The following is a 224,224-nucleotide window of genomic DNA, read 5'->3' on the forward strand; positions in this document are numbered from 1 at the left end:
GCTCGGCAAAGTCGGCGAGCGAGGCCAGGTCGGGCGAGGCGGCAACATCCATGGCGTCAGCGCCTTACCGGAACTGCTTTCGCAGGAAGGGCTTGTGCCGCTCGATGTGCGCGAGCTGCGCCTCGGCGACGAGGCCGCCCAGGTCGACGCCGTCGCCGTTGAGCACCGCATTGGCCTGCACCAGCGCACGGGCCACGACCTCGTCCTCGCTCACCCCGACCTGGGCGGCCAGGTCGAGCGCCACGCGCTTCATGGCGCGTTGCGACAGCATCCACATCGCACCGAAGGCGTCCCATGCGGCCGCGGCTTCCTTGAAGCGCTCACGCTCGGCCAGGATTTCGTTGAGCGGCTTCGCCAGCAATTCGTTGACCGCATCGAGCTGCTCGCTCAGCGCCGCATGGCGTTCCCGGGCTTCGCGCAGTGCATCGGCCGCGCTGTCGGCCGGCGGGGGCACCGGTGCAGCGAAGCTCCCGTCGGCGCCGGGGCGGGGAATCTGCAACTGGTCGGTGAGAGACATGTCGGACTTCCTGACGTCGTATGAACTCAGACGCCGGTCAAGGAACGGTAGGCGTCGCGCGTCTTCGGCGACACGGAGGCCAGCGCCATCGCGTGCGAAGTGCCGTGGCGCAGTTGCAGACGCGCATTGGCCACCGCGCGCGAACGGCAGAACCAGTGGCAGGTGTGCTGCATCAGAAAGAGCTCGGCCGACATCGTGAAGGCCTTGGCCTTCGCGCTTTGCCCTGCCACGTTGGCAGCAGCATCGGCGATACCGCGCGCATGGATCGCGAAAGCCTCCCGCGCATCGAAGGTGGCGGCGGGCAAAAGGCGGTCGACCATCGGCACGGCGATCGGCAGCTTGCTCACGCGTGCTTGGGCGGCGTCGACCTTGGCGAAGCCGGCGGAAAATCGTTCGAACTGGGACGCCAGGCTCTGCTCGCTCTGCGCCAGCAGCGACCAGATCTGCGCCTGACGCTCGGTGTCGCTCTCACCGAGACAGCGCAGGTAGCCCTCGGTCAGCGTCTCCATCAGCTTCTCGATCTGGTATTGACCGAGGTGACTGCCCAGCAGACGGATGCGACGGGCCTGCGCCGTGGCCTTGAGAACGTAGAGGCCGATGGCGGCGAAGACCGCCAGGGTGAAGAATTCCATGCGATGCGCGAACGACGTGGGTTGAGAACGAACGTCGAGTGTAGTGACCGCGCCGCACGCGCTGGCAACGCCAGCCGTCGCGCAGCGCGGTACGTGGCCCTTACTTGGGCAGCAGCACCTTGTCGACCACGTGGATCACGCCGTTCGACTGCATCACGTCGGCGATGGTCACGGTGGCGGAGCCGCCCTTCTCGTCGGTGATCATCACCTTGCCGCCGCTGGTCTTGGCGACGAGCGTGCCGCCGGCCACGGTCTTGAACGACGTGGATCCCTTGCCGTCCTCGATCATCTTCATGAGCGATTTCGCATCGACCTTGCCCGGCACCACGTGGTACGTGAGGATGCTCGTGAGCGTCGCCTTGTTCTCCGGCTTGAGCAACGTGTCGACGGTGCCGGCCGGCAGCGCGGCGAAGGCAGCGTTGGTCGGTGCGAACACGGTGAACGGGCCCGGGCCCTTGAGCGTGTCGACCAGTCCGGCAGCCTTGACCGCGGCAACCAGCGTCGTGTGATCCTTGGAGTTGACGGCGTTGTCGATGATGTCCTTGTTGGCGTACATCTGTGCGCCGCCGACCATCACCTGGGCGTGGGCCGTGACGGCACCGACGGACAGCGCGGCGGCGAGCGTGAGAGAAGCGAGGTGCGAGAACTTGGCTGGCATGAATGACTCCTGTTGGATAGGCCGCCACGGAGATGCGTGGCGACGTCTCTTCATACGCAACGAGTTCCGGCGTGGATTCCAGCGCACCGCCTTGCAACGCTTCGCGCGGCCTTCTCCTACACCAGCGGGTTGATCACCCCCGCGGCCGGGATGTTGCCCTTGCCCTTCTGCTTCTCCGTGAAGTTGAAGAGGTCGCTGATCTTGAACTGGCCATCGGCCGAGGGCAGTTCCTCGCCCGCCTTCGGCGGGTTGCCCAGCAGGCTCTCGGGGTCGTCCTTGAGCAGACCGACGAAGACCTCGGCGACGATGGCCGCGCCGGTCGGCCCGAGGTGCTGGCTGCCGGCCTTCACCTCGGCCTCCTTCAAGAGATAGAACCACAGCGGCGTGTGCTCGCCGATGTTGAACTTCTTGATCACGGCGCCACCGGTGCCGCTCTCCAGTTCGGCCTTGGTCAGCAGCGGCATGCCCATCCGACCAGCCACAGCCTGGCCGGTGGGCAGCTTGTAGTGCATCGAGCCACGAAGCAGGTTCAGCGCGGCGAGTGGCCGCCCGGGCGGCGCGCCGATCATGAGCTGGTCGGAGATCGACGCGTCGATGGCGGCGGCCATCTGCGGCGCGCGGCCCAGGTCCGGGAAGAAGGCGCCGAAGTCGAGCAGCCAGTTCGTCGGGTACTGCAGCAGCGGCCCGCCGGGCGCCGTGGCGAACCCGTCGCCAGTGAAGGCGAAGGCCAGTCGGAAATCGGTGCCGGCGCCGAACACCCGGTTGAACTCGTACTTGGAGCGCACCATGCTGTGGCCGAAGCGGTAGGCCGCCCCCGAGAACTCGAGCGGGATGAAGGGCTCGGTGGCCAGCTCGCCGGGGCCGATGCGATAAAACTTCAGCTCCGTCATGGCGTCGTCGACAGCCTGCTGCCCCACGATGAGCGGCAGGAACTGGTTGAGCAGGATGCGCTGGTAGTGGTGAATCACCAGCCGGCGCACGTCGAGAAAGGACTTCTCCGGGAACGCCAGGCAGATGGCATTGTGGAAGTGCAGCATCGTGCGATGCAGCTGCGCGACGATCAGGTTCTCGTCGTTGCGCTTGTCGCCGAGGATGGCCGTCGCATCGCCCTGCAGGAAGCAAGTGCGCGGCAGATCGTAGGCGGCGCCGTCGAGCGCATGCACCTGCGGCAGCTCGGTGCCCGGCCCCGGTCCTGAATCCTTCACCGGCCCCAGGATGAACTGGTTCGCGCTGGTCTCCGTCTGCCGCCGATAAAGGAAAGGCTGGTCGCGCGGCCCCGAGCCGTAGAGGCTGTCGAGGTCCAGCGCCGGCGAGCGGAAGTTGACGAGGTCGCCCACATCCACTGCGTTCTCGCCGAGGCTGGTCGGGTCGAAGGTGATGTCGTGGTCGACGAACTGCCCGAAGTAGGTGAAGCCCGCCGGAATGACGCCGGGCGTCGGGTTGGTCACGGGCGCATGCATCGCTGCGCCCAGTTCCTCGGCCACCTGCGCATCGGTCGTCGGGCTGCCGGTGGTCCACGGGCTGGTCGACAGCTCGGGGAACAGGAAGCCGAAACGGCCTGGCTTGACCATGTTGCTGCGCACCGGGTCGGCATTGGCGGTGCTGTAGCCATGGCTGCGGGGCGGCGGTGGTGGGGCGTTCTTCTTCATGACGGTCTCCTCGGAGGTGGCGTGGGCGTTCATCGTGGAACTCCGCGCGCTGACGCGGAGGTGTCGGCCACCCGTGCGGAACGGACGCCGATGCAGCGCATGGCCTCGTGGCGGGGGGTCGCAACCCGCGCGTTCACCGAGGCGTGGCTATTGAATGCCGATCGCCTGGTTTCTCCAATGCTCGCGCCGCGTGCATCGGCCATAGGCCGACTCCACGAAAGTCGGAGCCCCATCCTGCAGAAGTGGTAGTGCTGGCGCGCACGCAACGCGCCGTGTGACAGCGTGTGTACGCGCTCGTTCGAACGCGACGGAATTCGCGACGGGCGTGGCCGTCGCGACGTGAGTCGCACGGCCCGCCGAATGACCTGCCGAGCGCTACTTGCGCAGGCCCTGCAGCTTGGCGAAAGCGCTCGCCATCTGGCCCGCGGGCTGCGGCGCGTTGTCGCGGCGCGCACCCTGCTGCTGACCGCGGCCTGCTCCTTCGAAGCGGTTGTCGCGCGGCCCGTCACGGCGCGCAGGTGCTGCGTCGAGCCGCATCGACAGCGCGATGCGCTTGCGTGCCACGTCGACCTCCATCACCTTGACCTTGACGATGTCGCCGGTCTTGACGATCTCGCGCGCGTCCTCGACGAACTTGTTGGCGAGCTGGCTCACGTGCACCAGGCCGTCCTGGTGCACGCCCAGGTCGATGAAGGCCCCGAACTGCGCGACGTTGCTCACCGTGCCTTCGAGGATCATCCCTTCCTTCAGGTCGGCGATGTCGTCGACGCCGTCGTTGAAGCGCGCCACCTTGAAGTCCGGGCGCGGGTCGCGGCCGGGCTTCTCGAGTTCGCCCAGGATGTCTTTGACCGTGATGACGCCGAACTTCTCGTTGGCGAACAACTCGGGCCGCAGCGTCTTGAGCATCTCGGCGCGGCCCATCAGCTCGGCGATGGGCTTGCCGGTCTTTTCCATGATCTGTTCGACCACCGGATAGGTCTCCGGATGCACACCGGTCACGTCGAGCGGGTTGCTGCCGCCGCGCACGCGCAGGAAGCCGGCGCTCTGCTCGAAGGCCTTCGGGCCGAAGCCGGTCACTTCGAGCAGCTGCTTGCGCGTCGCGAAGGCGCCGTTGGCCTCTCGCCATCGCACCACCGCCTTCGCCACGCTGGCCGACAGGCCCGACACGCGCGACAGCAGTGGCACGCTGGCCGTGTTGAGGTCGACGCCCACCGAGTTCACGCAGTCTTCCACCACCGCGACCAGCGTGCGCGCGAGCTCGCTCTGGTTCACGTCATGCTGGTACTGGCCAACGCCGATCGACTTGGGGTCGATCTTCACCAGCTCGGCCAGCGGGTCCTGCAGGCGGCGCGCGATGCTGGCGGCGCCGCGCAGGCTCACGTCGACATCGGGCATTTCCTGCGAGGCGAATTCGCTGGCGGAGTACACCGAGGCGCCCGCCTCGCTCACCACCACCTTGTCGATGGCCATCGGCGGCGCGCCGGCCTGCTCGGCCATCTTCGCGAGCAGCTTGATGAGGTCACCGGCGAGCTTGTCGGTCTCACGGCTGGCGGTGCCGTTGCCGATGGCGATGAGGTTCACGCCGTGCTTGGCACATAGCTTGCCCAGCGTGTGCAGCGAGCCTTCCCAGTCCTTGCGCGGTTCGTGCGGGAACACGGTGGCCGTCTCGACCAGCTTGCCGGTCGCATCGACCACCGCGACCTTCACGCCGGTGCGGATGCCGGGGTCCAGCCCCAGCACCACGCGCGGGCCGGCAGGCGCAGCGAGCAGCAGGTCGCGCAGGTTGTCGGCGAAGACCTTGATGGCCACCTTCTCGGCCTCTTCGCGAAGGCGGGTGAACAGGTCGCGCTCGGTCGAGAGCGCCAGCTTCACGCGCCAGGTCCAGGCCACGCACTTGCGGATCAGGTCGTCGGCCTTGCGGCCGGCATGGCTCCATCCCAGATGCAACGCGATCTTGCCTTCGGCGATGGACGGCTTGCCCGGCTCGGGCTCGACCGGCAGCACCAGCTTGGCATCGAGGATGTCGAGCGCACGGCCGCGGAACACGGCCAGCGCGCGGTGCGACGGCACGCGGCCGATCGGCTCGTCGTAGTCGAAGTAGTCGCGGAACTTGGCAACGTCGGCGTTGTTCTCGTCCTTGCCCGCCATCAGCGTCGACTTGAGCAGGCCCTCGGCCCACAGCCATTCGCGCAGGCGCTGCACCAGTGCCGCGTCTTCGGCCCAGCGCTCCGAGAGGATGTCGCGCACGCCGTCGAGCACGGCCGGCACGGTGGAGAAATCGGCGCCCGGCTTGCCGTCGTCGAGTGTCTCGGGCGGCTTCAGGAAGGCCTGCGCCTCCACGGCCGGGTCGAGCGTCGGGTCGGCGTAGAGCTTGTCGGCCAGCGGCTCGATGCCGAACTCGCGCGCGATCTGGCCCTTGGTGCGGCGCTTCTGCTTGAAGGGCAGGTAGAGGTCTTCCAGCTCCTGCTTGGTCGCCACATTGGCGATGGCGGCGCGCAGCGCGTCGGTCAGCTTGCCCTGTTCGTCGATGCTCTTCAATACCGTTTCGCGGCGATCGTCGAGCTCGCGCAGGTACGACAGCCGCGCCTCGAGATCGCGCAATTGGATGTCGTCGAGGCCGTCGGTCACTTCCTTGCGGTAGCGGGCAATGAAGGGCACCGTGGCGCCGCCGTCGAGCAGCTCGATGGCCGCCTTCACCTGGTGCTCGCCGACCTTGATTTCAGCGGCGAGCTGGCGAATGATTTTCTGCATGGTTGAAACGAATCCTGAGACACGTGCCGCACTGACGCCGGCACGCTATGGAGGGCAGCCGGCTCGCCGGCCACCGCGTTGACTGCGCCTGAAGCGCTCTGAGAACCAGCACGGAAGTTTGCCATAGGGCTAGATGCGAGAGCACCGGATCCGCCGAGGTCACAGCGCGGCGCCCAGGAAACATTTAGACCCAATCATTACTCCCATCGAAACCTGTGGGGGCGCGAGTCCTACGCCAGCCTGCGTCGGTGGCGGGCATATTGCACTGCACCAATCGACGTCGACATGTCGACATCTCTCCACCCGGTGCGACCCGCGCCTTGTGCGTCGCAGGCGCAGGAACCCACGCATGACTCGGAAAACGGGGCGATTCGCCTATTTGGACATCGGCCGTGTCTTGGCCTGCGTGCTCGTGGTGCTGTACCACGCGGGGGGCACCGCCTCGCTGCCGAAGTACTTCGGGAGCCACGAACTCGAAGAGATCGTCGCGCTGGGTTATGTGCGCATGCCCTTCTTCTTCGCCATGAGCGGCTTCCTGTTGTCCTGGATCTACCTGCGCTCCGACAGCGGCGTTTCCGCCGTGACCTTCGTCGCCAAGCGGCTGGCACGGCTGTTCCCGCTTTACTGGATCGTGCTTTGCGCGGTGGCCGCCATGCAGATTTTCGTGTCGCGGCAGCCCGATGCGGTCCCCACCGGCTGGGGCTGGTGGGCGACTTTCTTCCTGCTGCCGCAGGACCCGAGCGCCGTCGGCGGCACCGGTGCGCCCGTCATCTACCCGGCCTGGGTACTGCAGTACGAACTGGTGGCGTACCTGCTGCTCGCGGCGGCACTTTCTTCGCCGCTGCTGCGACGCGCCTACCTTTTCGGCTTTCCGCTGCTGTATTTCTTTCTCAACGACAGCAGCATCTTCCTGCTCAGCTTCATCGGGTCGAAGTGGCTGCTGATCTTCTGGTGCGGTGCGTTCGCCGCCTGGATGGCGAACAGCCTGGAGGAGAAGCACTTTCGGTGGGCACTGGGCGGCGCGCTGGCGTGGCTCGCCTGGACGGGGCTGGTTCAGTATTCCGCGTCCAGCGGCGCGATGTCGGGCAACCTCGATATCGACCTGCTCTACGGCGTCGGCTTCGCGCTGCTGATGCTCGGGCTCGCACGCCGGCAGGCGGCCACCAGCGTCGGCGGGGTAGCGAGCATCGGTCGCCGAGGCATGGAGAAGGTGGCGCTGTGGTCCTACGCTATCTTCTTGTGCCATGCACCGGTGATCAGTCTGGTCTGCAAGGTCCTGGTGGCTGCCGGGTTCACCGGGTCGACCGGCTGGGAACTGGCGGTGGGGGGCTCGCTGCTGCTCTCGATCGCCGCAGGCGCCGTGGCGCACTGGACCGTCGAGGGGCCGATCGACCGGGCGATCCAGCGCATGACGGACGACCTGCGCGAACGGTATCGGGCGTGGGCGTCTTCGCGAGCTATGGGACACCGTGTCACGATCCGCGCGCGGGGCAACGGCGACGGGCCGCCACGGCGCTGACACGCGGAGTTCCATGTCCCTCGCAGGCAGTGCGGGCGCTTCATGCCGCCATCGGCGCAGCGAATCGGCCGGCTTACCGTGACGCCACGAGACCGGCCGGCGGCATGCCCGAGGAGCGCCAGACGGCCGTGCCATCGGGCCGATGGAGCGCCAGCACCCCGTCGTTTCCAAGCGCTGCCGAAGTCGCCCCCGCTGGGGCGTTGCCGCTTCGCCAGATCGGCAGCGGGTCGAGTCCATACAGCACCAGGTCGCCTTCGCTGCCCATCGTGAGCCGCGCCGACGGCTTGCCCGCGGTACCCGACTGCCAGCGCACGGTGCCGCTTGCGTACTCGGTCAGCACGAGGTTGCCGTTTTCTTCGAAGGCGAGACCGAAACGGCCGTCCGGTGACACCAGACGCTGGCCCGGGATCAATTGTTCGCCCGCCGCCAGGCGGTCCTTTGCCGCCGGCGCGGCGCCAGCCACGAAGCTCCAGTTGTCGATCTGGTGGGCGGTGGGCTGCTGGCCGGTGGCGGCCGTGAAACCGACATAGAGCTTGGCACTGTCGACCACGCTCGCCAGGTGGAGGTCGCGCTGTAGCACGGGCTGCGCCGGCTTGGCCCCGGCAGCCTCGCGCGAGAGGAACACCGACAACTGGCGAGCGCGCGCGTCGTAGTCCACCCACATCGTGTGCGCGAAGCCATCCGCCAGAGTGAACGGCCCATCGACATAGGCGTCGGCCAGCAGGCTGCCGTTGAGCAGAATGCCGATGTGGTTGCCGTTCGGGTCCTGACCCAGCGTGGCGCGGGTGTCGAGCTTGACGGCCACGCTGCGTCGGATGCCACCGTAGCCGAGGGCGCTCCCTCCCTCGCCCAGCGTGGAAGAGTCGTTGCCCTGCATCACGAAGGTCATGCCCTCGCCGCCGCCACTGCTCATCTTGAACTGGAACCGGGTGCTGAACGAGGTGTCACCGTTCAACGCTACCGGCGCCCGGTAGAAGGCCGAGCCGAGTTGCCCCACCTTCGGATCGGTCAGCATCAGCACCCCGGCGCTGTCGATGCGCGCCGAGCCATTGCGACCGACATCCGCCGTGCCGAGGAAGGACGGCAGATGCGCCGCCAGCGTGAACTGGGCCGGCACCGCGGTGCTGCCGATGCGCACGATCTTCGCGATGGACGGCACACCGGCATCGTCGAAGGCGAACACCATGTAGTGCCCCGGCGGCACCACGTTGGCGTTCTCGTTCAGCTGCATGGTGAGGCGGGTGCCGTCCTGGGTGAAGGGCAGTTCGAGAAAGCGCTGCTCGAAGTCGGTCGAGTGGGTCACAGAGCCGGTGCGCACCAAGGTCACGCGCTGGATCGGGCGCGACGACATCGCCGACATGCTGAAGTCCTGGCCCAGCGTCAGGTCGCCCTGCGCCGCCACGATCATCGGGCGCGGCAGGCGCCGGCCGCTGCCGTCTTTGGCGAACAGATAGGGCGGCGAATAGACCTCGCCGTTCAACTGCACCACCGGCCCGGGCGAGCCGCCGCCGACTGTGAGCACGGTGGCGTCGGGCAGCAGCAGCGCCGTGGAGTGGTAGAGGCGGTACTTCTGCGCCGACGCGCCGACGCTCCATCGACCGGTCTTCGGGTTCCAGAGGCTCGCCTCGAACGAGATGGCCTGGCCCGCGGCGCCGGGGGCCACGATCTGGCCGTCAGGTCCCGCGGTGATGGACGATGCGATGGCCAGGCCCGCACCGCCCGTGGCCAGCACCTGGCCGTCAGGCAGCACGGTGGTGGATGCCCAGACGCGGTTGCCGCCGAGGCCCTCGGTTTCGGTGACGACCGGTGTCGGTGTGTTGACGTCCACCACCGACACCTTGCCGTCGACTCGCGCGAACAGCGCCTTGCCCTTGTCGAACATGGCCCAGGGCAGGTACCACATGACGCTGGAGGGCAGCGCGCCGACCTGGGCCAGCGACCCGTTGCCGTCGGTGTTGATGCCGTACAGCGTGGTGCCGCTGGCCGCGACCAGTTGGCCGGTGGGAGCGAGCATCACCCGCGGATAGAACGGCTCGCCCTGCCAGCGGATGCCGGTGAGCGTGCGCCAGCCCTGGCCGGCGGTGTAGACCTCGGGATAGGCTGTCAGCACCCCACTCGCGTCTATGCCGGCGAGCACGAACACGCGACCGTCCGGCAGCGTGGTGAGCGTGTCGTACCAGCGCGCATAGTTCATCGGCGTGCCGGAGGCCTTGAGCGACTGCGCCACCGGATCGAAGAGATTGACGTCGGTCACGCCGGTGTTGGCCTTGCCCGCGTTCTGCCCGCGGGTGTCGCCGCCCGCGAGGAGCACCTGACCGGACACGGGCAACACCAATTGGGCATTGCAGAAAAGGTCGGTGCCGGTGGTCTGTTGCAACAGGGCATGCGCCTTCGTCACGGGGTTCCAGACGTCGTAGTAGAGCGGCGCGCCCTGCACCCCGCTCGGGCTGGTACCGTAAGTCATCACCTTGCCGTCGGGCGTCAGCACCGCATGGATGGCGTTGATCGGCCAGGTCTCTGGTGCAGACCACAGCCCCTTCGTGCCGGCCTCGCGCAGCTCTGGCGTGAGGGCCGGAACGGGCTGGGGCGGCTCGGGTGGCTGACCGGGGAACGTCGTGGTCGGTGGCACGGGGGCCGACGGTGAGGTGCCGGGATCGACCGGCGCGCCCGGCGTGTCCTGCTCGGCCGCGACGACGGCAGCCACCTCCGGCGTCATCCCGGCAGTGCCAGCACCCGCACTGACGCTCAACCCACCGTCTCCTGCAGCGCCGCCACCTCCCCCGCCGCAACTGGCCAGCATGGCCACCGCCCCCACGAACATGCCGGTGCGCGTCCACACGCCCACGGCTGCCGCATTCCTGTCGATCCATGCGTTCATTTCGACGCCTCCCTCTGATTGAGGAAGGCGTTATAGATTGAACACAAAAGTTCACCAAATGGGGCGGCAAGTTGTCGCTCTGCTTTGCGCAGTTGTGCTCACCTCCAGCCGCGGTCGCGAGACCACCCTCTTCCGCACTGTCTCCGACTTCCACTGGCTCGCCGGTGCCGAGCTGGCCGACACGGCGGCCGTCGCACGGTGCTTCCCTCGCTGCAGGCGACGTCGATGCGAATGAAGCAGGCGTTTGAAAAGGCATACTCCGCCTGCCCGGTTTTCGCCGGGCTCGCGCGACGGGCGGTGGAGGCCGTTCGCGCGTGATAACACGAAGTCAAAAAGGGAATGAAAAAATGAAAAAAACACTGGTACTGCTGGCGATCGTCGCTGCCGTCACAGCCTGCTCCAAGCAGGAAACGCCCCCCGCCGCACCGCCAGCGCCTGCGTCGGCACCCGCAGCTGCACCGGCCGCCCCCGCGCCGGCCGCGGCACCGGCGGCGTCGACGGCAGCCCCTGCCGCCCCCGCCACCAGCACGGCATCGGCCGATCTGCCCAAGGAATGCCAGGACTACCTCGACAAGGTGAATGCCTGCATCGGCAAACAAAGCGGGCCTGCCGCAGACGCGGTGAAGACGTCGATGGAGCAGACCAAAGCCGCCTGGGCCAGCTACGGCGCCAACCAGGCACAACTCGGTGCGGCCTGCAAGGCGGCGTCCGACGCCTTCGCCGCACAGGCGACGGCGATGAAGTGCTGATCGGCTGATCGGCCCCGATCCCCCGGCCAGGCCGGGGGATCCTCTCACCACACCATGACCGCACCACGCCCGCTCTGGAAAACCTTCGCGGTCTTTCTCGCCCCCATGCTGCTGAGCAACATTCTGCAGTCGCTCTCCGGCACGCTCAACAATGTGTACGTGGGCCAGATGATCGGCGTCGGCGCGCTGGCGGCGGTCTCCAGCTTCTTTCCGGTGATGTTCTTCTTCATCGCCTTCACCATCGGCCTGGGCGCCGGTGCGTCGGTGCTCATCGGCCAGGCCTGGGGAGCGCGCGACATCGCCAAGGTCAAGGCCATCGCCGGCACCACGCTCACGGTCGGCCTCGTCTTCGGAGGGGTGGTCGCGGTGTTCGGCGGCGCCTTCACCGCCCCCATGCTCAAGGCGCTTCAGACGCCGCCCGACATCCTGGAGGACGCGACGCGCTACGCCCGCATCATCCTGATCGCCATGCCGGGACTGTTCGTCTTCCTGCTGTCCACCGCCATGCTGCGCGGCGTGAGCGACACGGTGACGCCACTGCTCACGCTGGGCATCTCCACCCTCGTCGGTCTGGTGCTGACCCCTGCGCTCATCCGCGGCTGGGGCGGCCTGCCGATGCTGGGCGTGGCCAGCGGCGCAGCGGCCACGGTGGTGTCCTTCGTGGTCGCCACGGTCTGGCTGGCCTTCCGGCTGCGCCGCATGAAAAGCCCGCTGGCGCCGGACCGCGACTTCGCCCGGTGCATGCGCATCGACTTCGCGATCCTCAAGACCGTGCTGCGCGTCGGCGTGCCCACCGGCGTGCAGATGATCGTGATCGCGCTGGCCGAGATCGCCCTGCTCTCGCTGGTCAACAGCTACGGTTCCGAAGCGACGGCGGCCTACGGCGCCGTCAACCAGGTGGTGGCCTACGTGCAGTTCCCCGCCATCTCCATCGCGATCACGGCGTCGATCCTCGGCGCGCAGGCCATCGGGGCCGGCCACACGTCGCAGCTCGGCGCCATCGCGCGCACCGGGCTGCTGATGAACCTGGTGCTCACCGGCTCGCTGGTCGTGCTGGGCTACCTGTTCTCGCGCCGGCTGATGGGCTTGTTCATCACCAGCGCGGAGGTCATCGACATTGCCCAGACGCTGCTGCACATCATGCTGTGGGGTACGGTGATCTTCGGCATGGCGTCGGTGCTGTCGGGGATCATGCGGGCCAGCGGTTCGGTGCTGGTGCCGACCGCGATCTCGATCGTCTGCATCGCCCTGGTCGAGGTGCCGGTGGCCTACGTGATGAGCCACCGCATCGGACTCAACGGCGTGTGGATCGCCTACCCGGTCGCCTTCATCGCCATGCTCGCGCTGCAGACGGCGTACTACCGTCTGGTGTGGCGCAAGAAGGCGATTCGGCGGATGGTGTGAGCGCCCGCGGCGCTCAGGTGCCGTAGAGCGCCGAGCCTTCGCGCACGATGGCGCGTGCGCCGGCGCGCACCTGCTCGCGATCGGCCATGGTGGCCGGCTTGGCCACGCCGGTGCCGCCATTGGTGATCTGCACCGGCTTCAGCGCTTCGGTGCGCACCTCGGCCCGGCTGCGCATCGACTGGAAGGGCTGGGGCTGCAGGTTGTTCTCCTCGCCCTGGAACGCCTGAGCGCCGAAAACGGTGAAGCCGGCGAGTGCCGTGATGGCGATGCGTTGGATGTTCATGGTGAAGCTCCTGACGGTGGGATGAACGCGACCGGATGTCGCGGCGTGCATGAGGCCTCTGAGGCACCCACCTTTTTTCTACGCAGCGACGCGCCATCTGGATGTGCCGACGCGATGACGCCGCAGCGAGGCCACAATCACCCGATGCGTGCGCTGCTTCTCACCTTCTCCTGGCAAGAACTGCGTCATCACCCGTGGCGCAACGCGGCGGCCGTGGTCGCCGTGATGCTGGGCGTGGCGCTGGCCTTCTCGGTGCACCTCATCAACGCCTCGGCGCTCGACGAGTTCTCCAGTGCGGTGCGTTCGGTCAATGGCCAGCCCGACCTGGAACTGCGCGCCGCGCAAGGCAACTTCGACGAGGCGCTGTTCGCGCGCGTGGCACGGCATCCGCAGGTGGCGCTGGCCAGCCCGGTTGTCGAGATCGCGGCCACCGCGGTACTTGGCGAGCGGCGCCTGCCACTGCGCATCGTCGGCGTCGATGCGCTGGTGCTGCCGACGCTCGCGCCGGCGCTGATGCCGGTGCCGGCCGACGGCGCGGCGCGCTTCTCGCTCTTCGCGCCGGGCCAGGTCTTCCTCAACGCCGCGACGCGCACGGCGCTGGGCGACACGGCGCAACGCGTCACGCTGCAGATCGGCGCACAGCGCCGCGAGGTGCAAATCGCCGGCAGCGTCGCGGCCGGCGGCACGGCGCTGGCGGTCATGGACATCGGCGCCGCGCAGGAGCTGTTCGGCCGCATCGGCCAGCTCACGCGCATCGACCTGCGACTGGCCGACGGCACCGACCGCGCCGCTTTCACACGTGCGCTCGAAGGCGCACCCGACTGGCCGACCAACGTGCGCATCGCCGAGCCCGGCGACGCAGCCGAGCGGGTGAGCAACCTCTCGCGCGCCTACCGCGTCAACCTCACGGTGCTGGCGCTGGTCGCGCTCTTCACCGGCGCCTTCCTGGTGTTCTCGGTGCTGGCGCTCAGCGTCGCCAAGCGCGCGCAGCAGTTCGCGCTGCTGGGCGTGCTGGGCCTCACGCCGCGTGGCCGGCTCGGGCTGGTGCTGGCGGAATCGCTGATGCTCGGCACGGTCGGCAGCGCCGCGGGCATCGCGCTCGGCGCGGCGCTGGCGGCCTTCGCGCTGAAGGTGCTGGGTGGCGATCTGGGCGGCGGCTACTTCGCAGGTGTCGCGCCCACGCTGCGCTGGAGCAGCGGCGCCGCCCTGCTCTACGGCGTGCTGGGCGTGGCGGCGGCCGGTGTCGGCGGCTGGTGGCCGGCGCGTGCGGCGCAGTCGCTGCCGGAGGCGCAGACGCTCAAGGGCCTCGGCGCCACGGCCCCGCAGCGCGGTGGCCGGCTGGTGCCGCTGGCGCTGATCGCGATCGGCGTCGCACTCGCTCGGCTGCCGCCGATCGCCGACATCCCGGTCGCAGCGTACGTGTCGGTCGGCTTCCTGCTGGTGGGCGGCATCACCGCGCTGCCCTGGCTGATCGCGTTGCTGTACGACCGCATCGCGCCGGCCTTCGCACACCGCGTGCTGCCGATGCTGGCCATCGAGCGCGCGCGGCGCATGCGTGGCACTGCGGCAGTGGCGGTAAGCGGCGTGGTCGCAAGTCTCAGCCTGGCGGTGGCGCTGACGGTGATGGTCGCGAGCTTCCGCGACTCGGTCACGCGCTGGCTCGACGTGGTGCTGCCCGCCGACCTGTACCTGCGCGTGGCCGGCAGCGCGAGCGGGGACGACGCGGCCTTCACGCCCGCCTTCGTGCAGCGGCTCGCGCAATTGCCGGGCGTGGCGCGTACCGGCACGCTGCGGCTGCGCCCGTTGCTGCTCGACCCGGCACGCCCGGCCGTCTCGCTGATCGGCCGCAGCTTCGAGGACGGCGGCGCCGCGCGCACGCTGCCCCTGGTCGGCGAAGCGCTCCCGGTGCCCGCCGGGCAGATCGGCGTCTACGTGAGCGAGGCGATGGTCGACCTGTACGGTGCCACACCTGGCAGCACCTTCGCGCCGCTCGCGCAGGCCCTGGGCACGACGTCGACCTTCTTCGTGGCCGGCGTGTGGCGCGACTATGTGCGGCAGTTCGGCACCGTCACGATGGATGCGCGCGACTTCGAGCGCCTGACCGGCGACCGCAGCGCGAGCGATGTGTCGCTGTGGCTCGCGCCCGGCGCGGCCGAGGGTGAGGTGCAGGCGGCGGTGCGCCGGCTGGCGGCCGACGAACCGGGGCTGGGCGATGCGGTCGAGCTGGCGTCGGTGGCCCAGATCCGCGCGACCTCGCTGCGCATCTTCGACCGCAGCTTCGCCGTCACCTATTGGCTGCAGGCGGTGGCGATCGCCATCGGGTTGTTCGGCATCGCCGCGAGCTTCAGCGCGCAGGTGCTGGCGCGGCGCAAGGAATTCGGCCTGATGGCGCACCTGGGCTTCACCCGGCGGCAGGTGCTGGCCGTGGTCGCCGGCGAAGGCGCGGCGTGGACGGCCATCGGCGCCGTCGCCGGCCTGGCCTTGGGGCTGGCGGTATCGGTCGTGCTGGTGCACGTGGTGAACCCGCAGAGCTTCCACTGGACGATGGACCTGCTCGTGCCCTGGCTGCGGCTGGTGGCGCTGTGCGCGGCGGTGGTCGCAGCCGGCACGCTCACGGCCTGGCTGGCAGGCCGCGCCGCGGCCGGGCGCGACGCCGTGCTGGCGGTCAAGGAAGATTGGTAGGCGCCGCTCCCGCCCGACGCGCGATCGAACCCGCGCCGTCCCTTCGTCGTCTCACGCCGCAGGGGCCGGCGCCCGGGGCGCTCAGACAGGAAGCAAGACCTTGTCGATCGCGTGGACCACCCCGTTGGTCGCGAAAACGTCCGCGACCACGATGTTGGAGGCACGCCTGCGCTGGTCGGTGATTACCAAACTCGAACCGATCTGCAGCGTCTGTCCCTGCACCGTCGTGATCGGGGTGCCGATCGGGATGTCGGCGCGCAGCACACGACCGGGCACCACATGGTAGGTGAGCACCTTGGTCAGAAGCACCGTGTCCGCCAGCAGCGCGGCCTTCGAGACGCCGAGTTCGGACAACAGCGCCACGAAAGCATCATCCGTCGGTGCAAGAACCGTGAACGGCCCGGCACCCGACAAGGTGCCCTGAAGGTTGGCGGCAACGACGGCTTCAACCAAGATGCTGAACTGCGGCAACGCTTGCGCTGTCTCGACGATGTTCCGGTTGGCCGGCAACAGCACGCGATCCACGAGATGCACCACGCCGTTCGACGCCTGGATGTCGGTGGCGGTGATGCGGCTCGTTCGGTTGCGCCCGTCGGTGATGGTGAGCTGGCCATTCGGCGCTTCGACCTTGAACACGCCGCCCTGGACGGTCGTGACCGCCTTGCCGAGCGAAATCTGCGCTCGCTCCACCTTCGATGGCACCACGTGGTAGGTCAGCACGGCAGTCAGCAAGGCGCGATCGGCGAGCAACTGCTCCTTCGTCAAACCCAGTTCGTTCAGAAGGGCCGCGAAGGCGGCGTTGGTGGGCGCGAAGACGGTGAAGGGACCTGGGCCTTTGAGCGTGTCCACCAGACCCGCGGCAGTCACCGCCTCGACCAAGATGCTCAGGTCGGGCGTGTTCTGCGCTGTCTGCACGATGTCGGGGCGTGACGGATGATCATCGCCACCCCCACCGCACCCGGTCGCGACGACCGCGGCCGCCAACCCGGATCCAAGGACAAAGAGTCTGCGTTGCATAAGCACTCCATAGGTCTGAAGATTGAACCGCTCAATCCGACGGCCAAACGCAATCTTTTCGGTTCGGCGCGACACATACGGGCGAGGCGTTCGAATGGATCACGCGCCCCCAGCATCCTTGTAAGAGCGCGTTGCATCCTGGTTGCAACGCAGCAGCACGGGCCCGGCAAGGCCCAGGTCGATCACGTGAAGGTCGCCACTGTTAGGCTACGGAAAGGCCCGCCAACCCATGACGGACGGGCAGAGAGAAACCGAATGAACGACGACAACCCACTGGGCGGCCGCAGCGCCGCCGACTGGCGCAACGCCATCCCGCTCATCGACGACCTCGTCGCGCTGAAGGAACTGAGCTGGTTCAACCCCGGCATCGCGCCCACCGCGCAAGCCCTGGCCGATGTCGGTCTCGATGCATCCGACGTGGCCGCGGCCAGCGCGCGGCTGCAGCGCTTCGCACCATGGATCGCGCGCGTGTTCCCCGAAACGCAGTCCGCCGGCGGGCTGATCGAATCCGGCATCGCCGCACTGCCCGCACTGCAGGCCGCGCTGTGCCGCGAAGCCGGCATCGCACCGCAGGGCGCGCTGTGGCTCAAGAAGGACAGCCACCTGCCCATCTCCGGCTCGATCAAGGCGCGCGGCGGCATGTACGAAGTGCTGGCGCATGCGGAGCGCCTGGCCCTCGCCGCCGGCCTGTTGCAAGAATACGATGACTACGCGCGCCTCGACAGCGACGAATTCCGCGCCTTCTTCGGCCGGCACCGCATCGCCGTCGGCTCGACCGGCAACCTCGGGCTGTCGATCGGCCTGATGGGTGCGAAGCTCGGTTTCCACGTCACGGTCCACATGTCGGCCGACGCGCGCGCCTGGAAGAAGGCGCGGCTGCGCGCGAACGGCGTGCAGGTGGTCGAGTACGCGTCCGACTACAGCGCCGCCGTGGCCGAGGGTCGCCGCCAGGCCGAGGCCGACCCGCAGTGCCACTTCGTCGACGACGAGAACTCGACCGACCTCTTCCTCGGCTACGCGGTCGCCGCCGAGCGGCTGCAGAAGCAACTGGCCGCCGCAGGCATCGCCGTCGACACCGAGCACCCGCTCTTCGTCTACCTGCCCTGCGGCGTGGGCGGCGGGCCGGGCGGCGTGGCCTTCGGACTGAAGCTGATCTTCGGCGACGCGGTGCATTGCGTCTTCGCCGAACCCACGCACGCACCCTGCATGCTGCTGGGCGTGCGCACCGGCCTGCACGAGGACGTGGCGGTGCAGGACTTCGGCATCGACGGCGTCACCGCGGCCGACGGCCTGGCCGTAGGCCGGCCGTCGGGCTTCGTCGGGCGCGCGATGCAGCGCCTCATCGACGGCTACATCACGGTGAGCGACGACACGCTGTACCGGCGCATCGCGCAGATGGACGCGCTCGAAGGCGTGCGGCTCGAGCCCTCGGCCGTGGCGGGCCTGCCCGGCATGGTGCAGGTGCTGACCGAGACGCAGGGCTACCGCGAGCGGATGGGACTGTCCGAAGCGCGGATGGGCCGCGCCACGCACCTCGTGTGGGCCACGGGCGGCGGCATGGTGCCGGAGGACGAGATGGCCCGCTACCTGGCGCAGGGCCGCGCGCTCGCATGAATGCGATGCATCGCCGCGCCCTGCTGCTGGCGATGCTGTCGGCGCCCGCCGCCTGGGCGCTGCCGCCCCGTGCGCTGCAGTTTCCGCGCGACTTCGGCAGCCACCCCGAGCTGCGCACCGAGTGGTGGTACATCACCGGCCATGCGAAGTCGGGCACGCGTGAATTCGGCTTCCAGCTGACCTTCTTCCGCTCGCGCGTGGACGACACGCAAAGCATGCGCTCGGCCTTCGCGGCCAAGCAACTGGTGTTCGCGCATGCCGCCGTCACCGACCTGCAAGGCCGCCAACTGCTGCACGACCAGCGCATCGCGCGCGCGGGCTTCGGCATCGCAGCGGCCGGCGAGGCCGACACCGACGTACGCCTGCGCGACTGGACCTTGCAACGCAGCACCGACGGCCGCTACCAAGCCCGCCTGCCCGCCGGCGACTTCGCGCTGTCGCTCGACTTCACGCCGACACAGCCGGTGCTGCTGCAGGGCAGCGTCGGCCTGTCGCGCAAGGGGCCGCAACCCGAACAGGCCAGCTACTACTACAGCGAGCCGCAGCTCGCCACGCGTGGCCGGCTCACCGTGCAGGGCCAGGGCTTCGACGTCGAGGGCACCGCCTGGCTCGACCACGAATGGAGCGAGGCGCTGATGCACCCCGAGGCCGTCGGCTGGGACTGGATCGGCATGAACCTCGACGACGGCAGCGCGCTCACCGCCTTCCACCTTCGCCGCGCCGACGGCAGTGCGCTGTGGGGCGGCGGCTCGTGGCGGCCGCGCGGCGGTGCAGTGCGCAGCTTCGACGCCGACACGGTGCACTTCGAGGCGGAGCGCCGCTGGTCCAGCCCGCGCACGCGCGCCGCCTACCCGGTGCAGTGGTGCATCGACACGCCCGCCGGGCGCTTCACGGTGCGGGCCTTGCTCGACGACCAGGAACTCGACAGCCGCGGCTCGACCGGCGCGGTGTACTGGGAGGGGCTGAGCGAACTGCTCGACGAGCAGGGCCGGCGCGTCGGACGCGGCTACTTGGAAATGACAGGCTACGCGGCGCGGTTGCGGCTTTAGACAACACCACATGCTGCCTTCGCTCCAACGCACCAAAGTCCACCTGCGTCAATTCCTGCTCGGCCTGCGACCGGAGCGCGTGTTCGCCGACGCCACGGAACGCTGGCGCGCCGTGGCTGGCGCCGGCCTGGGCATCCTCGTCACGGCCCTGATCAGCCGCTGGTGGATCGGCACGGGTGCAGCGCAGCCCTGGCTCGTCGCGCCGCTGGGTGCGAGCGCCGTGCTGGTGTTCGCAGTACCGGCCAGCCCGCTCGCGCAGCCTTGGGCCGTGGTCGGCGGCAACACCTTGTCGGCCCTCGTGGGCGCCGCGTGCGCGATGCTCATCGGCGACCCGGCCTGGGCTGGCGCGGTCGCCGTGGCGGCCGCCATTGCGCTGATGTTCGCGTTGCGCTGCCTGCATCCGCCCGGTGGTGCGACCGCGCTGTTGACGGCGCTGAGCGCCACGGGTTTTCATTTCGCGCTGTCGCCCATGCTGGTCAATTCGCTGTTGCTCGTCGCAGCGGGCGTGGCCTACAACAGCCTCACAGGCCGACGCTACCCGCATGGTCGACGGCCACCGCCGGCGGCCGCCTCGGCCGGATCACGGTTCAGCGCGGCCGATCTCGATGCGGCGCTCGCGTACTACAACCAGGTGCTCGACGTGAGTCGCGACGACCTCGAGGCCCTGCTTCAGCACGCCGAAGCGGCTGCCTACGAGCGGCGCTTTGGCCTCCTGCGGTGCCGCGACATCATGTCGCGCGATCCGGTGTCGGTGCAGTTCGGCACCTCGCTGCAGGACGCCTGGGCGCTGATGCGCGAGCGCAGGGTCAAGGCCCTCCCTGTGGTGGACCGCGCCCGGCGCATCGTCGGCATCGTCACCGTGGCCGACTTCATGCGTCATGCGGACATCGGCCGCCACGAGGGCATCGGCGAACGGCTGCGCAGCCTGGTGCGGCGAAGCAGCGCGTCGCACGACGACAAGCCCGACGCGGTCGGTCAGATCATGACGCGCGAAGTGCGCGTGGCCAGCGAGGGGCGGATGGTGTCGGAGCTGGTACCGCTCTTCTCCGACGATGGACACCACCATATCCCGATCATCGATCAGGAGCGGCGACTGGTCGGCATCATCACGCAGTCGGACCTGGTCCGCGCCCTGCATCGCGCCGCCTGAGCCACCCGGTGCCCTCGGGTTCGAGGCTCAGGCGCCCTTGCCGCGACGCCGATCGATGAAGGCGATGATCTCGCCCATGATGCCCTTGCGGAAGGCGAGCACGCAGACCACGAAGATCAGGCCCGTGACCATGGTCACCGACTCGCCCAGGGTGTTGAACCAGTCGACCGTGGTGACGCGCGCCAGGAAATTGCCCAGCTCGCCGATCTTGTTCTCGAGCAGCACCACGACCGCCGAGCCGACGATCGGCCCAGACAGCGTGCCCAGCCCGCCCACCAGCGTCATCAGGATGACCTGGCCCGACGCCGTCCAGTGCACGTCGGACAGCGTGGCGAAGCCCAGCACCAGCGTCTTGAGCGAGCCTGCCAGACCCGACAGCGCCGCCGAGATCACGAAGGCCAGCAGCTTGAAGCGGGCCACGTCGTAACCTAGAGAGAGCGCGCGCGGCTCGTTTTCCTTGATGCCCTTGAGCACCTGGCCGAAGGGCGAATGGATGGTGCGCACGATCAGCAGGAAGGCCGCGACCACGACGACCAGCGCCACGTAGTACATCGTGAGGTCGTTCGACAGGTCGATCAGCCCGAACAGTTTGCCGCGCGGCACGCCCTGCAGGCCGTCCTCGCCACCGGTGAAGTTGGCCTGCAGCGCGACGAAGAACATCATCTGCGCGAGCGCCAGCGTGATCATCGCGAAATAGATGCCCTGGCGGCGAATCGCCAGCAGGCCGAAAAGCCAGCCCATCAACGCGCCCGTCAGCGTCCCGGCCAGCAGGCCCAACTCGGGCGTCAAGCCCCAGACCTTGATCGCGTGCCCGGCCACATAGGCCGAGCCGCCCAGGAAGGCGGCGTGACCGAAGGACAGCAGGCCGGTGTAGCCCAGCAGCAGGTTGAAGGCCGAAGCGAACAGCGCGAAGCACATGAGCTTCATGACGAACACCGGGTACGCCCCGGCGAAAGGCGCAACCAACAGTGCGACGAGCAGCAGCAGGTAGATGACAGTGGAGAACTTCTTCATACCGCGCTTCTTATTTCTCTTTGCCGAACAGACCGGCCGGACGAGTCAGCAACACGATCACCATGATCACGAACACGACAGTGGAGGAGGCCTCCGGGTAGAACACCTTGGTCAGGCCTTCGACAATGCCCAGGCCCAGGCCGGTGAGGATGGCGCCCATGATCGAGCCCATGCCGCCGATCACGACCACGGCGAAGACCACGATGATGAGGTTCTGCCCCATCAGCGGCGACACCTGCATGACCGGTGCCGCCAGCACGCCGGCGAAGGCGGCCAGCGCACATCCGAAGGCGTAGGTCAGCGTGATCATCAGCGGCACGTTGACGCCGAAGGCCTCGACCAGGCGCGGGTTCTCGGTGCCCGCGCGCAGGTAGGCGCCCAGGCGCGTCTTCTCGATGACATACCAGGTGGCGAAGCAGATCACCAACGACGCGACAACGACCCAGGCGCGGTAGTTCGGCAGCACCATGAACCCGAGGTCGGTGGCGCTCGACAGCGCATCGGGCGCGTCGTAGGCCAGGCCCGACACGCCGTACACCGAGCGGAACACGCCTTCGATCAACAGCGTGAGGCCGAGCGTGAGCAGCAGGCCGTAGAGGTGGTCGAGCTTGTAGATCCAGCGCAGCAGCAGCCGTTCGATCAGCACACCGAACAGGCCGACGATGATCGGCGCGGCCAGCAGCATCACCCAGTAGTTGATGCCGAAATACTCCATCGCCATCCAGCTGAGCACTGCCCCCAGCATGAACAACGCACCGTGGGCGAAGTTGATCACGTTGAGCAGACCGAAGATCACGGCGAGCCCCAGGCTCAGGATCGCGTAGAACGAGCCGTTGACCAGCCCCAGAAGGAGCTGGCTCAACAAGGCCGGCATGGAGATATTCATGGAAGACGCTTCAACAACAACGATCGAATGTTCGATTCAGGCGGCCCCTTGCCCGGCCGCCTGAGAGACCCGGCAATTACTTCCAGAGCGAGCAGCGCGACTCGGCCTTGGTCGTGAAGACGTCCTCGCCCTTGAGCTTCTGGACCACCTTGTAGTAGTCCCAAGGCTGCTTCGACTCGGCCGGCGACTTCACTTCCATGAGGTACATGTCGTGCACGAAGCGACCGTCGGCGCGCACGTAGCCCTTGGCGTAGAAGTCGTCGATCGGCGTCTTCTTGATGTATTCCATCACCTTGTCGGCGTCGGTCGTCTTGGTGGCCTGCAGAGCCTTCAAGTAGGTCATGGTGGCCGAGTAGTCCGCCGCCTGGATGTCGGTGGGCATGCGCTTGGTCTTCTCGAAGAACTTCTTGCCGAACGCGCGGGTCTTGTCGTCGAGGTTCCAGTCCCAGCTGGTGGTGAGCAGCAGGCCTTCGGTGTTCTTCAGGCCCAGGCTGTGGATGTCGGTGACGAACACCAGCAGGCCGACCATCTTCATCGACTTGGTGATGCCGAACTCGCGCGCCGACTTGATCGAGTTGATGGTGTCGCCGCCCGCGTTGGCCAGGGCCAGCACCTGGGCCTTCGAGTTCTGCGCCTGCAGCAGGAAGGACGAGAAGTCCGAGGTGTTGAGCGGCGTGCGCACCGCACCCACCACCGTGCCGCCCTTCTCCTTCACGACCTTGCTCGCATCGGCTTCGAGCGCATGGCCGAAGGCATAGTCGGCCGTCAGGAAGAACCAGTTCTTGTCGCCGCGTGCGATGACCGCCGCGCCGGTGCCCTTGGCGAGCGCCACCGTGTCGTAGGCGTAGTGCACCGTGTACGGCGTGCACTGCTCGTTGGTCAGCGCCGAACTGCCGGCGCCGTTGACCATGAAGACCCGCTTCTTCTCTTGCGCCACCTTGGCCATCGCCAGGCCGGTGCCGGAGCTGGTACCGCCGAAGAGCATCGTCAGGCCCTGCGTGTCGATCCACTCGCGCGCCTTCGAGGCAGCGATGTCCGCCTTGTTCTGGTGGTCGGCCGTGAGCAGCTCGATGGGCATGCCGTTGACCTTGCCACCGAAGTCGTCGATGGCCATCTGGATGGCCAGCGCGCCGTTCTTGCCTTCTACGTCGGCGTACAGGCTCGACATGTCGGTGATGAAGCCGATCTTGACCTTGTCGGTGGCCTGGGCGTACGCGCCGCCGGTGGCGAAGGCGATGGCCAGGGAGACGGCGGAGAGTGCGAGGGATTTTTTCATGTTCACGTCCAAGGAGGGTGGGATGGAAGAAAGCGACGGAAGGATCACTTCCAGAGCGCGCATTTGGTTTCGGCCTTGGTGGTGAAGACCTGTTCGCCCGGCAGCTTGGCCACGACCTTCAGGTAGTCCCAGGGCTTCTTCGACTCCGCGGGCGACTTCGCCTCGACCAGGTACATGTCGTGGATGAAGCTCCCGTCGGCACGGATCTGGCCCTTGCCGTAGAAGTCGTCGATCTTCATGCTCTTGAGCTGCGCCATCACCTTGTCCGAATCGGTGGTCTTGGCAGCGGCCACGGCCTTGAGGTAGGTGGTGGTGGCCGAGTAGTCGGCGGCCTGCACGTCGGTCGGCATGCGCTTGGTCTTCTCGAAGAAGCGGTTGGCGAACTTGCGCGTGTCGTCGTTCAGGTCCCAGTACCAGCTGGTGGTGTGCAGCAGGCCTTCGGTGTTCTTCAGGCCCAGGCTGTGGATGTCGCTCAGAAACACCAGCAGGCCGGCGGTCTTCATCGTCTTGTTGATGCCGAATTCCTTCGACGCCTTCACCGCATTGACGAAGTCGCCGCCCGCATTGGCCAGGCCCAGGATCTGCGCTTTGGAGTTCTGCGCCTGCAGCAGGAAGGACGAGAAGTCCGACGCGTTCAGCGGATGCCGCACGGTGCCGACCACGGTGCCGCCCTTGGCCTTCACCACCGTCGACGTGTCGGCCTCGAGCGCATGGCCGAAGGCGTAGTCGGCGGTCAGGAAGAACCAGCTTTTGCCACCCTTGTCGACCACTGCGCCGCCGGTGCCCTTGGCCAGCGCCACGGTGTCGTAGGCATAGTGCACCGTGTACGGGCTGCACTGCTCGTTGGTCAGGGCAGAGGTGCCCGCACCGTTGTTGAAGTAGACGCGCTTCTTCTCTTGCGCGACCTTGGCGGTGGCCAGCGCCGTGCCGGAATTGGTGCCACCGAACACCATCGTGACACCGGCCGTGTCGATCCACTCACGCGCCTTGGAGGCCGCGACGTCGGCTTTGTTCTGGTGATCGGCCGTGAGCAGCTCGATCGGCTGCCCGAGCGCTTTGCCGCCGAAGTCCTCGATCGCCATCTGGATCGCGGTGATCCCGCCCTTGCCTTCCAGGTCGGCATAGAGGCTGGAGAGGTCGGTCACGAAGCCGATCACGACCTTCTCCTGGGCCTGCACGACGGTGGTCGCCAGCAGGAGGGATGCAGTTGCCACGCCGATGGCGCTCAGTTTTCTTTTCATGGTTGTCTCTGTGTTGTTGTCGTGGGGGAAGCGGGCCGTCACACACCGAGCAGCTCGTTGAGCACCGGCATCTTCGCGTCGAGCTCCGACGCGCCGAAGGTCTCGACGATGCGCCCGTGCTCCATCACGTAGAAGCGATCGGCCAGCGGCGCGGCGAAGCGAAAGTTCTGCTCGACCATCACCACCGTGTAGCCCTTGCCGCGCAGCATGTGGATCATTCGCGCCAGTGCCTGCACGATGACCGGCGCCAGGCCTTCGGAGATCTCGTCGAGCAGCAGCAGCTTGGCGCCGGTGCGCAGGATGCGCGCGACCGCCAGCATCTGCTGCTCGCCGCCCGACAGGCGCGTGCCCTGGCTGTTGCGGCGTTCGGCCAGGTTGGGGAACATCTCGTAGATCTCGTCGATCGACATGCCCGGCCCCATGCCCTTGAGCACCGGTGGCAGCAGCAGGTTCTCCTCGGCCGACAGGCTCGCGAAGATGCCGCGCTCTTCCGGGCAGTAGCCCAGGCCCAGGTGGGCGATGCGGTGCGTCGCCATGCCGATGGTCTCGACGCCGTTGATCTGGATGCTGCCCTTGCGCGCACCCACGAGGCCCATGATGGCGCGCATGGTGGTCGTGCGGCCGGCGCCGTTGCGGCCCAGCAGCGTGACGACTTCGCCGGGCTGCACGACCATGTCGACGCCATGGAGGACGTGCGATTCGCCGTACCAGGCCTGGAGGCCCTGGATTTGAAGTGCGGGTGCAGTCATCGATGTGCCTCCCGCCGGGCCGCCCCAAGGGAGGCACGCGCCCCCTCGGGGGGCAGCGAACTACACGAAGTGAGGAGCGTGGGGGTCATCAATGAGCTCCCTGCAGTTGGCCGTCGGTGGTGCCCATGTAGGCCTCCATCACCTGCGGGTTGCGGGAGACCTCGGCGTACGGCCCTTCGGCCAGCACCGCGCCACGTTGCAGCACCGTGATGGTGTCGGCGATGGTCGACACCACGCTCATGTTGTGCTCGACCATGAGGATGGTGCGCCCGACCGACACGCGCTTGATGAGTTCGGCCACGCGGTGCACGTCTTCATGGCCCATGCCTTGCGTGGGCTCGTCGAGCAGCATCAGTTCGGGCTCCATCGCCAGCGTGGTCGCGATCTCGAGCGCACGCTTGCGGCCGTACGGCAGGTTCACCGTGAGCTCGTCGGCGAGGTCGTCGAGGCCGACCTCGGCCAGCAGCCCACGGGCGCGGATGTCGAGCGGCTTGAGCGACCGCTCGCTCTTCCAGAAGTGGTACGACGTGCCCAGCGCGCGCTGCAGGCCGAGGCGTACGTTCTCGAGCAACGTGAGATGCGGGAACACCGCCGAGATCTGGAACGAGCGGATGATGCCGCGCCGCGCGATCTGCGCAGGGCGCTCGCCCGTGATGTCGTGGCCGTTGAACAGGATGGTGCCGGAGGTCGGCTCCAGGAACTTCGTCAGCAGGTTGAAGCAGGTCGTCTTGCCCGCGCCATTGGGGCCGATGAGCGCGTGGATGGACCCACGCACCACATTGAGGTCGACCTTGCTGACCGCGGTGAAGCCCTTGAATTCCTTGGTGAGCTGGCGCGTCTCGAGAATGATGTCGCTCATCTCGCGCGGGAGCCCGAAGGCTGGAAGGGAAAATCGGTCATGCGGTGCATCTGTTCGCGCCCACCTTGAGCGCGACCGCATTGTTGGCGACCCCCTCCCCCGTGCCTACTGGGGCAAATGCCTATGCTGCACTGCAACCTACGCGCGTTTCAGGCGCACGGCTGTCAGCGCAGCGTCAGGCTGGTCAATGCGCGCCCGCAGCCGCATCGCCGCCGCTGCCGCCCATCTGCGGCCGCGCCAGCCAGACCAGCGGGATCAGAAAGACGAACAGCACGGCCGAGGCATAGAACACGTCGTTCGATGCGAGCATGAACGCCTGCTGATCGATCAGCCGATTGATCTGCGCGAGCACCTGGTCGGTGCTCAAGCCGCTGTTGCTCAGGCTGTTCATGGTCGCCATCGCCGTCGCGTTGCCGGGATTGATCGACTCCGCGAGCTGCGCGTGGTGCACGGTCGCGCGGTTGTCCCAAACGGTCGTGACGACGGACGTGCCGATGGCGCCGGCCGTGATGCGCAGGAAGTTCGACAAACCCGAGGCGGCCGGAATGCGGTCGGGCGTCAACCCCGACAACGTGAGCGTCACCAGCGGGATGAAGAAGAAGGCCATCGCGATGCCCTGGATGATCGTCGGGATCATGATGGTGCCGATGTCGGCCTGCGTGTTGAAGTTGGACCGCATCCACAGCACCAGCGCGAACACGAGGAAAGAGAAGGTCGCATAACGACGCGGGTCGACTTTCGCCACCGTCATGCCGACGATCGGCGACAGCACGATGGCGAACGCGCCGACCGGCGCCAGCACCATGCCCGCCTGCGTTGCGGTGTAGCCCATGTACTGCTGCAGCCACAGCGGCATCAGCACGAGGTTGCCGAAGAACAGCCCGTAGGCCACCGCGGTCGCCACCGCACCCGACCAGAAGTTGCGTCGCTTGAAGAGCGACAGGTCGACCACCGGGTGCTCGTCCGTCAGCTCCCAGATGATGAAGAAGACGAAGCCCACCACCGCCACCACGGCCATCGTCACGATCGCCGGCGAATGGAACCAGTCGAGCTCCTTGCCCTTGTCGAGCATCAGCTGCATGGCGCCGACCCACAGCACCAGCAGTGCCAGGCCGACACCATCGATCGGCAGGCGCTTGATCTGGCTGTCGCGCTTGCGGTAGATCGACCAGGTGATGCCTGCGGCCAGCAGGCCCACCGGGATGTTGATGTAGAAGATCCACGGCCAGGAGACGTTGTCGGTGATCCAGCCGCCCAGCAGCGGCCCCATGACGGGCGCGACCAGCGTCGTCATGGCCCACATCGCCATCGCCGTCCCGGCCAGCGCGCGCGGGTAGCTCGCCAGCAGCAGCGTCTGCGACAGCGGGATCATCGGCCCGGCGACGAAGCCCTGCACGGCACGGAAAAAGATCAGCGTACTCATGTTCGGCGCCAGCCCGCACAGCCAGGAGCTGATCACGAACAGCAGGATGCTGAGCATGAACAGGCGCACTTGCCCGAAGCGCTGCGTGAGCCAGCCGGTGAGCGGCACGGCGATGGCGTTCGCCACGGCGAAGCTGGTGATGACCCAGGTGCCCTGCGTCGAGCTCACGCCGAGGTCCCCCGAAATGGCGGGCAGCGAGACGTTCGCGATCGACGTGTCGAGCACGTTCATGAAGGTCGCCGCGGACAGCGCGATCGTCCCGAGGATGCGCGCGGAACCTTCCAGTGGCGGATGGGCAGCGGGTGCGGCAGTGGTGGCCATGGGGCGGGCCAGCGATCAGCCGCGCGCGGCGTGGTGCATGGCCAGCGTGGCGCCATGCCCGTGCTGCGCGGCCGGGTGCAGGCTGGTCGACGGCTTGCTGTCGCCCGGCGCCGACGCCGCAGCTTGCGGCTTCACGGGGCGGCCGAGGTTGGCCGCGATGATGCGGGCGACATCGGCATCGGCCTCGGCGTCACGGTCGACATTCGCATACGCCTGCGTCTGCGCGAAGGCCGTGCTGCGCGGTGCATCGGCGAGCGCCTTGCCGCCCTTGTCGGTGACGTCGACCTCGGCATCCATCGACAGACCGACGCGCAGCGGATGGGCCTTGAGTTGCTCCGCGTCGAGCGCGATGCGCACCGGCACGCGCTGCACCACCTTGATCCAGTTGCCGGTGGCGTTCTGCGCCGGCAACAGCGCAAAGGCCGCCCCGGTGCCCACGCCGAGGCCGGCCACCTTCCCGTCGTATTCGACCTTCTCGCCATACAAGTCGGCCACGAGCTTGACGGGCTGGCCGATGCGGATGTTGCGCAGCTGGACTTCCTTGAAGTTGGCATCGACCCACAGCTGATCGAGCGGCACGATCGACATCATCGGCGTGCCGGCCGAGACGCGCTGACCGAGCTGCACCGTGCGCTTGGCCACGTAACCGTCGACCGGTGCCGGCAGCGCGACGCGTTGCACCGCGAGCCACGACTCGCGCACCTTGGCGGCGGCGGCCAACACGTTCGGGTGCTGCTCGACGCTGGTGCCTTCGGTCAGCGACTGGTTGCTGGCGAGCTGCTCGCGGGCCGACACGACACCGGCCTGCGCAGCGGCGAGCGCGCTCTTCGCGTTGGCCAGCGCCGTCTCGGAATGGTTGAGCTCTTCCTTCGACACCGCGCCGTTGCCGGTGAGCGCCTGGCGGCGCTTCAGGTCATCCTGCGCGCGGGCGATGTCGCTTTGCGCCTTGGCGATGTCAGACTGCTTGAGCGTGACCTGCGCAGCCAGCGAACCGTTGTTGGCGTAGAGCGTGCGCACCTGCCGCACCGCCTGGCCCAGCGCCGCCTCGGACTGCGCGAGTGCCAGCTTGGCATCGGCTGGGTCGAGTTGCACCAGCGGCTGGCCGGCTTTAACGAAGTCGGTGTCGTCCGCCATGATCGACAGCACGGTGCCGCCGACCTGCGGCGTGATCTGGATGACATTGCCCTGCACGTAGGCGTTGTCGGTGTCTTCGTAGTGGCTGGCCACCAGCCATTCGTAGACGCCCCAGCCACCGCCGGCGACGATGACGACCGCCGCCAGGGCGGTGAGTGCGCGGCGGCGTTTGGGGTTGCCGGCCTTCGCGGCCGGGGCAGCTGCTGCAGAGGGGGCGACTGTGTTGTTGTTGTCCATGTCAGTGTCCTTCGGGTTCGGGCGTTGGGTCGCGCGCGATGAGCACGCGCCGGATGTGTTCAGTGCGCGGTGGCGGTCTTGCCGGTGTCGGCGACAGCAACGGGCGGCTGCCATCCGCCGCCCAGCGCACGCGCCAGGCCGACCTGCGCTTCGAGCGCACGGGCCGCGAGGTCGACCGCCTGGCGGCGTTGCGCCAGCACGGTCGATTCGGCCGTCAGCACGTTGAGGTAGTTGCCGAGGCCGGCGCGGTAACGCTGCACGGCGATCTCGTAGGCGCCTTCGGCGGCGGCCTGTGCCTCGCGCTGCTGCGCCTGCTGGCGTGCCACCGATTGCGCGCTGCTCACCTGGTCGGCCGCGTCGCGCACCGCGTCGAGCACGCTGGCGTTGTAGCTCTCGATGGCGGCGTCGAGGTCGGCCGACTTGCCGCGCAGGTTGGCGCGCAGGCGTCCGCCCTCGAAGATCGGCAGGCGGATGGCCGGGCCGACGCCCCACTGCGCGCTGTTCGACTTCAGGAGGTTGTCCAGGCCCAGGCTCTGCATGCCGACGAAGGCCGTGAGACTGACGTTGGGATAGAACAGCGTCTTCGCGCCGGCGACATCGCCGGTGGCGGCCTCGACGCGCCAGCGCGCCGCGGCGATGTCGGCGCGACGCCCGATCAGGTCGGCCGGGATGGTCGGCTGCAGCGCGACGGCGTGCAGCGACGCCAGGCTGGGCGGGGTCAGCGCCTTCGTGGCATCGGGGCGCGCCACCAGCGCATCGAGCGCGTGTCGCGCGATCGCGATCTGCTCGTCGAGCGCCTCGATCTGCTGGCGCGCCTCGGGCAAACCGCCTTCGCTCTGGCGCAATTCGAGGCGCGTGTCGAGCCCGGCGGACACGCGGTCGCGCACCAGATTCAGCGTCTCGTCGCGCTGCGCCAAGGTGCGCCTGGCGACCGTCAGTTGGTCGTTCAGGCGCGCCCACTGGATGTAGCCGCGCGCGACGTTGCTGGCCAGCAGGATGCGCGCGGCATCGACCTCGGCTGCGGCCGCGTTGGACGTGCCCAGCGCGCTGTCGAGCGCTGCGCGGTTCTTGCCGAAGAAGTCGATCTCCCAGCTGCCGTTGAGCTGCAGGGTGCCCACCTCCTGGATCGAGCCGGCGAGCGGCGCGGGGTAGATGTAGTTGCTGCTGAACTTCTGGCGGGTCGCGTCGAGCGCCCCGTTGAGCTGCGGCTTGTCGGCCGATTCGGCCGTGGCGATCGCGGCCTGTGCACGCGACAGGCGCGCCCGCGCCATCGCGATGTTCGGGCTGCCGGCCAGCGCCTCGTCGACCAGCGCATCGAGCTGCGCATCGCCGAAGCCGAGCCACCAGCGGGCGTCGACCGCGCTGATTCCGGTGCTGAACGGAGCGGCCTTCAGGCCGAGCGAATCGGCATCGCGCAGCCTGGCCTGCGATGCGATGCCGGACATGTCAGCGCAACCGACGAGCACGGCGAGCCCGACCGCGGCCATGGGCAGTGTCAGGCCGCGACGGAGCATGGAAAACGGACGGGTCATTTTTTTTCTCCACGGGCCGACAAGGCCTGTGCGTTGTCGAGGATGCGCCGCAGGTAGCTCTTGAGCTGCTCCCACTCGGCTTCGCTGAAGCCCGCGAGGTGTTCGTTCTGCACCCGGCTGAGGATTTCAGGCACCTGTTGTGCGGCCACCCGGCCTTCGTCGGTCAACTCGATGTGGACGACCCGGCGGTCCTCCACCGAACGCACGCGCCGGCACAGACCCTTGGCTTCGAGCCGGTCGAGCAGCCGCGTCATCGCGCCGGCATCCAGCAGGCATTCGCGCGCGAGTTCGGCCACGGTGGTGGCTGCGCCCACCTCCAGCTTGTGCAAGGGCAGCCACTGCGGGTAGGTGGGGCCACCCGGCTCCGACATCTGGCTGTCCACCGCCTGCGCCACGGCCGTCATGATGCGCCGCATCAGGTAGCCCACGCTCTCCTCCGCGCGGTAGGTGTGCGCCGAATAGAAGGTCGGCACCTTCGGCGTCGCTGGGGCGGCGACGGCTTCCTGCAAGGGATTGGGCTTGTTCATCGGAGCGCGATGTTAGTTGCCTAGGCAATTACTGTCAAGGCTTCCTTTGCAAGGGCAACCGGTCAGTAGAATCGGCGAATGGCCGTCTCCGCTCCCCGCATGCCTGCAAAAGGCTCTCCGAAATCCCTGTCGGGCCTCGTTCCCTTTCTTCGGCCGTACCGCTGGCAGATCGCGCTCGCAGCGGTCTTCCTGCTGGCGGCAGCCGGCGCCACGCTGGTGTTTCCGCTGGCCTTGCGGCGGCTGATCGACGGCGGGCTGGTCACCACGGACCGCGGCGCGCAGACGATGGCGCTGCGCGACCACTTCTTCGCCCTCTTCGGCGTGGCCGTGGCGCTCGGGCTGTTCTCGGCGGCGCGCTTCTACACGGTGAGCTGGCTGGGCGAACGCATCACGGCCAACCTGCGCAATGCGGTCTACGCACACGTACTGCGCCAGAGCCCGCAGTTCTTCGAGACGACGCAGACCGGCGAGGTGCTGTCGCGCCTGACGGCCGACACGACGTTGGTGCAGACGGTGGTGGGCTCGTCGCTGAGCATGGGCCTGCGCAATGCGGTGATGGGCATCGGCGCACTGGGGATGCTGGTGTGGACCAACCCCTATGTGATGGGCCAGGTGCTGGGCGTGCTGGTGCTGGTGGTGCTGCCGAGCATGTGGTTCGGCCGCCGCGTGCGCAAGCTGTCGCGCGCCAGCCAGGACCGCGTGGCCGACTCGAGCGCCATCGCGGCCGAGGTGCTGAACGCCATCCCCGTGGTGCAAAGCTACACCGCCGAGACGCGCGAGGCGGCCCGCTTCGATGCCTCGACGGACAACGCCTTCCGCACCGCTGTACGTCGCGCCAAGGCGCGCTCGGTGCTGGTCGCCTTCATCATCATCGCGACCTCCGCTGCATTGCTGTGGGGCCTGTACCAGGGCACACAGGCGGTGCTGCAGGGCACGATCACCGCGGGCCACCTGGGCGAGACGGTGGTGTACGTGATCATCCTGGCCGGCGCCGCTGCCGTGCTCGGCGAGGTCTATGGCGACCTGTTGCGCGCTGCGGGCGCCACCGAGCGGCTGATGGAACTGCTGCACGCCCGCTCGGCCGTCGCGTCGCCAACGCAACCGGTCGCCGCCCCGGTGCCGCCGGCCGGCAGCGGCGTGGGCTTCGACGCCGTGACCTTCCACTACCCGTCGCGGCCCCTCACACCCGCGTTGCGCGACTTCAGCCTGCAGGTGGCGCCCGGTGAAACCGTGGCGTTGGTGGGCGCGAGCGGCGCCGGCAAGAGCACGGTGTTCCAGCTGCTGCTGCGCTACTACGACCCGGGCACCGGCCGCATCGCACTCGACGGCGTGCCGCTCGACGCACTCGCGCTCGACGATCTGCGCCACCGCATCGGACTGGTGCCGCAGGACGCCGTGATCTTCTCCGCCAGTGCCTTCGAGAACATCCGCTACGGCCGCCCGGACGCGAGCGCCGACGAGGTGTACGCCGCCGCGCGCGCCGCCTATGCCGAAGACTTCCTCAAGGCCTTGCCCGAGGGTTACGACACCTTCCTGGGCGAGCGCGGCGTGCGCTTGTCAGGCGGCCAGCGCCAACGCATTGCGATCGCACGGGCGATGCTCAAGAACCCGCCGCTCCTGCTGCTCGACGAGGCCACCAGCGCGCTGGATGCGGAAAGCGAACGGATGGTGCAGGCGGCGCTGGAATCGGCGATGGCCGGGCGCACGACACTGGTGATCGCGCACCGGCTGGCCACCGTTCAGAAGGCCGACCGCATCATCGTGCTGGACCAGGGGGCGATCGTCGAACAGGGCACGCACGCCACGCTGGTGGCCCAGGGCGGCGCGTACGCGAAGCTGGCGGCGCTTCAGTTCAATACGGGTGGGGCAGCCACCGCACGGAGCTGAACGCGCGCTTCAGAAATAGGGCTTGGCGTTAGGGTCGTACAACGGCCAGTTCGCATCCTTCTCCGAGATGTTCGACACGGGCAGCGGCCACGAGATGGCGAACAGCGGATCCGAATAGCGCACGCCCCACTCCGCTTCCGGCGTGTACGGCGCGGACACCAGGTAGGTCGCTTCCATGTCGTCGGTCAGCGTCTGGAACGAATGCGCGAAACCCGGCGGCACGTAGAGCTGCCGATGGCTCTGCGCGGTCAGCTCGAAGGCTTCGTGCTTCAGATAAGTCGGCGAGTCGTGGCGCAGGTCGATGATCACGTCGAGGATCGCGCCGCGGGTGCAGCGCACCAGCTTGGCCTCGACCGCATCGCCGCGCTGGAAGTGCATGCCGCGCAGCGTGCCCTTCTCCGCGGACATCGAGACGTTCTGCTGGACGAAGCGCGTCAGCAGGCCGTGTTCCTCGAACTCCTTCGTGCACATCGAGCGCGCGAAGAAGCCACGCGCGTCACCGCGCTTCTCGAGGTCGATCACCCAGGCGTCTTTGAGGGTCGTGGGCAGGAATTTCATGGCGTCACCGGAGGTCTGGAAATGGATGTCGAAGGTCAGGATGGCTGTCAGGCAGGCGTCGCAAACAGCGCTTCCTGCTCGGCGTAGAGCGCGTCAATCAGCCGGCCCGCAGGCACGTCGACGTCGGCGAAGGTCAGCGGCGTGTCCTTGGCGATGGCACGCCGGGCGGTGCAACCGACGGCGAGGCCGATCGGCAGCAGCTTCTCTGCCCGGATGGCGTCGATGTTCTCGGCCACGCCATAGACCTCGAAGCCGCCGAGCTCGTCGATGAGCTCGCCAGCCACCAAGTCTTTCTTGGCGACGGCGATCACGCCCACGCGCGGACCGGCAATTGGCGTGAGCACCGCGTCGTCGAACAGCACGGCCCGGGCCACCGAGGTCGGCACCTCGAAGTGGCACAGGTGGTATGGCGTGTAGAAGCAGTAGTAGGGGCCGGTGCCCAGCTTGTAGAGGTTGAGGTAGTGCGCCTGCCGCGCATCGCCGATCGTAGCGAGCACGAACACGCCGGGGCCGGGTCGCGCGCCGACCACGTAGTCGACGATGCCGGGGCCGCCCGCATCCAGGTGCGCCGCGAAGGAAGCCACGGTGTCTTCCAGAGGCACCAGCGGTGCGCCGGGGTTGCCGCCGGAGAAATCGGGGCCGAGCATGCCGCGTCGCGCCACCTGCATGCCGGTGCCGTTGGCGACGATGGCCTGCTCGAAGGAAATCTTGGTGCCGTCCGCGAAGGAAGCGACCATCGCCGCCTTCTGACCCCACTTCTCGGCGAAGGCGCGCTGCGTCGTCGGATTGCGGTAGGGGTCGTGCAGCCCCTTGATGTTGCCGCAGAGCACCGGCTTGGCACCGATGCCTTCGACGAAACGGAACAGGTTCATCTGCACGCCCGGCTGGTCGCCGTCGGAGAAGGTGAACACCACGCCCTTGGCCTCGGCCTTGTGCTTGAGGATCGGGCCGACGGTGCCGTCGAGTTCTGCATTCATCTGCACGACATGCTTGCCGGCCTCGATGGCCGCGAGCACGACGGTGGCCGCATAGTCGAGCGAGCCCGTGACTTCGATGATGGCGTCGAGGCCCTCGGCGGTGGCGAGCGCCAGTGCGTCCTCGGTCACCGCCGGCTGGCCCGACGCGATGGCGTCTTCGAGTGCCTGCTTGGTGTCGCAGCGCACCGGCTCGACGCCCGCCTCAGTGAATGCGGCGATCGCCGGTTCGATGCGACGGTTGGCCACCGCGCACAGGCGCATGCCGGGTGTCGACTGAATGATCTGGAGCGCGATGCCGCGCCCCTGGAAGCCGGCCCCGATGAGCCCGACCTTGATGGGTTTGCCGGCGGCGTGCCGCTTCTTCAATGCTGTGTCGACGATGATCATGGTGCTGTCTTTTGTTGGTGCGGCGCAGTGATGGCGCCGCCGGGAGCGCTAGTCTTTCCAGACCTTCCAGGGCGCATTGCCCTTGGCCCACAGCCCTTCGAGCACCTGCTTGTCGCGCAGCGAGTCCATGCTCTGCCAATAGCCGGCATGGTGGTAGCTCGCGAGCTTGCCGCGTTCGACGAGGCGTGCCATGGGCGCCTCTTCCCACATCTGGTGATCGCCGTCGATCACCTCGAAGATCTCGGGCTCGCAGACGAAGAAGCCGCCATTGATCAGGCCGCCATCGGTGGCGCCCTTCTCGCGGAAGCCCTGCACCTTGGTGCCGTCGTCCGTCAGATTCAGCGCGCCGTAGCGGCCGGGCTGCGTGACCGCGGTCAAGGTGCAATGGGCACCGGATGACTGGTGGAAGGCCATGAGCTTGTCCATGTCGACGTCGGCCACACCATCGCCGTAGGTCAGGCAGAAGCGCTCGTTTTCCAGGTGCTTCTGGGCCCGCTTGATACGGCCTGCCGTCATGGTTTCGATGCCGGTGTCGAGCACCGTCACGCGCCAGTTCTCGGCCTTGGCCTCCAGCCAGTCGACCTTGCCGGTGCCCAGGTCGATGGTGAAGTCGTTGCCGCGCCCCTGGAAGCTCAGAAAGTATTCGCGGATCGCATCGACCTTGTAGCCGCCGAGCACCACGAAATCGTTGAAGCCGTAATGCGCATACGTCTTCATGATGTGCCACATGATCGGCTTGCCACCGATCTCGACCAGCGGCTTCGGGCGAATCGTCGTCTCTTCGCTGAGACGCGTGCCGTAACCGCCGGCGAGCAATACGACCTTGACCATGTCGGAACTCCTGAAAACTGATGAATGCCGGGTCGACCGACCCGACGGAACCGAAACGATCAGGCGTCGAAACGCTGCCACTCGAAGGCCGCGTTGAGGCGGCCCGCGTCGAGGTGCCCCTGCAGCACATGCAGCCGAATCAGGCTGGACGAGCGGAAGTCGGCATCGGAAAAGCGCATGCGCGTCAAACCGTCGATCAGGTTGCGGATCGACGCGTTCAGGTCCACCAGCGGCTGATGCTGCGGGGCCAGCGAGCGGAAGAGACCGAAGTCGACCTGGTAGGAGCGGCTGTCTGCCGGTGCCGACAGGTTGATCGAGACCTCGGTGCCGGGCACGGCCGCCGCCACCGCGTGGGCCAGATCGCGCACCTGGTAGTTGCGGTCGTCGGAGCCGACGTTCACCGCCAGGTACTGACCGCCGTTGGAGGCCGGGCGTTCGACCGCCCAGTCGATGGCGCGCGCCATGTCGGCCACGTCGATCAGAGGCCGCCACGGCGAGCCGTCCGACAGCACGGTGATCTGGCCCTTGCTCAGCGCACCGGCCACGAAGTCGTTCAGCACGAGGTCCAGCCGCAGGCGATCGGACATGCCGCAGGCCGTCGCGAAGCGCAGGCAGGAGATGGTCATGTCGGTGTCGAGTTCGGCCAGCTCGCGCTCGGTGCCGATCTTCGACTTCGCATAGGCCGTGACAGGGTTGAGCCCGTCGGTTTCCTTGCGCGCACCGCCCACGGCCACGCCGTACACGCTGCAGCTCGACGCGAAGACGAAGTTCTTCACGCCGGCAGCCGCCGCCGCCTTGGCGATCGACACGGCGGCGCCCTGGTTGATGGCCATCGTCGGGTCGACGAAGCGGTCGCCCATCGGGTCGTTGGAGATGGCCGCCAGCTGCACGACGGCGTCGTAGCCCTGCAGGAATTCAGGGGCCAGCTGACGGACGTCGCCGTGGAACTGGGCGTCGAGGCTGCGCTCCGGCATCACGGTGGTGCCGGTGAGGCCATGGCTGAAGTAGCCGTTGTCGAAGCCGTGGAGAACGGCGTCAGGTCGGGCGGTGCGCAGGTATTTCGACAGGGCCGAGCCGACGTAGCCCATATTGCCGGTGATCAGGATCTTCATGGCGTTGGATACTCGAGGTTGCGTGTTGGGATGAACGTCAAACCTTCACCGGCCATGGTGCGCGGCCGGAGACATTTACGTTTGTTTGTCAAAAGTGTACACAAAAGTAATACTCGAACAAGCGCCCTTATCAAAATATAAGAGGCGCGAACGTGCATTCCTTCGGTGTCTGGGACCGGGACCCCGTCGCTCAGTGCGAGCCGCTTTTCAGCGCGTCTGGCACCGCGATGCCAATGAAGGGAACACCCTCCTCGTGCAGCGACGCAGCCTCCTCCGCCGACGCCGTGCCGCGAATACCGCGCTCGGCCGTCTCGCCGTAGTGCATGCGGCGCGCCTCTTCGGCAAAACGACCGCCGACGTCCTCGGTCTTCGCCAACACCTCGCGCACGGCGCGCATCCAGCGTGCCTCGGGCGAGTCCGCGGTGGCCACGGCGGTGGCGGGTGCGGCCGAAGCCTCGGGCGCTTTCGCGCCGCTCAGGTTGAGCCGCGGCGCGGACAGCAGCTTGGTGACGACGGTGTCGCCGCACATCGGGCAAGCGATCAGGCCGGTCGCGCGCTGTTCTTCGAAGGCCTCGTTGGACGCGAACCAGCCTTCGAAGGCATGGCCCTGGGGGCATCGGAGGTCGAGAACCTTCATGCCGGCAATGATCAGCCGCCGCTCAGGGCCGGCGGGGCCTGCCAGTCGAGCGTCCATGCGCCCGACAGGACATTTTGCAGCCACACCATGCAGCTGTGCGTCTTGGCGTCGGTCACGCGGCCGTCGCGGCAGCCATCGAACAGCTCCTGCGGCGTGGCGGTGAACACGTCGACGAACTCGCCATGGTCGAGCTGGCGATCGCCGAGCGTCAGCCCGCGCGCAAAGAAGATGTGGATGATCTCCGTCGAATAGCCGACGGCCAGATGCATCAGGCCGGCATAGGCCCACTCACGCGCGGTGTAGCCGGTTTCTTCCAGCAGTTCGCGCTGGCCGCAGACCAGTGGCGACTCGCCCGCATCGAGCTTGCCGGCCGGGAACTCGGTCATCACCTGACCCACCGGGTAGCGATACTGGCGCTCGAGCACGACGCGGCCGTCGTCCAGCAGCGGCACCACCACCACGGCACCCGGATGGATCACATATTCGCGCGTGGCCGTCTGGCCGTCGGGCAGGCGCACGGTGTCGCGCTTGGCATGGAGAAAATTGCCCTGGAACAGCAATTCGCTCGAGAGGCCCTCTTCCTTCAGATGCGCATCGTCCATGGGGTCAGTTCCTGTGTTTGAGCAGATAGCGCCAGGTGAAGCCAGGAAAGGCCAACACGATGAACAGCGCACCGGTGACGGCGTAGAACTCCCAGCCTTGCGGTGCGATCTGCCCGACCCGGCGCTCGAACAGCAAACCGATGCCGCCGACGATGAAGTAGAGGATCACGAGTTCGGCCAACCGAGTCGACAGTGACTTCCTGCCACTGACTCCGGCCGGAATGACGGCCAACAGTCGCTCGTTGACGAACGGCAGGTTCGCCGCCACCAGGGCCAGCAGCAGAACCAACCAGACGGAAGCGCTCTGCGACACGCGGGCGTCAGTTCGCCAGCGTGGCGACGATGGCCTGGGCGCACAGCGTCATCAGGCCACCGGGCACGATGCCCAGAATCAGGATGAGCGCGCCGTTGAGCGTCAGCACGGCACGCACGTCACGCGGCGCCGACACGGTGGTCGCGGTGACCGGTGCGTCGAAGTACATGACCTTCACGATGCGCAGGTAGTAGAAGGCGCCAATCAGCGACATCACCACCGCGAACACGGCCAGGCCGATGTAGATCGCCTGCCCCGACGCGATGAGCGCCTGCAGCACGGCGAGCTTGGCATAGAAGCCGACCAGCGGCGGCAGGCCGGCCAGCGAGAACATGGCGATGGCCATCACGCCGGCATACAGCGGACTGCGCTGGTTGAGGCCCGCGAGGTCGGTGATCTCTTCGCTCTCGAAGCCTTCACGCGCCAGCAGCAGGATGATGCCGAAGCTCGCGAGCGTGGTCAGCACGTAGGTCACGACGTAGAACATCGAGGCGCTGTACGCGAACTGCGCGTTGTAGGTGTTGCCGTTGACGACACCCGCCACCAGGCCCAGCAGCATGAAGCCCATCTGCGCGATGGTCGAGTAGGCCAGCATGCGCTTGAGGTTGGTCTGCGCGATGGCCGCCAGATTGCCCACCACCAGCGACGCGATGGCGAGCACCGCCAACATCTGCTGCCAATCGATGGCCAGCGGGAGCATGCCCTCCACCAGCAGGCGGATGATGATGGCGAAGGCCGCCAGTTCGGGCGCAGCGCCAATCAGCAGGGTGACGGCCGTCGGCGCACCCTGGTACACGTCCGGCACCCACATGTGGAACGGGGCGGCACCGACCTTGAACGCCAGCCCGGCCACGATGAAGACCAGGCCGAACACCAGCACCTGATGGTTCACCTTGCGGCTGGCGATGGCCTGGAACACTTCGTTGATGTCGAGCGACCCGGTCGCGCCGTACATCATCGACATGCCGTACAGCAGAAAGCCGCTGGCCATGGCGCCGAGCACGAAGTACTTCATGGCTGCTTCGCTGGCGGTCGCGTTGTCGCGGCGCAGCGCCACCAGGGCATAGCTGGAGAGCGTGAGCAGCTCCAGGCCGAGGTAGATCATCAGGAAGTTGCTGCCCGAGATCATCACGAATCCGCCCAGCAGCGAGAACATGCTGAGCGTGAACATCTCGCCGCCTCGCAGCATGCCGCGGTCCGCCGCATAAGGTCGGCCGTAGACCAGCGTCACCATCAGCGCGACGGTCGCGAAGCACTTGAGCCAGTTGCCCATCGGGTCGCTCACCACCAGGCCGCCGAAGCCGTAGACGGTCTGACCGTTATAGGCGTTGAGGCCCGTCAACGCGGCCACCACCGCCAGCGTGAGCAAGGACAGAATGTAGGTGCGGGTGCGGCGTGCGCCGGTCGTCGACAGATCCACCAGTGCAATGATGCAGGTCATGACCAGCAGCACCACTTCGGGGTAGATCGTCATCCAGCTGAGTTTGTCAATCATCTCGTTCTCTTGTCAGCGTGGATTTCAGGGGAGCTTCGACACGGCGACGTGGCGCAGCAGGTCGACCACGGACGCATCCATCACATCGGTGAAAGGCTTCGGAAAGAGGCCCATCCACAGCACGGCGACGGCCAGCAGCCCCAGGATCAGGAACTCGCGGGCGTTGATGTCTTTGAGTTCCTTCACGTGGTCGTTGCCCACCGGGCCCAGGTAGACGCGCTTGTACATCCACAGCGTGTAGGCGGCGCCGAAGATCAGCGCCGTGGCGGCACCGAAGCCGACCCAGAAGTTGGCCTTGACCGCACCGAGGATCACCATCCACTCGCCCACGAAACCGGCGGTGCCCGGCAGGCCGCAGTTGGCCATGGCGAAGAGCAGCGCGAAGGCAGCGAACTTGGGCATGGTGTTGACCACGCCGCCGTAGTCGGCGATCTGGCGCGAGTGCATGCGGTCGTACAACACGCCGATGCCCAGGAACATCGCCGCCGAGACGAAGCCGTGCGCAATCATCTGCACGATGCCGCCGGACACACCCAGTTCGTTGAAGATGAAGAAGCCGAGCGTCACGAAGCCCATGTGGGCCACCGATGAATAGGCCACCAGCTTCTTCATGTCCCTCTGCACCAGCGCGACCAAGCCGACGTAGATCACGGCAATCAGCGACAGACCGATCATCAGCCAAGCCCACTCGCGCGAGGCGTCGGGGGCGATCGGCATCGAGAAGCGCAGGAAGCCGTAGGCACCGAGCTTCAGCATGATCGCGGCCAGCACGGCGGAGCCGCCGGTGGGTGCCTCGACGTGCACATCGGGCAGCCAGGTATGGAACGGGAACATCGGCACCTTCACCGCGAAGGCCGCGAAGAAGGCGAAGAACAGGAAGCTCTGCGCACCGCTCGCCAGCGGCAGCTGGTGCCAAGTGAGGATGTCGAAGCTGCCACCCGATTTGTTGTACAGGTAGATCAGCGCGACCAGCATGAGCAGCGAGCCGAGCAGCGTGTACAAGAAGAACTTGAAGGCCGCGTAGATCTTGTTCGGGCCGCCCCAGATGCCGATGATCAGGTACATCGGGATCAGCGTGGCTTCGAAGAAGACGTAGAACAGGATGCCGTCGAGCGCCGAGAACACGCCGACCATCAGGCCCGACAGGATCAGGAAGGCACCGAAGTACTGGCTCACGCGCTCGGTGATCACCTCCCACGCCGAAATCACGACGATCACCGTGATGAAGGCGGTCAGCAGCACCATCCAGACCGACAGACCGTCGACGCCCAGGTGATAGCTCACGTTGAAGCGCTGGATCCAGCTGAACTTCTCGACGAACTGCATCGACGCGGTGCCGAGCTGGAAACGTGTGTACAGCGGAATCGTGACCAGGAAGCTCACGATGGCACCGACCAGCGCGATCCAGCGAACCAGGTTCGCACGGTCGTCACGGCCGATGGCCAGGAGCAGGACGCCGAAGGCGATCGGCACCCAGATGGCAAGGCTCAACAAACCCATTTTTCTTTTTCTCCAGCGCGCACGCTTACTTGTTGAACCAGACGAAGTACGTCATGAGCACGAAAACGCCCAGCAACATCGCGAACGCGTAGTGGTAGATGTAGCCCGACTGCATCCAGCGCACCACGCCGGCGATGCGGCCGATGAGCTTCCAGGAGCCGTTCACAACGGCACCGTCGATCAGGGCCTGGTCGCCGCCCTTCCAGAAGGCGGTACCGAGCGCACGGGCGCCACGCGCCACGATGTTCTCGTTGATCCAGTCAAGGTAGTACTTGTTCTCGAGCAGGCGATAGACCGGGCCGAAGCCGCGCTTGATCGCAGCAGGCAGGGCCGGATTGATCATGTACATGTAGTACGAAGCCACCACGCCAGCCAAGGCCAGCCAGAACGGCATCGTCGTCAGGCCGTGCACCGCCATGGCCCAGGGACCGTGGAACGCTTCTGCCATCTCGCGCATCGCAGGATGCTTGTCGAGATTGAAGAAGATAGCGTCCTTGAAGAACTCGCCATAGAGCATCGGCTGGATCGTGATGAATCCGATCACCACCGAAGGAATGGCCAGCAACACCAGCGGCAGCCAGACCACCCAGGGCGACTCGTGCGGCTTGTGGGCGTCATGGCCGTGGCCGTGATCGCCATGGCCATGGTCGTCGTGCGCATGCGCATCGTGGTGCGCGTCCGGGTTCTGGTCGTAACGCTCCTTGCCGTGAAACACGAGGAAGTACATGCGGAACGAATAGAAGGCCGTGACGAACACGCCCGCCAGCACTGCGAAGTTGGCGAAGCCGGCACCCCACAGTTGGCTCTCGTGCACCGCTTCGATGATGCTGTCCTTCGAGTAGAAACCCGAGAACAGCGGCGTGCCGATCAGTGCGAGCGAGCCCAACAGCGAGGTGATCCAGGTGATCGGCATGTACTTGCGCACACCACCCATCCAGCGGATGTCCTGGTTGTGGTGCATGCCGATGATCACCGAGCCGGCACCGAGGAACAGCAGCGCCTTGAAGAACGCGTGCGTCATCAGGTGGAACACCGCGACCGAATAGGCCGAGGCGCCCAGCGCGACCGTCATGTAGCCGAGCTGCGAAAGCGTCGAGTACGCGACCACGCGCTTGATGTCGTTCTGGATGATGCCCAGGAAGCCCATGAACAGTGCGGTGATGGAGCCGATCACAAGGATGAAGCTCAAGGCCGTGTCGCTCAGTTCGAACAGCGGCGACATGCGCGCCACCATGAAGATGCCGGCCGTCACCATGGTCGCCGCGTGGATCAGCGCCGAGATGGGGGTCGGGCCTTCCATCGAGTCGGGCAGCCACACGTGCAGGGGAAACTGCGCGCTCTTGCCCATCGCGCCGATGAACAGGCAGATGCAGATCACGGTCACGAGCATCCACTCCGTGCCCGGGAACGTCAGCTTGGCCAGGTCGTCGGCCTTGGCGAAGGCTTCGCCGTAGTTCAGCGTGCCGGCGTAGGCCGCGATCAGGCCGATGCCGAGGATGAAGCCGAAGTCGCCCACGCGGTTGACCAGGAAAGCCTTCATGTTCGCGAAGATCGCGGTCGGCTTGTTGAACCAGAAGCCGATCAGCAGGTACGACACCAGGCCCACCGCCTCCCAGCCGAAGAACAGCTGGAGCATGTTATTGCTCATGACGAGCATCAGCATCGAGAAGGTGAACAGCGAGATGTACGCGAAGAAGCGGTTGTAGCCCTCGTCTTCTTCCATGTAGCCGATGGTGTAGATGTGGACCATCAGCGACACGAAGGTCACGACGCACATCATCATGGCGGTGAGGCCGTCGACCAGGAAGCCGACTTCCATCTTGAGGCCGCTGACGATCATCCATTCGTACAGCGTGGCGTTGAAACGCGCGCCGTCGACGACCACGCTCTTGAGCGTCATGACCGAGATCAGGAAGGCGATGGCGACGCCGAGGATGGTCAGCGAATGCGTGACCTTGCGGCCGATGTGGTTGCCACCGAATTTCGTGCCGAAGAGGCCCGCCAGTGCAGCGCCGACCAGCGGTGCCATCGGGACCGCCAGCAGCGTGGATGCGGAGAGTGTTGCGCTCATGAGAAAGCCTTATCCCTTGAGCGTGTTGAGTTCGTCGACATTGATGCTCGACTTGTTCCGGAACAGGAGCACCAGCAGCGCCAAGCCGATGGCCGACTCGGCCGCGGCGACCGTCAGGATGAAAAACACGAAGATCTGGCCATGCATGTCGCCCAGGTAGTGCGAGAAGGCCACGAAGTTCATGTTGACCGCCAGCAGCATCAGTTCGATGCACATCAGCAGCACGATCAGGTTCTTGCGGTTCAGGAAGATGCCGATGACCGACATCGCGAACAGCATCGCGCCGAGCGAGAGATAGTGAGGGAGGGTCAGTGTCATGCCTTCTTCTCCGGAGCGGCGGTGGCGGCAGGCGCGGGTTCGGCCGGCGGTGGTGGGGGCGCGGCGCGCGTGACGTCGACCTTCACGAGTTGCATGCGATCGCGCGCCTTCACGTGGATCTGGTCACTCACGTCGATGAACTTGGTGTCCTTGCGCTGGCGCAGCGTGAGCGCGATAGCGGCGATCATCGCCACCACGAGGATCACGGCAGCGATCTGCACCGGGTACACATACTCGGTGTAGAGCAGGATGCCCAGCGCCTTGGTGTTCGAGCCACCCTGCGTCATGGCCGCCTGTGCCGCTGCGGGCAGTTCGCGGAAGCCGCCCATCAGCACGTAGGCCATTTCGAGCGCGATCACCACGCCGACCAGCGCGGCCAACGGGAAATGCTTCCAAAAGCCCTGTCGAAGGCTGTCCATGTTCAGGTCGAGCATCATGACGACGAACAAGAACAGCACCATCACGGCGCCCAGGTAGACCAGCACCAGAACGATGGCCAGGAACTCGGCCTGCAGCAGCAGCCACACGGCCGATGCCTGCGAGAACGCGAGCATCAGATAGAGCACGGCGTGCACGGGGTTGCGCGCCGTGATGACTCGGAAGGCTGCGAACAGCAGCACCAGCGAGAACAGATAGAAGAAGCCAGTCTTGACGTCCATGGAATTTTTCTTTGGGGCGTCTGCCGTTAACGGTACTTTGCGTCCGCGGCCTTGTTGGCCGCGATCTCGGGTTCGTAGCGGTCACCGACAGCCAGCAGCATTTCCTTGGTGAAATACAGGTCGCCACGTTTTTCGCCGTGGTACTCGAGGATGTGGGTCTCGACGATCGAATCGACCGGGCAGCTCTCTTCGCAGAAGCCGCAGAAGATGCACTTGGTCAGGTCGATGTCGTAGCGCGTGGTGCGGCGCGAGCCGTCGTCACGCACTTCCGATTCAATGGTGATAGCCACCGCCGGGCACACCGCTTCACACAGCTTGCAGGCGATGCAGCGCTCTTCGCCGTTGTCGTAACGGCGCAGGGCGTGCAGGCCGCGGAAGCGCGGCGACAGCGGGGTCTTCTCCTCGGGGAACTGAACCGTGATCTTGCGGCGGAACGCGTAGCGTCCCGTCAGGACCATGCCCTTGAGGAGTTCCGTGAGCATGAAGCTCTTGAGGAAGTCCTTCACCGAGAAGGTAGAAGCAGCAACAGCTGAAGACATCGTGGGGTTCTCCGCTTAGTTCCAGATGTTCCAGGGCGTCTGCATCCAGCCCCCGACCACCAGCAGCCACACCAGGGTGACCGGAATGAAGATCTTCCAGCCCAGACGCATGATCTGGTCATAACGGAAGCGCGGGAAGGTGCCGCGGATCCAGATGAAGAGCGTGAGCACGAAGAAGGTCTTCAGGCCCAGCCAGATCCAGCCCGGGATGAAATCGAGGAAGCCGATGGGCGACAGCCAGCCGCCCAGGAACATGAGCGCAGCCAGGATCGACACGAGCCACATGCTGGCGTACTCGGCCAAGAAGAAGATCGCGAAGCCCATGCCCGAGTACTCGACCATGTGACCGGCCACGATCTCCGCTTCGCCTTCGACCACGTCGAAGGGGTGGCGGTTGGTCTCGGCCACGCCGGAGATCACATACACCACGAAAATCGGCAGCAGCGGCAGCCAGTTCCACGACAGGAAGCCCAGGCCCATGTTGACGCCCATGCCCTTGCCCTGCGAAGCGACCACGTCGCCCAGGTGCAGGCTGCCCGTCACCATGATGACGACGACCAGGCAGAAGCCCATGGCGATTTCGTAGCTCACCATTTGGGCTGACGCGCGCAGCGCACCCAGGAAGGCGTACTTCGAGTTCGATGCCCAGCCGGCAATGATCACGCCGTACACCTCGATCGAGGTGATCGCCATGATCAGCAGCAGGCCGGCATTAACGTTCGCGAGGATCGCTTCCGGTCCGAAGGGAATGGCCACCCACGCTGCCAGCGCCGGCATGATCGCCATGATCGGGCCGAGGCGGAACAGCCCGGGCGACGCGGCCGTCGGGCTGATGATTTCCTTGGTCAGCAGCTTCAGCGCGTCGGCGATGGGCTGCAGCAGGCCGAAGGGGCCGACGCGGTTGGGGCCGTGACGGACCTGGATCCAGCCCAGGAACTTGCGCTCCCAGAGCGTCGCGTAGGCCACGGCACCCAGCAGCGGCAAGAGCACGCAGATGATCTTGATCAGTGCCCAGAGCACCGGCCAGCCGCCGGCGGTCCACCAGTTCGCATCGATCAGCCCTTGGCCGAAACCGAAGATGGAATCGATCATGCCGTCACCTCGTCGAGCACCGGCTTCGGGCCGGGCCACACACCCAACGCCGCGTGTGCAGCGCCGCGCGCATCGGCGGTGAGCTGCAACGACGTGGCGCGGCGCACGAGGCCGTCCAGTTGATAGATGGACGCCGTCACAGGCGTCGCGGCATCGGCTGCCGGCTTCGACAGGTCGACATTCGCAGGCGCTGCGTTCGACAGTCGGTCGGCAGCGATGTGCGTGGCGCCGGCATCGGCCCCGCGCACGGAGGCGAGCACGTCTTGCGCCGTCTCGAAATCGAAGTTCGACACGCCGAGCATGTTGCCCAGCACGCGCAGCACCTTCCAGGCCGGGCGTGCCTCACCACGCGGCTTGACCACGGCATGGAAGCTCTGGATGCGCCCTTCGGCATTCACGAAGGTGCCGGGCGTTTCGCTGAACGGCGCGATCGGCAGCAGGACGTCGCTGATGGCGAGGTTCGCCTTGAAAGGGCTCAAGGTCACGACCATCTGGGCATGCTCGAGCCCAGCCGCCGCACGGGCGCCGGCCGCCGAGTCGAATTCGGGTTCGTTGTTGAGCAGCAGCAAGGCCTTCAGACCGCCCGACAGCATCTGGCCGGCGTTCAGGCCATTCGCGCCCGGCAGTGCGTTCGCCCACTGGGCGCCGACCGTGTTGGCGGCTTCGGTCAAGTAGCCAACGCTGGCACCGGTCTGTTCACCGATCCACTGCGCAATGGCCAGCAGACGCGATGCATCCGCATGATGAGCTGCGGCATTGCCCAGCAGGATCGCCTTGCGTTCGCCACCCAGCAGCGACTGCGCGAAGGCTTTGGCCTCGTCGCTGGCGTTGCCTTGGGCGGGCGCCGAAACGCCCTTCTCTGCCCCGATGGCGGTCGCCACGTCGGCGAGGGCTTGCGCCCAGCCGCCAGCAGCCACGGTCGTCACGCCGGCGAGCGACATGGCCCACGCGTCGCGCGATGCCAGTTCGTTCGACGAGGCGATCACGCTCACGGCCGCGCCCTTGCGGGCCGCCTGGCGGATGCGCTGCGCGAACAGCGGATGGTCCTTGCGCAGGTTCGAGCCCACGACCAACACACGCTGCAGGTTCGACAGCGACGCGATCGAGGTGCCGAGCCAGCGGATGCCACCGGTCGGCGTGAAGTCGGCGGCGCGGAGACGGTAATCGATGTTCTCGCTGCCCAGGCCGCGCACCAGTGCGCCGGCCAGGGCCAGTTCTTCGACCGTGCTGTGCGGGCTGACGAGCGCACCGATCGCGCTCGCGCCATGGTCGGTCTTGATCTGACGCAGGCCGTTGGCCACGTATTCGAGGGCTGTCTGCCAGTCGACCGCTTGCCATTGGCCGCCCTGCTTGAGCATGGGCTGCGTCAGGCGCTCGTCGCTGTTGAGCGATTCGTACGAGAAGCGGTCGCGGTCGGCGATCCAGCATTCGTTGACGTCTTCGTTCTCCAGCGGAACGACGCGCATCACCTGGTGGTTCTTGACCTGGACGATCAGGTTGGCACCGGTCGAGTCGTGCGGGCTGACCGACTTGCGGCGCGACAGTTCCCAGGTGCGAGCGCTGTAGCGGAAGGGCTTGCTCGTGAGCGCACCGACCGGGCAGATGTCGATCATGTTGCCCGACAGCTCGGAGTCGACGGTTTCGCCCACGACGGTCGTGATCTCGGAATGCTCGCCGCGGTGGATCATGCCGAGCTCCATCACGCCGGCCACTTCCTGGCCGAAGCGGACGCAGCGCGTGCAGTGGATGCAGCGGCTCATCTCTTCCATGCTGATGAGCGGGCCGACGTCCTTGTGGAACACCACGCGCTTCTCTTCCTCGTAACGCGAGGACGAACCGCCGTAACCCACCGCCAGATCCTGCAGCTGGCATTCGCCGCCCTGGTCGCAGATCGGGCAGTCGAGCGGGTGATTGATGAGCAGGAACTCCATCACCGATTGCTGGGCCTTGATGGCCTTCTCGCTCTTGGTGCGGACGATCATGCCCTGGGTCACGGGCGTGGCGCAGGCCGGCATCGGCTTGGGCGCCTTTTCCACGTCGACCAGGCACATACGGCAGTTGGCCGCGATGCTGAGTTTCTTGTGATAGCAGAAGTGCGGGATGTACGTGCCCGCCTTGTCGGCGGCATGCATGATCATGCTGCCTTCGACGATGTCGACCTTCTTGCCGTCGAGTTCGATTTCAACCATATGTGTTGCGTTTTCGTGCTCAGGCCTTGGCCGGCGCCTTGGGCACATAGCCCGGGATCAACGCCTCGAACTCGTGGCGGAAATGCTTGATCATCGCGCGCACCGGCATCGCCGCAGCGTCGCCCAGTGCACAGATGGTGCGGCCCTGGATGTTGTCGGCCACGGAGTTCAGCAGGTCCATGTCGCTGGGCTTGCCGTGACCGTTGTGGATGCGATCCACCACGCGCCACATCCAGCCCGTGCCTTCGCGGCACGGCGTGCACTGGCCGCAGGATTCGTGCATGTAGAAGTACGAGAGGCGCTTGAGCGACTCGACCATCGAGCGGCTGTCGTCCATGACGATGACCGCGCCCGAACCCAGCATCGAGCCGGCCTTGGCGATCGAGTCGTAGTCCATCGTGCAGGCCATCATGATGTCGGCCGGCAGCACTGGCGACGACGATCCACCCGGGATCACCGCCTTCAGCGTGCGGCCCTTGCGCACACCGCCGGCGAGTTCGAGCAGCTTGGAGAACGGCGTGCCCATCGGCACCTCGTAGTTGCCGGGGAGTTCGACGTCACCGCTCACCGAGTAGATCTTGGTGCCGCCGTTGTTCGGCTTGCCGCACTCGAGGTAGGCCTGGCCGCCGTTGCGGATGATCCAGGGCACCGCCGCGAAGGTCTCGGTGTTGTTGATGGTGGTGGGTTTGCCGTACAGGCCGAAGCTGGCCGGAAACGGCGGCTTGAAGCGCGGCTGGCCCTTCTTGCCTTCGAGCGACTCGAGCAAGGCCGTCTCTTCGCCGCAGATGTATGCGCCGAAACCGTGGGCCGCGTGCAGCTGGAAGTTGTACGTGCTGCCCATGATGGCGTTGCCGAGGTAGCCGGCCGCCCTCGCCTCTTCCAGCGCTTCCTCGAAGCGTTCGTAGGACTGGAAGATCTCGCCGTGGATGTAGTTGTAGCCGACGCTGATGCCCATCGCGTACGCCGCGATGGCCATGCCTTCGATCACGATGTGCGGGTTGAACTGCAGGATGTCGCGGTCCTTGCAAGTGCCCGGCTCGCCTTCGTCCGAATTGCAGACGAGGTACTTCTGTCCGGGAAACTGGCGGGGCATGAAGCTCCACTTCAGTCCGGTCGGGAAGCCCGCGCCGCCGCGACCGCGCAGGCCCGAGGCCTTGACTTCGGCGATCACCTGGTCGGGCGTCAGGCCCTCGCTCAGGATCTTGCGCAGCGCCTGATAACCGCCTCGCGCTTCGTAGTCGGCCAGGCGCCAGTTGGTGCCGTCGAGGCCGGCATAGATCTGCGCGCCGAGGTGGCGGTCGTGGAAGCAGGTCTGGACGCCGGTGGCCTGGAACTGCGAGAGAACTTGTTCGGGCGTCATGCGGCGTCTCCCTTCGACGAGGCGCGCAGGCCGTCGATGAGCTGGTCGAGCTTCTCGTTGCTCATGAAGCTGCACATGGTGCGGTCGTTGACCAGCATCACGGGCGAATCGGCGCAGGCGCCGAGGCACTCGCTCTGCTGCAGCGTGAACATGCCGTCGTCCGTGGTGCCGCCCATCGTCACGCCGAGCTTCTTCTCGAGGTGATTCAGCGCCGTGACGCCGTCGCGCAACTGGCACGGCAGGTTCGTGCACACGTTGAGCTTGAAGCGGCCGGTCGGCTGCTGGTTGTACATGTTGTAGAAGGTCGTGACCTCGTGCACCGCGATGGGCGGCATGCCGAGGAAGTCGGCGACGACCTTCTCGCTCTCGAGGCTCACATAGCCCTGCTCCTGCTGCACGATCGACAGGCAGGCCATGACGGCGGACTGCGCCTGGTCGGCCGGGTACTTGGCCACTTCGCGCGCGAAACGGTCCAGGGCGGCGGCAGACAGCGGCTTCGTAGCCGCGGGTGTGCTGGGGTTGCTCATCGATCGATTTCTCCGAACACGATGTCCAGGGTGCCGATCACGGCGACGGTGTCCGCGATCATGTGGCCGCGCGTCATCTCGTCGAGCGCCGACAGATGCACGAAGCCGGGCGCACGGATCTTCAGGCGGTACGGCTTGTTGGCGCCGTCGCTCACCAGGTAGATGCCGAACTCGCCCTTCGGGTGCTCGACGGCGGCATACGCCTCGCCTTCGGGCACATGGAAGCCTTCGGTGAAGAGCTTGAAGTGGTGGATCAGCTCTTCCATGTTGCCCTTCATGGACTCACGGGCCGGTGCTGCCACCTTGTGGTTGTCGGTGATGACCGGGCCGGGGTTCACGCGGAGCCAGTCGACGCACTGCTTGATGATGCGGTTGGACTGCGCCATCTCTTCCATGCGGACCAGGTAGCGGTCGTAGCAGTCGCCGGTCTTGCCGACCGGGATGTCGAATTCCATGCGGTCGTACACGTCGTACGGCTGCTTTTTGCGCAGGTCCCAGGCGATGCCCGAACCACGGAGCATCGGGCCGGTGAGGCCGAGGTTGAGCGCGCGCTCGGGCGTCATCACGCCAATGCCGACGGTGCGCTGCTTCCAGATGCGGTTGTCGGTCAGGAGCGTGTGGTACTCCTCCATGTGCTTCACAAAGCGCTTCGTGAAGTCATCGATGAAGTCGAGCATCGAACCCTGGCGGTTCTCGTTCATGCGCTCGAGCGCCTTGGCGTTCTTGATCTTGCTGACCTTGTACTGCGGCATCGTGTCCGGCAGGTCGCGGTAGACGCCACCCGGCCGGAAGTACGCCGCGTGCATCCGCGCACCCGAGACGGCTTCGTAGATGTCGAACAGGTCTTCGCGTTCGCGGAAGGCGTAGATCAGGATCGTCGAGCTGCCGCAGTCGTTGCCGTGCGAGCCGAGCCACATGAGGTGGTTCAGCAGGCGGGTGATCTCGGCGAACATCACGCGGATGTACTGCGCGCGAATCGGCACCTCGATGCCCATCAGCTTCTCGATGGCCAGGCAGTAGGCATGCTCGTTGGACATCATCGACACGTAGTCGAGGCGGTCCATGTAGGGCAGCGACTGGATGTAGGTCTTGTGCTCGGCGAGCTTTTCGGTCGCGCGGTGCAAGAGCCCGATGTGCGGGTCGGCGCGCTGGACGACTTCGCCGTCGAGCTCGAGCACCAGGCGCAGCACGCCGTGGGCGGCCGGGTGCTGCGGACCGAAGTTGAGCGTGTAGTTCTTGATTTCAGCCATGTTGAATCACCGTGGCGCGAAGCCTCAGTGCAGGCCTCCGTAGTTCTCTTCGCGGATCACGCGCGGCGTGACTTCGCGGGGTTCGATCGACACCGGCTGGTAGACGACGCGCTTGAGTTCTTCGTCGTAGCGCATCTCGACGTGGCCTGACAGCGGGAAGTCCTTGCGGAACGGGTGCCCAATAAAGCCGTAGTCGGTCAGGATGCGGCGCAGGTCTTCATGGCCTTCGAACACGATGCCGAACAGGTCGAAGGCCTCGCGCTCGAACCAGTTGGCGGAGGCCCACAGGTGCATCACCGACGGCAGCACGGGGAAATCGTCGTCGGCGCAGAACACCTTCACGCGGACGCGCTGGTTCAGGCTCACCGACAGCAGGTGCGACACCGCGCAGTAACGCAGACCTTCCCACTCGGTGTCGCGGTAGGCGGAATAGTCGAGACCGCAGAGGTCGACGAGCTGCTCGAACTGGCAGCCCGGCGCGTCGCGCAGGGTCTGCATGGTGGCCAGGTAGTCGGCGGCCTTCACCACCAGCGTCACCTCGCCGAGCGCCACGTGGATGCTCTTCACCTTGTCGCCAAGGGCCGCAGCAATGGTGTCCTTCAGGGCACCGGGATCGATCGCAAAGACTGTCATGTCGGTCCCGTTCAGGCGCGGGCGATGGTGTTGGTGCGGCGCACTTTCTGCTGCAGCTGGATGATTCCGTAGATCAACGCTTCCGCCGTGGGCGGGCAGCCGGGCACGTAGACGTCGACCGGCACGATGCGGTCGCAGCCGCGCACGACCGAATAGCTGTAGTGGTAGTAGCCGCCGCCGTTGGCGCACGAGCCCATCGACAGCACCCAGCGGGGCTCGGCCATCTGGTCGTACACCTTGCGCAGCGCCGGCGCCATCTTGTTGCACAGCGTGCCGGCCACGATCATCAGGTCGGACTGGCGCGGGCTGGCGCGAAACACCTCGGCACCGAAGCGCCCGATGTCGTAGCGCGCGGCAGCCGCATGCATCATCTCGACCGCGCAGCAGGCCAGACCGAAGGTCATGGGCCACAGCGAGCCGGTCTTGGCCCAGTTCACCACCGAGTCGTAGGACGTGGTGACGAAGCCTTCTTTGAAAACGCCTTCAATGGCCATGGCTGTACCTTGTTGCCGAGTTCCGGCTATTCCCAGTCAAGCGCACCCTTTTTCCATTCGTAGGCGAAGCCCACGACGAGGATGGCCAGGAAGATCACGACCGCCCAGAAGCCCGCCGGGCCCACTTCCTTGAGCGCGACGGCCCAGGGGAAGAGGAAGGCGATTTCCAGGTCGAACAGGATGAAGAGGATGGCCACCAGGTAGTAGCGGACATCGAATTGCATGCGGGCGTTCTCGAACGCTTCGAAGCCGCACTCGTAAGGGGAATTTTTGGCAGCGTCGGGCCGGTTGGGGCCGAGGATGTAGCCCAGAACCTGGGGTGCGATACCAACCGCGATACCGACCAGAATGAACAACAGGACGGGGAGGTAGGAATCGAGGTTCATCAGGGGTTATCACCGCTTGCCACCGGCAGAAGGCAGCGCGCTGGCTGCCCTCTGCCGGTGAGATTTGGTGCGGTCGGCGAGACTCGAACTCGCACAGCTTTCGCCACTACCCCCTCAAGATAGCGTGTCTACCAATTTCACCACGACCGCGGTTTTTGTCTGCCCGGATGGCATGAGGAACCCAGGAGGGTTTTGGCTTTCCGGACAGCTTTAGAGTTTACCCTGAAATACAGTTGTTTTCAGTGCACTGCTGCAATGAATGCACACAGATTCGCACGGATCACTTCGTCGGGATCTGCGCCGCACCGGAAGCAGGCGCAGCAGGTGTCGAAGCCGGTGCATTGGCACCCGGTGCAGCAGGCGTGCCAGGGGCCGGAATCTGTGCAGCAGCACCGGATGCGGCCGGCGCAGGTGCACCGATCGCTGCGCGCTCCAGCAGGCTGTTGCCGCCCGCTGCGGGACGCGCGTGGCTGAAGTAAGCCAGCAGCAAGGTGCACACGAAGAACACCGCCGCCAGCACCGCCGTGGTACGCGACAGGAAGTTCGCGCTGCCGCTGGCACCGAAGAGGCTGCCCGCACTGCCGCTGCCGAAGGCCGCGCCCATGTCGGCGCCCTTGCCGTGCTGCACCAGGATGAGGCCGATCATGGCCAGCGCGGTGAGCATCTGCACGCCGACGAGGATGTTGAGGACCATGTTCATTCGTTGTTTCTCCTAAGGGTCTGCTGCCCGCGACTCAGCGTGCGGCCGCAATGATGTGTAGAAAGTCGGCCGCCTTGAGCGACGCGCCACCGATCAGGCCGCCGTCGATGTCGGGCTGGGCCAGCAGTTCCGCGGCATTGGCCGCATTCATGCTGCCGCCGTAGACGATGCGGATGCCCGCAGCGTGTTCGCTGGCGGCGTGGTGCAGCTGCGCACGCAGCACCGCGTGCACGCCTTGCGCCTGTTCCGGCGTGGCCGTCTTGCCGGTGCCGATGGCCCACACCGGCTCGTAAGCCACCACGATCTCGCTGATGCAATGGCCGTTGACGTGGATGACCGCAGCGAGCTGGCGCTTCACCACCTCTTCCGTACGGCCGGCCTCGCGCTCCGCGAGCGTTTCGCCCACGCAGACGATCGGCGTGATGCCGTTGGCGAGCGCAGCGGCCGTCTTGGCCGCCACGACCTCATCTGTTTCGCCGTGGTACTGGCGGCGCTCCGAGTGGCCGACGATGGCGTAGCGCACACCGAAGTCCTTGAGCATCGCCGCCGACTGCTCGCCGGTGAAGGCGCCTTGCGGATGCGCCGAAATGTCCTGTGCACCGAGCGCGACGGGCGAGCCCGCGAGCATCGACTGCGCCTGCGCGAAATACGGCGCCGGCACGCAGACCGCGATGTCGCAGCCGGGCGCGCCGACACCCTGCAGCAAGGCCTTCAGCAGCGCGTCGTTGGCCGACAGGCTGCCGTTCATCTTCCAGTTGCCGGCAATCAGCTTGCGTGGGGTCATCGTCTTGTTCCGTTGGTCACCAGGTCAGCACGATCTTGCCGATGTGCTGGTTCGATTCCATCAGGACATGGGCCTGTGCCCCGCCACTGGGATCGCCGATGGCGGCAAAGGTGCTGTGCACGACCGGCTTGATCGCGCCGCTTTCCAGCAGCGGCCAGACCTTGGCGCGCAGCGCCTGCGCGATCGCGCCCTTGAAGGCGATCGGGCGTGGCCGCAGGGTCGAACCCGTGACCGTCAGCCGGCGACGCAACACCAGGCCGGCGTTGATCTCGGCCTTGATGCCGCCCTGCACCGCGATGATCACCAGCCGGCCGTCTTCGGCCAGGCAGTCGATCTCGCGCGCCACGTAGGCTCCTGCCACCATGTCGAGCACCACGTCGACACCCTTGCCGTCCGTGATGCGCTGGATCTCGGCGACGAAGTCGCTCGACTTGTAGTTGATCGCGTGGTCGGCGCCCAGCTTGAGGCACGCCTCGCATTTGTCGTCGCTGCCGGCCGTGACGATCACCGTCGCGCCCATGGCCTTGCCGAGCTGAATGGCCGTCACGCCGATGCCGCTCGAGCCGCCCTGGATCAGCAGCGTCTCGCCCTTCTGGAGGCGGCCGCGCTCGAACACGTTGCTCCAGACAGTGAAGAAGGTCTCGGGCAGCGAAGCGGCATCGATGTCGCTCCAGCCCTTAGGCACCGGCAGGCACTGCGCGACAGGTGCCACGCAGAGTTCGGCATAGCCGCCGCCTGCCACCAGCGCGCAGACGTGGTCGCCGATCGCGAAGCCTGCATCGGCCAGGGCCTTGGCGTCGCCTGCGACGATCTCGCCCGCCACCTCGAGGCCCGGCAGGTCGGACGCGCCCGGTGGCACCGGGTAATTGCCGGTGCGTTGCAGAACGTCCGGGCGGTTCACGCCGCTCGCCGCGACGCGGATCAACAGTTCGCCCTCGCCCGCCACAGGATCGGGACGGTCGACGACACGCAGCACGTCCGGCGCACCGAACGATGTGATTTCAATGGCTTTCATGATGGGAGAGATGGCAACGGCTTGCGCCGTACGCCTTCTTTTTCTCAGCCTTGCTGGTCGCCGCCGCGATTGGCGTCGGACACCGGCTGCGACGCACCCTGTTCGGGCGCTTGCTCGCCGCCATTGCCGCGCTCTTCGAAGCGTGGGGGACGGTCACCGCGCGGTGCGCGGTCACCGCGGTCTTCACGCGGTGCGCGATCGCCACGGTCTTCGCGCGGGCCACGGTCGCTGCGCGGCGGACGATCGCCACGGTCTTCACGCGGCGCACGCTCCTGGAATTCCATGCCGGCCGGACGCTCGGTCAGGGCCTTCATGGACAGCTTGACGCGGCCCTTCTCGTCGGTCTCGAGCACCTTGACCTTCACGATCTGGCCTTCGCTCAGATAGTCCTGCACGCGTTCGACGCGTTCATGGGCGATCTGGCTGATGTGCAGCAGGCCGTCCTTGCCAGGCAGCAGGTTGATCAGCGCGCCGAAGTCCAGGATCTTGGTGACCGGGCCTTCGTACACCTTGCCGATTTCGACTTCCGCCGTGATCTGCTCGATGCGCTGCTTGGCCAGCTCGGCCTTTTCCGGGTCGACCGACGCGATGGTGATGGTGCCGTCTTCGTCGATGTTGATCGTCGTGCCGGTTTCTTCCTGCAGGCCGCGGATGACCGCGCCGCCCTTGCCGATCACGTCGCGGATCTTCTCGGGGTTGATCTTCAGCGTGGTCATGCGGGGCGCGAAGTTCGACACCTCGGCCTTGGCTTCGCCCATCGCTTCCTGCATCTTGCCCAGGATGTGCATGCGCGCTTCCTTGGCCTGAGCCAGGGCGACCTGCATGATTTCCTTCGTGATGCCCTGGATCTTGATGTCCATCTGCAGCGCGGTGATGCCGTTGGTCGTGCCGGCCACCTTGAAGTCCATGTCGCCCAGGTGATCTTCGTCGCCCAGGATGTCGGTCAGCACCGCGAAGCGGTTGCCTTCCTTGATCAGGCCCATGGCGATGCCGGCCACATGGGCCTTCATCGGCACGCCGGCATCCATCATCGACAGGCAACCGCCGCAGACCGAAGCCATCGACGACGAACCGTTCGACTCGGTGATTTCCGAGACGACGCGCACCGTGTACGGGAACTCTTCCTTCGACGGCAGCACGGCGACGAGCGCGCGCTTGGCCAAGCGGCCGTGGCCGATTTCGCGGCGCTTGGTCGAGCCCATGCGGCCCACTTCGCCGGTGGCGAACGGAGGCATGTTGTAGTGGAACAGGAAGCGGTCTTCGTATTCGCCGGCCAGCGCGTCGATGCGCTGGGCGTCGCGTTCGGTGCCGAGCGTGGTGATGACCAGCGCCTGCGTTTCACCGCGGGTGAACAGGGCCGAACCGTGGGTGCGCGGCAGCACCGAATTGCGGATCTCGATCGGGCGCACGGTGCGCGTGTCGCGGCCGTCGATGCGCGGCTCGCCTTCGAGGATCTGGCTGCGAACGATCTTCGCTTCGATCGCGAACAGCAGGTCGTTGACCTTGCCCGCATCGAAAGGCTCGCCGCTTTCCTTCAGCGCGGCCATCACGCCGGCGTTGGCTTCGCGCAGGGCTTGCGTGCGCGCTTGCTTGCTGCGGATCTGGTAGACCGCGCGCAGCTTTTCTTCGGCCAGGCCGTTGACCTTGGCGACGAAAGCTTCGTCTTCGGCCGGCGCAGACCAGTCCCACACGGTCTTGCCGGCGTCACGGACGAGTTCGTGGATCGCGTTGATCGCAACCGCTGCTTGCTCGTGGCCGAACACCACGCCACCCAGCATGATTTCTTCGGACAGTTGCAGCGCTTCGGACTCGACCATCAGCACGGCCGCTTCGGTGCCGGCGACGATCAGGTCCATCTGCGAATCCTTGCGGGCCGTCTGGCCCGGGTTCAGCACGTACTGGCCGTTGATGTAGCCCACGCGGGCGGCACCGATCGGGCCGCTGAACGGGATGCCGGAGACCGACAGCGCGGCGGACACGCCGATCATGGCGGCGATGTCGGCATCGACTTCGGGGTTGAGCGACAGCGTGTGGATGACCACGTGCACTTCGTTCAGGAAGCCTTCCGGGAACAGCGGGCGGATCGGGCGGTCGATCAGGCGGCTGGTCAGGGTTTCATGTTCGCTGGGCTTGGCTTCGCGCTTGAAGAAGCTGCCGGGAATCTTGCCGGCGGCATAGGTCTTCTCGATGTAGTCGACGGTCAGCGGGAAGAAATCCTGGCCGGGCTTGGCCGACTTGGAGGCGACCACGGTCGCGAGCACGACGGTGCCGTCGATGTCGACCTTGACCGCGCCGCTGGCTTGACGGGCGATTTCGCCCGTTTCCAGGACGACCGTCTTGTCGCCCCACTGGAAGGACTTGGTGACTTTGTTGAAGAGGCTCATGTTTGCTCCTGATTTGAAAGCGGCGAACCACCGTATCGGCGGCCCCGCAGGGTTTGGAGCGCTTCGCAGAACACGATGCCATTCCAGTGAAGCTCGGCTCGAACCTCATTGGAATGACACAGCTTCGCTCTGTTCTGTCGCTCCGAAAGCTTGTTCGCGAAGTAAAAAACGCCTGAGCTAGCGGACTAACCCAGGCGTTTTTTGCATGCGATTCGAATTACTTGCGCAGACCCAGCTTGGCGATCAGCGCGGTGTAACGGTCGGCATCCTTGGACTTGAGGTAGTCCAGGAGCTTGCGGCGGCGGCTCACCATGCGCAGCAGACCACGACGACCATGGTGGTCCTTCGCGTGGGTCTTGAAGTGGGGCATCAGCTCGTTGATGCGGGCGGTGAGCAGTGCAACTTGCACTTCCGGGCTACCGGTGTCGTTGGCGGCGCGGGCGTTGTCTTTGACGACTTCGGCCTTGATGGAGGCTGCGATCATGATGATTTCCTTCGTTCCAAATAGTTTGACTTGCGGTGTGCGCTGGAACTGCATGCACCGTGTGCCTTTCGGCGGTTAGCCAAAGATTATAGCTCGAAGCTCGCTCGCCCCCAGGTCGCGCTCACTGCGTGTAGCGCTCCGCACCCCCTACCGGGGGCAACACCAGCGGCCCGGCGAAGCCGGTTCCGCGGTGTTTCACGAACAGGCGCCTGGCCTGCGGCCGGCGCCCGATCATCGGATGGCACGCCGGCTGCCTTATTTCTGGTCGGCGAGCCAGACTTGGAGACGGCGGACACCTTCCACCAGCCGCTGCGGATCCTTCGACGCGAAGCACCAGCGCAGCCAGCCCTGCGCCTCGGGCGCGAAGGCGCTGCCAGGCGCCAGGCCCAGGCCGGCTTCGGTCACCAGGCGTTTGGCGACGTCGAGCGAATCGTCGAAGCCGTCCAGCTTGAAGAAAGCGTACATGCCGCCCTTGGCCGGCGCCACCTGCACGCCGGGCGTGGCCGCCAGCAGCGGCACCAGCACGTCGCGGCAAGCCTTCAGGTGCGCCACCACGCGCGGCGTGATGTCCTTCCCGTGCTGGATCGCGGCCACGCCGGCGCGCTGGGTGAACACGCTCGCGCACGAGGTGTTGAACTCGATCAGCTTGCCCATCCCGTCCATCAGCGCTGGCGGCAGCACCAGCCAGCCGAGGCGCCAGCCGGTCATCAGGAAGCTCTTGGAGAAGCTGTGCGCCACGACCAGGCGGTCGTCCGGTGCCGCCACGTCCAGAAAGCTCGGCGCACAACCGTTGGGCGTCGGCTCGAAGTACAGCCGCTCGTAGACCTCGTCGGCCAGGATCCAGGTGCCGGTCTGGCGGCAATGATCGAGGATGGCGCGCTGCTCGTCACCGGTCAGCGTCCAGCCGGTCGGGTTGTTCGGCGCGTTGACGATCAGCAGCTTGGTGCGCGGCGTGATCGCGGCGCGCAGCGCATCGAGGTCGAGCGTCCATTCGCCGTCGACCGGCTTCAGGGCGACGGTGCGCACCGTCGCGCCCATGATGGCCGGCTGCGCCACCAAGTTGGGCCACACCGGCGTCACGGCCACCACCTCGTCACCCGCATCGACCAGCGCCTGCACCGCCAGCATCAGCGCGTTCACGCCGCCGGAGGTGACGGCGATGCGCGACGCGTCGATCCGCGGGTGCAGGCTGCTGGCGTAGCCGGCGATGGCCTCGCGCAGTTCGGGCAGGCCCAGGTTGTGGGCGTAGAAGGTCTCGCCGCGCTGCAGCGAATCGATCGCGGCCTGGCGCACGACGTCCGGCGTGACTTCGTCGCTTTCGCCGAACCAGAAGGCGAGCACGTCGTCGCGGCCGATGCCGGCGTTGGCGACTTCACGGATCTTGGAGGCCTCGAGGTCGAGGATGGCTTGGCGCATGTCTGTTCTCCGGCCCGCTCAGGGGCGTTGCATCTTGCAGGTGGTGGGCATCTCGGCACGCTCGGCGGCCACGGTCTTCACGACGCGGAAACCGTAGCCCGAGCCCTCGACGTCGAACTTCACGCCCGGGGCGCCCTGCTTGTCCATGATGCCGACGACCAGCTGCTGCTGGAACTGGTGGTCTGCCGCGCGCATGCGGCCGCGTTGGCCGGCCAACGTGACGTCGGCGCGTTCCAGCGCCCGCGCGACCGCCACCGTGTCGGTGCTGCTCACACGCTCGATCGCCTGCGCCAGCGATTCGACCAGCAACTGCATGCGCATGTGCACATAGTCTTCGGAAGGCTTCGGGAAGCGCGCGCGGAACGATCGGTAGAAGGCTTCCGACGGGGCTGTCTGCACGTTCGGCAGCCAGTCGGCCACGGCGATCACCCGGCCGATGCCGGCGTCGCCGATGGCCGCCGGCGCGCCCAGCGCGTTGCCGTAGAAGGTGTAGAAGCTGCCATTGAAGCCGGCCTCGCGCGCCGCCTTCACCAGCAGCGTGAGGTCGTTGCCCCAGTTGCCGGTCATCACGGCCTGCGCACCGCTGGCGATGATCTTCGTGGCGTAGGGTGAAAAGTCCTTCACACGACCCATGGGATGCAGCTCGTCGCCCACCACCTGCACATCGGGCCGCAGCACCGAAAGCTGGCGCTTCGACTCGCGCAGCACGGCTTGGCCGAAGCTGTAGTCCTGGCCGATCAGGTAGACACGCTTGAGCGACGTGTCGTCCTTCACCACATCCATCAGCGCGGTCACGCGCATGTCGGCGTGCGCGTCGAAGCGGAAATGCCAGAAGCTGCAGCGCTCGTTGGTCAGCATCGGGTCGACCGCGGAATAGTTGAGAAACAGCACGCGGCGCGACGGTTCGCGCTCGTTGTTCTTGTCGATGGCGTCGACCAGCGCCGCCGCCGTCGCCGACGAGTTGCCCTGCAGCACGATGCGCGCGCCGTCGTCCATGGCCGCCCGCAACGCCGACAGCGCCTCTTCGTTCTGGCCCTTGCTGTCGTAGCGATCGAGCTGCAGCAGCCGCGCGCCGCCGGGCAGCGGGACGCCGCCGCGCGCGTTGACGCGCTCCACGGCCCAGAGGATGTTGCGGAACACGGCCTCGCCGGTGTTGGCGAAAGGGCCGCTCATGCTTTCGATCAGGGCCAGTCGGATGGGGGCGGCGGTCTGAGCCTGCACCGCGGGTGCGGCGGCGGCCACGCATAGCGCCGAGGCCGCGAATTTCAAGGCCCGACGGCGCCAAATAAAGCTCTGATTCATTCTCTTGAAACGCGTGCGCGCAGGCCTAGATGAGGTGGCAAGCGGCACTCCTGTTGAGGGGCCGCGCAGTGTACGGGACACACCTTCTTGTCCCGATTGTGTTCATCCTCTGGAGTCTCACCATGTTCTTCGCACCCGCCGTCCGCACCGCCCGCTTCGTCCCTCGCGCCGTCGACCGCAGCTTCGAACGCTTCGTCAACGACACGTTCCCGAGCGGCCCGCAGCGCTCGCTCAATGTCGAGCAGGACGACAAGGCCTGGACGCTCAGCCTGGACCTGCCCGGCCTGTCGCGCGACGATCTGACCATCGGTATCGAAGGCGCCGTCGTCCGCATCGACACCAAGCCCGAAGCCAAGCGTCAATTCAAGACCGCGTACGAGCTGCCGCAGGACATCGATGTCGCCACCAGCGACGCCAAGCTCGAACACGGGGTGCTGACGCTCAAGCTGGGCAAGGTCGCACCGGTACGTCAGGTGCATGCGTTGGCCATCAACTGAGCGCGCGCCGGCGGCCCTCAGGGGCGCGCCGCTTTTGCTTACACTTTTCCCGCCCCAACGTCAGCCAGACACTTCTGTGTCTGGCTTTTTTTATGCTTCAATGTGAAAGGTGTGTAAAACATCACGCCAAGTGATTGTTTTACAAAACTTTTTTCTTAAATCGAGGTCGCGGTTCCCCTGAAACGCCAGTGCTCAGCGGGAGCTCGATGCATAGGGGCTCCCCGTGGACACACATCTGCAGACAGCCAGGCCAGGACAGCGTTCGGACACGCTCCTGGTGTTCCTGCCAGGTGCCTTCCTCAAGCCAGAGGAATTCGAGCGAGAAGGCTTCGTCGACGCAGTACGGGCGCGCCACGTGGCTGCCGACGTCATGCTGGTCGATGCCAACGTCTCCTACTACTACGACCAAAGTTTCGTGCAACGGCTCAGCGACGACGTGCTGGCGCCCGCCCGCAACGCCGGCTACACGGCGATCTGGCTGGTCGGGATCTCCATCGGCGGGTTCGGCGCGCTCACGCACGAGCTGAGCCGTCCCGGTCTGGTCGATGGCATCGTCGCCCTCGCGCCCTATCTGGGCCGCCGGCCGATCGGTGCGGAGATCCAGAAGGCGGGCGGCCTGCGTGCCTGGAAGGCCCCCGAGACGCCGACCGACGACGAAGTCGACCGCAAGCTTTGGCCCTGGCTGCAGCAGTACGCGGACCCGGAACCCGCAACCCGCCCCCTGCCCCCGCTCTACCTGGGCTACGGCCTGGCCGACCGCTTCGCCGCCAACCACCGGTTGCTGGCCGATGTTCTCCCTGAGGGCCACGTCTTCACGACCGAAGGCGGCCACGACTGGCCGCAGTGGTCGCGCCTGTGGCGCAGCCTGCTCGACGTGCTGCCCCTGCCCTCGTTCGCCACCCCGAAGCCGCAGCCCGCTGCGATGCCCCTGCCGGCCTGACGCACGGGCTTGGCGCAGCGGCCGCGACAATGGGCGGTCCGGCACATCCGCTGCCGCTTAATCAGGGAAGATTGCATGAAGCCACTCCGGGCGACCGCCCTCGCCTGCGCCTGGACGCTCCTGGCCGTTGCGGCTACCCACGCCCACGCCACCGCCACCATGGTTCCGTTGCCGGCGCCTTCGGCGGGTGCCCAGGTCCAGGTCTTCTTCTCCCCCGACGACGGGACCGATCGCGCGATCGCCCAGGCCATGGCGCAGGCGCGCCAGCGGATCTGGATCGCCGGCTACTACTTCACGTCGTCGGTTCTCGCGAAAGCCATCGACCAGGCCCATGAACGCGGGCTCGACGTCCGCGTCGTGCTCGACCGCTCGCAGGTGAGCCTGCGCTATTCGAGCGCGACCTACTTCCACAACCACGGCGTGCCGCTGTGGATCAATGCGCGCTACCCGGTCATGCACCACAAGTTCGTGGTCATCGACCAGGACACGGTCGGGTTCGGCTCGATGAACTTCACCCGTGCCGGAGCCCAGCAGAACGCCGAGAACTTCAATCTGTTCCGCCGCTGGCCGCAGCTCGCGGGCACGTACGCGGCCGAGTTCCAGCGGCTGCAGAAGGAGTCGGTGAAGTACCGGCCCGGCATGGTGTTCGACGCCGACGGCAGCGTCGAAGAGAAGCCGTAGCCAGACGCGGGTTCAGGCGCCGATCTCGCGCCAGATCGCCGACAGCGTCACCGTCTTGTCGACGCCGCCGCGCTTGATCGCTTCCTTGGGCATCCCGAACACGACGCAGCTTTCCTCGTCCTGCGCCACGGTGCGTGCGCCGGCGTTGTGCATCTCGAGCAGTCCCGCTGCGCCGTCGTCGCCCATGCCGGTCATGATGATGCCCACGGCGTTGGCACCGGCGCACTTGGCCACCGAACGGAACAGCACGTCGACCGATGGCCGGTGCCGGTTGACCAGCGGGCCGTCCACCACGTCCACGTGGTACTGCGCCCCGCTGCGCCGCAGCACCATGTGCTTGCCACCCGGGGCGATCAATGCGCGGCCGGGCAACACGCGGTCGTTGTGCTCGGCTTCCTTGACGGCGATGCGGCAGACGCTGTCGAGCCGGCTGGCGAACGCGGCCGTGAACTTCTCGGGCATGTGCTGCACGATCACGATGCCCGGGCACACACGCGGCAGCGCCGTCAGCACCTCCTCGAGCGCCTGCGTGCCGCCGGTCGACGTGCCGATGGCCACCACGCGCTCGGTGGTCTGCGTCATGGCGCGGCCGGCGCCCGGCGGCAGGATCGCATCGGCCGTGAGCTTGGCGACCGGTTGCAGGGGCGCGGCCTCGCGCCGCGGCGCCAGCCGCCGCACGTTGGCCCGGGCCGCTTCCCGCACGGTGGTGACCAGATCGTCCGCCGCATCCGTCAGGAACTGCTTGAGGCCCAGCTTGGGCTTGGTGACGATCGCCACGGCGCCCGCGGCCAGCGCTTCCAGCGTGGTCTTGGCCCCCCGCTCGGTCAGGGTCGAGCAGATCACCACTGGCGTGGGGCGCTCGGTCATGATCTTGCGCAGGAAGGTGATGCCGTCCATGCGCGGCATCTCGACGTCGAGCACGATCACGTCCGGCCACTGGCGCCGCATGCGTTCCATTGCGAGCAGCGGATCGGCGGCGGCGTGCATGACCTCCATGCCCGGGGTGGCATCGATGAGCGCTGTCAGCACCTGGCGCACGACCGCCGAGTCATCGACCACGAGAACCTGGATGGATTTCATTCGTTCGCGTTTTCGTGCCTGGCCATCAAGGCTTGCGGTAGACCGCGGGCGCCATCTGCACCACGTCGGTACTCACCTCGTTGAGGCTTTCCGAATGGCCGATGAAGAAGAAGCCGCCGCGCTTGAGCGGCGCCAGCACGCGCGCCACCACCTGCCGCTTGGTCTCGCCGTTGAAATAGATCAACACGTTGCGCAGGAACACCACGTCGAAAAGCCCCAGATCGGGCAGCCGCTCATTGAGGTTGGCATGCGCGAAGCGCACCTTCTGGCGCAGCGCGCGGTCGACCAGCAAGGTGCCCTGCTGTTCGCCCATGCCCTTGAGGCAGTACTTCTTCAGGTAGTTCTGCGGGATCTGCCGGACACGCTGTTCGGGGTAATGCCCCAGGCGGGCGCGCGCGAGGACGCGGGTGCTGATGTCCGTCCCGAGCACCTCGAAAGGCCGCTCGCCCAGGCAATCGGCCAGCACCATCGCGATGCTGTAGGCCTCCTCGCCGCTCGAGCTCGCCGCGCTCCACACGCGGAACGGCGCGTTTCCGGTGTGGGCCGTCGCGGCGGCGCGCAGCAGCTCGAAGTGCTTGGGCTCGCGAAAGAAGTAGGTCTCGTTGGTCGTGAGCAGGTCGACGGCCGTCTGCACCTCGTCGGGCGCATCGCCTTTCTTGAGCAGCGCGAAGTAGGCGGCGTAGCCCTCCAACCCGTGCGCGCTCACCCGCTTGGCCAGGCGCCCGCACACCAGCGCCTTCTTCGCCGGCGACAAGGTGATGCCCGCGGCGTCGAAGATGAAACGCTGGAAGTTGGCGAAGTCGCGGTCGGAAATGGACTGGCTGTTCATGGGGAAGAGGCATGGGCCTGCGCCTGCAAAGGCAGAAGGCGTTTTTGACAGGTGGCGGCCCAGGCCTGCAGCTCTCCACCGGGCATCGCGGGCGCAATCAGCCATCCCTGGCCCTGCGTGCAGCCAAAGGACTGCAGCAGCCGCCAGTCGTCGACCGCGTCGACACCCTCTGCCACGGTGGCAAGCTGCAGCCGGTGCGCGAGTTCGACGGCTGACTCGAGGATCGTTCGGACACTCTTGCGCCGGTGTGCGCCGCAGACGAAGGCCCGGTCGATCTTCAGTTCGGTGAAGGGAATGCGCGTGAGCTGCTGCAGCGACGAGAAGCCGGTGCCGTAGTCGTCGATCGACAGCCCGAATCCCTTGAGCCGCAGGCGCGCAAGCACGCCGGGCGCAGCCCCGGCGGCGTCGACCACGGAGCTTTCGGTGACTTCCAGGATCACCTGCTCGGCGCGCAGCCGATAGCGTCGCTGCAGTTCACAGATCTGCATCACGATCTCCGGATGCACCAGCAGCCGGGGCGACAGGTTGACCGCCACCGACAGGACCAGACCCTGCGCGTTCCAGGCCGCGCACTGGGCGAAGGCCTGTTCCATGATCGACAGCGTCAGCGCATGGATCAGGCCGGTGCTCTCCGCGATCGGGATGAACTCGTCCGGTGGCACCACGCCCAGCGTGGGGTGCGACCAGCGTGCCAGCGCCTCGACGCCCTGCAGCGCACAGCTTCGCGTGTCGACCTTGGGCTGGAAGTGCGGGACGATCGCCCGCTCGACGATCGCCTGGCGCAACATGGCCACGGTGATCGGCAGGCGCAGCAGGCGGCTGCGCGCGGGGGTCGCGGCGTGGAACGCGGCGGCGGCAGCCAGGATCTGTTCCAGGGTTTCGCGCGACAGCGGCTTGCGCAGCCCGGCGACGACCGAATGACCCAGCGCCTGCACCGACTCGATCAGCGGATGCTCACGGGACGACAGCAGTGCGATGGGCGCACGGACGCCACGCCGGTTCAGCTCCTCGATCAGTTCGATGCCGTCCATGCGGGGCATCTCGAGGTCGACGATGAGCAGGCTGGGCATCACGTCGAGTGCCTCGATGGCAGCCAGTGCCTCCAGCCCGTCAGCGGCCTCGTGCACCGCCGCGATGCCGAGGCCACGGCACAGCGCCACCGCATGCTGACGCTGCACGGCACTGTCGTCGACGACCAGGATCGATCGTGTCGGCAGAGAGGGCGCCGTTGTTGGCATGTCGACGACTCAGTAGCGCGCGAAGTGGCTCTCGTCCACGTCCGCGAGATCGGCGCTTGCCAGCGCCAGGCTGGGGCTGGCGGTGGTCTTGCGCACCACCATCGGTTTAGACGCCTTGGTCGCCACGCCCTTCACCGGCTTGCGTGCCGAGGCCGCCGCACTGACGCCGGCCAGCTTGAAGAAGCTCATCGTGCGCTGCAGCTGCTCGGCCTGGCTGCTCATCTCCTCGGCCGTGGCGGCCAGCTCCTCCGAGCTCGTCGCGTTCTGCTGCGTCGTCTGGCTCAGCTGGCTCACCGCCGCGTTGATCTGGCCCACGCCCGAAGATTGCTCCTCGCTCGCCGCCGTGATCTCTTGCACCAGGTCGGAGGTCTTGTTGATGCTGGGCACCATCGCATCGAGCAGCTTGCCCGCACGTTCGGCCAGCTCCACGCTCGATGTCGCGACCGTGCCGATCTCCTGGGCCGCCACCTGGCTGCGCTCGGCCAGCTTGCGCACTTCGGCGGCCACCACTGCGAAGCCCTTGCCGTGCTCGCCGGCACGGGCCGCCTCGATGGCGGCATTCAGTGCCAGCAGGTTCGTCTGGTAGGCGATGTCGTCGATGATGTTGATCTTCTGGGCGATCTGCTTCATCGCCGCCACCGTGGCCTTCACGGCTTCGCCGCCTTCGCTGGCTTCGGCCGCGGCCTTGGTCGCCATGCTGTCGGTGATCTTGGCGTTCTCGGTGTTCTGCGAGATGGAGGCCGTCATCTGCTCCATCGATGCGCTGGTCTCTTCGACACCGGCGGCCTGCTCGCTCGACGCCTGGCTCAGCGACTGGGCCGTGGCGCTCACTTCTTCGGAGGCACTGGCCAGCGACTCGGCGCCGCCGTTGACATCCGCCACCACCTCGGTCAGCTTGTCGGCCGTGGCATTGACGTATGTCTTCAGCTCTTCGTAGACGCCCTGGTACTGCTCGGTGATGCGCTGCGTCAGATCGCCCTGGGCCATCCCGCCGACCACCCGCACCACGTCGCCCACGCTGCCGGCAGTGGCTGCCGCCATGTCCTTCATTGCCTGCAGCAGCTGCGCCGTCTCATCCTTGCCGTCGACGGAGACATCGACCGCCATGTCGCCCCTGGCCAGCTGGTTGGCGACCTTGACGGCTTGCGCCAGAGGCTGGGTGATGGCCCGGGTGATGGCCCACGCCATGGCCAGCCCCAGCACGGTGCAAAGGGCAAGGATGGCGATCACCCAGAGGCGGGCCGCCGCGTAGAGGCTGTCGCCGGCGGCGCTGGCGTCGGCGCCACCTTTTTCGTTCAACTCGACCAGCTTGGCGAGGGTTTCCGACAGGGCGTCGTAGAGCTTGCTGGATTCGCCGCTCATCAGCACCATGGCCTCTTTGGTCTTGAGCGCACGCGAGAGCACCAGCATGCGGTCATGCACCCCCTGGTAGTCCTTGAACTGCTTCACGAACTGATCGAACAGCGCACGCTCCTCCGGCGACGAGATCAGTTTGGCGTACAGGCCCTCGGTCTTCTCCATCCCCTCCGCCAGCTTGCGCATCTTGGCCTCGGCGGCCTGCATGTCGGCAGGCACTTCGCTCACGACATGCTCCAGTTCGGCGATGCGGTAGTCGGACGTATTGGTATCGATCTCCTTGATCAACTTGATGCTGGGCATCCAGTTGGAGGCGATCTCGGTGGAGGAATCGTTGACCTTGGACATCTGCACCAGCGCAAACAATCCCAGTCCGGCCATCAGGACCAACACGACGGCAAAGGCCCCGAACAACTTCGGAGCGAGTTTCATATTCTTCAGCATGAGACGCTTTCTTGGGGGGAGTCAGGTGAGCCGGCGCGGATCAGGCCGCGAGACCCGCCAGCGTGGGGAGGTCTTCGACCGACAGCACGTTGGCGGCGTCGAGCACGATGACGAACTTGCCGCGGACCTTGGCCATGCCGCAGACGAAATCGCTGCGGATGGACGAGCCGAAGCTCGGTGGCGGTTCGATGTCGGAGGCCGGCAAGTCCAGCACTTCGTTGACGGCGTCGACCACCACGCCGATGACCTGGCCGTCGTCGGCATCGCCCGTCTCCACGATCACGATGCAAGTGCGCTTGGTCACCGCGCTGGCGGGGCGACCGAAGCGCGCTTGCAGGTCCATCACCGGCACCACGGCACCGCGCAGATTGATGACCCCGCGCACACTGGCGGGCATCATCGGCACTTCGGTCAAATGGCCGTACTCGATGATTTCCTTGATCGCCAGGATGCCGATGGCGAAGACTTCGCCACCGAGCATGAAGGTGAGGTACTGCAAGGGTTCGGGGGGTGCGGTCAATGCGGTGGCCGACGCGCCCGTGCCCCGCCGACTCTGGATAGCCACTGTGTTCATCACGCGTCCTTTCAGTAACGGGCGAAGTGGCTCTCGTCCACGTCCGCGAGATCGGCGCTTGCCAGCGCCAGGCTGGGGCTGGCGGTGGTCTTGCGCGCCACCATCGGTTTGGACGCCTTGGTCACGGCGCCCTTCACCGGCTTGCGTGCCGAGGCCGCCGCACTGACGCCGGCCAGCTTGAAGAAGCTCATCGTGCGCTGCAGCTGCTCGGCCTGGCTGCTCATCTCCTCGGCCGTGGCGGCCAGCTCTTCCGAGCTCGTCGCGTTCTGCTGCGTCGTCTGGCTCAGCTGGCTCACCGCCGCGTTGATCTGGCCCACACCCGAGGACTGCTCCTCGCTCGCCGCCGTGATCTCCTGCACCAGGTCCGAGGTCTTGTTGATGCTGGGCACCATCGCGTCGAGCAGCTTGCCCGCACGCTCGGCCAGCTCCACGCTGGACGTGGCCACGGTGCCGATTTCCTGGGCCGCCACCTGGCTGCGCTCGGCCAGCTTGCGCACCTCCGCGGCCACCACCGCGAAGCCCTTGCCGTGCTCGCCGGCACGGGCGGCCTCGATGGCCGCGTTCAGCGCCAGCAGGTTCGTCTGGTAGGCGATGTCGTCGATGATGTTGATCTTCTGGGCGATCTGCTTCATCGCCGCCACCGTGGCCTTCACGGCTTCGCCGCCTTCGCTGGCTTCGGCGGCGGCCTTGGTCGCCATGCTGTCGGTGATCTTGGCGTTCTCGGTGTTCTGCGAGATGGAGGCCGTCATCTGCTCCATCGATGCGCTGGTCTCTTCGACACCGGCGGCCTGCTCGCTCGACGCCTGGCTCAGCGACTGGGCCGTGGCGCTCACTTCGTCCGAGGCGCTCGCCAAGGACTCGGCACCCCCGTTGACTTCGCCCACCACCTGCGAGAGCCGCTTGACCATGTTCTGCATGGCCTGCAGCAACTGACCGGTCTCGTCACGCGCCGTGGTCTCGACCGACACGGTCAGATCACCCTCGGCCAGCCGGTTGGCGGCGTCGACGGCTCGTGCCAAGGGCCGCGTCACGCTGCGGCTGATCAGGTAGCCCAGTGCGATGCCGATGAGCACGCCGCCACAGATCACACCCAGCATCAGCCGAAGCCCGCTCTGGTACAGCGTGGTGGTCTGGTCGGCCGCCGCCTTGGCGCGCGCCTCTTTCTGTTGGGTCAGCTCGCCCAGGTACTCGTCCAGCGTGTTGGCCTTGGCGCGCACGCTCTCCAGCGACTGATGCAGCAGCTCGTCACGGTCGGCCAGCTTCTTGGCGCTCGCCATCGTCAGCGCCTGCTTCATCTCGCGCTCGTAGTCGCCCGACACTTTGTCGAATTGCGAGAACAGTTCCTTGGCGCGGTCCGACGTGAACAACGGTCGGCCCTTGCCGATGTTGGCCTTGAGCGCCTCGAGGCTCTTGGCGATCGACGCGAGATGGCGGGAGCGCTCATCCTCGGAGGTCGCCAGCAAGAAGTTGCTGCGCGCCCGGCCGATCGAGGTCAGCTCGATATTGGCTTCCTTGATGTAGGACAGCCCCATCAGCTCCATGGCGTACATGTCGTCCGCCATCTCGTTCATCTTGGAGGCGTTCGAGATCCCGATCGAACCGACGATGGCACTGATGCCCGCGACGATCAGGAAGCCGCCGATCAGTCGGACTCCGATCTTCAGATTTGAAAACATGACACTGCGTCCTTGGTGGGGTTTCAGGAAAAGGAAGGGGTGCCGGGCCGCTCGCCCGACTTTGCGTTCTGGGTCTGCCGCAGCAGCATGGGCACGTCGAGGATGAGCGCGACCTCGCCGCTGCCCAGGATGCTGGAGCCGCTGATGCCCTCGAGGTGCGCGAACATCGGCGCCATCGGCTTGATGACGGTCTGCGCCTCGCCGAGCAGCCGGTCCACGATCAGGCCGAAGCGCTGGGCGCCCTGCTTGACGACGACGATGCTCTGGCGCGCGCTGGGCGCACCCGCTACCTTGAAGAGCTGGCGCAAGCGGATGAAAGGCAGCACCTGGCCGCGCAGTTCGGCGTAGTCGTGGCCCGTGTCCGCCGTGAACTCCACGCACTCCTCGATCACCTCCAGCGGCAGCACGAACACGGCGTTGCCGACGGTGACCTGGAAGCCGTTGATGATGGCCAGCGTGAGCGGCAGGCGCACCGTCACGGTCGCGCCCTCGCCTGGTCGGCTGTCGATGCCGACCACGCCGCGCAGTGCGGTGATGTTGCGCTTGACCACATCCATGCCGACGCCGCGGCCCGACAGGTTCGTCACCTGCTCGGCGGTCGAGAAGCCCGGCTCGAAGATCAACCCATAGATCTCGGGATCGCTCAGCGGCTTGCCCGGCTCGATCAGCCCGCGTTCCACCGCCTTGGCCAGGATGCGGTCGCGCGAGAGACCGCCGCCGTCGTCGCTCACCTCGATCACGATGCTGCCGGAGTCGTGGTAGGCGTTGAGCGTGACCGTGCCGCGTGCGGGCTTGCCGCGTTCGGCACGCAGCGCCGCGTTCTCGATGCCGTGGTCCATGCTGTTGCGCACCAGGTGCGTCAGCGGGTCGGCGATCTTCTCGACCACCGTCTTGTCCAGCTCGGTGTCTTCCCCGTGGATCTCGAGCGCGATGTCCTTGCCGATCTCGCGCGAGACGTCGTGCACCACGCGCTTGAAGCGGCTGAAGGTCGCGCCGATCTTCACCATGCGCAGTTGCAGCGCGCTGTCGCGCACCTCCTGCACCAGGCTCACCAGCGTCGAATGCGCCTCGTGCAACGCGGTGCTCTGCAGGTGGCGCCCTGCCACGCTGGCCGTGGCCGATGCCGTGATCAGTTCGCCGACGAGGTCGACCAGGCGGTCGAGCTTGTCGGCATCGACGCGCACCGATTGCGTTTCGCCGGCCTTCGCCTCCTTGGCGCCACGCAGACGGGGCGCCGCAGCGTCGCCGCTCGTGGCAGCGGCCTGCCCGTCGGCGATGGGCGCCGTGTCCAATGCCGCATCGGCCGTCGGGCCGGCCAGCGCGGCATCGAGCACCGCCTGCGTAAGGCTGCGGCAGTGCACCAGAATCCGACCCATCTCCGGCGCGCTCTCGTTGCCGAGCAGTGCCAGGTAATCGGCGACGGGGCTGCCCGGCGGCACGATGCGCACGGCGCAGTCGTCCTGCACGAACTCGAAGGCGCCTTCGATGGCCGCGCGCTCCGCCGTGCTTTGCAGGGCGAGCTCGAAGCCCAGATAGCACGACTCCGCATCCATCTCTGCCAGGGCCGGCAGTGCGTCGGGCACCGTGGCGATGGCCGTGACGGTGCCCAGCTTGTTCAGGTAGCGCAGGAAGGACAGCGGGTCCATGCCGTTGCGCAGGACATCGGTGCCGAATCGCAGCGAGATGTGCCAGTGCGCCGCATCGGCCTGGACCGCGGTCGACGTCGACACCACGGGCGACGCAAACGCCCCGGCCGCCGGGGCCGGCTCGCTACCCAGGTGCCGATGCAACTGCACCAGCAGCGGCGCTGCGCGCGCTGTCATGTCGTCGTCGGCCTCGGTGTGGCCCGCAGCCGCGGCGTCGACCAGGCTGCCCACATGGTCGCGGCAGGCCAGCAGCAGTGTGACCATCGCGTCGTCCAGCGGCAGCGCGCCGGCGCGCACCTTGTCGAGCACGCTCTCGGCCACATGGGCGAACGCCACGATGAAGTCGAGGCCGAACAGGCCGGCCGACCCCTTGATGGTGTGCGCCGCGCGGAAGATCGCGTTGACGGAGTCGGAAGGGTCTTCTTCCTGCAGCACGCCGAGCAGCGCGGCGTCCATCTCTTCGAGCAGTTCCCTGCATTCCACGAAGAAGGTCTGAAGGGCGTCATCCATGTTCATGCGGGCTCTCCTTGCGGCAGCGCTGCCGGTGCCATGTCGAAGAAGGACGCGAGGTCGAAAAGACCGAGCACGTCGCGCACGGCTTCGCTCGGTGCGCAGAGCGTCACGGTGCGCTCACTGGCGCGGGCCGCGCGGTGCGTGGCCATCAGCAGCTGCACGCCGGAACTGTCGAGCTCCGTCACGCCGGACAGGTCGATGTCGATGCCCTCGGACGCGTCGGCCAATGCGCCGATCAGCCGCGTCTGCAGCTCCGCCGCACCGTAGATGGTGAGTTCGCCTTCCAGCGCGAGCCGGGCGCGGCCGATCATGGCTGACCTCCGCCCTGCGGGCTGCGGTGCTGAGCGCCTTCGGGCGGCCGGGCGGCGCTCATGGCAGCACCAGCTTCTCGACCGCCGCCAGCAGCATCGCCGGCTGGAAAGGCTTGACCACCCAGGCCTTGGCGCCCGCGGCCTGGCCTTCGCGCTTCTTGGCTTCCTGGCTTTCGGTGGTGAGCATGATCACCGGCGTGAACCGGTACGCCGGCATGGCCTTGACGTTCTTCACGAACGTGATGCCGTCCATGTTGGGCATGTTCACGTCGCTGACGATCAGGTGCACCTTCTGGCCGGTGAGCTTGGTCAGCGCATCCTGGCCATCGCGGCCCTCGATGACGTCGTACCCCGCGCCCTTCAGCGCAATACCGACGACCTGGCGCACCGAAGCGGAGTCGTCGACGATCAGGATGGTCTTTGCCATGGGAATCCTCTAGAAGAAAGTGATCTCGGTCTGCGGAGCCGGGGCCGATGCCTTGGCACCGCCGGGGCCTTGATGGATGTCACGCTCGCTGGCCATCGCATAGGTGGCCTCGAGTTCCTGGAGCAGGCCCGCCGCCTCCAGCGGCTGCAGGTCGCCGTCGCGCTCGCAGGCGTCGCAGTGGTCCTGCACGACGGTCGGCATGCGTGTGATGTTGTCGCGCACATGCGCGAGCACCTGGCTCACGCGGTCCTGGAACTGGAGCTGTACCAGCGCGTCGTTGACCTCGGCCTGGATGCCGGCGCTCTCGTCGCGCAGGAAGGCCGCCGAATCGGCGAGCGAACCCGTCAGGCCCTGGAACTGCGCGAGCACGTCGCGGATGCGCGTCTCGGACACCGAGACGACCTGCTGTTCCTGCGAGCGCGTGACCTCGGCCACGCTGCGCACCTCGTCGATCGCAGCGCGGATCGCGCCGGTCTTGCTGGCGATGAGCCGGCCGGTCTCGCCGGACGCCCGCGACAGCGCGCGCACCTCCTGCGCCACCTGCGAGAAGCCGCGGCCGCTCTCGCCCGCATGCGCCGCCTCGATGGCCGCGTTGATGGCCAGCAGGTTGGTCTGCTGCGCCAGCCGCGACACGCCGTCGGCCATCTCGCGGAGCTCGCCGACGAAACTCTGCAGCCCCTGCACCTTGTCGAGCATCTGGGCCTTGCTGTGCATGGCGTCGCGCAGCGAGGCGACGACGGCCTGGAGCTGTTCCTGGCTGTCCGCATAGAGGGCCGCCGCGGACGCATCCGACGTGCCCCCGCCGCTGCCCGAGGTCGACAGCATCTGCCCCAGCTTCTGCACGATGCCCGCGAAGCGTTCGCTCAACGCGGCGATGGCGTCTTCCATCTGGCTGCGCGAGGCCTCGATCTGACCCGACCAGACCGGTGCCACGTCGGCACTGAAGGTGCGGTGACCCGTGAAGTAGGCGCGCAGCGCCTCGTCGTTCGACTGCTGCGCCTTCATGGCGAACCGGCCCGCCGCGGCGCCCCCCCCCACCAGCGCCACCGCGCAGGCCGCACCGGTGACGCTCGCCGTCGACAACGCCAGACAGGCCGCACCACCGAGGACGCCCATGGCAGGGGCGACGAGAAACTGCACGTTCTTCCGATTCAGCTTCAGGTTCAATTTCATGTTGGATTCCTGGAAGGCCGCCACACAGGGATCCGGGCAACAGCCACGGACGCCGCAGGTGCAGGCGACAGTCACCCTTCTATTTCGGTGGGATTCCTCCTACACGAGAGGGCACGAGTGACGAAATAAGGGACTTATCCGGCCAACATCGGTCAATCGGCTTGGCCACCTCTCACTAGCATCGGTGGCATGGCGCAGCCCCACCCCGAGCCTCTTCCACTGCACACCGCGAGCGCCGAGGCCGAGCACCGCGCCGACCTCGTGCCCGTGGTGCTGCGGCTGCTGGTCGCCCACGCCCGTGCGCATGCGAAGGACGCGTCGGCCCTGGTGCGCGGCCTGGGCTTCGATCTGGCCGACCTCGACTCGCCGTTGTTGCGGGTGTCCTATCGGCAATGCGCCGAAGCGATCCGGCGCGCGCTGGTGCTGCTGCCGAGCCCGCACCTGGGCCTGGAGATCGGGGAGGCGCTGAAGGTCGTGTCGCTGGGCAAGGTCGGCCTGGGGATGATGGCAAGCGAGAACTCGCACCGGATGTTCGATTTCCTGATCGCCTTCCCGCAGCCGGCCGGCAGCCTGCTCTCGCTGCACAGCGAGTCGACCGCGAAGCACTTCGCTGTCGTCGCGCAACCGCTGTTTCACGACCCCGACCTGCAGCGCTTCCTGGCCGGCTACACGCTGGCCGCGCTGGCCTCGCTCGCCCGGCAGATCGTCGGCCCCGAATGCCGCCCGCTGGGCGTCGAACTGGCCTTGCCGCCATCAGCCGGCACGGCCGTCTATGAACAGGCCTTCGGTCGGTTGCCGCTGTTCGGGCAGCCGACCGACCGGCTGGTCTTCGCCCACGACGCGCAGCCCCTGCCCTGCGCGGAGCCCTCGGTGGCCCGTGCGATGCAGGAGGGCCTGCAAGCCACCCGGTCGGCCCGGCCCGTGCTCGAGATCGGTGCGGCCGTGGCCCAGATCATCCGTCGGCACCAGGGCGCGCCGCCCCCGTTGGCCCAGGTGGCGCGCGCGCTCAACATGAGCGAACGCTCGTTGCGACGCCGGCTGTGCGACGAGGGGCTGAGCTTCCGCGCGCTGATCACCGACGACCGACGCATCCGCACGCTGAACCTGGTGACGCAGTCCGATGCGTCGATGACCCAGGTGGCGACGCGCTCGGGCTACACCAGCGCGCGCAGCCTGCGGCGGGCCGTCAACCGGTGGACGGGCTCCGGGCCGTCCAGCCTGCGCAAGACAGCGCAGCGGTCGGAGTAGGCCGCCGCCATGTGGGCCGCATTCAGACCAGACTGTCCAGCGGCCAGCGCGGCTTGACGTCGAAGGCGTAGGCCTCGGTCGCTTCCTGCAGACCGGCCTGCAGGCGCATCGCGGCGGCCATGGCGATCATGGCGCCGTTGTCGGTGCACAGGTGCAGCTCCGGGTAGTGCACGCGCACGCCGCGCTGTGCGCAGGCGGCGTCGAGCTGCTGGCGCAGCATCCGGTTGGCGCCGACGCCGCCGGCCACCACCAGGCGCTTCAGCCCGGTTTCGGCCAGCGCCGACAGGCTCTTCTTCAACAGCACTTCGACGATGGCCGCCTGCGTGGACGCCGCCAAGTCGGCCTTGCGCGCTTCGAGCTGGTCGCCGAGCTTCTTGGCCTGGGTGAGCACGGCGGTCTTGAGTCCCGCGAAAGAGAAGTCGAGGTCGCCGCTGTGCAGCAGCGGGCGTGGCAGCTTGAAGGCTGCCGGGTCGCCCTGCTCCGCCAGCTTGGCCAGCCACGGCCCGCCGGGGTATGGCAGGCCCATCAGCTTGGCGGACTTGTCGAAGGCCTCGCCCGCGGCGTCGTCGATGGTCTCGCCCAGGATCTCGTAGCGGCCCACGCCGTCGACCCGCATCAGCTGGGTGTGGCCGCCCGACACGAGCAGCGCCACGAACGGAAATTCCGGCGGGTCTTCACTGAGGAAAGGCGACAGCAGGTGACCTTCGAGGTGGTGCACGCCCAGCACCGGCTTGCCCAGCGCCGCGCCCAGCGCGCAGGCCACGCCCGCCCCCACCAGCAGCGCACCCGCGAGGCCGGGCCCGCGGGTGTACGCGACGACGTCGACATCGGCCAGCCGCTTGCCGGCCTCGTCGAACACGGTCTGCGTCAACGGCAGCACGCGGCGGATGTGGTCGCGGCTGGCCAGTTCGGGCACCACACCCCCGTAGGCCTGGTGCATGGCGATCTGGCTGTGCAGTGCGTGCGAGGCCAGACGCGGCACGGCCGCGCCCTCCCATTCGACCAGCGCCACGCCGGTTTCGTCGCACGACGATTCGATTCCCAATACGAGCATGGCCGCGAGTGTAGGATGCGCCCGCTTTCGGGGCATGGATGTTGCTGCATGCCCCTTCACCCTGCCCTTCGGAACGCCCACGACACGATGAAATCCGGACTGAGCTTCCTGATCGCCGCCCTGCGCAGCGAGATCGACGAACTCGATCAGCTGTCGCGAACCAGCGCGCTGGTCGGCACCATCGGCCGGCTGGTGCACGCACTGCAGCGCGAACGCGGCATCTCCAATGTGCTGTTGGCCTCCGGTGGCCAGCGCTTCGCCGCCGAGCGGAGCGCGCAGATCGCCGAATGCACCAGCCTCGAGCAGGCGGTGCGCGAATGCTTCGACGCGCTCGAAGCCGACCCGCGCCGCCTGGGCAACAGCGCCCGGCTGTTCAGCCGCATCGCGTGGGTGGTGCCGGGCCTGGACGCCCTGCCGGCCCTGCGCCAGCGCGTGGGCGCGCTGCAGATGCCAGCCACGGAAGCAACCGCCGCCTTCGTCAAGGTGATCGCCGGCCTGCTCGCGGTGGTGTTCGAGGCCGCCGACGGCGCCTCCGACCCCGAGATTTCGCGGCTGCTGGTGGCGATGTTCAATTTCATGCAGGGCAAGGAACTCGCCGGGCAGGAGCGTGCCTGCGGCGCCGCCGCCTTCGCGTCCGGCCGCAACGAGTCGGCACGGCAGCAGCAATGGCTGCACCTGATCGAATCGCAGGAGCGCTGCTTCCAGGTCTTCTCGGAGTTCTCCGGCCCCGAACCGGAGGCGCAGTGGCTGGCCCACCTGCCGCCGGCCCAGACCGCCGAGCTGGAGCGCCTGCGCCGCATCGCCTGCGCCGCGCCCACCGGCGTGGCGCTCGACCCCAACCTGAGCCCGGTGTGGTTCGACTGCTGCACGCGCCGCATCGACGCCATGCAGACCGTCGAGGAACGTCTGGCCGCGGACCTGCACCATCTGTGCGTCGCCAAGATCGGCCATGCCCGGGGCGAGCTGGCGAACCACGAGACGCTGCTCGCGCAGATGGCGCACCAACCGGCGACGGCGTCGTCGGCCTTCTTCGACCAGCCCGATGCCCCGCCCGTGGCCCCGGCGGCGAGCGGCGCGCCAGCCTACGGGCGCCAGTTGGAGCGATCCATCCTCGACCTGGTGCAGGACCAGGCGCAACGGCTGCAGGCCATGGGCGACGAACTCGACACCGTGCGTGCGTCGCTCAACGAGCGCAAGCTGGTCGAGCGCGCCAAGGGCCTGCTGATGGCGCACCGCCGTCTGAGCGAGGCCGAGGCGCACAAGATGCTGCGCCAGACCGCGATGAACCAGAACCGGCGGTTGATCGACGTGGCCGAATCAGTGCTCTCGATGGCGGAATACCTGCCCGTGGACGGGAAACCCTGAGCGCGATTGGTGCGTTGCACAACAAGCGTGCCGCACCCTGAAGGACGATCGAACCGTCGTTCTCCCCTGGCCGTTCCTCATCTGGCCGCTACAACTTCAATAGCGCGACGACCTTTCACCCTGCTGGCACAACGCTTGCATGTGAAGCTGCATAGACCGACGTAGGTCTGCAGGCAGGTGGCATCCAACGCAGGGTGTCGCCCACCGAACCGGACAAAGGCGTCCGTATCCGTCGAAGCTCGCTCATCAGCAGCTTCGACGCGATGCGGACGCCTTTTTTGTTTTTGTCTTTCGCTTTGTCCTTTTCTTCCGGAGTTCGCCCCATGACCGATCTGCTGAAAACGAAGTTGAGTCGCCGCCGCGTGCTGCAGGTGGCTGCTGTCGGTGCTGCCGGCATCGACCCTGCGCTGCGCGCCCTTGCCTACGCCCAGGGCTCCGACAAGCCCGAGAAGGAGGAGGTCAAGATCGGCTTCATCCCGCTGACCGACTGCGCCAGCGTGGTGATGGCCTCGGTGCTGGGCATCGACAAGAAGTACGGCGTGAAGATCGTGCCCAGCAAGGAAGCCAGCTGGGCCGGTGTGCGCGACAAGCTGGTCAACGGCGACCTCGACATGGCCCACGTGCTGTACGGCCTGGTCTACGGCGTGCACCTCGGCGTGGGCAGCACCAAGAAGGACATGGCCGTGCTCATGACCCTGAACAACAACGGCCAGGCGATCACGCTGTCGAAGAAGCTGGCCGACAAGGGTGCGGTCGACGCGGCCTCGCTCGCCAAGCTGATCGCCAAGGAAAAGGGCGAGTACACCTTCGCGCAGACCTTCCCGACCGGCACGCACGCGATGTGGCTGTACTACTGGCTCGCCTCGGCCGGCATCGACCCGTTCAAGGACGTGAAGAACATCGTGGTGCCGCCGCCCCAGATGGTGGCGAACATGCGCATCGGCAACATGGACGGCTACTGCGTGGGCGAGCCCTGGGGCCAGCGCGCCATCATGGACGGCATCGGGGTGACCGCCATCACCACGCAGGACATCTGGAAGGACCACCCCGAGAAAGTGCTCGGCACCACGGCCGACTTCGTCAAGAAGTACCCGAACACCGCGCGTGCCGTGACCGCCGCGATTCTGGAAGCCGGCAAATGGATCGACACCGGCCTGCAGAACAAGAACAAGATGGCCGAGACGATCGCCGACAAGAGCTACGTCAACACCAGCGTGGACGCCATCAACCAGCGCATCCTGGGCCGCTATGTCAACGGCATGGGCAAAAGCTGGGACGACCCGAACTTCATGAAGTTCTACAACGACGGCGCGGTCAACTTCCCGTACCTGTCGGATGGCATGTGGTTCCTCACGCAGCACAAGCGCTGGGGGCTGCTGAAGGCGCACCCGGACTACCTCAAGGTCGCGACCGAAATCAACCGCATCGACATCTACAAGCAGGCCGCGACGGCCACCAAGACACCTGTGCCCGCGTCACCGATGCGCACCAGCAAGCTGATGGACGGCATGGTGTGGGACGGCAAGGACCCCGCCAAGTACGCCGATTCGTTCAAGGTCAAGGCCTGAGGAGAACACCATGGTGAGCGCCGTTTTTCATTCTCCGCTGGAGGCCAATGTGCCTCTCTCCACACCGGCCACCGCATCGGCCGCGACGCCTGCCAAGGCTGCCGCCGTTGCGGCGCTTGCGCCGGTGCAGGCCGCGCCGCGCAAGCCGATCGACCTGCGCGCCTTCTGGATGCGCGTGCTGCCGCCGCTGGCCGGCTTCGGTCTGCTGCTGCTGGTCTGGGAGCTGATCGCGATGAACAGCACCACCGGCTTCCCCTCGCCGCTGGTCACGGGCAAGCAGGCGCTGACGGTGTTCGCCGATCCGTTCTACAGCAAGGGGCCGAACGACCAGGGCGTGGGCTGGAACGTGCTGTCGTCGCTGCAGCGCGTGGCACTGGGCTTCGGCCTGGCGGCGCTGGTGGGCATCCCGGCGGGCTTCGCCATCGGGCGCTTCGAGTTCCTCTCGCGCATGTTCAACCCGCTCATCAGCCTGCTGCGTCCAGTGTCGCCGCTGGCCTGGCTGCCGATCGGCCTGCTGGTCTTCAAGGGCGCCAATCCGGCGGCCATCTGGACCATCTTCATCTGCTCCATCTGGCCGATGGTCATCAACACGGCGGTCGGTGTGCAGCGCGTGCCGAGCGACTACATGAACGTGGCGAAGGTGCTGAACCTGAGCGAATGGAAGATCCTCACCAAGATCCTGTTCCCCGCCGTGCTGCCCTACATGCTGACCGGCGTGCGCCTGGCCGTGGGCACCGCCTGGCTGGTGATCGTCGCCGCCGAGATGCTCACCGGCGGCGTGGGTATCGGCTTCTGGGTGTGGGACGAGTGGAACAACCTCAACGTCGCCAACATCATCATCGCGATCTTCGTTATCGGCGTGGTCGGCCTGGTGCTCGAATTCGCGCTCATCAAGATCGCCACCGCGTTCACGTTCGAAGAGGTGAAGTCATGAATGAAGACAAGTTCATCGAGATCAGCGATGTCGAACAGACCTTCAAGACGCCCAAGGGCAGCTTCCAGGCGCTGCGCGACATCCACCTGACGGTCGCCAAGGGCGAGTTCGTCGCGCTGATCGGTCACTCGGGCTGCGGCAAGTCGACGCTGCTGAACCTGATCGCCGGCCTCACCAAGCCGACGCACGGCACGCTGCTGTGCGCCAACCGCGAAATCGCCGGCCCCGGCCCGGAGCGCGCGGTGGTCTTCCAGAACCATTCGCTGCTGCCCTGGCTCACCTGCTACGAGAACATCTATCTCGGCGTGGAGCGCGTCTTCGCGGCGACCGAGAGCAAGGCGCAGCTGAAGGCCCGCACCGACGCGGCCCTCGCGCTGGTCGGCCTCACACCCGCCACAGGCAAGCGGCCCGGCGAGATCTCCGGCGGCATGAAGCAGCGCGTGGGCATCGCCCGTGCGCTGGCGATGGAACCCAAGGTGCTGCTGATGGACGAGCCCTTCGGTGCGCTCGACGCCCTCACCCGCGCCCGCCTGCAGGACGAACTGCTCGCCATCGTGCAGAAAACGCAGAGCACGGTCGTGATGGTCACGCACGACGTGGACGAGGCGGTGCTGCTGTCCGACAAGATCGTGATGATGACCAACGGCCCCTCGGCCACGATCGGCGAGGTGCTGCCGGTGAACCTGCCACGCCCGCGCAACCGGGTCGAGCTGGCCGAGGACCGCGACTACGTGCACTACCGCAAGGCGGTCATCGACTTCCTCTACACGCGGCAAGGCCACGTCGAGAAGGCGGCCTGAGCGCCACACGCCGGGAACCGCCATGGACATGCGCGTGGAGAAGAAGAAGCAGAAGCAGAAGCTGGTGCTCGTGGGCAACGGGATGGCCGGCGTCCGCACGCTCGAGGAGCTGATCAAGATCGATCCGGCGCTCTACGACATCACCGTGTTCGGCGCGGAGCCGCACCCCAACTACAACCGCATCCTGCTGTCGCCGGTGCTGGCGGGCGAGCAGGGCCTCGACGAGATCGTGCTGAACCCGTGGTCGTGGTACGAAGAACACGGCATCACGGTGCATGCCGGCCGCCGGGTGGTCGAGGTCGACCGCGTGCGGCGCATCGTGCGCGCCGACGACGGCACCGAGGCGCCTTACGATCGCCTGCTGCTGTGCACCGGCTCCCATCCCTTCGTGCTGCCGGTACCGGGCAAGGACCTCGAGGGCGTGATCGCCTACCGCGACATCGCCGACACGCAGGCCATGATCGACACCGCCAAGACGCACCGGCACGCGGTCGTCATCGGCGGCGGCCTGCTGGGTCTGGAAGCAGCCAACGGCCTGATGCTGCGCGGCATGGCCGTGACCGTGGTGCATGTCAGCGAATGGCTGATGAACCGCCAGCTCGACGAGGTGGCGGCCGGCCTGTTGCGCGAGTCGCTCGAAGACCGCGGCCTCAAGTTCCGCCTGGGCGCGCATACGCAGGAATTGCTGGACGACGGCGCGGGCCGCGTGCGCGCCGTGCGCTTCAAGGACGGCGACGAGGAGCCCGCCGACCTGGTGGTGATGGCGGTCGGCATCCGCCCCAACGTCGCGCTGGCCGAATCGATGCGGCTCCACTGCCAGCACGGCATCGTCGTCACCGACACGCTGCAGACCGTGACCGACGCCCGCATCTACGCGGTGGGCGAATGCGCGGCGCACCGCGGCATCGCGTACGGCCTGGTCGCGCCGCTGTTCGAGCAGGCGCGCGTGGCTGCCAACCACCTGGCCGAGATGGGCTACGGCCGCTACGTGGGGTCGCTCACGTCGACCAAGCTGAAGGTGACCGGCATCGACCTCTTCAGTGCCGGTGACTTCATGGGCGGCGAAGGCACCGAGGCCATCGTGCTGCGCGACCCGGCCGGCGGCGTCTACAAGAAGCTGGTGATCAAGCAAGACAAGCTGGTCGGCGCCTGCCTGTACGGCGACACGGCCGACGGCAGCTGGTACTTCGAGCTGCTGCGTGAAGGCCGCAGCGTGCGGGACATCCGCGGCCAGCTGATGTTCGGCGCTCCGGTCGTATGAGCACTGCGCACGAGACCCGCTCCACCTGCCCGTATTGCGGCGTGGGCTGCGGCGTGATCATCGAATCCACAGGCGCGCAGATCACCGGCGTGCGCGGTGACCCGGACCATCCGGCCAACTTCGGCCGGCTGTGCACCAAGGGCTCGACGCTGCACCTCACGGCGACGGCCGCGGTCACGATGCAGACGCGCCTGCTGCAGCCGATGCGGCGCGCGGAACGCGGCACGACGCCTGCGGCCATCACCTGGGACGATGCGCTCGACACCGCCACCGCCAAGTTCGCCCAGGTGATCCGCGACCACGGCCCGGACGCCGTCGGCTTCTACATCTCCGGCCAGCTGCTGACCGAGGACTACTACGTCTTCAACAAGTTGGCCAAGGGCCTGATCGGCACCAACAACATCGACACCAACTCGCGCCTGTGCATGAGCAGCGCGGTCGCGGGCTACAAGAAGACGCTGGGCGCCGATGCGCCGCCCGCCTGCTACGACGACTTCAACGATGCGCAGTGCCTGTTTATCGTCGGCAGCAACACTGCCTGGGCGCACCCCATCCTGTTCCGCCGCATCGAGGATACGAAGCGGGCCAACCCGGCGATGAAGATCGTCGTGGTCGACCCGCGCCGCACCGACACCTGCGAGATCGCCGACCTGCACCTGGCAATCCAGCCCGGCACCGACGTGATGCTGTTCCATGGCCTGCTGCACCTGATGCTGCGCGAAGGTTGGACCCAGCCCGGCTACATGGCCGCGCACACCACGGGCTTCGACGCGCTGGCGACGACGGTGCGCGACTGCACGCCCGAGCGCGTGGCGCAGGTCTGCGGCATCGACCCGGCCGACCTGCTGACCACGGCGCGCCTCTTCGCGACGTCGGCCGCGACGCTGAGCCTGTACTGCCAGGGCCTCAACCAGTCGTCCTCCGGCACCGCGAAGAACGCGACGCTGATCAACCTGCATCTGGCGACCGCGCAGATCGGCCGGCCCGGCGCCGGGCCCTTCTCGCTCACCGGCCAGCCCAACGCGATGGGCGGTCGCGAGGTCGGCGGCATGGCGAATCTGCTGAGTGCCCACCGCGACCTGGCCAATCCGGCGCACCGCGCCGAAGTGGCGGCGCTGTGGGGGGTGCCCGATGTGCCTGCGACGCAAGGCAAAACGGCGATCGAGATGTTTCAGGCCGCAGCGGACGGCGAGATCCGCGCACTGTGGATCGCCTGCACGAACCCCGCCCAGTCGATGCCCGACCAGGCCACCGTTCGGCGCGCGCTGGAGCGCTGCGAGTTCGTCGTCGTGCAGGAAGCCTTTGCGACCACCGCGACCTGCACCTACGCCGACCTGCTGCTGCCCGCCACGACCTGGGGCGAGAAGATCGGCACCGTGACCAACAGCGAGCGCCGCATCTCGCGCGTGCGCCCCGCCGTGCCGGCACCGGGCGCTACGCGGCATGACTGGTCGGCGGTCGCCGATTTCGCGCAGCGTCTCGAAGCGGTGCTGCCGTCGCGCAGCGCCGCGCCGCTCTTCCCCTACGCGCTCGACACCGAAGCTGGTGCCGAGGCGATCTGGAACGAGCACCGCGAGAGCACCCGTGGGCGCGACCTCGACATCACTGGCCTGAGCTGGGCGATGCTGGAGGCGAGAGGGCCGCAGCAATGGCCCTTGCCAGAAGGTCAATCGACCGGCCGCGCGCGCCTGTACGAAGACGGCGTGTTCCCCACGCCAGACGGCCGCGCCCGCTTCTACGACGTCGCCTACCAGCCGGTGGCCGAAGTCCGTGAACCCCGCTACCCCTTCTCGCTCAACACCGGCCGCCTGCGCGACCAGTGGCACGGCATGAGCCGCACCGGCACGCTGGGCCGCCTGTTCGGCCACGCGCCTGAGCCGGTCGTGCAGATGCACCCGGAGGACATGGCGCGCCGCGAGATCCGCGACGGCGAGCTCGTGCAGGTCGCATCCAAGCGCGGCGCGATCGTGCTGCCGGCGCAGGGCAGCACCGACATCGGCCCGGGCCAGAGCTTCATCGCCATGCACTGGGGCGAAGAGGCGCTGAGCGGCCGGTCGAGCAGCGGCGAGCGGCTGGCGGGCGTCAACGCCCTGAGCACCCCGGTGTTCTGCCCCGATTCAAAGCAGCCCGAACTCAAGCACGCGGCCGTGCAGATTGCGAAGGCGGAGTTGCCCTGGTCGCTGCTCGCGGTGGCCTGGCTGCCCGGCGACCGGGTGCTCGCGGCGCAGACCGCCTTGCGCGCACTGATGCCGCGCTTCGCCTTCGCCACTTGCGTGCCCTTCGGCAGCGGCGGCGCGCTGGCGGGCGGCGCGGCCGAGCGCAGCGGGCTGCTGTTCCGCGCGGCCGACACGGAAGCCGCATCGCCTGAACTCCTGGCCGAGATCGAGGCCCTGCTCGGCCTGGCCGCGCCGGAGACCCTGCGTTACGCCGACGCGCGTCAAGGTCAGCACCGCGCCGCGCGCCTGGTGCGCTCGGACGGCGATCCGCAGGAAGCAAGGCTCGAGGCCTTTCTGCTGGGCGGCGACACGCGCGCCGAAGCCTGGCTCAAGCCGCTGCTGCAGGACCAGTTGCCCGCTCAGGCCTTCGGCCGCCAGCTGCTGCGTCCGGGCGCCACGGCACCGGTGCCCCTGCAGGCGCGCGGCAGGGTCGTCTGCAGCTGCTTCGGCGTGACCGAAAGCGTCATCCGGCTGCAGTTGCCGCGCTGCACGGGCTCGGACCGCGAACGCCTGTCCGCACTGCAGGACGCGCTGAAATGCGGCACCAACTGCGGCTCCTGCCTGCCCGAGCTGCAACGCATGCTGCACGCCACGCCGGCCGTGGCCGCCGCGTCCGAGGTCGCACTGTCGTGAACGTCCTTGGTGCGTCCGCGGGCATAAGCGACTCCCCTTTCCGGCATAAGCCTTGCGGGACAATCCATTCACCCATGGGAATCAGCCACTACATCAAGGAAATCGGCCGCGGCGCGCGCGGCGCCAGGCCGCTCACGCGCGAACAGTCGGCCGACCTGTTCGGCCAGGTGCTGGACGGTGCCGTCACCGATCTCGAGATCGGCGGCTTCTGCCTGGCCATGCGCATCAAGGGCGAGACGCCCGAGGAGATGGCCGGCTTCCTCGACGCCACGCACGCGCGGCTGAACCTGTTTCCCGCCGCCGGCCGCGCCTTGATCGTGCTGCCCAGCTACAACGGCGCACGCAAGCTGCCGGTGCTCACGCCGCTGCTCGCGCTGCTGCTGGCGCGAGAAGGCCTGCCGGTGCTGCTGCACGGCAGCGCCAGCGAATCGAGCCGCGTGCTGGCGTCGAACGTGCTGGCCGCGCTCGACGTGCCGGCGCTCGCCACGGTGCGCGCGGTGGCCGATGGCGAGGTGGCCTTCGCGCCGACCGAGCTGCTGAACCCGGCCCTCAAGAAGCTGCTCGACGTGCGCCGCGTGGTCGGCCTGCGCAACCCCGGCCACAGCGTCGTGAAGCTGATGCGACCGACCGCCGGCCCCTGCGTGGTGGTTGCGAGCTACACGCACCCGGCCTACGCCACGGTGATGGGCGACACCTTCGCGCTCACCGGCACCACGGCGCTGCTGTCGCGCGGGCTCGAAGGCGAGGTCGTGTCCGACCCGCGCCGCACCGCGCAGATCGACGGCTACGTGCGCGGCGAGCGGCAGGAGCTGCAGGCGCAGCAGGCCGGCACGCTCGCCGACGTGCCAGGCCTGCCCACCGAGATCGACATCGCATCGACCGTGCACTACACGCGCCGCGTACTGGCGGGCGAGCTGCCCGTGCCCGACGCGATCGCGACGCAGGTCGCGCACATCCGACAACTGGCCACCTACGCATGAACGACCTCACCCACGACCGTCGCAACGGCACCTGCACGCTGGTCGGCGCCGGCCCCGGCGACCCGGAACTGCTGACGCTCAAGGCGGTCAAGGCCATCGCCGCGGCCACCGTGCTCTTCGTCGACGACCTGGTGAACGACGCCATCCTCGGCCACGCCCGCCCCGGCGCGCGCATCGTCTACGTCGGCAAGCGCGGCGGCTGCAAGAGCACGCCGCAGGCCTTCATCGAGAAGCTCATGATCACCGCCGTGCGCGAAGGCGAGACGGTGGTGCGCCTCAAGGGCGGCGACCCGTTCATCTTCGGCCGCGGCGGCGAGGAGGTCGAACACCTGCGCGAGGCCGGCATCGAGGTCGCCGTGGTCAACGGCATCACCGCTGGCCTGGCGGCGGTGACCGCACTGGGCGTGCCGCTGACCCACCGCGACCACGCGCAGGGTGTCGTCTTCGTCACCGGCCACGCCAGGACCGGCGCCGGGGCCGACCAGGACCCGACCGACTGGCGCGGCCTGGCCGGCATGGTGCACCACGCGCGCCTCACCCTGGTGATCTACATGGGCGTGGCCGGCGCAGCGCACATCCAGCGCGAACTGCTGCAGGGCCTGCCTGCTTCGACGCCGGTCGTGGTGGTGCAGCACGCAAGCCTGCCGCAACAACGCCACGTGGCGACCACGCTCGAGCGCCTGTGCCTGGACATGGCCGATGCCGGCCTGGGCAGCCCGGCGGTGATCGTGGTGGGCGACGTGCTCCGCGGCTTGGCGGCGGTGGCGCAGGGCGATTGCGCCTTCGGGACCTGACCCAAGGCATCGTCGCGCCCGTCAAAAAATATAGACCCGCCCCAGGACGCCCCACGAGATCACCATGCAGTCCTTGACGCAAGCGTAGGAGTACAGACCCCAAGGGGCGTTGTACATGACGTGCAAGCCGTTCTGCCTGAACAGGCTGTCCACCCCATCACGCATCGGAAGGCCTGTGGCCATTCGCGTCTGGATCGCCGCCAGATGCTGCGAGCGCGTCGGAACGCTGGCCTGCGCGCTCCAGGCCAGCGCGCCCAGCGCCGCCAACGCCGTCACGACACCCCAACCCAGTCGTAGCGGCCATCGTCTGGCCACCGTCCTTCTTTGCTCGATGGGCTTGCTGTTCATGATGCATCCGCATGCGCAAGGTGCCGACCACAGTGACTGCAACGGAACAGATACGCACACACATCGCCATCCGCGCGCATGTTCGTCAAGGCATCGACAGACCAACCGTCATCGATGATCAACTGCTGCGCATCGGGCAATGCCTGCAACCGATCCCAACCGACGGGGCCGAGGAATATTGCTGCATCGCCGCAGCACACCTGCCAGCGCTCGCCCTGCCAGCTCAGGTAGCCCGGCGTACGCAGGTTGATCTCGTCCACGACCTCTTTCGGAACCTCGCCCGAGGCGAAGTCGCTCACGAACTCCGAGCCGAAGCGCGCCGCCGCGCTGCCATCCGCGATACACCACGGGCAGAGGTGGTCCGGCTGGTTGCCAGCGCCGTAGGGCTGCATGCGATACGCCCAGCCTGTGGACAGCCCACAGCACGGACACACGGCGTCGGGTGCTGCCCCGACCGCGCCGGTCGCCACCGGGTCCGGGTGGTAGCGGAATGCCGGCAGTTCCCCCGCCGGCCGCAGCCGCGAGCCAGGCGCGGGCTGTGGCTTGCGGCCGAGGGTCTCGAAAGCGAACGTACCCTCCAGCGGCAACGCGACACCGTTCTGCCGGTACAACGCATCGCCCAGCCGTGCCGGGTCTGCAGGGTCCGGCAGCAACACGAGCCGGGTGTTCTCATGCCATGCCAAAGCCACCACGACCACACCCGGCGGCACGCCAGCCGCAAGATGCGGTGTCGAACGCAATTGCCGCGTGTGGTGTGCGATGTCTTCCGCCGTTGCCGACATGCGCTTGCGGTCCGAGCGGTCGAGCACCGGCAGGAAACGCCATTTCTTCCGGGTGGGGCCGTGCGTGTCCGTGACCTCCCAGCCGTTCTCACACAACAGTTGATCGTGCAACCAGGCTGGCAGCGCCACACCGATACTTGCTTCGCAACGAAGGATGTCATCTTCACTGGCGGGCGGGTTGGCACCGGGTATCTGGGGTTTCCGAGAACCGGTCATCTGATGTCCTTGCTGGTGAAAAGACCGATGTATGGCAGTCCGTTGTAGCGCTTTTCCGTATCCGCAATCGCCTGCGTCGGGTCGGCGTACACGAACATCGCGTTGGCGGTGTGGATGCCTCGTTGGGCGCAGGCCGCCACGATGGCCTGCGCGGAAGCGTCCGCTTCCAGCGTGCTGTGCGCCACCACTTGCGCCACGGGCGCGGATTCGGCCAGCCATATCACCAGTAGCAGGTCTTCGTCGTACAGGAAGCGCGTGTTCAGATCGATGCAAAAGCCGCAGCCGGTCATGTCTTCCTGGCCGGCCTCGATGTCCTCCACGTCGTGCGCCCAGTAATCCTCCGCATAGTTGAAATACATGCCGAAATCGTGCTCCGACAATGGCGTGTTACCGATCCAGAAGTGCAGCGCCGAAAACGGCATGGGTGGGCGCGGCGGGCCGTAGCGCTCGACCCAATCGAACAGCACTCCGGGCGTCAACCCCTCGCGGCGTTCGATTTCAGGAAAGCCACCGCGCGGCGTGCGCGTGAGCGCTTCGTCTACGAGGGCGCGGATGTCGCTCTCGGTGAACGTCTTGTTTGTCATGTGTCCGAATCCTCGTCTTCTTCGCGGAAGCCGGTAGCCGCCTCAGCCCAGAATTCGTTGCGCGGCATGTGCAATTCGACGAATTCCGCAGCCTGTTGCGGCTGCGCAGCCAACTCGCCCAGCGCACGAAGCCAGCCTTCGAACTGTGCGGCGGAATCGGCAATGCGGATGGCATCCCACCGCCCCGCGCCGTGATGGGCAAACAGGACAGGAAAACCGGATTCGCCGTCGCGCAGGTCGATGAGAAAAGGGTCCGCAAAATAGTTCGACGCGAACACCCACCAGTCCGGATGCCAACCACCTTCATCGGTGCTGACGAGACGTTCTCCTGTGACGCCGTGTACCCGGTAACCGATCTGCATCGTGGTCCAGTCATCCACTGCGGCGAAGTTCCAAGGCAACGCCATGTTGGACTGTGAGAAATTCCCTCGCAGCAGCGGGTGAAGCGCGAGTGGTGGCATGGGGTGGGTCATCACAACTTCCCTTCGTGATCTTCCAGCACGGTCGCCGCATGGATGCGGATCAACTCGAAGGTGGAATCCAGGCCGGCCCGGGCCGCCGCCACCTCCTCGTCGGTGATAGTGCAATAGCCGCGCCCCGGTGCAAGCTCCGGGGCAAGCGCGGCTTCAATCTGCGGATGCATGCGCAGCGCGGCCTCCAACGGGCGGTAGTCGAGCGGGCGATGCTTGCCACGGTCACGGAAGGAGCGGTATGGCGCAGCAATCCCCCGGGCTGCGATTTCGACGGGCAACGCCGGAAGGTGCGCCACGACAAGGCCCATGTGGTCGAGTCGCGCAAGCGCAGCAGCCGCCCAGGCACGCGTGCTGATATCGGCTTTCCGGTCGAGCATGGCCGCGGTCAGGGCGTCGACCAGCGCCGGAGTGTCGTGGTTGATCTCGGCCAGCAGCATGATTGCGTGGACAGGCGCTCCTTGTGCGGCCCCTGTGACGACATCGACCAGCGCAGCGACCGCGGGTTCTCCGACCTGGCGGAGCAATCCCTCGTATTCGCCGACCAGGATGCCAGGCTCACTGACACCTTGCACCGCATGTGGCAGCAACTCCGCGATCCGCGCCTCCACTGGGAGTGCCGCGATACGCTGCCGCTCCTGCTCGGCCTTGTCATATTTCGGAAAATGCCTGCGCACCTGCGCCTGGGTGAGGCTCAGCGGCACGAGCTCACCGGCTTCGTCCGCGGCAATGACGACGAAGTCCTTGCCGACGGCACCTGTCCGGACAAGCGCCGTGCGGGCGCGCCTGGCAGCACGCGGGAAGCAGTGCAAAAACCGGTCATAGACCTTTTCCCACGCAGCGAAACTTCCATCGCGTGCGGCAAATCCGTGGCAACTCATGGCCCATGCATCCTCGGCACCACCCGGCTCGCTGTGATGGACGAGGTCCGCCCCCGACCAGCGAACATCCACCTCGTATTCAGGCCCGTGTTCTGCGCGGTACCGCGTCTCGACCTGCGCCAGCGTCTCCTCGGTACCCACCGTCAGGCAGGGCCAGTAGATGACCGAGCCATCCCCGTAGAACGCATGGAACATCGCACCGTAGATGCGCTCGTCTGGATGCGCCTCGCGCACCTGGCGCACGGTCGCGATCACATGCTCCATGGCCGCCTCCTCCAGGCCCTTCCAGTCGAATGCCGCACGTGCCTTCATGGCACCCCTGCGTCCGCGCCGTAGTGCTCCACCACGAGCCTGGACAACGGGTCCGGGTAGGCCCAGAAAGCCTGGTCGAGTTCATAGAGACGATCACGCTCTGCCTCTGACAACAGGCCGGGCAGTTCCGCCAGCGAGACGACTTCCTCGGTCTGGCCGTATGGTTCAACCACCGCATACATGGCACGCAGGATGCGGACGGCCTCTTTCGCACCTATAGCCTCCAACGAAGCGATGGCGACGAGCAGATTGTCCTCGCCCCAATTCCCGAGAAACTGCAGAAAGCCTCCATTGTTGATGTCGGCTTCGGCGCGCCACAGCGCGACCAGTTCGTAGTCCCGCTTTGTGATCGCAGACACCTTCCATCCTGCGTCCTTGAGTCGACCAAGGGCCTCTTCATACAGCGCGTCCTGCAGGATGTCCCACACATCGACCATGCCTTGTGGATGCGGCGCCCACAGCGCGGGCCAGTTCAGGCCGTGTTCGTCGTCCGTCAGCGCCCAGGCAAGCCGCTCTGACGGCGTTGCCTTTTCCACGCGGATGTAGCGGCGGATCGGCGTCGCCAGCGTGCGGCCATCGGCCAACGTCAGCACGATATCTGTCTCGGTGATTGATACACCGGCAATGCGGTAACGGCTCATCCATCTCCCCCTGAATCGAAATGCCAGCTGCCCGCTCGTGCCGTGGCAGGCATACTGTTTGTTACGCGGCGAGATAATAAGCAGCAGGAATGGCGGCGGCGCGCGATCCGGATTGGAAACGCGACAAATAGTTGCGCGCAACCAGCTTTCTGTGACGCTCCTGCACCTTTGCCATGACGCCGCTGGTGCGCCTCTAACAATCCTCCACTTCAGATGCCAGTGGAAAACGAGCTGAAATGCTGGACCTCGACAAACTCAATGAACTGGCCGGTAGCCACGGCGAATTGCAGCGCGGCAAGGGCCTGGTCACGGGCACCATCGCGCTGAGCCTGGGCATCCTGTGCTTCCTCGGGGTGCTGGCCTTCCATTTCCCGCAGTACCTCACCACGCCCGAGCTGCGCCGCAGCTACAACGTCGACCTCATGCGCACCATCTTGCTGGTCGCGATGGTCGTGGCGGGCGGGCTGGCGCTGGTCAACATCGTGTTCAACCGCTCGCGCTGGCTGTCGTCGGCGGCCTTCCTGCTGATCGTCTCGGCAGCGCTGCTGGGCGGCCACAAGGTGCCGGTGAACGACTTCGCGGACAACACGCCCTACATCGGCCTGGACTGGTTCATCCTCGACCTGCTGGGCTCGGCGCTGATCTTCATCTTCATCGAGAAGCTGTTCGCGCACCGCAAGGACCAGCCGGTGTTCCGCGCCGAATGGCAGACCGACTTCCATCACTTCGTCGTCAACCACATGATCGTGGGCTTCGTGCTGCTGGCCACCAACCTGCTGGTGCACAAGCTCTTCGGCTGGGCCGCCAACGACGGCATTCGCGGCTGGATCGCCGGCCTTCCGTTCTGGGCCGGCGTGCTGCTGATCATCCTGGTGGCCGACCTGGTGCAGTACTGGACGCACCGCGCCTACCACGAGGTGCCGGTGCTCTGGCGCCTGCACGCGGTGCACCACAGCGTCAAGAGCATGGACTGGATGGCCGGCTCGCGTCAGCACATCCTGGAGCTGCTGCTCACGCGCACGCTGGTGCTGGCGCCGATCTATGTGCTGGGCTTCAGCAAGGAAGTCATCGACGCGTACATCGTGGTGGTCGGCTTCCAGGCGGTGTTCAACCACTGCAACGTGAACGTACGGCTCGGGCCGCTGCGCTACCTGATCGTCACGCCGAACTTCCACCACTGGCACCATGCGCAAGACCAGGAAGCGCTCGACCGCAACTACGCAGCGCACTACGCCTTTCTCGACTACCTCTTCGGCACGGCGGTGAAGAGCACCAAGCTCTGGCCGGAACGCTACGGCGTGCTGGGCGACTACGTGCCCAACGGCTTCTTCAAGCAGCTGAAGTTTCCGTTCGTGTGGAAGGGGTGAGCGCCTTGGACCCGACTCGCCTGCGTGGCGCCTCCTTGCTCTGCGCCGCCCTGCTGCTGGCCGGCTGCGCCTCGCGCTTTGAATCCGCAGAGAACGGCGGGCTGCCGCGGCTCAACGTCCAGAGTTCGGCGATCGCGCCGGGCAACGGCGGCGAGCTGATCGCGTCGAGCGCGCTGGAGCCGGGGGACATCCTGCTCACGTCGGTCGCGACGCTGGGCTCCTTCGGCATCCGGCTGGGGACCTTCTCGCCGGTGAGCCATGCGGTGCTGTACATCGGTGACGGGCAGGTCGCCGAAGCCGTGGGCGACGGCGTGCGTGCACGACGCATCGACGACGTGGTGGCCGAGGAGCAGATGGTGGTCGCCTTCCGTCACCCCGGCATCGACGCCGAGCATGCACGGCGCCTGCGTAGCTGGGCGCTGTCGCAGGTCGGCACGCGCTACAACACCGTCGGTGTGTTGCTGAACGCACCTTTCGTGCTCAACCGACGCATCTGCGAGCTGCCGCTGATCCCCGGCGCCGCGCGCGATTTCTGTCTGCGCGGCTTCGCCACGGTGCAACTCGGTGCGAGCCGCGACGACCAGTTCTTCTGTTCGCAGTTCGTGCTGGAAGCCTACAACCAGGCGGGCCTGCCCGTGACTACCGCCGACCCGCGCTGGGTGAGCCCGGCCGACCTGCTGCACATGCGCGAGGGCGACGTGCCGTCGATTCCCGCGACGCAACCGTTGCGCTATGTCGGCCACCTCAAATACAACCCGCCGCCGGTGATCACCGCCGACGGGACGACAGCGCGTTGATGTTCGACGCCGTCGTCATCGGCGCGGGCGCCGCCGGGCTCTTCTGCGCCGCGCAAGCGGGCCAGCGCGGACGCCGTGTGCTGCTCATCGACCACAGCGATCGCGTGGCCGAGAAGATCCGCATCTCGGGCGGCGGCCGCTGCAACTTCACCAACCGCGACATCGACGTGCGCGCGCCGCAGCGCCACTTCGTGAGCGAGAACCCGAACTTCTGCCGCTCGGCCCTGTCGCGCTACACGCCACAGCAGTTCATCGGGTTGATGGACAAGCACGGCATCGCGTACCACGAGAAGCACAAGGGCCAGTTGTTCTGCGACGGACCGTCGCAGCAGATCATCGACATGCTGCTGGCCGAGTGCGATGCAGGCGGTGTCGTGCGCTGGCAGCCGTGCGGCGTGAAGCGCATCGCGTACACCGCACCCGAAGGTACTGCAGGCGGGCACTACCGCCTGGAAACCGACCGCGGCCCGGTCGATGCGCCGCAGGTGGTGATCGCCACCGGCGGGCTGTCGATCCCGCAACTCGGCGCGAGCGACTTCGGCTACCGCATCGCCCAGCAGTTCGGCCTGCGCATGGTCGCGCTGCGACCGGCGCTGGTACCGCTGACCTTCGCCGGTGAAGGATGGGCGCCGTATGCAAGCCTGGCCGGCCTCGCATTGCCGGTACAGATCGAGACCGGCAGCAAGAAGCAGCGCATGCACTTTCTCGAAGACCTGCTCTTCACGCACCGCGGGCTGTCCGGCCCGGCGGTGCTGCAGATCTCTAGCTATTGGCGCGAAGGCATGCCGCTGAGCATCGACTTTGCGCCCGGCACGGACGTGGCCGAAACCCTCGGCGAAGCCAAGTCGCGCTCGCGCAAGAAGATCGTGAACGAATTGGCGGCGCTGGTGCCGTCCCGGCTGGCGGATGCATGGGTCGGCAACGAGCCTGCGCTACAGCGTCCGATCAACGAGGCACCCGACCGCGCGCTCGCGCAGTTGTCGGAGCGCATCGCGCGCTGGCAGATCACGCCGACCGGGACCGAAGGCTACAAAAAGGCAGAAGTGACGGCGGGCGGCGTGGACACGCGCGACCTGTCGTCGCAAACCATGGAATCGAAGCAGCCCGGCCTCTATTTCATCGGCGAGGTGGTCGATGTGACAGGCTGGCTGGGCGGTTACAACTTTCAATGGGCTTGGGCCAGCGCGTATGCGTGTGCACAGGCACTGCAGCCCGGTTGATTCAGCGCTTTTCTTCGTCAGCGGGGTTCGGTGGCACACCGTTGGGCGCATCCATCGCGTCGCACGTGTCGTTTTGCCAGCTCAAACGCGCTTTGCCATCGGCATCGACCGTCCCGTGCAGCGTCCGCTGGAAACCGGCATCGTGCGTTTCGCCGATCTTGAGGGTCATCGCCTCGCCCGGTTGGTAGCCGCGCGTCGTGACCAGGATGCCGACGGGCTGGCATGCGAAAGCCTGGTGGATCGGTGTGGCGAAGTCTGCCGTGGTCCACGCCACACTGACGATGGCCTTTGGACTCGCCGACGGAGGAACAGGCGTTGCACAGGCGCCAAGCAGCACGGCCAGCGTCCCGGCCATCGCGAGTCGGTACGTCCCATTGAGCAAAAAGGCGTGCTGCAGCATTCGGTCTATAATATCTGGCTAACTTTGGCCTCCCCTCAACGGCCTCCAAATTTTCAGTTGAGGAACCCCGGCCTGGGGCCTCGATCTCCCCCGGCCAACTTCAGTTCAACGATTTATCAATGACCACCATCCGCGTTAAAGAAAACGAGCCCTTCGACGTCGCACTGCGTCGCTTCAAGCGCACCATCGAAAAGCTCGGTCTGCTGACCGACCTGCGCGCCCGCGAGTTCTACGAAAAGCCGACGGCCGAGCGCAAGCGCAAGAAGGCTGCGGCCGTCAAGCGCCACTACAAGCGCGTGCGCAGCATGCAGCTTCCCAAGAAGCTGTTCTAAGCAGCGCTTCACTGGCCCACGCCAGTGAACCGAGCCGCGCCGGGGAAACCTGCCGCGGCTTTTGTTTTTGTCCGTCGAGAAGAAAGAAGAAAGCCATGACCCTCAAGGAACAGATCACCGAAGACATGAAGACGGCGATGCGCGCCAAGGACAGCGAGCGCCTGGGCACCATCCGTCTGCTGCTGGCTGCCATGAAGCAGAAGGAAGTCGACGAGCGCGTCGAGCTCGACGACACCCTGGTCGTGGCCATCGTCGACAAGATGGTCAAGCAGCGCAAGGACTCGATCGCCGCCTTCACGACCGGGGGCCGTGCCGATCTGGCCGACAAGGAATCGGCCGAGATCAAGGTGCTGGAGGTCTACCTGCCGCAGCGCATGAGCGCCGAGGAAGTGGCGGTCGAAGTGAAGGCGATCGTCGCCGAACTGGGCGCCAAGGGCCCGGGCGACATGGGCAAAGTGATGGGCGCGGTCAAGGCGAAACTCGCTGGCAAGGCCGACATGGGCCAGGTCAGCGCCGCGGTCAAGGCGGCCTTGTCGGGCGCCTGATGGCCGCCGAGGCCCGCAGCCCGGTCCTCAAGGCCTGCGCCTGCCTGGTGGACAGCCGCGGCCGCCTGCTGGTGTTCGACCATCCGGAAGATGGCGGCATGCAGCTGCCCAAGGGCACGGTCGAACCCGGCGAAACGCCCGACGACGCCGTGCGCCGCGAGCTGCTGGAGGAATCGGGCATCGTGCACGACGGGGCGCTGCAGTCGCTGGGCACGATGGACCGCGAGTGCGAAGCCGGGGTGGAAGGCAATGTGCACCGCCATGCCCAGCTGTGGCATGTCTACCTGCTGCGAACGGGCGGCGCGCTGCCCGAGACCTTCGAGCACGTTGCCAGCGGCAGCCCGGAAGAAGACGGCCTGGTCTTCCGCTTCCGCTGGCTCGCGCCGGATGCGGCGCTCGACGGCTTCGCCGAGCCCTATCGGCGCGCCATCGCCATGATGCGCGCGGCGCTTGCCGACGCGGCGACACGTGCGGTGGAGTGATCGGTTCAAACGTCGCCGGCAGCACCTGCAGGTGGCCCGGCGACCCTGTGCCGGGCGGGACGGCGCATGAAAGTTAATACAATTGACTACATGCAAGCCACCCACGACCTCGCCCTCACGGTCCAGCAACGCGCCGATGGCCAGTACATCTGGATGATGATGGCCGCCTCCGAGCCGGTCCCCGGCTCCGACGCGCTGTACTACCGCCCCGCCTGCACCGCGGCCGTGGCACAACCCACTTACTCCAGCGCCTTTTCCCTTGGCGTGGCCGAGCTCATGCGCGTGGCCGCTGCCGGTTCTGCTGCGGCCAACTGAGCATCGCCCCAGCCTCCGCCGATCGCGCGGATCAGGCCCACGGTCGCCTGGTACTGCGACGCCCTCACCTGCAGCGCCTGGCGGCGGTTGCGCAGCTCGCTGCGGCGGGCGTCCAACAGGTCGAGCTGGCTCACGTAGCCGTTGCGGTAGCGGGTGTCCGACAACGCCGTGGCCCGCGCCGCCGAACTCACCGCCCGCGCCTGCACCGCCGCCTGTTCATCGAGCAGCCGCAGCGATGCGAGCTGGTCTTCGACCTCGCGGAAGGCCACCAGCACCTGCGACCGATACGTGGCCAGCGCGCCGTCGAGCTGGGCCGAGGCGCTCTGCACGCCGGCTTCGCGCCGCCCGCCGTCGAGGATGGGCAGCGACAGCAGCGCGCCGATGCCCCATGAGCGGGCCGACCACTTGAACAGGTCGCCCAGGTCCGACGACGCATAGCCGCCGCCGCCGGTCAGCGAGATGCTCGGGAACCAGGCCGTCTGCGCCACGCCGACGCGGGCCTGCGCGGCCATTACCGTCTTCTGCGCGGCCAGCACGTCGGGCCGGCGCTCGAGCACGGTCGACGGCAAGCCGGCGGGGATGCGCGGCAGCGCCGTGCGCCATGCCTCGCGCGTCAGGCTGAACTGCGAGGCGGTCTCGCCCAACAGCACGGCCAGCGCGTGTTCCGCGAGCGCGCGCTGCCGGTCGAGCGCCAGTGCGTCGGATTCGGTCGAAGCCAGCTCGGTCTGCACGCGCGCCACGTCGAGCTCGGCCAGGTCGCCGGCGCGTTCGCGCCGCTCGGTCAGGCGCAGCGTGTCGCGGTAGGCCTCGACGGTGTCGCGCATCAGCGTGCGCTCGTCGTCGAGCGCGCGCAGCGCCAGGTAGTTCTGCGCGACCTCGGCCTGCACCAGCAGCCGGGCGCTCTGCAGCGATGCGGCGCTGCCTTGTGCATCGAGCAGCGCAGCATTGCTGGCACCTGACAGGCGGCCGAACAGGTCGAGTTCGTACGACACGCTGGCGCCGCCGTTCAACAGCGTCGACGGCCGGTTGCTCTGGTTGCGGTCCAGGCCCTGCGCCCGGCTGGCCCCGCCACCCAGGCCGAGTTGCAACGAGCGGTCCGAGTCGACGCTGCGCGCCAGCGCGCGCGCTTCGGCCAGCCGCGCGGCGGCCTGCTGGATGCTGGTGTTGTTGACGGCCGCACGCGCCACCAGGTCGTCGAGCACGGGGTCGTTGAAGGCGCGCCACCAGTCGCCGGCCGGCTGCACGGGCGCCGTGCCGGTCTGCGCCGTCGGCGCTTCCTTGAACTGTGCCGGGGCGGCCACCGTGGCCGGCAGCTCGCCGACCGAGGCGCAGCCAGCGAGCACCAGCGCGGCGGCCAGCGGCGTGAGCCAGCGAGCGAGAGAGGATGAAAAGCTAGTCATGAGGAAAGGCTCCTGCGTCGGGCGTCGTGCGCCGTTCATTCGATCGGGTGGCGGGGTGCCGCGGGGTGCGGATGCAGCGGGGCGCCGCCGCCGGCGCCATGCGCCGCCGAGAGGTCACCGGCCGGGGCAAACGCCTCGACGTCGTGCGGCACCTCGCCGTGCTGCTTGAGCGGGCGGTTGCCAGTCAACCGGCGCAGCAGCACGTAGAACACCGGCGTCAGGAACAGGCCGAAGGCCGTCACGCCGATCATCCCGGCGAACACCGCCACGCCCATCGCCTTGCGCATCTCGGAGCCGGCACCGGTCGACAGCACCAGGGGCAGCACGCCCATCACGAAGGCCAGCGAGGTCATCAGGATGGGGCGCAGCCGCAGGCGGCTGGCCTCGATGGCGGCCTGGATCGGCGTTCGGCCGGCGAATTCGAGCTCGCGTGCGAACTCCACGATCAGGATCGCGTTCTTCGCACTCAGCCCCACCAGCACGATCAGCCCGATCTGCGTGAAGACGTTGTTGTCACCCCCCGAGATCCAGACGCCGGTCATGGCGGCGAGCAGGCCCATCGGCACGATCAGGATGATCGCGATCGGCAGCGTCAGGCTTTCGTACTGCGCGGCGAGCACCAGGAACACCAGCAGCAGCGCCAGCGGGAAGACGAGGAAGGCGGAATTGCCGGCCAGGATTTCCTGGTACGTCAGCTCGGTCCACTCGAAGCCGATGCCCTGCGGCAGCGTTTCGGCGGCGATGCGCTGGATCGCGTCCTGCGCCTGGCCCGACGAGTAGCCCGGTGCCGGGCCACCGTTGATGTCGGCGGCGAGGTAGCCGTTGTAGCGCATCGCGCGCTCCGGGCCGAAGCTCGAATTGACCTTCATCAGCGCCGACAGCGGCACCATCTCGCCGGTGGTCGAGCGCACCTTCAGAAGGCCCACGTCTTCGGCACGGGCGCGGTACGGCGCGTCGGCCTGCACGCGCACGCTGTACGTGCGTCCGAACTTGTTGAAGTCGTTCGCATACAGGCTGCCGAGGTAGATCTGCATCGTGTCGAAGATGTCGGTCACCGGCACGCCGAGCTGGCGCGCCTTGGTGCGGTCGATGTCGGCATAGAGCTGCGGCACGTTGACCTGCCAGCTGGTGAACATGCCGGCCAGTTCGGGCGCCTGCTGCGCCTTGGCCATGAAGGCCTTCACCGCCGCGTCCATCTGGTCGTAACCGAGCGAGGCGCGGTCTTCCAGCTGCAGCTTGAAGCCGCCCGTGGTGCCCAGGCCCGCCACCGGCGGCGGCGGGAACATCGCGATGAAGGCGTCCTGGATGCCGGCGAAGGCCCCGTTGAGCTGCCCCGCCACCGCGCCGCCGCTCTGGTCGGCACGCTCGCGCTCCGCGAAGGGCTTGAGCGTGGCGAAGACGATGCCCGAGTTGGAGCTGTTGGTGAAGCCGTTGATCGACAGGCCCGGGAAGGCGATGGCGTCCTCGATGTTCGGGTTCTTCTTCATGATCTCGCCCATGCGATGGATCACGTCCTCGGTGCGGTCGAGCGTCGCACCGTCGGGCAACTGCGCGAAGCCGATCAGGTACTGCTTGTCCTGGGCCGGCACGAAGCCGCTGGGCACGGCCTTGAAGAGGCCGAAGGTCACGCCGATCAGCGCGAGGTAGATCACCATCATCAGCGCCTTGCGGCCGATGACGTTCTTCACGCCGCCGCTGTACGCCTCCGACCCGCGGTGGAACAGCCGGTTGAAGCCGCGGAACAGCCAGCCGAGGTACTTGTCCATGAAGCGCGTCAGCGCATCCTTGGGCTGGTCGTGGCCGCGCAGCAGCAAGGCGGCGAGCGCGGGCGACAGCGTGAGCGAATTGATCGCCGAGATCACCGTCGAGATCGCGATGGTCACCGCGAACTGCTTGTAGAACTGCCCGGTCAGGCCGCTGATGAAGGCCAGCGGCACGAACACGGCGACCAGCACCAGCGCGATGGCGATGATGGGCCCCGACACCTCGCGCATGGCGCGGTAGGTGGCGTCGCGCGGACTCAGGCCCGCCTCGATGTTGCGCTCGACGTTCTCCACCACCACGATGGCGTCGTCCACCACGATGCCGATGGCCAGCACCAGCCCGAACAGGCTCAGCGCATTGATCGAGAAGCCCAGGATGTGCAGCACGGCGAAGGTCCCGATGACCGACACCGGCACGGCCAAGAGCGGAATGATCGACGCGCGCCAGGTCTGCAGGAACAGGATCACCACCAGCACCACGAGCACGATGGCCTCGAGCAGCGTGTGCACCACCGATTCGATGGACGCACGCACGAACTGCGTCGGGTCGTAGGCGATGCGGTACTCCACGCCTTCGGGCATGTTCTTGGCCAACTCGTCCATGGTGGCGCGCACGTTGCTCGAAATGTCGAGCGCGTTCGAGCCCGGCGACTGGAACACGCCCATGCCGACGGCCGGGTCGTTGTTCAGCAGCGAGCGCAGCGAATAGTCGGCGGCGCCCATCTCGAGGCGGCCGATGTCGCGCAACCGGGTCACGGCACCGTCGGTGCCGGTCTTCACGATGATGTCGCCGAACTCTTCCTCGCTCTGCAGGCGACCCTGTGCGTTGATCGACAGCTGCATGTCCACGCCGGGCAGGCCGGGCGACGCGCCGACCACGCCGGCCGCCGCCTGGATGTTCTGGCCGCGGATGGCCGCCACCACGTCGCTGGCCGACAGGCCGCGCTGCGCCACCTTCTGCGGATCGAGCCAGACGCGCATCGCGTAGTCGCCGCCGCCGAAGATCTGCACCTGGCCCACGCCGCCGATGCGCGCCAGCCGGTCCTTCACATTGAGCACCGCGTAATTGCGCAGGTAGTTGATGTCGTAGCGGTTGTTCGGCGACACCATGTGCACGACCATCGTCAGGTCGGGCGCGCTCTTGATGGTCGTGATGCCGAGCCGGCGTACTTCTTCAGGCAGGCGCGGTTCGGCCTGCGAGACGCGGTTCTGCACCAGCTGCTGGGCCTTGTCCGGGTCGGTGCCCAGACGGAAGGTCACGGTCAGCGTCATCACGCCGTCGGTGGTCGCCTGGCTGCCCATGTAGAGCATGCCTTCGACCCCGTTGATCTGCTCCTCGATCGGCGTGGCCACCGTCTCGGCGATCACCTTGGGGTTGGCGCCCGGGTACTGGGCGCGGACCACGACCTGGGGCGGCGCGACTTCAGGGTATTCGGAGATCGGCAGCGCCCGCATGGCGATCAGGCCCGCGATGAGGATCAGCACCGACAGCACGCCGGCGAAGATCGGCCGGTCGATGAAGAATTTCGAGAGATTCATGGTGTTCTTTCAGAGCAGCGGCAGGGGCAAAATGCCTGGGCTCAATTCGTCGCAGCGACCTGGGTGGCGCCGGCCTGGGCCTTGGCCTGCGCCGCGTCCATCGGCACCACCGTCGGCGCGACCAGCGCGCCAGGGCGCACGTGCTGCAGGCCGTTGACGACCACGCGCTCACCCGGCTTCAGGCCCTGGGTGACCACGCGCAGGCCGTTGGCCGGCGCGCCCAGCACGACTTCGCGGTACTCGGTCTTGTTCTCGCCGTTCACGACCATCACGAACTTCTTGTTCTGGTCGGTGCCGACGGCGCGTTCGTTCACCAGCACCACGCGGCTGGTGTGGGCCTGGCCCATGCGGATGCGGGCGAACTGGCCGGGGATGAGCGAACCGTCGGGGTTGTCGAAGGCGGCGCGCACGCGCACCGTGCCGCTGCGGGCATCGACCTGGTTGTCGATCAGCTGCAGCTTGCCCGCGAAGGGCGTGCCTTCCGATGCAGCCGTGCCCATCTGCACCGGGATCTGCTCGATCGGCCGGCGCGCGCTCGGCCCACCGCTCGCCATGTCCTTGAGCGCCTTGCCCACGGTCTGCTCGTCGGCGTCGAAGCTCGCGTAGATCGGGCTGACCGACACCAGCGTGGTCAGCACCGGCGCGCCGGGGCCGGCGGCCACCAGGTTGCCGACCGTGACCTCGATGCGGCCGATGCGGCCCGACAGCGGCGCCCTCACCTGCGTGTAACCCAGGTTCAGGCGCGCGCTCTGCAGCGACGCCTGGGCAGCGCGCAGGCTGGCTTCGGCCTCGCGGCCGGCGTTGGTGCGTTCGTCCAGCTCGCGCTGGGCGATGGCGCGCTCGTCCCACAGGCGCTTGGCGCGTTCCTGCTCGCTGCGGCTGAAGGCGGCGCGGGCCTGGGCCGACGCCACCTGCGCTTCGGCCCGGTCGACCTCGGCCGCGTACGGCGCCGGGTCGATGGTGATCAGCAGGTCGCCCTTCTTCACCAGCGAGCCTTCACGGAAATGCACCGACTGCACCGCACCGGCGACCCGGGAACGGACATCGACACGCTCGACCGCCTCGAGCCGGCCCGAGAACTCGTCCCAGGCGGTGATCTCGGTCTGCGCGACGGCAGCGACCGACACCGGCGTCGCGCGGGGCGCGGCGGCGGCGGGTGTGTTCGCTTCGGCCTCGAGCGGGCGCAGGCCGAAGATCGCCGAGACGATGGCGGCGACCGCGGTCAGCGCCGTCACGGTGGGCCAGAGGCCGCGGCGGGCGTTGGCGACGAGCGGGTTGGCGGGTTGCTTGTTCATGATGGTTTCCGTCCTCAAGTTGATTTTTCGAAAGCAAAGGTCCACCCGGCGCGTGGCGCCGGGCGACAAAAGTCCAGGCCGCCGGGCGTCCGGCTGCCGAATTCAGAAAGGTGGGGGATGCCGGCGGCCTGTCTCCGAGGCCCGCCGGCCGGCGCCTAGTGCGGCGGTGGCGTGCGCGTGCTCTCGAAGAACTCGCGGAAACGCTGCGTCACCAGCGGTGCGCACGGACAGTCGATACAGGTGGCCGGATCGGCCAGCGCCTCGGGCCAGCCCCGGGCGGCGTCGAGCACTTCGCTGCGCACCGGGATGCCGGCCTCTTCGAGCCGCTTGGCGTAGCGCACGGCCTCATCGCGCATCGGGTCGTTCTGGCCGGTCAGGACCAGCGTGGGCGCCAAGTCGGCCAGGCGGCGCGACGAGCCCGGCACCGCGTAAGGATGCTCGGCATCGCGCGGGCAGCGCAGGTACTTCTGCCAGCCCTCGCTGTACTTGCAGTCGGTGGCGTCGCCGGTCGCCTGGCGCAGCGACGCGGTACCGGCGCACGGGTCGAGCATCGGCGACAGCAGGATCTGGCCGGCCAGGGGTGGGTGGGCCCGGTCACGCGCGATCAGCGCCAGCGACGCGGCCAGGTTGCCACCGGCTTCTTCGCCGGCCAGGTAGACGCGTGCGCCCTTCCCGCCCAGCTTGGTCCGCTGCTTGTAGAGCCACTCGAGCGCCTCGTAGCCGACTTCGATCGCGTCCGGGAACGGGTGCAGCGGCGCCAGCGGATAGGCCATCGACACCACCGTGGCACCGGCCTGCACCAGCATGCGCGCCACGGCCCGGCCGTCGTCGAGGTCGCCATCGGAGAAATTGCCGCCGTGGAAGTGCAGCACCAGGGGCCGGTCGGTCGGCACGCCCCGGCCAGTGCGCACGCCGTAGGTGCGGGCGGCCACGGGTTCGCGCTTGGGCAACAGGATCGTGATGTCGTTCTCGGCCGCAGCCGGCAACGCGGCAAGGCCGGAAGGCTCGGTGGCAGAAGGCGCGGGGCGGGTGGACATGGTGAACCTGTGGGCGGTCGGGTGGATGAACGATGGATGAAATGTACGGGCGCCTGGCGCCGCCGAAAGAGGGACTTTGCCATCTCACCGTTTCCCCACGACGAACAATCGGCGCCGTGCGTGCGTGTGAGAATCCGCCGACGCAGCGACGGGCTGCGGCAGCCAGCGGCCACAAGCCGACCAAAGAGCAGGAACAACCGGATGGATCAGATCCAGGCAATGAGGGTCTTCGCCCGCGTGGTGGAGACGGGCAGCTTCACGCGTGCGGCCGATTCGCTGGCCCTGCCCAAGGGCACGGTCACCAAGCAGATCCAGGCGCTGGAGGCGCGCGTGCGCGTCAAGCTGCTCAACCGCACCACGCGCCGCGTGACCGTGACGCCCGACGGCGCTGCCTATTACGAGCGGGCCTCGCGCCTGCTCACCGAACTGGACGACCTGGACGCCAGCATGACCAACGCCCAGGCCAACCCGTCGGGGCGATTGCGCATCGACGTCGGCTCGTCGACAGCCACCCTGCTGCTGATTCCAGCCATCGAAAGCTTCTACGAGCGCTTTCCGGACATCCAGCTCGACATGGGCGTGTCGGACCGGATCGTCGACCTGATCGCCGACAACGTCGACTGCGTGATCCGCGTGGGCGAAATCAGCGACCAGTCGCTGGTGGCGCGACGCATCGGCTACCTGCCCTTCATCAACGTCGCCTCACCCGGCTACATCCGGCGCCACGGCGTACCCCAGCATCCGCACGACCTGGAGCGGAGCCACCGCGTGGTGAATCATTTCTCAGGCAACACGCGGCGCATGTACCCGCTGGAATTCAACAAGGACGGCGAACACATCGAGCCCGATGCGCCGTACCGCCTGGCGGTCAACGAGAACAACGCGCATACCATGGCGGTCGTCGCCGGGCTGGGTGCCTCGCAGATGGTGACCTTCATCGCCCAGCCCTACCTGGACCGCGGCGAGCTGGTCCAGATCCTGCCGGACTGGACACGCGAGCCGTTGCCCATCTACGTGGTGTACCCGCCCAACCGGCACCTCAGCGCCAAGGTGCGGGCCTTCGTCGACTGGGCGGCCGAGCTGTTCGGCAAGCACCCGCAGCTGCAAAAGAGCTGACGCCGCGCCCTGCGGCAACTATTTCCCCGCTGCACCCTCAACTTTGGCCGGTGGATGCCGTTATCGATGGTGGGTCCACATTCCCGCACACCATGCAGAACCACTCCAGCGGCCAGGCCGACGCGTCGAGCCAGGCGCACCCCTCGCCCAGCGAGCACGACGACGAATTCGGTCACAGCGATCCGATCGTGATCGGTGCGCGGCTGCGCAGCCTCGTCACGGGCGGCGACTTCCTCACCATCCAGTCCGCCAACGGCCAACTGGTGACGCAGCTGCTCGACGTGGATGCGCGCGCGCGCACCTTCACCGTCGACTGGGGTGCGTCGACCCGGCAGAACCAGGGCCTGCTCGCCGCACAACGCTGCCAGTTCAGCGCCCAGCCCGAAGGCGTGCGTGTCGAGTTCGCCACCGCCGCGCCACGCGAAACCCGCTATGAAGGGTTGCCCGCCTTCGAGGTCGACTTCCCCGAGGTGCTGTACTACCTGCAGCGCCGCGAACACTTCCGCGTCGGCACGCCGGTGCAGCACGCCTACACCTGCACGGCGTCGGTGCCCGACGGCGGCGCGTTCCGCTTCGAGGTGCACGACCTGTCGCTCGGCGGTGTCGGCATCCGCACCACGGACCCGCGCGTGGCCGACTGGTCGATCGGCACCGCCCTGCAGAACTGCGAACTGGCGCTCGGCACCTTCGGCCGACTGTCGATCGACCTGGCACTCGTGTCGCACCGCCCGACCGTCCTGCCGAACGGCGGCCGACGCCATCTGCTGGGCTTTCGCTTTCGGACCCTGCCGGGCAACGTCGAAGGCAAGTTGCAGCGCCTCATCACGCAGCTCGAACTGAAGGGCAACGCGCTGGGGCGCTGACGCCGTGCGTTGCACGGCAGATCGCAAGTCGTCGGCATTCGCCGACACGCAAGGGCGGGTTGCCCTGCCGCACACCGCGGTACGGGCACGCCATGGTCCGTTCTTCATCCAGGAGAACCGCATGAGCACCCCACCGAAGCCCGCCCAGCCCGATCACCGCGAAGAACCCGAGATCACCCAGGAGGAGTCCGTGCCCACCGACGGTAAGGACGTCGAGGGCGAAGAAATGATGAAGCAGGTGCGCAACAGAAAACTGAAAGAGCAACCCGGCGAAGAGTCCGCCGAGGACTGATCTCTTACTTCAGCTTGTCCTTGACCATATCCAGCGCAGCGACGGCACATTCCGCATCGGTCGCGCCGGACGGCGCACCGCCGACACCAACCGCGCCGATCACCACGTCGCCGGCACGGATCGGCACACCGCCGGCCAGCAGCAGGAAGCCGGGGATGTCGTTGAGGAACTGCGCGCCCGGGTTCTTCTGGGCGTTCTCGCCCAGGTTGGCCGTGGGCGCGCGGGTCGACACCGACGTGTAGGCCTTGGCGCGGCTCGCGTCGATGGTGTGCGGGCCGGCGTTGTCGGCGCGCAGCACGGCGCGCACGAGGCCGGCGCGGTCGACCACGGTGGCCGTCACGTTGACGTTCTTCTGCGTGCAGGCTGCAACGGCGGCCTGAGCGATCTCCTGCGCGAGCGCCATCGAGAGGTTGCGTTCCTGCAGGACCTGGGCCTGGCCCAGCAGCGGTGCGGCGGCCAATGCGGCAGCGATGAGAAGGCGGGATGTGTTCATGGCGATGACTCCGTGTCTTTGCGTGTCTTGGAAAGCCGGACATCCGGCTCAGCAGGGAGTCTCGTTTCCGGCGCGCCGCGCGAACAGCCGGAGCGCTACCCGCCGGGCTGGGTAGTTCTACCCACCCGGCCCACACCTCGGGCGACGCGTCAGCTCGTCGACAGCACGACCCGGACCATCTCGGCCACCGAGCCGGTGCCGAGCTTGAAGGCGATGCCGGCGCGATGCTTCTCGACCGTGCGCGGCGACAGGTCCAGCCGCCGCGCGATCTCCTTGGTCGAAAGCCCGTCGGCCACCAGACGGATGATTTCGCGCTCGCGGGCGCTGAGCTGGTCGAGCCGCTCGTGGGCCTGGCTGCGCTCGGCCTGCAGCGCGGCCGTTTCGTCGAGCCGGGCCATGCCGGCCTGCACCGCCTCGAGCAGCGCCTGCTCGTCGACCGGCTTGGTGAGGAAGTCGACCGCGCCGCCGCGGAAGGCACGGCGGCACACCGACACGTCGCCATGCCCGGTGATGATGACCACCGGCAACGGCAGGGGGTCGGCCTGCAGCCGCTCCAGCAACTGCAATCCCGAGAGTCCCGCCATGCGCACATCGGCCACCACGCATCCCGGCGCCCCGGCCGGCTCGCGCGCCAGGAAGGCCGCGGCGCCGTCGAAGGCCTGCACCTGGTAGCCCAGCGTGCGCAGCAGCAGCGCCAGCGCCTCGCGCACGTCGGCGTCGTCGTCGATGAGAAAGACCGGGTGCGCCATCACACGCCCGCTGCCGCCGGCGCGCTGCGCAGGTGCACGATGAATTCGCTGCCCCCGCCCGGCACGCTGCGCACCTCGATGCGCCCGCCAAGCGTCTCGACCAGCCGCTCGCACAAGGACAGGCCCAGGCCCATGCCGCCGGGCTTGGTCGTGAAAAAGGGCTCGAACAGTCGACCCAGCTGCTCGCTGCCGATGCCCGGCCCGTTGTCGCGCACCGCGACCTGCACCGTGTCGCCGCTGCCGGCACCTCGCGTGGCGATGACGATGCGCGCGCCTTCGGCCGCACGGACCGCCCCGCCCTGCAACGCCTCGGCCGCGTTGCGCACCAGGTTGTGCAGCACCTGCTCGATGGCGATCGCGTCGATGCGCACCACGGGCGCCTGCGTGTCGAGCGCCAGTTCCAGGGCGATGCCGCGCGCCTGCAGATCGGCGCGTGCCAGGTCGGCCACGCCGCCGACCAGCGGGTTGAGCGCTGCGGAGGTCACCACCGGGTCGCGCTGGCTGACGTAGGAGCGGATGCGATCGAGGATCTCGCCCGACCGCCGCGCCAGCCGCACGTTGGCCTGCAGGATCGGCACCATCGCGGACGCGTCGGCGCCCTGCTCGATCAGCCGCAGGCCCGCCTGGCTCTGGCTGAGCATGGCGGTCAGCGGCTGGGTCAGTTCGTGCGCGATGCCCGAGGCCATCTCGCCCAGGCCGTTGACGCGCATCGCATGCGCGAGGCGCAGTTCCCGCGCCTGCAGCACGGCTTCGCGGCGCGCCCGACGCACGCGCTGCACGCTACCCTGCAGCCACAGCAAAGCGGCCGCGCCGGCGGCCAGCAGCAGCAGCCAGCCGGCGGGCAGCAGTTCGGCGCGGCTCGGGTGACGCGTCACCACCAACTGCAGCGGCTGGCTCGTGCTCGGCAGGGCCTGCTCGAAGCGCAGCGTTCGCGGCCACGAGACCAGGCGGCGTTCCTCGGGCGGCGGCACCCGGCCCAAAGCCGTGCCGCGCGCATCGGTGAGCCACATCCGCGTGCCGGCTTCGACGGCACCGTCGGGTTCGAGAAGCCGGGCCGCGTCGATCACCAGCACCAGGGCCGAAGGCGGCGCCGTCCCCATGCGCTTGACCAGCGCGTAGCCCGGGCCCGCAGGCGCCTCGAGCATCGCGGCCCGGCCCGCGGCCAGGGCGGCGGCGCGCTGCTGCACCTCTGCCAGCGCGAACGGTGCGGCGGCGGTGCGGGTGCGGGTCGACGCCAGCACCTCGACCGCAGGCGCGATGCGGACGAGGTCGATCGAGGCGATGCGCGGGTAGAAGTTCTGCACCGCGGCGGCGACGGCGAGAAAGCTCACATGTGCGGGATCGTCGAGCTGGGCGATCGCCGCCAGGCTGGTGAGGTGCGCGTCGTGCTGGCCGATGCGCTGCGCGATGGTGCGATGCAGGGTGCGCGCCTCGTCGGCGAAACGCGCCTCCAGCTGCGCGTAGCGCCACGCCGCCAGCAGCGCGACGCCGACCAGCAGCAGCCCGAGCCAGAGTGCCACACGGCGCCCCGCCGGCCAGCCCCATGTCGCCGTCGACCCGGCATGACTGCGCGAGGGAAAGGACGGGGGTCGGGTGTCGGAAAGGGCCATGACTGGGCTGCGGATGGTACGCAAGCCCGCTGGCGGTGTCGACCGCCCGCCGTTCAGCGCCCGCCCGACGCCCGCACGGCGGCGTGCAACGCGTCTTGCGACGCCGGCGGCAGCACCGCCAGCCGCAGCGCCTCGGGCAGGCCGAAGGACGCCGCCTCGCGCACCTTGACACCGTGCCCGCGCACGGCGGCGGCCAGCGCCGCCAGCGCCGTCACGTTCGGTCGCACGCAGAAGAAGTTGGCCACGCTCGGCAGGCAGGCCCAGCCCAGCGATTCGCAGATCGAGATCTGCCGCGCCTTCCATTCGGCCAGCGTTGCCCGCGAAGCGGCCAGCCGGGCTTGTGCGTCCGGCGAGGTCCAGGCAGCCAGCAACGCCACGCCGTGGCTGCCGACCGGCCACGAGGGCGCGCGCTGCGCGACCGCCTCGAGCAGGTCCCGGTCGGCCCGCGGCGCGATGGCATAGGCCCCACGGATGCCGGTCAGGCCCAAGGCCTTGTTCGGGGTGACGAGTTGCCAGACCCGATCGCGCTGCGCGGCCGTGAGCGCCAGGGCGCCGTCCAGGCGCAGCGGCTCGTACGCCAGGTCGAGCACGCAAGTGTCGCCGTCGGGCAGGTGCTCGATGTGCGCGCCGAGCGCCGGCTCCGCCTGGCCCAGCGGGCTCGACGGATCGCAGGTCCAGTGCAGCGAAGGCGCCGGCGCATCCGGCCGCTCGCCCGCGCGGCGCGCCACCGCCGTCAGCCCCACGGCCCGCGCCGCGCGACGGTAGTCGCCATAGCTGTGCGGCGGCAGCGCGACGTAGCGCCCACCACGCGCCGCGAACGCGGACGTGATCCGAAAGATGAACTCGCTGGCGCTCGCGGCGACGACGATGCGCGCCGCCTCGACCCCATGAAAGCGGGCCAGCGCATCACGCAGCAGCGTGTAGTGCGGGTCGGGGTAATGCGCCGCATCCACGGCTTGCAGCGCGGCGAGCGCCACCGGGCACGGCCCGCAGCCATTGCCGTTGGTCGAGAAGTCGTGCGCCGGGATGCCGTCGGCATCGGGCCCGCCGTGCACCATGCCGGCTGCGGTGCGCGCGGAAGGAAAAGCCATCACGGCCCGAGCATACGCAGAAGCCGTCACACGATCGCGAGCCAGGGCGACAGCAACGCCCCCACCGCCGCGGCCAAGCCAACGGCCAGCACCACGCGGCCGCCCGCGCTCGCGGCGCGCCGCACGTCCCCCGGCGCCGGCGAGCCACCCGCACCATGCAGCGTGTACACCCCAGGCTTGCGCAGACACAGCCCGAGCCGAAGGGCCATGGCGGCCATCGGCCAGCCGCTGTTGGGCGACGGTGTGTGCCTGGCCTCGCGCTGCAGAGCCCGCCAGCGCACGCGCCGTGCGGCGGAGCCCAGCGGCACGCCCGCCAGCAGCCCCGCAGTGAGCCGTGCCGGCACCCAGGACAGGCCGTCATCGGCCCGCGCGGCCCACTTGCCGGCCCATTCCCAGACCCGCCCGCCGCGTTCGCCGCGGTAGCCCCACATCGCGTCGGCCGTGTTGGCATAGCGGTAGAGCGCCGCACCGGGCAGGCCCAGCAGCAGGAACCAGAACAGCGGTGCGATCACCGAGTCGTTGAGGTTCTCCGCCAGCGACTCGATCGCACTCTCGCGGACTTCGGCTTCGCTCAGCGACCCGACGTCGCGGCTGACGAGTCGGGCGAGTTGCGCACGGCCGGCATCGAGTGAGAGGCCCAGCGCCGCGTCGACCGCCAGCACTTCATCGCGCAGCATGCGCCAGGCCAGCAACGGCTTGAGCAGCAGGCCCAGCAGCGGGGCCGCCGCCCATGCCGGCAGCCCTGACAGCGCCGATTGCAGCAGCACGGCCAGTGCGACCACCCCACAGGCACCCAGGGACCAGCCGATCGCGCCGCGCAAGAACGGACCACCGCGCCCGCCGGCCGCAACGCTGCCGACGGCCGGTGCGGCCCAGCGACCTGCCCACGCCAGCCAGCGGCCCATCCACACCACCGGATGCCAGCGGGCGGATGGCTCACCCCACGCACGGTCGACCAGCAGCGCGATGCACAGGGCCACGGCGAGGGTGGTGAGCGCGGGTCCGTTCATGAGCATGGGCATCCTGGGCCTCAGGCGGCGGTGGAGCGGGCCGCCGCGCGGGCGCGCCCGCGCCGCCACTGGGCCACCGCACCGACGGCCAGCACCAGCGCGGCACCGAAGGCCGCCCAAAGGCTCTGCAGGACCGCGGCCGGTGGCGCGGGCGGCCGGTCCGACACCGGCTCCAGCTTCAGGCCTTGCACCCGGGCGCCGTCGGCCGGCCGCTCGGGGGCCGCGTCGGCCAACGTCGGCTTGGCGGGCCGCTGCACCTCGACCGGCGCCGGCGCGGGTTGGCGCAGGGGGCGTGGGGCCGCGGCTGCCGGCTGGCCCGGCGCCGCCGTGGCCTGCGCTGCGGCAAAACGCGCCACCGCGCTGTTTCGCTCCGCGAGCCCGGTCGCCTTGAGCGCCTGCTGGTACGCCTGCACCAGCTCGCCCCGGGTCGCGGCATCGGGCTGCCAATAGCCCAGGCGCACCGCATCGAGCATGCGTTCGAGCGTCTGTGCGAAGGCGCTGCGGTTGTCCCGCTTCAGCCATTCGCGGGTGCCGAGCCGGTAGCGGTCGCGCACGTAGACCTCGTGCAGCGACTGCCAGTGGTCCTGCCGAACCGCCTGGGGCGCCGTGGCCTGCCAGCCCCAGAGGAACTGGGCGGTCTTGAGCACCTGCAGCGTGCCGCTGTAGCCCTCGGCCTGCTGCGCGACGATCCACTGCGGATGCAGGTAGCGGCTCTGCATCTCCTTGGCGATGGCGGTGTCGGCGCTGTCGGTGCGCACCTCGCTGCCGTCGCGCAGGTTCTGCACATACAGCGCCGGGTCGCGGCCGGTGAGCTGGCGCACCGCCAGCGCGATGCCGCCCAGGTACTGGAACGGGTCGTCGCTGGTGAGCATGCCGTAGGTGTTCGAGGTGCGCGACAGCAGCGCCGCGTCGACCTGCGCGAGGTTGGCGGCGTAGGCGGAGCGGCGGCCCGCCGACGGCACGTCGTCGCTGCTGCCGCCGCTGCCGTCGCTCCACGCGTGGCCCATGCGGTCGATGTAGAGCTGCGCCATCTGCGCGTCGCCGCCGGCCCGGCCCTGGCGTTGCCACGCCTCGGTGGCGAGCGTGGCCTCGGCCAGGCCGCTGCCGTAGCTGCCCTGCTCGTTCGAAAACACGCGCGCGGTCGACCAGCGCTGTGCCTGCGCCTCGGACGCGCCGTCGGCCACCATGCGGCGTGCCAGCGCGGCGCTGTTGCGCGCGACGAGGTTGCCGGCCTCGGGCAGCGCGGCGACCTGACGCACGGCGGTGTCGATCCAGCGCATCACGTTCGGGAACTGGTCGCGGTAGGAGCCGGTGACGCTCACCAGCACGTCCAGCCGCGGGCGCTTGAGCGTGTCGGGAGGCAGCAGGTCGACGCCGACCACGCGGCCGTTCTCGTCCCAGCGCGGCTTCACGCCCATCGCATAGAGCGCCTGGCTTTCCATCACGCCCTGGTGGCGCATCGTCTCGCCGGCCCAGAGGGTGAAGGCGATCTTCTCCGGCGCCTGGCCGCCGTGCGTGCGCCGGTGCTCGGCGATCCAGGCGTCCATGGCGGCGACGGCGGTGTCCCAGGCTTCGCGCGTCGGCACCCGGCCGGGATCGAAGCCGTACAGGTTGCGCCCGGTCGGCAGGCTGTCGGGGTTGCGCACCGGGTCGCCGCCGTAGCTCGACGCGAGATGCCGGCCGTCGAGCGCGGTGAGGAAGCCCTGGATCTCCTCGTTGCGCGCCAGCACCGCTTCGAGCTTCTGCGCCCGCTCGGCCAGCGCGAACAGCGCCGCGCTGTCGAGCGGCTTGGCTTCGGCGCGGTTCGGGATGGCGCTCGCCACATGCGGCGCTGCCGCATCGAGCGCGCGCAGGTCGAGCGTGCTGGCGGCGCGTGCATCGGTCAGCGCCACCTGCAGCCAGCGCGCCGGGCGCGACTGGGCCAGGTTCTTGGCGTCGAGCAGAAAGACCTCGTCGATGTCCTCGCCCAGCGCCTCGATCAGCGGCTTGCGCAGGATCTGCAGGATGGTGCTGCGGCGGCGCGCGGCATCGGGCACCTCGCCGAAGGCCGCCAGGCCGAGCGGCTGCGCCGTCATCGCGAGCTCGTCGAGGTAGGGGTGCAGCACTTCCATGAAGCCGGCGAAGTTCGCGAGGATCTGCTCCTGCGTCCACTTCAGGTCGCGGTGGTACTGGTGGCCGACGAAGGCCGCCGTCAGCCGCGCTTCGAGTTCGGCCTTGACGGGGCCCGGCGCCACGTTTTCCCAGTCGTGCATCAGCTCGTGCATCTCCTGCACCTGCGGGCGGAAGCCCGCCGGCGAGAACATCGGCGTCGAATGGCTCACCAGCACCGCGCGGCCCCGGCGCTTGGCGGTCACCGCCTCGCCCAGGTTGTCCATGATGTACGGGTAGACGTTGGGCAGCTCGCCCAGCGCGAGCATCGGGTCGTCCTGCATCGACAGGCCGCGCTCCTTGCCCGGCGCCCATTCCAGCGTACCGTGCGTGCCGACGTGCACCACCGCGCTGGCGCCGAAGCGGGTGCGCAGCCAGAGGTAGGTCGCGAGGTAGCTGTGCGACAGGGGCGTGGCCGAGCGGTGGTAGATGGTCTTCGCCTTCTGCGCCGGGTCGTTGCTCGGCTCCTGGCGCGGCGGCTGCGGCAGCACCACCGCCTGGCCGTAGGCCACCCGCGGGATGACGAAGGCCGGCGCGCTGCCGACCGTCCGCAGCATCGTCGAGGCCTCGGGCGGGCCCCAGTGCGCGACGATGCGCTGCTGCGTGGCGGCTGGCAGCGTGCGGAACCAGGCCTGGTAGTCGGCCAGCGGCAGCGCATCGGCCAGGTCCTGGTCGAGCAGCGCCGGCAGCGTGGCCGGCCGGTAGTAGCCAGCCATCGCGGCCTGTACCTTCGGTGTGATGGCGTCGGCCTCCGGCACGTCGTTGCGGTAGCCCGCCTGCTGCATCGCGGCGAGCATGCGGTGCAGGCTCTTGGGCACGTTCAGGAAGGACGCGCCGAAGTTGCCCTCGCCGGCCGGGTAGTTGTAGACCAGCATCGCCACCCGGCGCTCGGCCGGCGGCGTGCGCTGCAACCGGGCCAGCGCGGCGGCCTTGTCGGCCACCGCGGCGATCTGTTCGCCGATCGGCTGCAGCGCGCCGGTGGTCGCATCGCGTGCGGTGATGAGCACCGGGTCGACCATGCCGGCCAGTTCGCTGGGCGTGTAGTAGTAGGCGATGTCGCTCTGCGCGACACCGTCCTTGCTGGCGGCCCACTGCACCGCATCCATCGCGAGCGCGGGCATGGTCTGCAGCACCGGCACGCCGATGCGCTCCAGCTCCGCCTTGCGCTCGCTCGGGTTGAAGACCAGCGCGGCGTTGATCACCAGGTCGGCCACGCGGCGTTCGCCGGCACCGTCCGCGGCATGCGTCGCGCGGAAGAACAGGTCCTTCTGCTGGCGCGGCCCGTAGAAGGCATAGGCCCGCAGGCCGCGGGCCTCGAGCGCGTCGATCAGCGCCTCGACCCAGCCGGTGTCGTCGCTGGTGAAGACGGCGTTGTTGACCGCGATGGCGACGGTCTTCGCACCGGCCGGCACGAGCGTATCGACCGCGGCGACATCGGAGGCGATCTGCGGCCAGCGCGGATGGTAGAAGCCCGCCAGCGGCAGTTGCACCGGCGGCGGCAGGCCGGCGCTGTCGCCGATGCGGCGCAGCGCCTGCATCGCGGTGGCCCGATTGGCGTTGCCGCCGAAGCGCCAGTAGGCCCGCAGCCGCTGTGCCCAGGCGGCATCGACGCCGTGCTCGGCAGCGAGCGGCGCGACAGCCGACGAGGCCTGCTTGGCCACCAGCGCGAATTCGCCCACCACCACGTAGGGCGTGCCGGCGCGCGCCACCGCATCGCCGAAGCGGGCCGCCGTGTTCTGTGCGACGCTGGTGTGCGGCACGTCGACGATCAGCAGCGCCGCGCCTGCCAGCGCCTGGCCCAGCGCCTCGGGCGTGTCGCGCTCGGCCGAGACGGTCTGCAGCGGCACGCCGGCCGCCTGCGCGGCGGCCTCGATGCGGGCCAGGCGCGCAGGCGACACGAGATAAGTGCTGAGCAGCACCACGCGGCCCGGTGCCGATGCGGCGTCCTGTGCCGCGACGGCACCCGCCAGCCCGAGCACGGCCAGGGCGCCCAGGAGCAGATGCCGCCAGAGCCTGCGCATCGTCAAGGACGGGCGGGCGCCGAGGGCGTGGTCGGGACCGTGGCGTCCGTCGCGTCCGAGGTCGCCGGCACGTAGACCATCGTGCCGTCCTTCATCCGGTAGGCGGTGCCGGCCTTCTCGCCGTCGCCCTGCCCCGACGCACCGCTGGCCTTGAAGCGCGTCACCTTCTGCCCGTCCTTGCGGAGGATCTCCATGTCGGGCCGGCCCTCGTTGCGGATGATGGTCAGCTGGTCCTGCGCGAACGGGTTCATCGGGTTGTTGATGACCGCGATCATCAACATGCCGATGACCACCATGAACACATCGATCAGGTTGATCGTCGAGAGCACCGGATCGTCGTCTTCCGTGTCCAGGCTGTTCAGGATGGAGAAGGTGCGCCGCGTCATCGGGCCGCTCCTGCCGCATCTGCCGCATCTGCCGCATCTGCCGCATCCAGCAGCAGTACCAATTCGCGCATCAACCAGCGGCGCCGCACCGTGTAGACCACGAAGGTGATCGAGGCCGACGCCAGCGCCACGATCACCGCCGCGAACGCCGGTGCCAGGCTCTGCGCCACGCCCTGCGACTCGCCGGAGGCCACCGCCACCAGTGCCGGCCCCATCGGGATCATGGTGGCGATCAGCCCCAGCATCGGCGCGACCCGGCTGCACAGGCGCACGCCTTCGAGCTCCTTGAGCACTGCGAGTTCGAGCTGGTCCTGCCCGCCGGCGGCATGGCGCTGCAGCACCAACGCGCGGGCCGGTGCCCGGCGACGCTGCAGGTACTCGACGCCGAAGGCGCCCAGGCAGTACACGGCGTAGACGAAGGCCAGCAGCACGCCGAGCGTGACCGGCCATAGGAACAGCCGGGCCAGTTCGAAAAGAACGAGATCGAAAGCAAACATCACGCGGCCTCCCGTGCCGTATCGTCGAACAGGGCCGAGGGCTGGCCCCAGTGGTCGTCGAACACCATCGACGCCAGCGGTTCACGCCGGGCCCAGCGTTCCTGCTGAAGCATCGGTTCTTCGTAGAAGTCGTGGACCGGCCCGAGGCACAGCAAGGCGATGGGCTCGGCGCCGGCGGGCAGGCCCAGCAGCGCCGCGACCTCGACCGGATCGAACAGCGACACCCAGCCCATGCCCAGCCCTTCGGCGCGCGCGGCGAGCCAGAGGTTCTGGATCGCGCAGGCAGCCGAGGCCAGGTCCATCTGCGGCAGCGTGCGGCGGCCGAACACGTGGGCTTCACGACCGTCGCTCAGCGCCACTGCAATCAGCTCGGCCGCATCGATCAGGCCTTCCACCTTCAGGCGCATGAATTCGTCTTCGCGCTCGCCGAGGGCGCGGGCGGTCTGCACCCGTTCCTGCTCGACCGTGGCGTGCAGGCGCTGGCGCAGCGCCGCGTCGCGGATGCGGATGAAGCGCCACGGCTGCATGAAGCCGACGCTGGGCGCGTGGTGCGCGGCGTCGAGCAGCCGGCGCAGCAGCTCGGGTGCCACGGCACCGCCCGCGAAGTGCCGCATGTCGCGGCGCTCGTGGATGGCGCGGTAGACGGCCTGCGTCTCATCGGCTGTGAAGCCCTGCGCGCGCATGGCGGTCAATCTTCGATCCCGCGTTGCGCCGGGATGCCGGCCTTGAAGGCATGCTTGACCATCGTCATCTCGGTCACGGTGTGAGCCAGCTCGATGATCTCCGGTGGGCAGCGCCGGCCGGTGAGCACCACATGCACCTCCTTCGGCCGGTCGCGCAGCGTGGCCAGCACGTCGTCGAGCGGCAACCAGCCGTAGATCAGCGGGTAGGTGATCTCGTCGAGCACCACGAGAAAGTACTCGCCCGACAGGATCGACGCCTTGGCGCGCAGCCAGCCGTCGCGCGCGAGCTGGCCCGAATGCTCGAGGTCTTGGCTCTTCCAGCTGAAGCCGTCGCCCAGCCCTTCGATCGGGATGCCAAGCTGCTCGAACATGCGGTGCTCGCCGAAGCGCGCGGTCGGCACCTTCATGAACTGCCAGATCTTCACGGCCTTGCTGCGGCCGTGTGCGCGCAGCGCGAGGCCGAAGGCCGCGGTGCTCTTGCCCTTGCCATCGCCGGTGTTGACGATGACGAGGCCGCGGCGTTCGCCCTCGGGTTTTTCGTAGGGCTTGACGCTCGGAGGGGTTTCGATCTGCATGGGAGTTGTCTTTGGTTGTCTAACGTGGCAGGGCGATCCATTGATCGGCGACGCGGTGCACGGCGATGCGGTGGTCGAAGACGGCTTCGAGCGCCTGGTGCGTGGCGGCGTCGGCGGCCTCGCCGTGGTGCAGCAGGCGGCCCTCGGCCATCACGGCCACGGTGTCGGCGGCGAGCGCCATCGAGAGTTCGTGCAGCACGCTGACGACCGTGCGGCCCTGGGCCACCAGCGCGCGCACCGTGTGCATCCAATCGGCCTGGTGCGGCGGGTCGAGGTTGGCCAGGGGCTCGTCCATCAGCAGCACCTCGGCCTCGACAGCCAGCGCACGCGCCAGCAGCACGCGCTGGCGCTCGCCGCCGGAGAGCTGGCCGAGCGGCCGTTCGCGCCAGTCCCAGGCCTGCGTGCTGCGCAGGGCGCGTTCGACCGCGGCATGGTCGGCCGCGCTCGGCGCCGCCAGCCAGCGCTGGTGCGGCAGGCGGCCGAGCATGGCGACGTCGTAGACCAGCAGGTCGTCGGCGCTGCCCTCGCCCGCCCCGCCCTGCCCCAGCCAGGCCAGCTGTTGTGCACGGGCGCGGCCCGGCAGGCGCTGCAGCGATTGGCCGAAAAGACGCACCGCGCCCTCGTGCGCCAGCAGGCCGGCCATCACGCGCAGCAGGGTCGACTTGCCGGCGCCGTTGGGGCCGACGATGGCGGTCCAGCGGCCCGTCGGCACGACGAGGTCGATGCCGTGCAGCACCACCGTCTGGCCGAGCGTGGCGTGCACACCTTCGGCCTGCAGCGCGGGCGCTCCGGCGGGCGTCATCGGCCACCTCGCAGGCTGCGGCGATGCATCAGCCACAGCAGGTAGCTGCCGCCCAGCACCGCGGTCAGCACGCCGACCGGCAGTTCCTGTGGCGCGATCAACCAGCGCGCGCCGAGGTCGGCCGTCATCAGCAGCAGACCGCCCATCAGCGTCGACAGCACCAGCAGCCAGGCATGCGTGGTCTTGACGACCGAGCGCACCAGGTGCGGCGCGGCCAGGCCGACGAACGCGATGAGGCCGGTCTGCGCCACCGCTGCGCCCGTCGCCAGTGCCAGCACGGCAACCAGCGCGGCGCGCATCGCGCCCAGCGGCAGGCCCAGGCTGGCGGCAGTCGACTCGCCCAGCGCCAGGCCGTCGAGCACCGGCGCCAGCGCCCAGCCCAGCAGCAGGCAACCAGCACCGAAGGTCGCCATCAGTGCGCAGGCGCTCCAGCCGACCAGGCCGGTGCTACCGAGCATGAAGCCGGTGAGCGCGACCAGGATGTCGGACGCCTGGATGGTGATGAGGTCCTTCACCGCGCCGAGCACCACGCCGACGATCACCCCGGCCAGCAGCAGGCGCAGCGTCTGCTGCACGCCACGCGCAAGCGCCAGCGTGAGCAGCACCGCGGCCACGGCACCGACGAAGGCAGCGCCCGTCATGCCGAGCCGCACCACCCACTGCGTGGTGCTGGGCGACGCGCCGAAGAGCAGCAGCGCGACAGCGACGCCCAGCGACGCGCCGGACGCACTGCCCAGCAGGTACGGGTCGGCCAGCGGGTTGCGGAACAGCCCCTGCGCCACCGCGCCCGCGAGCCCGAGCAGCCCGCCCGCCAACCAGGCACCGAGCGTGCGCGGCAGCCGGATGTCCCAGACGATCTGCAGCGCGATGGGGTCGTGCCGCGCCGCGAGCACGCTTTGGAAGCCGGTGCTGCCGATGCCCAGGCCGAACAGCAAGGCGCCCACCGACAGCGCCAGCAATGCGATGGCGAAGATCTGCGCGCGGCGCCGTTGCGGGGTCATGGCGCCTTGTCGGCGAGGCACCTGGCCATCAGCCGAGCGGCCTCGCCCATGCGCGGGCCGGGCCGCACCAGAACGTCGGACTCGGCCGCCGGAAAGCGGCAGACGCGCCCTTCGCGCACCGCACGGATGCCGGCCCAGCCCGGCCGCTGCTCAAGCCCGGTGGCGCTGCGCTCGCCCACCATGATCACATCGGGATCGGCGCGCACCACATATTCGGGGTTGATCTTGGGGAAGGGCCCGAGCGACGCCGGCACGATGTTGCGCACGCCCAGGCGCGTCAGCGTCTCGCCGATGAAGGAACTCTCGCCCGCCGCATACGGGCCGTTGTTCACTTCGAAATAGACGCGCATCGCCCGCGCCGACGGTGGCACCGATTGCGCAGCGGCCGACACGCTGGCGTCGATCACGCGCCAGACGCGCGGCGCCTCGTGCGTGCCCAGCACCTCGTCGAGCTTGGCGAGCACGCGCTGTACGTCGGCGTGGTTCTTCGGTTCCAGCACCAGCACCTTGAGGCCGAGGGCTTCGAGCCGCTGCGTCACGCGTGACGACTTCGCCAGCAGCACCGCGTCGGGCCGCAGCGCGACGATCGCCTCGACGTTCGGGTCGAGCCCGCCACCGACCTGCGGCAAAGCGCGCACCGCCGCCGGCGAATTGGAATAGCGGTCCACGCCGACCAGCCGACCACAGGCGCCGAGTTCGCACACCGATTCGGTCAGCGAGGGCAGCAGCGTGACGATGCGCTGCGGCGGCGTCGGCAGGTCGACCACGACACCGCGCTCGTCGGTCACCTGGACCGCCTGCGCGGCGTGGCCGAACGCCAGGACGGCGACACCGACGAGCAAAGCACGAAGGACGGAGGTCATGCGGGTTCCTTCAAGGTCAGCGGCAGGCCGGCCGCCATCAGCGTGACGCGGTCGCAGGCCGCGGCCACGGCCTGGTTGAGTTGGCCGAGCGCATCGACGAAGGCGCGCACCTCGCGGCCCAGCGGAATCACGCCCAGGCCGATCTCGTTGCCGACCAGCACGACCGGGCCGCGCGCATCGCACAGCGCGGCGACCAGCGACGCCGCCGCATCGCCGGCATCGGCGGAGGCGCCATGCAGCGGCATCGTCAGGTTGGTGAGCCACAGCGTGAGGCAGTCGACCACCACCAGCGTGTGGGGAGCCGACAGCGCGACGATCGTCGTCGGCAGCGCGCGCGGCTCTTCGACCGTGCGAAGGCCGGGCACGCGCGCGGCGCGGTCGGCCTGGTGGCGCGCGATGCGCTCGTGCATCTCGGCGTCGTACGGCTGCGCGGTGGCGATCAGCACGGCGTCGTGCGCGACATCAGCGGCGAGCCAGGCGACCGCGGCCATCTCGGCGCGGCGCGACTTGCCGCTTTTCTGGCCACCGAGGATCAGTTCGCGTTCAAAGCGCATGTGCACCCTTCAAGGGTTCAGGAAGAAAGAGCCGCGCGGCGGCTTCGGGGTTCGACGGGAACCACGCGTGGAAATAGCTCCCACGCAAGGCACCCTTTTCATAGACCGCCTCGCCCGTGCCCACCGCCTGCATCGCGCCCGGCTTGGCGGTGCGCAGCGCGACGGCCTGCGGTGTCTCGCAGGACGAATAGTGGAAGGTGTGGCCGCGCAAGGACATCGCACCGACGTCGAGCTGCTGCGGCCCGAGACCGGACAGGCGCTTCTGCATCGTCACGCGGCCCGGCAGCAGGCCCCACATCCGATGCGTCGCGCCATCGGCCGTGACCAGCGTGTCGAACAGCGACATCATGCCGCCGCACTCGGCCCAGATCGCGCGACCTGCGGCGGCGTGTGCAGCCAGCGCATCGCGCAATGCCACGCAACGCGAGAGCGCGTCGGCGTGCAGTTCGGGATAGCCCCCAGGCAGCCAGACCGCATCGCAAGGCGGCAAGGTGTCGCCGGCGAGCGGTGAAAAGAAGTCGACGCGTGCACCCAAGGCCACCAGTTGGTCGAGGTTGGCCGGGTAGATGAACGAGAAGGCCGCGTCGCGCGCAACGGCGACGGTGCGGCCGGCGAGCCACGGCAGCGTCGGCGCTTCGGCCGGCGATGAGGCATCGTCGACATGCCATTTCGGCAGCGCGTCGAGCGGGCGCTGGCCCAGCGGGGTCGTGGCCAGCGCATCGGCAGCAGCGTCGAGCCGCGCCATCGCATCATCGATCTCGCCGGCACCGACCAGACCGAGGTGGCGTTCGGGCAAGGCGAAGGCATCGCCCTTCGGCAGGCCGCCCAGCCATTGCGCCGGATCACGCAAGGCATCCTTCAGCATGCCGGCATGGCGATCGCTCGCCACGCGGTTGGCCAGCACCCCGGCCCAGGGCAGGCCCGGGCGGAAATTCTGCAGGCCGAAGGCCAGCGCCCCGAAGGTGCCGGCCATGGCGCGTGCATCGATAACGGCCACGACCGCGACGCCGAAGCGCTCGGCCAGGTCGGCCGCGCTCGGCGTGCCGTCGAAGAGACCCATCACGCCCTCGACGATCACCAGGTCGCAGCTCGCCGCGGCGTCCCGCAGCCGCGCGCGGCAGTCGGCTTCGCCGGTCATCCAGAGGTCCAGCGAATGCACCGGCGCGCCCGTGGCCAGCGCCAGCCAGTGCGGGTCGAGGAAGTCCGGCCCGCACTTGAAGGCGCGCACACGGCGGCCCTGCCGCGCGTGCAGGCGGGCCAGCGCGGCCGCCACCGTGGTCTTGCCCTGGCCGGAGGCCGGGGCTGCCACGAGCACGGCCGCGCAACGGGCCACCGGCGCGCTTAACGTGGCGCCCACTTGAGCCCAACGTAGGCGGAGCGGCCCGCCGTGGCATAAGTGCGGGCGAGCTGGTAGTCCTTGTCGCCGGCGTTGTCCAGCCGCGCGATGAGCGTCAGCGACGGCGTGAGCTTGGTACTGGCAACCAGGTTGAACAACGTGTAGCCGCCGAGCCGGCGCGTGTTGGCAGCATCGTCGTAGCGCATGCCCGACGTCTGCATTTCCGCCCCGAGCGTCCATCCGGCCACGGCCCAGTCGGCGCCCAGCACACCGTGACGGCGCGCACGGCGCGCCAACTGCTTGTCGGTGTTGAGGTCGCGCGGATCCTGGAAGTCTGCCGAAGCCCGCAGCGTGACGTCGCCGATGCGATGGCCAGCGCTGAGCGTCAAGCCCTGGTATTCGGCTCGCGCCGTGTTGGCGTAGCAGCCACCGAAGCGCGAACCCACCGTGGCGGGGCATGCGAACGAGCTGCCGTCGAACGAGATCAGGTTGCTCACCCGGTTGCGGTAGACCACCACCCCGGCGTTGCTCGTGCCTTCACTCCAGCGCAGGCCCAACTCGACGTTGCGCCCTTCCTCCGGCTGGAGACTGGCGACACCGTACTGACTGAAGCGCTGGTAAAGCGTGGGTGCGCGGAAAGACGTGCCAGCGGATGCCGTGGCGCGCCACTGCGGCGTGATGGCGAAGCCATACGCGGCACTGCCGGTGTTCTGGCCGCCGAATTCGCTGTCGTCGTCGTGGCGAACATTCAGCTGCACCGCGTGCGGGCCCTGGGTGAAGCCATAGCCCAGCGCCAGCGCGTTCTGCGAGCGCTCACGGTCCAGACCGCGACTGAAGGCATCGGGCGCGTTCTTCAGCTCGTCCTCACGGCGCTCGAGTGCCGCGCTCAACAGGTGCGGGCCGAAACGGAATTCGTTCTGGAAGAGGTAGCTTCGCAACTTTGTTTCGGTCGCGTAGAAGCTCGGCTCGGTCTTGTACTTGGTATCGGAATCGCTCACGGACAGGCGCGTGCGCCACACATCGGTCCACTGGGCGCTCCAGCTCAGGCCCGCCGTGCGCAGCTGATACTTGTTGCGATCGTCCGCACGCGCGGCAGCGCCCACACTCGTATTGTCATAGCCGGCGTCCATGTTGCTCGCCAGCAGCGTGGCCTCGATGCGGTGGTCCCTGTTGATCTGGAACCCGAGCCGGGCATTGCCCGACGTGCTGCGGTAGTCGTCGCGGTCGGGGTTGTAGCCGGCAACCGGGCGAACGTTGAAACCATCGCTTTTTTCGCGCGTGACGCCCAACGAATAGTCGAAGGCGCCCGCCGCCCCGCTGACGCCTGCCTCGATCCTGCGCGTGCCGCGACTGCCGACACCCACGCCGACATAAGGCGACACGCCGGCCTCGCCCTTGCGGGTGAACAGCTGGATGACCCCGCCGATGGCGTCGGAGCCGTAGACAGCAGCAGCCGGGCCGCGCAGCACTTCGATGCGGTCGATCTGCCCAAGGGGAATCGCCTCCCACGGCGCGCCGCCGGTCGATTGCGAATCAACGCGCACGCCGTCGATGTAGACCGCGGTGAAACGCGACTCGGCGCCGCGGATGAACACGCTGGACGCGTTGCCGATGCCGCCAGTTCGCCCGATCTCGATGCCTGGAAGGCGGGCGAGCACATCGGCCACGCCTGTGGCGCCGCTGCGCTCGATCGTGTCGCGGTCGACGATGGACACGTCGGCCACGAGGTCGGACAACGGTTGCTCGACACGTGTGGCCGTGACCACGGTCTCGCGCAGCGCCGGCGCAGTGGGTGATGTTTGCGCCAGCGTGGCGATCGGAAAGGCCACTGCAACGGCCAAGGGGAGCGTGGCGAGGCCGAAGCGCGCGCGCGAACGCACAGGCAGGAATGCGCCCGCGGAAGAAATGCGATGAATCATGAAACGAACTCGAGAACAAAACCCTGTCCGGCTTCCCCGCCGGACGTGTGGGCGTCATGACCGCATGCACGCCGGGGGCGCGCGCACGGTCTCCTCGTTGGCCGGTATCCGGGCTGACAGACCACCTTCATCGCCTTCCCAGGCACCTGTTTCAGGGCGCCCAGTGGCTGATGATGAAAGCGGAACCGGTGAGGGTTCCGTCTGTTTGACCGTTGCGGGGGCAGCGCAGGCTGACCGCGGCCCGAAGGGCTCTGGCTCCTGCTTCCCGTTGAACTGCACCGCGTGAACCGCAGTGCGAGCACCAACGCGGCGAATTCTAATGGCCTCGCGGCCCCTACAATCTCCAGCCATGTCCGCACCGAGCCCCCTCGATCAGATCGCAGAGCGTGTCGAACGTTTGCTCGTGCGCCATGAAGAAATCCGGCGCACCAATGCGTTGTTGCTGGAACAGGTCGAGGCGATCACGCGCGAACGCGACGCCCTGAAGTCGCGTCTCGCGGCGGCCCGCACCCGTATCGACGCCGTGCTCGAACGGCTGCCGGCCGAACCGTCCCAGGATTCCACCGCCTCATGAAACAGATCGAAGTGCAGATCATGGGCCAGAGCTATCTGCTCGGCTGCCCCGAGGGGGGCGAAGCGCAACTGCGCGAGGCGGTCGAACGCGTCGACGTGGCCATGTGCAAGATTCGCGACGCCAACAAGGTCAAGGCGCGCGACCGCATCGCGGTGCTGGCGGCGCTCAACCTCGCCTTCGACCTCGGCCAGCAGCCCGCTGCCGCACCCGCGCCGGACGCCGCGCCAGCGGCTTCGGCGCCCCACGGGTCCGCACCCGATGACGCGCGGGCTGCGCAGCTGATCCAGCGCCTCGACCAGGCGCTCGCGGGCGACGGCCTGCTGCTCTGACCCGCCGGCGCGTTTCTGTCAACGCGAACCCGCACATCGCGTGGCCCATTCGCCTACACACCCGACACGATGCGTGCGTAGAATCGATCAGGTCTGCAGTGCGTGTCGGGCTTAATATTTCCTTGTTCCAATGCTCTCCGGAGCCGGGCTTGGTACATCGCTAGACGGGCGTGATCATCTCGCGTCAGATGAACCCGAAGTCTTGCTGCCCTCGCCCACCTGAACCCTGGTTCAGGATGCGGGTCCGGCACACCCCACTGCAGACACCTTCTTCACCGCCCGACGGCCCCTTGCAGGGGCCGTTGTCTTTTCTGCCGAAAGTTGTCGTATGCCGCTCGAACCTCTGTTGATCGCCGAACTCGCCGTGCTGGGCATCGGCACCGGCTTCCTCGCTGGCCTGCTGGGCATCGGCGGCGGCATGCTGATGGTGCCCTTCATCACGATCATCATGGGCCAGCGCGGCGTGCCCGCCGATCTGGCCGTGAAGATGGCGATCGCGACCTCGATGGCCACGATCATCTTCACCTCGATCTCCAGCGTGCGCGCCCACCACAAGCGCGGCGCGGTGCGCTGGGACATCGTCAAGCGGCTGTCGCCCGGCATCGTCATCGGCAGTCTGATCGGCAGCCTCGGCGTCTTCGCGCTGCTCAAGGGCACGGCGCTGGCCATCTTCTTCGCGCTCTTCGTCGGCTTCTCGGCCACGCAGATGTTCCTCGACAAGAAGCCCAAGCCCACGCGCCAGATGCCCGGCACCGCGGGCCAGCTCGGCGCGGGCGGCGTGATCGGCTTCATCTCGGGCCTGGTCGGCGCGGGCGGCGGCTTCATCAGCGTGCCCTTCATGACCTGGTGCAACGTCGCGATCCACAACGCGGTGGCGACCAGCGCCGCGCTCGGCTTCCCGATCGCCGTGGCCAACGTCGCGGGCTACATCGTGAGCGGCCAGAACGTGCAGGGCCTGCCGGCCGGTTCCTTCGGCTACATCTGGCTGCCGGCGCTGGTCGTGATCGCGGCCTGCAGCGTCTTCACCGCGCCGCTGGGCGCCAAGGCGGCACACAGCCTGCCGGTGAAGAAGCTCAAGCGGGTGTTCGCGAGCATCCTTTATGTGCTGGCGGCGTACATGCTGTGGAAGGGCCTGGCGGGCTGAGCGCGCCCCATTCGCGGGCGCAGGCCACCCGCGCCTATGAAACCGGCGCAGCCAGACCGCAGAACCGGCTTTGCCGGGCTGCCGGTATCGCCCCCTTGAGGGGGAAGCGCCGCAGGCGCGTCGGGGGTGAGTCCAGTCACGCGCACCAGATCGCGATCTGCCGGCTCAGGTCGTGCCACACGGCCTGCAGCGCCACGGCGGCGAGCAAGGCGCCGGCAATGCGCGTGCCCCATTCGCGCCGCACGGGGCCGATGCCGGCACGCAGGCGCTGCCACAGCCAGGGCGCCAGCAGCAGCCACAGGCCGCTGCCCAGCGCGAAGGTGGCCATGATGGCGGCGCCTTCCAGCGGCCCGTTGCCGAGCGCGGCGAGCATGAGCGCCGAGTACAGCAGCCCGCAGGGCATGCCGACCCAGAGCGCACCGGTGGCAAGAACACGCCACGACGAGCCCGCGAGCGGCTTCAGGCCGCGGGCCAGCCATCGGCCCAGGCCGTGCGTCCACAGCGGCTGCCGGCCCGACACAGCCAGCACGATCCCCCACGCGAAGACGAAGACATGCATCAGCAGCCAGAGCGGCCGCAGTGCGGCGACCTGCTCGCTGGCGAAGGCCAGGCTTTGGACGGCCGTGGCGGCGATGGCCCCACCCAGCGCATAGCCGGCCGCGCGGCCCGCATTGAAGGCCAGTGCGGCCGGCACGGTCGGCGTCGCCGGCGTCAGCGCCGCCACCCCGCCACCGGCCGGCGGCCGCACGATGCGGATCACGCCAGCGCACGCCGCGCCGCACATGGCGACGCAGTGCGGGCCACCGGCCAGGCCCATCAGCAGTGCGGTTCCGAGCAAGGCGGTCTGCATCGATTGCCTCAAGTCTCCATCACGCGGCCGTATAGCCCGCGAAGGGTGAAACCGATGCAGCCCAATATCAGGGATACCGCGGAACCGGCTTCGCCGGGCCGCTGGTATCGCCCCCTTGAGGGGGAGGCGCCGCAGGCGCTTCGGGGGTGATTCATATGATTCTCGAGAACCGCGTGCGGTTGCGGTCGGCCTGCAGGTAGCGGTCGAACACCATCGCGATGGCGCGCACAAAGAACCAGCCGGTCGGCGTCACGTCGACCGCGTGCTCGCCCAAGGTCACCAGGCCCTGCGCGGCCAGCGGTTCGAGCGCTTCCAGCTCGGCGGCGAAATGCCGACGGAAATCGACCAGGTGGGCCAATGCGATCGACTCGAAGTTCACCTGGCCCTGGCACATCAGCGCCATGATCACCGCGCGCCGCAGCACGTCGTCGCGCGACAGCGCCAGACCGCGCACGACCGGCAGACGGCCCTGGTCGAGCAGGTCGTAGTACTCCTCCAGCATCTTCGCGTTCTGGCTGTAGGTGGCGCCAACGCGGCCGATGGCCGACACGCCCAGCGCCACCAGGTCACAGTCGGGCTGCGTGCTGTAGCCCTGGAAGTTGCGGTGCAGCCGGCCCTGCCGCTTGGCGATCGCGAGCGCGTCGGTCGGCAGCGCGAAATGGTCCATGCCGATGTAGACGTAGCCCGCCGCGGTGAGCGCGGCGATCGAGCGCGACAGCATGTCGACCTTGGTCGCCGCGTCGGGCAACTCGGCCGCTTCGATGCGGCGCTGCGGCTTGAAGCGCTCCGGCAGATGGGCATAGGCATAGAGCGCGATGCGGTCGGGCAGCAGTTCGCAGATCTGCGCCAGGGTGCGGTCGAAGGACGCAGCCGTCTGCTTGGGCAGGCCATAGATCAGGTCGACGTTGACCGACGCGAAGCCGATGCGCCGCGCCGCGGCCATCAGGTCGAACACCTGCGCCGCAGGCTGGATGCGGTGCACCGCCTTCTGCACGGCGGGGTCGAAGTCCTGCACGCCGAAGCTCAGGCGGTTGAAGCCCATCGCCGCCAGCGTCTCGAGCCGGCTCGCGTCGATGGTGCGCGGATCGATCTCGATTGAATACTCGCCGTCGGGCGCCAGCACGAAGGCGCTGCGCAGGATGTCCATCAGCCGCGCGAGGCTGGCGTCGTCGAGGAAGGTTGGCGTGCCGCCGCCCAGATGCAGCTGGCTCACCAGCGCGCCGCGCCCGAGCTGCGCCACCTGCAGGTCGACCTCGCGCGCCAGGTAGCGCAGGTACTCGTCGGCGCGCTCGTGGTGCTTGGTGACGATCTTGTTGCAGGCGCAGAAGTAGCACAGCGAGTCGCAGAACGGCACGTGCACATAGAGCGACAGCGGCAGCGCACGGGCGCTGGTGCCCGTGCGGCGCTGGCGCAGCGCCTGCGCGTAGTCGTCGCAGCCGAAAGCCTCGACGAAGCGGTCCGCCGTCGGGTACGAGGTGTAGCGCGGGCCGGCGACGTCGAAGCGCTTCAGGGTCGCCGGCGTCATCACGGGTGCAGCAGAGGCGGCAACCCGCTGCAGACGGGTCGGTGCGGCGGATTCGGTCAGGAGGGTGGATGGCATGGTGGTTGGAGCGCTCAGGGCTCGTCGACTGTGCCGCCAACCGGGCCCGTCTTCATTGACGCCCGTCAAGCCTGCGCACCCACCGCTCGCGAACAATGCCCTCAAACCACCGAAGCGTCGGCAGCGCACTCCCCGCCTGCCCCGCCCGCACCCATGACCCCCGAAACCATCAAAGTCGCCTGTTCCAACTGCAACCTGCGCGAGTTGTGCATGCCGATCGGCCTGCAGCCCGCCGACCTGAAGCGCATCGACGAGATCGTTGCCACGCGCCGCAAGGTGAAGCGGCGCGAAACGCTGTTCCACAACGGCGAGCGCTTCACCTCGCTCTACGCCATCCGCACCGGCGTCTTCAAGACCCGCGTGACATCGGAAGACGGCCGCGACCAGGTCACCGGCTTCCAGATGGCCGGGGAGATCATCGGCCTGGACGGCATCGTGAACGACCACCACACCTGCGACGCGGTCGCGCTCGAAGACGCCGAGGTCTGCGTCATGCCCTTCGACCGCATCGAGGAGCTGTCGCGCGAGGTGACGGCTCTGCAGCGGCATGTGCACCAGATCATGAGCCGCGAGATCGTGCGTGAGCACGGCGTGATGCTGCTGCTGGGCAGCATGCGCGCCGAAGAGCGCCTGGCCGCATTCCTGCTGAACCTGGTGCAGCGCCTGCATGCGCGCGGCTTCTCGCAGTCGGAGCTGGTGCTGCGCATGACCCGCGAAGAGATCGGCAGCTACCTCGGGCTCAAGCTCGAGACGGTGAGCCGGACGCTGTCGAAGTTCGTCGAAGACGGCATCGTCGCAGTGCAGCAGCGCCACGTGCGCATCGTCGACGCCGACAAACTGCGCCGGCTGGTCAACGCTCCGGCGTGTTGACCTCGCGCCGCGACATCGCGAGCAGCGCGGTCAGCGCGCTCGAGCCCATCGCCAAGATCCAGAAGACGAAGAAGCTCGCGGTGTAGAGCCCCTGGCGCGACAGCGGCAGCGGCTCGCCGCGCCAGTGCACGTCGCTCGGGTCGACCATGGCGAACACCAGCATCTCGACGACGCTGGCCAGAAGGAACGACGGCCAGAGAATCCAGGCCAGACGGCGAATGCGGCGTTTCATCGCGTTCGGCTCACCGCTTGGGGAGCGGTACGTCTTCGCTCGGCGTGGCCGCATGGTTGCGGCCGGTCTGCGCGGGCATCAGCTTCTTGTCGGCCAGCGTCTTGTTGATCTCGAGGCCCTGGCGGTAGTAGTCGGCCGCGATGACCGGGTCCGGTGTGCGGATGGCCAGCCACAGCGTGGCGAAGCCGGCCACCACGACGATGGCCGGGCCGGCGATCACCATCCACACGTACGGGAACTTCCACCACGGCTCGGCCGCGTCGTCCGTGCCGTCGGGCGTCTTCGATGCAAGGGCATTCATGGGTTGTCTCCTGGGGGTTCAGCGCGGAACGAGAAAGATGGCTTTCTCCGACACATGGGCGCCGCCGTCGGCGGCCCGCACGTCGAAGTAGACCGGGTGCGAGCCCACGGGCGCGGCACCGTAGGGCAGCTGCAGTCGCACGGCGACCCAGCGTGACTCCGCGGGCTGCACCTCGACCGTGTCGCCGGCCACCACCGAGAGACCATCGAGGCCGCTGGTGGTGATCTGGTAGCGCTGCGGTCGCTCGGTCGCGTTCATGACCTGCAGGCGATAGACGTTCTCCAGCATGCCGCCCTCGACGATGCGGGCGAGCGAGGCGCGGTCGCGCACCACGTCGACCTTCAGTGGCGTGCGCGTCACCAGGCTCGCGAGCAGGCCGATGCACAGTGCGGCGAGCACGCTGCCGTAGATGAGCACGCGCGGACGGAACACCCGCGCGAGCACCTGGCGTGCCGACCAGCCCGCGGCCAGGCCGTTCTGCGTGGCATAGCGGATCAGCCCGGGCGGGTAGTCCATCTTGTCCATCACCGTGTTGCACGCGTCCACGCACAGGCCGCAGCCGATGCATTCGTACTGCAGCCCATCGCGGATGTCGATGCCGGTCGGGCACACCTGCACGCACAGCGTGCAGTCGATGCAGTCGCCCAGACCGTTGCGCTCATGCTGCTTGCCGCGCGCGCCGCGCGGGTCGCCACGCGCCGCGTCGTAGCTGACGATGAGCGTGTCGCGGTCGAACATCGCGCCCTGGAAACGCGCGTACGGGCACATGTACTTGCAGACCTGCTCGCGCATGAAGCCCGCGTTGCCGTAGGTCGCGAAGCCGTAGAAGAAGGCCCAGAAGACCTCCCACGAGCCCATCTGCGTCTGCAGGAAGGCCATGCCCAGCTCACGGATGGGCGTGAAATAGCCGACGAAGGTGAAGCCGGTCCACATCGCGATGCCCAGCCACACGATGTGCTTGAAGGTCTTCTTGACGCCCCGTTCCATCGTCAGCGAGCCCTTGTCGAGCCGCATGCGCGCGCTGCGGGCGCCTTCGATCTTCTCCTCGACCCACATGAAGATCTCGGTGTAGACCGTCTGCGGGCAGGCGTAGCCGCACCACAGGCGGCCCGCCATCGCGGTGAAGAGAAAGAGCGAGAGGGCCGAGACGACGAGCAGCCCGGTGAGGTAGATCAGGTCCTGCGGGTAGAGCACCAGCCCGAAGATGTAGAAGCGCCGCGCCGCCAGGTCGAAGAGCACCATCTGGCGCTCGCCCCAGTCGATCCACGGCAGGCCGTAGAACACGATCTGCGTGATGAACACCATGGCCCAGCGCCAGCGCGCGAACACGCCCTGGATGCTGCGCGCGTAGATCTTCTTGTGCGACGCGTAGAGGCCGACGGTCTCGCCCTCGGCCGGGACGATGGGGATCACGTGGCGCGGCGGTGGCGCAGGGTCGGGTCGTGGGGAGGCGGACATGGAGGCGGGCGACGGGCGGTCGTGCTCAGCGCGACGCCGCAGACGGGTTGTTCGACAGGCCCCAGACATACGACGCCAGCACCTGGATCTGCGCATCGGTCAGACGGCCCTGCTGCGCCGGCATCTGGTTGGTCTTGCCGGTGTTGATGATCGAGACGATGGCGTCCTGCCCGTAGCCGTGCAGCCAGATGCGGTCCGACAGATTGGGTGCACCCAGGGCCGGGTTGCCGCCGCCGGTCATGCCGTGGCAGGCCGCGCAGGCGGTGAACTTGGCTTTGCCGAGGCCGGCGCGCACCGAGTCGTGCGGGCTGCCCGACAGGCTCAGCACGTAGTTGGCGACGTTCTTCACGTCGTCCGGCGTGCCGACGGCCGCGGCCATCGGCGGCATGACACCGATGCGCCCGAGCGTGATGGACTCCTGGATCTTCGCCGGGTCACCGCCGTGCAGCCAGTCGCCATCGGTCAGGTTCGGAAAGCCCTTGCTGCCGCGCGCGTCGGAGCCGTGGCACTGCGCGCAGTTGTTCAGAAACAGGCGTTCGCCGATCGCCATGGCCTGCGGCTCGCGCGCCATCTGCTCGGCCGGCATCGCGGTGAACTTAGCGTACACCGGCGCCAGTTCGGCGTTGGCCTTGGCAATCTCCTTCTCGTACTCGCCCGCGGTGCTCCATCCGAGCTGGCCCTGCATGCTGCCCAGCCCCGGGTAGGCGACGAGGTAGCCGAGCCCGAAGACGATGGTCAGCACGAACAGGCCCACCCACCAGCGCGGCAGGGGGTTGTTCATTTCGCGCAGGTCTTCGTCCCAGACGTGGCCGGTGGTGTTGTCGCCGCCGGCCGGGGTGCGCGTGCGGTTGGTGATCCACAGCAGGAGTGCGCAGGCGGCGATGCTGGCCAGCGAAATGAAGGTGACGTAGTGCGACCAGAAGCCGCTGATGAAATCGCTCATGATGTTCGCTTCAGTCCTGTTCGAAGGGCAGCTGCGCGGCTTCGTCGAAGCCCCGGCGGTTGCGGCCGGCACAGGCCCAGACGATGATGCCGACGAAGGTGACGAAGGAGGCCAGCGTGGCCGCGATGCGCAGCGTGGTGATGTCGATGTCCATGGTTCGCTCCTTCGCTTACTTGAGCGCGAGGCCCAGCGATTGCAGATACGCCACCAGGGCGTCCATCTCGGTTTTGCCGGTCACGGCTTCCTTGGCGCCGGCGATCTGCTCGTCGGTGTAGGGCACGCCCACGCGGCGAAGCGCCGTCATGTGGGTGCCGATGCTGGCGGCGTCGGCCGGCGCCTTGTCGAGCCAGTTGTAGGCCGGCATGTTCGACTCGGGCACCAGGTCGCGCGGGTTGTTCAGGTGGATGCGGTGCCACTCGTCGCTGTACTTGCCGCCCACGCGGTGCAGGTCGGGGCCGGTGCGCTTGCTGCCCCACTGGAAGGGGTGGTCGTAGACGAACTCGCCCGCCACCGAGTAATGACCGTAGCGCAGCGTCTCCGCGCGGAAGGGGCGGATCATCTGCGAGTGGCAGTTGTAGCAACCCTCGCGGGTGTAGATGTCGCGGCCGACCAGTTGCAGCGGCTCGAGGGGCTTCACGCCGGTGACGGCCTCGGTGGTCGACTTCTGGAAGAACAGCGGGACGATCTCCACCAGGCCGCCGACGGCGATCACCAGCAGGATCAGCACGATCATCAGGAAGTTGTTGGTCTCGATCTTCTCGTGGGAGAAGCCGGTCTTGTCGGACTTGGGTGCGTTGGAACTCATGGTGTGCTTTTCTTCAGGCGTTCAGGCATGGGCCAGTGCGGGAATCGGCGCGCGCACCGAACGGCCGGCCACCACCGTCATGGCGACGTTCCAGGCCATGACCAGCATGCCGCCCAGGTACAGCAGGCCGCCGAGCAGACGCACCACGTAGTACGGGTAGGTGGCCTTCACGCCTTCGACGAAGGTGTAGGTGAGCGTGCCGTCGGGGTTGATGGCGCGCCACATCAGGCCCTGCATCACACCGGCGATCCACATCGCGGCGATGTAGAGCACGATGCCGATGGTGGCCATCCAGAAGTGCACCTCGATCGCCTTGGTGCTGTGCATTTCGGTGCGACCCCACAGGCGCGGGATCAGGTAATACAGCGAGCCCATCGTGATGAAGCCGACCCAGCCGAGCGCGCCCGAGTGCACGTGGCCGACCGTCCAGTCGGTGTAGTGCGACAGCGCGTTCACCGTCTTGATGGACATCATCGGACCTTCGAAGGTCGACATGCCGTAGAAGGACAGCGCGACGATCAGGAAGCGGATGATCGGGTCGGTGCGCAGCTTGTGCCAGGCGCCCGACAGCGTCATCACGCCGTTGATCATGCCGCCCCAGCTGGGCGCCAGCAAGATCAGCGAGAACACCATGCCGATGGATTGCGTCCAGTCGGGCAGCGCGGTGTAGTGCAGGTGGTGCGGGCCGGCCCACATATAGGTGAAGATCAGCGCCCAGAAGTGGACGATGGAGAGCCGGTACGAATACACCGGCCGGCCGGCCTGCTTGGGGATGTAGTAGTACATCATTCCGAGGAAGCCGGCGGTGAGGAAGAAGCCCACCGCGTTGTGGCCATACCACCACTGGACCATCGCGTCCTGCACGCCGGCGTAGGCCGAATAGCTCTTCATCCAGCCGGCCGGAATGGCCGCACTGTTGACGATGTGCAGCAGCGCCACGGCGATGATGAAGGAGCCGTAGAACCAGTTCGCCACGTAGATGTGGCGCACCTTGCGCATGGCGATGGTGCCGAAGAACACGAGGGCGTAGGCCACCCACACGGCCGTGATCAGGATGTCGATCGGCCATTCGAGTTCGGCGTATTCCTTGCCGCTGGTGTAGCCCAGCGGCAGGCTGACGGCGGCGGCCACGATGACCAGTTGCCAGCCCCAGAACACGAAGGACGCCAGCGCGGGCGCGAACAGCCGGACCTGGCAGGTGCGCTGCACCACGTGGAAGCTGGTCGCCATCAGCGCACAGCCGCCGAAGGCGAAGATCACCGCGTTGGTGTGCAGCGGGCGCAGTCGCCCGTAGCTGAGCCAGGAGATGCCGAGGTTCATCTCGGGCCAGGCGAGCTGGGACGCGATGATCACGCCGACCAGCATGCCCACCACGCCCCAGACCACGGACATGATGGCGAACTGTCGGACGGCGGTGTCGCTGTACACCGCGGCGGGAGGGTTGGGAACTTGCATCGTCGGGCCTTATCTATGGGACCCGGTCAGTGTCTTGGTGAGACACGTTTGACGGATTGATACAGATCAATCGCCGCGAAGAATGCGCTCGCCTTCGCGGTCCACGTCGTCGAATTGACCACGGTCCACCGCCCACCACAGGCCACCGAGGATCAGCAGCACGAGCACGACCGAGAACGGGATGAGCAGGAAGAGGATGTCCATCAGGCGCCCTGCCCCTTCACCGCCATCGGCCGCGCCAGCCGCGCCGCGTTGAGCACCACCACCAGCGAACTCCCCGCCATGCCCAGCCCCGCGAGCCATGCGGGCAGCCACCCGGCCAGCGCGAGCGGCACGCACAGCGCGTTGTAGCCAGCCGCCCAGGCCAGGTTCTGCCGCACGATGCGCAGCGTGCGCCGCGCCTGCGCGATCGCCACCGGGATAGCCGAGAGCGCATCGCCCAGCACGATGAAGTCGGCCCGCGCCTGCGCCAGCGGCACCGCCTTGCCGAAGGCGAAGGACGCATGCGCCTGCGCCAGCACCGGGCCGTCGTTGAGGCCGTCGCCCACCATCGCGACCTTGCATCCCGCAGCCTGCAACGCCCGCATGGCCATGAGCTTGTCCTCCGGCGTGCAGCCGCCACGTGCGTCGCGGATGCCGGCCTGCGCCGCGACCTCGCGCGCCGCGGCGTCGCGGTCGCCCGAGAGCAGTTGAACGCCGATGCCCTGCGCACGCAGCGCGTCGACCGCAGCAGCCGCGTCCTCGCGCAGGTCTTCGGCCAGCACGAAGCTCGCGACCCAGCCGGCCTCGTCGGCCAGGTGGACCTGCGTGGCGTCGCACGCGAGCGCGGGCACGCCGCAAAAATCGGCCGCGCCGAAGCGCAGCCGACGCGGCGTCGCACCCGTCAACGCATCACGACGCCGGAGCACGCCGTCGAGGCCCTGCCCCGCCTGTTCATTCACCTGCGTGGCGACCCAGTCCGGCGGCACCCGGTGCTGCATCTGCCAGGCGTGGACCAGCGCCCGCGCTGCGGGGTGCAGCGACTGTGCGCCCAGCGCCGCGGCGAGTTCGACCGCATCGCCCGGCATCACGCCGCGGCGGCTGTACACCCGGTCGAGCCGCGGCGTGTCGCGCGTGAGCGTGCCGGTCTTGTCGAAGACCACGGTGTCGATCGACGCCAGCGCCTCGAGCGCCTGCAGGTCGTGCACCACCACGCCGCCGCGCGCCAGCGAGCCAGCCGTGGCCAGCATCGCGGCGGGCGTGGCCAGCGACAGTGCGCACGGGCACGTCACGATCAACACCGCCACCGCCACCATCAGCGCGTGCCCCGGCCCAGCCTGCCACCAGAGGGCGCCGGCCAGCGCCGCTGCCGCGAGCACGGCGATGAGAAAGGGCCGCGCCACCCGGTCGGCCAATTGCGCGAGGCGCGGCTTGCCCAGCGACGCGCTCGCCATCAGGGCCACGATCTCCGCGAAGCGCGTGCTGCCGCCGACCGCGTCGACGCGCACCTGCACGGCCGCGGCGAGGTTGTGGCTGCCGGCCAGCACGCGCGCGCCGCAGGGGCGCGGCACCGGCCGCGACTCGCCGGTGAGCAGCGCCTCGTCGGCGCTGGTGTCGCCGAGCACGACCACGCCGTCGGCCGGGAAGGCTTCGCCGGGCAGCACGCGCACGGTGTCGCCCGCCTGCAGGCGCCGTACGGCCACGCGCACGAAGCTGCCGTCGGGCGCCAGCCGCTCGATGCTGTCGGGCAGGCGGTTCATCAATGCTTCCAGCGCGCCCGCGGTGCGGTCGCGCAACCGCGTCTCCAGCCAGCGGCCGGTCAACAGGAAGAACACGAACATCGTGAGCGAGTCGAAGTAGACCTCGGCGCCGAGCGGCCCGGTGGGGTCGAAGGTGGCGGCGGTGCTCACGGCGAAGGTAATGACCATGCCGAGCGCAACCGGCAGGTCCATGCCGATGCGGCGTTGCCGCAGGTCACGCCAGGCGCTGCGAAAGAACGGGCCGCAGCAGAAGAAGACCACCGGCAGCGTCAGCACCCAGGAGGCCCAGCGCAGCAGCTGCGCGGCGTCGGCCGACATGTCGCCCGGCTGGGCGATGTACGCGGGGTACGCGTACATCATCACCTGCATCATGCAGAAGCCGGCCACCAGCCAGCGCCACAGCGCCAGACGCGCGACACGGGCACGCTGCGCGCGCGCCTGCTGGTCGCCGGCGGGCACCAGCGGGTAGCCGGCGGCTGCGGAGGCCGCGAACCAGCGCGACGGTTGCACCTCGGCCGCGGACCACACGATGCGCGCACGCCGGGTCGCCGCATTGACTTCGGCGCGCAGCACGCCGGGCACTTGCGCCAGCGCCGCCTCGACCGTGAAGGCACAGGCCGCACAGTGCATGCCCTCCACCACCACCTGCGACGACCAGCGGCCGCCCGGCGCGTCGCCATCCATCGGCTGGCCGAAGGCGGCCCACTCGGCCGGGTCGTCCAGCACGGCGGATGCGGCAGACCTCGCGGGCTCGGCGGCGGCCGGCGTGTCGAGGCCGGGCACGGCGAACGGGAGGGCAGCTTGCATGCCGCAAGGCTAGCGGCGGGCGTCGTCGCGGCGCTTGATCTGCGTCAAGCCGCGCGCCGGCGCGCGGCCTACGCTTGCCGCACAAACATCACGGAGAAGACTTCATGTTCAAACGCATCCTGATCGCGACCGACGGTTCCACGCTGTCGCGCAAGGCCGTGGCCACGGGCATTGCCCTGGCCGCCGTGCACGGCGCGGAGCTGGTGGCGATGACGGTGGTGCCGCGCTACCCCAAGGCCTACTTCGATGGCGCGATGGTGTTCGCGCCCGACGACATCGCACGCATCGAGAAGCAGTGGTCCGCCGCAGCCGAAGAAACGCTCGCCGCCGTCGCGACGCGGGCGAAGACCGCCGGCGTGAAAGTCAAGACCGCGGCGGTCAGCTCGGACCTGGTGGCCGAATCCATCGTCGCCGGTGCGAAGAAGCACAAGTGCGACCTGATCGTCATGGCCTCGCACGGCCGCAAAGGCATCAAGCGCCTGCTGCTGGGCAGCGAGACGCAACACGTACTGACGCACTCGACGGTGCCGGTGCTGGTGCTGCGCTGAAGCGGCACCGACAAGACCGCAGCCGCGACGGGGGCATGATTCCGCCGCTCGCGCGGCTGTGGTCACATCGCAGCGTGCAGCCCACGAGGCTCCACCCGTGTTCAAGAAACAGGAAAGAAAAATCATGAAAATTCTCGTCGCCGTCGATGGCAGCGCTTTCACGCAGAAAGCCCTCAGCTACCTCACCACCCACCGTGCCATGTTCGGCCAGGGCAGCGAGCTGGTGCTGGTCAACGTCAGCACCGGCCTGCCGGCCAACGTCACGCGCCATGTGACCAAGGACATCGTCGACGGCTACTACGCCGAAGAAGCCGCCAAGGTGCTCGACCCGGTCAAGAAGTATCTCGACGAGCAGGGCGTCACCGGTTACGCGGTCCAGGTGCGCCACGGCCATGCGTCCGAGGAAATCGTCGCTGCGGCCAAGGACGCCGGTGCCGACCTCATCGTGATGGGCACGCACGGCCACGGCATGTTCGGACGTGCACTCATGGGCTCGGTGGCCACCAAGGTGATCGCCGAGAGCCCTGTGTCGGTGCTGCTGGTCAAGTAAAGCACCGACGCCCGCGCCGGCGGGCTGTCCGACATGGGCCGGTCGGGCCGCCCTACGCCAGGTGCCGATCGCGCGGGGCTAACGTCGAACGAGCGTCGAGATCCTCGGCGAACAACCAGACAGGCCCCGTGAACGATCGCCCCACCTTCAAACCGTACACGCACCCCGCCGGCGGTTGGGGCTCCCTCAAGGCGGTCGCGACCTATTTGCATCGCGAGCGCATCCCCATTCTGGGCACCCATGCCCTGTTGAAGCAGAACCAGCACGGCGGCTTCGCCTGCGTGAGCTGCGCCTGGGCCAAGTCGAGCAAGCCCCACACGGCGGAGTTCTGCGAGAACGGCGCCAAGGCCACCGCCTGGGAACTGACGGCCAAGCGCATGCCCGCCGGTTTCTTCGTGCAGCACACCCTGACGGAACTCGAAAGCTGGAGCGACCACGCGCTGGAGGAAGGCGGCCGCCTGACGGTGCCGCTGCGCTGGGACGCGGCGACCGACCGTTACACCGAAGTGAGCTGGGACGAGGTCTTCGCCGGCATCGGCGCCGAGCTGAAGGCGCTGCGTGCCAAGGACCCGAAGTCGACCGTCTTCTATGCCTCGGGCCGCGCCTCGCTGGAAGCCAGCTACATGTACCAGTTGCTGGCCCGGCTCTATGGCAACAACAACCTGCCCGACAGCTCGAACATGTGCCACGAGAGCACGTCGGTCGCGCTGCCGCAGACCATCGGCGTGCCGGTCGGCACCGTGACGCTGGACGACTTCGAGCACACCGACGCGATCTTCTTCTTCGGCCAGAACGTGGGCGTGAACAGCCCACGCATGCTCCATCAGTTGCAGGATGCGCGGCGACGTGGTGCGCCGATCGTCACCTTCAACCCGCTGCGGGAGCGCGGGCTGGTGAGCTTCGCCAACCCGCAGTCGCCGCTGGAGATGCTCACGCCGGCCGAGACCGCCATCAGCACGCAGTACCTGCAGGTCAAGGTGGGCGGAGACATCGCCGCGATCACCGGCGTGTGCAAGGCGCTGATCGCCGGAGACGACGCCGCCCGGCGCGACGGCACGCAGCGTGTGCTCGACGTGGACTTCATCGCGACCCACACGCACGGCTTCGACGCCTTCGCCGACGCCATGCGCGCGGCGGACTGGTCGGCCATCGAGCGCGAGTCAGGTTTGTCGCGTGGCGAACTGGCCGAAGCCGCGGTGGTCTTCGGGCGCGCGAAGGCGGTGATCGGCGTCTACGGCATGGGCCTGACGCAGCACCGCAAGGGCGTGATGAACGTGCACATGCTGACGAACCTGCTGCTGCTCGGCGGCCACATCGGTCGGCGCGGCGCGGGCATCTGCCCGGTGCGCGGCCACTCGAACGTGCAGGGCCAGCGCACCGTCGGCATCAGCGAAAAGCCGGAGCTCGTGCCGCTCGACAAGCTCGCCGAGCTGTATGCCTTCGAGCCGCCGCGCGACAAGGGGTTGAACACCATCGAGACATGCGAAGGCGTGCTCGACGGCTCGGTGCGCGCCTTCATCGGCCTGGGCGGCAACTTCCTGCGGGCCGTGCCCGACACCGCACGCATGGAGGCCGCCTGGCGCCGGCTGCGGCTGACGGTGCAGATCGCCACCAAGCTCAACCGCAGCCACCTGGTGCACGGCGAGGTCGCCTACCTGCTGCCCTGCCTTGGCCGCATCGAGATCGACCGGCAAGCCAGCGGCCCCCAGACGGTGTCGGTCGAGGATTCGACCAGCTTCATGCATGCGTCCGACGGCATGGCCGAGCCGGCCGAGTCCACGCTGTTGTCGGAGCCCGCCATCGTCGCTGGCATCGCCAAGGCCACGCTTGCGCCGAATCCGCGCGTGCCCTGGGACGACTGGGTGGGCGACTACGGCCGGGTGCGCGACGCGATCGAGGCCACCTGGTCTGACGTGTTCCGCGACTTCAACAATCGCTTCCGCCAAGCCGGCGGCTTCCAAAAGCCGATCGCCGCGCGCGAGCGCCAGTGGAAGACGCCCAACGGCAAGGCCAACTTCATCGTGCCCGACACGCTGGTGGCAGACCCCGACACGCCCGAACCCGACAACGACGTGCTGCGGCTCATGACGATGCGCAGCGACGACCAGTTCAACACCACCGTCTACAGCCTGGACGACCGCTTCCGCGGCATCTACGGCACGCGGCAGGTGCTGTTGATGAATGCCACCGACATCGCGCACCTGGGCCTGGCCGAAGGCGATGTGGTCACCGCGCGCACGGCTGTCGACGACGGCGTGCTTCGCGAGGTGCCGGGCCTGCGCGTGACGCCCTTCGACATTCCTGCGGGGTGCGCCGCCGGCTACTTCCCCGAATGCAACCCGCTGGTGCCGCTGGCGCACCACGCCGAAGGTAGCCAGGTTCCCGCTTCGAAATCGATCCCGATCCGCCTGTTGGCCGATCCGACCCGCCACAACAACTCGCAGAAAGCCCCCTCATGAGCGATCCCACCCAGCCGCAAGCGCCTCTCCTCTACCAACCCGCCTACGAATCGCTGGAAGAGGACGAAGCCGAGACCACGCGCGAACTGATCGAGACGCTGCACAAGATCAGCGAGATCGTTCACAAGGACGAAGGCCACGCCTACCGTGGCGTGCATGCAAAGAGCCACGGCCTGCTGCTGGCCGAGCTGCAGGTCGCGCCGGGCCTGCCATCGCATCTGGCGCAAGGGCTGTTCGCCCAGCCCGGCAGCTACCCCGTCGCCATGCGCTTCTCGACCACGCCGGGCGACCTGCTCGACGACGCGATCTCGACGCCGCGCGGCGTGGCGCTGAAGGTGGTCGGCGTGCCCGGCGAGCGTGCGCCTGGCTCCGAGGGCGAGGTCACGCAGGACTTCCTGATGGTCAATGGCCCGGTGTTCAGTGCGCCAACGGCCAAGGCCTTCCTGAAGCCGCTGAAACTGCTGGCCTCCACCACCGACAAAGCGCCGGGCCTGAAGAAAGTGCTGGCCGCAGCACTGCGCGGCCTGGAAGCCATTGTCGAGAAGGCCGGCGGTGAGAGCGGCACGCTCAAGGCCATGGGCGGCCACCCCGAGACGAACATCCTCGGCGAGACCTTCTACACCCAGGCGCCGATGCTCTACGGCCCCTACATGGCCAAGCTGTCGTTGGCACCGGTGTCGCCCGAACTCACGGCGCTCACCGATGCGCCGGTCGACCTCGACGGCAAGCCCGATGGCCTGCGCGAAGCGGTCGTCGCGCACTTCGCCCGACACGGGGGCGAATGGGAACTGCGCGCTCAGCTCTGCACCGACATCGATGCCATGCCCATCGAGGACGCGTCGGTGCAATGGCCCGAGGACAAGAGCCCCTTCATCACCGTGGCCCGGCTGGTGGCCAAGCCGCAGGTCGCCTGGAGCGACGAGCGCGCTGCGGCGGTCGACGACGGCATGGCCTTCACGCCGTGGCATGCGCTGGCGGCCCACCGGCCGATCGGCTCGATCATGCGGGTGCGCCATGCGGTCTACCGCATGACGGCCGGCTTCCGCTCGGAGCACAACGCCACCAAGGTGCAGGAGCCGCGCACGCTCGACGCGCTGCCCGACTGAGCCCGCCGAGCGCTCAGGCGGCCGTGGACTTGGCGCCCTGCATGACGAACGCCTCCGCCTCCGAGTACGAGTGAAGGATCAGGTCGACCGCGTCCTTCACCTGCTCTTCTGGCGCGCCGGCTTCATCGAGCGGCAGCCTGACGGTGGCCATCGCAGCTTCGGGCATCGCAGTGCGCATCGCGGCCGCAGTCCCACGCCAGGCATCGATGGCGTCCCGCCGCGGATACGCCAGGAACACAGTGCCGACCAGGATCGACTTGTCCGCCATCTCCGGGTCCGGCGGCTCGGCGAGTGACACGCTGCGGGCATCGACGTCGTCGTGCCGCAGCGCGCGCACCAGCAGTTCCGTCAACAGCTCGTCGCGCTCGGAGCCGAAGCCCGCGCACAGCACGACCGATTGCGACGGCACATCGAGCCGGCCCTGGTACGGCCCCAGGCGCGACTCGCGAATCTGCCGCAATCGGCTGCCCAGGCTGGCATCGGCCAGCGACACGGTCGAACGGCGCCGCCCGGAGCGCTTGCCCGACCGCCCCATTGCCAAGGTTTCGGCCAGACCGATCACCGTCTTGTCGATGCGCGCGCGCTGGCGCAGGTCGATGCGGCCGAGCTGGAAGTCGAGCCCCGCCAGCGCCAGCCCCGGCAGCAGCACCTGGTCGCAGTACTTGGCGAAGGTGCTGCGCCGCAGGTAGAGCCGTGCGTCCTTGATGATCGCGGCGGTGTTGTCGGACAGCGCGCGCTGGTAGAAGCGCTGCCCCGCGTTCAGCCCCGGTGCATCGGTCAGCAGGATGGACAGCGGCTCCAGCGCCCGCACATGCCGCCCGACCACCACGATGATCAGCGTGAGCGGCGTCGACAGCAGCAGCCCGACCGGCCCCCACATCGCGCCCCAGAACAACGCCGACACGATGACGGCGAGCGGCGCCAGCCCCGTGCTGTGCCCGTAGACCTGCGGCTCCACGACATGTGCGACCACCAGTTCGAGCACCATGAAGAGCGTCAGGCTCGACAGCACCAGCGACCATCCCGGATCGACCGCCGCGCTGAAGACCGCGATGAGCGCGGCCGCCGCCAGCACGCCGACGTAGGGCACGAAACGCAGCAATGCGCCGATCGACCCCCACAGCGCCGCATGCGGAATGCCGATCGCCCACAGCCCGACGCCGACGACCGCACCGAAGGTCAGGTTGACGACGAACTGCGACATGAAGTAGCGCGACACGCCCTGCGCCGTGTCGCTCAGTGCCTGCACCGTGGGGCCGAGTTCGGCCACGCCGATCACGCGGATGAAGCGGTCGCTGAGCGACTCGTGCTCCAGCAGGATGAACACCAGCAGGATGAAGACGATGCCGGCCTCGCCGATCGGCCCCCACAGCGACGACAGCAGCTTCGACACCAGGTCGCCCGCCGACGGCGGCGACTGGCGGATCTGCACCGGCAAGGGCTCGGCGCTGGCCACCGGTGCGGCGGGCGCCGCCGAACGTGGGCCGAGCGCACGCGCGGGGTCGGTGCTGGCGCCGGCGCGGGTGTGGCCTGCGGCACCACGCCCTTGAGTTCAGCCTCGAAGCGCTCGAAGGGCCGCACCACCACCTCCCGCACCGACTCGATCTTCGACGTGATCGCGGCCCGGTACTGCGGCAGCCCCGCGCCCACGTCGACGAGCTGGATCGCCAGCACCGCGCTCATGCCGGCCACGCACACCGCGACCATCACCACCGACACCAGCGTCGCGATCGTGCGGCCCATGCCAGTGCGCGTGAGCTTGCGTGCGAGCGGCGCGATGACGAGGCTCAGCACCGCGGCGATCGCGATCGGCCGCAGCACGTCCTGGCCGAAATGCAGCAGCAGCAACAGGCAGGTGGCCGGCACCACCGTGCCGATGCCCAGACGTTCACGCGGAGACAACTTGTCCATGGGAGCCTTGGCGGTCGCACCGGGGGCCGGACGAGCGCTGATGTGGAAGACGGCCAGAGCGCCGCGTGGCGATGGTACGGGTTGGTGCCCCAGCACGACAGGTTCTGTCGCAGCGATCGGAAGCTCAGGCCGTGCCGCTGCTCCCGCGCTGACGCGCGCAAACCCGGTTGCGACCTTCTGCCTTGGCGCGATAGAGCGCCGCGTCGGCCTGGCGGATCAGGTCGGCGCTCGGCGTGTGGCCGTCGTTGCAGCTCGCGACGCCGATGCTGACCGTCACGGTGCCCCAGTCGGGATTCGTCCGCGCCGCAATGGCGTCGACCAGCGACTGTGCCGTCGAGAAGGCCGCGTCCGCACCGGTCTCCGGCAGCAACACACCGAATTCTTCGCCCCCGAATCGCGCGATCACGTCGCCGGCTCTCAACCGCTCCCGAAGCGTGTCGGCCAGCATGCGCAGCACCTCGTCGCCCACGGGATGACCATGGACGTCGTTGATGCGTTTGAAATGATCGGCATCGACCATCAGCACACTCAGAGCGCGCCGGGAGCGACGTGCATCCGCCAACGTGCGCTCGAGCATCGGATCGAAGACGCGCCGGTTGAGGAGCCCCGTGAGCGCGTCGGTCTGTGCCTGGCGACCCAGTTCGGCATTGGCGACCTGCAATTCGAGCGTTCGTTCGCGCACCTGCTGCTCGAGGGCCTCGCGGGCGGTCAGCAGGCGGTGTGTCATGCCCGCGATGGCTTGCGACAAGGTGCGCATCTCGGCGCTGCTCGCGACCTGGGGGATGCGGACGTCGGTCGCGCCCGCCTCGACGTCGCGCACGGCCCGTGCCATGCGGTTCACGTCGGTCCCGAAGCGGTGGGCCGCGATGCCGGCGAGAAGCGCGGCGACCATCGCGATCAGCACACCGACGAGCAGTGCGCTGCGCGTGGTCTGGGAGATCGCGGCGAAGGCTGCTGCAGCGGGTTCGCGCGCAACGACCGTCCAACCGAGATCGCTGACCCTGCTGTGCGCAGGCAGACGGGCCGACGCGGTCAGGAACGCAGCGCCGTCATGCCATTGCAACACCGCGGGCGTACTGGCCAGTGCAGGCATGCGCACACCGTCCCTCGCAAGCTGCTGCGACTTGCCGTCGGGCGAATAGATCACGTCGCCCTGGCGATCGAAGATGAAGACTTCGATGCCTCGATCGCGTGCTTCGACCGGCAGGACCGTCCCGATCACCTCGGCGGCCCAGTCCCAGTTGACATGCACGCCGAGCACGCCGATGGTCTTGCCATCGCGCTGGATGGGTGCCGCATAGTCGACGAAGCGCAGCGGCTCGCCGCTGCCCGCAGCAGGCAACAGGGAAGCAAGCAGCTTCGCCACATGCAGATCGCCGACGAAAAGGCCGTTACGCGCTTCCTTGAACCAGGGCCGTTCGAGCACGCCGACACCAAGCAGCATGTCTCCGGTCGCGGAGCGAACCTGCCCCGATGCGTCGGCCACTCCGACCCAGGCCGCGTTGCTCAGCGTCGCGTCGAGCATCTCGATCGTTTGTTTGACGCTCCTCGAATCCAGCCCATCCGCCCAGAGCGCGTCGCGCCGAACGAGGGTGTCGACCACGTCGGCATTCTTCTGCAAGCCGGCGCTGAAGAGCTGGGCGGCGTTGGAGGCGATGAAGGCGAGCGATCGACCAGCGTCGGCGCGCACGCGTTCGCGCAGCATCTCGCTGAGACCCCAGGTGATCGCGACCGATGCAAGCACCACGAGCGCACCGAAGACCACCGTCAACTGCATCTTGAGGCTGAAAGGCGGGCGGGGGAAACGCAACATCATGGGGCGCAGTTAGAGGCGAACCGGGGGGCCGCAGCGTGAGCACTTCGACCATCCACGATGGCACGTGGATACCTCGAATGCCGAAGAGACTTGAATGCGAACGGAATGCCTATACAGGCGCTGAGAAGCTTCTACTGTCCACTATCGGCAGAATGGCTGGTAACTTGAGAGCAACTCTCTTCGCTCATTCGGCCCCGACTCACTTCATGCGCAACCTCGTCGACTTCAGCTCCTGGCAGGCCCTTCTCTCGACGCTGCTCGGCCTGGTGCTGGTGTCATTCATCGCGGTCGGCATTCGGCTGGTGGTGATGCAGAGCATCCAGCAGCGGCGCGAGCGGCAGAACAGGCAGATCAACGAGCGGCTCAAGACGCTCATCGCCGCTTACAAGACCCTCGGCGGATCGTTCACCGGCGACCTCGCGGTCGATCCGCGCCACCTGCGCGAACTGCGCGCGCGGGCCGGTGCGGCGCAGGCGGCGCTGGCGCAGGCCGAGGCGGCCGCGGGCGAGCCGACCGAGACCGCCGCACCGGCCGCAGCGCACGAAGACGCCGGCTCCGAGCGCCGGCGCCGCACCCGCGACGCGGTGGAAGCGGCGCTGTCGGACGTGATCCTTCTCGGCACCAGGGAGCAGGTGCGTATGGCGGTCGAGGCGGCGAACGACATGGTGGCTGGCCGGCCGATCCATACGGCGGCGCTCGTCGCCTCACTGCGCACCTTCATCCGCGACGTGCTCGACCTCGAAGTGATCCCCGGCGACCTCGCGATCCCGAAGCAAGGGCCACTGCGCGTGGCCGTGGCGGGCGGGCGAGGCGCCGGTCAGCCCGCCAGAGGCGGTGCCGGCGGACGGGGTGGCGGGGGCCAGGGCGGTGCAGGCGATGGCGTCGGCATGGGCCTTCACGCCGGTGCCGCCCGCGACGAACCGCCGCCCGGCCACTGAGGGCCGGCCTCAGCCCTGGGTGAACAAGCTCTTGTGCTGCTCCCGTAGCAGCGCCTTCTGCACCTTGCCCATCGCATTGCGCGGCAGTTCGGGCACGATAAAGCAGCGCTTGGGGATCTTGAAGTTGGCCAGCTTGGCCTTGAGCTCGGCCACGATGGCGTCGCCGTCGACGCTGGCGCCGGCTTTGACGGTGACCACCGCCACGCCGACCTCCCCGAAGTCCGGGTGCGGCACGCCGACCAGCGCGCTCTCGGCCACGCCGGCCATCTCGTTGATGAAGCCCTCGATCTCGGCCGGGTAGACGTTGTAGCCGCCGCTGATGATCAGGTCCTTGCTGCGCCCGACGATGGTGATGTAGCCCAGCCCGTCGATCTTCCCGACGTCGCCGGTCTTGAAGAAGCCGTCGGCGGTGAACTCCTCCTTCGTTTTCTCCGGCATGCGCCAGTAGCCAGCGAAGACGTTGGGGCCGTCGACCTCGATGTTCCCGATCTCGTCGGTGCCGGCATCGCGCGTGTCGCCGTTCTCGTCGGTGACGCGCACCCGCAACTGCACGCCCGGCAGCGCGAAGCCCACGGTGCCCCCGCGGCGCTCACCCTGCACCGGGCTGTACGGGTTCGACGTGAGCATCGCGGTTTCGCTCATGCCGTAGCGCTCGAGGATGGTGTGGCCGGTGCGCACCTGCCATTCGTGGAAGGTCTCGATCAGCAGCGGCGCCGAGCCCGCAACGAACAGCCGCATGGTGCGGCACGCCTCCATCGTGAGGCCCGGCTCGGCCAGCAGGCGAACGTAGAGCGTGGGCACGCCCATGAACACCGTCGCCTCGGGCAGCCGTGCGACCACGCGCTTCGGGTCGAACTTGTTCATCCAGATCATCTTGCTGCCGTTGAGCAGCGCCCCGTGGATGGCGACGAACAGGCCATGCACGTGGAAGATGGGCAGTGCGTGGATCAGCACGTCGCCCCGGCCGTCAGGCCCGCCGGTGGATTCCCACCCCCAGTAATCCTTCAGCACCTCGGCATTCGACAGCAGGTTGCGGTGCGTCAGCATCGCGCCCTTGCTGCGGCCAGTGGTGCCGCTGGTGTAGAGGATGGCGGCGAGGTCGTCTTCGCCGCGCTGCGCGACGGTGTGGCGGTCGCTGCACTGCACGGCCACGTCGAGCAGCGTGCCGGTGCGGTCGTCGTTGAGCGTGAAGACATGGCGCGTGCCGGCGGCCAGCGCGATCGGGCCGACCCAGTCGGCATTGGCGCTGCTGCACACCACCACGGCCGGCTCGGCGTTGCCGATGAAGTACTCGATCTCGGCGCCGCGGTAGGCCGTGTTGAGCGGCAAAAAGACGTAGCCGGCCCGCAGCGTCGCGAGGTAGAGCATCAGCGCCTCGACCGATTTCTCGACCTGCACGGCGATGCGCGCGCCCTCCTCCAGCTCGAGGGCGACGAAGAGGTTGGCGATCATCGCGCTGGCGCGGTCGAGGTCGCCCCAGGTGTAGCGCAGGCCGTCGTCGGTCTCGACGGCGACCGCATCGAGGTCGGCGGGGAAGCCGGCGCGCAGCGCGGCGAACAGGTTGGCGTTCGAGGGGTTGGCGTTCGAGGTCATCGGTGTCTCGGCGGTAGGTCAGAAATGGGGCGGTCGTTTGGCCAGGAAGGCGGCGATGCCCTCCCGGTGTTCGGTGGCGTCGGCGTAGTCGTAGGCGTTGGGCAGCAGGCCCGCGACACCCGCCATGCCCTGGGACGCGAGCGCGGCCAGCACGCGCTTGTTGGCGCGCGCGGCCTCGGGGGCCAGCGCGGCGATGCGACGCGCATAGGCAACGGCGTCGTCGGCCACCGCATCGTCGGGCACCACGCGCAGCAGGAAGCCGGCGGCCAGCAGGCGCTGCGCATCGTGCACGCCGGCGGCCAGCAGCATGTCGCGCGCCAGCACGTCGCCGACGGCGCGGTGCACCACGGCGGCTTCGCGCGGCGCCATGGGGAAGCCGAGCTTGGCAATCGGCGCACCGAACTTGGCGGAGGCACCGGCCAGGCGGATGTCGCAGCAGCTCGCGATCTCGAGGCCCGCGCCCATGCAGGCGCCCTCGATTTGCGCGACGATGGGCACACTGCAGTCGAGCATCGCCTGCAGTGCAGCACCGACCTCGTCTTCATGGAAGGTGCGCAGTTGCACGGGGTCGAAACGGAAGGCCGGGTACTCGGAGATGTCGCCGCCCGCGCAGAAGGCGCCGCCCTCCCCGCGCACGAGGATGCAACGCAACGCGATGTCGGCCTCGAAGCCCGCAAAGGCGCTGCGCAGGGCGCGCCACATCGCGCGCGACATGGCGTTCAGCCGCCCCGCATGCACCAGCGTGACGACGGCGATGGTGCCGTCGCGTTCGATCCTGATCTCATCGGCCATGTCGACCACCTTGCATGCGCATCATTCCAGCTTGGCGCCGGAGGCCTTCACGACCGTCGCCCAGCGCTTGACCTCGGCGTCAACGAAATTCGCATACGCGGTCGTCGTGACGTTGGGAATGTCCGAGCCGTTGGCCGCCCAGATGGTCTTGAGCTCGTCGGTGGCCAGGGCCTTCCTCATCTCCTCGATGATCTTCGCCTGCACGTCGGCCGGCGTGCCCTTGGGCGCCCACAGGCCGTACCAGGTGGTCACGGTGTAGTCGGGCAGGCCGACCTCGGCCGCGCAAGGCACGTCGGGGAAGGCCGGGTTGCGCTTGGCGCCGGCCATCATCAGCGCCTTGATGCGGCCGCCTTTGATGTGCGCGGACGACGAGCCCAGGCCGTCGAAGCACACGTCGACGTTGCCGGAGATCAGATCCTGCAGCATCGGGCCGGCACCGCGGTACGGGATGTGTGTGATGAAGGTGCCGGTCTGCTGCTTGAAGAGTTCGCCCGCCAGGTGGTGCGAGGTGCCCGCGCCGGCCGAGCCGTAGTTCATCTTCGCGGGGTTGCGCTTGGCGTAGGCGATGAATTCCTGGATGGTCGGCTGTGTCACCCGCTTGGGGTTGACCACCACCACCTGCGGCGCATTGGCCAGCAGCATCAGCGGCACGAAGTCCTTCTGGATGTCGTAGTCGAGCTTCGGATAGATCGACGGTGCGATCGCATGGTGCACCGCGCCCATAAAGAGCCCGTAGCCGTCGGCCGGCAGCTTCGCCGCGATGCCGGCGCCCAGCGTGCCGCCGGCACCACCCCGGTTGTCGATCACCAGCGTCTGGGCCGTCGTCTTCGAGAACTGGGCCGAGAGCGGCCGCGCGAAGGCGTCGGTGCCGCCACCGGCCGGGAACGGGACGATCATGGTGACGGGCTTGGACGGCCAGCCGGACTGCGCGCGCGCGCCGCCACCGAGGACGGCGGCCGCGGCGGCGGCCAGGCGCAGCATGTCGCGCCGCTGGTAGGAATGGATCATGGATGTGTCTCCTGTCTTGTTGGAATCGCTGCGCACCGGGGCCTTCGGTGCGGGGTCGGCCCTTGGGGGAAATGAACGCGCGGGTCAGCCCTTGAGGAACAGGCCGTCGACATCGCCCGACACCGCCACTTTGCCCTGCGCGAGCAAGGCGCGGTGCTTGTCGAGCCGCTTGAGATCGTAAAGATAGTTGACCATGAGTCCGTAGGACTGCTTCACGCCCTTCGGCGAGGGGTCTCCGGCCCAGTTCAAACGTTCGACGCGGGCGCCGTTGCCCAGGTGGAAGCGCGCCACCGAGTCGACCGGCTTGCCCTCGACGGTGGCACGGCCCAGGTACTCGGCCGCGCACTGCATCAGCATCTGCCGCACCGGCGACTTCGGCTCGAGCGTGAGCGCCTCGTCGGCCGCGGCCAGCAGGCGCTCGGGCGTGGGCGGCAGCGAACCGAGCGATCGGCCCAGTTCGGCGGCGCGCTTGTCGTCCAGCCGCAGCAGCATCTCGGCGGCGTGCTTGCCGAGCCAGTGCCGGAAGCCCGGGATCGGCGACAGCGTCGCGAAGACCTTGAGCTTGGGAAACTCCGCCTGCAGCGTTTCGACGACACGCTTGATCAGCGAATCGCCGAAGCTCACGCCGCGCAGCCCGGTCTGCGTGTTGCTGATGGAATAGAAGATCGCGGTGGTCGCCTTGTCGGCGGTGGCCAGCGCCGCGGCCTCGTCGAGCAGCGGCACGATGCCGTCGCTGATGTGGTCGACCAGCGCAACCTCCACGAAGATCAACGGCACGTCGGGCAGCCGCGGGTGAAAGAAGCCGTAGCAGCGCCGGTCGCTGTCGAGCCGGTTCTTCACGTCGGCCCAGCTCTTGATGTCGTGCACCGCCTCGTACTGGATCAGCTTCTCGATCAGCGAGGCCGGCGAATCCCAGCTGATGCGGCGCAGGTCGAGGAAGGCCACGTCGAACCAGGTGGAAAACAGATGCTCCAGCTCGGCGTCGAGCGGCACGAAGCGGCGCTCGCCCTTGACCTGCGGCAGCAGCTCCGCGCGCAGGTCGAGCAGGAAGCGCATGCCCTCGGGGTCGATGGTGAAGCGTTGCAGCAGGCGCGCCCGCGGCGACGCGAGCGCGCGGCGCAGGTGCACCTCGGCCTGCCCTTCGTCGGCGGTGCCGACGGCGGCCTCGTGCCGCGCCCGTGCACTGCTGAGCTTCTTGCCGTCGGGGGCGAAGCGTTCGCTGATGAGCAGCCACACGTCGCGCCGCTCGGCCGCGTCGAGTTCGGCGTACCAGCGCATCACCTCGCAGGCGCGTCGCCCAGCCTCGACCTCGCTGACGCGGGCGTCGACCACGGCCTGCAGCTCGGTCAGCGCACGCCGCAAGGCGCGGGGCGCCATCGCCTCGCCATGGCGGCGCAGCGTGGCGTCGAGCCGTTCGCTCAGGGAACGCGGTGGCAGCTCGGGCTTGGTCGTCTTCTTCGGTGCGGGCGCGGCGACGACGGCTTTCTCTTTGGCGGCGGCCGGGGTGCGCAGACGCGACACGCTGCGCGAGATCCAGGTGGAAGCATTCATGAGACGAGCCTCGATTTCTGTTGGAGCGCCACGGCGCGCAAGGCTTCGCGCTGGCGATGGAGGTGGGTGCGCATGGCGGCCTCGGCGCCGTCGCTGTCGTGCGCCTTCAACGCGGCGAACACCGCCAGGTGCTCGGCCAGGCTCTGCTCCAGCCGGCCGGGCGCCTTCAGCTGCTGCAGGCGCGCGAGCTTCAGGATCTTGCGCAGGTCGCCGATCACCTGCGCGAGCCAGCGGTTGTCGGCCAGCGTGATGATCGCCTCGTGGATGGCGAAGTTGGTCGCGTAGTAGGCGTTGATCCGCTGCGCCTTGGCATTCGCCTCCAGCTGCGCGTGCAGCGTGGCGAGCGCCTCGATGTCGGCGTCGCTCGCGTTGCGTGCGGCCTCCCAGGCGCAGCGTCCTTCGAGCAGCGCGATGACGGGGAAGATCTCGTCGAGATCGCGCTGCGTGACCTCGGCCACGAAGCAGCCCCGTCGGGGTTCATGGCGCAGCAGCCCTTCGGCCGTGAGCACCTTGAGCGCCTCGCGCAGCGGCGTGCGGGAGATTTCGAGCCGCTCGCACAGCGCCGTCTCATCGAGGAAGCTGCCGGGCTTGAGCGACCCGGCGAAGATCTCTTCCCGAAGGGTGACGGCGACCTGGTCGTGCAGCGAATTCGGGACGAGGCGCATGGAGGCTCCGGTGGCGGCGCTGGGCCTGGAATCCGGTTTCGCCAACCAACGGCGCATCCGTAATTTCAGGTAATTACAGATAATTATGAGGAGGTCGATGCGAATCGCCAAGGTCTTGCAGGGCGGGACAAACCCTTGCCCGCCTCGTTCCTGTGCCGAGCGTGGCACCTCCAACGATCAATCGAGCGTCGCCAGAAAAGCCGCCATGTCGCGCGCGTCGCGCTCGCTCACGTTCATCGCCGGCATCGCGGTCTGCGGGTCGAAGCGCTTCGGGTCACGCAGCCACTGCGCCATGTTGTCCGGGGTGTTGGCGAGCGCGCCGGCGATCTTCGGGCGCCGGGCCAGCCCCTCCAGCGGCGGCCCGACGGCGGGCGTGGACCCCGAGATGCCGGGGATGGTGTGGCAGGCATTGCAGGCGTACTGGTACATGGCCCGCTCGCCCCGGCGCAAGTCGACCGCGCTGTCGGCCACCACCGGCGCGCGGGAACACCGGGTCGTGCCCGAGGGCGGCGCCGTGGTTTGCCCGTCGGGCTGCCACGGCCCGGCCACACCGACCTCCCGCGCCTGTGCGGAGAATGCTGCGGGCGACAGCGCAGGCAGCGTGCCGAGGAACGCGACGACGGCCCACAGGTCGCGGTCGTCCAGGTGGAATTCCCAGGCCGGCATGCCGCTCATCTTGATGCCGTGGCGCGTCAGCCAGTACAGCTCGCGCGGTCGCCAGCGCTGTGGCGCATCGACGAGGGGCCCCGGCACCGGCTGCATGCTCTGCCCGATCGAACTCTGTGCCACGCCGGGCGCGCCGTGGCACTGCACGCACTTCTCGACGAAGCAGGTGATGCCGCGCGCGATCAGTGCCGGGTCGTCGAGCGGCGGCGGCTCGATGTCGCGCGCGCGCAGTCGCACCGATTGGCGCATCGCGACTTCCAGCAGCGAATAGACCTGTTGGGTGTGCTGCGCGGTGGCGGCGACGTTGTAGAGCCCGCCGAACACCATGACGGCGGCGGCCACCACGCCCACCAGTGCAAGCACGGCCGTGGTGAGCAGGACGGTGAGGCGACGGCGGGGTCCGGCTTTCGACATTCGCGGCATTGTCTGACGCGATCGGTGAACGCCGTGTCGGCGCTGAACGCGTCTTCGCCGAGAGAATCGACGCATGCCGACGGCTCCGCGCTTCCCTCCTTCCGGCCTTCGTCGCCTGGCGTGGCGGAGCGTGCTTGCCGCGGCCATGCCGGCCTGGTTCGCCGGGTGTGATCAAGGGCCGCTGCCCTTGCCGCACGCCGAGACAAGCGCGTCGCAGCAAGAGCTCGGGCGGCGGATGCTGGCCCAGTACCAATGCGGCAGCTGCCACGCCATCCCCGGCGTCGATGCGGCGCGGGGCCTGGACGGCCCGCCGCTGGACGGCTTCGGGCGCCGCAGCTACATCGCCGGTCATGTGCCCAACGCACCCGATGCGCTGGCGCGCTGGATCGTCGAGCCGCACGCTCTCGCGCCCGGCACGCCGATGCCGGCCATGGGCGTCGCCCCCGACGACGCGCGCGCCATGGCCGCGTACCTGCTGGCGCTGCGCTGATGGACCCGAGCGCGCACCAGTCCGCCCTCCATCCCGCGGGCCCCGTGGCGGAGATGCTCTTCGGCGTGACCGGCGTGATCACGCTCGGTGCGGTGCTGATCTTCGTGGGGGTGATGGGCCTGCTGGTGTGGGCGCTGCGCCGTCGCAAGACGCCGACGGGCGACGACGACGCACGTGACCGCTCGCATGCGCGACGCCTGATCCTCGGCGGCGGCGTGCTCTTCCCGGTCGTCGTGCTGACGGCGCTGTTCGTCTACAGCATCCACCATGCGCCGCCGTGGCGCGAGATCCCGCCACGCGATGCGCTGGTGATCGGCGTGACCGGCCACATGTGGTGGTGGGACGTGCGCTACCGCGACCCGGCGAGCGGGCGCGAGTTCTCCACGGCGAACGAGATCCGCATTCCCACGGGCCGCCCGGTCTACCTGGGGCTCGGCAGCGCCGACGTGATCCACAGCTTCTGGGTGCCGGCCCTCGGCGGCAAGATGGACATGCTGCCCGGCCGCGTGCAGCACCTGCTGCTGCAGGCCAGCACGCCGGGCGTGTACAGAGGCCAGTGCGCGGAGTTCTGCGGCGTGCAGCACGCGCGCATGGCGCTGCATGTCGTGGCGATGGCGCCGGAGGATTTCGAACGCTGGCTCGCGGCCCAGGCGCAGCCGGCGCCGGCCCCGCCCACCGATGAACTCGCACGCGGGCGCGATGCCTTCGTGACGAATCGCTGCGGCGCCTGCCACACCGTGCGCGGCGTCACCGAAGAAAGCCGCCTGGGCCCCGACCTGACCCATGTCGGCGGCCGGCTGCACCTGGGTGCCGGCCAGTTGCCGATGAACGCCGACACGCTGGCCGAGTGGATCGGCGATGTCCAGCGCATCAAGCCGGGCGCGCGCATGCCCTCCTCCGAACACCGCCTCGACGCTGCCACGCTGCGCTCGATCGCGCACTGGCTCGCCCACCGCCCATGACCGCTTCCGACAACAACTTGCCCTCGAGCCTGCCACGCCCGCCGGGCGAACGCGAGGCGCTGGAACGCGTGTGGGCGTCGCCGAAGGGCTGGCGCATCTTCAGCGCGGTGAACAACACCGAAATCGGTGTGTTCTACATCGCCACGGCCATGCTGTTCTTCGTGCTGGCTGGCGTCCTGGCGCTGCTGATGCGCGCACAGCTCGCGCTGCCCGACGGCAAGATCCTCGACGCGGAGACCTACAACCAGGTCTTCACGATGCACGGCACGGTGATGATGTTCCTCTTCGCGGTGCCGATCGTGGAGGCGATCGCCGTGTACCTGCTGCCGGGCATGCTGGGGGCGCGCGACCTGCCCTTTCCGCGGCTCTCGGCCTATGCCTTCTGGGCTTACGCGATCGGCGGCCTCGCCTTCTTCTGCACGCTGTTCTTCGGCGTGTCGCCCGACGGCGGCTGGTTCATGTACCCGCCGCTCACCGGCAAGGAGTTCTCGCCGGGGCTCGGCGCCGACTTCTGGCTGCTGGGCATCGGCTTCATCGAGATCTCGGCGATCGCCGGCGCCATCGAGCTGATCATCGGCATCCTCTTCACGCGCGCGCCGGGCATGACGCTGATGCGCATGCCGGTGTTCGCGTGGGCCATGCTGGTGACCGCGCTGATGATCGTGTTCGCCTTCCCGGCGGTGATCGCGGCGACCACGCTGCTCGAGCTCGAGCGCGCCTTCGACTGGCCTTTCTTCATCCCGCAGCGCGGTGGCGACCCGCTGCTGTGGCAGCACCTGTTCTGGTTCTTCGGCCACCCGGAGGTCTACATCATCTTCCTGCCGGCCGCGGGGCTGGTGTCGATGATGGTCTCGGCGCTCAGCCGCACGCCGCTGGTCGGCTACCGGGCGGTGGTCTATGCGCTGATCGGCGTGGGCATCATCAGCTTCGCGCTGTGGGTGCACCACATTTTCGCGGCCGGCCTGGGCAGCACCTCGATGTTCATCGTGTCGGCTGCGAGCTTCGCGGTGGCGGTGCCCAGCGGCGTGCAGGTCTTCGCCTGGATCGCGACCTTCTGGCGCGGCTCGGTGCGCTTCGACACGCCAACGCTGTTCCTGCTCGGCTTCCACTGCATCTTCGTGCTGGGCGGGCTCACCGGCGTGATGGTGGCGGTGCTGCCCTTCGACTGGCAGGCGCACGACAGCTATTTCATCGTCGCGCATCTGCACTACGTGCTCATCGGCGGCATGGTGTTCCCGGTGTTCGCGAGCCTCTACTACTGGGCGCCGATCTACAACGGAAGGCAGTTGTCGGAACGCTGGGGCCGCTGGGTCTTCGGCCTGATGTTCGTCGGCTTCAACGCCAGCTTCCTGCCGATGCACCTCACCGGCCTGCTGGGCATGCCGCGGCGCGTCTACACCTACCCCGATCACCTGGGATGGAACGCCCTGAACATGCTGTCGAGCGTCGCGGCCTTCGTGTTCGCGGCGGGCGTGTTGGTGTTCCTCATCGACGCGTGGCGCGCGCTGCGCGGGCCGCAGATCGACCACGGCAACCCCTGGCGCGCCGGCACGCTCGAGTGGCTGCCGGGTCGCGATTACGGCGTGCGCAGCATCCCGCAGATCGATTCGCGCGAGCCGCTGTGGAGCCGGCCGTCGCTGCCCGACGAGGTCGAGGCTGGCCGCCACTGGCTGCCCGGCACGGCCACCGGCAAGCGCGAGACGCTTATCACCGGCGTGCTGGACGCGACGCCGCGCCACGTGCTCGTGCTGCCGACCGACGGCTGGAGCCCCTTCATCGCGGCGGCGGGCACGGCCGGCTTCTTCCTCCTGCTGACGGTGAGCCAGGTGGCGCTGTCTGTGGCCTGCGGCGTGCTGGCCATCGCCGCCATCGTCCACTGGATGTGGGGCAGCGACCGCGTCCCGCCGATGGCCACGGCACAGGTCGCCGACCGGGTCGCGCTGCCGATCGGCGCGGCCGGGCGCCGATCGCATTCGTGGTGGGGCACCATCGTGCTGGTCGCCGTGGACCTCACGATCTTCGGCTGCTTCGTCTACTCGCACATGCATGTCGCGATGCTCGGCGATGTCTGTCCGCCGCTGGGCGCCACCTTGCCCGCCGGCCATTGGCCCGCCGCTTCGGCCGCGCTCTGGATGACCGGTTCGCTGGCCATGGTGGGCGCGACGCGCGCGCTCGGCGACGCATCGGCCGCCCGACAGCGCCGCATGCGCTGGTGCGTCGTGCTGGCGCTGGGTTGCGCGTGCGCGGCCTTCGCGCTCGACGTCTACGGCCATCGCAGCGTCGGCCTCGAACCCGACGCGCAGGCCTGGAGCGCCACGGTCGGCGTGCTGCTGGGCTACCAGGGCTTCCACCTGGCGGTGCTGGCGATCATGGGCGTCTACCTGCTGGCACGCAGCCACACGGGGCTGATCGCACCGCAGGCCCGCGCCACGCTCGACAACACGGCGGTGATGTGGCACTGCGTCACCGTCCAGGGCATCGTCGGCATCGCGACCGTGCGGGCGATGCCGTGGTTCGCGGGGTTGTAGGCGACGAGCGGATGCCGGCTTGCAGCACCGGTACATTCACGCATCGTGAGCCGCGCCACCCAGACCCTTTCTCCTCCTCTGCCCACCCGTGACGGCGTCGGCCCCAGCACCGTGGGACTGCCAGCCGGCCAGTGGCCGACCATGCTGGCCTTCTTCGTCGAGCGCTTCCCCGCCGTGACGGAAGCGTCGTGGCGCGAGCGCATGGCTGCCGGCGATGTGGTCGACGACGCGGGCCGCGCCATCGAGCCCGACGAGCCCTACCGCGGCCACCAAAGGCTGTACTACTACCGCACGCTCGCCGACGAACCGCGCATTCCGTACGAAGCGCAAGTGCTGTTCCAGGACGCGCATCTGCTGGTCGCCGACAAGCCGCATTTCCTGCCCGTCACGCCTGGTGGCCAGTACGTGCAGGAGACGCTGCTGGTGCGGCTCAAGCGGCAACTGGGCATCGACACGCTGGTGCCGGTGCACCGTATCGACCGCAGCACGGCCGGGCTGGTGCTCTTCAGCACCGACCCGGCGACACGCGGCGTGTACCAGGCGCTCTTCGCGGAGCGCCGCGTCGAGAAATCGTACGAGGCGGTCGTGCACTGGCCGGCGGGGCACGCGCTCGTGCCGGTCTATCGCAGCCGCCTCGAAAGTGTCAAAGGCAAGATGCCGGTGTGGGAAGCGGCGGGCGAGCCGAACGCCGAAACGCACCTTGAACTGCTGGAGATGATGGGCACCGACCGCGCGCGGCTGCGCCTATCGCCGGTCACGGGGCGCACGCACCAGCTGCGCGTGCACTGCGCCGCGCTGGGCATGCCCATCGTCAACGATCCGATCTACCCGACCTGGTTGCCGGTCGGCAGCGAACGCTTCGACCAGCCGCTGCAACTGCTCGCGAAGACACTGGCATTCGTCGACCCGCTGAGCGGCGTGACGCGCCGCTTCGCGTCGGCGCTGCGGCTGACGGGCTGAATCGGACCGACTGCGCCAGAATCGAGCGGATGAACAGCGCTTACTCTTTCTCCCTCCGCCCTCTCCTGTGCGCCGTGCCGCTGGCCTTCGCCCTCGCAGGCTGCGGCACGCCGGCCTACGAAGTCGTCACCTACCCCGACGGCGCAACGCGGACGCCGAACACGGCCGATGCCGTGGGTTACTGCAAGGAGAAAGGCCTGACGGCACGCATCCTGGAGCGGGCGCCCGGCCAGACCGGCGTCATGTTCCGCTGCATCTGAGCGGAATCCGCCGGCCGGGTCTTAGGCCGCACGCCGCTTCGGCGCCGTGGCGTAGAGCCAGATGCCGAAGGCGATCATCGGCACGCACAGCCACTGGCCCATGCTCATGTTGAGCGCCAGCAGGCCGAGGAAGTCGTCGGGCTCGCGGAAGTACTCGGCGATGAAGCGCATCGCGCCGTAGCCGATCAGGAACACGGCCGACACGCGGCGCTCGAGCCGTTCCTTGCGGGCGTAGAGCCAGAGAATGACGAAGAGCAGCAGCCCTTCGAGCAGGAACTGGTACACCTGCGACGGATGCCGCGGCAGCATCGAGCCGCTCTGCGGAAACACCATGCCCCACGGCAGCTCGGGGCTGCTGAACCGGCCCCACAGCTCGCCGTTGATGAAGTTGCCCACGCGCCCGGCGGCCAGCCCGGTCGGCACGCAGGGCGCGACGAAGTCCATCACCTGCCAGAACGGCCGCGCACGCGACTTCGCGAACCACACCATCGAGCCGATCACGCCCAGCAGGCCGCCGTGAAAGCTCATGCCGCCCTGCCAGACCATGAAGATCTCCAGCGGGTGCGTCAGGTAGTAGCCCGGCTTGTAGAACAGGCAGTAGCCCAGCCGACCGCCGACGATGACGCCGAGCACGCCGAGGAAGAGGATGTCCTCCACGTCCTTGCGGCTCCACACGCCCTGCGCGGCCAGCGACCGGTACGGCTCATGGCCGAGCCGGCGCGTGCCGAGGAAGAAGAACAGCCCGAAGGCGGCGAGGTAGGTCAGGCCGTACCAGTGGATGGCCAGGGGCCCGATCTGCAACGCGACCGGGTCGATGTGGGGGTACATGAGCATCCGGCGATTGTGCCTATGCCGTGTGCCGATTCGGCGACGTCGGCAGCACGTCGCGTTCGGCCACGAAAGCGACGAAGCGCCTCAGCGCCGCGTTGTCGGCCGAGGCGGGCCACACCAGGCTGGTCTCGCAGCGCGGCAAGGGCGTGGCCTTCTGCCGTCGCGTGGCCGGCGCGAAGGCATCGGCGGCGCGATACACCACGCCTTCACGCCGGAACTGCGTGACGCTCTCCGGCACCCATGCCACACCGAGCCCGCCCCAGACGAGGTTGACGATGGTCTGCATCTGGATCGCTTCCTGCGCGACTTCCGGCGCGCGGCCCGCAGCGTGGTACAGGCCGAGGATGGCGTCGTGCAGCGACGGCACGATGCGGCGCGGGAACAGCACCAGCGGCTCGGCCAGCACATCGGCGAACGCCAGCCGATCGGCGCGCGCGAGCGGGTGCGCGGCAGGCAATGCGAGCACCAGCGGCTCGTCGGCGACCGGCAGGCGCTCCAGGCCGGGCGGTGCGAAGCCGGGCGAATGCAGCATCAGGCCGGCATCGATCTCGCCACGCGCCAAGCCTTCGAGCTGCACGTCGCCGGTGGCCTCGACCAGTTCCAGCGCAACTTCGGGACACAAAGCCCGGAACTCGCGCACCCAGACCGGCAGCCGCTCGAAGCCGATGGTCGACACGAAAGCGAGCCGCACGCGCCCCACCTCCCCGGCCGCGGCAGCGCGCGCACGCGCCGGCAGCGCCTGCGCGCGCTCGAGCATGTCGCGCACGTCGGGCAGCAGCGCCTCGCCGGCCGGCGTGAGCGCCACGCGGCGGCGGGTGCGGTCGAACAGCACGATGCCCAGCGTCTTCTCCAGCTGCGCGATGGCCTGGGTAACCGGCGGCTGTGTCATGTGCAGTCGCTGCGCGGCACGACCGAAGTGCAGCTCTTCGGCTACCGCCACGAACTGGCGCCAGGCCCGCAGGTCGATGAGCGTTTCCTTCATAGGCCAAGCATATCAATCGACCCATCGAAATGGATTGGAAGCAATCAATCAAAGGGCGGATACTTGAGGTCGCTCATCCGAAAAATCCAGCGCTGCGCGCACGCCCGAAGCCGATGAAGGCGGCGCGGCAAGGTGCCAGGGCACCCGCGGAACTGGCTTTGCCAGGCCGCTGGGTGCGCCCTCTTGAGGGGGAGGTGCCGCAGGCGCATCGGGGGTGGGCTTCATTCAACCCACGATAAGAGACCCCCATGGCCAACACACCCCTGCAAATCAACCGCCGCAGCGCCAACATCGTCGAAGGCAAGTCGCGCGCGCCCAACCGCTCGATGTACTACGCGATGGGCTACGAAGAGAGCGACTTCAAGAAGCCCATGGTCGGCGTGGCCAACGGCCACAGCACCATCACGCCTTGCAACTCGGGCCTGCAGAAGCTGGCCGACGCGGCCATCGAGGGCATCGAGGAAGCCGGCGGCAACGCGCAGGTGTTCGGCACCCCGACCATTTCCGACGGCATGGCCATGGGCACCGAAGGCATGAAGTACTCGCTGGTCAGCCGCGAAGTCATCAGCGACTGCATCGAGACCTGCGTCGGCGGCCAGTGGATGGACGGCGTGCTGGTGGTCGGCGGCTGCGACAAGAACATGCCCGGCGGCATGATGGGCATGCTGCGCGCCAACGTTCCTGCTATCTACGTCTACGGCGGCACCATCCTCCCCGGCCGCTACAAGGGCCAGGACCTGAACATCGTGAGCGTGTTCGAAGCTGTCGGCCAGAACGCGGCCGGCAACATGAGCGACGAGGATCTGCTCGAAATCGAAAAGCGCGCCATCCCCGGCACCGGCTCCTGCGGCGGCATGTATACCGCCAACACCATGTCGAGCGCCTTCGAGGCCCTCGGCATGTCGCTGCCCTACTCGTCGACCATGGCGAACCCGCACGACGAGAAGCAGAACTCGGCGAAGGAATCTGCCAAGGTGCTGATCGAGGCGATCAAGAAGGACCTGAAGCCGCGCGACATCGTCACCAAGAAAGCCATCGAGAACGCGGTGGCCGTGATCATGGCCACCGGCGGTTCTACCAATGCGGTGCTGCACTTCCTGGCCATCGCCCACACGGCCGGCGTGGACTGGTCGATCGACGACTTCGAGCGCATGCGCAAGAAGGTGCCGGTCATCTGCGACCTGAAGCCGTCCGGCAAGTACCTCGCGGTCGACCTGCACAACGCCGGCGGTATTCCGCAGGTCATGAAGGTGCTGCTCAAGGCGGGCCTGCTGCACGGCGATGCGATGACGATCACCGGCCAGACCATCGAGGAAGTGCTCAAGGACGTGCCGGACGTGCCGCGCGCCGACCAGGACGTGATCCGCCCGATCGACCGCCCGATGTACGCCGAAGGCCACCTGGCCATCCTCAAGGGCAACCTGTCGCCCGAAGGCGCGGTCGCGAAGATCACCGGCCTGAAGAACCCGGTCATCACCGGCCCGGCGCGCGTGTTCGACGACGAGCAGTCGGCGCTGGCCGCGATCCTGGCCGGCAAGATCGTGGCCGGCGACGTGATGGTGCTGCGCTACCTCGGCCCCAAAGGTGGCCCCGGCATGCCCGAGATGCTCGCGCCGACTGGTGCGCTGATCGGCGCGGGCCTGGGCGAAAGCGTGGGCCTGATCACCGACGGCCGCTTCTCCGGCGGCACCTGGGGCATGGTGGTCGGCCACGTGGCGCCCGAGGCCTATGCCGGCGGCACGATCGCCTTCGTGAACGAGGGCGACTCGATCACCATCGACGCGCACGAGCTGAAGCTGGAGCTGAACGTGCCCGAAGCCGAAATCGCGAAGCGCCGCGAAGGCTGGAAGGCCCCGGCGCCGCGCTACACGCGCGGCGTACAGGCGAAGTTCGCCTTCAATGCGTCGAGCGCCAGCTCGGGCGCGGTGCTCGACAAGTACTGATCAACGCCTTTTGGCGCGGTTCGACTTGCTGCTCAGCAACCCGAGGTTGCTGCGTTGGCGGTCGATCCGCGCCTGTTTGCGGACGTTCTCGCGCTCGATGATCTTGCGCTTGGTGTAGCCCGACCAGTCGGCCCAGGCCCACCACGCCAGCGCCAAGGCGAACGGGATCAGCACGACCCACCACGACCATTGCGCGACGGGCCCGATTTCGAGGTATTTCAGGATCACGCCCAGCACGCCGAGCATCAGGAACCACATGTCGCACCTCCGGTGTTGCACTCCGCACGGCGCGCAGGGCCATGGTGGCGCTGCCTACAATGCATTCGAAAGAATGTAACCCACTGTTCCACGGACTGCCCCATGAAAAGAGCATTTGTGTTGGTTGCGCTGAGCCTCGGCGCAGCCGCGCCGGCCCTCGCCGACCTGGCGCTGGCGACCTCCAAGAACTGCATGAGCTGCCACGCCGTGGAGCGCAAGGTCCTCGGCCCGTCGTTCAAGGACATCGCGGCGCGCTACAAGGACAACAAGGCGGCGCCCGACATGCTGGCCACCAAGATCATGAAGGGCGGCGCCGGTGTCTGGGGCCCGGTGCCGATGCCGGCGAACACGCAGGTCAGCGACGCCGATGCGAAGAAGCTCGCGGCCTGGGTGCTATCGACCAAGTAACCGGCCCGCAACCAGGCTGAACGCTCAGAAGCGCGGCGCCGGCGGCGTGATCACGGTCGGCGCGACCGGTGTGGTCGGCACCACCGCCACCGGCGAGCGGCGGTCCAGCCGGTCTTCGAGCTGGCCGACATGCGCGGCGAGCGTGTTCTCGAGCTGTTCGACCCGCGCGATCAGCGCGGCGTGACGCTCGGCGTTGCGGCTCATGTGGGTGTTTTCCTGCGACTCCAGGAAGTTGCGCAGTTCGGTGAAGCGCGATGCTTCGGCCTTGTCGGCGAGGTCGCGCTGCACCTGCATTTCCTTGGTGTGGCGTCGCGTCTCCAGCAGCACCGAACTCTGGAGGTAAATCACATAGGCGATGAAGAGGATGCCCAGCAGCACCGTCAGCCCCAGCATGATCATGCCCAGCGGTGCGGTGACCTGCATGAAGCCCAGCGACATCAGCGTCGGCGTGGCGAGCGTGCCCCAGTTGAGCGCGGCGAGTGCGGCAATGACCAGCACCACGAAAAGCAGGATGCCTGTTCTGATACCCATGTGATTCTCCCGAAGACCGTTGTGTCGAAGGAGAAGTTGTAGCGCATCGGCGCCGGCGCCCCTGTCGGACACCGACGCCGCACGCGGACGGGCTTCTTCAGAAGGCCTTGCCCAGCTGATCCAGGATCGCGGGGTTCTCGAGCGTCGAGGTGTCCTGCGTGATCGCCTCGCCCTTGGCGATGGAGCGCAGCAGCCGCCGCATGATCTTGCCGCTGCGCGTCTTGGGCAGGTTTTCGCCGAAGCGGATGTCCTTGGGCTTGGCGATCGGCCCGATCTCCTTCGCGACCCAGTTGCGCAGCTCGGTGGCGATCTTCTTCGCCTCTTCGTCGCTGGCCGGTCGCCCGCGCTTAAGCACGACGAAGGCGCAGACCGCCTCGCCGGTCACATCGTCGGGGCGGCCCACCACGGCGGCTTCCGCGACCAGGTCGGTCTTGGCGACCAGGGCCGACTCGATTTCCATCGTGCCCAGGCGGTGGCCCGACACGTTCAGCACGTCGTCGATGCGCCCGGTGATGCGGAAGTAGCCGCGATCTTCGCTGCGCACCGCGCCGTCGCCGGCGAGGTAGATCGTGCCGCCCATCTCTTCGGGGAAGTAGCTCTTCTTGAAACGCTCCGGATCGTTCCAGATGGTGCGGATCATCGAAGGCCACGGCCGCTTGATGACCAGCATGCCGCCTGCGCCGTTGGGCAGGTCCTTGCCCGTCTCGTCGACGATGGCGGCGGCGATGCCCGGCAGCGGCAGCGTGCACGAGCCCGGCACCAGCGGCGTGGCGCCCGGCAGCGGCGTGATGACGTGGCCACCGGTTTCGGTCTGCCAGAAGGTGTCGACGATCGGACATTTCTCGTGGCCGATGTTCCGGTGGTACCACATCCAGGCTTCCGGGTTGATCGGCTCGCCGACCGAGCCCAGGATGCGCAGGCTGGACAAATCCCAGTTCTTCGGATGCACCTTCTCGTCGGATTCGGCCGCCTTGATGAGCGAGCGGATCGCCGTCGGCGCCGTGTAGAAGATCGAGACTTTGTGCTTCTCGATCATCTGCCAGAAGCGGCCCGCATGCGGGAAGGTCGGCACGCCTTCGAAGATCACCTGCGTGGCGCCCGCCGCCAACGGGCCGTAGGCGACGTAGGTGTGGCCGGTGATCCAGCCGATGTCGGCGGTGCACCAGAAGACGTCGTCCGGGCGCAGGTCGAAGGTCCAGTCCATCGTGAGCTTGGCCCACAGCAGGTAGCCGCCGGTGGCGTGCTGCACGCCCTTGGGCTTGCCGGTGGAGCCCGAGGTGTAGAGGATGAACAGCGGATGCTCGGCGCCCACCGGCTCCGGCGCGCATTCGTCCTGGCCCTCGATGGCGCTGAGCACCTCGGTGAAGCTCTTGTCGCGGCCCTCGACGCGCGCCCAGTCGCTCAGCGTGCGCTCGTACACCAGCACGCTCTTGATCGATTCGCAACCGCCCATGGCGATGCCGTCGTCGACGATGGCCTTCAACGGCAGCTCCTTGCCGCCGCGCAGCTGGTAGCTGGCGGTGATGACCGCCACCGCACCAGCGTCGATGATGCGCTCTTGCAGTGCCTTGGCCGAGAAGCCGCCGAACACCACGCTGTGCGTGGCGCCGATGCGCGCACACGCCTGCATGGCGATGACGCCTTCGATCGTCATCGGCATGTAGATGATGACGCGGTCGCCCTTGCGGATGCCTTCGGCCTTGAGCGCGTTGGCGAACTGGCTCACGCGCGTGAGCAGGTCGCGGTAGCTGATGGTGGTGACGGCGCCGTCATCGGCCTCGAAGACGATCGCGGTCTTGTGCTCGACCGGCGTGCCCATGTGCCTGTCGAGGCAGTTGGCCGAGGCGTTGAGCTCACCGTCGTCGAACCATCGGTAGAACGGTGCGTTCGACTCGTCGAGCGTGCGGGTGAAAGGCTTCGTCCACACCAGGTTCTCGCGGGCCAGACGGGTCCAGAAGGCGTCGGGCGTCTTCTCGGCCTCGGCGCACAGCGCCTCGTACGCCGCCATGCCGCTGATGCGCGCGCCCTTTTCGGCGGCGGCCGGCGGCGGAAACACCCGGTTCTCGACCAGGACGGATTGGATGTTCGATGTTTGGCTCATTGTTGTCTCCTGCCAGGGTGGAATGCGGGCGTAATGTCTGCCGCGGCACTTACGGATGACTGACGGACATGGTAGCGACGGCGCAAGGGCTTCACCGTGCGGACGCGGGCCGACCCTAGAATCCGGGCTCTTCCGCTCTCGTGCTCCCTCACCTCGTCCCCCCGATGGCCACCCCCGACCCCTTCGATCCCCAGAACCCACCCGCCATTCGGCGCACCTCGCCCATGCGGCCGCTGCCGCGGCTCATCTTCGCGAGCCGCTGGCTGCAGTTGCCGCTCTACCTCGGCCTGATCATCGCGCAGGGCGTGTACGTGGTGCACTTCCTGGTCGAACTGCTGCACCTGGTCGAAGCCGCCTTCGGCAGCCAGACCGCGCTGCAGGCGCTGGTCACCAGCATCGGCTACAAGACGAACGCGCCGGTCGCCGCGCTCAACGAGACGGTGATCATGCTGGTGGTGCTGGCCCTCATCGACGTGGTGATGATCTCCAACCTGCTGATCATGGTGATCGTCGGCGGCTACGAGACTTTCGTGAGCCGTATGGACCTCGAAGGCCACCGCGACCAGCCCGAGTGGCTCAGCCATGTCAATGCGTCGGTGCTCAAGGTGAAGCTGGCCACCGCCATCATCGGCATCAGCTCGATCCACCTGCTCAAGACCTTCATCAACGCCGACAACTACACCGACCGCGTGCTGATCGCGCAGACGGTCATCCACATCGCGTTCCTGTTCTCCGCGATGGCCATTGCGTACACCGACAAGCTGATGAGCGGCACGTCCAGCGGCAAGTCGCACTGACCGGAAGCCCAACGAAAAAAGCCCCGGTCTCCCGGGGCTTTTTCGTTGCGGACGCGATCAGCGACCCGTCATGTTTTCCGGGACCACCCACTCGTCGAACTGCTCGCCGGTGAGATGGCCCGACGCCACGGCCGCCTCTCGCAGACTCGTGCCTTCCTTGTGCGCCTTCTTCGCGATGTAGGCCGCCTTGTCGTAGCCGATGTGCGTGTTGAGCGCGGTCACCAGCATGAGAGAACGCTGGACCAGTTCGGTGATGCGCTCGCGGTTCGGCTCAATGCCCACGGCGCAGTGGTCGTTGAAGCTCACCATGCCGTCGGCCAGCAGGCGCACGCTCTGCAGGAAGTTGTGCGCCACCATCGGGCGGAACACGTTCAGCTCGAAGTTGCCCGATGCGCCACCGAAGTTGATGGCGACATCGTTGCCGAACACCTGCGCGGCCAGCATCGTGACCGCTTCGCTCTGCGTCGGATTGACCTTGCCGGGCATGATCGACGAGCCGGGTTCGTTCTCCGGGATGCTCAGCTCGCCGATGCCGCTGCGCGGGCCGCTGGCCAGCCAGCGCACGTCATTCGCGATCTTCATCAGGCTCGCGGCCAGCGTCTTGAGCGCGCCGTGCGCATGCACCAGCGCATCGACCGAGGCCATCGCCTCGAACTTGTTCGGCGCAGTGACGAAAGGCAGGCCCGTGAGCGTGGCGAGCTCGGCTGCGACCTGTTCGGCGTAGCCCTTGGGCGCATTCAGGCCGGTGCCGACCGCCGTGCCGCCCAGCGCCAGTTCGCCCAGGTGCGGCAGCGCGGCGCGCACATGCGCCTCGCCGTGCGCGAGTTGCGCGACGTAGCCCGAGAACTCCTGGCCCAGCGTCAGCGGCGTGGCGTCTTGCAGATGCGTGCGGCCAATCTTCACGATGTCCATGAAGGCGATCGACTTCTGTTCCAGCGTGCCGCGCAGCTTGGCGATGGCGGGCAGCAGTTTGTGCGTCAGCGCCTCGACCGCCGCCACATGCATGGCCGTCGGGAACACATCGTTGCTCGACTGGCTGCGGTTGACGTCGTCGTTCGGGTGCACCAGCCGCCCTTCCCCACGCTCGCCGCCGAGGATCTCGCTGGCCCGGTTGGCCAGCACCTCGTTGACGTTCATGTTGGTCTGCGTGCCGGAGCCGGTCTGCCAAACGACCAGCGGGAACTCGCCCGGATGCCGGCCCGCGATAACCTCGTCGGCCGCCGCCACGATGGCCTGCGTCTTCTTCTCGTCCTGCAGGCCGAGCGCATGGTTCACCACCGCCGAGGCCCGCTTGACCTGCGCCAACGCCTTGATGATTTCCTTGGGCTGCGTCTCGCCAGAGATGTCGAAGTTCTGCAGCGAACGCTGCGTCTGCGCGCCCCACAGCTTGTCGGCGGGGACCTCGATGGGGCCGAAGGTGTCGCGTTCGACGCGGATGTTGGAGGGGGTCGTCATGAGAGAAAAGGTCCGCTGTCAAAATGGAGGGCGTGCTTGCCCGAAGGAAGCACCAAAAGTCCGCCAGCATAGCCCGAACGAGAACGACTCGCATTTCCTCGAGCGTCCAACCACGAGAACGTCATGACCACCACGATCCAGCAGGCCGACCTGATCGAATCGATCAGCGCCGCGTTGCAATACATCAGCTACTACCACCCCGCCGACTACATCGCGCACCTGGCCAAGGCCTACGAGCGCGAGCAGAGCCCGGCGGCGAAGGACGCCATTGCGCAGATCCTGACCAACAGCAAGATGAGCGCGACCGGCCACCGCCCGATCTGCCAGGACACCGGCATCGTGAACGTGTTCCTCAAGGTGGGCATGGACGTGCGCTGGGGCGGCTTCACGGGCAGCCTCCATGAGGCCATCAACGAAGGCGTGCGCCGCGGCTACAACCACCCCGACAACACGCTGCGCGCGTCGGTCGTGGCCGATCCGCAGTTCGACCGCAAGAACACCAAGGACAACACGCCCGCCGTGATCTTCACCGAGATCGTGCCCGGCGATAAGCTGGAAGTGACGGTCGCGGCCAAGGGCGGCGGCAGCGAAAACAAGAGCAAGCTGGCCATGCTCAACCCCGGTGACAGCGTCGTCGACTGGGTGCTCAAGACGGTGCCCACCATGGGGGCCGGATGGTGCCCGCCCGGCATGCTGGGCATCGGCATCGGCGGCACGGCCGAGAAGGCCGCGCTGATGGCCAAAGAAAGCCTGATGGACGACCTCGACATGCACGAGCTGCAGGCCAAGAAGGCGTCGGGCGCCGAGCTGACGAAGGTCGAAGCGTTGCGCATCGAGCTGTATGAGAAGGTCAATGCGCTGGGCATCGGCGCGCAGGGCCTGGGCGGCCTGGCCACCGTGCTCGACGTGAAGATCCAGATGTACCCGACGCACGCCGCGAGCAAGCCGGTCGCGATGATCCCGAACTGCGCGGCCACCCGCCATGCGCACTTCACGATGGATGGCAGCGGCGCGGTCTACCTCACGCCGCCCTCGCTCGACCTGTGGCCGGACGTCGACTGGAAGCCCGACTACAAGAAGAGCAAGAAGGTGGACCTCGACGCGCTCACGCCGGCAGAAGTGGCGAGCTGGAAGCCGGGCGACACGCTGCTGCTCAACGGCAAGATGCTGACTGGCCGCGACGCCGCGCACAAGCGCATCGCCGACATGCTGGCCAAGGGCGAGAAGCTGCCGGTGGACTTCACCAACCGCGTCATCTACTACGTCGGCCCGGTCGACCCGGTGGGCGACGAAGCCGTGGGCCCCGCCGGCCCGACCACCGCCACCCGCATGGACGGCTTCACCGAGATGATGCTGGCGCAGACCGGCCTGATCGCGATGATCGGCAAGGCCGAGCGCGGCCCGGTCGCCATCGAGGCGATCAAGAAGCACAAGAGCGCCTACCTCATGGCCGTGGGCGGTGCCGCCTACTTGGTCAGCAAGGCGATCAAGACCGCCAAGGTGGTGGGCTTCGCCGACCTCGGCATGGAAGCCATCTACGAGTTCGACGTGGTCGACATGCCGGTGACGGTGGCGGTCGATGCCGGTGGCACCAGCGCGCACATCACCGGCCCGGCCGAGTGGCAAAAGCGCATCGCCTCGGGCGAGTTCAAGACCATCGCGGTCGCTGCGGCCTGAGTTGAAGCCGCAGGCGATCGAACCGGCCCTCGTGGCATCGAACGGCGATCGCCCGATCGGCGTGTTCGACAGCGGCATGGGCGGGCTCAGCGTGCTGGCTGCGCTGCGCGCCGAACTGCCACACGAAGACTTCGTGTACTTCGCGGACACGGCCTATGCGCCGTACGGCGAGCGGGGCGACGCCTATGTGATCGAGCGTTCGCTTGCCGTGGCCGGGCAGTTGGTGCGCGAGCACCGGATCAAGGCGCTGGTGGTGGCCTGCAACACGGCGACCACCGCGGCCATCCACCTGCTGCGCGCGGCGCACCCGGCGCTGACCATCGTGGGCCTGGAGCCGGGCCTCAAGCCGGCGGTCGCGGCGAGCCGTACCGGGCATATCGCAGTGATGGCCACGCGTGGCACGTTGGCGAGCGCCAAGTACGCCGCGTTGCGCACCGCGGTCGCCGGCACCGCCGATGTCCGGCCCGTGCCATGCGACGGTCTCGTGAAGGCCATCGAAGGCTTCGACACCGCAGGCATTGCCGCGCTGTGCGAGCGCTACATGCAGGAAGCCGGCCCCTTCGGCGAAGGCGCGGCCGACGTCGACACGGTGGTGCTCGGCTGCACCCACTACCCGTTGGTGATCGACGAGTTGCGCAAGCATGCACCGGCCACGCTGCGTTTCATCGACACCGGCCGGCCAGTCGCGCTGCACACGCGACGCCTGCTGGGCGCGGCGGGCCAGCTCGCAAGCGATGCCTCCGGCAACGGCACACTGCGCCTGGAGAGCAGTGGCCAGGTCGCCGCGCTCGACGTCGCCGCGGCACGATGGCTCGGGCTTTCTTCCGCGGCAGCCTGAGCCGATTCCGCCTCATGCGTTTTTTTCGCCATGCCGCCCTTCTCCTGGGCATTTCGGCTGCCAGCCTGAGCCATGCCGCGTGCGAGAGCGGCCTGGCCGAACGCATGCATGCACGGCTGCATCCCGACCGGCTGCTCGATGGACGACTCGCGGCCTGCAAGCCGTGGTCGGGCGCCCTCGGCCGTATCGTCGTCGTGCTGCCGATGCCGCGTGCGTCAGGCGACCCGGGCGCGGCGACGGTCTACGACCTCGATGTGTTGCTGGTGCAGCGTCCGGACAACGGCAACACCGAACGCGACATGGTCATCGGCCGGTTGTTCCAGGCCGAGGCGCTCGACGAGGAAGCCATCGCCATCCAGGAAATCCTGGTCGACACCGGCCGCTACGTGCTGGCGCCGGACGCGCGCGCCTTCGGCCTGCGGGTGCGCTACCGCGGTACGACCCGCGGCGATACTTTCGCGAGCGAGACCCTGCGCCTGTACGTCATGCAGGGTGGCAAGCTGCGCGAAGTGATGCAGGAGGTCGAACTCGACAACGAGAGCGGTGAATGGAACGCCGACTGCACCGGCCGCTTCCGGCAACTGCGCTCGATGCTCTCCACCCGGCCGAGCCGCAACGGCGGCTTCGCCGATCTGGTGCTCGCACGCACGGTCGTCCAGAGCCGCGGGCAGATGCAGGAAGACGGGCGCTGCGCGGAGCAAGCCCAGCCGGCGCACTATGGCACGGTGGTGCTGCGCTACGACGGCGAGCGCTACCGCGTGCCGACGATGCTGCGCACGCCCTGAGTCGTGCTCAACGCGGCTTCGCGACCGCGCTGCATGCGGATCGGCAACAGCAGCAGCAGGCCCCCGACGAAGAACACCGCGGTCGCCAGGATGGCGATCCGCTGGTTGCCGCCGGTGGCCCAGGTGATGGCGCCGTAGCTCAGCGGGCCGACGATGCTCGCCAGGCGCGTCGCGAAGGACCACAGGCCGAAGAACTCGGCGCTGCGTGCCGGTGGTGCGAGGTAGCCCGTCATGGCGCGTCCGGCCGACTGGCTGGACCCCATCGACAGGCCTGCGAGCGCCGCGGCCCACCAGAAGCCGCCCTTGGTCGTGACCGACGCAGCGATCACGCACACGCCGATCCACGTGACCAGCGTGAGAGCCAGCGCCGGCCGGTGGCCGATGCGGTCTTGCAGGTACCCGAAGGCGAACGCACCGATGGCGGCCGCGAGATTGAGCACGAAGATCAGCACCATCGTCTCTTGCGGCAGGAAGCCGATCACTTGCTCGGCATAGATTGCGGCCAGCGTGATGGCGACCGCGACACCGGCTTGGTAGCAGACGGTGCACGCCAGCACCCACATGAAGTCGCGGTAGCCGCGCGCCTCACGGAAGCTCGTGCGCAGCTGCGCCCAGGCGCCCTCCCGCGCACGTTCGGGCTGCGGCTGGGCGCGCTCGGGCAGCAGCGCGAAGGTAACGCACGCCGCCAGCCCATAGACCGCTGCGGTGATCAGCATGGTGACCGGCACGAAATGCGACGCCGGCAGGCCGCGCGCCTGCGACCACAGCACGTACGCCAGGCACACGCCCAGCGTCAGCATGCCGCCCACGTAGCCGAAGCCCCAGCCCCAGCCGCTCATCTTGCCCATGCCCTCGGGCGTGGCGAGCTCGGGCAGGAACGCGCCGGTCAGCGACTCGCCGTAGGAATAGAAGGTGTTCGAGACGACGACCATCGCCATGGCGAGCAGCACGGCGTTCGCGCCGGTCAGCTGCGGCGTCAGCGCCAGGGCTGCGGTCGCCACCACGCACCCTGCCGTCGCCGTCATCAGCACGCGCTTCTTGGCGCCATGGCGGTCGGCCCAGGCGCCGATGGCGGGCATGGACACCATCACCAGCGCGTAGGAAACGCTCAGTGCCGCCGTCCAGGCAAAGGTGGCCCACGCCGCACCTTGCGCAATGCCACCGACGAAATAGGCCGCGAACACGGCCGTGATGACGACGGTGGTGTAGCCCGAGTTGGCGAAGTCGTACATCACCCAGCCGAACACCTCGCGCTTGCGCACGCCAGGACGCAGCGCGGACATGGCCGACTTAGTGGAGGTGGCGCGGCCGGCGACCGCCGCCGTGGCCGCCGGCGCCCGGCCCGCCCGGACCGCCGCCCCGCGGGCGCTTGCCGATCTCGAGCGAATTCACCAGCGCGTCGAAGCGATCGCCGAAGAGCTTGTCGATCTCGGCCACCACGCCGCCGAGTTCCGCCCCGTCGAAATGGCGCTCCATCAGGTTCACCACGTCTTCGACCAGCAGGTCGCGCTGGACCTGCATGATCGCGGCCGGGTTGGGGCCGACGAACAGCATGAGGAAATCGTCCCGGGAATCGTCCTCGGGGTTGCCCTCTTCCTCGTCGTAGTCGGTGTCGTAGAAGGTGACTTCGATGGCTGCGCCCTGCTCCGCGAGCTCGTTCAACGCCATGCACATCTCGTCGAGTTCCTGGCGGAAGTCCTCGTCGCCGGGCACGGTCCAGCACATCTGCAGCATGTGCTCCTTCTGCTCGAAGCGGATGCCGGGCTCTTCCTCGTAGGCGCTGGTGGCGCCGTCAGCCAGCGACTTGGCGCCGGCGTACTTCCACAGCGGCGCGAGCGCCTCCTGGATCTGCGCGAAGGTCACGTCCGAACGCAGCGGCACATCGCCATGCACATGGATTTCGAATGGAGCGTTATAGCGTGGCATGTCTTGCTCCCTTGTCATGCGGTGGTGCCCGGAACCGGGGTCGAACCGGTATGCCCCTTATGCAGGAAGCGGCGGATTTTAAGTCCGATGTGTCTACCAATTTCACCATCCGGGCCGGTATGGGCAACGAAGATAACCCAAAACAAAACAGCCCCGACAACGACGGTTGGCGGGGCCTGTGAAAGACTTGAAACGATGGAGGCGCGACCCGGAGTCGAACCGGGCTAGACGGATTTGCAATCCGTTGCATAACCGCTTTGCTATCGCGCCACGCTTTATTCTGTGCCGTCTTGAATTCTTCGAATTCTTTGTCGTCGCGAAAAAAAGGGAAGCCGGAGCTTCCCTTTTTCAAAACTGGAGCGGGATAAGAGACTCGAACTCTCGACCTATACCTTGGCAAGGTATCGCTCTACCAACTGAGCTAATCCCGCGTTTCGAGCCTCAGATTATAGAACACTTTTTCAAGCGTCTACAAGCTTCCCGGAGTCAATGCTTGATCGACCCCTCAGCCGGCGCTGCCGCGCGCTGCTTCGACAACTCGGCGACAGCCGCGGCAGAAGCCGCCACCTCTTCGTCGGACAGCGGCGTGGGCATCTTCTCGAGCGCGATCTCCAGCACCTTGTCGATCCACTTCACCGGCACGATCTCAAGGCCGTTCTTCACGTTCTCGGGGATGTCCTGCAGGTCCTTGGCGTTCTCCTCGGGGATCAGCACCGTCTTGATGCCGCCGCGCAGCGCGGCCAGCAGCTTTTCCTTCAGGCCGCCGATGGCGGTGACCTCGCCACGCAGCGTGATTTCGCCGGTCATCGCGACGTCGCCGCGCACCGGGATGCCGGTCAACGCGGACACGAAAGCCGTCGTCATCGCCGCACCGGCGCTCGGGCCGTCCTTGGGCGTCGCGCCGTCCGGCACGTGGATGTGGATGTCGCGCTTCTCGAAGACATCGTCGCGGATGCCCAGGCGGTGGGCACGGCTGCGCACCACCGTGCGTGCCGCCTCGACCGACTCCTTCATCACATCGCCGAGCGAACCGGTCCGGCTGATGATGCCTTTGCCAGGCATCGCGACAGCTTCGATGGTCAGCAGATCGCCGCCGACCTCGGTCCACGCCAGGCCCACGACCTGCCCCACCTGGTTCTGCTTCTCGGCCAGCCCGAAGGTGTACTTGCGCACGCCGAGGAAGTCGTTGAGGTTGGCGCCGTCGACTGTGACCTTGGGCGTCATCATCTTGAGCAACAGACCCTTGACCACCTTGCGGCAGATCTTGGAGAGCTCGCGCTCGAGCGAGCGCACGCCGGCTTCACGCGTGTAGTAGCGCACGATGTCGCGCACCGCTTCTTCGGTGATCAGCAGCTCCTCTTCTTTCACACCGTTGTTCGTCATCTGCTTGGGCAGCAGGTACTTCAACGCAATGTGGGTCTTCTCGTCTTCGGTGTAGCCCGCGAGCCGGATGACTTCCATCCGGTCGAGCAGTGCCGGCGGGATGTTCATCGAGTTCGAGGTCGCCACGAACATCACGTCCGACAGGTCGAAGTCGACCTCGACGTAGTGGTCGCCGAAGGTGTGGTTCTGCTCCGGGTCAAGAACTTCGAGCAGCGCGCTCGACGGGTCGCCGCGGAAGTCGGTGCCCAGCTTGTCGATCTCGTCGAGCAGGAACAGCGGGTTGCGCGTGCCGATCTTCGTCAGGCCCTGCAGCACCTTGCCCGGCAGCGCGCCGATGTAGGTGCGGCGGTGGCCGCGGATCTCGGCCTCGTCGCGCATGCCGCCCAGCGCCATACGGGTGTACTTGCGCCCCGTCGCCTTGGCGATCGACTGCCCGAGCGAGGTCTTGCCTACGCCGGGTGGGCCGACCAGGCACAGGATCGGCGCCTTGACCTTGTCGACGCGCTGCTGCACCGCGAGGTATTCCAGGATGCGGTCCTTGACCTTGTCGAGACCGTAGTGGTCTTCGTTGAGCACCGCTTCGGCATGCGCCAGATCGTGTTTGATCTTGGTCTTCTTGCTCCAGGGCAGACCGATCAGCACGTCGATGTAGTTGCGCACGACCGTGGCCTCGGCCGACATAGGCGACATCAGCTTGAGCTTCTTGAGCTCGCCTTCGGCCTTCTTGAGCGCGTCCTTGGGCATCTTGGCGAGCTTGATCTTCTTCTCGATCTCCTCGATGTCCGCACCGTCCTCGCCCTCGCCCAGTTCCTTCTGGATCGCCTTGACCTGTTCGTTCAGGTAGAAGTCGCGCTGGTTCTTCTCCATCTGGCGCTTCACGCGGCCGCGGATCTTCTTGTCGACGTTGAGGATGTCGACCTCGCGCTCGAGCTGGCCGTAGAGGTTCTCCAGCCGCTCCTTGATGCTGTCGAGGTCGAGCACCGCCTGCTTGTTGTCGAGCTTGAGCGGCAGGTGCGCGGCGATGGTGTCGGCCAGGCGGCCCGGGTCGTCGATGCTGGAGATCGAGGTGAGGATCTCCGGCGGGATCTTCTTGTTGAGTTTGACGTACTGGTCAAACTGCTGCATCACCGCGCGACGCAGCGCCTCGATCTCGGTGCCCTTCTGGGCGGTGCCCTCGAGCACCTCCACCGGCGTGACGTTGGCGGTGAAGTGCGTCTCGCCGTCATGGATGCTGTTGACGCGCGCGCGCTGCTGGCCTTCGACCAGCACCTTCACGGTGCCGTCGGGCAGCTTGAGCATCTGCAGGATGGTCGATACGCAGCCGACCTCGAACATGTCCTCGACGGAGGGCTCGTCCTTGGCGGCGGCCTTCTGGGCCACCAGCATGATGCGGCGTTCGGCTTCCATGGCCAGCTCGAGCGCCTTGATGCTCTTGGGGCGACCCACGAAGAGCGGGATCACCATGTGGGGGAACACGACGACGTCACGCAGCGGCAGCAGCGGCAGGTCGATCGCGTCGGGGGGCAATGGGGTGTGGCCGGACATGCGAATCCTCGGAGTGATCAGGCAGAAGTGGCACGCGCCGCGCGGATTTCAAGCCCCGGCGGCGCGTTCATCGTAGGGCACGCGCCAAGCGCGTGGTCCGTCGGGCGAAATGGCCCTGGCACTTAGGCCTTCTTCGCCGCCTCGCGGTACACGAGCAGCGGCGGTTTGTTCTCTTCGATGGTCGATTCCTCGACCACCACCTTGGCGACGTTCGTTGCGTTCGGCAGTTCGAACATCGTGTCGATCAGCGACTGCTCCAGAATCGAACGCAACCCGCGCGCACCGGTCTTGCGCGCCAGCGCCTTGCGGGCGATGGCCTTGAGCGCGCTCGGGCGAATCTCCAGGTCGACGCCCTCCATCTGCAGCAGCTTGGTGAACTGCTTGACCACCGCGTTCTTCGGCTCGGTCAGGATCTGCACCAGCGCGTCTTCGCTCAGTTCGGCCAGTGAGGCCACCACAGGCATGCGGCCGACCAGTTCGGGAATGAGGCCGAACTTGATCAGGTCCTCAGGCTCCACCTCGCGGAACACCTCGGTGATGCTGCGCTGCGCCTTGCTCTTGACCATCGCGCCGAAGCCGATGCCCGAGGCCTCGGTGCGGTTCTCGATCACCTTTTCCAGGCCCGCGAAGGCGCCGCCGCAAATGAACAGGATGTTGGTCGTATCGATCTGCAGGAAGTCCTGGTTCGGGTGCTTGCGCCCGCCCTGCGGCGGCACGCTGGCCATCGTGCCTTCGATGAGCTTGAGCAGCGCCTGCTGCACGCCTTCGCCCGACACGTCGCGCGTGATCGACGGGTTGTCCGACTTGCGCGAGATCTTGTCGATCTCGTCGATGTAGACGATGCCGCGTTGCGCCTTCTCCACCTCGTAGTTGCAGCTCTGCAGCAGCTTCTGAATGATGTTCTCGACGTCCTCACCGACATAGCCGGCTTCGGTCAGCGTCGTGGCGTCGGCCATCACGAAAGGCACGTCGAGCATGCGAGCCAGCGTCTGCGCCAGCAGCGTCTTGCCCGAGCCGGTGGGGCCGATCAGCAAAATGTTGCTCTTGCTGAGTTCGACCTCGTCGCCCTTGGTGTTCTTTTCCTTGTGGCGCAGCCGCTTGTAGTGGTTGTAGACGGCCACCGACAGCATGCGCTTGGCCGGCTCCTGGCCGATCACGTAGTTGTCGAGGTTGGTCTTGATCTCCAGCGGCGTCGGCAGGTCGCTGCGCGCGTCGCGCGCCTCGTCCCCCGCGGGCAACTCGTCGCGGATGATCTCGTTGCACAAATCGATGCACTCGTCGCAGATGAACACCGACGGACCGGCGATCAGCTTCTTGACCTCGTGCTGGCTCTTACCGCAAAAGGAGCAGTAAAGCGTTTTTTCGCTGGAAGAGCCTTTTTTCTCGGCCATGGGCAAATGCCTCGTAACAGGGGTGGATCAATGATAACGAAACAAAAACGGCGTTCTCCGCATGGAAAACGCCGTCGTTGCGCAGGCGCCGCAGCGCCCGGCGGGATCAGCCGCGCTTCGAAATGACCTGGTCGATCAGGCCGTAGTCCTTCGACTCGTCGGCCGTCAGGAAGTAGTCGCGCTCGGTGTCACGCGCGATCTTCTCCAGCGGCTGGCCGGTGCGCTCGGCGAGGATGCGGTTCATCTGGTCCTTCGTGCGCAGGATGTCGCGCGCGTGGATCTCGATGTCCGTCGCCTGCCCGCGGGCACCACCCAGCACTTGATGGATCATGACTTTGGAGTTGGGCAGCGAGAAACGCTTGCCCTTTTCGCCGGCCGCCAGCAGGAAGGCGCCCATGCTGGCCGCGAAGCCGATGCACAGGGTCGACACCGCCGGCTTGATGAACTGCATCGTGTCGTAAATCGCCATGCCGGCGCTCACGCTGCCGCCGGGCGAGTTGATGTAGAACGAAATGTCCTTGTCCGGGTTCTCGCTCTCGAGGAACAAGAGCTGGGCGACCACCAGGTTGGCCGTCTGGTCGTTGACCTCGCCCACCAGAAAGATCACGCGCTCCTTGAGCAGACGCGAATAGATGTCATAGGACCGCTCGCCGCGGCCGGATTGCTCGATCACCATCGGCACCATGCCGAGACCTTGGATGTCCTGTGCGCTCATGAATAGCTCCGTTCAGTGCTTGACCATCCGGGAATTCCCCGGAGAAAGATCAGATGGGGATGGTGCCGGCAGGTGCAAGCCCCGCCGGGTCGCACGATGATCAGGCCTGCTGCGCCATCAGGTCGTCGAAGGACACCGACTTGTCGGCGACCTTCGCCTGGCTCAGCACGAAGTCGGTCACGTTGTTCTCGATGACGACGGCTTCGACCTCGGCCAGACGACGGTTGTCGCTGAAGTACCAGCGCACCACGTCGGCCGGCTTCTCGTAACTGGCAGCCAGCTCGTCGATGTGCGCCTTGATCTGCTCGGGCTTGGCCTGCAGATTGTTGGCGCGCACCAGTTCGGCCACGACCAGGCCCAGACGCACGCGGCGCTCGGCCTGCGGGCGGAACATTTCTTCGGGGATCGGGGCCTTGTCGGCGTCCTTGATGCCGCGCTGCTTGAGCTCGGCGCGGGCACCTTCGACCATGCGGTCGACTTCGGACTGCACGCTCGACTTGGGCAGGTCGAGTTCGGCGTTGGCGATCAGCGCGTCCATCACGGCGTTCTTGTTGCGCGCGAGCACGCGGAACTTCACTTCGCGCTCGAGGTTGCGCTTGATGTCGGCGCGCAGGCCTTCGACGGTGCCTTCTTCGATGCCGAGCGACTTGGCCAGCTGTTCGTTGACTTCCGGCAGGTGCGAGGCTTCGATCTTCTTCACGGTGACCATGAAGTCGGCCTGCTTGCCGGCCACATCCTTGCCGTGGTAATCGGCCGGGAACGACAGCGGGAAGGTGCGGCTGTCGCCGGACTTCAGGCCACGAACGGCGTCTTCGAACTCCTTGAGCATCTGGCCTTCGCCGATGATGAACTGGAAGTCCTCGGCCTTGCCGCCCTGGAAGGTTTCGCCGTCGATCTTGCCTTCGAAGTCGACCGTCACGCGGTCGTCGTCGGCCGCAGCCGTATCTTGCGAACGCTGCGCGAAGGTGCGGCGCTGCTTGCGCAGGATGTCGAGCGTCTTGTCGATGGCTTCGTCGCTTACTTCGGCCGTCACGCGTTCCACGTCGGCGCCCGACAGGTCGTTGATCTTGACTTCGGGGAACACCTCGAAGACCGCGTCGAAGGCCATCACGCCTTCGGGCGCTTCTTCCTTTTCGGTGATGCGCGGTTGGCCAGCCACACGCAGCTTGGCTTCGTTGGCGGCCTGCGAGAAGGCCTCGCCGACCTTGTCGTTCATGACTTCGTAGTGCACCGAGTAGCCGTAGCGCTGGGCCACGACATTCATCGGTACCTTGCCCGGACGGAAACCGTCCATCTTCACGGTGCGGGCCAGCTTCTTCAGGCGGGAATCGACTTCCGACTGGATGGTGCCGACGGGCAGCGTCAGCGTGATCTTGCGCTCGAGTTTCTCGAGGGTTTCAACATTCACGGTCATTTCGTTCTTCCTTGTGAGGTGTGCTGGTGCGCGGGGCCGGACTCGAACCGGCACGTTCTTGCGAACGTCAGGACCTAAACCTGGTGCGTCTACCAATTTCGCCACCCGCGCGGTCAGGTGAATCAAGCAAAAGCGGGCGGCCTCCTGATGCAGACCACCCGCTTCGAAATCGGTCAACCGCGCATTTTAGACGCTAACCGGCGCCGCCTTTTCTTCCCGCTTCACGCGAAAGGCAGCGGCATACATGGCGGGCAGCGCCAGCAGGGTCAGCACGGTGGCGACGATCAGGCCGCCCATGATCGCGACGGCCATCGGGCCCCAGAAGACGCTGCGCGACAGCGGGATCATCGCCAGCACGGCGGCAGCGGCCGTCAGCACGATGGGGCGCAGCCGGCGCACGGCCGATTCGACAATCGCGTCCCAGGCCGGCACGCCGGCGGCGCGGTCGCTTTCGATCTGGTCGATCAGGATCACCGAATTGCGCTGGATCATGCCCATCAGCGCGATCACGCCGAGCAGCGCGACGAAGCCGAAGGGCCGGTTCAGGATCAGCAGCGCCGCCGCCACGCCCGCGATCCCCAGCGGGCCGGTGATGAACACCAGCAACGACCGGCTGAAGCTGTGCAGCTGCAACATCAGCAACGTGAAGACCAGGAACAGCATGATCGGTATGCCCGCCACGATCGAGTCCGAGCCCTTGCTGCTTTCCGCCACCGCGCCGGCCACCTCGATGCGGTAGGCGCCCTGCCCGGCCGCGCGCCACTTCGCCTCGAGCGCACGCAACCCGGGCAGCAGTTGCTGCGTGACGGTCGCACCCTGCAGTCCCTCGGCGATGTCGGCGTTCACGGTGATGGCGTAGTCGCGGTTCTCGCGCCACATCACCCCCGGTTCCCAGCTGAAGACCGGCTTGGCGACCTGCGCCAGCGGGATCGAACGGCCCGACGCCGTCGGCAGATAGGCGTTGCCGATGTCCGAGATCGCTTCGCGCTCGTCGGGCGACTGGCGCAGCACGATGTCGATCAGCCGGTCGTTCTCGCGGTACTGGCCGATGGTGGTGCCGCTGAACATGGTGCGCGACGCCTGGGCGATGGCCTGGCTCGTCACGCCGAGCGCGCGCGCCTTGTCCTGATCGACCTCCAGTCGGATCACCTTCACCGACTCGTTCCAGTTGTCGTTGACGCCCCGTGTGTTCGCGTTCTGGCGCATCGCCGCTTTCACCTCATCGGCGTGCAGACGCAGTTGCACCGGGTCGCTACCGATCACCCGGAACTGCACCGGATAGGCCACAGGCGGGCCGTTCGGCAGCAGCTTGGCGCGGGCGCGCACTTCGGGGAACTCCTGGGCCAGCAACGCGGGCAGGCGCAAGCGCAAGGCGTCGCGCTGATGCAGGTCCTTGGCCAGCACCAGCACCTGCGAGGCATTGGTCTGCGGGAAGATGTAGTCCAGCGGCAGGTAAAAGCGCGGTACGCCGCTGCCGATCCAGGTCGTGACGGTGACGACCTCGGGCTCCTGCATCAGCCGCTGTTCCACGCGCCGGGCGATGTCCTCGTTGGCTGCGAAGGCGGTGCCTTCGGGTGACCACAGGTCGACCAGGATTTCCGGCCGGGCCGAATCCGGGAAGAACTGCTGCTGCACCCGCCCCATCCCGACCATGCCCAGCGCGAAGATCGCCACCGTCGCGCCGATGGTCAGCCAGCGGTACGCCACGCACCAGTTCACCGCGCGGCGGAAGGCGTTGTAGAAACGTGAATCGAAGAGCTCGTGCGGCGGTGCGTCGGGATCGTGGGGCTTCACCTTGAGCAGCAGCGTGCCCAGGTACGGCACGAAATACACCGAGACGATCCAGCTGAGCACCAGCGCGATGACCGTCACCGCGAAGATCGCGAAGGTGTATTCGCCGGTGGTCGACTTGGCCAGGCCGATCGGCAGGAAGCCCGCCGCCGTGATGAGCGTGCCGGTCAGCATCGGCTTGGCCGTCACGTCGTAGGCGAAGGTGGCGGCGCGGGTCTTGTCGTAGCCCTCCTCCATCTTCCGCACCATCATCTCGACGGCGATGATCGCGTCGTCCACCAGCAGGCCCAGCGCGATGATCAGCGACCCGAGCGACACCTTGTGCAGCCCGATGCCGAAGTAGTTCATGGCAAGGAAGGTCACCGCCAGCACCAGCGGGATGGTGATCGCCACCACCAGCCCCGGGCGCACGTCGATGTGCCAGCCGAAGCGCCCGCCCTTGTGCAGGCCCAGGGCAATGAAGCTCACCGCCAGGACGATCACCACCGCCTCGATCAGCACCTGAACGAATTCATTGACCGAAGTCGCCACGGAGGACGGCTGATCCTGCACCTGGGCCAGCGTCACCCCGGCCGGCAGGCGCTGGCCGATGTCGGCGACCGCCACGCGCAGCGCTTTGCCCAGGGCGATGATGTCTCCGCCCTTGGACATCGAAACGCCTAGCGCGACCACCTCCTTGCCCTGGTGATGCACCTTGACGGCCGGCGGATCGACCGTGCCGCGGCGGATGTCGGCGATGTCGCCCAGCCGCAACTGGTTGCCGGAACTGCCGCGGATCGGCATCTCGCGCAACTGCTCGACGCTGGTGAATTGCCCTGCGACGCGCACCTGCACCATGTCCAGCGGCGACTGGATGACGCCGGCGCTCTCCACCGCGTTCTGCGCACCGATCTGCTGCAGCACCGCGTTCATGTCCAGGCCCAGCTGCGCCACGCGCTTCTGCGAGACCTCGACGTAGATCTTCTCGTCCTGCAGCCCGAACTGCTCGACCTTCGCCACGTCCTTCACCCGCAGCAGGCCCTGGCGCACCTCGTCGGCAAAGGTCTTGATTTCCGCGGGCGAGTAGCCGTCGGTCTGCAGCGCGTAGATCACGCCGTACACATCGCCGAACTCGTCGTTAAAAAACGGCCCCTGCACGCCGCCAGGCAGCGTGGCGCGCATGTCGCCGACCTTCTTGCGCACCGTGTACCAGACGTTCGCCACCTCACTGGGCTTCGACGAGTCCTTGATCTCGAAGATGATCATCGACTCGCCGGGCTTGGAATAGCTGCGGATCTTGCTGGCGTACGGTGCTTCCTGCAGCGTGCGCTCCAGCTTGTCGGTCACCTGCTCGGCCATCTGCTGCGCGGTCGCGCCAGGCCAGTAGGTGCGCATCACCATGATGCGGAAGGTGAAGGGCGGGTCTTCGTCCTGGCCCAGCTGGAAGTACGAGGCGAAACCCAGCACCATCAGCGCGACCATCAGGTAGCGCGTCAGCGCGGCGTGTTCCAACGCCCATTTCGACAGGTTGAAGCCGGCCTTGCCGGTTGTTTCGTGGGGGGTGGTCATCGCGACGTCCTCAGCGCGAGGCCGAAGAAGCCGCAGCCTCTGCAGGCGTGGACTTGCCCTGGTAGATCGACACCTTCTGACCCGGCGCGAGCACGTGCACGCCCGCCACCACGACCTGCATGCCGGGCTCCAGGCCCTGGGCGATGACGGCTTCGTTGCCGTCGGCCGTGGCCACCTGCACCGGCTGCGAGCGCACCGTCATGCTGGCCTTGTCCAGCACCCACACGGCCGAACCGCCGCCCTCCTGGCGCAGTGCGCTGGTCGGCAGCTTGAGCACCGGCGCGCCGACGTGCGACAGCGCCTGGGGACGGGCGTAGACGGTGGCGCCGAGCGGCGGTGCCGTGGCGGCGTCGATCGCCACCTTCACGGTGTAGGTACGCGTCACGGGGTCGGCGCTGGCCGCCACCTCGCGCACCTTGCCCTGCAGCTCGGGGCCGCCGGACCAGCCGCGCACGGCCACGTCGGAGCCCGGCTTGATCTGCGCCGCCCGGTCTTCGGGCACCGCAAAGACCACGTCGCGGGCGCCGTCCTGCGCGATGCGCAGCACCGGCGTGCCGGCGGCCACCACCTGGCCGGGCTGCGCGTCGATGGCCGTGACCACGCCGGCGGCATCGGCCACCAGGGTCGCGTAGCTGGCCTGGTTGCCCTGCGAGGCGAGCTGGGCTTGCGCCTGCTCGAACTGGGCTTGCGCCGACTTGTAGGTCGATTCGCGGCGCTCCAGTTCGGCACCGCTGATGAAGTTCTGCGCCCGCAGTTCGCGGTAGCGCTTGAGGTCCGCTGCCGCGAGGTCGCGGTTCGTCTGGGCCGACGCCTGCTGGGCACGGGCCGCATCGGCAGCGAGGCGGTAATCCTGCGGGTCGAGCTGCGCGAGCACCTGGCCGGCCTGCACCCGTTGGCCGAGCTCGGCCTGGCGCCGCAGGATCTTCCCGGCCACGCGGAAGCCCATCGGCGTCTCGATGCGGGCGCGCACCTCGGCCGAAAACTCCGGCGCCGTTCCATAGGCGGTGGCGCCGACGGTCTGTACCTTGACGGCGCGCACCGGCTCTTCGGCGGCCGGTGGCTTGGAACAGCCCGCCAACGCCGCGCCGAGAACCAAAGCGGCGAAGGGAAGCGAGGAGCTGACGGAAACGATCGATACGGCCATGAACCACCTAGAAGAACGGACGGGTCATTAATGACCAGAGGGTTAGTAATTTTGTGGGATGCCCTTCGGGCTGTCAACGAATCGGGGCTGGCCGAGCGCGTGCCCGACAATCGCCGCGTGCCAATGTCCCGCTCTTCCGACACCGCCGCAACGGCGCCAACCCTCGCGCCGCCGCCGACGCATTACGAGAACTTCCCTGTGGCGTCGTGGCTCTGCCCGCCGCGGCTGCGCGCACCGATCGCTGCGATCTACGTCTTCGCCCGGACCGCCGACGACATCGCCGACGAGGGCGATGCGTCGCCCGCGCAGCGGCTGGCCGATCTGCACGCCTTTCGCGCCGACCTTGCCGCGGTCGCGCAGGGCCGCTCGGCCTCGGCACGCTGGCCCGCCGTCTTCGGCCCGCTGGCGCATGCGATGCGCGCCTTCGCCCTGCCCGAGGTCTTGCTGGCCGATCTGCTGTCGGCCTTCATCCAGGACATCGAGAAGACACGCGATGGCGCCCGCTACACCGACCGCGCCGCGCTGCTGGACTACTGCGCCCGCTCCGCCAATCCGGTCGGTCGGCTGCTGCTGCATCTGTATGGCGTCGACGACGCGACCGCGCTGGCGCAGAGCGATGCCATCTGCAGCGCCCTGCAGCTCATCAACTTCTGGCAGGACCTGCGCGTCGACCTGCCGCGCGACCGCTTCTACCTGCCGGTCGACGACTACGCCGCCCACGGGCTCTCCTCCGCCGCCTTCGACACCTTCCGGCCACGCGGTGATACGCCACCGCCGCGCGAGGCGCTGGCGCTGGTCGCCGTCGAAGTCGCCTGGGCACGCGCCCTCATGCAGCAAGGCGCGCCGCTCGTGCACCGCCTGCCCGGGCGGATGGGGTGGGAGCTGCGGCTGGTGGTCCAGGGCGGGCTGCGCATCCTCGACAAGATCGAGGCGCTGGGCTTCGACACCTTCACGCAACGCCCCACCGTCGGCAAGGCCGATGCGCCGCTGCTCGCCTGGCGGGCGCTGCGGATGCGGAGACAATCGACGCAATGACTTTCAAGAAGCCCAGCGCCCCCGATCGATGACGCCCGCGCAGTACGTCCAGCAGAAAGCGGCCGCCTCGGGCAGCAGCTTCTATTACGCCTTTCTGTTCCTTCCCACACGGCGCCGCGCCGCGATCACCGCCTTCTACGCCTTCTGCCGCGAGATCGACGACGTGGTCGACGAGGTGCGCGACCCCGGCGTGGCCGCGACCAAGCTCGCCTGGTGGCGCACCGAGGTGGCCCAGGCCTACGCCGGCCAGCCGCACCACCCGGTCATGCAGGCGCTGATGCCGCTGACCGCCGAGCACGGCATCGAGGCCGCCCAGTTGCAGCAGATCATCGATGGTTGCGAGATGGACCTCTCGCAGACCCGCTACCTCGACTTTCCCGGCCTGAAGCGCTACTGCCACCTGGTGGCCGGCGTGGTCGGCGAAGTCTCGGCGCGCATCTTCGGCCAGACCGATCCGCAGACCACCGCCTACGCCCACACGCTGGGCCTGGCGCTGCAGCTGACCAACATCATCCGCGACGTCGGCGAAGACGCGCTGCGTGGGCGCATCTACCTGCCGGTGAACGAGCTGCAGCAGTTCGACGTCAAGGCGCACGAGCTGCTCAACCGCGTCTATTCCGACCGCTTCGTGGCGCTGATGAAGTTCCAGGCCGAGCGCGCGCACCGCACCTACGACGAGGCGCTGGCGCTGCTGCCCGCCGCCGACCGCCGCAGCCAGAAGCCGGGCCTGATGATGGCCAGCATCTACCGTGCGCTGCTGCGCGAGATCGAGCGCGACGACTTCCAGGTGCTGAACCAGCGCGTGAGCCTCACGCCATTGCGCAAATTCTGGCTGGCGTGGCGCGTGCAGGCGCTGGGGCGGATTTGAAGATCGCCGTCATCGGCGCCGGGTGGGCCGGCCTGGCCTGCGCCGTCGACGCCACGCGAGCCGGCCACCTCGTCACCCTGTTCGACGCCGCGCGCATGCCCGGTGGCCGCGCGCGCCGCATCGACGCCGGCCATAACGGCGCGCCGCTGGACAACGGCCAGCACATCCTGATCGGCGCCTACCGCGACACGCTCGCGTTGATGCGCACCGTCGGCGTCGACCCGGACGACGCGCTGCTGCGCACGCCGCTGTCGCTGCGCTTCGCCGACGGCGGGGGCCTGGCGCTGCCGCGTATGGCGGCGCCGTTCGACCTGCTCGCCGGCATCGCCACGGCGCGCGGCTGGACCTGGGCGGACAAGGCCTCGCTGCTGCGCACCGCCCTGCGCTGGCGCCGCGCGCGCTTCCATTGCACGCCTGAAGCCACGGTCGCGACGCTGTGCCGCGGGCTCACGCGGCGCGTCATGCAGGAGCTCATCGAGCCGCTGTGCGTCTCCGCGCTGAACACGCCGGTCGACGCGTCGAGCGGCACCGTCTTCCTGCACGTGCTGGAAGACGCCCTGTTCACCGAGCGCGGCGGCGCCGACCTGCTGCTACCGCGCGTCGACCTCGGCGCCCTGCTGCCCGACGCCGCGATGCGCTGGCTCGGCCTGCGCGCGGCCACCGTGCGCACCGGCTGCCGCGTGCAGACGCTGGTGCGCACCGACACCCACTGGCAGGTCGACGGCGAGGATTTCGACCGCGTCGTGATCGGCGGCGCCCCCTGGGACGCCGCGCGCCTGGTGCGCGCCGCCAACATCGACGCCGACGACTGGCTGGCCGTCACCGACGCGCTGCGCTTCGAGGCCATCGCCACGCTCTATGCCGACGGCGCGCCCGCGCTGGCCGCACCCATGCTCGCGCTGCGCACCGGCCCCGGCGCACCCGCGCAGTTCGCCTTCGACCGCGGCCAGCTCGGCGGTCCGCACGGCCTCGTCGCGCTGGTCGTGAGCGCGAGCGACCTGCCGCGCGACGCACTGGAAGAACAGGTGCTCGTGCAAGCCGCCACGCAGCTCGGCGCCACGCGCCTGCGCATCGTGCAGACGGTGATCGAGCGGCGTGCCACCTTCGCCTGCACGCCCGCACTGCGCCGGCCCTGGATGCAGATCGCCCCCGGCCTCGCCGCCTGCGGCGACTACCTCGACGGCCCCTACCCCGCCACGCTCGAAGGCGCGGTGCGCAGCGGCCTCGCGGCTGCACGCTGGATCGGCCCATGACGACGCTCGACTACCTGGATTTCGATGTCAGCGACGAAGCCGACGGCAGCGGCAGCTTCGACGCCGTGGCCTCGGTCGGCCCGCAGCAACTGGCCGCCGTGCATGCGGAGATCGTCGCCGTGCTGGACTGGGCCCACGCGGCCTTCGCCGGCCAGCGCGCGCCGCTGGACGACGGCGGCGCCTGGGACTTCGACCTGCAGTCCGTGCAGGAGTGGAGCCTGGCCGAAACGCTGACCTACGATGAAGGCAGCGGCCAGCTCGACGTGCGCCCCGGCACTGCCGGCGCGCCGCGCCACACGGTCAGCCTGTCGATCGTCGGTTCGGCCGATTTCTGCGACGCATTCCGCGCGCAGTTCGACCTGGGCTGAGGCTCACCAGCCCCACAGCAGGCGGCGCGCGACCCAGCCGCTGCCGCCATTGGCCCGCTGCACCTTCACCCAATCACCCTTGCGATCGAGCGTGCGCAGCACATCGCCGTAACTGGCCTTGCCGACGAGGCGCGCCCGCGTCGTGGGGGCACCGCGAAGATTGGCCACTTTCGCCTTCACCACGTGGTGCGGCGTGCGCCCGGTCAACGCGCGCAGCACCCAGCCGCGGTCGCCTTCGAAGTCGCGCACCTGCAGCCAGCTGCCCTTGCGCGCCATGACCTGCAGCGGGTAGCCGCGCGACAGCGCCCACTGCACCGTGCTGCGCGTGCCGGGCGCCGAACGCATGTTGACCGTCTCCCGCGCCACGCTGACCATCTGCTGCGCCTGGGCCATGGAGGCCAGGGTTCCGAGCGAGAGAAAGAGGAAGAGCAGGCAGGCGGACAGGCGGCGGAATGACATCATCGGAAGAAAACCTTTCAACGGAAACAGAAACAAAAGAAACGGCCGCTCACATCGCGGCCAGTCTCTCCGTGTCCCTCGTGCCGGATTAGTTCCGCCGATCGGGGCAATCCCTCAGCGTGCGTCGAGCGCCATGCACAGCGCATGCAGGTTCGGCACGACCAGCTGAGGGCGCGCCCCGTAGGTCCACGGCTTGCGCTCGTCGTCGGTGTCGCGCGCCAGCCAGGCCGCCTGCATGCCGGCATCGAGCGCGCCGACGACGTCGAGCGCGGCGTCGTCACCCACATGCAGCACGTCGCGCGGCAACAGGCCGACGGAAGCCGCCGCTGCGCGGAAGATCGGCGCGTGCGGCTTGCCGCTGCCGAAGGCGCGCGCGTTGAACGCGGTGCGGAACCAGCGGCCCACGCCCGTGCGATGGATGTCGGCATTGCCGTTGGAGATGGCGACCAGCGGGTAGCGCTCGCTCAGCCACTTCAGCGCTGGCAGCGCGTCGTCGTACAGCTCGACGCGCTGGCGCTCCTCGAAGAAGGCGTCGAAGGCCGGGTCGGCCAGCGCCGGGTCTTCACCGGCACGCCGTAGCGCCGCACGGATCGACTCGCGGCGCAAGGCGCTCAGGTCGTGGGCGAGGTCGGAGCGTTCCCGCTCGGTGGCCTGCCGCAGCTCGCGCAACACGCCCGGAGTCACCAGCAGCTCGGCGGTCTTCGGTGCCTCGCGCAGCAGCCACGCGTGCAGCACGCGCTCCGCCCGCTCGATGGTCGGCCAGATCGGCCACAGCGTGTCGTCCAGGTCGAGCGAAATCGCTGCGATGCGCGTCAGGTCTAGCCCGTCATGGCCCGCCAGGGCCGGTGTCTCCAAGGTCATGGCCCAGAATATCGCATGCCTTCCAAAACGACACACGGCAGCGGGGCACCCCACGCCCACCCTGCCGAAGACCGCACCGTCATCCTCTGGTGCAACCTCGGTTCACCCGACGAGCCCACAGCCCCCGCGGTGCGCCGCTACCTCTCGCAGTTCCTGCACGACTACCGCGTGATCGAGATCCCGCGCGCCATCTGGTGCCTCATCCTGCACGGCATCATCCTGCGGGTGCGACCGGCCAAGTCGGCCGCCAAGTACAAAAGCATCTGGCTGCCCGAAGGCTCGCCGCTGAAGGTCTGGACCGAGAAGCAGGCCAAGCTGCTGGCCGGCCGGCTCGGCGAGCGCGGCCACCGGCTGTCAGTGCGGCATGCGATGCGCTATGCGAACCCGTCGATCGCCTCGCAGCTCGACGCGGCGCAGGCCGAGGGCGCGACCCGCGTGCTGGTGATGCAGGCCTACCCGCAGTATTCGGCAACCACCACCGCCAGCGTGATCGATGCGGTCACGGCATGGACGCGCACCAAGCGCAGCCTGCCCGAACTCCGTTTCGTGAACCAGTACCACGACGACCCGCGCTACATCGACGCGCTGGCGCAGAGCGTGGAAGCCTATTGGAAGCAGAACGGCCGCCCCGACCAGCTGGTGATGAGCTTCCACGGCATTCCCGAGCGCAACATCCGGCTGGGCGACCCGTACCAGGGCCAGTGCCTGGAGACGGCCCGTCTGTTGACCGCGCGCCTGGGCTTGCCGGCGGACCGCTACCGCGTGACCTTCCAGTCGCGCTTCGGCCGTGCCAAATGGCTGGAGCCCTACACCGAGCCGACGTTGCGCGAACTGGGGGCGGCGGGCACGGCGCGGGTCGACGTGATGTGCCCGGGTTTTCCGGCCGACTGCCTCGAGACGCTGGAAGAAATCGCCATGGAAGGCCGCGAAGCCTTCCTGCATGCGGGCGGCAAGGACTTCCGCTACATCCCCTGCCTCAACGACAGCCCGGCGTGGATCACCGCGCTCGCCGGCATCGCCGAGCGCCACCTCGCCGGCTGGCCGACGAAGCCGCTGCCCGTCGACGCCGCCGGTCAGAACTTGCCGAGGTAGTCCATCTTCCCGATCGGCACGCCGCTGTGGCGCAGCACGCCATACGCGGTCGTGACGTGGAAGAAAAAGTTTGGCAGCGCGAACTGCAGCAGGTAGCGATCGGCCGTGAAATGCATTTCGCCGCGGCGGTTCTTCACGACGACTTCACGCGCTTCGAAGCCGTCGATCTGCGCGCGCTCGACGGTCTTCAGGAAATCGAGCGTCTTCGCGACGCGCGCCTGCAGTTCCTCGTAGGTCGTCTCGGTGTCGGGAAAGCTCGGTGCCGTGATGCCGGCGAGCCGCGCCGCACCCAGCTTGGACGCATCGCTCGCGCTCTGCACCTGTCCCGCCAGCGTGAACATGTCGGGTGCCAGCCGTGCGCCGACCAGCGTGGCCGTGTCGATGTCGTGGGCCTGCGCGTGCGCCAGCCCCTTGTCGAGCAGATGAGCCAGCTGGCCAAGGCCACGGGTGAAGACGGGGACGGACAGGTCGTAGAGGGATAGCGCCATGGGATGCTCCGGATGAAGGTGCGCGCGATTGTCGTGCGCCATCGCAATCTCTGCTGGCCGTCGCCGCGCGGCCCTTCACCAGCGCAGCAGACGCGGCCCCAGCACAGCGCCGAGCGCCACCGGCAACGCGATGCCGGCCATGTACCAGACCGCCAGGAACGGCGATGCCAGCTCCATGCAGTGCACCGCGTACACGGCGGCGCCCACGCCGCCGGCCAGGGCGCCGGCCGCCGCGCCCGCCAGCGCCAGCCGCGTCGGCGCCAGGCTGCGCAGCACCCACATCGCCGCGACGAAGGTCGGCATGGCCAGCGCCAGAATATTGAAGGCGCAGCTGCGCCACGTCTCGCCCCAGAGCATGGCGCTGCGGTCGGCCGGGGCGGCCATCGTCCAGTCGAAAGCTGCCAGCGCCCAGATCAGCAGCACCGGCGCCACCACGGCCAGCCAGGCCAGGCCGCCCCGCATCCCCGGCCGCGCCAGCCGGTGCACCAGCACGAAGCCGGCCGCGGCGATCGCGATGGGGAACAGCGCCTTGACCCAGAACATCGGCCAGAACATGGCTTCGACGAGATTGCGGCGCGGGCCGAATTCGACCAGCAGCAAGGCCACCGAGATCGGCAGCGACACCGCCAGCGCCAACGCGAGCCGGCGGGTGGTCGCCTGCCGTGGCACGGGCGTGGCGTCGGCCCCCAGCAGGGCGATCAGTTCGTCGGTCTTCATCGGCTGTCCTTGATCTTGAGTGCGAGCGCCTTCAGCCCGCGGTGGATGCCGACCTTCACCGCCGACTCCGACATGCCGGTCGCCTGCGCCGCCTCGGCGATCGACAGGCCGTGCAGCTTCACATGGACGATCGGCAGCCGGTGCCGGTCGGGCAGGCTCTCGAGCAGCCCGCCCAGGTCGCGCCGCGCATCGCTGGCATCGGTGGACGATTCGGCGAACACCGCCAGCTCGTCGTCGATCGGCTGGTGCAGCGCCTCGCGGCTGCCCTTGGCACGCAGCAGGTCGATCAGCTTGTAGCGCGCGATCGCATGCACCCAGGCCGTCAAGGGCTGGTCCGTCTGGTAGGTGTGACGCTGGTTGTGCATGGCAAGAAGGCATTCCTGAACGAGGTCTTCCACATCATCGGGCCACCCGAACAGGCGGCGACCGAGAAAGGCCCGCAGGTGCACCCCGAGTTTCTGGAGGAAGGTGCGGTAGGCCACGGCATCGCCGGCCAAGCCACGGACGAAGAGGTCGTGCAGCACCGCTTCGGCATCGTTCATTCGCGCGGGACTCTCGACGGTTGTTCGGTTCATGCAGCGCGCCGGTTACAGCATCGGCCGGAATAAAAGTTCGGGCGGATTGTGCCGCGCCCTGTAACCGGCCCGCCCGCGATGGCGAAGTAGAAGGCACCTCGCCGTCCGGCGGGGCTTCCCACCACCAAGGAGCTTTTCCATGATCGCACGTCCCCTCGCCATCACCGCATTCACCCTCGGCGCACTGGCCTCCGGTGCTGCCCTGGCCCAGGCCAAGCCCATGCAGGACAACATGGCCAAGCCCGCCATGGAGAAGTGCTACGGCGTCTCCATGGCCGGCAAGAACGACTGCGCGGCCGGCCCCGGCACCACCTGCGCCGGCACCTCCAAGGTCGACTACCAGGCCAATGCCTGGAAGAACGTGCCGGCCGGCACCTGCACGACCATCAAGACGCCCAAGGGCATGGGCACGCTCGCGCCGATGAAGGGCTGAGGCCCGTCATGACCACGCCGGACATCGGCCTGTCTGCCGGGCTCGGGCTCAAGCCCGCGCACTTCGATGCGGCGCTGGCCGCCACCGATGCCGGCCTGTGGTTCGAGGTGCATGCCGAAAACCACCTGGTCGACGGGGGCCCTCGGCTCGCGTGGCTCGAGGCCGTGCGCGCCCGCCATCCGGTGTCGCTGCACGGCGTGTCGCTGTCGCTGGCCGGCGAGCAGGCGCCCGATGCAGCCCACCTCGGTCGGCTGGCCGCGCTGGTGCGGCGCGTCGAGCCGGCGCTGGTGTCGGAGCATCTGGCCTGGTCGGGCGTCAACGGCCGTCATTTCCCCGATCTCCTGCCGGTCGTCCGCGATCACGCGGCGCTGCAGCGGATCGCCGCGCACATCGGGCGCACGCAAGATGCGCTAGGCCGGCGCATCGCGATCGAGAACCCATCGCACTACCTGCGCATCGACGGGCACGACTGGGACGAGATCGACTTTCTCGGCGAATTGGTGCGCCGCACCGGCTGCGCGCTGCTGCTCGACATCAACAACGTGCACGTGTCGGCGCGCAACCTCGGCTTCGACGCGACGACGTGGCTCGACCGGGTTCCGGGCGACGCCGTCGTCGAGATGCATCTGGCCGGGCACAGCACCGACCCGGCGCTCGGTCCCGCGTTGCTGATCGATTCCCACGACGCGCCGGTCGCCGACAGCGTGTGGGCCTTGTTCCGCCGCGTGGTCGATCGCATCGGCCCGCGGCCGACGCTGATCGAGCGCGACGGCAACGTGCCCTCGTTCGCCGAACTGATGGCCGAGCGCCAGCACGCACACACGATGCTGCAGCAGCCGGTGGCCGCATGACGCCCACTTCATCCCTTCAACAAGCCTTCGCCGACGCGCTGTTCGGCCGCGCCGGCCGTGGCCATGCCGACGTCGACGCCTGGGCCGCCCAGCCGGCCTTCGCGGTCTACCGCAACACCGTGATGAAGGCCTGCATCGACGCGCTGGCCGCCAACTTCCCCGCCGTGCAACGGCTGGTCGGCGAGGACTGGTTCCGCGCGGCCGCCGCACTGCATGTCGCCGGCGAGCCGCCGCGGGACGGCCGACTGCTGGTCTACGGCGCCGGCTTCCCGGACTTCCTCGCACGCTTCGAGCCGGCCGCGTCGCTGCCCTATCTGCCCGGCGTGGCGCGGATGGACGTGCTGTGGCGCGAAGCCCATGCCGCCGCCGATGCGGGCGTGCTGGCCCCGGATGCGTTGGCCGGCCTGCCGTCGGAAGCGCTGGGCACGCTGCGGCTGCAGCCGCATCCGGCCGCGCGCTGGGCCTGCTTCGACGCGCACCCGGTGTTCGCGATCTGGCAACGCAACCGAGACACGACCGAGGCCGATGCCCCCATTGACTGGCAAGGCGACGGCGGCCTGCTCACGCGCCCGCTCGATGCCGTGCACACCGAACCCCTCTGCCACGGCGGCTGCGCACTGCTCGACGCCTGCGCCGCTGGCGCGACGCTCGGCGAAGCGGCCGAAGGCGCGCTCGCCGCCCGGCCCGACACCGACCTGGCCAGCGTGCTCGCACAGCTCCTGCGCGCCGGCGTCTTCCTGCCCCTCCCCGTCCCTTGAAAGGCCTGCCATGTCGACCATGCGTTCATCCGCCGCTGCACCCGTCGGCCTGCGCCAACGCTGGAACGCGCTGGCCCAGCGTCTCGAACGCGGCGTGCCGCACGACCTGCTCGCCCTCGCGACGCGCATCGCCATCGCGGCCATCTTCTTCCTGTCGGGCCGCACCAAGGTCGACGGGTGGCTCCACATCAGCGACGGCGCCTACGAACTCTTCCGCACCGAGTACCGGCTGCCGCTGGTGCCGCCGGAGATCGCAGCGCATCTCGCGGCCTATGCCGAACACCTGTTCCCGGTCCTGCTGGTGCTGGGCCTCTTCACCCGCCTCTCGGCCGCGGCGCTGCTGGGCATGACGCTGGTGATCCAGGTCTTCGTCTACCCGGACGCGTGGCCGACCCACCTCTCGTGGGCCGCCCTGCTGCTGTACCTGGTCGGCCGCGGTGCCGGTCGGCTGTCGCTCGACCGAGCGCTGCGCATCGCCTGAACGCGGCGCGGCGAGCGCGGTCGTGGACCGCCGCGCTTGCCAGCCAGAGAGTCGATCGCTACATTGCATTTTTTGAGGGCCTGCAATGTCTGTCGACACCGTCTCGAATTCTCCCCACCCCGCTTCACCGAACCCGCAGTCCCCTTCCCCCGCGCAGTCCGATGCGGCCACCGTCTCCGTCTCGCTCTCCCCGGTCTATTCGCCCGCCGCCGGCGCACCGCGCCACATCCGGCTGACCTCGCACGCCGGCGGCTTCGGCGCACTGCCGATCCGCTGGGGTGCCGCGACCGCCACCGAGCGCGGGCCGATCGTGGGCACCACCACCAAGCGCGCGCACCGCAACGTGATCGGCACGCACAGCGGCTCGTACAGCGTGTACCGCGCGCTGGCCGTGGCGGCCGGAGCGCTCAACCCGCAGCACAAGGCCGACCTCACCAACACGTCGCCGACCGACCTCATCGGCCCGTACCCGCAATGGTCGGACCCCGGACGTATCGTGTCGCTCGACCCCTGGGGTGCAGCGGTGGCCGACGTGTTCTCGACCGAGCTGGCGGCCGGCTACGACATCCGCCCGACCATCGCCGTGACCCAGGCGCACGTCATCCTGCCGGAGGTGATCGAGGCGCTGCAGACCGGCCGCCTGAAGGCCGACGGCAAGTTCCTCACCGCCGGTGGCGCCGCGATGGTGACCAAGGCGGCCATCGAACCGGTGTGGTTCCTGCCCGAGGTCGCCAAGCGCTTCGGCTGCTCCGAAACCGACCTGCGCCGCGTGTTGTTCGAGGAAACCGGCGGCATGTACCCCGAGTTGGTGACCCGTTCCGACCTGGAAGTTTTTTTGCCGCCCATTGGCGGCCAGACCCTCTACATCTTCGGCAACCCGCGCGACCTGGCGAACCCTGAGGTCGAGCTCACCGCCCGCATCCACGACGAGTGCAACGGCTCCGACGTATTCGGCTCCGACATCTGCACCTGCCGGCCCTACCTCACGCACGCCATCGAGGAATGCATCCGCGGCGCGCAGCGCGGCGGCGTCGGGCTGATCGCCTACTCGCGCAAGGAAGGTCGCGCGCTCGGCGAAGTCACCAAGTTCCTGGTCTACAACGCGCGCAAGCGCCAGGTCGGCGGCGACACGGCCGACCAGTACTTCGCCCGCACCGAATGCGTGGCCGGCGTGCAGGACATGCGCTTCCAGGAGCTGATGCCCGACGTCTTCCACTGGCTGGGCATCCGGAAGATCCACCGCCTGGTGTCGATGAGCAACCTGAAGTTCGACGCCATCACCGGCTCGGGCATCGAGATCGGCGAGCGGGTGAACATCCCCGACGAACTGATCCCGGCCGACGCCCGCGTCGAGATGGACGCGAAGATGGCCGCCGGCTATTTCACGCCGGGCGCCGTGCCCGACGCCGAAGAACTGAAGAAGGCCAAAGGCCGCGGATTGAGCGAATGATGAGTCAAGACAACTACGGACTGAACCTGGACGCGGCGCAGGCGCCGGACACCGACTTCACCCAGCCCGGCCCGGCCGCCGCCTACCTGCGCACCACCGCCGCCGTGCGCGAGCGCGCCGCCCAGTTGCTGGCCCGCGCGCGCCAAGGCGAATCGACCTGGTTCTCCATCGGCGGCGACACGATGCTCGACGACGCGGCGCAGGTCGTGGCCGAGGTCACGCGTGAGCGCTACCCGTCGGGCCGCATCCCCTTCCACAGCCGCTGGCGCCATTTCGAGGCCGGCGGCATCGACCGCCTGGCCGCGCTCGACCGCCTGCTGGGCGACGGCGTCACGCCGCGCGAGCGGGCGCGGGTGCAGATCGACCTGGTGCTGGTCAGCGTGTTGCTCGACGCCGGGGCCGGCCCCGACTGGCACTACGTCGAGTCGGCGAGCGGCCAGCGCTTCACACGCTCCGAAGGGCTGGGCGTTGCGAGCTTCCACGCCTTCACCAGCGGGCTCTTCTCGTCCGACCCCGACCGGCCGCTGCAGGTCGACGCGGCCGGCCTGCGCGGGCTGATCGCCGACCGCCTCGGCCAGGCCTTCCAGGTCAGCGACGTGAATCCGCTGGTCGGCATCGCCGGCCGCACGACGTTGCTGCGCCGGCTGGGCGAAGCGCTGGCCGAGCAGCCCGAAGTTTTCGGCGAGCACGGCCGCCCCGGCGGTCTGTTCGACGCGCTGGTCGGGCCGGCCGGCCCCGGCATACCGGCGACGGCGGAGGTCACGGCGCACGATCTGCTGTCGCTGCTGCTGGCATCGCTCTCGCGCATCTGGCCCGCGGCCAACTTCGTCGACAGCATCGCGGCCGATGGCAGCGACACGCCCGGCGGCCTCGGCTCGGGCAACCCCGACTTCGCGCTGGGTGACTGCTGGCGCCACCCCGGCGTGCATGGCCCGGGCCTCACCAACGGCTGGATGCCCTTCCACAAGCTGTCGCAATGGCTGACCTATTCGCTGCTCGAACCCTTCGAATGGGCCGGCGTCAAGGTGCGCGGGCTGGATGCGCTCACCGGCCTGCCCGAGTACCGCAACGGCGGCCTCTTGGTCGACAGCGGCGTGATCCTGCTGCGCGACCCGGCACTGGCGGCACGCACCTGGAAGGCCGGCGACGCGTTCATCGTCGAATGGCGCGCGCTGACCGTCGCCCTGCTCGACGAGCTGGCCCCGCGCGTGCGCGCACTGCTGGGCCGCAGCGCCGACGATCTCCCGCTCGCCTGCGTGCTCGAAGGCGGCACCTGGGCCGCGGGCCGCGTGCTGGCACAGCGCTTGCGTGACGGTTCGCCTCCTCTGCAGATCGAAAGCGACGGCACCGTCTTCTAGACTCTCACCCTTTCCGAAAACCACAACAAGGCTTCACCGCCGCGCTTTCGACACCATGAGCAACGTTCACGTCATCGACCACCCCCTCGTCCAGCACAAGCTCACCCTGATGCGCCGCAAGGACGCCTCCACCAACAGCTTCCGCCGCCTGCTCAACGAGCTCAGCATGCTGATGGCCTACGAGGTCACGCGCGACATGCCGATGCAGGAGATCGAGGTCGAAACCCCGCTCGAGACCATGACCTCGAAGGTGATCGACGGCAAGAAGCTGGTGCTGGTGTCGATCCTGCGCGCCGGCAACGGCATCCTCGAAGGCATGCTGAGCGTGGTGCCCGGCGCGCGCGTCGGCCACATCGGCCTGTACCGCGACCCGAAGACGCTGACCGCCGTCGAGTACTACTTCAAGATGCCCAGCGAGATGCAGGACCGCGACATCATCGTGGTCGACCCGATGCTGGCCACCGGCAACTCGGCCATCGCCGCGGTCGAGCGCATGAAGGAACTCAGCCCGAAGTCGATCAAGTTCGTCTGTCTGCTGGCCTGCCCCGAAGGCGTGAAGAACCTGCAGACCGCGCACCCCGACGTGCCGATCTACACCGCCGCGATCGACCGCGAGTTGAACAGCCACGGCTACATCCTGCCGGGCCTCGGCGACGCGGGCGACCGCATCTTCGGCACCAAGTAACGCGCGCAGCGCCCCCATTTCAAAAACCCGAGGAGAAGCACCGTGCACGCACGCCGCCAGTTGATCGTCCGTTCCATTGCCGTCGCCGCAGCTGTTGCCGCCGGCGCCCCCGGCCTCGCGCTGGCCCAGGCCAAGCTCAAGGTCGCGGCGGTGTACACCGTGCCCTTCGAGCAGCAATGGGTGGGCCGCATCCACAAGGCGCTGAAGGCCGCCGAAGCGCGCGGCGAGATCGAATACAAGGCGACCGAGAACGTGGCCAACGCCGACTACGAACGTGTGATGCGCGAGTACGCCACGGCCGGCAACCAACTGATCCTGGGCGAGGTCTTCGGTGTCGAAGCCGCCGCCCGAAAGGTCGCCAAGGACTTCCCGAAGGTCGCCTTCCTGATGGGCTCGTCGCTCAAGCCGCAGGCGCCGAACTTCAGCGTGTTCGACAACTACATCCAGGAGCCGGCCTACCTGAGCGGCATGGTCGCCGGCGGCATGACCAAGACCAACAAGATCGGCATGGTCGGCGGCTTCCCGATTCCGGAAGTGAACCGCCTGATGAACGCCTTCATGGCCGGCGCCAAGGAAACCAACCCGAAGGTCGAGTTCAGCGTGAGCTTCATCAACAGCTGGTTCGACCCGCCGAAGGCCAAGGAAGCCGCCTTCGCCATGATCGACAAGGGTGCCGACGTGATGTACGCCGAGCGCTTCGGCGTGAGCGACGCTGCCAAGGAAAAGGGCAAGCTCGCCATCGGCAACGTGATCGACACGCAGGCCCAGTACCCCGACACCGTGGTCGCCTCGGCCCTGTGGAACTTCGAGCCTTCGGCCGACCGCGCCATCAAGCTGGTCAAGGAAGGCAAGTTCACGGCCGAGGACTACGGACAATATTCGATGATGAAGCACAAGGGCTCCGAACTCGCGCCGCTGGGCACCTTCGAGAAGAAGGTCCCGGCCGAGATCGTGACCAAGGTGAAGGCCAAGCAGGCCGACATCCTGGCCGGCAAATTCACCGTGAAGGTGGATGACGGCCAGCCGAAGTCGACAGCCAAATAAGTGTTCGTGACCTCGCCGGTCCTCCGACTTCGGAACATCACCAAGCGCTTCGGCGCCCTCACCGCCAACGACGACATCTCGCTCGACCTGCATGCAGGCGAGGTGCTCGCGCTGCTGGGCGAAAACGGGGCGGGCAAGTCGACGCTGATGTCGATCCTGTTCGGCCACTACACGGCCGACGAGGGCGACATCGAGGTGTTCGGCCAGCCGCTGGCACCGGGCAACCCGAAGGCCGCGCTCGCCGCGGGCATCGGCATGGTGCACCAGCACTTCACGCTGGCCGACAACCTGAGCGTGCTCGACAACGTGCTGATGGGCACTGAGCCGCTGTGGCGGCTGGTCTCGCGCCGCAGCGCCGCGCGCGCCCGGCTGCTCGACGTGGCGGAACGCTTCGGCCTGCCGGTGCGGCCCGACGCGCTCATCGGCGAGCTATCGGTCGGCGAGCGGCAGCGCGTGGAGATCGTCAAGGCGCTCTACCGCGGCGCGCGCATCCTGATCCTCGACGAGCCGACCGCCGTGCTCACGCCGCAGGAAAGCGAGGCGCTCTTCGCCACGCTCGCGCAGATGGTGGCGCAGGGCCTGTCGATCATCTTCATCAGCCACAAGCTGGGCGAGGTGCTGCGCGTGTCGCAGCGCATCGCCGTGCTGCGTGGCGGCAAACTGGTCGCCGAGGCGCGCGCCGCCGACACCACGCAGGCCGAGCTGGCGCTGTGGATGGTCGGCCACGCGGTCGAGAAGACCGCGCGACGCCCGGCACAAACGGTGGGTGACGGGGTCTGCGTGCTCGACCATGTGTCGACCACCGGCAGCGGCCACGACCGACTCGAAGACGTCACGCTGACGCTGAAGGCCGGCGAGATCGTCGCTATCGCTGGCGTGTCGGGCAACGGCCAGGTGGCGCTCGCCGAGCTGCTCAGCGGCACGCGCAAGAGCACGCGCGGCACGGTCACGCTGATGGGCCGCGCGCTGCCGCCCTCGCCCGCGAAGCTGGTGCCGCGCGGCGTCGCGCGCATCCCCGAAGACCGCCATGCCGTGGGCGTGATCGGCGACCTGCCGGTGTGGGAGAACGCGGTGTCCGAACGGCTACGCAGCCCGGCCTTCTCGCGCTGGAGCCCGCTCGGCCGCTGGGTGCGCCGTGCCGCGGCGCGCGCGCACGCGCTGCGCGTCGAAAAGGCGTACGACGTGCGCGGCGCGGGCCTGCAGTCGCCGGCGCGTTCGCTCTCGGGCGGCAACATGCAAAAGCTCATCCTCGGCCGCGCGCTGATGGCGCCCGAATCCGCCAATGGCCAGCGCAAGCCGCCGCGGCTGATCGTCGCGCATCAGCCGACCTGGGGCCTGGACATCGGCGCGGTCGCGTACGTGCAGCAGCAACTGATCGCCGCGCGCGATGCAGGCGCCGCGGTGCTGATGATTTCCGACGACCTCGACGAGGTGCTGGCGCTGGGCGACCGCGTGGCGGTGATGCACGGCGGTCAGCTTGGCGAACCGCGCCCGGCGACGGCATGGACGCGCGAAGCCATCGGCCTCGCCATGGCAGGTACAGCGGGGACGCACGCATGAGGCTCGAGCGCCGTCATGCAACATCGCGCGCCGCGCTGGTGCTCGCGCCCATCGGCGCGGTCGCGTTCACGCTCGCCGTCAGCGCGCTGCTGGTGCTGTGGGCCGGCGCGCCGGTCGGGCGCACCTACGCGCTGCTGCTGCAGGGCGGCTTCGGCTCGGTGTTCGCATGGAGCGAGACCCTCACGCGAGCCATCCCGTTGATCCTCACCGGCCTGGCCGCGACCGTCGCCTTCAAGGCGCGTCTCTTCAACATCGGCGCCGAGGGCCAGCTGTATGCCGGCGCGCTCGCCGCCGTGGCGGTTGGCGGCATGCACGGCGGCACCGGCTTCGAGGCGTCGCCGTGGCTGCTGTTCCCGCTGATGATGATCGCGGCCGCGCTGGCCGGTGCGCTGATGCTGCTCGGACCGGCGCTGATGAAGAACAAGCTGGGCGTCGATGAGGTCGTGACCACGCTGCTGATCAACTTCATCGTGCTGCTGGCGGTGTCGGCGCTGCTTGACGGACCAATGAAGGACCCGACCGCGATGGGCTGGCCGCAGAGTGTGTCGCTGCAGCCCGACCTCGAGCTGGGCAAGCTGATCGCGCAGACGCGCGTGCACTCCGGGCTGCTCTGGGCCGTGTCGCTCGCGGTCATCGTGTGGACGATCTTCAAGCACACGGTGCTGGGCTTCGACATCCGCGCGGTCGGCGCCAATGCGCGCGCCGCCGCCTTCGCGGGCGTGCCGGTCACGCGCACGGTCGTGATGGTCGCGCTGCTCTCGGGCGCACTGGCCGGGCTGGCGGGCGCGATCGAAGTGGCGGGCCGCACCAGCTACGTCACGCTCGACATGTCGCCGGGCTATGGCTACACCGGCATCGTGATCGCGATGCTGGCCGGGCTGCATCCGCTGGGCGTGATCGCGGCCGGCGTGTTCGTCGCCGGCGTGCTGGTCGGCGCCGACACCATGAGCCGCGCGGTGGGCGTGCCGACCTACATCGCCGACGTGATCGTCGCGGCCTCGCTGATCGCGGTGCTGGTGGCGACGCTGCTGACGCAATACAAGGTCCGGCGCACATGAGCGACCTGCTCGACATCCTGGCCAACGCGTCCTTCTGGGTCGCGACACTGCGCATCGCCACACCGCTGATATTCGGCACGCTGGGCGTTCTGCTGTGCGAGCGCGCGGGCGTGCTCAACCTCGGCATCGAGGGGATCATGGTCGCGGGCGCCTTCGCCGGCTGGCTGGCGGTGTATGCCGGCGCGCCGCTGTGGGTCGGCGTTGGCGTGGCCGCGCTCACCGGCATGGCGTTCGGGCTGCTGCATGCCTTTCTCACGGTCGGGCTCGCGCTGTCGCAGCACGTCTCGGGGCTGGGGATCACGCTGCTGGCAACGGCGCTCAGCTACTACGGCTACCGCGTGAGCTTCCCAAAGGTGAACACGCCGCCGACGGTCACGCCCTTCGCGCCGATGGAATGGCTCCCCATCCCGGTGCTGGGCGCGCAGACGCCGCTCACGCTGCTGGCGCTGGTGCTGGTGCCGCTGGTGGCGTGGGTGCTGTACCGCACGCCGGTCGGGCTGGCGGTGCGCATGGTCGGCGAGAACCCGCAGGCGGCCGAAGGCCAGGGCGTGTCGGTCGCGGCCACGCGCACCGGCGCCATCGTCGCGGGGTCGGCGCTGATGGGCGTGGCGGGGTCCTTCCTCACCTTATCGGCCTTCAATGCGTTTTTCTTCAACATGGTCAACGGCCGCGGCTGGATCTGCGTGGCGCTGGTCGTGTTCGCGTCGTGGCGGCCGGGCAAGGCGCTGCTGGGCGCCCTGCTCTTCGCCTTTTTCGACGCGCTGCAGCTGCGCTTGCAGCAGTCGGGCGACGCGGTGCTGCCGTACCAGCTCTATCTGATGCTGCCGTACCTGCTGTCGATCCTGGCGCTGGTGCTGGTGGCACGAAAAGCCAGCTACCCCCAAGCCCTGATGAAGCCCTACCGCAGGGGCGAACGCTAGGCCGTTCGGCAAGAGAGCCGGACACCGGCCATCGGCATTCGTCCACAAAAACGCGGGGGCGATGCGGAATCGGTCCGCCAAGCCGTGGACACAAACGTTGTTCAACCGATAACCGAAGAACGTGCTGTTGCGTTCCGCTCCCTGAACCCCTTCCCGTCCCGCATGGAATCCTCCCCCGACCGGCCCCTTGCCGCGCCCGTGCTCTGGCTCGGCGCCTGGTGGCCCCGCCTCCGTCCCTGGTTGATGGCCGCCGCCGGCCTGCTGCTTTTCGCCTTGATGGCCAAGGCACTGCACGGCTTTCTCGACGAAGTTCGCTACGACGCGGTGATGAAGGCCGTGTCGGCCACGCCCGACCTGAACATCGCGCTGGCCGTGGCCACGACCGCGCTGAGCTACCTGATCCTGGCCGGCTACGACTTCTCGGCGCTCGGGTATGCGCACGCCAAGGTGCCACGCCAGACGGTGTTCGTCACCTCCTTCGTGGCCTATGCCCTGTCGAACACCATCGGCCTGGGGCCGCTCACCGGCGGCGCCATCCGCACGCGGATCTACACCGCCGCCGGGCTGACGCCGCACCAGATCGCGCAGGTCATCGTCTTCAACCTGATCGCCTTCGGACTCGGCATCACGGCCTTCGGCGCGCTCGGCCTGCTGTGGGGCGCTGCCGAGGTCGCGCCGCTGCTGCACCTGCCGGCCGCGTTGTTGCAGATCGCGGCGGCGGCAGCGCTGCTGGCGCTGGGCGCTTTCCTGTGGCTGTGCACACGGCGCCGCGTGCTCAGCATCGGCGCGCGATGGACGCTGCGGCTGCCGACGACCCGGCTGGCGCTGCGCCAGTTGCTTATCTCGGCGGTCGAACTCGGCACCTCGGCCGCGGCGCTGTGGTTCCTGCTGCCGCCCGGCCAGATCCCGCTGCCGACCTTCATCGTGTTCTACGCCATCGCCATCGCGGCAGGCATCGTCAGCCACGTGCCGGGTGGCGTCGGCGTGTTCGAGGCGGTGATGCTGCTGGCCACGCAGTCGCATGTCGGCACCGACGCGATGCTCGGCGCGCTGCTGCTCAACCGCGGCATCTACTACGTGCTGCCGCTGGTGGTCGCGACCGGCATGGTGGTCACCTACGAACTGCGTTCCGGCGTGGCCGCGCCCATCGCGCGCGCAGCCGTGCGCCTCAGCCCGCGGCTGCTGGCGGCGCTGGCGCTGGTGGCGGGCATCTGGCTGCTGGTGTCGGGTGTGACGCCGCTCACCGCAGACGCCAAGGACCTGCTCGCCGTGCTCGACGTGCCGCTGCCGCTGATCGAGGCCTCGCACTTTCTGGGCAGCATCGCCGGGCTGGGTTTCCTGCTGCTGGCGCGCGGCCTGTTCCACCGGCTCGACGCGGCCTGGTGGGCCGCCATCGTGCTGTCGGTGATCTCCGCGGTGCTCGCCCTGCCCAAGGGCATTGCGTTGAACGAGGCCGCGCTGCTGTCGACGCTGGCCGTGCTGCTGCTGATGTCGCGGCGCCACTTCGATCGGCCGTCGTCGCTGTTCGCTCAGCGCATGGAGCCCGGCTGGCTGCTCACGCTGGCCGGCGTGCTCATCGCCTGCACCTGGCTGCTGGTGTTCGCCTACCAGGAGGTGCGCTACACCAACCGCCTGTGGTGGCAGTTCGAGCTCGACGCCGAGGCACCGCGCTCGCTGCGCGCGCTGTTGGCGGTCGAGTTGGCGGCGCTGGCCTTCGGCCTGTGGCAGCTGCTGCGGCCCACCGCCGCACCGCTCGCGCGCGCCACCGCTGAAGAACTCGACCGGGCCGCCGCCATCGTGCGGGCCAATCCGTTCTCGGAAGGCTGCTACGCGCTCACTGGCGACAAGCACCTGCTGTTCTCGCCATCGGGCCACAGCTTTCTGATGTTCGGGCGGCAGGGGCGCTCATGGATCTCGCTGTTCGGCCCCATCGGCGACAAACGCGAGTGGGCCGACCTGGTGTGGCGCTTCGTCGAACTCGCAACGTCCAACGGCGGGCGGCCGGCTTTCTACCAGGTGCGGCCATCGAGCCTGCCGCTGTACCTCGACTGCGGCCTGCATGCCTTCAAGCTCGGCGAATACGCGCAGATCGAACTGCAGGACTTCAGCCTGAAGGGCGCCAAGCGCGCCGACCTGCGCTCGGGCTTGAACCGTGGCGAGCGCGAAGGGCTGGTGTTCGAGGTGCTCTCGCCGGCGCAGGTCGACAGAGTGATGGCCGAGCTGCGCGCCGTGTCCGACGCCTGGCTCGAGCGCCAGTCGGCGCGCGAGAAAGGCTTCTCGGTGGGCCGCTTCGACGAGGACTACCTGCGTCGCCTGCAGGTGGCCGTGGTTCGGCGAGAAGGCCGCGTGATCGCCTTCGCCAGCCTGCAGATGACCGAGGCCGCCGAAGACGCCGGCGTCGACCTGATGCGCTATGCGCCCAACGCACCGCCCGGGACCATGGACTACCTCTTCGCCAAAGTCCTGCTGCACACGCAGGAGCGCGGCTACCGCAGCTTCGGCCTGGGCATGTCGCCGATGGCCGGCATGGCCACGCGGCCCCGCGCACCGCGCTGGCAGCGGCTGGGTCGGCTGCTCTTCACGTACGGCGAGCGCTTCTACAGCTTTCGCGGCCTCTACAACTACAAGGACAAGTTCGAGCCGAGCTGGGAAGCGCGCTACCTCACCGCGCCGGGCGGCATCTCGCCGCTGCTGGTGCTGGCCGACGTGGCGGCACTGATCGGCGACGGCGGCCAACCCGAAGAAAAAGCCAGGTTCTCGGTGAAGAGGCCATTCCGCAAGCACGGCATGCGCGAGCTCTGCATGCTCGCCATCTGCAGCATCGCGCTGCTGGTGCCGGCGCTCGGCCGCGCACAGGCCCGGCCGCTGGCAGCCCCATCGGCCAGCACGGTGTCGCACGGGCAGTTCGACAACATCCAGCTGCTGCGCCCGGCCGGCATGGTGCAGCAGTTCGTGATGCTCTTCACCGGCGGCGAGACGCCCGCGCCGGGCGACCGGCAGCTGGCCGACACGATGGTCGGGCGCGGCGCCATGGTGGCGCTGGTGCCGCTCGACCCGTTCTACCGCCGGCTCATGGCGGACAGCCAGGTGTCCAAGTGCGTCTACGGCGGCGGCTCGGTCGACAACTTCGCGCGCCACGTCCAGGCACAAGACCGGATGCAGACCTACATCGAGCCGATCCTGGTCGGCACGGGCGCTGCCGCGGCCTTTCCGTATGTGCTGCTGGCGCAGTCGCCGGCCGACAACTTCACCGGCGCGCTGTCGGTCGGCTTTTGCCCACGCATGAGCCTGCCAATGCCGCTGTGCACGGCCAACCAGTTCAAGACACGCACGGCCGCCGACAAAGGCATCGAATTCGAGCCGGCCAAGCGGTTGGTCGCGCCCTGGAGTGCGACGCCGCCTGCGAACGCTGCCGCCTGCACGGCGACCTCGGTGGCCGCATCACCAGCCGCCTTCGTCAAGGCCGTGCCCGGTGCAAGCTGGGTCGTGCCCTCAACCGCTGGCTCAGCCGATGCCGTGCCCGCCGAATTCACCGCGGCCTACGACAAGCTCGCGTCGCAACGCGCCGCGCTCGGCGCGCCGCCCGCCCAACTGTCCGACTTGCCGGTGGTCGAGGTGCCGTCCAAGACGCCCGGCAAGCGCTTTGCGGTGCTGATCTCGGGCGACGGCGGCTGGGCCTCCATCGACAAGGCGCTGGCCGCGGCGCTCGCGAAAGACGGCGTGCCGGTGGTCGGCATCGATTCGCTGCGCTACTTCTGGAAGGCCCGCACGCCGGAAGGCCTCACCGACGACATGGACCGCGTGATCCGCTACTACGCCGCGCGCTGGCAGCGCAGCGAGGTCGTCTTCATCGGCTTCAGCCAGGGGGCCGACGTGCTGCCCTTCGTCTACAACCGGCTGCCCCAGCGCGCCAAGGACAGCATCAAGCTCAACGTGCTGCTGGCCCCAGGTCAGAAGGCGGCCTTCGAGTTCCACGTGGCCAACTGGCTCGGCAAGAGCGGCGACAAGCCGATCCTCCCGGAGGCGGTGAAGCTCAAGGCGGCCAACACCGTGTGCTTCTACGGCACCGACGAGAAGGCCGATGCGCTGTGCCCGCTGCTCGACGCGTCGCAGACGCGCACCGTGGCGATGCCGGGCGGGCATCACCTGGGCGGCGACTACGACGCGCTGGCCGCGCAGATGCTGGGCTTCCTGCCGCGGTAGGCAGCGCAGTCGTTCGGCAGCGCTGCATCGCCATCGTCGTCCGCCAGTTCGATGCGCACATCCAGCGGGCCGCGCGCGCCGAAAGCCTCGGCCCCGGTATCGATGCGGCCGAGCACATGGAAGCCGCCGCTGAGCGCCTGGCCGTCCTGCGCATGGAGGATCGCGAGGTTGGGCCCCGCCGACCAGCAGACGATGTCGCCCACCTCGTAGGCCTGCGAGCGCTGTTCGGCCACCGGCATCGCGCCCGGCAGCGGGCCGAACTTCTCGCGGCCGAACAGGCCATGCAGCGTGATCGCGAGCGGCAGCATGGCCGCGAAGGCGCGGGCCGCGTCGCTGTCGACCAGGGTCGCGGGCACGACCCGGCCATCGAGCGTCAGATGAATCTTCATGGGGACCTCGTTCGATGATGTGCAGTGCGCGGACCTATCGGCCGAGCTGCATCTCGCGCAATCGCTTCACGTCGCGGGCCGGCGGCAGGCCGAAGAAGCGACTGTATTCGCGGTTGAACTGCGACTGGCTTTCGTAACCCACGCGGTGCCCCGCGGTGGATGCGTCGAGGTGTTCAGCGATCATGAGGCGGCGCGATTCCTGCAGCCGCAGCTGCTTCTGGAACTGCAGCGGGCTCATCGACGTGACCGCCTTGAAGTGCTGGTGCAGCGACGACACGCTCATGTGGATCGCGTCGGCCAGTTCCTCCATGCGCAAGGGCTCGCGAAAGCGCTGCGCCAGCAGGCCGATTGCCTGCGCAATGCGCTGGCCGTGGCTGTCGACCACCGCCATCTGCGCGAGCCGCCAGCCGTCGGGCGAGCGCAGCACGCGGTAGAGGATCTCGCGCGTGATCAGCGGTGCGAGCGCGGGCACGTCCTGCGGCGTGTCGAGCAGCTTGACCAGCCGCAGCACGGGGTCGAGCAGCGTGGTCGACAGCTCACCGGTGAAGATGCCGCGCTCCGGCGCACTGGAGGTCGACCGGTCGCCCGGGCCGATCTCGATCGCGAGCGCGGCGATGTCCTTCACGTCGAACTCGAGGCGCAGGCCGAGGTACGGCGACTCCGGCGAGGCATCGATCACCTGCCCCGACACCGGCAGATTCTGCGACGCCACCAAGTACCGGCTGCCGTCGTAGATGTAGACCTCGTTGCCCAACATCACGCGCTTGCTGCCCTGCGCCAGCACGCAGAAGGCCGGCTCGTACATGGCATGCACCGGGTGCTGCATCTGCGAAGCCCGTGCCAGCACGAGCCGGGGAATCGCCGTTTCGTGCGCACCGTCCACCTTGGTGAGACGATCGATGGTCGCGGCCAGTTCGGCCCGCAAGACCGTGACCTGCATCTGGTCGACAGGCGCTTCGGCGCGCAGCGGGAGGGGGGTGGATGTCAGCATGGACCGGAGCTTAGGCGGCGCGTCGGCGCTTGTCTCTCCCCGGACGCGTTCGGCGGACGATCGTGCAAACATCGGCAACGATCCTGCAAGCGGCGATGGCGCGACAATGCCCCGGCATGCCCATCGACGGAGAGTCCCCGCCCCCACGCCCTGTCCGGCCGCTGCCGCGCGCGGCACGCTGGCTGTTGCTCGCCTTCGCCGGGCTGTGCCTGGTGTTGGCCGTCATCGGCGTGATCCTGCCTGGCATGCCCGCCACCGTGTTCCTGCTCATGGCCGCCTGGGCCGCGGCGCGCAGCTCGCCCCGGCTGCATGCGTGGCTGCTGGGCCACCACCTGTTCGGGCCGATGCTGCGCGACTGGGAAAACGGCCACTGCGTGAGCCGCCGCGCCAAATGGAGCGCCGCCGGCACCATGGCCGTCGGTGCGGTCGTGCTGGTGTGGACCGCCTATCGACCCTGGATCGCCGCCGTCGGCATCGGCTGCATGGCCGTCGTGCTGACCTGGCTGTGGCGACGACCCGAGCCGCAAAACCAAGCATGACACTGCTTGGCCGCCGAACCCTCTGCGCGCTCGTCGCGATGATCGGCCTGTCGGGCTGCGACCTCGGCGTTTTCGCGTCGAAACCGTCAGACCCTTTGCTCAGCGACGAGGCGATCGCCACACGCGAAGCGCCGGCCGAGCTGGTGTACCAGGGGCCTCTGGCCGGGCAGCCCACCTTCCTGCTCGTCCACGATTGCGAGGTGCAGCGCGTCGAGCGGCGCGACGGCGGTGGCGTTCAATGGACCAGCGTGCTCAAGCCCGACTTCTACCCGTTCTGGACGGTCTGCGAACGCCAGTCGCTGTCGGTCGTCGCCGGCACCGTGACCGTCGTGCTCGGCCGCCAGGCCGTGGGTGCGGGCGGGTGCTGCGCCACCGGTGGCACCTACCGCTCGGTCGATGGGCGGGTGTGGAAGAAGCTCTGACCCTCTGGCGTTCAGGGCACGGTCACTTGGCGGTGAGGGGCTCCAGGCCGGTCTTGGCGATGGTGGGCGCTGCCGCCGGCGATGCCAGGTAGCGGATCAGGTCCGCCGCCGCTGCAGGTTGCTTCGCTCCGACCGCCACACCCGCCGAGAACACCGTGACGCGCTGCACCTCGGCCGGCAGCGGCCCGATGTAGTCGATGCCCTCGATCGGCAGCAGCTCGCTCACCTGCTGCAGGCCCAGCGCCGCGTCGCCACGCGCCACCACGGTGCCCACGCGTTCGCTCAGGATGCGCCGGCTCTTGGGCTTGACCTGTGCCTCGATGCCGAGGTTCTTCAGCAGCTCGGTTTCGTAGTAAGTGCCGCTCGCACTGGCCGAGTAGGCGATCGACGGTGCCGCCAGCAGCGTGCGTTTGAGCGCCTCCACCGTCGAGATGTCGGGCCGCGGTGCGCCGCGCTTGACGGCGAAGCCGATCGACGAGCGCACCAGGTCGACCTGGCTGCCGGCGACCACCTTGCCGTCCTTGACCAGCGCGTCGAGCGCCGATCGCGCGAGGATCACGACGTCCGCCGGCTCGCCACGGCCGAGGCGGCTCGGAATCGAGTCGGCGGCGTTGCCCATGGACGCGCCATAGGCGGTCTTCACCGTGTGGCCCGATCGCTTCTCGAAGTCCGGGCGCAGCTCGTTGTAGGCGGCGGTGAAGCCACCCGAGGTCATCACATGGATGTCGGTGCCGGCGGGCTTGCCACCGAGGCCGGCGCAGCCTGCGAGTGCGAGGGCGCCGACCAGCAGTGCGACGCGGCGGGTCACCGGGCTAGTGATTGAAACAGTGGATGCCATGGTGTCTCCGGATGGTTGATTGCCCAGTCCATCGTAGGCAGGCAAGCTGTCAAACAGCCGGCACCGGGACCAGGGTTATCCCGGCACGCCGCCGCGCATGCCCTCAGCGCGCGCGGCCTCGTCCCAGGCGGCGAGCAGGTCCGGTCGACGCAGCCGCTGCAGCGCCTGCCGAAGATGCGGATGGTTCGCCACGCGGGCCAGCAGCTGCTGCTTCTGCCGCGGCGTGAGGCCGCTGGCCAACATCGGCGCCAGCCAGTGCCGGCCGGCTTCGGCCGCCACGTCGCGCACCACCTTCGACGCGCCGGCCACCTGCAGGCCGAGCGCATTGCAGAAGGCCTGCAGCCGCGCCGGGTTGAAGATCGGCTCCACGTGCTGCTTGTCCTGTGTTTGCGCATTAGGCATCAGCAACAGCGCGTGGCCGCGCGCGCCGGCGTAGAGGAAGGTCGCGGTGATGTCGTAGGCCGGCGCCAGTTCGGCGTGGCGCCGGTCGCGGTAGATCAGGCCCAGGTTCTTCAGGTGCATGTCGGCGTTGCCGAGCAGCTCGTTGACCTCGATGCGGCGCAGCAGTTCGTGCACGGCGGGCACGCCGCACTGCGGGAGACCCAGCAGCACGGCCGCAATGGCGAGGTACGACTCGGTGTACTTGTGCTCGGGTGGCTTGCCGAAGACCTGCGCGAAGTCCTCGAAGTGGACCTTGTCGCCATGGTCGCGGTCGAAGCGCGTCACCGCCAGGAACTGGCCGTCGACCTCGTCGCCCAGGTCGTAGCGGTGCGGTGCCGTCAGCGAGGCCATCGGCACCATCTCGAAGCGACACACGTCGACGCCGGCCAGGCCGGCCAGCGTCATGCCCAGGTGCTCGAGCTGCGGCATGCGCGGGTATTCGGCCGAGGGCAGCTTGGCGATGATGGCGGCATCGCCCTGCGAGGTGCGGCCAACGAAGCGCCCTTCGGCCGTGCGGTTGACGCCGATCTTGGGCTGCACGCCGGAGATCGACAGCGCGTCCTGGAACGGCTCCGACCAGACGGAGGCTTCGAGCGCGTCCTGGTTCTGCGTGACCAGGCGCTGCAGCGTGTCGCGGGAGATGTCCTCCCACTCTGCCGTGACCGCGCCCGGCATGTTCTTGCCGCAGGCGGCGATCATGGCCATGTGGTCCATCGGATCGATGGCCGCCTCGTCGGCCACGAAGCGCCGGAAGATGCCTTCGGGCAGCAGGTTCTGGAAGAACGGCGGCAGCTGGGCGTCGCCCTTGGGGCCGGTCGTGCTGTTGAATTCGGGCCGGGTCACGTCGAGCCAGAACGACTGCTGCTGCGCCGGGTCGTCCGCGCGCATCGACTCCGACAGCACGTCGGCCTCGGCCCAGGGGATGCGCGCATAGGCCTCGTCGGCGACGAAGCGCAGGATCGGCGGCAGGCCGGGCTGCGCATACTTGAACAGGCAGCCGATGCGCCGCCCGTGCAGTTTGATGACCAGAACAGGCACGTTCATCGCCGACCGTCCTTGATGCGCGCCAGCCGCTGCTGCACGGCCGACAGCGCATGGGTCGGGTTGCCGTCAGCGGCCGTGCGCAGCTCGGGCAGGCCGCGCTCCAGCGCGCGGGGCACCGTCACCAAGTCCATCTGCAGCACATCCATCACGGCCAGCAGCGTCGACACCTGCACGTCGTTGCCCTTGAGCAGCCGGTAGACGGCCTGACGGCTGACGCCAGCCTTCTCGGTGAGCGCCTGCCTCGTGAGCCCGCTCAACCTTCGGGCCGATTCCACGCGTTCTGCAAGTTCGAGCATTGTGGTCATGGCGTTGCCTATTCGTTCACATAGTCATCAGCTTATCGTATCTGCAACAACATTATGTATCATAAACGATACGCTTCATGAAATGACTCGAATTCGATAAGTTTGAGCGACGGCGTCGGCGATGCGTGTCCGAACACCGAATCGCTGAAGGCCAGTCGGTCCACAGCCCCGTTGCGTGGGCGAGCACCCGTGGCGTGCAGCTGCGCGCCGCTCACGGGCGATCTCGAAGAACGCCAAGCAACGCGCAACACGCAACACGCTGCGGGTATCGACGTCAGCCACGTGGTATTCGCCGGCTGGTCGCTGCCTCAAGCGCGGTCGATCAGTTCTTTCACACGGCGCGCCAAGGCGTCCATCTCGAAGGGCTTGGTCATCACGTGCATACCGGCGTCCAGGGTACCTTGCCCGAGCACGGCGCTCTCGGCGTAGCCGGTGACGAAAAGCACCCTGAGCGCCGGCCGCTCGCCGCGTGCGGCATCGGCAACCTGGCGACCGTTCATGCCGCCGGGCAAGCCCACGTCGGTGACCAGCAGGTCGATGCGGCGGCCCGAGCGCAGCCAGCGGAGCGCCTCGGTGCCGTTGCCGGCCTCGAGCGTCGCGTAGCCCAGCTCCTGCATCACCTCGACGATCAGCATGCGCAGCGATGTCTCGTCGTCGACCACCAACACGGTTTCGCCGCGATCGGCGCGCGGTGCGGCGGACGGGCCGGCCGGCGCCGGCGCTTCTTCCGCCACGGCTTCGCTGCGCGGCAGCTCGATGCACACGCCTGTGCCCTCGCCCACCTTCGAATCGATGCTGACGCGTCCGCCGGACTGCTTGGCGAAGCCGTAGATCATCGAAAGACCCAGGCCCGTTCCCATGCCCAGCGGCTTGGTGGTGAAGAACGGATCGAAGGCCATCGCAGCGACCTCCGCCGGCATGCCCACGCCGTTGTCGCGCACCGACATCGAGACGTACGCACCCGGTGTCAGATCTGCCGCCTCGGCAGACTTCGCGTCGAGCATGTGATTCGCCGTCTCGATCATGAGCCGCCCGCCGTCGGGCATGGCATCCCGGGCGTTGATGCAAAGGTTGAGCAATGCGTTCTCGAACTGACTGACGTCGACCTGCACACGCCACAAGTCGGGCGCGGCGATCACCTCGACCTCGATCGCCGGTCCGACAGTACGGCGGATGAGTTCCTCCATCCCGCGAACGAGCCGGTTGACGCTGAGCAGCTTGGGCTCGAGCGTCTGACGGCGCGAGAAGGCCAGCAGGCGATGGGTCAGCGCGGCTGCGCGCTGGGTGGCGCCTAAGGCCACGCCGATGTAGCGCTCCAGGTCGGCCGGTCGCGCCTGCGCGCCGCGCCGACGCATCAACTCGAGGCTGCCGGAAATCGCGGCCAGCAGGTTGTTGAAGTCGTGCGCCAATCCGCCGGTCAGTTGGCCGACGGCCTCGAGCTTCTGACTCTGTCGCAGCTGTTCCTTGGCCGCCTCCAGTTCGGCGGCGCGTTCTTCGACCTGGCGCTCGAGCGAAGCGGCAAAGGCCTGCAGCGCGATCTGCGCCTCACGGCGTGCAAGCACGGAACGAAGGCGGTCGGCCACGTCGCGCACGAAGTCGCGTTCGTCGTCGGTCCATTCGCGCACTTCACCGTGGTTCAGGTACAGCAACCCGACCACGCCGCCCTGCTCCGTCAGCGGCATGTTGAGCACCGCGCGTGCGTTAATGGCTTCGAGCGCGGCGGCCGTGTCGCGCGTGCGCGGGTCTTCGCGCGCGTCGGCGAAGGCCACCGTCACGCCGCGTGCGAGGTCTTCGATGTACGAGCCGTAGTCGCGAAACCGCAGCACGCCCGCCAGGGTCTTGACGCCGGGAGCGTTCCAGTCGCGCTCGATCGTGATCGTCTCGGCCGCCTTGTCGACGACGCCGTAGCCGGCGCGGTCGACGCCGAGTCGGCGCGCCAGCATCTCCGCCGCCGTGTACGCGATGTCGGTCGGGTCATCCATGTCGCGGATCCGGTCGCTCAGTTCGATCAGCGCCAGACGCCGGGCCTCGACGCGGTCGGCCGCCGCGTGCGCATCACGCAGGCGATGCTCAGCCACGCCGAGCGTGCGCCGGCCGGCGGCCTCCTTCAGGGCTCGGTCGAGCACCACGGGCAGGCGCGACAGCCGGCTCTTGCTCACGTAGTCGGTGGCGCCCTGCTTCAGCAATTCGACAGCGTTGTCCTCGCCGATCACGCCCGAAACGAAGATGAAGGGCACATCGGGCGCGTTCCTGCGCGCCATCTCCAGCGCCACGCTGCCGGAGAAGCCAGGCAATTCGAAGTCGGACAGGATGACGTCGAAGCGCTGGCCAGTCAGGGCTTCGGCAAAACTGGACTCGTCGTGCACGACGCACGGATGTGCCGAGGGCTGAGCATCGGTCAGCGCTTCGATCAGCAACTCGGCGTCGAAGCGCGAATCTTCGAGGATGAGCACCCGCAGCGGCTCGGGCGCCTTCGTCCGATGCATGTCGCTAGGGCTGGTCATTGCGGCGGGTGGCGCGCAGGGACCCCGGCGGCGGCTCGTTGAGCACCGCCCAGAACACGCCCAACTCTGCGATGGCGGAAACGAATCGCTCGAAGGCCACCGGCTTCACCACGTACGCGTTCACGCCCAGCTCGTAGCTCTTGAGCACGTCCGACTCTTCCTGCGACGAGGTGAGCATCACCACAGGCACGCTGCGCAGCGCCGGGCTGCCGCGCACCGCTTCGAGCACCTCGAGGCCGGTGACCTTGGGCAGCTTCAGGTCCAACAGGATGACGGCGGGGTTGCCTTCGCTGCGGTCGGCGTAGTCGCCTTCGCGCTTCAGGTAGTCGAGTGCCTGCGCACCGTCGCGCAGGATCACGACTTCGTTGGCCAGCTGGCTGCGCTCGAGCGCGATCAGGGTCAGTTCCAGGTCTCGCTTGTCGTCTTCGACGAGCAGGATCGGCTTAAGCATCAAGGGGCTCCGGGGGTGCGTTGGTCATAGGATCGTGGGGGTGTCGACGTCGGGCGTGGTGTCGCTGTAGGCGCGCGGCAGGATGAAACCGAAACGTGCACCGCGGCCGGGCTCGCCGTCGGCCCACACGGTGCCGCCGTGGCGTTCGACGATGCGCTTCACGTTGGCCAGGCCGATGCCCGTTCCTTCGAATTCCTCGGCCTGGTGCAGGCGCTGGAACACGCCGAAAAGCTTGGCCGCGTACTTCATCTGGAAGCCGACGCCGTTGTCTTCGACCTCCAGGCCGTCGCCCTCGGGCGAGTGCACGGTGCGCACGGTAATGCGCGCCGGCGCGCGGCCGCGCGAGTACTTCAGCGCATTGCTCAGCAGGTTGCGCGTGGCGACCTGCAGCAACAGCGGATCGGCGTACAGCGTGGGATACGCGGCAGGGAGGGTCCACTCGACCTGCCGGCCCGGCTCCTGGCGCACCAACTCGCGCACCAGATCGTCGACCAGCACCTGCGTGTCGACCGGGCGCCGTTTGAGCGACGCGCGCCCCATGCGCGAGAAGTCGAGCAAGGCGTCGACCAGCTGCCCGGCGAACGAGGCCGCGTCCTTGACGTTGCCGAGATAGCGCGTGGCGCGCTCCGACAGCGCCTTGCCTTCGAGATCGACCACCAGGTCGACGTAACCGGCGATGTGCCGCATCGGCGCCCGCAGATCGTGCGACACCGTGTACGAGAAGGCTTCGAGTTCCTTGTTCACCCGCGTGAGTTCGTGGGCAACCTCGGCAAGTTCCTCGGCGCGCCGCAGCACGATGCCGATCAGCGCCTGGCGCAATTCCCCGGCCGCAGCCATCTCGGCATCGGTCCAGGCCACGGCCGTGCCGCGAATGCTCTCCTGCCAGCTGTCGAAACTCTTTCGGGGTTGAATGCGCCCGTCCGCAGCGATGACGTTCTTGCGAGGGTTGCCGGCCCAGGTCACGGTCTTCACGATCTCCGGGCGGAACCACAGGATGAGATGGCGGTGCACCTGCGAGATCGACACGGCGAGCACGCCCGCCGCCACGTCCTGGAACTCGCGGGCCGGTGCGTAGTGGGCGGCCAGCGCATGGCTCGCGTAGACCTCGTCGCCCAGCCCGGCCACCCATTCGGCCAGGGCATGGATGTCGGCCTCGGCAGGCACGTCGCCCACGCTCCAGACGGCGTCGTCGAGCACCACGGCGGCACCACTGGCTCTGGCCACACGCAGCATCAGCGAGGGCTCCTGCACGAGGCGCTGCAGGGTCTCGTCGCTGTCGGAGAGATGGGAGACGATCTGCAACGTCAGTTGCCGAAGGGCCAGGCGCTCGGCCACGGAGTGGTTCGATTCCTTCGACTGGATCTGAAGCGCGAGCAACTGGCCGAGATGCTCGCAGGCCAGCCGCGTTGCCATGCCAATGAAGCGCGGCGCATGGTCGTGGCACGACACCAGACCCCACAGCTTGCCCTCGATCACGATCGACACCGACATGGAGGCCAGCGTGCCCATGTTGCGCATGTATTCGAGATGCACCGGTGACACGCTGCGCAACTGCGCCTGCGACAGGTCGATGTCCGCGGCCGTCAGCGCACGGTCGACAATGCGCAACGGCACCGGTGTGTAGGTGGCGTCGGCGATCAGCCGGAACTGGTTGAGCAGGTACAGCGCGCGCGCCTGCTGCGGGATGTCGCCGGCCGGAAACCGGTGGCCCGAATAGCTGTCGTAACCCTCGTCGATGGCCTCCGCCAGAACCTCGCCGTGGCCTTCGTCGTCGAAGCGGTACACCAGGCAGCGGCCGAAGCCCGTCAGACGCTTCATCTCATCTGCAGCCAGCTGCGTCAGCTGCTGCACGGCGTCGGCTTCCTGCAGGCGCGGCAGAAAGACGCGGGTCAGCGAATAGATTGGCGCCTCGTTGCCTTCGGTGGGTCGGGCCGGCTCGAACTCCCACAACAGATGCCGGTCGGACCGATGAACCGACACGTCCCAACGCTCGGCGCCGAGTGCCCACGCACCGAGCGATACGGGAGGCGCGCCGCACTGCAAAGCGAGGGATGAAAGACGGCTCAACCGGTCGAGCGCGGCCTGCATGGCGTCGGCGGGCCAGTTGTCGCTGAACGCCAAGGGCCGACGTGTCGACGGGTCCACCACCAGCAGCCGCCCGTGCGGCTGGACAGCGCCAGGGACACGGATCGGCTCCAGGTCGCAGGAGGAGATGTCGGGCAGCGAGACGTCGGAATCGGGCGGCGGATTGGCTCGGGGCGGCATGCAGAAAAGAGGCTAACGATTTGGCAGCACCATGCACCGCACTCGACGGGCGAGATGATGCCAGCGCCCCAAGGCTTTGCGTGTCCGAAAATTCCTACAGAATCCCGCCAGGCCGCGGGGCATCGAACGCTATGCTCGATCACTTTTTTGCGCACACTCGCCACAGCGCGCAGGTCCCCGCTCTCCATGCCCTCTTCCGACACCGCGCGCGGCCTTCGCGCGCTGATCTTCGCCTTCACGCTCAGCCAGTTCTTCCGCACCTGCCTGGCGGTCATCGCGCCGGAGCTTCAGCACGATCTGTCGCTTTCGCCCGCGGGTTTCGGCACGCTGTCGTCGTGCTTCTTCCTGGCCTTCGCGGTGGCGCAGATCCCGATCGGCATCGCCTTCGACCGCTACGGCGTCGGCCGCCCGACCCGCCTATTGACCAGCGTGGGCGTGCTGGCCGCCCTGCTCTTCGTCGTGGCACCCAACGGGGCCACGGCCATGGTCGCCCAGGCCGGGCTCGGCCTGGCCTGCGCGCCGGTCTTCATGGGCCTGATGCACTACGCATCGGAGCATCTGCCGGTGCACCGCTACGCCACGGTGGTGGGCCGCGCCAACGCCATCTCCATGGTCGGCGCGCTGTGCGCCACCGCACCGCTCGGCTGGGCGGCACACCGCTTCGGCTGGCGCACCGCCATGGCCGTGGCGGCCGTCTGCATGCTGCTGGCCTGCATCGGCGTGTGGCGCCATGTGCATGACGAAGGCCATGCCGACGCACAGCAGGAAAAGCTGGGCGACCTGTTCGCGGGCAGCGCGCGGCTGCTGACGGTGCCCGCGATGTGGACGCTCATCCCCCTGTGCGTCGCGCTGGCGGCCGGCACCACCTTCCGCAACGCCTGGGGCGGCCCCTACCTGGCGCAGGTGTACGGGCTGGGGGCCGACGCGCGCGGCCTGGCGCTGGCCTTCGTCAGCCTCGGCGGCTTCGCCACCGCACTCCTGCTGCCGGTGCTGATGCGCCGCCACACGCTCAAGACCACGGTGATCGGCTGGAGCCTGATGTCGCTGGTCGGGGGCATGGTGCTGAGCGCCGCGCCCGACATCGGCCTGCTGCCCGGCGTGCTGCTGCTGACGCTGCTCGCGACCTTCGGCATGTGCCACCCGATGGTCATGGCGCATGGCCGCGGCCTGGTGCCGCAGGCGCTGCGCGGGCGCGGGCTGGGCGTTCTCAACACCTTCGTCTTCCTGGGCTCGGGGCTCACGTCCTCGGCCTTCGGGCTGATCGCCGATGCCGGCCAGCGCAGCGGCGCCAGTGCCTCGACGACGTACACGGGCATCTTCCTGTGCGCGTCGGCGCTCGTGGTGCTGGGCACGGCGGTGTACTGGTTCAGCCCCAAGCCAGCGCCGCACTGAGCGGCCGATTCGCGCGCCTTCCTACGCCGGTAGGCGACATGGGCGTGCGAGCCGATCGGGACACGTGCCCGACCATGCCCGCTCCACTCACTGAGCCTGGAGCTTCCATGAAAAAAATCCTCATCGCCGCCGCCGTCGGCCTGACCGCCCTCGCGCTCACCGCTTGCGACCCCATGCCCAAGACACCGAAGGCCGCAGCAACCTCGGCGGCCACGACCTGATGGCAAACAAGGCTCTCATCGTCGGCGTCAGCGGCGTCATCGGCAACGCCCTGTCGGAGCACCTGCTCGGCCAGGGCTGGTCGGTCCATGGACTTTCGCGGGGGCGCACCGCGGTCGCGTCGGGTTGCATTCCGCTCATCGCCGACCTCACGAATCGGGAACAGCTGCGCGAGGTGCTCCACGGCCTCGACGTCGACCGCGTGTTCTTCGCCGCCTGGTCGCGCCAGGCCAACGAGAAAGAGAACATCCGCGTCAATGGCGCCATCGTGCGCAACGTGCTCGACGCGGTCGGGCCGTCGTTGAAGGGCGGCCACGCCGCGCTGGTCACCGGCCTGAAGCACTACCTCGGCCCCTTCGAGGCCTATGCCACGGGCACCGTACCCATGACGCCCTTCCGCGAGGAGCAGGGCCGCCAGGCCGTCGACAACTTCTACTACGAGCAGGAAGACCGCCTGTTCGAAGCCGCGGAGCGGCACGGCTTCAGCTGGAGCGTGCACCGCCCGCACACCATCATCGGTTTCGCCGTCGGCAACGCGATGAACATGGGCGTGACGCTCGCCGTGTACGCGAAGCTGTGCAAGGCCACCGGCCAGCCCTTCGTCTTCCCCGGCTCGGCCGCGCAGTGGAACAGCCTCACCGACATGACCGACGCACGGCTGCTGGCGCGCCACCTCGAATGGGCGTCGACGAACGACGGCGGCAAGAACGAGGACTTCAACGTCGTCAACGGCGACGTGTTCCGCTGGAAGTGGCTGTGGCCGCGCCTGGCCGACTACTTCGGCATCGAGGCCGCGCCCTTCGACGGCACCACGCGACCGCTGGCCGACCGCATGGCCGATGCACCCGCGCAATGGGCGGACATCGCCGCGAAGCATCAACTGAGCGAGCCGAACATCGACAAGCTCGCCTCGTGGTGGCACACCGACGCCGACCTCGGCCGGCCGATGGAAGTGCTGGCCGACATGACGAAGAGCCGCAAGGCCGGCTTCCTCGACTTTCAGAGCACGCCGGACGCGTTCTTCGACTTGTTCCAGCGGCTCGAGGCCGAGCGGATCATTCCGAAGCGCTGAGCGCCTGCGCGACAGCGCTGTCGAGAAAGCGCAGCGATGGATCGAGCGCCAAAGCGCGGCGTGCCGCCTGCGCCTCGGCCGCATCCAGCGCTTCGAGCAGCGTGACCGCCCCCGCAATGCTGCTCGCGACCGGCACGCCGTCGCGCCACAGCACGCGCGAGCCCGCGACGCGCGGCACCTTCGGACCGTTGACGATGACGCCCAGCAGGTTCGCCGGGTCGCTGGCGGCCAGCGCGATGAAGGCGCCGTCGTGCGGCTCGCGCCGGACGCGGCGCATCGACGCCACCGCCTCTGGCAGCGCGAACTGCTCGCCCGACACACCCGCGATGAAGCGTCCGCCGCGGATCTCGCCGCGCGCCTCCAGGCGTCGGCACACGCGCACCAGTTCGCGCCAAGGCGGCAGCCACGCAGGCTCACGCTCAAGCAAGCGCCAACAGATCACACCGTAGCGGCGCAACAGCACATGCACGACCTGCTCAATGGATTCGGCAGAGCCCGGGGCGGCCGATTCGCTCGCCGACGGCGGACGCACCAGCGTCCAGCGCCCCGCGTCCTCGATGCCGAACAGCGGCACGCGACGGCGGCGGCGCGTGTCGGCCGACGCGCGCTTCGACGCCGGCACCAGCAACGCGCGCAGGCCGGCGTAGCTGTCGCAGCGCACGCGGCCTTTGGCGACAAGTTCGGTCAGCGCCTCTTCGATCTCGACCGGCAGCAGCCGCGTGCCGCCCGCGATCTCGTCGAAGAAGCAGGCGCCGTGCTGCTGCAAATGCGCGGCCACGCGGGATGCGCGCGAGCCCAGGCTGTCGTCATCGACGGGCGCGGGCGCCAGCGCCGTCCACAGCGCGGCGCTGCGACGCGGCAGCAGCACCACCGGCGTGGCATGCAGCGACAGGCTGCCCGCGCCCTTGCGCCCTTCCACCGACGTGGCGTTGGGCCGCAGCCGCGTCCACAGCACGCGCCCCGCCGTGCAAAGGTCGTCGAGCCACGCACCCGCGTAGTCGGTCACGCGCGCCGGCAGCACCTCGGCCTCCCACAGCGGCGCGGGCGCCTCGTAGCCTTCGAGCTGCGACAGCACGCCCGACAGCGCCTCCGGCCCGCTCACGCGCGACGCGGCGCCGACGTGCTGCCACTCGAACAGGAAGCGCACGAAATCGCGCGGCTCGACCGGCTCGATCTCGCGGCGCAGGCGCTTGAGCGTGTAGCGGTGGATGCGCGCAAGCAGATGGCGCTCGCACCATTCGACGTGTTCGGTGCCCGGCGTGAACCGGCCCTGCAGCACACTGCCTTCGGCCTGCAGCGCGAGCAAGGCGGCTTCGACATCGGCAACCGGCAGGAACAACGGCGCGGCCAGTTGAGCGACCGTGACCGGGCCGAGCCCGCCGAGGCGCGAGCGCAGCAGTTCGCGCAGCGCGGCGTCGCGGTCGTCGGGCCGCTCGGCGTCGTCGGGCGCGGTGATGGCGGGCTGCATCGGTGCCTCGGGTGCGATGGCCTGCAGCAGCGGCAGGCGCTCGGCAGAGACCCACACGCCGCGCGCGGTGCGGCCCTTGCCGTCGAGCAGCAGGCGCGTCGCCCGGCCGGCCTTCGCCAGCGCGGTCAGCCACTTCTTCCAGTCGACGCGCGCGGCCACCTCGTCGTCGCTCACCACGCCGAGCATCCCCAGCGCCTCGTGCATCTCGTCGGCGCTGCGCGGCTGCGGCCAGGCTTCGTCGCGCACGCTCGCGATGGCGTCGGCGTCGAGCTGGCCGACATCGTCGGCGCTCTCGGGGTCGGTGTAGCGGCGGTTCTGCACGGCCTGCGTGCGGCGCTCTTCGAGCGGCGCATCGTCGAGAAAGGCGTAGGGCCGCGCGTTGAGCGCTTCCATCGCCAGCGGCGACGGCCCCGGCAGGTCGCGCGCCAGCACGCGCACCTGGCCCGACTCCATGCGGCGCAGCAGCGCGAGCCAACCGTCGGCGTCCATCGCGTCGTGCAGGCAGTCGTCCATCGTCTGCGCGACCAGCGGATGCTCGGGCACCTCGCGCTCGCCGACGATGTTCTCCAGGCAGGCGACCTGGTCGGGGAACACCGCGGCCAGCAGGTCTTCGGAACGCATGCGCTGCAGCGGCGGCGCCACCTTGCGCCCGCCGGTGAAGCGCGGCAGCGCCAGCGCCGTGGTCGCGTTCCAGCGCCAGCGCACGCCGAACAGCGGCGCGTCGAGCAGCGCCTGCACCAGCACGTCGAGGGCCGAGTTGGAATGCAGGTAGCGCGCCACCTCGTCGAGCGGAAAGCTGTGGCTGGTCGCGAGCGACAGCACGATCGCGTCTTCGGTGGCCGCGGCCTGCAGCTCGAAGTTGAAGGTGCGGCAGAAGCGCTTGCGCAGCGCCAGGCCCCAGGCGCGGTTGAGCCGGCTGCCGAAAGGCGAATGGATGACGAGCTGCATGCCGCCAGAGGCGTCGAAGAAGCGTTCCAGCACGATGGTGTGCTGCGTCGGCAGCGTGCCGAGCACGGCCGCCGCATGCGCGAGGTGCTCGACGATCTGGCGCGCGGCTTCTTCCGCCAGGCCCATCGTCGTCGTCAGCAAGGCCATCGCGCCATCACGGCCGCTCAGTGCCAGCACCATCCCGACTTCTTCGCGCAGCCGCGACACGCCGAAGGAGAGTTCGTCTGTCCGCCCCGGCGCCTCGCCGAGCCAGAAGGGAATGTTGGGCGCTGCGCCCTGCGCGTCTTCCACCCGCACGCGGCCGGCCTCGATCTTCAGGATGCGGTAGCTGGTGTTGCCCAGCTGGAACACGTCGCCCGCCAGGCTCTCGACCGCGAAGTCTTCGTTGACCGTGCCGATCTTGTCGGCCTGCGGCTCCAGCATGACGGTGTAGTCGCCCGTCTCGGGGATGGTGCCGCCGGAGGTGAGCGCCGTCATGCGCGCGCCCTTGCGTTCGCGCAGCAGGTGGTTCACCGCGTCGCGATGCACATAGCCCGCGCGCTGGCCCTGCCGCGTGGTGAAGCCATCGGAGACCATCCGCACCACGTCCATGAAGCGCGCATGCGTCAGCTGCGCATAGGGCCAGGCGCGGCGCACCAGCGCGAAGAGCTCGTCCTCGTGCCATTCGCGGCACGCCGTCTCGGCCACGATCTGCTGGGCCAGCACGTCGAGCGGCGCGGGCAGCACGCGCAGCGCGTCGAGCTCGCCGCGGCGGATGCAGTCGAGCAGCGCGGCGCATTCGACCAGCTCGTCGCGCGACTGCGGAAAGAGCCGCGCCTTGGGCACGCCGCCCACCGCGTGGCCCGAGCGCCCGGCCCGCTGCAGGAAGGTCGCAATGGAACGCGGCGAGCCGAGCTGGCAGACCAGGTCGACGTCGCCGATGTCCAGCCCCAGCTCCAGCGAGGCGGTCGCGACCAGGACCTTGAGCTCGCCGCGCTTGAGCCGCTGCTCGGCGGCTAGCCGCGTCTCTTTCGAGAGGCTGCCGTGGTGCGCCGCCACCGCGTCCTTGCCGAGGATGTCGCCCAGGTGCCGCGCCGCGCGCTCGGCCATGCGGCGGGTGTTGACGAACACCAGCGTCGTCTTGTGCAGCCACACGAGTTCGGCGACGCGCGCATACACCTGCGTCCACTGCTCGTTCGACATCACCGCCGCCAGCGGCGTGGGCGGCAGCTCCAGCGCCAGGTCGCGCTGCTTGGCGTAGCCGATGTCGACGAGGGCGCAGTCGGCCGTGCCGTCGCTCTTCAGCCCACCCGCGCCGACCAGGAAGCGCGCCACCTCGTCGATCGGCTTCTGCGTGGCTGACAGGCCGATACGCACCGGCCGCGCGCCACCCGCCTCCACGCACAGCGCCTGCAGCCGCTCCAGCGACAGCGCCAGGTGGCTGCCGCGCTTGCTCGCGGCGATGGCGTGGATCTCGTCGACGATCACGCTCCGCACTGTCGCGAGCATCTTGCGGCCCGACGCCGAGCCCAGCAGCACGTAGAGCGATTCCGGCGTCGTCACCAGGATGTGCGGCGGCCGGCGCAGGCTTTGCTGGCGCTCCCGCTGCGGCGTGTCGCCGGTGCGCACTGCCGTCCGAATGTCGACATCGGGCAGCCCCAGCGCCGCCAGCTCCGCTCGAATGCCGGCCAGCGGCGCGTCGAGGTTCAGGCGGATGTCGTTGGAGAGCGCCTTGAGCGGCGAGACATAGACGACCGCCGTTTCATCCGGCAGGCCACCGGGCGCGAGGCCCCGCACGACCAGATCGTCGAGCGCGGCGAGGAAGGCGGTGAGCGTCTTGCCCGAGCCGGTGGGCGCGGCGACGAGGGTGTCGCGGCGTGCGCGGATGGTCGGCCACGCGGCGGTTTGGGCGGGTGTGGGGGCGGGGAAGGTTCGGGTGAACCAGGCGGCGACGGCGGGGTGGAAAGACGCGAGAGGCACGAAGCCATCACATCAGGGCGCGGTAGGGAATGTCAAGTTGCCGGTGA

203 protein-coding genes, 5 tRNA genes, 1 pseudogene and 1 riboswitch (1 of these 210 only partly in view) are annotated in these 224,224 nt (G+C 68.2%); of the genes and pseudogenes, 71 read left to right on the forward strand and 138 right to left on the reverse strand.

Annotated features, from left to right (window positions below):
• The 6 genes from ACSFA0_RS13480 to ACSFA0_RS13505 form a co-directional block, all read right to left on the reverse strand.
• Positions 1–52, reverse strand: the 5' portion of a protein-coding gene (locus ACSFA0_RS13480) for an NAD-dependent protein deacetylase (protein WP_435450670.1). It extends 788 nt beyond the left edge of the window; only the first 52 of its 840 coding nucleotides appear in the window; its start codon is at positions 50–52; its stop codon lies off the left edge, out of view.
• 12 nt (positions 53–64) lie between these two features.
• Positions 65–517, reverse strand: coding sequence for a hypothetical protein (locus tag ACSFA0_RS13485; protein WP_435450671.1), 453 nt, complete (start codon positions 515–517; stop codon positions 65–67).
• 26 nt (positions 518–543) lie between these two features.
• Positions 544–1,149 carry a hypothetical protein gene (locus ACSFA0_RS13490; RefSeq protein WP_435450672.1) on the reverse strand — a complete coding sequence of 202 codons (606 nt, stop codon included), beginning with the start codon at positions 1,147–1,149 and terminating at the stop codon, positions 544–546.
• Between the two features lie 100 nt (positions 1,150–1,249).
• Positions 1,250–1,807 (reverse strand): fasciclin domain-containing protein, encoded by a 558-nt coding sequence (locus ACSFA0_RS13495; RefSeq protein ID WP_435450673.1) that lies wholly within the window; start codon positions 1,805–1,807, stop codon positions 1,250–1,252.
• Positions 1,808–1,923: 116 nt separating this feature from the next.
• Positions 1,924–3,489 carry a peroxidase family protein gene (locus ACSFA0_RS13500; RefSeq protein ID WP_435450674.1) on the reverse strand — a complete coding sequence of 522 codons (1,566 nt, stop codon included), beginning with the start codon at positions 3,487–3,489 and terminating at the stop codon, positions 1,924–1,926.
• Positions 3,490–3,831: 342 nt separating this feature from the next.
• The gene (locus ACSFA0_RS13505) at positions 3,832–6,207 is read right to left on the reverse strand and encodes a Tex family protein (RefSeq protein ID WP_435450675.1); all 2,376 of its coding nucleotides are present in this window, start codon (positions 6,205–6,207) and stop codon (positions 3,832–3,834) included.
• A gap of 349 nt (positions 6,208–6,556) precedes the next feature.
• Between ACSFA0_RS13505 and ACSFA0_RS13510 the strand changes: the two genes are divergently transcribed.
• Positions 6,557–7,726, forward strand: a complete 1,170-nt coding sequence (locus ACSFA0_RS13510; RefSeq protein WP_435450676.1) for an acyltransferase family protein — start codon at positions 6,557–6,559, stop codon at positions 7,724–7,726.
• 73 nt (positions 7,727–7,799) lie between these two features.
• Here ACSFA0_RS13510 and ACSFA0_RS13515 read toward each other — a convergent pair whose 3' ends face one another.
• Entirely contained in the window at positions 7,800–10,604 is a 2,805-nt protein-coding gene (locus ACSFA0_RS13515) for a galactose oxidase-like domain-containing protein (protein ID WP_435450677.1), read from the reverse strand.
• A 347-nt stretch (positions 10,605–10,951) separates the two neighbouring features.
• On the opposite strand from ACSFA0_RS13515, the gene ACSFA0_RS13520 reads away from it, so the two are divergent.
• Complete coding sequence (locus tag ACSFA0_RS13520; protein ID WP_435450678.1) at positions 10,952–11,353, forward strand: hypothetical protein; 402 nt, start codon at positions 10,952–10,954, stop codon at positions 11,351–11,353.
• Positions 11,354–11,407: 54 nt separating this feature from the next.
• The gene (locus tag ACSFA0_RS13525) at positions 11,408–12,757 is read left to right on the forward strand and encodes an MATE family efflux transporter (RefSeq protein ID WP_435450679.1); all 1,350 of its coding nucleotides are present in this window, start codon (positions 11,408–11,410) and stop codon (positions 12,755–12,757) included.
• Between the two features lie 13 nt (positions 12,758–12,770).
• On the opposite strand, the gene ACSFA0_RS13530 is transcribed toward ACSFA0_RS13525, so the two are convergent.
• Positions 12,771–13,040 carry a DUF4148 domain-containing protein gene (locus tag ACSFA0_RS13530; RefSeq protein WP_435450680.1) on the reverse strand — a complete coding sequence of 90 codons (270 nt, stop codon included), beginning with the start codon at positions 13,038–13,040 and terminating at the stop codon, positions 12,771–12,773.
• Positions 13,041–13,184: 144 nt separating this feature from the next.
• Between ACSFA0_RS13530 and ACSFA0_RS13535 the strand changes: the two genes are divergently transcribed.
• Positions 13,185–15,722 (forward strand): FtsX-like permease family protein, encoded by a 2,538-nt coding sequence (locus tag ACSFA0_RS13535; RefSeq protein ID WP_435450681.1) that lies wholly within the window; start codon positions 13,185–13,187, stop codon positions 15,720–15,722.
• 81 nt (positions 15,723–15,803) lie between these two features.
• On the opposite strand, the gene ACSFA0_RS13540 is transcribed toward ACSFA0_RS13535, so the two are convergent.
• On the reverse strand, positions 15,804–16,739 hold the full coding sequence (locus ACSFA0_RS13540; RefSeq protein ID WP_435450682.1) for a fasciclin domain-containing protein: 936 nt from the start codon (positions 16,737–16,739) through the stop codon (positions 15,804–15,806).
• A gap of 255 nt (positions 16,740–16,994) precedes the next feature.
• On the opposite strand from ACSFA0_RS13540, the gene dsdA reads away from it, so the two are divergent.
• From dsdA to ACSFA0_RS13555, 3 genes are read left to right on the forward strand one after another with little or no spacing between them, the layout of a single operon-like run.
• Positions 16,995–18,353, forward strand: a complete 1,359-nt coding sequence (gene dsdA, locus ACSFA0_RS13545) for a D-serine ammonia-lyase (protein WP_435450683.1) — start codon at positions 16,995–16,997, stop codon at positions 18,351–18,353.
• Between the two features lie 5 nt (positions 18,354–18,358).
• The gene (locus tag ACSFA0_RS13550) at positions 18,359–19,402 is read left to right on the forward strand and encodes a lipocalin-like domain-containing protein (RefSeq protein ID WP_435450684.1); all 1,044 of its coding nucleotides are present in this window, start codon (positions 18,359–18,361) and stop codon (positions 19,400–19,402) included.
• A 10-nt stretch (positions 19,403–19,412) separates the two neighbouring features.
• Positions 19,413–20,552, forward strand: coding sequence for an HPP family protein (locus ACSFA0_RS13555; protein WP_435450685.1), 1,140 nt, complete (start codon positions 19,413–19,415; stop codon positions 20,550–20,552).
• A 27-nt stretch (positions 20,553–20,579) separates the two neighbouring features.
• On the opposite strand, the gene ACSFA0_RS13560 is transcribed toward ACSFA0_RS13555, so the two are convergent.
• From ACSFA0_RS13560 to ACSFA0_RS13605, 10 genes are all read right to left on the reverse strand, one after another.
• Positions 20,580–21,566, reverse strand: coding sequence for a branched-chain amino acid ABC transporter permease (locus ACSFA0_RS13560; protein WP_435450686.1), 987 nt, complete (start codon positions 21,564–21,566; stop codon positions 20,580–20,582).
• Positions 21,567–21,576: 10 nt separating this feature from the next.
• Positions 21,577–22,452, reverse strand: a complete 876-nt coding sequence (locus ACSFA0_RS13565) for a branched-chain amino acid ABC transporter permease (protein WP_435450687.1) — start codon at positions 22,450–22,452, stop codon at positions 21,577–21,579.
• A gap of 76 nt (positions 22,453–22,528) precedes the next feature.
• Positions 22,529–23,728: an ABC transporter substrate-binding protein gene (locus tag ACSFA0_RS13570; protein WP_435450688.1), complete on the reverse strand. Its 1,200-nt coding sequence runs from the start codon at positions 23,726–23,728 to the stop codon at positions 22,529–22,531.
• A gap of 44 nt (positions 23,729–23,772) precedes the next feature.
• Positions 23,773–24,969, reverse strand: coding sequence for an ABC transporter substrate-binding protein (locus tag ACSFA0_RS13575; protein WP_435450689.1), 1,197 nt, complete (start codon positions 24,967–24,969; stop codon positions 23,773–23,775).
• 38 nt (positions 24,970–25,007) lie between these two features.
• Positions 25,008–25,718 (reverse strand): ABC transporter ATP-binding protein, encoded by a 711-nt coding sequence (locus ACSFA0_RS13580; RefSeq protein WP_435450690.1) that lies wholly within the window; start codon positions 25,716–25,718, stop codon positions 25,008–25,010.
• Between the two features lie 88 nt (positions 25,719–25,806).
• Complete coding sequence (locus ACSFA0_RS13585) at positions 25,807–26,577, reverse strand: ABC transporter ATP-binding protein (RefSeq protein ID WP_435450691.1); 771 nt, start codon at positions 26,575–26,577, stop codon at positions 25,807–25,809.
• A gap of 184 nt (positions 26,578–26,761) precedes the next feature.
• On the reverse strand, positions 26,762–28,321 hold the full coding sequence (locus ACSFA0_RS13590) for a DHA2 family efflux MFS transporter permease subunit (RefSeq protein WP_435450692.1): 1,560 nt from the start codon (positions 28,319–28,321) through the stop codon (positions 26,762–26,764).
• A gap of 15 nt (positions 28,322–28,336) precedes the next feature.
• Positions 28,337–29,692, reverse strand: coding sequence for an HlyD family secretion protein (locus ACSFA0_RS13595; RefSeq protein WP_435450693.1), 1,356 nt, complete (start codon positions 29,690–29,692; stop codon positions 28,337–28,339).
• A gap of 59 nt (positions 29,693–29,751) precedes the next feature.
• Positions 29,752–31,224, reverse strand: a complete 1,473-nt coding sequence (locus tag ACSFA0_RS13600) for an efflux transporter outer membrane subunit (RefSeq protein WP_435450694.1) — start codon at positions 31,222–31,224, stop codon at positions 29,752–29,754.
• Positions 31,221–31,751: a MarR family winged helix-turn-helix transcriptional regulator gene (locus tag ACSFA0_RS13605; protein WP_435450695.1), complete on the reverse strand. Its 531-nt coding sequence runs from the start codon at positions 31,749–31,751 to the stop codon at positions 31,221–31,223. The genes ACSFA0_RS13600 and ACSFA0_RS13605 overlap by 4 nt, the downstream gene beginning before the upstream one ends.
• A gap of 78 nt (positions 31,752–31,829) precedes the next feature.
• Here ACSFA0_RS13605 and ACSFA0_RS13610 point away from each other — a divergent pair, with 78 nt between their 5' ends.
• Positions 31,830–33,638, forward strand: a complete 1,809-nt coding sequence (locus ACSFA0_RS13610; protein ID WP_435450696.1) for an ABC transporter transmembrane domain-containing protein — start codon at positions 31,830–31,832, stop codon at positions 33,636–33,638.
• A 9-nt stretch (positions 33,639–33,647) separates the two neighbouring features.
• On the opposite strand, the gene rfbC is transcribed toward ACSFA0_RS13610, so the two are convergent.
• From rfbC to ACSFA0_RS13755, 29 genes are all read right to left on the reverse strand, one after another.
• Positions 33,648–34,196 carry a dTDP-4-dehydrorhamnose 3,5-epimerase gene (gene rfbC, locus ACSFA0_RS13615; RefSeq protein WP_435450697.1) on the reverse strand — a complete coding sequence of 183 codons (549 nt, stop codon included), beginning with the start codon at positions 34,194–34,196 and terminating at the stop codon, positions 33,648–33,650.
• A gap of 47 nt (positions 34,197–34,243) precedes the next feature.
• Positions 34,244–35,560, reverse strand: coding sequence for an NAD(P)H-dependent oxidoreductase (locus ACSFA0_RS13620; RefSeq protein WP_435450698.1), 1,317 nt, complete (start codon positions 35,558–35,560; stop codon positions 34,244–34,246).
• Between the two features lie 48 nt (positions 35,561–35,608).
• Entirely contained in the window at positions 35,609–36,391 is a 783-nt protein-coding gene (rfbF, locus tag ACSFA0_RS13625; protein ID WP_435450699.1) for a glucose-1-phosphate cytidylyltransferase, read from the reverse strand.
• 59 nt (positions 36,392–36,450) lie between these two features.
• Positions 36,451–37,503 (reverse strand): NAD-dependent epimerase/dehydratase family protein, encoded by a 1,053-nt coding sequence (locus ACSFA0_RS13630; protein ID WP_435450700.1) that lies wholly within the window; start codon positions 37,501–37,503, stop codon positions 36,451–36,453.
• A gap of 190 nt (positions 37,504–37,693) precedes the next feature.
• Positions 37,694–38,140: a DUF1178 family protein gene (locus tag ACSFA0_RS13635; protein WP_435450701.1), complete on the reverse strand. Its 447-nt coding sequence runs from the start codon at positions 38,138–38,140 to the stop codon at positions 37,694–37,696.
• 11 nt (positions 38,141–38,151) lie between these two features.
• Positions 38,152–38,742 carry an NUDIX domain-containing protein gene (locus ACSFA0_RS13640; protein ID WP_435450702.1) on the reverse strand — a complete coding sequence of 197 codons (591 nt, stop codon included), beginning with the start codon at positions 38,740–38,742 and terminating at the stop codon, positions 38,152–38,154.
• Positions 38,743–38,746: 4 nt separating this feature from the next.
• Complete coding sequence (locus ACSFA0_RS13645) at positions 38,747–39,055, reverse strand: DUF2818 family protein (protein WP_435450703.1); 309 nt, start codon at positions 39,053–39,055, stop codon at positions 38,747–38,749.
• Between the two features lie 7 nt (positions 39,056–39,062).
• Positions 39,063–40,550: an NADH-quinone oxidoreductase subunit NuoN gene (nuoN, locus tag ACSFA0_RS13650; RefSeq protein ID WP_435450704.1), complete on the reverse strand. Its 1,488-nt coding sequence runs from the start codon at positions 40,548–40,550 to the stop codon at positions 39,063–39,065.
• 24 nt (positions 40,551–40,574) lie between these two features.
• Complete coding sequence (locus ACSFA0_RS13655; protein ID WP_435450705.1) at positions 40,575–42,050, reverse strand: NADH-quinone oxidoreductase subunit M; 1,476 nt, start codon at positions 42,048–42,050, stop codon at positions 40,575–40,577.
• A 25-nt stretch (positions 42,051–42,075) separates the two neighbouring features.
• Positions 42,076–44,121: an NADH-quinone oxidoreductase subunit L gene (gene nuoL / locus ACSFA0_RS13660; RefSeq protein WP_435450706.1), complete on the reverse strand. Its 2,046-nt coding sequence runs from the start codon at positions 44,119–44,121 to the stop codon at positions 42,076–42,078.
• A 9-nt stretch (positions 44,122–44,130) separates the two neighbouring features.
• On the reverse strand, positions 44,131–44,439 hold the full coding sequence (gene nuoK / locus ACSFA0_RS13665) for an NADH-quinone oxidoreductase subunit NuoK (protein ID WP_435450707.1): 309 nt from the start codon (positions 44,437–44,439) through the stop codon (positions 44,131–44,133).
• Entirely contained in the window at positions 44,436–45,098 is a 663-nt protein-coding gene (locus ACSFA0_RS13670) for an NADH-quinone oxidoreductase subunit J (RefSeq protein WP_435450708.1), read from the reverse strand. The genes nuoK and ACSFA0_RS13670 overlap by 4 nt, the downstream gene beginning before the upstream one ends.
• A 26-nt stretch (positions 45,099–45,124) precedes the next feature.
• A complete protein-coding gene (gene nuoI, locus ACSFA0_RS13675) occupies positions 45,125–45,637 on the reverse strand; it encodes an NADH-quinone oxidoreductase subunit NuoI (protein ID WP_435450709.1) in 513 nt (170 codons plus the stop codon).
• Between the two features lie 15 nt (positions 45,638–45,652).
• A complete protein-coding gene (gene nuoH, locus ACSFA0_RS13680) occupies positions 45,653–46,729 on the reverse strand; it encodes an NADH-quinone oxidoreductase subunit NuoH (RefSeq protein WP_435450710.1) in 1,077 nt (358 codons plus the stop codon).
• Positions 46,726–48,918, reverse strand: coding sequence for an NADH-quinone oxidoreductase subunit NuoG (gene nuoG / locus ACSFA0_RS13685; protein ID WP_435450711.1), 2,193 nt, complete (start codon positions 48,916–48,918; stop codon positions 46,726–46,728). Before nuoG ends, nuoH begins: the two co-directional genes overlap by 4 nt.
• 19 nt (positions 48,919–48,937) lie before the next feature.
• Positions 48,938–50,278, reverse strand: coding sequence for an NADH-quinone oxidoreductase subunit NuoF (gene nuoF, locus ACSFA0_RS13690; protein ID WP_435450712.1), 1,341 nt, complete (start codon positions 50,276–50,278; stop codon positions 48,938–48,940).
• Positions 50,275–50,805, reverse strand: a complete 531-nt coding sequence (nuoE, locus tag ACSFA0_RS13695; protein WP_435450713.1) for an NADH-quinone oxidoreductase subunit NuoE — start codon at positions 50,803–50,805, stop codon at positions 50,275–50,277. The genes nuoF and nuoE overlap by 4 nt, the downstream gene beginning before the upstream one ends.
• Positions 50,802–52,055 carry an NADH-quinone oxidoreductase subunit D gene (locus tag ACSFA0_RS13700; protein ID WP_435450714.1) on the reverse strand — a complete coding sequence of 418 codons (1,254 nt, stop codon included), beginning with the start codon at positions 52,053–52,055 and terminating at the stop codon, positions 50,802–50,804. The genes nuoE and ACSFA0_RS13700 overlap by 4 nt, the downstream gene beginning before the upstream one ends.
• 24 nt (positions 52,056–52,079) lie before the next feature.
• A complete protein-coding gene (locus tag ACSFA0_RS13705) occupies positions 52,080–52,688 on the reverse strand; it encodes an NADH-quinone oxidoreductase subunit C (protein ID WP_435450715.1) in 609 nt (202 codons plus the stop codon).
• An 11-nt stretch (positions 52,689–52,699) separates the two neighbouring features.
• Positions 52,700–53,182: a NuoB/complex I 20 kDa subunit family protein gene (locus ACSFA0_RS13710; RefSeq protein WP_140839331.1), complete on the reverse strand. Its 483-nt coding sequence runs from the start codon at positions 53,180–53,182 to the stop codon at positions 52,700–52,702.
• Between the two features lie 26 nt (positions 53,183–53,208).
• Positions 53,209–53,568 carry an NADH-quinone oxidoreductase subunit A gene (locus tag ACSFA0_RS13715; protein WP_435450716.1) on the reverse strand — a complete coding sequence of 120 codons (360 nt, stop codon included), beginning with the start codon at positions 53,566–53,568 and terminating at the stop codon, positions 53,209–53,211.
• A 65-nt stretch (positions 53,569–53,633) separates the two neighbouring features.
• Positions 53,634–53,718: transfer RNA gene (locus tag ACSFA0_RS13720), tRNA-Leu, on the reverse strand.
• A gap of 130 nt (positions 53,719–53,848) precedes the next feature.
• On the reverse strand, positions 53,849–54,268 hold the full coding sequence (secG, locus tag ACSFA0_RS13725; RefSeq protein ID WP_435450717.1) for a preprotein translocase subunit SecG: 420 nt from the start codon (positions 54,266–54,268) through the stop codon (positions 53,849–53,851).
• Positions 54,269–54,302: 34 nt separating this feature from the next.
• Positions 54,303–55,052, reverse strand: a complete 750-nt coding sequence (gene tpiA / locus ACSFA0_RS13730; protein ID WP_435450718.1) for a triose-phosphate isomerase — start codon at positions 55,050–55,052, stop codon at positions 54,303–54,305.
• A gap of 16 nt (positions 55,053–55,068) precedes the next feature.
• Positions 55,069–56,067, reverse strand: a complete 999-nt coding sequence (locus ACSFA0_RS13735; RefSeq protein ID WP_435450719.1) for an NAD(P)H-quinone oxidoreductase — start codon at positions 56,065–56,067, stop codon at positions 55,069–55,071.
• 44 nt (positions 56,068–56,111) lie between these two features.
• The gene (gene pnp / locus ACSFA0_RS13740) at positions 56,112–58,451 is read right to left on the reverse strand and encodes a polyribonucleotide nucleotidyltransferase (RefSeq protein ID WP_435450720.1); all 2,340 of its coding nucleotides are present in this window, start codon (positions 58,449–58,451) and stop codon (positions 56,112–56,114) included.
• Positions 58,452–58,668: 217 nt separating this feature from the next.
• Positions 58,669–58,935 carry a 30S ribosomal protein S15 gene (rpsO, locus tag ACSFA0_RS13745; protein ID WP_435450976.1) on the reverse strand — a complete coding sequence of 89 codons (267 nt, stop codon included), beginning with the start codon at positions 58,933–58,935 and terminating at the stop codon, positions 58,669–58,671.
• 255 nt (positions 58,936–59,190) lie between these two features.
• Positions 59,191–60,351, reverse strand: coding sequence for a pyridoxal phosphate-dependent aminotransferase (locus tag ACSFA0_RS13750; RefSeq protein ID WP_435450721.1), 1,161 nt, complete (start codon positions 60,349–60,351; stop codon positions 59,191–59,193).
• 18 nt (positions 60,352–60,369) lie between these two features.
• Positions 60,370–61,653, reverse strand: a complete 1,284-nt coding sequence (locus ACSFA0_RS13755; protein ID WP_435450722.1) for a branched-chain amino acid ABC transporter substrate-binding protein — start codon at positions 61,651–61,653, stop codon at positions 60,370–60,372.
• 122 nt (positions 61,654–61,775) lie between these two features.
• Between ACSFA0_RS13755 and ACSFA0_RS13760 the strand changes: the two genes are divergently transcribed.
• The 3 genes from ACSFA0_RS13760 (at position 61,776) to ACSFA0_RS13770 (ending at position 63,771) form a co-directional block, all read left to right on the forward strand.
• Entirely contained in the window at positions 61,776–62,150 is a 375-nt protein-coding gene (locus ACSFA0_RS13760) for an Hsp20/alpha crystallin family protein (RefSeq protein ID WP_435450723.1), read from the forward strand.
• A 223-nt stretch (positions 62,151–62,373) separates the two neighbouring features.
• The gene (locus tag ACSFA0_RS13765; RefSeq protein WP_435450724.1) at positions 62,374–63,090 is read left to right on the forward strand and encodes an alpha/beta fold hydrolase; all 717 of its coding nucleotides are present in this window, start codon (positions 62,374–62,376) and stop codon (positions 63,088–63,090) included.
• Positions 63,091–63,165: 75 nt separating this feature from the next.
• On the forward strand, positions 63,166–63,771 hold the full coding sequence (locus tag ACSFA0_RS13770; RefSeq protein WP_435450725.1) for a phospholipase D family nuclease: 606 nt from the start codon (positions 63,166–63,168) through the stop codon (positions 63,769–63,771).
• 12 nt (positions 63,772–63,783) lie between these two features.
• Here the strand turns inward: ACSFA0_RS13770 and ACSFA0_RS13775 are convergent, their stop codons facing one another.
• Genes ACSFA0_RS13775 through ACSFA0_RS13820 form a run of 10 tightly spaced genes read right to left on the reverse strand, consistent with a single transcriptional unit; the run spans position 63,784 to position 75,038 of the window.
• Positions 63,784–64,851, reverse strand: coding sequence for a protein-glutamate methylesterase/protein-glutamine glutaminase (locus ACSFA0_RS13775; protein WP_435450726.1), 1,068 nt, complete (start codon positions 64,849–64,851; stop codon positions 63,784–63,786).
• A gap of 25 nt (positions 64,852–64,876) precedes the next feature.
• Positions 64,877–65,680, reverse strand: a complete 804-nt coding sequence (locus ACSFA0_RS13780) for a CheR family methyltransferase (protein WP_435450727.1) — start codon at positions 65,678–65,680, stop codon at positions 64,877–64,879.
• Entirely contained in the window at positions 65,677–66,918 is a 1,242-nt protein-coding gene (locus ACSFA0_RS13785; protein ID WP_435450728.1) for an EAL domain-containing response regulator, read from the reverse strand. Before ACSFA0_RS13785 ends, ACSFA0_RS13780 begins: the two co-directional genes overlap by 4 nt.
• Before the next feature lie 9 nt (positions 66,919–66,927).
• Positions 66,928–68,706, reverse strand: coding sequence for a methyl-accepting chemotaxis protein (locus ACSFA0_RS13790; protein WP_435450729.1), 1,779 nt, complete (start codon positions 68,704–68,706; stop codon positions 66,928–66,930).
• 52 nt (positions 68,707–68,758) lie between these two features.
• On the reverse strand, positions 68,759–69,292 hold the full coding sequence (locus tag ACSFA0_RS13795) for a chemotaxis protein CheW (RefSeq protein ID WP_435450730.1): 534 nt from the start codon (positions 69,290–69,292) through the stop codon (positions 68,759–68,761).
• Between the two features lie 11 nt (positions 69,293–69,303).
• Complete coding sequence (locus tag ACSFA0_RS13800; RefSeq protein WP_435450731.1) at positions 69,304–70,968, reverse strand: methyl-accepting chemotaxis protein; 1,665 nt, start codon at positions 70,966–70,968, stop codon at positions 69,304–69,306.
• 23 nt (positions 70,969–70,991) lie between these two features.
• Entirely contained in the window at positions 70,992–73,130 is a 2,139-nt protein-coding gene (locus tag ACSFA0_RS13805) for a chemotaxis protein CheA (RefSeq protein ID WP_435450732.1), read from the reverse strand.
• On the reverse strand, positions 73,127–73,438 hold the full coding sequence (locus ACSFA0_RS13810) for an STAS domain-containing protein (RefSeq protein WP_435450733.1): 312 nt from the start codon (positions 73,436–73,438) through the stop codon (positions 73,127–73,129). The genes ACSFA0_RS13805 and ACSFA0_RS13810 overlap by 4 nt, the downstream gene beginning before the upstream one ends.
• Positions 73,439–73,496: 58 nt before the next feature.
• On the reverse strand, positions 73,497–73,865 hold the full coding sequence (locus ACSFA0_RS13815) for a response regulator (protein ID WP_262076251.1): 369 nt from the start codon (positions 73,863–73,865) through the stop codon (positions 73,497–73,499).
• A gap of 9 nt (positions 73,866–73,874) precedes the next feature.
• Positions 73,875–75,038, reverse strand: a complete 1,164-nt coding sequence (locus ACSFA0_RS13820) for a methyl-accepting chemotaxis protein (protein ID WP_435450734.1) — start codon at positions 75,036–75,038, stop codon at positions 73,875–73,877.
• A gap of 189 nt (positions 75,039–75,227) precedes the next feature.
• Between ACSFA0_RS13820 and ACSFA0_RS13825 the strand changes: the two genes are divergently transcribed.
• Complete coding sequence (locus ACSFA0_RS13825) at positions 75,228–76,286, forward strand: AraC family transcriptional regulator (protein ID WP_435450735.1); 1,059 nt, start codon at positions 75,228–75,230, stop codon at positions 76,284–76,286.
• A 22-nt stretch (positions 76,287–76,308) separates the two neighbouring features.
• On the opposite strand, the gene tsaD is transcribed toward ACSFA0_RS13825, so the two are convergent.
• Entirely contained in the window at positions 76,309–77,340 is a 1,032-nt protein-coding gene (gene tsaD / locus ACSFA0_RS13830; RefSeq protein ID WP_435450736.1) for a tRNA (adenosine(37)-N6)-threonylcarbamoyltransferase complex transferase subunit TsaD, read from the reverse strand.
• An 87-nt stretch (positions 77,341–77,427) separates the two neighbouring features.
• On the opposite strand from tsaD, the gene ACSFA0_RS13835 reads away from it, so the two are divergent.
• The 8 genes and pseudogenes from ACSFA0_RS13835 (at position 77,428) to cobA (ending at position 87,891) form a co-directional block, all read left to right on the forward strand.
• The gene (locus ACSFA0_RS13835) at positions 77,428–78,705 is read left to right on the forward strand and encodes a nitrate- and nitrite sensing domain-containing protein (protein WP_435450977.1); all 1,278 of its coding nucleotides are present in this window, start codon (positions 77,428–77,430) and stop codon (positions 78,703–78,705) included.
• A 323-nt stretch (positions 78,706–79,028) separates the two neighbouring features.
• A complete protein-coding gene (locus ACSFA0_RS13840) occupies positions 79,029–80,273 on the forward strand; it encodes a CmpA/NrtA family ABC transporter substrate-binding protein (RefSeq protein ID WP_435450737.1) in 1,245 nt (414 codons plus the stop codon).
• Between the two features lie 10 nt (positions 80,274–80,283).
• On the forward strand, positions 80,284–81,207 hold the full coding sequence (ntrB, locus tag ACSFA0_RS13845; RefSeq protein WP_435450738.1) for a nitrate ABC transporter permease: 924 nt from the start codon (positions 80,284–80,286) through the stop codon (positions 81,205–81,207).
• Complete coding sequence (locus ACSFA0_RS13850; RefSeq protein ID WP_435450739.1) at positions 81,204–82,007, forward strand: ABC transporter ATP-binding protein; 804 nt, start codon at positions 81,204–81,206, stop codon at positions 82,005–82,007. Before ntrB ends, ACSFA0_RS13850 begins: the two co-directional genes overlap by 4 nt.
• A gap of 22 nt (positions 82,008–82,029) precedes the next feature.
• Positions 82,030–83,253 (forward strand): annotated as a pseudogene (locus ACSFA0_RS13855) (NAD(P)/FAD-dependent oxidoreductase); the annotation flags it as partial.
• Positions 83,254–83,264: 11 nt separating this feature from the next.
• Positions 83,265–86,117: a nitrate reductase gene (locus tag ACSFA0_RS13860; RefSeq protein WP_435450740.1), complete on the forward strand. Its 2,853-nt coding sequence runs from the start codon at positions 83,265–83,267 to the stop codon at positions 86,115–86,117.
• A 74-nt stretch (positions 86,118–86,191) separates the two neighbouring features.
• Positions 86,192–87,097 (forward strand): DNA-binding protein YbiB, encoded by a 906-nt coding sequence (gene ybiB, locus ACSFA0_RS13865; protein WP_435450741.1) that lies wholly within the window; start codon positions 86,192–86,194, stop codon positions 87,095–87,097.
• Positions 87,094–87,891 (forward strand): uroporphyrinogen-III C-methyltransferase, encoded by a 798-nt coding sequence (cobA, locus tag ACSFA0_RS13870; protein WP_435450742.1) that lies wholly within the window; start codon positions 87,094–87,096, stop codon positions 87,889–87,891. The genes ybiB and cobA overlap by 4 nt, the downstream gene beginning before the upstream one ends.
• Before the next feature lie 21 nt (positions 87,892–87,912).
• On the opposite strand, the gene ACSFA0_RS13875 is transcribed toward cobA, so the two are convergent.
• From ACSFA0_RS13875 to ACSFA0_RS13900, 6 genes are read right to left on the reverse strand one after another with little or no spacing between them, the layout of a single operon-like run.
• The gene (locus ACSFA0_RS13875) at positions 87,913–88,239 is read right to left on the reverse strand and encodes a hypothetical protein (RefSeq protein WP_435450743.1); all 327 of its coding nucleotides are present in this window, start codon (positions 88,237–88,239) and stop codon (positions 87,913–87,915) included.
• Positions 88,236–89,237, reverse strand: a complete 1,002-nt coding sequence (locus ACSFA0_RS13880) for a CbrC family protein (protein WP_435450744.1) — start codon at positions 89,235–89,237, stop codon at positions 88,236–88,238. Before ACSFA0_RS13880 ends, ACSFA0_RS13875 begins: the two co-directional genes overlap by 4 nt.
• The gene (locus ACSFA0_RS13885) at positions 89,234–89,821 is read right to left on the reverse strand and encodes an immunity 22 family protein (protein WP_435450745.1); all 588 of its coding nucleotides are present in this window, start codon (positions 89,819–89,821) and stop codon (positions 89,234–89,236) included. The genes ACSFA0_RS13880 and ACSFA0_RS13885 overlap by 4 nt, the downstream gene beginning before the upstream one ends.
• Positions 89,818–90,294, reverse strand: coding sequence for an SMI1/KNR4 family protein (locus ACSFA0_RS13890; protein ID WP_435450746.1), 477 nt, complete (start codon positions 90,292–90,294; stop codon positions 89,818–89,820). Before ACSFA0_RS13890 ends, ACSFA0_RS13885 begins: the two co-directional genes overlap by 4 nt.
• The gene (locus ACSFA0_RS13895; protein WP_435450747.1) at positions 90,294–91,484 is read right to left on the reverse strand and encodes a DUF4303 domain-containing protein; all 1,191 of its coding nucleotides are present in this window, start codon (positions 91,482–91,484) and stop codon (positions 90,294–90,296) included. The genes ACSFA0_RS13890 and ACSFA0_RS13895 overlap by 1 nt, the downstream gene beginning before the upstream one ends.
• On the reverse strand, positions 91,481–92,125 hold the full coding sequence (locus ACSFA0_RS13900; protein WP_435450748.1) for a DMP19 family protein: 645 nt from the start codon (positions 92,123–92,125) through the stop codon (positions 91,481–91,483). Before ACSFA0_RS13900 ends, ACSFA0_RS13895 begins: the two co-directional genes overlap by 4 nt.
• A 236-nt stretch (positions 92,126–92,361) precedes the next feature.
• Between ACSFA0_RS13900 and ACSFA0_RS13905 the strand changes: the two genes are divergently transcribed.
• From ACSFA0_RS13905 to ACSFA0_RS13915, 3 genes are read left to right on the forward strand one after another with little or no spacing between them, the layout of a single operon-like run.
• Positions 92,362–93,492 (forward strand): sterol desaturase family protein, encoded by a 1,131-nt coding sequence (locus ACSFA0_RS13905; protein WP_435450749.1) that lies wholly within the window; start codon positions 92,362–92,364, stop codon positions 93,490–93,492.
• 5 nt (positions 93,493–93,497) lie between these two features.
• Positions 93,498–94,289, forward strand: a complete 792-nt coding sequence (locus tag ACSFA0_RS13910; RefSeq protein WP_435450750.1) for a YaeF family permuted papain-like enzyme — start codon at positions 93,498–93,500, stop codon at positions 94,287–94,289.
• Positions 94,289–95,509 carry a BaiN/RdsA family NAD(P)/FAD-dependent oxidoreductase gene (locus ACSFA0_RS13915; RefSeq protein ID WP_435450751.1) on the forward strand — a complete coding sequence of 407 codons (1,221 nt, stop codon included), beginning with the start codon at positions 94,289–94,291 and terminating at the stop codon, positions 95,507–95,509. Before ACSFA0_RS13910 ends, ACSFA0_RS13915 begins: the two co-directional genes overlap by 1 nt.
• A gap of 1 nt (position 95,510) precedes the next feature.
• Here the strand turns inward: ACSFA0_RS13915 and ACSFA0_RS13920 are convergent, their stop codons facing one another.
• The gene (locus tag ACSFA0_RS13920) at positions 95,511–95,909 is read right to left on the reverse strand and encodes a hypothetical protein (RefSeq protein ID WP_435450752.1); all 399 of its coding nucleotides are present in this window, start codon (positions 95,907–95,909) and stop codon (positions 95,511–95,513) included.
• Positions 95,910–96,028: 119 nt separating this feature from the next.
• Here ACSFA0_RS13920 and rpsU point away from each other — a divergent pair, with 119 nt between their 5' ends.
• The 4 genes from rpsU (at position 96,029) to ACSFA0_RS13940 (ending at position 97,583) form a co-directional block, all read left to right on the forward strand.
• Positions 96,029–96,241, forward strand: a complete 213-nt coding sequence (gene rpsU, locus ACSFA0_RS13925) for a 30S ribosomal protein S21 (protein ID WP_068628364.1) — start codon at positions 96,029–96,031, stop codon at positions 96,239–96,241.
• 95 nt (positions 96,242–96,336) lie between these two features.
• Complete coding sequence (locus tag ACSFA0_RS13930; protein ID WP_435450753.1) at positions 96,337–96,786, forward strand: GatB/YqeY domain-containing protein; 450 nt, start codon at positions 96,337–96,339, stop codon at positions 96,784–96,786.
• Positions 96,786–97,268, forward strand: a complete 483-nt coding sequence (locus tag ACSFA0_RS13935) for an NUDIX domain-containing protein (protein ID WP_435450754.1) — start codon at positions 96,786–96,788, stop codon at positions 97,266–97,268. The genes ACSFA0_RS13930 and ACSFA0_RS13935 overlap by 1 nt, the downstream gene beginning before the upstream one ends.
• A gap of 90 nt (positions 97,269–97,358) precedes the next feature.
• Complete coding sequence (locus tag ACSFA0_RS13940; RefSeq protein WP_435450755.1) at positions 97,359–97,583, forward strand: hypothetical protein; 225 nt, start codon at positions 97,359–97,361, stop codon at positions 97,581–97,583.
• Here the strand turns inward: ACSFA0_RS13940 and ACSFA0_RS13945 are convergent.
• The 4 genes from ACSFA0_RS13945 to ACSFA0_RS13960 all read right to left on the reverse strand — a co-directional run bounded on the left by ACSFA0_RS13945 (position 97,508) and on the right by ACSFA0_RS13960 (position 104,617).
• Positions 97,508–98,983, reverse strand: coding sequence for an efflux transporter outer membrane subunit (locus tag ACSFA0_RS13945; RefSeq protein ID WP_435450756.1), 1,476 nt, complete (start codon positions 98,981–98,983; stop codon positions 97,508–97,510). The genes ACSFA0_RS13940 and ACSFA0_RS13945 overlap by 76 nt on opposite strands.
• A 35-nt stretch (positions 98,984–99,018) precedes the next feature.
• Positions 99,019–102,285 (reverse strand): efflux RND transporter permease subunit, encoded by a 3,267-nt coding sequence (locus tag ACSFA0_RS13950; RefSeq protein WP_435450757.1) that lies wholly within the window; start codon positions 102,283–102,285, stop codon positions 99,019–99,021.
• Positions 102,286–102,326: 41 nt separating this feature from the next.
• Positions 102,327–103,580 (reverse strand): efflux RND transporter periplasmic adaptor subunit, encoded by a 1,254-nt coding sequence (locus ACSFA0_RS13955; protein ID WP_435450758.1) that lies wholly within the window; start codon positions 103,578–103,580, stop codon positions 102,327–102,329.
• A gap of 155 nt (positions 103,581–103,735) precedes the next feature.
• Entirely contained in the window at positions 103,736–104,617 is an 882-nt protein-coding gene (locus ACSFA0_RS13960; RefSeq protein WP_435450759.1) for an alpha/beta hydrolase, read from the reverse strand.
• Positions 104,618–104,818: 201 nt separating this feature from the next.
• Here ACSFA0_RS13960 and ACSFA0_RS13965 point away from each other — a divergent pair, with 201 nt between their 5' ends.
• From ACSFA0_RS13965 to ACSFA0_RS13975, 3 genes are all read left to right on the forward strand, one after another.
• Positions 104,819–105,733 carry a LysR family transcriptional regulator gene (locus tag ACSFA0_RS13965; protein WP_435450760.1) on the forward strand — a complete coding sequence of 305 codons (915 nt, stop codon included), beginning with the start codon at positions 104,819–104,821 and terminating at the stop codon, positions 105,731–105,733.
• Between the two features lie 92 nt (positions 105,734–105,825).
• The gene (locus ACSFA0_RS13970) at positions 105,826–106,596 is read left to right on the forward strand and encodes a flagellar brake protein (RefSeq protein ID WP_435450761.1); all 771 of its coding nucleotides are present in this window, start codon (positions 105,826–105,828) and stop codon (positions 106,594–106,596) included.
• Between the two features lie 121 nt (positions 106,597–106,717).
• Positions 106,718–106,888: a hypothetical protein gene (locus ACSFA0_RS13975; RefSeq protein WP_435450762.1), complete on the forward strand. Its 171-nt coding sequence runs from the start codon at positions 106,718–106,720 to the stop codon at positions 106,886–106,888.
• A gap of 4 nt (positions 106,889–106,892) precedes the next feature.
• On the opposite strand, the gene ACSFA0_RS13980 is transcribed toward ACSFA0_RS13975, so the two are convergent.
• The 16 genes from ACSFA0_RS13980 to ACSFA0_RS14055 all read right to left on the reverse strand — a co-directional run bounded on the left by ACSFA0_RS13980 (position 106,893) and on the right by ACSFA0_RS14055 (position 124,626).
• Positions 106,893–107,381: a GlcG/HbpS family heme-binding protein gene (locus tag ACSFA0_RS13980; RefSeq protein WP_435450763.1), complete on the reverse strand. Its 489-nt coding sequence runs from the start codon at positions 107,379–107,381 to the stop codon at positions 106,893–106,895.
• 149 nt (positions 107,382–107,530) lie between these two features.
• Positions 107,531–108,130 (reverse strand): response regulator transcription factor, encoded by a 600-nt coding sequence (locus tag ACSFA0_RS13985; protein WP_435450764.1) that lies wholly within the window; start codon positions 108,128–108,130, stop codon positions 107,531–107,533.
• Positions 108,130–109,650, reverse strand: a complete 1,521-nt coding sequence (locus ACSFA0_RS13990) for a sensor histidine kinase (RefSeq protein WP_435450765.1) — start codon at positions 109,648–109,650, stop codon at positions 108,130–108,132. The genes ACSFA0_RS13985 and ACSFA0_RS13990 overlap by 1 nt, the downstream gene beginning before the upstream one ends.
• A 143-nt stretch (positions 109,651–109,793) precedes the next feature.
• Positions 109,794–110,831: an aminotransferase class I/II-fold pyridoxal phosphate-dependent enzyme gene (locus ACSFA0_RS13995; protein WP_435450766.1), complete on the reverse strand. Its 1,038-nt coding sequence runs from the start codon at positions 110,829–110,831 to the stop codon at positions 109,794–109,796.
• A 26-nt stretch (positions 110,832–110,857) separates the two neighbouring features.
• Complete coding sequence (cbiB, locus tag ACSFA0_RS14000; RefSeq protein WP_435450767.1) at positions 110,858–111,853, reverse strand: adenosylcobinamide-phosphate synthase CbiB; 996 nt, start codon at positions 111,851–111,853, stop codon at positions 110,858–110,860.
• An 8-nt stretch (positions 111,854–111,861) separates the two neighbouring features.
• A complete protein-coding gene (gene cobN / locus ACSFA0_RS14005) occupies positions 111,862–116,010 on the reverse strand; it encodes a cobaltochelatase subunit CobN (RefSeq protein WP_435450768.1) in 4,149 nt (1,382 codons plus the stop codon).
• Between the two features lie 2 nt (positions 116,011–116,012).
• Positions 116,013–116,396, reverse strand: coding sequence for a DUF2149 domain-containing protein (locus tag ACSFA0_RS14010; RefSeq protein WP_435450769.1), 384 nt, complete (start codon positions 116,394–116,396; stop codon positions 116,013–116,015).
• Positions 116,393–116,893 (reverse strand): MotA/TolQ/ExbB proton channel family protein, encoded by a 501-nt coding sequence (locus ACSFA0_RS14015; RefSeq protein ID WP_435450770.1) that lies wholly within the window; start codon positions 116,891–116,893, stop codon positions 116,393–116,395. Before ACSFA0_RS14015 ends, ACSFA0_RS14010 begins: the two co-directional genes overlap by 4 nt.
• The gene (gene bluB, locus ACSFA0_RS14020) at positions 116,893–117,576 is read right to left on the reverse strand and encodes a 5,6-dimethylbenzimidazole synthase (protein ID WP_435450978.1); all 684 of its coding nucleotides are present in this window, start codon (positions 117,574–117,576) and stop codon (positions 116,893–116,895) included. Before bluB ends, ACSFA0_RS14015 begins: the two co-directional genes overlap by 1 nt.
• 5 nt (positions 117,577–117,581) lie before the next feature.
• Complete coding sequence (cobO, locus tag ACSFA0_RS14025; protein ID WP_435450771.1) at positions 117,582–118,151, reverse strand: cob(I)yrinic acid a,c-diamide adenosyltransferase; 570 nt, start codon at positions 118,149–118,151, stop codon at positions 117,582–117,584.
• A 19-nt stretch (positions 118,152–118,170) separates the two neighbouring features.
• Entirely contained in the window at positions 118,171–118,953 is a 783-nt protein-coding gene (locus ACSFA0_RS14030) for an ABC transporter ATP-binding protein (RefSeq protein ID WP_435450772.1), read from the reverse strand.
• Positions 118,950–119,954 carry a FecCD family ABC transporter permease gene (locus ACSFA0_RS14035; protein WP_435450773.1) on the reverse strand — a complete coding sequence of 335 codons (1,005 nt, stop codon included), beginning with the start codon at positions 119,952–119,954 and terminating at the stop codon, positions 118,950–118,952. Before ACSFA0_RS14035 ends, ACSFA0_RS14030 begins: the two co-directional genes overlap by 4 nt.
• Complete coding sequence (locus ACSFA0_RS14040; protein ID WP_435450774.1) at positions 119,951–120,817, reverse strand: ABC transporter substrate-binding protein; 867 nt, start codon at positions 120,815–120,817, stop codon at positions 119,951–119,953. Before ACSFA0_RS14040 ends, ACSFA0_RS14035 begins: the two co-directional genes overlap by 4 nt.
• Positions 120,814–121,371, reverse strand: a complete 558-nt coding sequence (locus ACSFA0_RS14045) for a bifunctional adenosylcobinamide kinase/adenosylcobinamide-phosphate guanylyltransferase (RefSeq protein ID WP_435450775.1) — start codon at positions 121,369–121,371, stop codon at positions 120,814–120,816. Before ACSFA0_RS14045 ends, ACSFA0_RS14040 begins: the two co-directional genes overlap by 4 nt.
• Complete coding sequence (locus tag ACSFA0_RS14050) at positions 121,361–122,728, reverse strand: cobyrinic acid a,c-diamide synthase CobB (RefSeq protein WP_435450776.1); 1,368 nt, start codon at positions 122,726–122,728, stop codon at positions 121,361–121,363. Before ACSFA0_RS14050 ends, ACSFA0_RS14045 begins: the two co-directional genes overlap by 11 nt.
• Positions 122,713–124,626: a TonB-dependent receptor domain-containing protein gene (locus ACSFA0_RS14055; protein WP_435450777.1), complete on the reverse strand. Its 1,914-nt coding sequence runs from the start codon at positions 124,624–124,626 to the stop codon at positions 122,713–122,715. Before ACSFA0_RS14055 ends, ACSFA0_RS14050 begins: the two co-directional genes overlap by 16 nt.
• A gap of 82 nt (positions 124,627–124,708) precedes the next feature.
• Positions 124,709–124,947: riboswitch (cobalamin riboswitch) on the reverse strand.
• A 28-nt stretch (positions 124,948–124,975) separates the two neighbouring features.
• Here ACSFA0_RS14055 and ACSFA0_RS14060 point away from each other — a divergent pair.
• From ACSFA0_RS14060 to ACSFA0_RS14070, 3 genes are all read left to right on the forward strand, one after another.
• A complete protein-coding gene (locus ACSFA0_RS14060; RefSeq protein ID WP_435450778.1) occupies positions 124,976–125,200 on the forward strand; it encodes a DUF904 domain-containing protein in 225 nt (74 codons plus the stop codon).
• Positions 125,197–125,529: a cell division protein ZapA gene (locus ACSFA0_RS14065; RefSeq protein ID WP_435450779.1), complete on the forward strand. Its 333-nt coding sequence runs from the start codon at positions 125,197–125,199 to the stop codon at positions 125,527–125,529. Before ACSFA0_RS14060 ends, ACSFA0_RS14065 begins: the two co-directional genes overlap by 4 nt.
• Before the next feature lie 328 nt (positions 125,530–125,857).
• Positions 125,858–126,673: a sulfite exporter TauE/SafE family protein gene (locus ACSFA0_RS14070; protein WP_435450780.1), complete on the forward strand. Its 816-nt coding sequence runs from the start codon at positions 125,858–125,860 to the stop codon at positions 126,671–126,673.
• 136 nt (positions 126,674–126,809) lie between these two features.
• On the opposite strand, the gene ACSFA0_RS14075 is transcribed toward ACSFA0_RS14070, so the two are convergent.
• Positions 126,810–127,523, reverse strand: a complete 714-nt coding sequence (locus ACSFA0_RS14075; RefSeq protein ID WP_435450781.1) for a sulfite exporter TauE/SafE family protein — start codon at positions 127,521–127,523, stop codon at positions 126,810–126,812.
• A gap of 151 nt (positions 127,524–127,674) precedes the next feature.
• Positions 127,675–129,048 carry an oxygen-independent coproporphyrinogen III oxidase gene (gene hemN, locus ACSFA0_RS14080; RefSeq protein ID WP_435450979.1) on the reverse strand — a complete coding sequence of 458 codons (1,374 nt, stop codon included), beginning with the start codon at positions 129,046–129,048 and terminating at the stop codon, positions 127,675–127,677.
• Between the two features lie 228 nt (positions 129,049–129,276).
• Here hemN and fnr point away from each other — a divergent pair, with 228 nt between their 5' ends.
• Positions 129,277–129,993, forward strand: coding sequence for a fumarate/nitrate reduction transcriptional regulator Fnr (fnr, locus tag ACSFA0_RS14085; protein WP_435450782.1), 717 nt, complete (start codon positions 129,277–129,279; stop codon positions 129,991–129,993).
• On the opposite strand, the gene ACSFA0_RS14090 is transcribed toward fnr, so the two are convergent.
• The 9 genes from ACSFA0_RS14090 to ACSFA0_RS14130 form a co-directional block, all read right to left on the reverse strand.
• Positions 129,974–130,225 carry a hypothetical protein gene (locus ACSFA0_RS14090; protein WP_435450783.1) on the reverse strand — a complete coding sequence of 84 codons (252 nt, stop codon included), beginning with the start codon at positions 130,223–130,225 and terminating at the stop codon, positions 129,974–129,976. The two genes, fnr and ACSFA0_RS14090, sit on opposite strands and share 20 nt — an antisense overlap.
• Before the next feature lie 10 nt (positions 130,226–130,235).
• Complete coding sequence (locus ACSFA0_RS14095; protein ID WP_435450784.1) at positions 130,236–130,526, reverse strand: FixH family protein; 291 nt, start codon at positions 130,524–130,526, stop codon at positions 130,236–130,238.
• 18 nt (positions 130,527–130,544) lie between these two features.
• On the reverse strand, positions 130,545–131,984 hold the full coding sequence (gene ccoG / locus ACSFA0_RS14100; protein ID WP_435450785.1) for a cytochrome c oxidase accessory protein CcoG: 1,440 nt from the start codon (positions 131,982–131,984) through the stop codon (positions 130,545–130,547).
• A 25-nt stretch (positions 131,985–132,009) separates the two neighbouring features.
• Positions 132,010–132,927, reverse strand: a complete 918-nt coding sequence (gene ccoP, locus ACSFA0_RS14105; protein ID WP_435450786.1) for a cytochrome-c oxidase, cbb3-type subunit III — start codon at positions 132,925–132,927, stop codon at positions 132,010–132,012.
• A gap of 10 nt (positions 132,928–132,937) precedes the next feature.
• Positions 132,938–133,075, reverse strand: coding sequence for a cbb3-type cytochrome oxidase subunit 3 (locus ACSFA0_RS14110; RefSeq protein ID WP_435450980.1), 138 nt, complete (start codon positions 133,073–133,075; stop codon positions 132,938–132,940).
• A gap of 21 nt (positions 133,076–133,096) precedes the next feature.
• Positions 133,097–133,732: a cytochrome-c oxidase, cbb3-type subunit II gene (ccoO, locus tag ACSFA0_RS14115; RefSeq protein WP_435450787.1), complete on the reverse strand. Its 636-nt coding sequence runs from the start codon at positions 133,730–133,732 to the stop codon at positions 133,097–133,099.
• Between the two features lie 21 nt (positions 133,733–133,753).
• Complete coding sequence (ccoN, locus tag ACSFA0_RS14120) at positions 133,754–135,187, reverse strand: cytochrome-c oxidase, cbb3-type subunit I (protein WP_435450788.1); 1,434 nt, start codon at positions 135,185–135,187, stop codon at positions 133,754–133,756.
• Positions 135,188–135,253: 66 nt separating this feature from the next.
• Entirely contained in the window at positions 135,254–135,391 is a 138-nt protein-coding gene (gene ccoS, locus ACSFA0_RS14125; protein ID WP_435450789.1) for a cbb3-type cytochrome oxidase assembly protein CcoS, read from the reverse strand.
• Positions 135,391–137,733 carry a heavy metal translocating P-type ATPase gene (locus ACSFA0_RS14130; RefSeq protein ID WP_435450790.1) on the reverse strand — a complete coding sequence of 781 codons (2,343 nt, stop codon included), beginning with the start codon at positions 137,731–137,733 and terminating at the stop codon, positions 135,391–135,393. The genes ccoS and ACSFA0_RS14130 overlap by 1 nt, the downstream gene beginning before the upstream one ends.
• A gap of 104 nt (positions 137,734–137,837) precedes the next feature.
• Here ACSFA0_RS14130 and ACSFA0_RS14135 point away from each other — a divergent pair, with 104 nt between their 5' ends.
• The 4 genes from ACSFA0_RS14135 (at position 137,838) to ACSFA0_RS14150 (ending at position 142,396) form a co-directional block, all read left to right on the forward strand.
• A complete protein-coding gene (locus ACSFA0_RS14135) occupies positions 137,838–138,281 on the forward strand; it encodes a universal stress protein (RefSeq protein ID WP_435450791.1) in 444 nt (147 codons plus the stop codon).
• A 124-nt stretch (positions 138,282–138,405) separates the two neighbouring features.
• Positions 138,406–138,831 (forward strand): universal stress protein, encoded by a 426-nt coding sequence (locus ACSFA0_RS14140; protein WP_435450792.1) that lies wholly within the window; start codon positions 138,406–138,408, stop codon positions 138,829–138,831.
• Positions 138,832–138,959: 128 nt separating this feature from the next.
• Positions 138,960–141,290 carry an FdhF/YdeP family oxidoreductase gene (locus ACSFA0_RS14145; protein WP_435450793.1) on the forward strand — a complete coding sequence of 777 codons (2,331 nt, stop codon included), beginning with the start codon at positions 138,960–138,962 and terminating at the stop codon, positions 141,288–141,290.
• The gene (locus ACSFA0_RS14150; RefSeq protein ID WP_435450794.1) at positions 141,287–142,396 is read left to right on the forward strand and encodes a catalase family protein; all 1,110 of its coding nucleotides are present in this window, start codon (positions 141,287–141,289) and stop codon (positions 142,394–142,396) included. Before ACSFA0_RS14145 ends, ACSFA0_RS14150 begins: the two co-directional genes overlap by 4 nt.
• A 13-nt stretch (positions 142,397–142,409) precedes the next feature.
• Here ACSFA0_RS14150 and ACSFA0_RS14155 read toward each other — a convergent pair whose 3' ends face one another.
• From ACSFA0_RS14155 to ACSFA0_RS14165, 3 genes are all read right to left on the reverse strand, one after another.
• Complete coding sequence (locus ACSFA0_RS14155) at positions 142,410–143,789, reverse strand: AI-2E family transporter (RefSeq protein ID WP_435450981.1); 1,380 nt, start codon at positions 143,787–143,789, stop codon at positions 142,410–142,412.
• On the reverse strand, positions 143,672–144,307 hold the full coding sequence (locus ACSFA0_RS14160; protein WP_435450795.1) for an AI-2E family transporter: 636 nt from the start codon (positions 144,305–144,307) through the stop codon (positions 143,672–143,674). Before ACSFA0_RS14160 ends, ACSFA0_RS14155 begins: the two co-directional genes overlap by 118 nt.
• Positions 144,308–144,431: 124 nt before the next feature.
• The gene (locus tag ACSFA0_RS14165; protein WP_435450796.1) at positions 144,432–145,910 is read right to left on the reverse strand and encodes a diguanylate cyclase; all 1,479 of its coding nucleotides are present in this window, start codon (positions 145,908–145,910) and stop codon (positions 144,432–144,434) included.
• Between the two features lie 419 nt (positions 145,911–146,329).
• Here ACSFA0_RS14165 and ACSFA0_RS14170 point away from each other — a divergent pair, with 419 nt between their 5' ends.
• A complete protein-coding gene (locus ACSFA0_RS14170; RefSeq protein WP_435450797.1) occupies positions 146,330–147,061 on the forward strand; it encodes a hypothetical protein in 732 nt (243 codons plus the stop codon).
• Between the two features lie 9 nt (positions 147,062–147,070).
• Here the strand turns inward: ACSFA0_RS14170 and ACSFA0_RS14175 are convergent, their stop codons facing one another.
• The 6 genes from ACSFA0_RS14175 to ACSFA0_RS14200 form a co-directional block, all read right to left on the reverse strand.
• Positions 147,071–148,654 carry a malonate--CoA ligase gene (locus ACSFA0_RS14175; protein WP_435450798.1) on the reverse strand — a complete coding sequence of 528 codons (1,584 nt, stop codon included), beginning with the start codon at positions 148,652–148,654 and terminating at the stop codon, positions 147,071–147,073.
• Positions 148,655–148,672: 18 nt separating this feature from the next.
• Positions 148,673–149,446, reverse strand: a complete 774-nt coding sequence (locus ACSFA0_RS14180) for an enoyl-CoA hydratase/isomerase family protein (protein WP_435450799.1) — start codon at positions 149,444–149,446, stop codon at positions 148,673–148,675.
• Between the two features lie 21 nt (positions 149,447–149,467).
• Positions 149,468–150,454: a Bug family tripartite tricarboxylate transporter substrate binding protein gene (locus ACSFA0_RS14185; protein ID WP_435450800.1), complete on the reverse strand. Its 987-nt coding sequence runs from the start codon at positions 150,452–150,454 to the stop codon at positions 149,468–149,470.
• Positions 150,455–150,538: 84 nt separating this feature from the next.
• Complete coding sequence (locus tag ACSFA0_RS14190) at positions 150,539–152,005, reverse strand: malonyl-CoA decarboxylase (protein ID WP_435450801.1); 1,467 nt, start codon at positions 152,003–152,005, stop codon at positions 150,539–150,541.
• The gene (locus ACSFA0_RS14195) at positions 152,002–152,670 is read right to left on the reverse strand and encodes a GntR family transcriptional regulator (RefSeq protein ID WP_435450802.1); all 669 of its coding nucleotides are present in this window, start codon (positions 152,668–152,670) and stop codon (positions 152,002–152,004) included. Before ACSFA0_RS14195 ends, ACSFA0_RS14190 begins: the two co-directional genes overlap by 4 nt.
• A 177-nt stretch (positions 152,671–152,847) precedes the next feature.
• Positions 152,848–153,750, reverse strand: a complete 903-nt coding sequence (locus ACSFA0_RS14200; RefSeq protein WP_435450803.1) for a c-type cytochrome — start codon at positions 153,748–153,750, stop codon at positions 152,848–152,850.
• A 73-nt stretch (positions 153,751–153,823) separates the two neighbouring features.
• Between ACSFA0_RS14200 and ACSFA0_RS14205 the strand changes: the two genes are divergently transcribed.
• Genes ACSFA0_RS14205 through ACSFA0_RS14225 form a run of 5 tightly spaced genes read left to right on the forward strand, consistent with a single transcriptional unit; the run spans position 153,824 to position 158,950 of the window.
• A complete protein-coding gene (locus ACSFA0_RS14205) occupies positions 153,824–154,240 on the forward strand; it encodes a c-type cytochrome (protein ID WP_435450804.1) in 417 nt (138 codons plus the stop codon).
• Positions 154,240–155,202 (forward strand): cytochrome c oxidase subunit II, encoded by a 963-nt coding sequence (coxB, locus tag ACSFA0_RS14210; protein WP_435450805.1) that lies wholly within the window; start codon positions 154,240–154,242, stop codon positions 155,200–155,202. Before ACSFA0_RS14205 ends, coxB begins: the two co-directional genes overlap by 1 nt.
• Positions 155,199–157,730: a cytochrome c oxidase subunit I gene (gene ctaD, locus ACSFA0_RS14215; RefSeq protein ID WP_435450806.1), complete on the forward strand. Its 2,532-nt coding sequence runs from the start codon at positions 155,199–155,201 to the stop codon at positions 157,728–157,730. The genes coxB and ctaD overlap by 4 nt, the downstream gene beginning before the upstream one ends.
• 45 nt (positions 157,731–157,775) lie before the next feature.
• Positions 157,776–158,690, forward strand: coding sequence for a pseudouridine synthase (locus tag ACSFA0_RS14220; RefSeq protein WP_435450807.1), 915 nt, complete (start codon positions 157,776–157,778; stop codon positions 158,688–158,690).
• 29 nt (positions 158,691–158,719) lie between these two features.
• Positions 158,720–158,950 (forward strand): hypothetical protein, encoded by a 231-nt coding sequence (locus ACSFA0_RS14225; RefSeq protein ID WP_435450808.1) that lies wholly within the window; start codon positions 158,720–158,722, stop codon positions 158,948–158,950.
• 21 nt (positions 158,951–158,971) lie between these two features.
• Here the strand turns inward: ACSFA0_RS14225 and lgt are convergent, their stop codons facing one another.
• Together lgt and ACSFA0_RS14235 are read right to left on the reverse strand one after the other, a co-directional pair.
• On the reverse strand, positions 158,972–159,784 hold the full coding sequence (gene lgt, locus ACSFA0_RS14230; protein WP_435450809.1) for a prolipoprotein diacylglyceryl transferase: 813 nt from the start codon (positions 159,782–159,784) through the stop codon (positions 158,972–158,974).
• A gap of 13 nt (positions 159,785–159,797) precedes the next feature.
• Complete coding sequence (locus ACSFA0_RS14235) at positions 159,798–160,763, reverse strand: LysR family transcriptional regulator (protein WP_435450810.1); 966 nt, start codon at positions 160,761–160,763, stop codon at positions 159,798–159,800.
• A 248-nt stretch (positions 160,764–161,011) separates the two neighbouring features.
• Here ACSFA0_RS14235 and ilvD point away from each other — a divergent pair, with 248 nt between their 5' ends.
• Positions 161,012–162,706 (forward strand): dihydroxy-acid dehydratase, encoded by a 1,695-nt coding sequence (gene ilvD, locus ACSFA0_RS14240; protein ID WP_435450811.1) that lies wholly within the window; start codon positions 161,012–161,014, stop codon positions 162,704–162,706.
• Here ilvD and ACSFA0_RS14245 read toward each other — a convergent pair whose 3' ends face one another.
• Positions 162,707–162,964: a TIGR04438 family Trp-rich protein gene (locus ACSFA0_RS14245; RefSeq protein WP_435450812.1), complete on the reverse strand. Its 258-nt coding sequence runs from the start codon at positions 162,962–162,964 to the stop codon at positions 162,707–162,709. It abuts the gene before it with no gap.
• 102 nt (positions 162,965–163,066) lie between these two features.
• On the opposite strand from ACSFA0_RS14245, the gene ACSFA0_RS14250 reads away from it, so the two are divergent.
• Entirely contained in the window at positions 163,067–163,372 is a 306-nt protein-coding gene (locus ACSFA0_RS14250) for a c-type cytochrome (RefSeq protein ID WP_435450813.1), read from the forward strand.
• A gap of 24 nt (positions 163,373–163,396) precedes the next feature.
• Here the strand turns inward: ACSFA0_RS14250 and ACSFA0_RS14255 are convergent, their stop codons facing one another.
• Complete coding sequence (locus tag ACSFA0_RS14255) at positions 163,397–163,903, reverse strand: LapA family protein (protein WP_435450814.1); 507 nt, start codon at positions 163,901–163,903, stop codon at positions 163,397–163,399.
• Between the two features lie 97 nt (positions 163,904–164,000).
• Positions 164,001–166,004, reverse strand: a complete 2,004-nt coding sequence (gene acs, locus ACSFA0_RS14260) for an acetate--CoA ligase (RefSeq protein ID WP_435450815.1) — start codon at positions 166,002–166,004, stop codon at positions 164,001–164,003.
• A 164-nt stretch (positions 166,005–166,168) separates the two neighbouring features.
• Here acs and ACSFA0_RS14265 point away from each other — a divergent pair, with 164 nt between their 5' ends.
• Positions 166,169–166,801 carry a YqhA family protein gene (locus ACSFA0_RS14265; RefSeq protein ID WP_435450816.1) on the forward strand — a complete coding sequence of 211 codons (633 nt, stop codon included), beginning with the start codon at positions 166,169–166,171 and terminating at the stop codon, positions 166,799–166,801.
• Positions 166,802–166,858: 57 nt separating this feature from the next.
• Here ACSFA0_RS14265 and fumC read toward each other — a convergent pair whose 3' ends face one another.
• Positions 166,859–168,256, reverse strand: coding sequence for a class II fumarate hydratase (gene fumC, locus ACSFA0_RS14270; RefSeq protein WP_435450817.1), 1,398 nt, complete (start codon positions 168,254–168,256; stop codon positions 166,859–166,861).
• 123 nt (positions 168,257–168,379) lie between these two features.
• Between fumC and ACSFA0_RS14275 the strand changes: the two genes are divergently transcribed.
• From ACSFA0_RS14275 to ACSFA0_RS14285, 3 genes are read left to right on the forward strand one after another with little or no spacing between them, the layout of a single operon-like run.
• Entirely contained in the window at positions 168,380–169,933 is a 1,554-nt protein-coding gene (locus tag ACSFA0_RS14275) for a fumarate hydratase (RefSeq protein ID WP_435450818.1), read from the forward strand.
• A gap of 31 nt (positions 169,934–169,964) precedes the next feature.
• Positions 169,965–170,771: a glutamate racemase gene (murI, locus tag ACSFA0_RS14280; protein WP_435450819.1), complete on the forward strand. Its 807-nt coding sequence runs from the start codon at positions 169,965–169,967 to the stop codon at positions 170,769–170,771.
• A 14-nt stretch (positions 170,772–170,785) separates the two neighbouring features.
• On the forward strand, positions 170,786–171,556 hold the full coding sequence (locus tag ACSFA0_RS14285) for a PA3715 family protein (RefSeq protein ID WP_435450820.1): 771 nt from the start codon (positions 170,786–170,788) through the stop codon (positions 171,554–171,556).
• Here the strand turns inward: ACSFA0_RS14285 and ACSFA0_RS14290 are convergent.
• From ACSFA0_RS14290 to ACSFA0_RS14345, 12 genes are all read right to left on the reverse strand, one after another.
• Positions 171,523–172,839 carry an MFS transporter gene (locus ACSFA0_RS14290; protein WP_435450821.1) on the reverse strand — a complete coding sequence of 439 codons (1,317 nt, stop codon included), beginning with the start codon at positions 172,837–172,839 and terminating at the stop codon, positions 171,523–171,525. The two genes, ACSFA0_RS14285 and ACSFA0_RS14290, sit on opposite strands and share 34 nt — an antisense overlap.
• A 7-nt stretch (positions 172,840–172,846) precedes the next feature.
• The gene (locus ACSFA0_RS14295; protein ID WP_435450822.1) at positions 172,847–173,482 is read right to left on the reverse strand and encodes a DUF6806 family protein; all 636 of its coding nucleotides are present in this window, start codon (positions 173,480–173,482) and stop codon (positions 172,847–172,849) included.
• Positions 173,483–173,504: 22 nt separating this feature from the next.
• Positions 173,505–173,597, reverse strand: a tRNA-Leu gene (locus ACSFA0_RS14300).
• A gap of 81 nt (positions 173,598–173,678) precedes the next feature.
• Positions 173,679–173,752, reverse strand: a tRNA-Cys gene (locus ACSFA0_RS14305).
• An 85-nt stretch (positions 173,753–173,837) separates the two neighbouring features.
• Positions 173,838–173,913 (reverse strand) — tRNA-Gly (locus tag ACSFA0_RS14310).
• Between the two features lie 55 nt (positions 173,914–173,968).
• Positions 173,969–176,410, reverse strand: a complete 2,442-nt coding sequence (lon, locus tag ACSFA0_RS14315) for an endopeptidase La (protein ID WP_435450823.1) — start codon at positions 176,408–176,410, stop codon at positions 173,969–173,971.
• Positions 176,411–176,532: 122 nt separating this feature from the next.
• Positions 176,533–177,801, reverse strand: a complete 1,269-nt coding sequence (gene clpX / locus ACSFA0_RS14320; RefSeq protein WP_435450824.1) for an ATP-dependent Clp protease ATP-binding subunit ClpX — start codon at positions 177,799–177,801, stop codon at positions 176,533–176,535.
• Positions 177,802–177,907: 106 nt separating this feature from the next.
• On the reverse strand, positions 177,908–178,516 hold the full coding sequence (gene clpP / locus ACSFA0_RS14325) for an ATP-dependent Clp endopeptidase proteolytic subunit ClpP (protein ID WP_140839050.1): 609 nt from the start codon (positions 178,514–178,516) through the stop codon (positions 177,908–177,910).
• Positions 178,517–178,616: 100 nt separating this feature from the next.
• Positions 178,617–179,930, reverse strand: coding sequence for a trigger factor (tig, locus tag ACSFA0_RS14330; RefSeq protein WP_435450825.1), 1,314 nt, complete (start codon positions 179,928–179,930; stop codon positions 178,617–178,619).
• Positions 179,931–179,954: 24 nt separating this feature from the next.
• A tRNA-Leu gene (locus ACSFA0_RS14335) sits at positions 179,955–180,041 on the reverse strand.
• Positions 180,042–180,116: 75 nt separating this feature from the next.
• On the reverse strand, positions 180,117–183,269 hold the full coding sequence (locus ACSFA0_RS14340; RefSeq protein WP_435450826.1) for an efflux RND transporter permease subunit: 3,153 nt from the start codon (positions 183,267–183,269) through the stop codon (positions 180,117–180,119).
• Positions 183,270–183,279: 10 nt separating this feature from the next.
• A complete protein-coding gene (locus ACSFA0_RS14345) occupies positions 183,280–184,413 on the reverse strand; it encodes an efflux RND transporter periplasmic adaptor subunit (RefSeq protein WP_435450827.1) in 1,134 nt (377 codons plus the stop codon).
• A 123-nt stretch (positions 184,414–184,536) separates the two neighbouring features.
• Between ACSFA0_RS14345 and hpnC the strand changes: the two genes are divergently transcribed.
• Genes hpnC through ACSFA0_RS14365 form a run of 4 tightly spaced genes read left to right on the forward strand, consistent with a single transcriptional unit; the run spans position 184,537 to position 187,937 of the window.
• Positions 184,537–185,448, forward strand: a complete 912-nt coding sequence (hpnC, locus tag ACSFA0_RS14350) for a squalene synthase HpnC (RefSeq protein ID WP_435450828.1) — start codon at positions 184,537–184,539, stop codon at positions 185,446–185,448.
• A gap of 28 nt (positions 185,449–185,476) precedes the next feature.
• Positions 185,477–186,316: a presqualene diphosphate synthase HpnD gene (hpnD, locus tag ACSFA0_RS14355; protein ID WP_435450829.1), complete on the forward strand. Its 840-nt coding sequence runs from the start codon at positions 185,477–185,479 to the stop codon at positions 186,314–186,316.
• The gene (gene hpnE, locus ACSFA0_RS14360) at positions 186,313–187,569 is read left to right on the forward strand and encodes a hydroxysqualene dehydroxylase HpnE (RefSeq protein ID WP_435450830.1); all 1,257 of its coding nucleotides are present in this window, start codon (positions 186,313–186,315) and stop codon (positions 187,567–187,569) included. The genes hpnD and hpnE overlap by 4 nt, the downstream gene beginning before the upstream one ends.
• Positions 187,566–187,937 carry a hypothetical protein gene (locus ACSFA0_RS14365; protein WP_435450831.1) on the forward strand — a complete coding sequence of 124 codons (372 nt, stop codon included), beginning with the start codon at positions 187,566–187,568 and terminating at the stop codon, positions 187,935–187,937. Before hpnE ends, ACSFA0_RS14365 begins: the two co-directional genes overlap by 4 nt.
• Before the next feature lie 3 nt (positions 187,938–187,940).
• On the opposite strand, the gene ACSFA0_RS14370 is transcribed toward ACSFA0_RS14365, so the two are convergent.
• Complete coding sequence (locus tag ACSFA0_RS14370) at positions 187,941–188,399, reverse strand: SH3 domain-containing protein (RefSeq protein ID WP_435450832.1); 459 nt, start codon at positions 188,397–188,399, stop codon at positions 187,941–187,943.
• Between the two features lie 111 nt (positions 188,400–188,510).
• A complete protein-coding gene (locus ACSFA0_RS14375) occupies positions 188,511–189,257 on the reverse strand; it encodes an HAD-IA family hydrolase (protein WP_435450833.1) in 747 nt (248 codons plus the stop codon).
• A gap of 15 nt (positions 189,258–189,272) precedes the next feature.
• On the opposite strand from ACSFA0_RS14375, the gene hemH reads away from it, so the two are divergent.
• Complete coding sequence (gene hemH / locus ACSFA0_RS14380) at positions 189,273–190,349, forward strand: ferrochelatase (RefSeq protein WP_435450834.1); 1,077 nt, start codon at positions 189,273–189,275, stop codon at positions 190,347–190,349.
• On the opposite strand, the gene ACSFA0_RS14385 is transcribed toward hemH, so the two are convergent.
• From ACSFA0_RS14385 to ACSFA0_RS14395, 3 genes are all read right to left on the reverse strand, one after another.
• Positions 190,331–190,837, reverse strand: coding sequence for a DUF1993 domain-containing protein (locus tag ACSFA0_RS14385; RefSeq protein ID WP_435450835.1), 507 nt, complete (start codon positions 190,835–190,837; stop codon positions 190,331–190,333). The genes hemH and ACSFA0_RS14385 overlap by 19 nt on opposite strands.
• A 75-nt stretch (positions 190,838–190,912) precedes the next feature.
• Complete coding sequence (locus tag ACSFA0_RS14390) at positions 190,913–191,554, reverse strand: NrsF family protein (RefSeq protein ID WP_435450836.1); 642 nt, start codon at positions 191,552–191,554, stop codon at positions 190,913–190,915.
• Positions 191,551–192,129 (reverse strand): sigma-70 family RNA polymerase sigma factor, encoded by a 579-nt coding sequence (locus ACSFA0_RS14395; RefSeq protein WP_435450837.1) that lies wholly within the window; start codon positions 192,127–192,129, stop codon positions 191,551–191,553. The genes ACSFA0_RS14390 and ACSFA0_RS14395 overlap by 4 nt, the downstream gene beginning before the upstream one ends.
• A 139-nt stretch (positions 192,130–192,268) precedes the next feature.
• Between ACSFA0_RS14395 and ACSFA0_RS14400 the strand changes: the two genes are divergently transcribed.
• From ACSFA0_RS14400 to mprF, 12 genes are all read left to right on the forward strand, one after another.
• The gene (locus ACSFA0_RS14400; protein WP_435450838.1) at positions 192,269–192,562 is read left to right on the forward strand and encodes a BufA1 family periplasmic bufferin-type metallophore; all 294 of its coding nucleotides are present in this window, start codon (positions 192,269–192,271) and stop codon (positions 192,560–192,562) included.
• 8 nt (positions 192,563–192,570) lie between these two features.
• Positions 192,571–193,413 (forward strand): MNIO family bufferin maturase, encoded by an 843-nt coding sequence (gene bufB / locus ACSFA0_RS14405; protein ID WP_435450839.1) that lies wholly within the window; start codon positions 192,571–192,573, stop codon positions 193,411–193,413.
• The gene (locus tag ACSFA0_RS14410) at positions 193,410–194,171 is read left to right on the forward strand and encodes an HvfC/BufC family peptide modification chaperone (protein ID WP_435450840.1); all 762 of its coding nucleotides are present in this window, start codon (positions 193,410–193,412) and stop codon (positions 194,169–194,171) included. The genes bufB and ACSFA0_RS14410 overlap by 4 nt, the downstream gene beginning before the upstream one ends.
• 10 nt (positions 194,172–194,181) lie before the next feature.
• Complete coding sequence (locus tag ACSFA0_RS14415; RefSeq protein ID WP_435450841.1) at positions 194,182–194,652, forward strand: DoxX family protein; 471 nt, start codon at positions 194,182–194,184, stop codon at positions 194,650–194,652.
• 85 nt (positions 194,653–194,737) lie between these two features.
• Entirely contained in the window at positions 194,738–196,102 is a 1,365-nt protein-coding gene (locus ACSFA0_RS14420) for a GTP cyclohydrolase II (RefSeq protein WP_435450842.1), read from the forward strand.
• Positions 196,102–197,460, forward strand: a complete 1,359-nt coding sequence (locus ACSFA0_RS14425) for a URC4/urg3 family protein (protein WP_435450843.1) — start codon at positions 196,102–196,104, stop codon at positions 197,458–197,460. Before ACSFA0_RS14420 ends, ACSFA0_RS14425 begins: the two co-directional genes overlap by 1 nt.
• 55 nt (positions 197,461–197,515) lie before the next feature.
• Positions 197,516–198,145 (forward strand): uracil phosphoribosyltransferase, encoded by a 630-nt coding sequence (gene upp / locus ACSFA0_RS14430; protein WP_435450844.1) that lies wholly within the window; start codon positions 197,516–197,518, stop codon positions 198,143–198,145.
• A gap of 42 nt (positions 198,146–198,187) precedes the next feature.
• Entirely contained in the window at positions 198,188–199,189 is a 1,002-nt protein-coding gene (locus ACSFA0_RS14435; protein ID WP_435450845.1) for a BMP family protein, read from the forward strand.
• 6 nt (positions 199,190–199,195) lie between these two features.
• Positions 199,196–200,749, forward strand: coding sequence for an ABC transporter ATP-binding protein (locus tag ACSFA0_RS14440; protein ID WP_435450846.1), 1,554 nt, complete (start codon positions 199,196–199,198; stop codon positions 200,747–200,749).
• Positions 200,746–201,807, forward strand: coding sequence for an ABC transporter permease (locus tag ACSFA0_RS14445; protein ID WP_435450847.1), 1,062 nt, complete (start codon positions 200,746–200,748; stop codon positions 201,805–201,807). Before ACSFA0_RS14440 ends, ACSFA0_RS14445 begins: the two co-directional genes overlap by 4 nt.
• Entirely contained in the window at positions 201,804–202,727 is a 924-nt protein-coding gene (locus tag ACSFA0_RS14450) for an ABC transporter permease (RefSeq protein WP_435450848.1), read from the forward strand. Before ACSFA0_RS14445 ends, ACSFA0_RS14450 begins: the two co-directional genes overlap by 4 nt.
• A gap of 162 nt (positions 202,728–202,889) precedes the next feature.
• Positions 202,890–206,930: a bifunctional lysylphosphatidylglycerol flippase/synthetase MprF gene (gene mprF, locus ACSFA0_RS14455; RefSeq protein ID WP_435450849.1), complete on the forward strand. Its 4,041-nt coding sequence runs from the start codon at positions 202,890–202,892 to the stop codon at positions 206,928–206,930.
• Here mprF and ACSFA0_RS14460 read toward each other — a convergent pair.
• The gene (locus ACSFA0_RS14460; protein WP_435450850.1) at positions 206,885–207,319 is read right to left on the reverse strand and encodes a cyclophilin-like fold protein; all 435 of its coding nucleotides are present in this window, start codon (positions 207,317–207,319) and stop codon (positions 206,885–206,887) included. The two genes, mprF and ACSFA0_RS14460, sit on opposite strands and share 46 nt — an antisense overlap.
• 34 nt (positions 207,320–207,353) lie before the next feature.
• The gene (locus tag ACSFA0_RS14465; protein WP_435450851.1) at positions 207,354–208,310 is read right to left on the reverse strand and encodes an AraC family transcriptional regulator; all 957 of its coding nucleotides are present in this window, start codon (positions 208,308–208,310) and stop codon (positions 207,354–207,356) included.
• Between the two features lie 116 nt (positions 208,311–208,426).
• Here ACSFA0_RS14465 and ACSFA0_RS14470 point away from each other — a divergent pair, with 116 nt between their 5' ends.
• Together ACSFA0_RS14470 and ACSFA0_RS14475 are read left to right on the forward strand one after the other, a co-directional pair.
• Positions 208,427–208,849, forward strand: coding sequence for a YbaN family protein (locus ACSFA0_RS14470; protein WP_435450852.1), 423 nt, complete (start codon positions 208,427–208,429; stop codon positions 208,847–208,849).
• A complete protein-coding gene (locus tag ACSFA0_RS14475) occupies positions 208,846–209,271 on the forward strand; it encodes a hypothetical protein (protein WP_435450853.1) in 426 nt (141 codons plus the stop codon). The genes ACSFA0_RS14470 and ACSFA0_RS14475 overlap by 4 nt, the downstream gene beginning before the upstream one ends.
• 22 nt (positions 209,272–209,293) lie before the next feature.
• Here ACSFA0_RS14475 and ACSFA0_RS14480 read toward each other — a convergent pair whose 3' ends face one another.
• The 6 genes from ACSFA0_RS14480 to ACSFA0_RS14505 all read right to left on the reverse strand — a co-directional run bounded on the left by ACSFA0_RS14480 (position 209,294) and on the right by ACSFA0_RS14505 (position 217,119).
• Positions 209,294–210,109: a substrate-binding domain-containing protein gene (locus ACSFA0_RS14480; protein WP_435450854.1), complete on the reverse strand. Its 816-nt coding sequence runs from the start codon at positions 210,107–210,109 to the stop codon at positions 209,294–209,296.
• A 75-nt stretch (positions 210,110–210,184) separates the two neighbouring features.
• Positions 210,185–211,594: a type II toxin-antitoxin system HipA family toxin gene (locus ACSFA0_RS14485; RefSeq protein WP_435450855.1), complete on the reverse strand. Its 1,410-nt coding sequence runs from the start codon at positions 211,592–211,594 to the stop codon at positions 210,185–210,187.
• Positions 211,591–211,899 (reverse strand): helix-turn-helix domain-containing protein, encoded by a 309-nt coding sequence (locus tag ACSFA0_RS14490; protein WP_435450856.1) that lies wholly within the window; start codon positions 211,897–211,899, stop codon positions 211,591–211,593. The genes ACSFA0_RS14485 and ACSFA0_RS14490 overlap by 4 nt, the downstream gene beginning before the upstream one ends.
• 308 nt (positions 211,900–212,207) lie before the next feature.
• Positions 212,208–214,385, reverse strand: a complete 2,178-nt coding sequence (locus ACSFA0_RS14495; protein ID WP_435450857.1) for a response regulator — start codon at positions 214,383–214,385, stop codon at positions 212,208–212,210.
• Positions 214,386–214,389: 4 nt separating this feature from the next.
• Positions 214,390–214,854 (reverse strand): response regulator, encoded by a 465-nt coding sequence (locus tag ACSFA0_RS14500; protein ID WP_435450858.1) that lies wholly within the window; start codon positions 214,852–214,854, stop codon positions 214,390–214,392.
• 24 nt (positions 214,855–214,878) lie between these two features.
• Positions 214,879–217,119 carry an ATP-binding protein gene (locus ACSFA0_RS14505; RefSeq protein ID WP_435450859.1) on the reverse strand — a complete coding sequence of 747 codons (2,241 nt, stop codon included), beginning with the start codon at positions 217,117–217,119 and terminating at the stop codon, positions 214,879–214,881.
• Positions 217,120–217,305: 186 nt separating this feature from the next.
• Here ACSFA0_RS14505 and ACSFA0_RS14510 point away from each other — a divergent pair, with 186 nt between their 5' ends.
• Positions 217,306–218,511, forward strand: a complete 1,206-nt coding sequence (locus ACSFA0_RS14510) for an MFS transporter (RefSeq protein WP_435450860.1) — start codon at positions 217,306–217,308, stop codon at positions 218,509–218,511.
• 220 nt (positions 218,512–218,731) lie between these two features.
• Positions 218,732–219,802 (forward strand): SDR family oxidoreductase, encoded by a 1,071-nt coding sequence (locus ACSFA0_RS14515; protein WP_435450861.1) that lies wholly within the window; start codon positions 218,732–218,734, stop codon positions 219,800–219,802.
• Here ACSFA0_RS14515 and ACSFA0_RS14520 read toward each other — a convergent pair.
• A complete protein-coding gene (locus ACSFA0_RS14520) occupies positions 219,786–224,177 on the reverse strand; it encodes a DEAD/DEAH box helicase (RefSeq protein WP_435450862.1) in 4,392 nt (1,463 codons plus the stop codon). The two genes, ACSFA0_RS14515 and ACSFA0_RS14520, sit on opposite strands and share 17 nt — an antisense overlap.
• Positions 224,178–224,224 lie beyond the last annotated feature (47 nt).

Source organism: Variovorax restrictus, assembly GCF_051216715.1.
Classification (GTDB): Bacteria; Pseudomonadota; Gammaproteobacteria; order Burkholderiales; family Burkholderiaceae_C; genus Variovorax.

Excerpts from the sequence above, each read along its gene's own strand:
- ACSFA0_RS14285 (WP_435450820.1), top strand. The coding sequence starts at position 170,786 with ATGCGTTTTTTTCGCCATGCCGCCCTTCTCCTGGGCATTTCGGCTGCC.
- ACSFA0_RS13850 (WP_435450739.1), top strand. The coding sequence starts at position 81,204 with ATGAATGAAGACAAGTTCATCGAGATCAGCGATGTCGAACAGACCTTC.
- ACSFA0_RS13555 (WP_435450685.1), top strand. The coding sequence starts at position 19,413 with ATGCTGCCTTCGCTCCAACGCACCAAAGTCCACCTGCGTCAATTCCTG.
- ACSFA0_RS13880 (WP_435450744.1), bottom strand. The coding sequence starts at position 89,237 with ATGACCGGTTCTCGGAAACCCCAGATACCCGGTGCCAACCCGCCCGCC.
- cobN (WP_435450768.1), bottom strand. The coding sequence starts at position 116,010 with ATGCGCAGGCTCTGGCGGCATCTGCTCCTGGGCGCCCTGGCCGTGCTC.
- tig (WP_435450825.1), bottom strand. The coding sequence starts at position 179,930 with ATGACCGTGAATGTTGAAACCCTCGAGAAACTCGAGCGCAAGATCACG.
- ACSFA0_RS14505 (WP_435450859.1), bottom strand. The coding sequence starts at position 217,119 with ATGCCGCCCCGAGCCAATCCGCCGCCCGATTCCGACGTCTCGCTGCCC.
- ACSFA0_RS14475 (WP_435450853.1), top strand. The coding sequence starts at position 208,846 with ATGACACTGCTTGGCCGCCGAACCCTCTGCGCGCTCGTCGCGATGATC.
- ACSFA0_RS13750 (WP_435450721.1), bottom strand. The coding sequence starts at position 60,351 with ATGCGCCAAGCCATCCTCGACCTCGAGGCCTCCAAGATCCGTGAAGTC.
- ACSFA0_RS13780 (WP_435450727.1), bottom strand. The coding sequence starts at position 65,680 with ATGAACAGCCAGTCCATTTCCGACCGCGACTTCGCCAACTTCCAGCGT.
- ACSFA0_RS13930 (WP_435450753.1), top strand. The coding sequence starts at position 96,337 with ATGACCCTCAAGGAACAGATCACCGAAGACATGAAGACGGCGATGCGC.
- ACSFA0_RS14195 (WP_435450802.1), bottom strand. The coding sequence starts at position 152,670 with ATGCGCCTCGTCCCGAATTCGCTGCACGACCAGGTCGCCGTCACCCTT.
- ACSFA0_RS13770 (WP_435450725.1), top strand. The coding sequence starts at position 63,166 with ATGAAGCCACTCCGGGCGACCGCCCTCGCCTGCGCCTGGACGCTCCTG.
- ccoS (WP_435450789.1), bottom strand. The coding sequence starts at position 135,391 with ATGGACATCCTCTTCCTGCTCATCCCGTTCTCGGTCGTGCTCGTGCTG.
- upp (WP_435450844.1), top strand. The coding sequence starts at position 197,516 with ATGAGCAACGTTCACGTCATCGACCACCCCCTCGTCCAGCACAAGCTC.
- ccoP (WP_435450786.1), bottom strand. The coding sequence starts at position 132,927 with ATGAGCGATTTCATCAGCGGCTTCTGGTCGCACTACGTCACCTTCATT.
- ACSFA0_RS13510 (WP_435450676.1), top strand. The coding sequence starts at position 6,557 with ATGACTCGGAAAACGGGGCGATTCGCCTATTTGGACATCGGCCGTGTC.
- ACSFA0_RS14265 (WP_435450816.1), top strand. The coding sequence starts at position 166,169 with ATGGCCACCCCCGACCCCTTCGATCCCCAGAACCCACCCGCCATTCGG.
- ACSFA0_RS13960 (WP_435450759.1), bottom strand. The coding sequence starts at position 104,617 with ATGTCCACCCGCCCCGCGCCTTCTGCCACCGAGCCTTCCGGCCTTGCC.
- cobO (WP_435450771.1), bottom strand. The coding sequence starts at position 118,151 with ATGCAGATCGAAACCCCTCCGAGCGTCAAGCCCTACGAAAAACCCGAG.
- ACSFA0_RS13815 (WP_262076251.1), bottom strand. The coding sequence starts at position 73,865 with ATGGCAAAGACCATCCTGATCGTCGACGACTCCGCTTCGGTGCGCCAG.
- clpP (WP_140839050.1), bottom strand. The coding sequence starts at position 178,516 with ATGAGCGCACAGGACATCCAAGGTCTCGGCATGGTGCCGATGGTGATC.
- ilvD (WP_435450811.1), top strand. The coding sequence starts at position 161,012 with ATGGCCAACACACCCCTGCAAATCAACCGCCGCAGCGCCAACATCGTC.
- ACSFA0_RS13890 (WP_435450746.1), bottom strand. The coding sequence starts at position 90,294 with ATGACCCACCCCATGCCACCACTCGCGCTTCACCCGCTGCTGCGAGGG.
- nuoH (WP_435450710.1), bottom strand. The coding sequence starts at position 46,729 with ATGATCGATTCCATCTTCGGTTTCGGCCAAGGGCTGATCGATGCGAAC.
- ACSFA0_RS13800 (WP_435450731.1), bottom strand. The coding sequence starts at position 70,968 with ATGTTTTCAAATCTGAAGATCGGAGTCCGACTGATCGGCGGCTTCCTG.
- ACSFA0_RS13620 (WP_435450698.1), bottom strand. The coding sequence starts at position 35,560 with ATGATCATCGTCGACACAGCATTGAAGAAGCGGCACGCCGCCGGCAAA.
- ACSFA0_RS13905 (WP_435450749.1), top strand. The coding sequence starts at position 92,362 with ATGCTGGACCTCGACAAACTCAATGAACTGGCCGGTAGCCACGGCGAA.
- ACSFA0_RS13500 (WP_435450674.1), bottom strand. The coding sequence starts at position 3,489 with ATGAACGCCCACGCCACCTCCGAGGAGACCGTCATGAAGAAGAACGCC.
- coxB (WP_435450805.1), top strand. The coding sequence starts at position 154,240 with ATGGACCCGAGCGCGCACCAGTCCGCCCTCCATCCCGCGGGCCCCGTG.
- ACSFA0_RS14290 (WP_435450821.1), bottom strand. The coding sequence starts at position 172,839 with ATGTCCGCGCTGCGTCCTGGCGTGCGCAAGCGCGAGGTGTTCGGCTGG.
- ACSFA0_RS14205 (WP_435450804.1), top strand. The coding sequence starts at position 153,824 with ATGCCGACGGCTCCGCGCTTCCCTCCTTCCGGCCTTCGTCGCCTGGCG.
- ACSFA0_RS14480 (WP_435450854.1), bottom strand. The coding sequence starts at position 210,109 with ATGGCATCCACTGTTTCAATCACTAGCCCGGTGACCCGCCGCGTCGCA.
- ACSFA0_RS13760 (WP_435450723.1), top strand. The coding sequence starts at position 61,776 with ATGTTCTTCGCACCCGCCGTCCGCACCGCCCGCTTCGTCCCTCGCGCC.
- ACSFA0_RS14235 (WP_435450810.1), bottom strand. The coding sequence starts at position 160,763 with ATGAAGGAAACGCTCATCGACCTGCGGGCCTGGCGCCAGTTCGTGGCG.
- ACSFA0_RS14420 (WP_435450842.1), top strand. The coding sequence starts at position 194,738 with ATGTCTGTCGACACCGTCTCGAATTCTCCCCACCCCGCTTCACCGAAC.
- ACSFA0_RS13490 (WP_435450672.1), bottom strand. The coding sequence starts at position 1,149 with ATGGAATTCTTCACCCTGGCGGTCTTCGCCGCCATCGGCCTCTACGTT.
- tsaD (WP_435450736.1), bottom strand. The coding sequence starts at position 77,340 with ATGCTCGTATTGGGAATCGAATCGTCGTGCGACGAAACCGGCGTGGCG.
- ACSFA0_RS13915 (WP_435450751.1), top strand. The coding sequence starts at position 94,289 with ATGTTCGACGCCGTCGTCATCGGCGCGGGCGCCGCCGGGCTCTTCTGC.
- ACSFA0_RS14135 (WP_435450791.1), top strand. The coding sequence starts at position 137,838 with ATGTTCAAACGCATCCTGATCGCGACCGACGGTTCCACGCTGTCGCGC.
- ACSFA0_RS13635 (WP_435450701.1), bottom strand. The coding sequence starts at position 38,140 with ATGAAGGTTCTCGACCTCCGATGCCCCCAGGGCCATGCCTTCGAAGGC.
- ybiB (WP_435450741.1), top strand. The coding sequence starts at position 86,192 with ATGGGAATCAGCCACTACATCAAGGAAATCGGCCGCGGCGCGCGCGGC.
- fnr (WP_435450782.1), top strand. The coding sequence starts at position 129,277 with ATGACCCCCGAAACCATCAAAGTCGCCTGTTCCAACTGCAACCTGCGC.
- ACSFA0_RS14170 (WP_435450797.1), top strand. The coding sequence starts at position 146,330 with ATGCGCAACCTCGTCGACTTCAGCTCCTGGCAGGCCCTTCTCTCGACG.
- ACSFA0_RS14500 (WP_435450858.1), bottom strand. The coding sequence starts at position 214,854 with ATGCTTAAGCCGATCCTGCTCGTCGAAGACGACAAGCGAGACCTGGAA.
- ACSFA0_RS13485 (WP_435450671.1), bottom strand. The coding sequence starts at position 517 with ATGTCTCTCACCGACCAGTTGCAGATTCCCCGCCCCGGCGCCGACGGG.
- ACSFA0_RS14390 (WP_435450836.1), bottom strand. The coding sequence starts at position 191,554 with ATGAAGACCGACGAACTGATCGCCCTGCTGGGGGCCGACGCCACGCCC.
- ACSFA0_RS14375 (WP_435450833.1), bottom strand. The coding sequence starts at position 189,257 with ATGACCTTGGAGACACCGGCCCTGGCGGGCCATGACGGGCTAGACCTG.
- ccoG (WP_435450785.1), bottom strand. The coding sequence starts at position 131,984 with ATGTCCGCCTCCCCACGACCCGACCCTGCGCCACCGCCGCGCCACGTG.
- ACSFA0_RS13610 (WP_435450696.1), top strand. The coding sequence starts at position 31,830 with ATGGCCGTCTCCGCTCCCCGCATGCCTGCAAAAGGCTCTCCGAAATCC.
- ACSFA0_RS13515 (WP_435450677.1), bottom strand. The coding sequence starts at position 10,604 with ATGAACGCATGGATCGACAGGAATGCGGCAGCCGTGGGCGTGTGGACG.
- ACSFA0_RS14250 (WP_435450813.1), top strand. The coding sequence starts at position 163,067 with ATGAAAAGAGCATTTGTGTTGGTTGCGCTGAGCCTCGGCGCAGCCGCG.
- ACSFA0_RS14090 (WP_435450783.1), bottom strand. The coding sequence starts at position 130,225 with ATGAAACGCCGCATTCGCCGTCTGGCCTGGATTCTCTGGCCGTCGTTC.
- ACSFA0_RS14045 (WP_435450775.1), bottom strand. The coding sequence starts at position 121,371 with ATGCGCTTTGAACGCGAACTGATCCTCGGTGGCCAGAAAAGCGGCAAG.
- ACSFA0_RS13530 (WP_435450680.1), bottom strand. The coding sequence starts at position 13,040 with ATGAACATCCAACGCATCGCCATCACGGCACTCGCCGGCTTCACCGTT.
- ACSFA0_RS13945 (WP_435450756.1), bottom strand. The coding sequence starts at position 98,983 with ATGACTAGCTTTTCATCCTCTCTCGCTCGCTGGCTCACGCCGCTGGCC.
- ACSFA0_RS14180 (WP_435450799.1), bottom strand. The coding sequence starts at position 149,446 with ATGGCCGATGAGATCAGGATCGAACGCGACGGCACCATCGCCGTCGTC.
- ntrB (WP_435450738.1), top strand. The coding sequence starts at position 80,284 with ATGGTGAGCGCCGTTTTTCATTCTCCGCTGGAGGCCAATGTGCCTCTC.
- hemH (WP_435450834.1), top strand. The coding sequence starts at position 189,273 with ATGCCTTCCAAAACGACACACGGCAGCGGGGCACCCCACGCCCACCCT.
- cbiB (WP_435450767.1), bottom strand. The coding sequence starts at position 111,853 with ATGCCCATGCTCATGAACGGACCCGCGCTCACCACCCTCGCCGTGGCC.
- ACSFA0_RS13595 (WP_435450693.1), bottom strand. The coding sequence starts at position 29,692 with ATGGACAACAACAACACAGTCGCCCCCTCTGCAGCAGCTGCCCCGGCC.
- ACSFA0_RS14060 (WP_435450778.1), top strand. The coding sequence starts at position 124,976 with ATGTCCGCACCGAGCCCCCTCGATCAGATCGCAGAGCGTGTCGAACGT.
- ACSFA0_RS13575 (WP_435450689.1), bottom strand. The coding sequence starts at position 24,969 with ATGAAAAGAAAACTGAGCGCCATCGGCGTGGCAACTGCATCCCTCCTG.
- ACSFA0_RS13700 (WP_435450714.1), bottom strand. The coding sequence starts at position 52,055 with ATGGCTGAAATCAAGAACTACACGCTCAACTTCGGTCCGCAGCACCCG.
- ACSFA0_RS13705 (WP_435450715.1), bottom strand. The coding sequence starts at position 52,688 with ATGACAGTCTTTGCGATCGATCCCGGTGCCCTGAAGGACACCATTGCT.
- ACSFA0_RS13940 (WP_435450755.1), top strand. The coding sequence starts at position 97,359 with ATGCAAGCCACCCACGACCTCGCCCTCACGGTCCAGCAACGCGCCGAT.
- ACSFA0_RS13715 (WP_435450716.1), bottom strand. The coding sequence starts at position 53,568 with ATGAACCTCGATTCCTACCTCCCCGTCCTGTTGTTCATTCTGGTCGGT.
- lgt (WP_435450809.1), bottom strand. The coding sequence starts at position 159,784 with ATGCTCATGTACCCCCACATCGACCCGGTCGCGTTGCAGATCGGGCCC.
- ACSFA0_RS13950 (WP_435450757.1), bottom strand. The coding sequence starts at position 102,285 with ATGAATCTCTCGAAATTCTTCATCGACCGGCCGATCTTCGCCGGCGTG.
- ACSFA0_RS14255 (WP_435450814.1), bottom strand. The coding sequence starts at position 163,903 with ATGGGTATCAGAACAGGCATCCTGCTTTTCGTGGTGCTGGTCATTGCC.
- ACSFA0_RS13655 (WP_435450705.1), bottom strand. The coding sequence starts at position 42,050 with ATGGGTTTGTTGAGCCTTGCCATCTGGGTGCCGATCGCCTTCGGCGTC.
- nuoL (WP_435450706.1), bottom strand. The coding sequence starts at position 44,121 with ATGAGCGCAACACTCTCCGCATCCACGCTGCTGGCGGTCCCGATGGCA.
- ACSFA0_RS14495 (WP_435450857.1), bottom strand. The coding sequence starts at position 214,385 with ATGCATCGGACGAAGGCGCCCGAGCCGCTGCGGGTGCTCATCCTCGAA.
- ACSFA0_RS14225 (WP_435450808.1), top strand. The coding sequence starts at position 158,720 with ATGAACAGCGCTTACTCTTTCTCCCTCCGCCCTCTCCTGTGCGCCGTG.
- ACSFA0_RS13570 (WP_435450688.1), bottom strand. The coding sequence starts at position 23,728 with ATGAAAAAATCCCTCGCACTCTCCGCCGTCTCCCTGGCCATCGCCTTC.
- ACSFA0_RS13805 (WP_435450732.1), bottom strand. The coding sequence starts at position 73,130 with ATGAACATGGATGACGCCCTTCAGACCTTCTTCGTGGAATGCAGGGAA.
- ACSFA0_RS13840 (WP_435450737.1), top strand. The coding sequence starts at position 79,029 with ATGACCGATCTGCTGAAAACGAAGTTGAGTCGCCGCCGCGTGCTGCAG.
- fumC (WP_435450817.1), bottom strand. The coding sequence starts at position 168,256 with ATGACGACCCCCTCCAACATCCGCGTCGAACGCGACACCTTCGGCCCC.
- ACSFA0_RS14470 (WP_435450852.1), top strand. The coding sequence starts at position 208,427 with ATGCCCATCGACGGAGAGTCCCCGCCCCCACGCCCTGTCCGGCCGCTG.
- ACSFA0_RS13860 (WP_435450740.1), top strand. The coding sequence starts at position 83,265 with ATGAGCACTGCGCACGAGACCCGCTCCACCTGCCCGTATTGCGGCGTG.
- ACSFA0_RS14365 (WP_435450831.1), top strand. The coding sequence starts at position 187,566 with ATGACGACGCTCGACTACCTGGATTTCGATGTCAGCGACGAAGCCGAC.
- ACSFA0_RS14070 (WP_435450780.1), top strand. The coding sequence starts at position 125,858 with ATGCCGCTCGAACCTCTGTTGATCGCCGAACTCGCCGTGCTGGGCATC.
- ACSFA0_RS13980 (WP_435450763.1), bottom strand. The coding sequence starts at position 107,381 with ATGAACACATCCCGCCTTCTCATCGCTGCCGCATTGGCCGCCGCACCG.
- ACSFA0_RS14035 (WP_435450773.1), bottom strand. The coding sequence starts at position 119,954 with ATGACCCCGCAACGGCGCCGCGCGCAGATCTTCGCCATCGCATTGCTG.
- nuoF (WP_435450712.1), bottom strand. The coding sequence starts at position 50,278 with ATGACGCCCGAACAAGTTCTCTCGCAGTTCCAGGCCACCGGCGTCCAG.
- ACSFA0_RS14515 (WP_435450861.1), top strand. The coding sequence starts at position 218,732 with ATGGCAAACAAGGCTCTCATCGTCGGCGTCAGCGGCGTCATCGGCAAC.
- ACSFA0_RS13640 (WP_435450702.1), bottom strand. The coding sequence starts at position 38,742 with ATGGACGATGCGCATCTGAAGGAAGAGGGCCTCTCGAGCGAATTGCTG.
- ACSFA0_RS14030 (WP_435450772.1), bottom strand. The coding sequence starts at position 118,953 with ATGACGCCCGCCGGAGCGCCCGCGCTGCAGGCCGAAGGTGTGCACGCC.
- rfbC (WP_435450697.1), bottom strand. The coding sequence starts at position 34,196 with ATGAAATTCCTGCCCACGACCCTCAAAGACGCCTGGGTGATCGACCTC.
- ACSFA0_RS13520 (WP_435450678.1), top strand. The coding sequence starts at position 10,952 with ATGAAAAAAACACTGGTACTGCTGGCGATCGTCGCTGCCGTCACAGCC.
- ACSFA0_RS13590 (WP_435450692.1), bottom strand. The coding sequence starts at position 28,321 with ATGGCCACCACTGCCGCACCCGCTGCCCATCCGCCACTGGAAGGTTCC.
- secG (WP_435450717.1), bottom strand. The coding sequence starts at position 54,268 with ATGAACATGGTCCTCAACATCCTCGTCGGCGTGCAGATGCTCACCGCG.
- ACSFA0_RS14130 (WP_435450790.1), bottom strand. The coding sequence starts at position 137,733 with ATGCAAGCTGCCCTCCCGTTCGCCGTGCCCGGCCTCGACACGCCGGCC.
- ACSFA0_RS13560 (WP_435450686.1), bottom strand. The coding sequence starts at position 21,566 with ATGAAGAAGTTCTCCACTGTCATCTACCTGCTGCTGCTCGTCGCACTG.
- ACSFA0_RS13775 (WP_435450726.1), bottom strand. The coding sequence starts at position 64,851 with ATGAAATCCATCCAGGTTCTCGTGGTCGATGACTCGGCGGTCGTGCGC.
- mprF (WP_435450849.1), top strand. The coding sequence starts at position 202,890 with ATGGAATCCTCCCCCGACCGGCCCCTTGCCGCGCCCGTGCTCTGGCTC.
- ACSFA0_RS13600 (WP_435450694.1), bottom strand. The coding sequence starts at position 31,224 with ATGACCCGTCCGTTTTCCATGCTCCGTCGCGGCCTGACACTGCCCATG.
- ACSFA0_RS13735 (WP_435450719.1), bottom strand. The coding sequence starts at position 56,067 with ATGAAAGCCATTGAAATCACATCGTTCGGTGCGCCGGACGTGCTGCGT.
- ACSFA0_RS14275 (WP_435450818.1), top strand. The coding sequence starts at position 168,380 with ATGACCACCACGATCCAGCAGGCCGACCTGATCGAATCGATCAGCGCC.
- ACSFA0_RS13970 (WP_435450761.1), top strand. The coding sequence starts at position 105,826 with ATGCAGAACCACTCCAGCGGCCAGGCCGACGCGTCGAGCCAGGCGCAC.
- ACSFA0_RS13975 (WP_435450762.1), top strand. The coding sequence starts at position 106,718 with ATGAGCACCCCACCGAAGCCCGCCCAGCCCGATCACCGCGAAGAACCC.
- ACSFA0_RS14185 (WP_435450800.1), bottom strand. The coding sequence starts at position 150,454 with ATGATCCATTCCTACCAGCGGCGCGACATGCTGCGCCTGGCCGCCGCC.
- ACSFA0_RS13820 (WP_435450734.1), bottom strand. The coding sequence starts at position 75,038 with ATGAAATTGAACCTGAAGCTGAATCGGAAGAACGTGCAGTTTCTCGTC.
- ACSFA0_RS14450 (WP_435450848.1), top strand. The coding sequence starts at position 201,804 with ATGAGCGACCTGCTCGACATCCTGGCCAACGCGTCCTTCTGGGTCGCG.
- ACSFA0_RS14095 (WP_435450784.1), bottom strand. The coding sequence starts at position 130,526 with ATGAATGCCCTTGCATCGAAGACGCCCGACGGCACGGACGACGCGGCC.
- tpiA (WP_435450718.1), bottom strand. The coding sequence starts at position 55,052 with ATGACCCCACGCAAGCTGATTGCCGGCAACTGGAAGATGAACGGCAGC.
- ACSFA0_RS14460 (WP_435450850.1), bottom strand. The coding sequence starts at position 207,319 with ATGAAGATTCATCTGACGCTCGATGGCCGGGTCGTGCCCGCGACCCTG.
- ACSFA0_RS14140 (WP_435450792.1), top strand. The coding sequence starts at position 138,406 with ATGAAAATTCTCGTCGCCGTCGATGGCAGCGCTTTCACGCAGAAAGCC.
- ACSFA0_RS13605 (WP_435450695.1), bottom strand. The coding sequence starts at position 31,751 with ATGAACAAGCCCAATCCCTTGCAGGAAGCCGTCGCCGCCCCAGCGACG.
- ACSFA0_RS14510 (WP_435450860.1), top strand. The coding sequence starts at position 217,306 with ATGCCCTCTTCCGACACCGCGCGCGGCCTTCGCGCGCTGATCTTCGCC.
- ccoO (WP_435450787.1), bottom strand. The coding sequence starts at position 133,732 with ATGAGTTCCAACGCACCCAAGTCCGACAAGACCGGCTTCTCCCACGAG.
- ACSFA0_RS13810 (WP_435450733.1), bottom strand. The coding sequence starts at position 73,438 with ATGATCGGCCGCGCCCGGCTCGCGCTGGAAGGCGAACTCACCATCTAC.
- ACSFA0_RS14150 (WP_435450794.1), top strand. The coding sequence starts at position 141,287 with ATGAGCGATCCCACCCAGCCGCAAGCGCCTCTCCTCTACCAACCCGCC.
- ACSFA0_RS14175 (WP_435450798.1), bottom strand. The coding sequence starts at position 148,654 with ATGACCTCGAACGCCAACCCCTCGAACGCCAACCTGTTCGCCGCGCTG.
- ACSFA0_RS14465 (WP_435450851.1), bottom strand. The coding sequence starts at position 208,310 with ATGCTGACATCCACCCCCCTCCCGCTGCGCGCCGAAGCGCCTGTCGAC.
- ACSFA0_RS14400 (WP_435450838.1), top strand. The coding sequence starts at position 192,269 with ATGATCGCACGTCCCCTCGCCATCACCGCATTCACCCTCGGCGCACTG.
- ACSFA0_RS13895 (WP_435450747.1), bottom strand. The coding sequence starts at position 91,484 with ATGAAGGCACGTGCGGCATTCGACTGGAAGGGCCTGGAGGAGGCGGCC.
- ACSFA0_RS13580 (WP_435450690.1), bottom strand. The coding sequence starts at position 25,718 with ATGACTGCACCCGCACTTCAAATCCAGGGCCTCCAGGCCTGGTACGGC.
- nuoI (WP_435450709.1), bottom strand. The coding sequence starts at position 45,637 with ATGTCTTCAGCTGTTGCTGCTTCTACCTTCTCGGTGAAGGACTTCCTC.
- ACSFA0_RS14075 (WP_435450781.1), bottom strand. The coding sequence starts at position 127,523 with ATGCAGACCGCCTTGCTCGGAACCGCACTGCTGATGGGCCTGGCCGGT.
- ACSFA0_RS13585 (WP_435450691.1), bottom strand. The coding sequence starts at position 26,577 with ATGAGCGACATCATTCTCGAGACGCGCCAGCTCACCAAGGAATTCAAG.
- ACSFA0_RS13965 (WP_435450760.1), top strand. The coding sequence starts at position 104,819 with ATGGATCAGATCCAGGCAATGAGGGTCTTCGCCCGCGTGGTGGAGACG.
- ACSFA0_RS14055 (WP_435450777.1), bottom strand. The coding sequence starts at position 124,626 with ATGATTCATCGCATTTCTTCCGCGGGCGCATTCCTGCCTGTGCGTTCG.
- ACSFA0_RS14245 (WP_435450812.1), bottom strand. The coding sequence starts at position 162,964 with ATGTGGTTCCTGATGCTCGGCGTGCTGGGCGTGATCCTGAAATACCTC.
- nuoG (WP_435450711.1), bottom strand. The coding sequence starts at position 48,918 with ATGGTTGAAATCGAACTCGACGGCAAGAAGGTCGACATCGTCGAAGGC.
- ACSFA0_RS14410 (WP_435450840.1), top strand. The coding sequence starts at position 193,410 with ATGACGCCCACTTCATCCCTTCAACAAGCCTTCGCCGACGCGCTGTTC.
- ACSFA0_RS14015 (WP_435450770.1), bottom strand. The coding sequence starts at position 116,893 with ATGTTTGCTTTCGATCTCGTTCTTTTCGAACTGGCCCGGCTGTTCCTA.
- ACSFA0_RS13995 (WP_435450766.1), bottom strand. The coding sequence starts at position 110,831 with ATGGCTTTTCCTTCCGCGCGCACCGCAGCCGGCATGGTGCACGGCGGG.
- hpnD (WP_435450829.1), top strand. The coding sequence starts at position 185,477 with ATGACGCCCGCGCAGTACGTCCAGCAGAAAGCGGCCGCCTCGGGCAGC.
- ACSFA0_RS13550 (WP_435450684.1), top strand. The coding sequence starts at position 18,359 with ATGCATCGCCGCGCCCTGCTGCTGGCGATGCTGTCGGCGCCCGCCGCC.
- ACSFA0_RS14295 (WP_435450822.1), bottom strand. The coding sequence starts at position 173,482 with ATGCCACGCTATAACGCTCCATTCGAAATCCATGTGCATGGCGATGTG.
- ACSFA0_RS13755 (WP_435450722.1), bottom strand. The coding sequence starts at position 61,653 with ATGAATCAGAGCTTTATTTGGCGCCGTCGGGCCTTGAAATTCGCGGCC.
- ACSFA0_RS13535 (WP_435450681.1), top strand. The coding sequence starts at position 13,185 with ATGCGTGCGCTGCTTCTCACCTTCTCCTGGCAAGAACTGCGTCATCAC.
- ACSFA0_RS14190 (WP_435450801.1), bottom strand. The coding sequence starts at position 152,005 with ATGAATGCTTCCACCTGGATCTCGCGCAGCGTGTCGCGTCTGCGCACC.
- ACSFA0_RS14340 (WP_435450826.1), bottom strand. The coding sequence starts at position 183,269 with ATGACCACCCCCCACGAAACAACCGGCAAGGCCGGCTTCAACCTGTCG.
- rpsU (WP_068628364.1), top strand. The coding sequence starts at position 96,029 with ATGACCACCATCCGCGTTAAAGAAAACGAGCCCTTCGACGTCGCACTG.
- ACSFA0_RS13495 (WP_435450673.1), bottom strand. The coding sequence starts at position 1,807 with ATGCCAGCCAAGTTCTCGCACCTCGCTTCTCTCACGCTCGCCGCCGCG.
- ACSFA0_RS13525 (WP_435450679.1), top strand. The coding sequence starts at position 11,408 with ATGACCGCACCACGCCCGCTCTGGAAAACCTTCGCGGTCTTTCTCGCC.
- dsdA (WP_435450683.1), top strand. The coding sequence starts at position 16,995 with ATGAACGACGACAACCCACTGGGCGGCCGCAGCGCCGCCGACTGGCGC.
- ACSFA0_RS14415 (WP_435450841.1), top strand. The coding sequence starts at position 194,182 with ATGTCGACCATGCGTTCATCCGCCGCTGCACCCGTCGGCCTGCGCCAA.
- ACSFA0_RS14345 (WP_435450827.1), bottom strand. The coding sequence starts at position 184,413 with ATGGCCGTATCGATCGTTTCCGTCAGCTCCTCGCTTCCCTTCGCCGCT.
- ACSFA0_RS14445 (WP_435450847.1), top strand. The coding sequence starts at position 200,746 with ATGAGGCTCGAGCGCCGTCATGCAACATCGCGCGCCGCGCTGGTGCTC.
- ACSFA0_RS13790 (WP_435450729.1), bottom strand. The coding sequence starts at position 68,706 with ATGAAACTCGCTCCGAAGTTGTTCGGGGCCTTTGCCGTCGTGTTGGTC.
- ACSFA0_RS14490 (WP_435450856.1), bottom strand. The coding sequence starts at position 211,899 with ATGACCACAATGCTCGAACTTGCAGAACGCGTGGAATCGGCCCGAAGG.
- ACSFA0_RS14160 (WP_435450795.1), bottom strand. The coding sequence starts at position 144,307 with ATGGACAAGTTGTCTCCGCGTGAACGTCTGGGCATCGGCACGGTGGTG.
- lon (WP_435450823.1), bottom strand. The coding sequence starts at position 176,410 with ATGTCCGGCCACACCCCATTGCCCCCCGACGCGATCGACCTGCCGCTG.
- ACSFA0_RS13985 (WP_435450764.1), bottom strand. The coding sequence starts at position 108,130 with ATGGCGCACCCGGTCTTTCTCATCGACGACGACGCCGACGTGCGCGAG.
- pnp (WP_435450720.1), bottom strand. The coding sequence starts at position 58,451 with ATGAGCCTCTTCAACAAAGTCACCAAGTCCTTCCAGTGGGGCGACAAG.
- nuoE (WP_435450713.1), bottom strand. The coding sequence starts at position 50,805 with ATGAGCAACCCCAGCACACCCGCGGCTACGAAGCCGCTGTCTGCCGCC.
- ACSFA0_RS13935 (WP_435450754.1), top strand. The coding sequence starts at position 96,786 with ATGGCCGCCGAGGCCCGCAGCCCGGTCCTCAAGGCCTGCGCCTGCCTG.
- ACSFA0_RS13540 (WP_435450682.1), bottom strand. The coding sequence starts at position 16,739 with ATGCAACGCAGACTCTTTGTCCTTGGATCCGGGTTGGCGGCCGCGGTC.
- ACSFA0_RS14395 (WP_435450837.1), bottom strand. The coding sequence starts at position 192,129 with ATGAACCGAACAACCGTCGAGAGTCCCGCGCGAATGAACGATGCCGAA.
- ACSFA0_RS13785 (WP_435450728.1), bottom strand. The coding sequence starts at position 66,918 with ATGCCAACAACGGCGCCCTCTCTGCCGACACGATCGATCCTGGTCGTC.
- ACSFA0_RS14040 (WP_435450774.1), bottom strand. The coding sequence starts at position 120,817 with ATGACCTCCGTCCTTCGTGCTTTGCTCGTCGGTGTCGCCGTCCTGGCG.
- ACSFA0_RS13875 (WP_435450743.1), bottom strand. The coding sequence starts at position 88,239 with ATGAACAGCAAGCCCATCGAGCAAAGAAGGACGGTGGCCAGACGATGG.
- ACSFA0_RS14200 (WP_435450803.1), bottom strand. The coding sequence starts at position 153,750 with ATGTCGAAAGCCGGACCCCGCCGTCGCCTCACCGTCCTGCTCACCACG.
- ACSFA0_RS13710 (WP_140839331.1), bottom strand. The coding sequence starts at position 53,182 with ATGGCCATTGAAGGCGTTTTCAAAGAAGGCTTCGTCACCACGTCCTAC.
- ACSFA0_RS14385 (WP_435450835.1), bottom strand. The coding sequence starts at position 190,837 with ATGGCGCTATCCCTCTACGACCTGTCCGTCCCCGTCTTCACCCGTGGC.
- ACSFA0_RS13900 (WP_435450748.1), bottom strand. The coding sequence starts at position 92,125 with ATGAGCCGTTACCGCATTGCCGGTGTATCAATCACCGAGACAGATATC.
- ACSFA0_RS14010 (WP_435450769.1), bottom strand. The coding sequence starts at position 116,396 with ATGACGCGGCGCACCTTCTCCATCCTGAACAGCCTGGACACGGAAGAC.
- bluB (WP_435450978.1), bottom strand. The coding sequence starts at position 117,576 with ATGCGCGCGCAGGGCTTCACAGCCGATGAGACGCAGGCCGTCTACCGC.
- ACSFA0_RS13825 (WP_435450735.1), top strand. The coding sequence starts at position 75,228 with ATGGCGCAGCCCCACCCCGAGCCTCTTCCACTGCACACCGCGAGCGCC.
- cobA (WP_435450742.1), top strand. The coding sequence starts at position 87,094 with ATGAACGACCTCACCCACGACCGTCGCAACGGCACCTGCACGCTGGTC.
- nuoK (WP_435450707.1), bottom strand. The coding sequence starts at position 44,439 with ATGACACTGACCCTCCCTCACTATCTCTCGCTCGGCGCGATGCTGTTC.
- ACSFA0_RS13795 (WP_435450730.1), bottom strand. The coding sequence starts at position 69,292 with ATGAACACAGTGGCTATCCAGAGTCGGCGGGGCACGGGCGCGTCGGCC.
- acs (WP_435450815.1), bottom strand. The coding sequence starts at position 166,004 with ATGAGCCAAACATCGAACATCCAATCCGTCCTGGTCGAGAACCGGGTG.
- ACSFA0_RS14485 (WP_435450855.1), bottom strand. The coding sequence starts at position 211,594 with ATGAACGTGCCTGTTCTGGTCATCAAACTGCACGGGCGGCGCATCGGC.
- ctaD (WP_435450806.1), top strand. The coding sequence starts at position 155,199 with ATGACCGCTTCCGACAACAACTTGCCCTCGAGCCTGCCACGCCCGCCG.
- nuoN (WP_435450704.1), bottom strand. The coding sequence starts at position 40,550 with ATGATTGACAAACTCAGCTGGATGACGATCTACCCCGAAGTGGTGCTG.
- hpnC (WP_435450828.1), top strand. The coding sequence starts at position 184,537 with ATGTCCCGCTCTTCCGACACCGCCGCAACGGCGCCAACCCTCGCGCCG.
- ACSFA0_RS14065 (WP_435450779.1), top strand. The coding sequence starts at position 125,197 with ATGAAACAGATCGAAGTGCAGATCATGGGCCAGAGCTATCTGCTCGGC.
- bufB (WP_435450839.1), top strand. The coding sequence starts at position 192,571 with ATGACCACGCCGGACATCGGCCTGTCTGCCGGGCTCGGGCTCAAGCCC.
- ccoN (WP_435450788.1), bottom strand. The coding sequence starts at position 135,187 with ATGCAAGTTCCCAACCCTCCCGCCGCGGTGTACAGCGACACCGCCGTC.
- ACSFA0_RS14370 (WP_435450832.1), bottom strand. The coding sequence starts at position 188,399 with ATGATGTCATTCCGCCGCCTGTCCGCCTGCCTGCTCTTCCTCTTTCTC.
- hemN (WP_435450979.1), bottom strand. The coding sequence starts at position 129,048 with ATGACGCCGGCGACCCTGAAGCGCTTCGACGTCGCCGGCCCGCGCTAC.
- rpsO (WP_435450976.1), bottom strand. The coding sequence starts at position 58,935 with ATGATCGCAGCCTCCATCAAGGCCGAAGTCGTCAAAGACAACGCCCGC.
- rfbF (WP_435450699.1), bottom strand. The coding sequence starts at position 36,391 with ATGGTCAAGGTCGTATTGCTCGCCGGCGGTTACGGCACGCGTCTCAGC.
- ACSFA0_RS13920 (WP_435450752.1), bottom strand. The coding sequence starts at position 95,909 with ATGCTGCAGCACGCCTTTTTGCTCAATGGGACGTACCGACTCGCGATG.
- ACSFA0_RS13670 (WP_435450708.1), bottom strand. The coding sequence starts at position 45,098 with ATGGACGTCAAGACTGGCTTCTTCTATCTGTTCTCGCTGGTGCTGCTG.
- ACSFA0_RS13630 (WP_435450700.1), bottom strand. The coding sequence starts at position 37,503 with ATGAAGATCCTGATCACCGGCAATATGGGCTACGTCGGCTCGGCCCTG.
- clpX (WP_435450824.1), bottom strand. The coding sequence starts at position 177,801 with ATGGCCGAGAAAAAAGGCTCTTCCAGCGAAAAAACGCTTTACTGCTCC.
- ACSFA0_RS14425 (WP_435450843.1), top strand. The coding sequence starts at position 196,102 with ATGAGTCAAGACAACTACGGACTGAACCTGGACGCGGCGCAGGCGCCG.
- ACSFA0_RS13565 (WP_435450687.1), bottom strand. The coding sequence starts at position 22,452 with ATGAATATCTCCATGCCGGCCTTGTTGAGCCAGCTCCTTCTGGGGCTG.
- ACSFA0_RS13955 (WP_435450758.1), bottom strand. The coding sequence starts at position 103,580 with ATGAACAAGCAACCCGCCAACCCGCTCGTCGCCAACGCCCGCCGCGGC.
- ACSFA0_RS13505 (WP_435450675.1), bottom strand. The coding sequence starts at position 6,207 with ATGCAGAAAATCATTCGCCAGCTCGCCGCTGAAATCAAGGTCGGCGAG.
- ACSFA0_RS13885 (WP_435450745.1), bottom strand. The coding sequence starts at position 89,821 with ATGACAAACAAGACGTTCACCGAGAGCGACATCCGCGCCCTCGTAGAC.
- ACSFA0_RS13835 (WP_435450977.1), top strand. The coding sequence starts at position 77,428 with ATGAAATCCGGACTGAGCTTCCTGATCGCCGCCCTGCGCAGCGAGATC.